212 protein-coding genes, 1 tRNA gene, 8 pseudogenes, 1 CRISPR repeat array, 1 riboswitch and 2 other annotated features (1 of these 225 running past the window's edge) are annotated in these 230,686 nt (G+C 31.4%); of the genes and pseudogenes, 70 read left to right on the plus strand and 151 right to left on the minus strand.

Annotated elements, in window-relative coordinates:
* The first annotated feature begins 119 nt into the window (after nucleotides 1-119).
* The 3 genes from ACWJJT_RS04680 (at nucleotide 120) to ACWJJT_RS04690 (ending at nucleotide 4,742) form a co-directional block, all read left to right on the plus strand.
* Nucleotides 120-980, plus strand: coding sequence for a mechanosensitive ion channel domain-containing protein (locus ACWJJT_RS04680; RefSeq protein ID WP_462956213.1), 861 nt, complete (start codon nucleotides 120-122; stop codon nucleotides 978-980).
* Nucleotides 981-1,194: 214 nt separating this feature from the next.
* Nucleotides 1,195-1,449: a binding site (T-box leader), on the plus strand.
* Nucleotides 1,450-1,561: 112 nt separating this feature from the next.
* Entirely contained in the window at nucleotides 1,562-2,899 is a 1,338-nt protein-coding gene (gene brnQ, locus ACWJJT_RS04685) for a branched-chain amino acid transport system II carrier protein (protein ID WP_462956214.1), read from the plus strand.
* Nucleotides 2,900-3,362: 463 nt separating this feature from the next.
* Nucleotides 3,363-4,742: a L,D-transpeptidase family protein gene (locus ACWJJT_RS04690; protein WP_462956215.1), complete on the plus strand. Its 1,380-nt coding sequence runs from the start codon at nucleotides 3,363-3,365 to the stop codon at nucleotides 4,740-4,742.
* Nucleotides 4,743-4,911: 169 nt separating this feature from the next.
* Here the strand turns inward: ACWJJT_RS04690 and ACWJJT_RS04695 are convergent, their stop codons facing one another.
* From ACWJJT_RS04695 to tlp, 13 genes are all read right to left on the minus strand, one after another.
* The gene (locus ACWJJT_RS04695; protein ID WP_462956740.1) at nucleotides 4,912-6,324 is read right to left on the minus strand and encodes an alanine/glycine:cation symporter family protein; all 1,413 of its coding nucleotides are present in this window, start codon (nucleotides 6,322-6,324) and stop codon (nucleotides 4,912-4,914) included.
* A gap of 591 nt (nucleotides 6,325-6,915) precedes the next feature.
* On the minus strand, nucleotides 6,916-8,109 hold the full coding sequence (gene dltD / locus ACWJJT_RS04700; RefSeq protein ID WP_462956216.1) for a D-alanyl-lipoteichoic acid biosynthesis protein DltD: 1,194 nt from the start codon (nucleotides 8,107-8,109) through the stop codon (nucleotides 6,916-6,918).
* Nucleotides 8,109-8,348, minus strand: coding sequence for a phosphopantetheine-binding protein (locus ACWJJT_RS04705; RefSeq protein WP_220286951.1), 240 nt, complete (start codon nucleotides 8,346-8,348; stop codon nucleotides 8,109-8,111). The genes dltD and ACWJJT_RS04705 overlap by 1 nt, the downstream gene beginning before the upstream one ends.
* A gap of 14 nt (nucleotides 8,349-8,362) precedes the next feature.
* Complete coding sequence (gene dltB / locus ACWJJT_RS04710; RefSeq protein WP_462956217.1) at nucleotides 8,363-9,508, minus strand: D-alanyl-lipoteichoic acid biosynthesis protein DltB; 1,146 nt, start codon at nucleotides 9,506-9,508, stop codon at nucleotides 8,363-8,365.
* Complete coding sequence (dltA, locus tag ACWJJT_RS04715; protein ID WP_462956218.1) at nucleotides 9,509-10,984, minus strand: D-alanine--poly(phosphoribitol) ligase subunit DltA; 1,476 nt, start codon at nucleotides 10,982-10,984, stop codon at nucleotides 9,509-9,511. It abuts the gene before it with no gap.
* A 440-nt stretch (nucleotides 10,985-11,424) separates the two neighbouring features.
* Complete coding sequence (locus ACWJJT_RS04720; protein ID WP_462956219.1) at nucleotides 11,425-12,798, minus strand: sensor histidine kinase; 1,374 nt, start codon at nucleotides 12,796-12,798, stop codon at nucleotides 11,425-11,427.
* Nucleotides 12,789-13,448: a response regulator transcription factor gene (locus ACWJJT_RS04725; protein WP_462956220.1), complete on the minus strand. Its 660-nt coding sequence runs from the start codon at nucleotides 13,446-13,448 to the stop codon at nucleotides 12,789-12,791. The genes ACWJJT_RS04720 and ACWJJT_RS04725 overlap by 10 nt, the downstream gene beginning before the upstream one ends.
* Nucleotides 13,449-13,544: 96 nt before the next feature.
* Nucleotides 13,545-14,051, minus strand: a complete 507-nt coding sequence (locus tag ACWJJT_RS04730) for a NisI/SpaI family lantibiotic immunity lipoprotein (protein WP_462956221.1) — start codon at nucleotides 14,049-14,051, stop codon at nucleotides 13,545-13,547.
* A gap of 12 nt (nucleotides 14,052-14,063) precedes the next feature.
* Entirely contained in the window at nucleotides 14,064-14,807 is a 744-nt protein-coding gene (locus tag ACWJJT_RS04735) for a lantibiotic immunity ABC transporter MutG family permease subunit (RefSeq protein ID WP_462956222.1), read from the minus strand.
* A gap of 1 nt (nucleotide 14,808) precedes the next feature.
* Nucleotides 14,809-15,534 carry a lantibiotic immunity ABC transporter MutE/EpiE family permease subunit gene (locus tag ACWJJT_RS04740; protein WP_462956223.1) on the minus strand — a complete coding sequence of 242 codons (726 nt, stop codon included), beginning with the start codon at nucleotides 15,532-15,534 and terminating at the stop codon, nucleotides 14,809-14,811.
* Complete coding sequence (locus ACWJJT_RS04745; protein WP_462956224.1) at nucleotides 15,534-16,241, minus strand: lantibiotic protection ABC transporter ATP-binding protein; 708 nt, start codon at nucleotides 16,239-16,241, stop codon at nucleotides 15,534-15,536. The genes ACWJJT_RS04740 and ACWJJT_RS04745 overlap by 1 nt, the downstream gene beginning before the upstream one ends.
* 210 nt (nucleotides 16,242-16,451) lie before the next feature.
* Complete coding sequence (locus tag ACWJJT_RS04750) at nucleotides 16,452-17,678, minus strand: D-alanyl-D-alanine carboxypeptidase family protein (RefSeq protein ID WP_462956741.1); 1,227 nt, start codon at nucleotides 17,676-17,678, stop codon at nucleotides 16,452-16,454.
* A 392-nt stretch (nucleotides 17,679-18,070) separates the two neighbouring features.
* Nucleotides 18,071-18,298 (minus strand): small acid-soluble spore protein Tlp, encoded by a 228-nt coding sequence (gene tlp, locus ACWJJT_RS04755; protein WP_462956225.1) that lies wholly within the window; start codon nucleotides 18,296-18,298, stop codon nucleotides 18,071-18,073.
* A gap of 201 nt (nucleotides 18,299-18,499) precedes the next feature.
* Here tlp and ACWJJT_RS04760 point away from each other — a divergent pair, with 201 nt between their 5' ends.
* Entirely contained in the window at nucleotides 18,500-19,564 is a 1,065-nt protein-coding gene (locus tag ACWJJT_RS04760) for an AI-2E family transporter (protein ID WP_462956226.1), read from the plus strand.
* Between the two features lie 212 nt (nucleotides 19,565-19,776).
* On the opposite strand, the gene ACWJJT_RS04765 is transcribed toward ACWJJT_RS04760, so the two are convergent.
* Nucleotides 19,777-20,640: a cell wall hydrolase gene (locus tag ACWJJT_RS04765; RefSeq protein ID WP_462956227.1), complete on the minus strand. Its 864-nt coding sequence runs from the start codon at nucleotides 20,638-20,640 to the stop codon at nucleotides 19,777-19,779.
* A 324-nt stretch (nucleotides 20,641-20,964) separates the two neighbouring features.
* Between ACWJJT_RS04765 and ACWJJT_RS04770 the strand changes: the two genes are divergently transcribed.
* Genes ACWJJT_RS04770 through ACWJJT_RS04780 form a run of 3 tightly spaced genes read left to right on the plus strand, consistent with a single transcriptional unit; the run spans nucleotide 20,965 to nucleotide 23,891 of the window.
* Nucleotides 20,965-21,903: an acyl-CoA dehydratase activase-related protein gene (locus ACWJJT_RS04770; RefSeq protein WP_462956228.1), complete on the plus strand. Its 939-nt coding sequence runs from the start codon at nucleotides 20,965-20,967 to the stop codon at nucleotides 21,901-21,903.
* Nucleotides 21,857-22,954: an acyl-CoA dehydratase activase-related protein gene (locus tag ACWJJT_RS04775; protein WP_462956229.1), complete on the plus strand. Its 1,098-nt coding sequence runs from the start codon at nucleotides 21,857-21,859 to the stop codon at nucleotides 22,952-22,954. The genes ACWJJT_RS04770 and ACWJJT_RS04775 overlap by 47 nt, the downstream gene beginning before the upstream one ends.
* Nucleotides 22,935-23,891, plus strand: a complete 957-nt coding sequence (locus ACWJJT_RS04780) for an acyl-CoA dehydratase activase (protein ID WP_462956230.1) — start codon at nucleotides 22,935-22,937, stop codon at nucleotides 23,889-23,891. The genes ACWJJT_RS04775 and ACWJJT_RS04780 overlap by 20 nt, the downstream gene beginning before the upstream one ends.
* Before the next feature lie 264 nt (nucleotides 23,892-24,155).
* Here the strand turns inward: ACWJJT_RS04780 and ACWJJT_RS04785 are convergent, their stop codons facing one another.
* The 7 genes and pseudogenes from ACWJJT_RS04785 to ACWJJT_RS04815 form a co-directional block, all read right to left on the minus strand.
* Nucleotides 24,156-24,839, minus strand: a complete 684-nt coding sequence (locus ACWJJT_RS04785; protein WP_462956231.1) for a Crp/Fnr family transcriptional regulator — start codon at nucleotides 24,837-24,839, stop codon at nucleotides 24,156-24,158.
* A 221-nt stretch (nucleotides 24,840-25,060) separates the two neighbouring features.
* Nucleotides 25,061-25,702 carry a pyroglutamyl-peptidase I gene (pcp, locus tag ACWJJT_RS04790; RefSeq protein ID WP_462956232.1) on the minus strand — a complete coding sequence of 214 codons (642 nt, stop codon included), beginning with the start codon at nucleotides 25,700-25,702 and terminating at the stop codon, nucleotides 25,061-25,063.
* Between the two features lie 41 nt (nucleotides 25,703-25,743).
* Nucleotides 25,744-25,974, minus strand: a pseudogene (locus ACWJJT_RS04795) (5-oxoproline transporter, DUF979 family subunit); the annotation flags it as partial.
* Entirely contained in the window at nucleotides 25,874-26,233 is a 360-nt protein-coding gene (locus ACWJJT_RS04800; protein WP_462956233.1) for a 5-oxoproline transporter, DUF969 family subunit, read from the minus strand. The gene ACWJJT_RS04800 and the pseudogene ACWJJT_RS04795, both read right to left, overlap by 101 nt.
* Nucleotides 26,234-26,480: 247 nt before the next feature.
* Complete coding sequence (locus tag ACWJJT_RS04805; protein WP_268064022.1) at nucleotides 26,481-27,941, minus strand: IS1182 family transposase; 1,461 nt, start codon at nucleotides 27,939-27,941, stop codon at nucleotides 26,481-26,483.
* 201 nt (nucleotides 27,942-28,142) lie between these two features.
* Nucleotides 28,143-29,747: a S41 family peptidase gene (locus ACWJJT_RS04810; protein ID WP_462956234.1), complete on the minus strand. Its 1,605-nt coding sequence runs from the start codon at nucleotides 29,745-29,747 to the stop codon at nucleotides 28,143-28,145.
* 198 nt (nucleotides 29,748-29,945) lie between these two features.
* The gene (locus tag ACWJJT_RS04815) at nucleotides 29,946-30,440 is read right to left on the minus strand and encodes a GNAT family N-acetyltransferase (protein ID WP_462953981.1); all 495 of its coding nucleotides are present in this window, start codon (nucleotides 30,438-30,440) and stop codon (nucleotides 29,946-29,948) included.
* A 192-nt stretch (nucleotides 30,441-30,632) separates the two neighbouring features.
* On the opposite strand from ACWJJT_RS04815, the gene ACWJJT_RS04820 reads away from it, so the two are divergent.
* Genes ACWJJT_RS04820 through ACWJJT_RS04830 form a run of 3 tightly spaced genes read left to right on the plus strand, consistent with a single transcriptional unit; the run spans nucleotide 30,633 to nucleotide 33,803 of the window.
* Nucleotides 30,633-31,016, plus strand: a complete 384-nt coding sequence (locus ACWJJT_RS04820; protein WP_216303003.1) for a BlaI/MecI/CopY family transcriptional regulator — start codon at nucleotides 30,633-30,635, stop codon at nucleotides 31,014-31,016.
* Nucleotides 31,016-32,785 carry a M56 family metallopeptidase gene (locus ACWJJT_RS04825; RefSeq protein WP_462956235.1) on the plus strand — a complete coding sequence of 590 codons (1,770 nt, stop codon included), beginning with the start codon at nucleotides 31,016-31,018 and terminating at the stop codon, nucleotides 32,783-32,785. Before ACWJJT_RS04820 ends, ACWJJT_RS04825 begins: the two co-directional genes overlap by 1 nt.
* 28 nt (nucleotides 32,786-32,813) lie before the next feature.
* On the plus strand, nucleotides 32,814-33,803 hold the full coding sequence (locus ACWJJT_RS04830; RefSeq protein ID WP_462956236.1) for a stage II sporulation protein P: 990 nt from the start codon (nucleotides 32,814-32,816) through the stop codon (nucleotides 33,801-33,803).
* A gap of 172 nt (nucleotides 33,804-33,975) precedes the next feature.
* Here the strand turns inward: ACWJJT_RS04830 and ACWJJT_RS04835 are convergent.
* The 3 genes and pseudogenes from ACWJJT_RS04835 to ACWJJT_RS04845 form a co-directional block, all read right to left on the minus strand.
* A pseudogene (locus ACWJJT_RS04835) lies at nucleotides 33,976-34,572 on the minus strand (aminopeptidase); the annotation flags it as partial.
* Nucleotides 34,573-34,665: 93 nt separating this feature from the next.
* Nucleotides 34,666-34,956: a nucleotidyltransferase family protein gene (locus ACWJJT_RS04840; protein WP_462956237.1), complete on the minus strand. Its 291-nt coding sequence runs from the start codon at nucleotides 34,954-34,956 to the stop codon at nucleotides 34,666-34,668.
* Nucleotide 34,957: 1 nt separating this feature from the next.
* A complete protein-coding gene (locus tag ACWJJT_RS04845) occupies nucleotides 34,958-35,395 on the minus strand; it encodes an HI0074 family nucleotidyltransferase substrate-binding subunit (protein ID WP_462956742.1) in 438 nt (145 codons plus the stop codon).
* Between the two features lie 332 nt (nucleotides 35,396-35,727).
* On the opposite strand from ACWJJT_RS04845, the gene ACWJJT_RS04850 reads away from it, so the two are divergent.
* The 4 genes from ACWJJT_RS04850 to ACWJJT_RS04865 all read left to right on the plus strand — a co-directional run bounded on the left by ACWJJT_RS04850 (nucleotide 35,728) and on the right by ACWJJT_RS04865 (nucleotide 42,286).
* Nucleotides 35,728-36,462: a response regulator transcription factor gene (locus ACWJJT_RS04850; RefSeq protein ID WP_462956238.1), complete on the plus strand. Its 735-nt coding sequence runs from the start codon at nucleotides 35,728-35,730 to the stop codon at nucleotides 36,460-36,462.
* Nucleotides 36,459-37,862: a sensor histidine kinase gene (locus ACWJJT_RS04855; protein ID WP_462956239.1), complete on the plus strand. Its 1,404-nt coding sequence runs from the start codon at nucleotides 36,459-36,461 to the stop codon at nucleotides 37,860-37,862. The genes ACWJJT_RS04850 and ACWJJT_RS04855 overlap by 4 nt, the downstream gene beginning before the upstream one ends.
* Before the next feature lie 257 nt (nucleotides 37,863-38,119).
* Complete coding sequence (locus tag ACWJJT_RS04860) at nucleotides 38,120-40,207, plus strand: ABC transporter ATP-binding protein/permease (RefSeq protein WP_462956240.1); 2,088 nt, start codon at nucleotides 38,120-38,122, stop codon at nucleotides 40,205-40,207.
* A gap of 12 nt (nucleotides 40,208-40,219) precedes the next feature.
* A complete protein-coding gene (locus tag ACWJJT_RS04865; RefSeq protein ID WP_462956241.1) occupies nucleotides 40,220-42,286 on the plus strand; it encodes an ABC transporter ATP-binding protein/permease in 2,067 nt (688 codons plus the stop codon).
* Nucleotides 42,287-42,362: 76 nt separating this feature from the next.
* Here ACWJJT_RS04865 and ACWJJT_RS04870 read toward each other — a convergent pair whose 3' ends face one another.
* The 5 genes from ACWJJT_RS04870 to ACWJJT_RS04890 form a co-directional block, all read right to left on the minus strand.
* Nucleotides 42,363-43,370 (minus strand): leucine-rich repeat domain-containing protein, encoded by a 1,008-nt coding sequence (locus ACWJJT_RS04870; RefSeq protein WP_462956242.1) that lies wholly within the window; start codon nucleotides 43,368-43,370, stop codon nucleotides 42,363-42,365.
* A gap of 221 nt (nucleotides 43,371-43,591) precedes the next feature.
* Nucleotides 43,592-44,245 (minus strand): (Fe-S)-binding protein, encoded by a 654-nt coding sequence (locus ACWJJT_RS04875; protein WP_216302994.1) that lies wholly within the window; start codon nucleotides 44,243-44,245, stop codon nucleotides 43,592-43,594.
* Nucleotides 44,246-44,430: 185 nt separating this feature from the next.
* Nucleotides 44,431-45,165, minus strand: a complete 735-nt coding sequence (locus ACWJJT_RS04880; protein WP_462956243.1) for a polymer-forming cytoskeletal protein — start codon at nucleotides 45,163-45,165, stop codon at nucleotides 44,431-44,433.
* 56 nt (nucleotides 45,166-45,221) lie between these two features.
* Complete coding sequence (locus tag ACWJJT_RS04885) at nucleotides 45,222-45,842, minus strand: YhbD family protein (protein WP_220287547.1); 621 nt, start codon at nucleotides 45,840-45,842, stop codon at nucleotides 45,222-45,224.
* 233 nt (nucleotides 45,843-46,075) lie between these two features.
* Nucleotides 46,076-46,750 carry a helix-turn-helix domain-containing protein gene (locus ACWJJT_RS04890; RefSeq protein WP_462956244.1) on the minus strand — a complete coding sequence of 225 codons (675 nt, stop codon included), beginning with the start codon at nucleotides 46,748-46,750 and terminating at the stop codon, nucleotides 46,076-46,078.
* A 729-nt stretch (nucleotides 46,751-47,479) separates the two neighbouring features.
* On the opposite strand from ACWJJT_RS04890, the gene galT reads away from it, so the two are divergent.
* From galT to ACWJJT_RS04905, 3 genes are read left to right on the plus strand one after another with little or no spacing between them, the layout of a single operon-like run.
* Nucleotides 47,480-48,466: a galactose-1-phosphate uridylyltransferase gene (galT, locus tag ACWJJT_RS04895; protein WP_216302991.1), complete on the plus strand. Its 987-nt coding sequence runs from the start codon at nucleotides 47,480-47,482 to the stop codon at nucleotides 48,464-48,466.
* A gap of 46 nt (nucleotides 48,467-48,512) precedes the next feature.
* Nucleotides 48,513-49,673 (plus strand): galactokinase, encoded by a 1,161-nt coding sequence (locus ACWJJT_RS04900; RefSeq protein WP_462956245.1) that lies wholly within the window; start codon nucleotides 48,513-48,515, stop codon nucleotides 49,671-49,673.
* A gap of 54 nt (nucleotides 49,674-49,727) precedes the next feature.
* Entirely contained in the window at nucleotides 49,728-51,461 is a 1,734-nt protein-coding gene (locus ACWJJT_RS04905; protein WP_462956246.1) for a solute:sodium symporter family transporter, read from the plus strand.
* Nucleotides 51,462-51,536: 75 nt separating this feature from the next.
* Here the strand turns inward: ACWJJT_RS04905 and ACWJJT_RS04910 are convergent, their stop codons facing one another.
* Nucleotides 51,537-52,475 (minus strand): DUF5107 domain-containing protein, encoded by a 939-nt coding sequence (locus ACWJJT_RS04910; protein WP_462956247.1) that lies wholly within the window; start codon nucleotides 52,473-52,475, stop codon nucleotides 51,537-51,539.
* A gap of 267 nt (nucleotides 52,476-52,742) precedes the next feature.
* Between ACWJJT_RS04910 and ACWJJT_RS04915 the strand changes: the two genes are divergently transcribed.
* Nucleotides 52,743-53,765 (plus strand): LacI family DNA-binding transcriptional regulator, encoded by a 1,023-nt coding sequence (locus ACWJJT_RS04915; RefSeq protein WP_462956248.1) that lies wholly within the window; start codon nucleotides 52,743-52,745, stop codon nucleotides 53,763-53,765.
* Nucleotides 53,766-53,838: 73 nt separating this feature from the next.
* Here ACWJJT_RS04915 and ACWJJT_RS04920 read toward each other — a convergent pair.
* Together ACWJJT_RS04920 and ACWJJT_RS04925 are read right to left on the minus strand one after the other, a co-directional pair.
* A pseudogene (locus tag ACWJJT_RS04920) lies at nucleotides 53,839-54,213 on the minus strand (PfkB family carbohydrate kinase); the annotation flags it as partial.
* Nucleotides 54,214-54,257: 44 nt separating this feature from the next.
* Nucleotides 54,258-54,551 (minus strand): hypothetical protein, encoded by a 294-nt coding sequence (locus tag ACWJJT_RS04925; protein WP_462956249.1) that lies wholly within the window; start codon nucleotides 54,549-54,551, stop codon nucleotides 54,258-54,260.
* Between the two features lie 91 nt (nucleotides 54,552-54,642).
* On the opposite strand from ACWJJT_RS04925, the pseudogene gldA reads away from it, so the two are divergent.
* Nucleotides 54,643-54,999: pseudogene (gene gldA, locus ACWJJT_RS04930) on the plus strand (glycerol dehydrogenase); the annotation flags it as partial.
* 117 nt (nucleotides 55,000-55,116) lie between these two features.
* On the opposite strand, the gene ACWJJT_RS04935 reads toward gldA, so the two are convergent.
* Nucleotides 55,117-55,770: a hypothetical protein gene (locus ACWJJT_RS04935; protein WP_216302985.1), complete on the minus strand. Its 654-nt coding sequence runs from the start codon at nucleotides 55,768-55,770 to the stop codon at nucleotides 55,117-55,119.
* 304 nt (nucleotides 55,771-56,074) lie between these two features.
* Here ACWJJT_RS04935 and ACWJJT_RS04940 point away from each other — a divergent pair, with 304 nt between their 5' ends.
* On the plus strand, nucleotides 56,075-56,737 hold the full coding sequence (locus ACWJJT_RS04940; RefSeq protein WP_253198170.1) for a DUF2178 domain-containing protein: 663 nt from the start codon (nucleotides 56,075-56,077) through the stop codon (nucleotides 56,735-56,737).
* Nucleotides 56,738-56,932: 195 nt separating this feature from the next.
* Here ACWJJT_RS04940 and ACWJJT_RS04945 read toward each other — a convergent pair whose 3' ends face one another.
* From ACWJJT_RS04945 to ACWJJT_RS04965, 5 genes are all read right to left on the minus strand, one after another.
* Nucleotides 56,933-58,834, minus strand: coding sequence for an FtsX-like permease family protein (locus ACWJJT_RS04945; protein ID WP_462953985.1), 1,902 nt, complete (start codon nucleotides 58,832-58,834; stop codon nucleotides 56,933-56,935).
* Nucleotides 58,821-59,594, minus strand: coding sequence for an ABC transporter ATP-binding protein (locus tag ACWJJT_RS04950; protein ID WP_216302981.1), 774 nt, complete (start codon nucleotides 59,592-59,594; stop codon nucleotides 58,821-58,823). The genes ACWJJT_RS04945 and ACWJJT_RS04950 overlap by 14 nt, the downstream gene beginning before the upstream one ends.
* A gap of 242 nt (nucleotides 59,595-59,836) precedes the next feature.
* On the minus strand, nucleotides 59,837-60,856 hold the full coding sequence (locus ACWJJT_RS04955; RefSeq protein WP_462956250.1) for a sensor histidine kinase: 1,020 nt from the start codon (nucleotides 60,854-60,856) through the stop codon (nucleotides 59,837-59,839).
* The gene (locus ACWJJT_RS04960) at nucleotides 60,853-61,527 is read right to left on the minus strand and encodes a response regulator transcription factor (RefSeq protein WP_462953990.1); all 675 of its coding nucleotides are present in this window, start codon (nucleotides 61,525-61,527) and stop codon (nucleotides 60,853-60,855) included. The genes ACWJJT_RS04955 and ACWJJT_RS04960 overlap by 4 nt, the downstream gene beginning before the upstream one ends.
* 92 nt (nucleotides 61,528-61,619) lie before the next feature.
* Nucleotides 61,620-62,099, minus strand: a complete 480-nt coding sequence (locus tag ACWJJT_RS04965; protein ID WP_462956251.1) for a Fic family protein — start codon at nucleotides 62,097-62,099, stop codon at nucleotides 61,620-61,622.
* 312 nt (nucleotides 62,100-62,411) lie between these two features.
* Between ACWJJT_RS04965 and ACWJJT_RS04970 the strand changes: the two genes are divergently transcribed.
* Together ACWJJT_RS04970 and ACWJJT_RS04975 are read left to right on the plus strand one after the other, a co-directional pair.
* Nucleotides 62,412-62,918: a flavin reductase gene (locus tag ACWJJT_RS04970; RefSeq protein WP_462956743.1), complete on the plus strand. Its 507-nt coding sequence runs from the start codon at nucleotides 62,412-62,414 to the stop codon at nucleotides 62,916-62,918.
* A gap of 87 nt (nucleotides 62,919-63,005) precedes the next feature.
* A pseudogene (locus ACWJJT_RS04975) lies at nucleotides 63,006-63,146 on the plus strand (nitroreductase family protein); the annotation flags it as partial.
* Nucleotides 63,147-63,169: 23 nt separating this feature from the next.
* Here ACWJJT_RS04975 and ACWJJT_RS04980 read toward each other — a convergent pair.
* From ACWJJT_RS04980 to ACWJJT_RS05025, 10 genes are all read right to left on the minus strand, one after another.
* Nucleotides 63,170-63,823 carry a CatB-related O-acetyltransferase gene (locus ACWJJT_RS04980; protein ID WP_462956252.1) on the minus strand — a complete coding sequence of 218 codons (654 nt, stop codon included), beginning with the start codon at nucleotides 63,821-63,823 and terminating at the stop codon, nucleotides 63,170-63,172.
* A gap of 166 nt (nucleotides 63,824-63,989) precedes the next feature.
* The gene (locus tag ACWJJT_RS04985) at nucleotides 63,990-64,547 is read right to left on the minus strand and encodes a cysteine hydrolase family protein (RefSeq protein ID WP_462953994.1); all 558 of its coding nucleotides are present in this window, start codon (nucleotides 64,545-64,547) and stop codon (nucleotides 63,990-63,992) included.
* A 405-nt stretch (nucleotides 64,548-64,952) separates the two neighbouring features.
* Nucleotides 64,953-65,930 (minus strand): DUF4367 domain-containing protein, encoded by a 978-nt coding sequence (locus tag ACWJJT_RS04990; protein ID WP_462956253.1) that lies wholly within the window; start codon nucleotides 65,928-65,930, stop codon nucleotides 64,953-64,955.
* Complete coding sequence (locus ACWJJT_RS04995) at nucleotides 65,920-66,492, minus strand: sigma-70 family RNA polymerase sigma factor (RefSeq protein WP_220287519.1); 573 nt, start codon at nucleotides 66,490-66,492, stop codon at nucleotides 65,920-65,922. The genes ACWJJT_RS04990 and ACWJJT_RS04995 overlap by 11 nt, the downstream gene beginning before the upstream one ends.
* A 323-nt stretch (nucleotides 66,493-66,815) precedes the next feature.
* A complete protein-coding gene (locus ACWJJT_RS05000) occupies nucleotides 66,816-68,792 on the minus strand; it encodes an ABC transporter permease (RefSeq protein ID WP_220287517.1) in 1,977 nt (658 codons plus the stop codon).
* On the minus strand, nucleotides 68,782-69,549 hold the full coding sequence (locus ACWJJT_RS05005; protein WP_216302971.1) for an ABC transporter ATP-binding protein: 768 nt from the start codon (nucleotides 69,547-69,549) through the stop codon (nucleotides 68,782-68,784). Before ACWJJT_RS05005 ends, ACWJJT_RS05000 begins: the two co-directional genes overlap by 11 nt.
* Before the next feature lie 131 nt (nucleotides 69,550-69,680).
* On the minus strand, nucleotides 69,681-70,697 hold the full coding sequence (locus ACWJJT_RS05010; RefSeq protein WP_462956254.1) for a sensor histidine kinase: 1,017 nt from the start codon (nucleotides 70,695-70,697) through the stop codon (nucleotides 69,681-69,683).
* On the minus strand, nucleotides 70,694-71,365 hold the full coding sequence (locus tag ACWJJT_RS05015; protein WP_216302969.1) for a response regulator transcription factor: 672 nt from the start codon (nucleotides 71,363-71,365) through the stop codon (nucleotides 70,694-70,696). The genes ACWJJT_RS05010 and ACWJJT_RS05015 overlap by 4 nt, the downstream gene beginning before the upstream one ends.
* A gap of 13 nt (nucleotides 71,366-71,378) precedes the next feature.
* Nucleotides 71,379-71,531, minus strand: a complete 153-nt coding sequence (locus ACWJJT_RS05020) for a hypothetical protein (protein ID WP_220287513.1) — start codon at nucleotides 71,529-71,531, stop codon at nucleotides 71,379-71,381.
* Between the two features lie 163 nt (nucleotides 71,532-71,694).
* On the minus strand, nucleotides 71,695-72,858 hold the full coding sequence (locus tag ACWJJT_RS05025; protein ID WP_462956255.1) for a dicarboxylate/amino acid:cation symporter: 1,164 nt from the start codon (nucleotides 72,856-72,858) through the stop codon (nucleotides 71,695-71,697).
* Between the two features lie 426 nt (nucleotides 72,859-73,284).
* Here ACWJJT_RS05025 and ACWJJT_RS05030 point away from each other — a divergent pair, with 426 nt between their 5' ends.
* The 4 genes from ACWJJT_RS05030 (at nucleotide 73,285) to ACWJJT_RS05045 (ending at nucleotide 75,632) form a co-directional block, all read left to right on the plus strand.
* A complete protein-coding gene (locus tag ACWJJT_RS05030) occupies nucleotides 73,285-73,662 on the plus strand; it encodes a ribosomal maturation YjgA family protein (RefSeq protein WP_220320051.1) in 378 nt (125 codons plus the stop codon).
* A 163-nt stretch (nucleotides 73,663-73,825) separates the two neighbouring features.
* Nucleotides 73,826-74,617, plus strand: a complete 792-nt coding sequence (locus ACWJJT_RS05035; RefSeq protein WP_462956256.1) for an NAD(P)H-dependent oxidoreductase — start codon at nucleotides 73,826-73,828, stop codon at nucleotides 74,615-74,617.
* A gap of 98 nt (nucleotides 74,618-74,715) precedes the next feature.
* A complete protein-coding gene (locus ACWJJT_RS05040; protein ID WP_216302965.1) occupies nucleotides 74,716-74,961 on the plus strand; it encodes a hypothetical protein in 246 nt (81 codons plus the stop codon).
* A 26-nt stretch (nucleotides 74,962-74,987) separates the two neighbouring features.
* On the plus strand, nucleotides 74,988-75,632 hold the full coding sequence (locus ACWJJT_RS05045; protein ID WP_220287105.1) for a YidC/Oxa1 family membrane protein insertase: 645 nt from the start codon (nucleotides 74,988-74,990) through the stop codon (nucleotides 75,630-75,632).
* A 119-nt stretch (nucleotides 75,633-75,751) separates the two neighbouring features.
* Here the strand turns inward: ACWJJT_RS05045 and thrS are convergent, their stop codons facing one another.
* Nucleotides 75,752-77,521 (minus strand): threonine--tRNA ligase, encoded by a 1,770-nt coding sequence (gene thrS / locus ACWJJT_RS05050; protein ID WP_462956257.1) that lies wholly within the window; start codon nucleotides 77,519-77,521, stop codon nucleotides 75,752-75,754.
* A gap of 39 nt (nucleotides 77,522-77,560) precedes the next feature.
* Nucleotides 77,561-77,787: a binding site (T-box leader), on the minus strand.
* A 361-nt stretch (nucleotides 77,788-78,148) separates the two neighbouring features.
* Between thrS and ACWJJT_RS05055 the strand changes: the two genes are divergently transcribed.
* The 6 genes and pseudogenes from ACWJJT_RS05055 to ACWJJT_RS05080 all read left to right on the plus strand — a co-directional run.
* On the plus strand, nucleotides 78,149-79,816 hold the full coding sequence (locus tag ACWJJT_RS05055) for a PTS transporter subunit IIBC (RefSeq protein ID WP_462956258.1): 1,668 nt from the start codon (nucleotides 78,149-78,151) through the stop codon (nucleotides 79,814-79,816).
* 1 nt (nucleotide 79,817) lies between these two features.
* On the plus strand, nucleotides 79,818-80,627 hold the full coding sequence (locus ACWJJT_RS05060; protein WP_462956259.1) for an endonuclease/exonuclease/phosphatase family protein: 810 nt from the start codon (nucleotides 79,818-79,820) through the stop codon (nucleotides 80,625-80,627).
* An 18-nt stretch (nucleotides 80,628-80,645) separates the two neighbouring features.
* On the plus strand, nucleotides 80,646-81,533 hold the full coding sequence (locus tag ACWJJT_RS05065) for a DUF4380 domain-containing protein (protein WP_462956260.1): 888 nt from the start codon (nucleotides 80,646-80,648) through the stop codon (nucleotides 81,531-81,533).
* Nucleotides 81,534-81,600: 67 nt separating this feature from the next.
* Complete coding sequence (gene pgmB / locus ACWJJT_RS05070; RefSeq protein WP_462956261.1) at nucleotides 81,601-82,248, plus strand: beta-phosphoglucomutase; 648 nt, start codon at nucleotides 81,601-81,603, stop codon at nucleotides 82,246-82,248.
* A gap of 31 nt (nucleotides 82,249-82,279) precedes the next feature.
* Nucleotides 82,280-84,577, plus strand: coding sequence for a glycoside hydrolase family 65 protein (locus ACWJJT_RS05075; protein ID WP_462956262.1), 2,298 nt, complete (start codon nucleotides 82,280-82,282; stop codon nucleotides 84,575-84,577).
* Nucleotides 84,578-84,765: 188 nt separating this feature from the next.
* Nucleotides 84,766-84,996 (plus strand): annotated as a pseudogene (locus ACWJJT_RS05080) (PASTA domain-containing protein); the annotation flags it as partial.
* Nucleotides 84,997-85,221: 225 nt separating this feature from the next.
* Here the strand turns inward: ACWJJT_RS05080 and ACWJJT_RS05085 are convergent.
* Together ACWJJT_RS05085 and ACWJJT_RS05090 are read right to left on the minus strand one after the other, a co-directional pair.
* A pseudogene (locus tag ACWJJT_RS05085) lies at nucleotides 85,222-85,764 on the minus strand (glutathione peroxidase); the annotation flags it as partial.
* A 321-nt stretch (nucleotides 85,765-86,085) separates the two neighbouring features.
* Complete coding sequence (locus tag ACWJJT_RS05090; protein ID WP_462956263.1) at nucleotides 86,086-87,813, minus strand: oleate hydratase; 1,728 nt, start codon at nucleotides 87,811-87,813, stop codon at nucleotides 86,086-86,088.
* A 203-nt stretch (nucleotides 87,814-88,016) separates the two neighbouring features.
* On the opposite strand from ACWJJT_RS05090, the gene dhaS reads away from it, so the two are divergent.
* The gene (dhaS, locus tag ACWJJT_RS05095) at nucleotides 88,017-88,571 is read left to right on the plus strand and encodes a dihydroxyacetone kinase transcriptional activator DhaS (protein WP_462956264.1); all 555 of its coding nucleotides are present in this window, start codon (nucleotides 88,017-88,019) and stop codon (nucleotides 88,569-88,571) included.
* Nucleotides 88,572-88,695: 124 nt separating this feature from the next.
* On the opposite strand, the gene ACWJJT_RS05100 is transcribed toward dhaS, so the two are convergent.
* From ACWJJT_RS05100 to ACWJJT_RS05125, 6 genes are all read right to left on the minus strand, one after another.
* A complete protein-coding gene (locus ACWJJT_RS05100; protein WP_462956265.1) occupies nucleotides 88,696-90,354 on the minus strand; it encodes an oleate hydratase in 1,659 nt (552 codons plus the stop codon).
* A gap of 231 nt (nucleotides 90,355-90,585) precedes the next feature.
* The gene (locus tag ACWJJT_RS05105; protein WP_462956266.1) at nucleotides 90,586-90,951 is read right to left on the minus strand and encodes a hypothetical protein; all 366 of its coding nucleotides are present in this window, start codon (nucleotides 90,949-90,951) and stop codon (nucleotides 90,586-90,588) included.
* 161 nt (nucleotides 90,952-91,112) lie between these two features.
* Nucleotides 91,113-91,931: a DUF4037 domain-containing protein gene (locus tag ACWJJT_RS05110; RefSeq protein ID WP_462956267.1), complete on the minus strand. Its 819-nt coding sequence runs from the start codon at nucleotides 91,929-91,931 to the stop codon at nucleotides 91,113-91,115.
* Nucleotides 91,932-91,984: 53 nt separating this feature from the next.
* Entirely contained in the window at nucleotides 91,985-93,079 is a 1,095-nt protein-coding gene (locus tag ACWJJT_RS05115) for a radical SAM protein (protein WP_462956268.1), read from the minus strand.
* Between the two features lie 191 nt (nucleotides 93,080-93,270).
* Complete coding sequence (locus ACWJJT_RS05120; protein ID WP_220287085.1) at nucleotides 93,271-93,435, minus strand: family 4 glycosyl hydrolase; 165 nt, start codon at nucleotides 93,433-93,435, stop codon at nucleotides 93,271-93,273.
* Nucleotides 93,428-93,703 carry a hypothetical protein gene (locus ACWJJT_RS05125; protein WP_220287084.1) on the minus strand — a complete coding sequence of 92 codons (276 nt, stop codon included), beginning with the start codon at nucleotides 93,701-93,703 and terminating at the stop codon, nucleotides 93,428-93,430. The genes ACWJJT_RS05120 and ACWJJT_RS05125 overlap by 8 nt, the downstream gene beginning before the upstream one ends.
* A gap of 94 nt (nucleotides 93,704-93,797) precedes the next feature.
* Between ACWJJT_RS05125 and ACWJJT_RS05130 the strand changes: the two genes are divergently transcribed.
* Both ACWJJT_RS05130 and ACWJJT_RS05135 read left to right on the plus strand, forming a co-directional pair.
* A complete protein-coding gene (locus ACWJJT_RS05130; RefSeq protein WP_462956269.1) occupies nucleotides 93,798-95,735 on the plus strand; it encodes a DUF2207 domain-containing protein in 1,938 nt (645 codons plus the stop codon).
* Nucleotides 95,736-95,772: 37 nt separating this feature from the next.
* A complete protein-coding gene (locus ACWJJT_RS05135) occupies nucleotides 95,773-96,315 on the plus strand; it encodes a LemA family protein (protein ID WP_165413804.1) in 543 nt (180 codons plus the stop codon).
* Nucleotides 96,316-96,472: 157 nt separating this feature from the next.
* Here ACWJJT_RS05135 and ACWJJT_RS05140 read toward each other — a convergent pair whose 3' ends face one another.
* Nucleotides 96,473-96,718: a thiamine pyrophosphate-dependent enzyme gene (locus ACWJJT_RS05140; protein ID WP_462956270.1), complete on the minus strand. Its 246-nt coding sequence runs from the start codon at nucleotides 96,716-96,718 to the stop codon at nucleotides 96,473-96,475.
* A 194-nt stretch (nucleotides 96,719-96,912) separates the two neighbouring features.
* On the opposite strand from ACWJJT_RS05140, the gene murQ reads away from it, so the two are divergent.
* The 4 genes from murQ to ACWJJT_RS05160 are packed head-to-tail and all read left to right on the plus strand — an operon-like array spanning nucleotide 96,913 to nucleotide 101,183.
* Nucleotides 96,913-97,818 carry an N-acetylmuramic acid 6-phosphate etherase gene (gene murQ / locus ACWJJT_RS05145; protein WP_216302946.1) on the plus strand — a complete coding sequence of 302 codons (906 nt, stop codon included), beginning with the start codon at nucleotides 96,913-96,915 and terminating at the stop codon, nucleotides 97,816-97,818.
* Nucleotides 97,819-97,835: 17 nt separating this feature from the next.
* Entirely contained in the window at nucleotides 97,836-99,197 is a 1,362-nt protein-coding gene (locus ACWJJT_RS05150) for a PTS transporter subunit EIIC (protein WP_462956271.1), read from the plus strand.
* A gap of 27 nt (nucleotides 99,198-99,224) precedes the next feature.
* Nucleotides 99,225-100,304, plus strand: coding sequence for a MupG family TIM beta-alpha barrel fold protein (locus tag ACWJJT_RS05155; protein ID WP_462956272.1), 1,080 nt, complete (start codon nucleotides 99,225-99,227; stop codon nucleotides 100,302-100,304).
* A gap of 33 nt (nucleotides 100,305-100,337) precedes the next feature.
* The gene (locus ACWJJT_RS05160) at nucleotides 100,338-101,183 is read left to right on the plus strand and encodes a MurR/RpiR family transcriptional regulator (RefSeq protein WP_216302943.1); all 846 of its coding nucleotides are present in this window, start codon (nucleotides 100,338-100,340) and stop codon (nucleotides 101,181-101,183) included.
* 198 nt (nucleotides 101,184-101,381) lie between these two features.
* Here the strand turns inward: ACWJJT_RS05160 and amrS are convergent, their stop codons facing one another.
* From amrS to ACWJJT_RS05240, 16 genes are all read right to left on the minus strand, one after another.
* Entirely contained in the window at nucleotides 101,382-102,368 is a 987-nt protein-coding gene (gene amrS, locus ACWJJT_RS05165; RefSeq protein ID WP_462956273.1) for an AmmeMemoRadiSam system radical SAM enzyme, read from the minus strand.
* A gap of 11 nt (nucleotides 102,369-102,379) precedes the next feature.
* Nucleotides 102,380-103,753 (minus strand): AmmeMemoRadiSam system protein A, encoded by a 1,374-nt coding sequence (gene amrA, locus ACWJJT_RS05170; protein WP_462956744.1) that lies wholly within the window; start codon nucleotides 103,751-103,753, stop codon nucleotides 102,380-102,382.
* Between the two features lie 756 nt (nucleotides 103,754-104,509).
* Nucleotides 104,510-104,911 (minus strand): helix-turn-helix domain-containing protein, encoded by a 402-nt coding sequence (locus ACWJJT_RS05175; RefSeq protein WP_462956274.1) that lies wholly within the window; start codon nucleotides 104,909-104,911, stop codon nucleotides 104,510-104,512.
* Nucleotides 104,912-105,145: 234 nt separating this feature from the next.
* A complete protein-coding gene (locus ACWJJT_RS05180) occupies nucleotides 105,146-106,681 on the minus strand; it encodes a transposase (protein ID WP_462954445.1) in 1,536 nt (511 codons plus the stop codon).
* Nucleotides 106,682-106,982: 301 nt separating this feature from the next.
* The gene (locus ACWJJT_RS05185) at nucleotides 106,983-107,384 is read right to left on the minus strand and encodes an RNA polymerase sigma factor (RefSeq protein ID WP_462956275.1); all 402 of its coding nucleotides are present in this window, start codon (nucleotides 107,382-107,384) and stop codon (nucleotides 106,983-106,985) included.
* A gap of 290 nt (nucleotides 107,385-107,674) precedes the next feature.
* Nucleotides 107,675-109,093 (minus strand): IS4 family transposase, encoded by a 1,419-nt coding sequence (locus ACWJJT_RS05190; RefSeq protein WP_462956276.1) that lies wholly within the window; start codon nucleotides 109,091-109,093, stop codon nucleotides 107,675-107,677.
* A gap of 570 nt (nucleotides 109,094-109,663) precedes the next feature.
* Nucleotides 109,664-112,252, minus strand: coding sequence for an ABC transporter permease (locus tag ACWJJT_RS05195; protein ID WP_462956277.1), 2,589 nt, complete (start codon nucleotides 112,250-112,252; stop codon nucleotides 109,664-109,666).
* Nucleotides 112,249-112,932 (minus strand): ABC transporter ATP-binding protein, encoded by a 684-nt coding sequence (locus ACWJJT_RS05200; RefSeq protein ID WP_462956278.1) that lies wholly within the window; start codon nucleotides 112,930-112,932, stop codon nucleotides 112,249-112,251. Before ACWJJT_RS05200 ends, ACWJJT_RS05195 begins: the two co-directional genes overlap by 4 nt.
* An 82-nt stretch (nucleotides 112,933-113,014) precedes the next feature.
* Entirely contained in the window at nucleotides 113,015-114,004 is a 990-nt protein-coding gene (locus ACWJJT_RS05205; RefSeq protein WP_462956279.1) for a sensor histidine kinase, read from the minus strand.
* Entirely contained in the window at nucleotides 113,991-114,677 is a 687-nt protein-coding gene (locus ACWJJT_RS05210) for a response regulator transcription factor (protein WP_462956280.1), read from the minus strand. The genes ACWJJT_RS05205 and ACWJJT_RS05210 overlap by 14 nt, the downstream gene beginning before the upstream one ends.
* A gap of 570 nt (nucleotides 114,678-115,247) precedes the next feature.
* Nucleotides 115,248-115,952, minus strand: a complete 705-nt coding sequence (locus ACWJJT_RS05215; protein WP_462956281.1) for an ATP-binding cassette domain-containing protein — start codon at nucleotides 115,950-115,952, stop codon at nucleotides 115,248-115,250.
* 10 nt (nucleotides 115,953-115,962) lie between these two features.
* Nucleotides 115,963-116,244: a hypothetical protein gene (locus ACWJJT_RS05220; RefSeq protein WP_462956282.1), complete on the minus strand. Its 282-nt coding sequence runs from the start codon at nucleotides 116,242-116,244 to the stop codon at nucleotides 115,963-115,965.
* 162 nt (nucleotides 116,245-116,406) lie between these two features.
* Nucleotides 116,407-117,000 (minus strand): sugar O-acetyltransferase, encoded by a 594-nt coding sequence (locus tag ACWJJT_RS05225; RefSeq protein ID WP_462956283.1) that lies wholly within the window; start codon nucleotides 116,998-117,000, stop codon nucleotides 116,407-116,409.
* 306 nt (nucleotides 117,001-117,306) lie between these two features.
* A complete protein-coding gene (locus ACWJJT_RS05230; RefSeq protein WP_462953045.1) occupies nucleotides 117,307-118,509 on the minus strand; it encodes a NupC/NupG family nucleoside CNT transporter in 1,203 nt (400 codons plus the stop codon).
* A 380-nt stretch (nucleotides 118,510-118,889) separates the two neighbouring features.
* Nucleotides 118,890-119,225 carry a cupin domain-containing protein gene (locus ACWJJT_RS05235; RefSeq protein ID WP_462956284.1) on the minus strand — a complete coding sequence of 112 codons (336 nt, stop codon included), beginning with the start codon at nucleotides 119,223-119,225 and terminating at the stop codon, nucleotides 118,890-118,892.
* Between the two features lie 155 nt (nucleotides 119,226-119,380).
* Nucleotides 119,381-119,635 carry a hypothetical protein gene (locus ACWJJT_RS05240; protein ID WP_220287069.1) on the minus strand — a complete coding sequence of 85 codons (255 nt, stop codon included), beginning with the start codon at nucleotides 119,633-119,635 and terminating at the stop codon, nucleotides 119,381-119,383.
* 195 nt (nucleotides 119,636-119,830) lie between these two features.
* Here ACWJJT_RS05240 and ACWJJT_RS05245 point away from each other — a divergent pair, with 195 nt between their 5' ends.
* From ACWJJT_RS05245 to ACWJJT_RS05275, 7 genes are all read left to right on the plus strand, one after another.
* Nucleotides 119,831-120,265, plus strand: coding sequence for a MarR family winged helix-turn-helix transcriptional regulator (locus tag ACWJJT_RS05245; RefSeq protein ID WP_462953046.1), 435 nt, complete (start codon nucleotides 119,831-119,833; stop codon nucleotides 120,263-120,265).
* Between the two features lie 19 nt (nucleotides 120,266-120,284).
* Complete coding sequence (locus tag ACWJJT_RS05250) at nucleotides 120,285-121,715, plus strand: MFS transporter (protein WP_462953047.1); 1,431 nt, start codon at nucleotides 120,285-120,287, stop codon at nucleotides 121,713-121,715.
* Between the two features lie 295 nt (nucleotides 121,716-122,010).
* The gene (locus ACWJJT_RS05255) at nucleotides 122,011-122,544 is read left to right on the plus strand and encodes a cysteine hydrolase family protein (RefSeq protein WP_216303641.1); all 534 of its coding nucleotides are present in this window, start codon (nucleotides 122,011-122,013) and stop codon (nucleotides 122,542-122,544) included.
* A gap of 288 nt (nucleotides 122,545-122,832) precedes the next feature.
* Nucleotides 122,833-123,807: a hypothetical protein gene (locus ACWJJT_RS05260; protein ID WP_462956285.1), complete on the plus strand. Its 975-nt coding sequence runs from the start codon at nucleotides 122,833-122,835 to the stop codon at nucleotides 123,805-123,807.
* A gap of 5 nt (nucleotides 123,808-123,812) precedes the next feature.
* Entirely contained in the window at nucleotides 123,813-124,358 is a 546-nt protein-coding gene (locus ACWJJT_RS05265) for an RNA polymerase sigma factor (protein ID WP_216303639.1), read from the plus strand.
* Complete coding sequence (locus ACWJJT_RS05270) at nucleotides 124,334-124,651, plus strand: hypothetical protein (protein WP_216303638.1); 318 nt, start codon at nucleotides 124,334-124,336, stop codon at nucleotides 124,649-124,651. The genes ACWJJT_RS05265 and ACWJJT_RS05270 overlap by 25 nt, the downstream gene beginning before the upstream one ends.
* On the plus strand, nucleotides 124,635-125,144 hold the full coding sequence (locus ACWJJT_RS05275) for a hypothetical protein (RefSeq protein ID WP_220287065.1): 510 nt from the start codon (nucleotides 124,635-124,637) through the stop codon (nucleotides 125,142-125,144). Before ACWJJT_RS05270 ends, ACWJJT_RS05275 begins: the two co-directional genes overlap by 17 nt.
* A gap of 344 nt (nucleotides 125,145-125,488) precedes the next feature.
* Here ACWJJT_RS05275 and ACWJJT_RS05280 read toward each other — a convergent pair whose 3' ends face one another.
* The 3 genes from ACWJJT_RS05280 to ACWJJT_RS05290 form a co-directional block, all read right to left on the minus strand.
* Nucleotides 125,489-126,457: a DUF2087 domain-containing protein gene (locus ACWJJT_RS05280; RefSeq protein WP_462956286.1), complete on the minus strand. Its 969-nt coding sequence runs from the start codon at nucleotides 126,455-126,457 to the stop codon at nucleotides 125,489-125,491.
* A 419-nt stretch (nucleotides 126,458-126,876) separates the two neighbouring features.
* Complete coding sequence (locus tag ACWJJT_RS05285) at nucleotides 126,877-127,671, minus strand: ABC transporter permease subunit (protein ID WP_220287064.1); 795 nt, start codon at nucleotides 127,669-127,671, stop codon at nucleotides 126,877-126,879.
* Nucleotides 127,672-127,689: 18 nt separating this feature from the next.
* Nucleotides 127,690-128,622 (minus strand): ABC transporter ATP-binding protein, encoded by a 933-nt coding sequence (locus tag ACWJJT_RS05290; protein WP_462956287.1) that lies wholly within the window; start codon nucleotides 128,620-128,622, stop codon nucleotides 127,690-127,692.
* A 267-nt stretch (nucleotides 128,623-128,889) separates the two neighbouring features.
* Here ACWJJT_RS05290 and ACWJJT_RS05295 point away from each other — a divergent pair, with 267 nt between their 5' ends.
* Both ACWJJT_RS05295 and ACWJJT_RS05300 read left to right on the plus strand, forming a co-directional pair.
* Nucleotides 128,890-130,425: a transposase gene (locus ACWJJT_RS05295; RefSeq protein ID WP_462954445.1), complete on the plus strand. Its 1,536-nt coding sequence runs from the start codon at nucleotides 128,890-128,892 to the stop codon at nucleotides 130,423-130,425.
* A gap of 469 nt (nucleotides 130,426-130,894) precedes the next feature.
* The gene (locus ACWJJT_RS05300) at nucleotides 130,895-131,185 is read left to right on the plus strand and encodes a hypothetical protein (protein ID WP_216303634.1); all 291 of its coding nucleotides are present in this window, start codon (nucleotides 130,895-130,897) and stop codon (nucleotides 131,183-131,185) included.
* A gap of 198 nt (nucleotides 131,186-131,383) precedes the next feature.
* Here the strand turns inward: ACWJJT_RS05300 and ACWJJT_RS05305 are convergent, their stop codons facing one another.
* The 3 genes from ACWJJT_RS05305 to ACWJJT_RS05315 all read right to left on the minus strand — a co-directional run bounded on the left by ACWJJT_RS05305 (nucleotide 131,384) and on the right by ACWJJT_RS05315 (nucleotide 133,779).
* Complete coding sequence (locus tag ACWJJT_RS05305) at nucleotides 131,384-131,773, minus strand: VOC family protein (RefSeq protein ID WP_462956288.1); 390 nt, start codon at nucleotides 131,771-131,773, stop codon at nucleotides 131,384-131,386.
* Between the two features lie 500 nt (nucleotides 131,774-132,273).
* Entirely contained in the window at nucleotides 132,274-132,786 is a 513-nt protein-coding gene (locus ACWJJT_RS05310; RefSeq protein WP_216303632.1) for a DUF3189 family protein, read from the minus strand.
* Nucleotides 132,787-133,023: 237 nt separating this feature from the next.
* The gene (locus ACWJJT_RS05315; protein WP_462956289.1) at nucleotides 133,024-133,779 is read right to left on the minus strand and encodes a hypothetical protein; all 756 of its coding nucleotides are present in this window, start codon (nucleotides 133,777-133,779) and stop codon (nucleotides 133,024-133,026) included.
* A 408-nt stretch (nucleotides 133,780-134,187) separates the two neighbouring features.
* Here ACWJJT_RS05315 and ACWJJT_RS05320 point away from each other — a divergent pair, with 408 nt between their 5' ends.
* On the plus strand, nucleotides 134,188-134,340 hold the full coding sequence (locus ACWJJT_RS05320; RefSeq protein WP_258876426.1) for a DEAD/DEAH box helicase family protein: 153 nt from the start codon (nucleotides 134,188-134,190) through the stop codon (nucleotides 134,338-134,340).
* Between the two features lie 245 nt (nucleotides 134,341-134,585).
* Entirely contained in the window at nucleotides 134,586-134,738 is a 153-nt protein-coding gene (locus ACWJJT_RS05325) for a hypothetical protein (protein WP_462956290.1), read from the plus strand.
* A 304-nt stretch (nucleotides 134,739-135,042) separates the two neighbouring features.
* Here the strand turns inward: ACWJJT_RS05325 and ACWJJT_RS05330 are convergent, their stop codons facing one another.
* Nucleotides 135,043-136,740 carry an ABC transporter ATP-binding protein gene (locus ACWJJT_RS05330; protein ID WP_462956291.1) on the minus strand — a complete coding sequence of 566 codons (1,698 nt, stop codon included), beginning with the start codon at nucleotides 136,738-136,740 and terminating at the stop codon, nucleotides 135,043-135,045.
* A gap of 174 nt (nucleotides 136,741-136,914) precedes the next feature.
* Here ACWJJT_RS05330 and ACWJJT_RS05335 point away from each other — a divergent pair, with 174 nt between their 5' ends.
* Nucleotides 136,915-138,348, plus strand: a complete 1,434-nt coding sequence (locus ACWJJT_RS05335; RefSeq protein WP_258280699.1) for a DDE-type integrase/transposase/recombinase — start codon at nucleotides 136,915-136,917, stop codon at nucleotides 138,346-138,348.
* Nucleotides 138,349-138,589: 241 nt separating this feature from the next.
* On the opposite strand, the gene ACWJJT_RS05340 is transcribed toward ACWJJT_RS05335, so the two are convergent.
* Nucleotides 138,590-139,651, minus strand: coding sequence for an ArsR/SmtB family transcription factor (locus tag ACWJJT_RS05340; RefSeq protein ID WP_462956292.1), 1,062 nt, complete (start codon nucleotides 139,649-139,651; stop codon nucleotides 138,590-138,592).
* Between the two features lie 270 nt (nucleotides 139,652-139,921).
* On the opposite strand from ACWJJT_RS05340, the gene ACWJJT_RS05345 reads away from it, so the two are divergent.
* Both ACWJJT_RS05345 and ACWJJT_RS05350 read left to right on the plus strand, forming a co-directional pair.
* On the plus strand, nucleotides 139,922-140,227 hold the full coding sequence (locus ACWJJT_RS05345) for a PadR family transcriptional regulator (RefSeq protein WP_165414625.1): 306 nt from the start codon (nucleotides 139,922-139,924) through the stop codon (nucleotides 140,225-140,227).
* Nucleotides 140,224-140,700 (plus strand): hypothetical protein, encoded by a 477-nt coding sequence (locus ACWJJT_RS05350; RefSeq protein WP_462956293.1) that lies wholly within the window; start codon nucleotides 140,224-140,226, stop codon nucleotides 140,698-140,700. Before ACWJJT_RS05345 ends, ACWJJT_RS05350 begins: the two co-directional genes overlap by 4 nt.
* A 596-nt stretch (nucleotides 140,701-141,296) precedes the next feature.
* Here the strand turns inward: ACWJJT_RS05350 and ACWJJT_RS05355 are convergent.
* Complete coding sequence (locus ACWJJT_RS05355) at nucleotides 141,297-142,142, minus strand: aldo/keto reductase (RefSeq protein ID WP_462956294.1); 846 nt, start codon at nucleotides 142,140-142,142, stop codon at nucleotides 141,297-141,299.
* Between the two features lie 189 nt (nucleotides 142,143-142,331).
* Here ACWJJT_RS05355 and ACWJJT_RS05360 point away from each other — a divergent pair.
* Nucleotides 142,332-142,460: pseudogene (locus ACWJJT_RS05360) on the plus strand (Lrp/AsnC family transcriptional regulator); the annotation flags it as partial.
* Between the two features lie 247 nt (nucleotides 142,461-142,707).
* Here the strand turns inward: ACWJJT_RS05360 and ACWJJT_RS05365 are convergent.
* Nucleotides 142,708-143,481 (minus strand): N-acetyltransferase, encoded by a 774-nt coding sequence (locus ACWJJT_RS05365; RefSeq protein ID WP_220320221.1) that lies wholly within the window; start codon nucleotides 143,479-143,481, stop codon nucleotides 142,708-142,710.
* Between the two features lie 409 nt (nucleotides 143,482-143,890).
* Between ACWJJT_RS05365 and istA the strand changes: the two genes are divergently transcribed.
* The 3 genes from istA (at nucleotide 143,891) to ACWJJT_RS05380 (ending at nucleotide 146,874) form a co-directional block, all read left to right on the plus strand.
* On the plus strand, nucleotides 143,891-145,486 hold the full coding sequence (gene istA / locus ACWJJT_RS05370; protein WP_462954843.1) for an IS21 family transposase: 1,596 nt from the start codon (nucleotides 143,891-143,893) through the stop codon (nucleotides 145,484-145,486).
* A complete protein-coding gene (istB, locus tag ACWJJT_RS05375; protein WP_253198316.1) occupies nucleotides 145,483-146,247 on the plus strand; it encodes an IS21-like element helper ATPase IstB in 765 nt (254 codons plus the stop codon). Before istA ends, istB begins: the two co-directional genes overlap by 4 nt.
* 180 nt (nucleotides 146,248-146,427) lie before the next feature.
* Complete coding sequence (locus ACWJJT_RS05380) at nucleotides 146,428-146,874, plus strand: transposase family protein (protein ID WP_462956295.1); 447 nt, start codon at nucleotides 146,428-146,430, stop codon at nucleotides 146,872-146,874.
* 27 nt (nucleotides 146,875-146,901) lie between these two features.
* Here ACWJJT_RS05380 and ACWJJT_RS05385 read toward each other — a convergent pair whose 3' ends face one another.
* Both ACWJJT_RS05385 and ACWJJT_RS05390 read right to left on the minus strand, forming a co-directional pair.
* Nucleotides 146,902-147,984 (minus strand): IS3 family transposase, encoded by a 1,083-nt coding sequence (locus ACWJJT_RS05385; RefSeq protein WP_462956296.1) that lies wholly within the window; start codon nucleotides 147,982-147,984, stop codon nucleotides 146,902-146,904.
* Complete coding sequence (locus tag ACWJJT_RS05390; RefSeq protein WP_220287247.1) at nucleotides 147,960-148,460, minus strand: hypothetical protein; 501 nt, start codon at nucleotides 148,458-148,460, stop codon at nucleotides 147,960-147,962. The genes ACWJJT_RS05385 and ACWJJT_RS05390 overlap by 25 nt, the downstream gene beginning before the upstream one ends.
* Nucleotides 148,461-148,566: 106 nt before the next feature.
* Here ACWJJT_RS05390 and ACWJJT_RS05395 point away from each other — a divergent pair, with 106 nt between their 5' ends.
* Entirely contained in the window at nucleotides 148,567-149,892 is a 1,326-nt protein-coding gene (locus ACWJJT_RS05395; protein ID WP_462956745.1) for an ISL3 family transposase, read from the plus strand.
* 94 nt (nucleotides 149,893-149,986) lie between these two features.
* On the opposite strand, the gene ACWJJT_RS05400 is transcribed toward ACWJJT_RS05395, so the two are convergent.
* Nucleotides 149,987-150,286, minus strand: a complete 300-nt coding sequence (locus ACWJJT_RS05400) for a reverse transcriptase domain-containing protein (RefSeq protein ID WP_462956297.1) — start codon at nucleotides 150,284-150,286, stop codon at nucleotides 149,987-149,989.
* Nucleotides 150,287-150,399: 113 nt separating this feature from the next.
* Nucleotides 150,400-150,789, minus strand: coding sequence for a hypothetical protein (locus tag ACWJJT_RS05405; RefSeq protein ID WP_462956298.1), 390 nt, complete (start codon nucleotides 150,787-150,789; stop codon nucleotides 150,400-150,402).
* Between the two features lie 157 nt (nucleotides 150,790-150,946).
* On the opposite strand from ACWJJT_RS05405, the gene ACWJJT_RS05410 reads away from it, so the two are divergent.
* Nucleotides 150,947-151,306, plus strand: a complete 360-nt coding sequence (locus ACWJJT_RS05410) for a hypothetical protein (RefSeq protein WP_462956299.1) — start codon at nucleotides 150,947-150,949, stop codon at nucleotides 151,304-151,306.
* A gap of 215 nt (nucleotides 151,307-151,521) precedes the next feature.
* Here the strand turns inward: ACWJJT_RS05410 and ACWJJT_RS05415 are convergent, their stop codons facing one another.
* Complete coding sequence (locus ACWJJT_RS05415) at nucleotides 151,522-151,947, minus strand: MerR family transcriptional regulator (protein ID WP_462956300.1); 426 nt, start codon at nucleotides 151,945-151,947, stop codon at nucleotides 151,522-151,524.
* A gap of 751 nt (nucleotides 151,948-152,698) precedes the next feature.
* On the opposite strand from ACWJJT_RS05415, the gene ACWJJT_RS05420 reads away from it, so the two are divergent.
* The 5 genes from ACWJJT_RS05420 to ACWJJT_RS05440 all read left to right on the plus strand — a co-directional run bounded on the left by ACWJJT_RS05420 (nucleotide 152,699) and on the right by ACWJJT_RS05440 (nucleotide 155,461).
* Nucleotides 152,699-153,391, plus strand: coding sequence for a flavodoxin (locus ACWJJT_RS05420; RefSeq protein WP_462956301.1), 693 nt, complete (start codon nucleotides 152,699-152,701; stop codon nucleotides 153,389-153,391).
* A 133-nt stretch (nucleotides 153,392-153,524) separates the two neighbouring features.
* A complete protein-coding gene (locus ACWJJT_RS05425) occupies nucleotides 153,525-154,157 on the plus strand; it encodes a flavodoxin family protein (RefSeq protein ID WP_462956302.1) in 633 nt (210 codons plus the stop codon).
* A gap of 232 nt (nucleotides 154,158-154,389) precedes the next feature.
* Complete coding sequence (locus ACWJJT_RS05430) at nucleotides 154,390-154,527, plus strand: flavodoxin family protein (RefSeq protein WP_462956303.1); 138 nt, start codon at nucleotides 154,390-154,392, stop codon at nucleotides 154,525-154,527.
* 94 nt (nucleotides 154,528-154,621) lie between these two features.
* Entirely contained in the window at nucleotides 154,622-154,879 is a 258-nt protein-coding gene (locus tag ACWJJT_RS05435; protein ID WP_462956746.1) for a flavodoxin family protein, read from the plus strand.
* A 414-nt stretch (nucleotides 154,880-155,293) separates the two neighbouring features.
* A complete protein-coding gene (locus ACWJJT_RS05440; RefSeq protein WP_462956304.1) occupies nucleotides 155,294-155,461 on the plus strand; it encodes a hypothetical protein in 168 nt (55 codons plus the stop codon).
* 198 nt (nucleotides 155,462-155,659) lie between these two features.
* Here ACWJJT_RS05440 and ACWJJT_RS05445 read toward each other — a convergent pair whose 3' ends face one another.
* From ACWJJT_RS05445 to ACWJJT_RS05470, 6 genes are all read right to left on the minus strand, one after another.
* Complete coding sequence (locus ACWJJT_RS05445; protein WP_462956305.1) at nucleotides 155,660-156,694, minus strand: L-threonylcarbamoyladenylate synthase; 1,035 nt, start codon at nucleotides 156,692-156,694, stop codon at nucleotides 155,660-155,662.
* A gap of 85 nt (nucleotides 156,695-156,779) precedes the next feature.
* Entirely contained in the window at nucleotides 156,780-157,688 is a 909-nt protein-coding gene (locus ACWJJT_RS05450) for a PhzF family isomerase (RefSeq protein WP_462956306.1), read from the minus strand.
* A gap of 159 nt (nucleotides 157,689-157,847) precedes the next feature.
* The gene (locus ACWJJT_RS05455; RefSeq protein ID WP_462956307.1) at nucleotides 157,848-158,378 is read right to left on the minus strand and encodes a signal peptidase II; all 531 of its coding nucleotides are present in this window, start codon (nucleotides 158,376-158,378) and stop codon (nucleotides 157,848-157,850) included.
* A gap of 336 nt (nucleotides 158,379-158,714) precedes the next feature.
* A complete protein-coding gene (locus tag ACWJJT_RS05460) occupies nucleotides 158,715-159,776 on the minus strand; it encodes an IS30 family transposase (RefSeq protein WP_462954875.1) in 1,062 nt (353 codons plus the stop codon).
* 437 nt (nucleotides 159,777-160,213) lie between these two features.
* Nucleotides 160,214-162,274 carry an FtsX-like permease family protein gene (locus tag ACWJJT_RS05465; RefSeq protein ID WP_462956308.1) on the minus strand — a complete coding sequence of 687 codons (2,061 nt, stop codon included), beginning with the start codon at nucleotides 162,272-162,274 and terminating at the stop codon, nucleotides 160,214-160,216.
* Complete coding sequence (locus ACWJJT_RS05470) at nucleotides 162,252-163,004, minus strand: ABC transporter ATP-binding protein (RefSeq protein WP_462956309.1); 753 nt, start codon at nucleotides 163,002-163,004, stop codon at nucleotides 162,252-162,254. Before ACWJJT_RS05470 ends, ACWJJT_RS05465 begins: the two co-directional genes overlap by 23 nt.
* Before the next feature lie 237 nt (nucleotides 163,005-163,241).
* On the opposite strand from ACWJJT_RS05470, the gene ACWJJT_RS05475 reads away from it, so the two are divergent.
* Nucleotides 163,242-163,955 (plus strand): LytR/AlgR family response regulator transcription factor, encoded by a 714-nt coding sequence (locus ACWJJT_RS05475; RefSeq protein WP_462956310.1) that lies wholly within the window; start codon nucleotides 163,242-163,244, stop codon nucleotides 163,953-163,955.
* An 8-nt stretch (nucleotides 163,956-163,963) separates the two neighbouring features.
* A complete protein-coding gene (locus tag ACWJJT_RS05480; protein WP_462956311.1) occupies nucleotides 163,964-165,241 on the plus strand; it encodes a sensor histidine kinase in 1,278 nt (425 codons plus the stop codon).
* Nucleotides 165,242-165,548: 307 nt separating this feature from the next.
* On the opposite strand, the gene ACWJJT_RS05485 is transcribed toward ACWJJT_RS05480, so the two are convergent.
* On the minus strand, nucleotides 165,549-165,812 hold the full coding sequence (locus tag ACWJJT_RS05485) for a hypothetical protein (RefSeq protein WP_165414698.1): 264 nt from the start codon (nucleotides 165,810-165,812) through the stop codon (nucleotides 165,549-165,551).
* 130 nt (nucleotides 165,813-165,942) lie between these two features.
* Nucleotides 165,943-167,199: a DNA polymerase Y family protein gene (locus ACWJJT_RS05490; protein ID WP_462956312.1), complete on the minus strand. Its 1,257-nt coding sequence runs from the start codon at nucleotides 167,197-167,199 to the stop codon at nucleotides 165,943-165,945.
* 351 nt (nucleotides 167,200-167,550) lie between these two features.
* Here ACWJJT_RS05490 and ACWJJT_RS05495 point away from each other — a divergent pair, with 351 nt between their 5' ends.
* On the plus strand, nucleotides 167,551-167,967 hold the full coding sequence (locus ACWJJT_RS05495; protein ID WP_462956313.1) for a 2-thiouracil desulfurase family protein: 417 nt from the start codon (nucleotides 167,551-167,553) through the stop codon (nucleotides 167,965-167,967).
* 286 nt (nucleotides 167,968-168,253) lie between these two features.
* Nucleotides 168,254-168,763, plus strand: a complete 510-nt coding sequence (locus tag ACWJJT_RS05500; protein ID WP_462956314.1) for a GNAT family N-acetyltransferase — start codon at nucleotides 168,254-168,256, stop codon at nucleotides 168,761-168,763.
* A gap of 222 nt (nucleotides 168,764-168,985) precedes the next feature.
* On the opposite strand, the gene ACWJJT_RS05505 is transcribed toward ACWJJT_RS05500, so the two are convergent.
* The 6 genes from ACWJJT_RS05505 to ACWJJT_RS05530 all read right to left on the minus strand — a co-directional run bounded on the left by ACWJJT_RS05505 (nucleotide 168,986) and on the right by ACWJJT_RS05530 (nucleotide 174,319).
* Entirely contained in the window at nucleotides 168,986-169,894 is a 909-nt protein-coding gene (locus ACWJJT_RS05505) for a sensor histidine kinase (protein WP_462956315.1), read from the minus strand.
* 1 nt (nucleotide 169,895) lies between these two features.
* Nucleotides 169,896-170,570, minus strand: a complete 675-nt coding sequence (locus ACWJJT_RS05510) for a response regulator transcription factor (RefSeq protein WP_462956316.1) — start codon at nucleotides 170,568-170,570, stop codon at nucleotides 169,896-169,898.
* 128 nt (nucleotides 170,571-170,698) lie between these two features.
* Nucleotides 170,699-171,436, minus strand: coding sequence for a hypothetical protein (locus tag ACWJJT_RS05515; protein ID WP_462956317.1), 738 nt, complete (start codon nucleotides 171,434-171,436; stop codon nucleotides 170,699-170,701).
* 2 nt (nucleotides 171,437-171,438) lie between these two features.
* Nucleotides 171,439-172,350 (minus strand): ABC transporter ATP-binding protein, encoded by a 912-nt coding sequence (locus ACWJJT_RS05520; RefSeq protein ID WP_462956318.1) that lies wholly within the window; start codon nucleotides 172,348-172,350, stop codon nucleotides 171,439-171,441.
* 210 nt (nucleotides 172,351-172,560) lie between these two features.
* Nucleotides 172,561-173,397, minus strand: coding sequence for an ABC transporter permease (locus tag ACWJJT_RS05525; protein WP_216303827.1), 837 nt, complete (start codon nucleotides 173,395-173,397; stop codon nucleotides 172,561-172,563).
* A gap of 7 nt (nucleotides 173,398-173,404) precedes the next feature.
* On the minus strand, nucleotides 173,405-174,319 hold the full coding sequence (locus ACWJJT_RS05530) for an ABC transporter ATP-binding protein (RefSeq protein WP_216303826.1): 915 nt from the start codon (nucleotides 174,317-174,319) through the stop codon (nucleotides 173,405-173,407).
* Between the two features lie 451 nt (nucleotides 174,320-174,770).
* Here ACWJJT_RS05530 and ACWJJT_RS05535 point away from each other — a divergent pair, with 451 nt between their 5' ends.
* A complete protein-coding gene (locus ACWJJT_RS05535) occupies nucleotides 174,771-175,424 on the plus strand; it encodes a pentapeptide repeat-containing protein (RefSeq protein WP_220286638.1) in 654 nt (217 codons plus the stop codon).
* Nucleotides 175,425-175,552: 128 nt separating this feature from the next.
* Here ACWJJT_RS05535 and ACWJJT_RS05540 read toward each other — a convergent pair whose 3' ends face one another.
* The 3 genes from ACWJJT_RS05540 to ACWJJT_RS05550 all read right to left on the minus strand — a co-directional run bounded on the left by ACWJJT_RS05540 (nucleotide 175,553) and on the right by ACWJJT_RS05550 (nucleotide 179,010).
* On the minus strand, nucleotides 175,553-176,746 hold the full coding sequence (locus tag ACWJJT_RS05540; RefSeq protein WP_462954071.1) for a phospholipase C: 1,194 nt from the start codon (nucleotides 176,744-176,746) through the stop codon (nucleotides 175,553-175,555).
* 236 nt (nucleotides 176,747-176,982) lie between these two features.
* Nucleotides 176,983-177,579, minus strand: a complete 597-nt coding sequence (locus ACWJJT_RS05545; RefSeq protein ID WP_462956319.1) for a sensor histidine kinase — start codon at nucleotides 177,577-177,579, stop codon at nucleotides 176,983-176,985.
* A gap of 708 nt (nucleotides 177,580-178,287) precedes the next feature.
* Entirely contained in the window at nucleotides 178,288-179,010 is a 723-nt protein-coding gene (locus ACWJJT_RS05550) for a LytR/AlgR family response regulator transcription factor (protein WP_462954073.1), read from the minus strand.
* Nucleotides 179,011-179,472: 462 nt separating this feature from the next.
* Here ACWJJT_RS05550 and ACWJJT_RS05555 point away from each other — a divergent pair, with 462 nt between their 5' ends.
* On the plus strand, nucleotides 179,473-180,366 hold the full coding sequence (locus ACWJJT_RS05555) for a DUF6544 family protein (protein ID WP_462954074.1): 894 nt from the start codon (nucleotides 179,473-179,475) through the stop codon (nucleotides 180,364-180,366).
* 152 nt (nucleotides 180,367-180,518) lie between these two features.
* Here the strand turns inward: ACWJJT_RS05555 and ACWJJT_RS05560 are convergent, their stop codons facing one another.
* The 45 genes from ACWJJT_RS05560 to ACWJJT_RS05780 form a co-directional block, all read right to left on the minus strand.
* Nucleotides 180,519-181,448 (minus strand): glycyl-radical enzyme activating protein, encoded by a 930-nt coding sequence (locus ACWJJT_RS05560; protein WP_462956320.1) that lies wholly within the window; start codon nucleotides 181,446-181,448, stop codon nucleotides 180,519-180,521.
* Between the two features lie 15 nt (nucleotides 181,449-181,463).
* A complete protein-coding gene (locus tag ACWJJT_RS05565; protein ID WP_165414188.1) occupies nucleotides 181,464-183,869 on the minus strand; it encodes a glycyl radical protein in 2,406 nt (801 codons plus the stop codon).
* A gap of 210 nt (nucleotides 183,870-184,079) precedes the next feature.
* On the minus strand, nucleotides 184,080-185,237 hold the full coding sequence (locus tag ACWJJT_RS05570) for an iron-containing alcohol dehydrogenase (protein WP_165414189.1): 1,158 nt from the start codon (nucleotides 185,235-185,237) through the stop codon (nucleotides 184,080-184,082).
* Nucleotides 185,238-185,507: 270 nt separating this feature from the next.
* Nucleotides 185,508-186,539, minus strand: a complete 1,032-nt coding sequence (locus ACWJJT_RS05575; protein WP_462953056.1) for a PocR ligand-binding domain-containing protein — start codon at nucleotides 186,537-186,539, stop codon at nucleotides 185,508-185,510.
* 354 nt (nucleotides 186,540-186,893) lie between these two features.
* Nucleotides 186,894-187,256, minus strand: a complete 363-nt coding sequence (locus ACWJJT_RS05580; RefSeq protein ID WP_462956321.1) for a hypothetical protein — start codon at nucleotides 187,254-187,256, stop codon at nucleotides 186,894-186,896.
* A 378-nt stretch (nucleotides 187,257-187,634) separates the two neighbouring features.
* Entirely contained in the window at nucleotides 187,635-188,450 is an 816-nt protein-coding gene (locus ACWJJT_RS05585) for an alpha/beta fold hydrolase (RefSeq protein WP_216303816.1), read from the minus strand.
* Between the two features lie 104 nt (nucleotides 188,451-188,554).
* A complete protein-coding gene (gene grdD / locus ACWJJT_RS05590; protein WP_216303815.1) occupies nucleotides 188,555-189,712 on the minus strand; it encodes a glycine/sarcosine/betaine reductase complex component C subunit alpha in 1,158 nt (385 codons plus the stop codon).
* Nucleotides 189,713-189,738: 26 nt separating this feature from the next.
* A complete protein-coding gene (gene grdC / locus ACWJJT_RS05595; RefSeq protein WP_462956322.1) occupies nucleotides 189,739-191,274 on the minus strand; it encodes a glycine/sarcosine/betaine reductase complex component C subunit beta in 1,536 nt (511 codons plus the stop codon).
* A 75-nt stretch (nucleotides 191,275-191,349) separates the two neighbouring features.
* The gene (grdB, locus tag ACWJJT_RS05600; RefSeq protein ID WP_462956323.1) at nucleotides 191,350-192,654 is read right to left on the minus strand and encodes a glycine reductase complex selenoprotein B; all 1,305 of its coding nucleotides are present in this window, start codon (nucleotides 192,652-192,654) and stop codon (nucleotides 191,350-191,352) included.
* Nucleotides 192,655-192,704: 50 nt separating this feature from the next.
* Nucleotides 192,705-193,169, minus strand: coding sequence for a glycine/sarcosine/betaine reductase complex selenoprotein A (gene grdA, locus ACWJJT_RS05605; protein WP_165413475.1), 465 nt, complete (start codon nucleotides 193,167-193,169; stop codon nucleotides 192,705-192,707).
* Between the two features lie 25 nt (nucleotides 193,170-193,194).
* On the minus strand, nucleotides 193,195-194,481 hold the full coding sequence (locus ACWJJT_RS05610) for a glycine/sarcosine/betaine reductase component B subunit (RefSeq protein WP_462956324.1): 1,287 nt from the start codon (nucleotides 194,479-194,481) through the stop codon (nucleotides 193,195-193,197).
* Nucleotides 194,482-194,513: 32 nt separating this feature from the next.
* Nucleotides 194,514-194,846: a thioredoxin family protein gene (locus ACWJJT_RS05615; RefSeq protein ID WP_216303811.1), complete on the minus strand. Its 333-nt coding sequence runs from the start codon at nucleotides 194,844-194,846 to the stop codon at nucleotides 194,514-194,516.
* A gap of 18 nt (nucleotides 194,847-194,864) precedes the next feature.
* Complete coding sequence (gene trxB / locus ACWJJT_RS05620) at nucleotides 194,865-195,785, minus strand: thioredoxin-disulfide reductase (protein WP_216303810.1); 921 nt, start codon at nucleotides 195,783-195,785, stop codon at nucleotides 194,865-194,867.
* A gap of 31 nt (nucleotides 195,786-195,816) precedes the next feature.
* A complete protein-coding gene (locus tag ACWJJT_RS05625) occupies nucleotides 195,817-196,194 on the minus strand; it encodes a GrdX family protein (RefSeq protein WP_187351433.1) in 378 nt (125 codons plus the stop codon).
* Between the two features lie 82 nt (nucleotides 196,195-196,276).
* A riboswitch (glycine riboswitch) is annotated at nucleotides 196,277-196,345 on the minus strand.
* Nucleotides 196,346-196,584: 239 nt separating this feature from the next.
* Entirely contained in the window at nucleotides 196,585-197,730 is a 1,146-nt protein-coding gene (locus ACWJJT_RS05630) for a double-cubane-cluster-containing anaerobic reductase (RefSeq protein ID WP_220286627.1), read from the minus strand.
* A 17-nt stretch (nucleotides 197,731-197,747) separates the two neighbouring features.
* Nucleotides 197,748-198,527 carry an acyl-CoA dehydratase activase gene (locus ACWJJT_RS05635; RefSeq protein WP_462956325.1) on the minus strand — a complete coding sequence of 260 codons (780 nt, stop codon included), beginning with the start codon at nucleotides 198,525-198,527 and terminating at the stop codon, nucleotides 197,748-197,750.
* 479 nt (nucleotides 198,528-199,006) lie between these two features.
* Complete coding sequence (locus ACWJJT_RS05640; protein ID WP_462956326.1) at nucleotides 199,007-199,243, minus strand: hypothetical protein; 237 nt, start codon at nucleotides 199,241-199,243, stop codon at nucleotides 199,007-199,009.
* Between the two features lie 341 nt (nucleotides 199,244-199,584).
* Nucleotides 199,585-202,128, minus strand: a complete 2,544-nt coding sequence (gene pglZ / locus ACWJJT_RS05645; RefSeq protein WP_462956327.1) for a BREX-1 system phosphatase PglZ type A — start codon at nucleotides 202,126-202,128, stop codon at nucleotides 199,585-199,587.
* A gap of 71 nt (nucleotides 202,129-202,199) precedes the next feature.
* Complete coding sequence (locus ACWJJT_RS05650) at nucleotides 202,200-202,529, minus strand: hypothetical protein (protein ID WP_462956328.1); 330 nt, start codon at nucleotides 202,527-202,529, stop codon at nucleotides 202,200-202,202.
* Nucleotides 202,530-202,625: 96 nt separating this feature from the next.
* Nucleotides 202,626-203,258: a retron system putative HNH endonuclease gene (locus ACWJJT_RS05655; protein ID WP_462956329.1), complete on the minus strand. Its 633-nt coding sequence runs from the start codon at nucleotides 203,256-203,258 to the stop codon at nucleotides 202,626-202,628.
* On the minus strand, nucleotides 203,258-204,475 hold the full coding sequence (locus ACWJJT_RS05660; RefSeq protein ID WP_462956330.1) for an AAA family ATPase: 1,218 nt from the start codon (nucleotides 204,473-204,475) through the stop codon (nucleotides 203,258-203,260). The genes ACWJJT_RS05655 and ACWJJT_RS05660 overlap by 1 nt, the downstream gene beginning before the upstream one ends.
* Before the next feature lie 241 nt (nucleotides 204,476-204,716).
* Nucleotides 204,717-204,890: an integrase core domain-containing protein gene (locus tag ACWJJT_RS05665; RefSeq protein ID WP_462956331.1), complete on the minus strand. Its 174-nt coding sequence runs from the start codon at nucleotides 204,888-204,890 to the stop codon at nucleotides 204,717-204,719.
* 26 nt (nucleotides 204,891-204,916) lie between these two features.
* Nucleotides 204,917-205,630: an IS3 family transposase gene (locus ACWJJT_RS05670; protein WP_462956747.1), complete on the minus strand. Its 714-nt coding sequence runs from the start codon at nucleotides 205,628-205,630 to the stop codon at nucleotides 204,917-204,919.
* Nucleotides 205,564-205,851 carry a transposase gene (locus ACWJJT_RS05675; RefSeq protein WP_462955054.1) on the minus strand — a complete coding sequence of 96 codons (288 nt, stop codon included), beginning with the start codon at nucleotides 205,849-205,851 and terminating at the stop codon, nucleotides 205,564-205,566. The genes ACWJJT_RS05670 and ACWJJT_RS05675 overlap by 67 nt, the downstream gene beginning before the upstream one ends.
* 132 nt (nucleotides 205,852-205,983) lie before the next feature.
* A CRISPR array of direct repeats spans nucleotides 205,984-207,917; the repeat unit is 37 nt; unit sequence GTTTCAATCTCCAATGGAGCTTAATGTCTTTAGTAAT.
* A gap of 165 nt (nucleotides 207,918-208,082) precedes the next feature.
* Nucleotides 208,083-208,355, minus strand: a complete 273-nt coding sequence (gene cas2 / locus ACWJJT_RS05680; RefSeq protein WP_462954099.1) for a CRISPR-associated endonuclease Cas2 — start codon at nucleotides 208,353-208,355, stop codon at nucleotides 208,083-208,085.
* A 17-nt stretch (nucleotides 208,356-208,372) separates the two neighbouring features.
* Complete coding sequence (gene cas1, locus ACWJJT_RS05685) at nucleotides 208,373-209,371, minus strand: CRISPR-associated endonuclease Cas1 (protein ID WP_462954100.1); 999 nt, start codon at nucleotides 209,369-209,371, stop codon at nucleotides 208,373-208,375.
* Nucleotides 209,372-209,410: 39 nt separating this feature from the next.
* Nucleotides 209,411-210,031: a CRISPR-associated protein Cas4 gene (cas4, locus tag ACWJJT_RS05690; protein WP_462954101.1), complete on the minus strand. Its 621-nt coding sequence runs from the start codon at nucleotides 210,029-210,031 to the stop codon at nucleotides 209,411-209,413.
* Nucleotides 210,010-210,771 (minus strand): CRISPR-associated endoribonuclease Cas6, encoded by a 762-nt coding sequence (gene cas6 / locus ACWJJT_RS05695; RefSeq protein ID WP_462954102.1) that lies wholly within the window; start codon nucleotides 210,769-210,771, stop codon nucleotides 210,010-210,012. Before cas6 ends, cas4 begins: the two co-directional genes overlap by 22 nt.
* A gap of 12 nt (nucleotides 210,772-210,783) precedes the next feature.
* Nucleotides 210,784-213,129: a type I-D CRISPR-associated helicase Cas3' gene (gene cas3, locus ACWJJT_RS05700; protein WP_462956332.1), complete on the minus strand. Its 2,346-nt coding sequence runs from the start codon at nucleotides 213,127-213,129 to the stop codon at nucleotides 210,784-210,786.
* Complete coding sequence (gene cas5d, locus ACWJJT_RS05705) at nucleotides 213,126-213,785, minus strand: type I-D CRISPR-associated protein Cas5/Csc1 (RefSeq protein WP_462956333.1); 660 nt, start codon at nucleotides 213,783-213,785, stop codon at nucleotides 213,126-213,128. The genes cas3 and cas5d overlap by 4 nt, the downstream gene beginning before the upstream one ends.
* 3 nt (nucleotides 213,786-213,788) lie before the next feature.
* Nucleotides 213,789-214,766: a type I-D CRISPR-associated protein Cas7/Csc2 gene (gene cas7d / locus ACWJJT_RS05710; RefSeq protein ID WP_462954105.1), complete on the minus strand. Its 978-nt coding sequence runs from the start codon at nucleotides 214,764-214,766 to the stop codon at nucleotides 213,789-213,791.
* 2 nt (nucleotides 214,767-214,768) lie between these two features.
* Nucleotides 214,769-217,684 (minus strand): type I-D CRISPR-associated protein Cas10d/Csc3, encoded by a 2,916-nt coding sequence (cas10d, locus tag ACWJJT_RS05715; protein ID WP_462956334.1) that lies wholly within the window; start codon nucleotides 217,682-217,684, stop codon nucleotides 214,769-214,771.
* Between the two features lie 261 nt (nucleotides 217,685-217,945).
* Complete coding sequence (locus ACWJJT_RS05720; protein ID WP_462956335.1) at nucleotides 217,946-218,923, minus strand: helix-turn-helix transcriptional regulator; 978 nt, start codon at nucleotides 218,921-218,923, stop codon at nucleotides 217,946-217,948.
* A 59-nt stretch (nucleotides 218,924-218,982) separates the two neighbouring features.
* Nucleotides 218,983-219,186 (minus strand): hypothetical protein, encoded by a 204-nt coding sequence (locus tag ACWJJT_RS05725; protein ID WP_462954108.1) that lies wholly within the window; start codon nucleotides 219,184-219,186, stop codon nucleotides 218,983-218,985.
* Between the two features lie 167 nt (nucleotides 219,187-219,353).
* Nucleotides 219,354-219,450, minus strand: a tRNA-Sec gene (locus ACWJJT_RS05730).
* An 82-nt stretch (nucleotides 219,451-219,532) separates the two neighbouring features.
* Nucleotides 219,533-221,440 carry a selenocysteine-specific translation elongation factor gene (gene selB / locus ACWJJT_RS05735; RefSeq protein ID WP_462956336.1) on the minus strand — a complete coding sequence of 636 codons (1,908 nt, stop codon included), beginning with the start codon at nucleotides 221,438-221,440 and terminating at the stop codon, nucleotides 219,533-219,535.
* A gap of 25 nt (nucleotides 221,441-221,465) precedes the next feature.
* Nucleotides 221,466-222,857 (minus strand): L-seryl-tRNA(Sec) selenium transferase, encoded by a 1,392-nt coding sequence (gene selA / locus ACWJJT_RS05740; protein ID WP_462956337.1) that lies wholly within the window; start codon nucleotides 222,855-222,857, stop codon nucleotides 221,466-221,468.
* Between the two features lie 20 nt (nucleotides 222,858-222,877).
* Nucleotides 222,878-223,885 carry a selenide, water dikinase SelD gene (gene selD, locus ACWJJT_RS05745; RefSeq protein ID WP_462956748.1) on the minus strand — a complete coding sequence of 336 codons (1,008 nt, stop codon included), beginning with the start codon at nucleotides 223,883-223,885 and terminating at the stop codon, nucleotides 222,878-222,880.
* A 557-nt stretch (nucleotides 223,886-224,442) separates the two neighbouring features.
* Nucleotides 224,443-225,867 (minus strand): YfcC family protein, encoded by a 1,425-nt coding sequence (locus tag ACWJJT_RS05750; protein WP_462956338.1) that lies wholly within the window; start codon nucleotides 225,865-225,867, stop codon nucleotides 224,443-224,445.
* 498 nt (nucleotides 225,868-226,365) lie between these two features.
* Nucleotides 226,366-226,800, minus strand: a complete 435-nt coding sequence (locus ACWJJT_RS05755) for a hypothetical protein (protein WP_216303510.1) — start codon at nucleotides 226,798-226,800, stop codon at nucleotides 226,366-226,368.
* Nucleotides 226,801-226,996: 196 nt separating this feature from the next.
* Nucleotides 226,997-227,833: a YjjW family glycine radical enzyme activase gene (locus ACWJJT_RS05760; RefSeq protein WP_462956339.1), complete on the minus strand. Its 837-nt coding sequence runs from the start codon at nucleotides 227,831-227,833 to the stop codon at nucleotides 226,997-226,999.
* The gene (locus ACWJJT_RS05765) at nucleotides 227,826-229,319 is read right to left on the minus strand and encodes a YjjI family glycine radical enzyme (protein WP_462956340.1); all 1,494 of its coding nucleotides are present in this window, start codon (nucleotides 229,317-229,319) and stop codon (nucleotides 227,826-227,828) included. The genes ACWJJT_RS05760 and ACWJJT_RS05765 overlap by 8 nt, the downstream gene beginning before the upstream one ends.
* A gap of 330 nt (nucleotides 229,320-229,649) precedes the next feature.
* On the minus strand, nucleotides 229,650-229,838 hold the full coding sequence (locus ACWJJT_RS05770; RefSeq protein ID WP_216303513.1) for a ferredoxin: 189 nt from the start codon (nucleotides 229,836-229,838) through the stop codon (nucleotides 229,650-229,652).
* Between the two features lie 67 nt (nucleotides 229,839-229,905).
* Nucleotides 229,906-230,067 carry a rubredoxin gene (gene rd, locus ACWJJT_RS05775; RefSeq protein WP_165414173.1) on the minus strand — a complete coding sequence of 54 codons (162 nt, stop codon included), beginning with the start codon at nucleotides 230,065-230,067 and terminating at the stop codon, nucleotides 229,906-229,908.
* 67 nt (nucleotides 230,068-230,134) lie between these two features.
* Nucleotides 230,135-230,686 carry the 3' portion of an NAD(P)/FAD-dependent oxidoreductase gene (locus tag ACWJJT_RS05780; RefSeq protein ID WP_462956341.1) on the minus strand. The gene runs 657 nt beyond the window's last position, so only the last 552 of its 1,209 coding nucleotides appear in the window; the start codon falls outside the window, past its right edge; it ends in the stop codon at nucleotides 230,135-230,137.

Genomic DNA, 230,686 nt, shown 5'->3' on the forward strand with positions numbered 1-230,686 from the left:
TCGTAATTTATATAATGAATTTCACAACTTTTTTAACACTGTAATTGACATAGGCACCAATTTACTTTATAGTAATTAACTATATAAAGTTAAAATTGATATAAGGGAGTAGAAATCATTTGATTAAATTTTTGTTAGAGCTAGGCTTAAAGTTTGAAACCGTAGGTGTTTTGATAAAAATCATTATAACTTTAATGTTAATAATGATATTTTATTTAGTAAAAAAAAGTATATGTTCATATATTAATAAATCTAATCTTGATTCCAATAACATAATAAAACATAAAAAAACATCCTCGCTATCAATAAATATCTTAACTGCTGTAGTGATTATACCAATATGGATGTATGAGTCTAAGTATATACTTACATTTTTAGGATTTTTCTCAGCTGGACTAGCCTTTGCCTTTCGTGATCTTGTAGCAAGTTTTTTAGGTTGGCTTATAATCAATACTCATAAACCTTTTAAACTTGGGGATAGAATAAAGCTTGGGGAAAGTCTTGGTGATGTAATCGCTATAGACTGGTTTTATACTACCATAATTGAGGTTATGGAAAATGACAACAAAATCTATGGACAAAGTACTGGAAGAATTACTCATATACCAAATATAAATGTTCTCACTAAAGATCTTATAAATGAATCTAACTCATTCCCTTTTACTTGGAATGAACTTGAAATAAGCCTTACACTTAAAAGTAATTGGAAAAAAGCTAAAAGCATATTGCTATCTATTGCTAATGATAAAGTAAGAGATATTGAGCAAGAAGCAAAAGATTCACTAAATATAGCCTCAAAAACCCTTCCTATTTATTACGAGAACCTTTCTCATACAGTATACACTTCTATGAAACCCGGAGAAGTTTGTTTAAATTTAAGGCTTATTTGCAAGGCGAGAAATTACAGGAACTTACAACATGCCCTAGTAGAAGATATTTTAGATGAATTTTCTAAACATGATGATATTGAATTATTATAATTAAGCGGTGAATTAGGAATACCATTAGCAATTCTATACTAGCCATAATCCTTAAATGCTTTTCTGTTAATTAATATTTAAAAAGTAATTATCTTCACTGCAATCTTTATAAAGAGTCATATTCTTGTCAAAAACTGGGGTAGTTTTAATAGTAATATTATTTATTTATTGACAATTCTTTTTTTATATGATATATTTTTATTTAATATAAATAATAAATTTGATGACGAGAAAGAGTACGTTTTAGTATCTGTTCTAAAGAGAGTTGACATTTGGTGAAAGTCAACGTTCAGTCTATTTCCGAAAATCATCTCTGAGAAGTAAACCTGAAATTTAATAAGGTTTAATGGTTGTCCACCATTACAAGGAACAGATATCGATTGGTATCTTGCTAAGTGCTATTAAGGTTATTCATTATAATTTTAATAGATTTAGGGTGGTAACACGTGCATACTCGCTCGTCCCTTTTATAGGGACGGGCTTTTTTTATTTTTAAAGGGGGTGGTTTAGTGGATAGCGACATTGATATTAGCGATATAATACTAAAATTTAAAAAAAATAATATTTTTGGAGGAATTACTATGAATAAATTATCAAGAAAAAGTTTAATGCTAGTTAGTTTAATGCTATTTTCAATGTTTTTTGGAGCTGGAAACTTAATCTTCCCTCCTGTACTTGGACAAATGTCAGGTACAAATCTTTTACTTTCGTTATCTGGCTTCCTTGCTTCTGCAGTAGGTCTACCGATCCTGGCTGTAGCTGTTGTTGCAAAAGCTGATGGTCTTCAAAATTTAGCTGGCAGAGTTAATAAAACCTTTGCGCTTATTTTCACATTGTTAATATATTTATCAATTGGACCATTTTTAGGCATACCTCGTGCTGCTAGTTTGTCTTTCGAAACAAGCATAGCACCATTTTTACCACCATCGGTTGTTAGTGGAGCTTTGCCTCTTTTTCTATATACATTGTGCTTCTTTGGTTTAGCTTTTTGGCTAAGTATGAATCCTAATAAATTAATGGATCGTTTTGGGAAGGTACTAACCCCTGCTATCTTAATACTTATATTAATTGTATTTATAGGTAGTTTAGTAAAACCAATTGGTAGCTTCAATGCTCCAATTGGAGATTATGCTAGCTTTCCTGTGTTAAAGGGATTCTTGGATGGATACATGACTATGGATGCCATCGCTGCACTTAATTTTGGAATAGTTGTTGCATTAGTTTTAAAGAAACAAGGAATTACAGATAAAAAAGCTTTAAGCTCCTATACAATAAAAGCTGGACTTATAGCTGGTCTTGTTTTAACTGTAATATATCTAATGCTTTCATGCCTAGGCGCTGCTGCTCAAACTAGATTTGGTGCTACAAAAAATGGAGCGCAAACATTAACAAATGTAGTATCTTATCTTTTTAATGCAAATGGTCTTATAATACTTGGTTTAACTTTTGGACTTGCTTGCCTTACAACTTGTGTTGGTCTTATAACATCATGTAGTGAATACTTCTCAAGGATGGTTCCAAAGGTTAACTATAAAATTTGGGTTACTGCAATAACACTATCTAGTATGTTATTTGCAAATGTAGGCTTAACTAAACTATTAAGTATATCCGTACCTGTTTTAACAGCCATATATCCTATGGCGATAGTACTTATTGTACTTGCATTCTCCCATAATCTATTCAAAGGTTATAGCTCTGTATATTCTTTCAGTATGCTATTTACTGCTGTTTTTAGTATATTTGATTCATTAGATCAAATTGGACTTAAAATGTCATTTTTGAGTTCTATACCTTTATCTAAGCAGGGTCTTGTTTGGGTAGTTCCATCGTTAGTTGGTGCTCTAATAGGATGGTTTTTTAGCATAGTAAAAGATTCTTCTTTTACAAAAGAAATCTCTTTAAATAAATATAACAAATAATAAAATCCAAGGGGATGCCACAATCGTGTGCATTCCTTTAATTTTTGTCTAGCACAATTTTTCCTTTTTCATTATAACTCGCTAATAAAAACTTGTTGTGATATAATTAATCTATATGGTAGATCGTTGGAAGGATACTATTTTAATTTCATATTGTTTAATAACGGAGCGCCAACTAATTTTAATGTTTCATTAAATAATTAGTTAAGGGGTCTTTTTTAGTATGAAAAATAACAGTATTGATCTTACAACTGCAGATTTAAGTGAATTACTTTAGCACATTTCAGAAGGAAAGTCCTCCACTACTCTAAGTGAGGCGTTAGAGCATAATTCGTTAATCTTTACTTTTATTAACGAATATTTTACATGAATGTAAAAATATTCGCTAAGGTTACTTTACATTTCCTACATATTGGAATATGATTAATATGAAATACTAAATTTACATTAAAAGAGGTGCCTCATGGAAATACAAACAATAAAACGCAAAAAATCTATTCGTATTAGTATAATTTCTTTTTCTATTATCTTTGTTCTATATTTAGGTATGTCAATATATTTTAATAACCATTTTTATTTTGGTTCTGTAATTAATGGCATAAATGCTTCTGGTAAAACAGTAGATGAAATAGATAAAGCCTTATTATCAAAGTGCAAAACATATACACTGAACCTTCAAGAACGAAGTGGTGTGAATGAACAACTTAAAGCTGCTGACATTGGACTTAAATATAATGCAAAGGATAAAATTCAAGTTTTAAAAGACAGTCAGAATTCTTTTGCGTGGATTTATGAAGTTTTTAATTCAAAAGCTTCTGAACTACCTGACATAGTGACCTATGATGAAAAACTATTAAAAAAACATTTTGATAAACTCTCTTGTTTTGATAACAAGAAAGCAATTAAACCTAAAAATCCTAGTTTTAAATATTCAGATACCGGCTATGTGATCGTAAAAGAAATTATGGGAAACAAAATCAATAGCAAGCATTTGTATGCAAATGTAGTAAATGCAATTCTCAAAGGCGAAACAACAATAAATTTGGAGACAACAAATCAATACATTAATCCAAAATATAATTCAAGTTCCAAAGAAGTTAAAAACACTAAAATTTTGCTTGATAAATATGTAGCTTCAAAAATCACTTATACCCATACTGGAGGTAAAGAAGTTTTAGACGGTTCTATAATACACAACTGGCTAGTAGTTAATGACAACCTTGAAATTTCATTTGATGAAAATAAAATGAAAGATTATGTAAGTAAACTGGCCAATAATTATAATACCTGTGGCAACGAAAGAGATTTTGCTACATCATACGGAACAACTGCAAAAGTCAGCGGTGGAGATTACGGATGGGAAGTTGATCTCACAGGCGAAGTCAATGATTTAATTGTATCTATAAAAGGTGGACAAACCATAACAAAGCAGCCCAAGTATGCCCAAACCGCAGTATCTCATGATGTAAATGATATTGGAAATACCTATGTAGAAATCAATTTGACAAACCAACATATGTGGTTTTATAAGCACGGTGCTCTTATTGTAGAAGGAGATGTTGTTACTGGGGGCATAAATACCCCAACACCACCAGGTGTTTATTCATTAAAATGGAAAGCAAAAAATACAAGCTTAAAGGGACCGGGTTACAATACACCTGTCAATTGCTTTATGCCATTTAATGGTGGTATTGGAATACATGGTGCACCGTGGCAATCCTCCTTTGGTGGAAGTAGATATTTGACAAATGGTTCTCATGGTTGTATAAATGCAACAGACGATATTGCAATGACGATATATAATAATATTGATGCTAATACTCCGGTTATTTGTTATTACTAGAGATTTAATAAAGTCTTAATTATTATATGTTTACCAAATAAAAGCAAATCAAAAAAACGCAAGTTAGTTAACTTGCGTTTTTTTGATTTACTTTTAGATTAGAGGTATTAAATCATCACCTGCGGTGCTGAAATGTCGTTAAAATCATAGATTTTTAAAAAATAGGAAATTATTCTTCATCCCAACATTCCACATTTTTTAATCCTGCAATAGAGTTCTTTGTGAATACAGGATTCTTACCCTGCTTTTTCTGGAAGGTGTAGTCTTTTAACGCTGCAAAAGCAATTTTACCAAGTTGGAATATAGCGATTAAATTAATTATTGCCATTAAGCCCATAAATAAATCCGCTAAATCCCAAACTATTTGAATCTTTACTACAGAGCCAACAAAAACCATACCTACAACAGTAATTCTATATAATAAAACATATATTTTATTTGAGTTAATAAATTCTATATTTGTTTCGCCATAATAGTAATTTCCTACAATTGAGCTAAATGCAAATAAGAATATACATACAGCAATAAAGGTACTTCCCCAAGCCCCAACTTGTGAGCTTAAAGCATTTTGCGTAAGCTGTATTCCAGTTAATCCTTTAGTTGTATAAGTTCCAGATAATAATATTATAAATGCTGTTGCACTACATATTAAAATTGTGTCTGTAAATACTCCTAAAGTTTGAATCAGTCCTTGTTTTACAGGGTGAGTTACTTCTGCTGTTGCTGCCGCATTAGGAGCACTTCCCATTCCAGCTTCGTTTGAGAAAAGTCCTCGTTTAATTCCCATCATCATTGCCGCACCTACACCACCGCCTAAAGCTTGTTCAAAACCAAACGCACTTCTAAATATAAGTGAAATTACTGATGGTAGCGAAGAAATGTTTTTAAGAATAACAAATATAGCTACTAACAAGTATGCAACAGCCATTATAGGAACAATAATCTCTGAAACCTTAGCCACTCTTTGAACTCCACCAAAAATTATAATTGCTGTAGATATTGATAAAATTAATCCAGTAATTACAGTTTTAACACCAAAAGCTTCTTGAAAAGCAAGTGATATAGTGTTTGATTGAACAGAGTTAAATACAAGACCAAAACATACTGTAATTAATATAGAAAAAACAATTCCCATCCATCTTTTATTAAGTGCTTTTTCCATATAGTATGCAGGCCCGCCCCTATAGCCATGTTTATCTTTAACTTTATAAATTTGAGCTAGAGTGCTTTCAACAAAGCTAGAAGCACCGCCTATTAAAGCAATTAGCCACATCCAAAATATTGCACCAGGACCACCAAGCGCTATAGCAATAGCAACTCCAGCAAGATTTCCAGTTCCAACTCTAGAAGCAGTACTTATGCAAAATGCTTGAAATGAAGATGTACCTTTCTTTTTATCAGATTTAGAAATAGATTTCCCCACACCTTCAGTTAAAAGAGAAATCATTTCTTTTAAATATCTAAATTGAACAAATTTTGTTTTAAAAGAAAAATATAGCCCCATAAAAATAAGTAGTGCAATAAGTATATAGGACCATAGAATATCATTTGTCTTTCCGATAATTGCTTGTAAAAAGTTCATCATTTTATCCTCCCATTCTTTTGTAAATTTAATATTTTATAGATATGTATCAGTTAAATTCAAGGTTATTGTACCACAGAAAAACGTAAAACCCAAAAATTAGAATATTCCGAAAGTAATGTTTTTAAAGTTATGTTAGATAATGTAGCTTCAAATTGGTTATATACAATGAATAATTTTTTAAAAAAACTTTAAACCTTTTTTCTTATTAACAAAAATATGAATATATTATCTATGCAAAATTCAAAATTCTTATTAAGATTATCACCATTTTCAATTCGCTTTAAATAGGGCTTTTAAAACTTAATTATAAAATAAAAAGCATGAGATATCCAAAATGTGGATATCTCGTGCTTTTTCTATTCAAGCTTGAAAACTCTACTAAATAAAGAGTGCTTTTTTCAGCGGCCTCATAGCTACAGAGGGGTTTTTGTATTATTTAGAATGTTACATATAGATAGTACTGCATACATAATTGTCTAGCTTTAAAACTGATTGTATATATAAGAAATTTTAACATCTGGCTGAAATAAAAATACATAACTACAGCCTAAAATGACAATAATATAAATAGTTGTCATAAAAATTATATTAGTTTTCATTTTTGTTATAAAATTTATCAATAGCTTCATTAACATATACCCAACCTTTCCAGCCTAAGTGGGAACTATCCATTAGAAAGTACTTTTCATTTTCATATTTTGAAAAATCAGCAACTTCAAATCCATAGGAATTAACCATAGTGTTTATTTTTTTATAATAAGCTAGCCTATCATTTTTATTAAATCCAGCATAGTCATACCACTTGCCGTTTACAGGAATATTTAGAAATAGTGGTTTAATTCCTTGTTCTTTACAAACATCTAGCAACAACTTAAAATCCTCATATTCAGGAGATACTTTATAAGAGTCCTTCTTCATAGACCCCTTTATTTCATGAAGATTTCCTCTAATCGCGTGTTTATACGCATTATTGTCCATACCAAACTTATTATTATTAGACTTTGATTCGGCAATCTCCGTGGCTTTTTTTAATTCCGCATTCCAGTTAATATTTGTATGCTGCGTCTCATTATATTTTGCAAGTTTAGGCTTAAGATATTTAATGCTATTTATATTGTCCTTTAACATTAATTGCTCGTATCTTATCCTGTAATAAGGAGTCATTAAATATCTCTTAGATGTACTTAATAAGTCATTATTACTATAAAGAGAGCAGTAGTCTCTCATAATATCAAAGTGTTTATTGGCCTTTTTGTTAGTAATTGATATTATTCTTTTAGAAAACTCTTGCTTTGTAGTTAAGCTAATATCCTTATTAAACAAAAATCCATATACCTGTGCTTCAGAAGAATTGGCTTCGAACTCATTTTCATTAATGCCGTTCTTTAAAAACCATTGTGGAGAAAGTACAAAAACCACTGTTCCCCCCCTAAGTTCCTTACCAATTGCTCCAAAATTAGCAGTATGTACTAAGGATTTATAACCTCCTTGTCCTATAAGATTGATTTGGAAACCATTTTTTTTATCATTAAAAACTTTAATTGGATGAGTAGAATATGAAGTAGTTTTTACAACTTCAGAGGAACCAAACATAAAAAGATTATCACCTTGTCTTGCTCCCATGCTTTGAAGTGCTACGCTTTTAAATTTATATGCAGATAAATTTTCTCCGAATTTATCATAATATTTTTTTGAAATAAGACCTTTATAATAGCTTTGATAACAAAATAAAAAGCCAATACTAATAATAATAGAACAAGCGAAAGCTATGACCTTTTTCATTACATTCTACATTCAGAGAGAGTTTGAATGTATTCAATAATTTTGTTTGGCGTTTCTATATCTCCTCTTTCAACAATTGCAGGATCAAGTTTAATTTTAGCTTTATCCTCTAATTCTACAATCAGTTCAATAATTCCTAATGAATCCAATCTTCCGCTATCAAATAAATTCACATCACTTTCGTTATGTAAATCCTCACCAGTAATTTCTTCTAATATACTATAAATTAATTCTTGCATATAAATTCCTCCTTCTATTTAAATAAATATCCTGAAAATATTAAAAAACTAAAACATATCAAATTAAAGGTTACAAAAGTTGAAGCAATTTTAAAACAACCCTTTCCTTTGATTTTTTTGTAGAGTACTTTTCTCTGAAAATAATCTGTAACTATGATTAAAATCCCATGAAAAGCACCGTAAACAACATAATTCAACTGAATTCCATGCCATAGCCCCATGGTTATCATGTTTATCATGAAACCAATGTAGGAAGCTGTATATCTACTCTTGAACCACTTTTTCTTAATTGCAGTCATTACGAATCTATTATAAATAAAATCTCTAAACCAAAAAGATAAGCTCATGTGCCATCTGTTCCAAAAATCTTTTATATCTTTACTTATAAATGGAAGATTAAAGTTTTCAGGCGTTTTTATTCCCATTATGTAGCTTACGCCTATTGCAATTAAACTGTAACCGGCAAAATCAAAAAACAAATAAAAGCTATAAGAATACATATATTTAATTACATTTATTAAAGTGTGTGGTCTTAATGATATTACATTAATAAAATGTTGTTGTATATAATATCCTATTAAGAATTTGTAACCTATTCCCTGTAGAATCTTAAATAGTCCATCACCTAAATATTCAACATATTGTCTTGGCTTTATAACCTTATTGCTTTCCTCAGTAAATCTAAGTGAGCGGTCAATGGGTCCAGAACTTAATGTTGGAAAAAATAACATAAAATAAGCAAGATCAAAAATATTTATTTTGGTAATATACCCATCAAAAATTTGTATTAACATCTGAATAACTTTGAAAGTTAAATAAGAAATCCCTAGAAATCCAAGCTCTCTGTGTATAAGTATATTGCTAAACTTTGAGTAGATTAAAGGTGACAGACCTATAAATATCATTATCCAAAGTAACCATCTTTGTTTAAACTTTTTCACTATAAAGCTGTAAATAATAATTAACAAAAATTCCATTATAAAAAATATAATTAAATATTTAATTTGCTGTTTTGATTTACCAAAAATTAAATACATCATAAATAAGCTTGCCGGTAGTCCATACCATTTTATCCTTTTGCCAAGCAAACCAACAACAATTGCTGGAATTAGCACTAAAATCATTATATAGAAATACAAAAAATCTCCATAAGGAAGCATTTAAAATTCCTCCATTATCTTTTTTCTGTCAATTTTTCCATTTCCATTTATCGGTAAAACTTCTATTACCTTTACTTTGCGAGGTATCATATATGAAGGCAGTAAATCCTTCAAGGAATTTTTAACTAAGATAATTATGTTTCCTTCATATTTATCATTTAGCACTACAGCTGTTGCTAAATATTTAATTTTACCTCTTTCTTTAATAGGTACTACAACTGCATTTTTAATGAAAGGAAGTATTCTTATATTGTTTTCAATATCTTCAATTTCAACTCTATAACCATGAAGTTTAATTTGATTATCTATTCGTCCCTCATAATATAATAGACCATTAGCTATATAACCCGTATCTCCGGTCCTGTATCCCCTCTTTTTAACATCTAAAATTTCTTTTTCAAAAAAATTTTTTTCTGTTAAAATAGGCTCAGCAAAGTACCCTATACTTACGCTATCACCTACTATCAATATTTCATTTGTATTTTCTTCTATGATTATTTCACAGTCTTTTTTTACGTACCCAACTGGAAGCTTTCCTTTACTTAAAAGCATTTCTTTCTTTATTTCAATTGCAGTTACTGCTACTGTTGCCTCTGTTGGCCCATAGAAATTTATTATTTTAATTTTAGGGAATCTTTCGAATAATTTTCTTACGCATTCCTTAGAAAGTGTTTCTCCACAGAATAACAACTGCCTCAATTTGGGTAATAACTTTTCATTAAATTGCTCACTTTGTAAACACATTTCTGCGAAGGACGGAGTGGAAACCCAAGTTGTAATTCCCGAAGACTTAAAATCAATAAAAAGCTCAGGTAAATTAGCTATCATCTCTTTATCAATACTATATAGTATTGAACCAGAAACCAATGATAAATAAGTATCCATAACAGATAAATCAAAAGAAAAAGGTGCTTGATTCATAAATATTTTATCTTTTTTATCAGTTAAATCCATACTCCAATCAATGAAGCTTTGAATACAATTTTTAGTTATCTGAACTCCCTTTGGATTACCAGTACTTCCTGAAGTATATATAATATAATAAACTTCTTCATCCTTAATTCTATAACCTATATTTGGTATTTTATTCCCATGTTGTAATAAATGTTCTTCTATTTCACTCTTATTCAATGTTGTTTCTGCTTGAATATCAATTAAATCATCTGATGTGTTTATAATTAATTTAGCACCAGAAATAAATACAATATCTCTAAGCCTTGTAGTTGGTGTTGAGCTATCCACTGGAATATATGCATGTCCACTTTTTACACAGGCTAAAAAACATATAAGCATTAAATGATCTTTATGTCCAAAAACTATTATTGGAGTTTTATCTTTTCCAAATAAATCTATAATATTTACAGCAAGTGAATCAGATTTTGTTTTTAATTCCCTATAGGTTAAGTTACTATTCCTATACATATGAGCTACTTTATCGCCTGTACAATAGCTTTCGATTGTATCAATAAAGTCCATAAATATGCCTCCTCTCTATATTTCAAAAATCTATTTTTTTGCTTAATTATCCATTTTACCTTGCCTCCATTCATATGCGCTTTTACAATTTATGGTATAAAGTTGCTATATGTAAAACTTCCCATGTAATTATAAGGCATATTGGGTACAAATGTATACATAAAAGTAAAAATAAATAAAACACATTATAATATTGTTAATTTTTGTAGAATCTTACTCCTTTGTATTAAATCATCTTCTGCGGAGCTGTAATATTAACGACTTCTGAAATGTCGTTAATATAGAAGCACAAAAAGATTTTATGCTTATTTAAAAAAGCCCTCAAATGATTGGTTTTCAATCGCTTGAGGACTTTCTTTATCTGTATGACCTTCCCTTTAGAAAGACCTGTAGCTTTAATTATTATATTCTGAACTTGCTGTCAAATAATCACCAATCCCCTATTCGCAAATTGGAATCTCTATTGTTACCTGTGCGCCATAAGTTACAAGTGAATTATCCATATGGAGGGTCCCCCCATGGAGATTTACAAATGATTGGGTAATGTACATCCCTATCCCATAATGACTTTTCGATGCACGGCTACAATCACCCATATAAAATCGTTTTGTGGCTGATTTGATATCCTCGCTTGAAAAACCCTTTCCACTATCTGTCGTAATGAATCTTATTTTATTATCCATGGATTTTACCTCAAAATAAATTTTTCCGTTACTTGGGGAGTAATCCACCGCATTTGAAATAACATTCATAATGGCACGTTGAAGTAGCAACTTATCAATCATAATCGACCTAGGAATATAAGTTTTAGTAAACTCAACTTTAAGTCCCTTGGTATTTGCAATGGCTTCAAGCTGCTCTTGAATTGTGTCAATAAAATTTTCAAAATCTATCCTTTCCAGTTGTAGAAAAAGAGTTATTTCTGAATTTGAAATATCAATCAGTGTTTTGATATACTGATCAATCTGCCTTGTATTTGTTGAAATATAGTCAATATATTCCTGTTGCTCCTTATCTAATGTTGAATCTGATATCAATTCAGCATTTCCTTTGATAATTGTTAGTGGAGTTTTAAGATCATGGGCAAGAGCAGAAATCTGCTCCTTCTTTGTTTGTTCTATATTCCATTGCTGTTCTAATGATTTTTTTAATTCTGTTTTCATGTCTGATATTGATAAAAGTACATCATTGAATTCTTTAATTCCTGAATATTTTATGTCAAAGTCCAAATCCTGCTCCTTGATTTTTTCAGTAGCTTGCAGGAGGGGCCTTAGATGCTTATTTAGGTTTTTCGCATAAATAGTAGTAATGATTAAAATAATGAAAAAATATAAAGCGGCAAAAGTTATAATCATGATTTTTTCGGGATCTGGTAAATGCTTATTTAAAAACTCAGATTGGTAGCTCATTTGAACATAGTACTCTAAAACACAAAACCCATCTTCCCTTTCAATGAAATAGTAGTTCTTTTTGCTTACACTTTTAAGGTAAGTACCCTTAGCATATTCTGTTGCGGTAAGTAAGTCCTGACCCTCTAAATTTGTTTTTACAACCTGATATTCTTTATCGAAAACAGCAAATTTACATCCATAGGGTATCATGTTTTCTGTGATTTTCGGTGTAGATGCAAGTAATGGTTTAGCGCTCCTAGCCAAATCCTCGCAGTAACTCGGTATAAGAATCACACCATTTCTTACGCCTAGATTAAAAATTCCCATATATAGTCCTGCGAAAACAATAAATGTAACTCCTAAAATTAATAGATACTTAAAAAAGACCGCCTTTAACGTAAAAGCTTTTTTCTTTACTTCCATTTGTACCCTATCCCCCATACCGTCTCAATTGGTGACAGTTCAAACACAGCTATCTTTGCCCGTATGTTTTTAACGTGCTCCGTAATAGCTGAGCTGTCACTTTCTCCATCATACCCATAAACACCTTCGTATATTTTGTCCTTTGAAAAAACCTGGCCTTGATTTCTGGCAAGAAATTCGCATATGTTATATTCACTTTTGGTAAAAGGAATTTTTTTATCATCCACTAAAATTTCCTTACCAGCTAAATCAAACTTCACCCCGGATACACAAAGAGTACTTCGCCTTTCACGGTTTTCCCGCCTAAGATAAGCATTTACTCTGGCTCTTAGTTCCCCCACTCCAAATGGCTTCGTAATGTAATCATCCGCGCCAAGCCCTAAACCATACATAATATCTATTTCCATAGTTTTTGCTGTAAGAAAAATAATAGGACAGTCTACAATACCACGAATCTCCTTACAAAAAGTAAATCCATCCATACCCGGCATCATGACATCAAGTAAAATCAAATCAAAGTTTGAAAATTCACTAGTTAAAATTTTTTCAGGATTCACAACTGTAGTTACCAAATGATTATCTTTCTGAAGAATATTTTTAATTAAAGCCAGGATATCAGGTTCATCATCGATAACCAGAATTTTTGCCATATTCCTCACTCCTCGCATGTTGTCTATATATAGTATAACGTCAAAATATTATCAAATCAACTTATATTATCCATAAATCCCAAATTAAAATGACGTTTATTCTGAGCAATAATCATATTTGATGGCCGTTTTATCAGTAGACGAGCTTCCTACCGGAATCGCTTTGTAAAAGTTGTTATCCACTTGGACGGCGATGGCTTCTTTACTATCTATACCTTTTATTGAACAAACACTTTGAAAAAAGACAATAAACTTCGCATCTTTGGGAAGATCCTTTTTTACATCCTCTATTGTTAATTGGGCAGACAAATCAATTTCCTTTTGTTTAAGTATACAATTATTTTTATCAATAACTGCCACTTTATCAATAATTCCGTTCCATCCTCCAATTTTAGATCTATCCAATGAAACATTTGAAATTTGATAAGTTATTTCCTTATAACTGATTTGAGTAGCATTTTTAGCATTGATTTTGCAAACAATTTTATCTTTAATTGCATAGTTCCTTACTTTTTTAATTATAGTATCTTTTGCAAAATACCCTATTACTAATGTACAAAATAAAACTGTGAACAAAATTACAAACTTTCTTTTTATCTTCATAACAATTCCTTCTTATTTATATGACTTTCTTCCTTCCCACTTTTTGAACCAAAATAAACTTGCAACAAAGGCTATACATATGGCAAATAACATAACAGATAATCCTTGCTTCGTATCAAGCGTTACAACAGCACTTGTAAAATGATCGGCCCACTCTGCAACTAGGTAATCGCAAAATCTCACGCTCCACGCACATGGAATAAAACGCCATATATTGTCTCCAAGACCAGTAAGCATCAGAGCAGAAATCAGACTTTCGAAAACTCCAAGCCCTGTGGAAGCTCCTTTTCCAAATTGAAGACTTATGAACACATGCAAGATATAGATGAATATATTTCCTAGAACTAATGCTCCTGCGGCTTTCAAGTAAAATATATTGGGCATTGTTTGGAATCCAAGTGCAAAGATCCCTACAGCAAGTGTTATAGAAAAGGTTCCCAATAAAAGCAAAATAATTAGCTTACTCAAATACGTGGTGCATTTTGATTTTGTACTGCACAGTAGTGTTTGAAAATTTCCAGCTTGCTCTTCCTGCTCAATTACTATCCCACTGATTATTCCTATCATCAAAGGAAATGCAATTGCTAGGACCTCCAGATACCCACTTATTTTTTTTAATGCGCTCCATGAAGATAATCTATAATACGCCAAAAACATGAATGCTCCCGCAAGTGGGATAAGTAAATGAATCCATGGAATAGAAGTATGTCTTAATTTATAAAAATCCGATTTTATACATCTAATTAAAGCAATCATATTAATTAACCTCCTGTTTTTCAAACCAATTAGCGGTAATAATCAGTAGCAAGATAAACAGGGCAACTGACAAAACAATTCCAATTGGAATCACGACTGGATTTCGTAGCGAATCTCCTATGCCTGCTAGCTCTCCATTTGGCAAAATTCCAAGAACGGAACACATAATACGTGACGTCCAACTATAAGGAGAAATCCACCACATTGATGTACTTACAGCCATAACATTTAATACAGCTCCAACTCCAGCGTTTATCAAAACTGTCCCTAGCATTCCCAGTTTATTCGCTAAAAACATACAAAGTGGAATCTGCCATAAAGATGTAACTGCAATCAAACCAGCTCCGGCAAATGCACTAAAAGCCGGTACGGGAGTGATCCTTAGATAACTTCCTAAAAAAATTCCAACTATAAAAACCATACATGAGAAAGTCATATAAATCCCATTTACCAAAACTTTTGAAATCCACACTTTTTTTAGTGAAATTGGCAGACCAAATACAGCCCTATAGCGCAACTTTTTTTGCTCCGCATCGTTAGTCATTACTGCCATTATTGAAATATATCCGGGCAAAATCATCATGTACCACCAATTGAAGCTATTGGATTCAAAATATTTTCCGGTCATAAATCCAAATAACAAAGTAACTATAGGTGCGATAATAATCAGTTTTTTTATAAATATTCTCTCACATTTCAAATTTTCAGCCTGTAAATATTTAAGCATTATAAATCCTCCTTCCTGTTCTTTTTCACAACCTCTGTGAAAAGCACCTCCAAATCTTCACCAGGATTAATTTTGCCGTTATACCCGAGTACCCCATTGCTTATGATGCCAATGTGATCTGCAATAAGTTCAACCTCAGACAATATATGACTGGAGAGGATGACTGTCATTCCCTGCGCCGGGAAAGAACGTATTAACTCACGTAAATCTTGTATTCCAAGAGGATCCAGGCCATTTGTAGGCTCATCCAAAATTAGCAATTTGGGTTTATTTAGTAGTGCAATTGCAATTCCAAGCCTTTGCTTCATTCCCATAGAAAACTGTCCTGCCTGCTTTTTTCCTGTATTCGTCAAATCCACAATTTCCAGTACTTCTTTAATACGGGAATCTGGGAGTCCTAAAAGAATAGCTCGTACTTTCAGGTTTTCAACAGCCGTAAGATTTTCATAAAGAGGTGGAGATTCAATCAAAACTCCTATATTAGAAAGATCCGATCTACTCCACTGATGATCCTCAAAAATTATTTCTCCTGATGTTGGATGAAGCATTCCCGTAACCATTTTTAATAGAGTTGATTTTCCGGCACCATTCGGGCCTAGCAATCCATAGACAGAATTTTTCTCAATGGACAGCGAAATGTTGTTTACTGCACGCTGTTTTTTAAAAGTCTTGCAAAGATTTTTTGTTTGTAAAATGTAATTATTCATATTCATCACCCTTTCGTTTACTATAGTTTTATAATACTAAGTAATTATAAGGATTCTATAAGGATTTTATTTTTTCTGCTATTAATTGAGTTCTTAGAATGAATGCTTCGCCTTGATGACACTTACAATACAGATACATCAGCCATCCACGTAAAAAAAGGCCCTATCATGGATTTAATATCCATAATACAGCCCTTTCTTCACTTTTTTTTAGAAATTTCTTTTAAATCTATGGTTCCTTCTTTTTCTCTTATTTAAATTAATCATTCTTATTATAACCGCTATTCCTATTAAAAATAAAATAAATATCCCAGTAGCCATAATGTATATATGCATATTGTTTTTTAGTAAAGATCCTTTCGAAACTGTTGAATACAGCTTGTAAGTTTTGACCTTCCCCTTTTCAGTTAATGTCAAAGTTCCAACGCTCTTATTTCCTTTAAGACTAGAAACAGACATACTGGTTAAGTTTATATTTTCCTTCAAATCTTTTTTGTTTGCTTCGTTGTTGTAATAGCTAACATCCTCTTTAGCTACCAGTGGTACACTAATAGTTTTCTCTGGACCAAAGAATCCAAGCGGTTTGTATTTTAATGTTTCAGTTCTTATAACAGAATTATTTGCATGTAATACTTCTTTCTGTAAATTATAGCTATAGTTAATTATATTTTCCATATCAATGAAAACATAAGTGTCTTTGGCATCCATAACTGATCCCATAACAACTCCCATAATTTCTCTACCATTTCTTTCATAAAAGGCTACAAGACATCTTCCGGCTTGTGAAGTATATCCTGTTTTCCCACCAATACAACCATCTACGCCAAGAAGCTTGTTGCTATTTTCAATTTTAAATGTTGTACCTTTTGATGTTGATATGGTACTTTTCTTTTTAGTCATTGATTCTTTTACCCATGGGTTTAAAAATGCAGCTCTAGCCAATATACTCATATCATAAGGCGTAGTATAATGATTGGGACGCGAAAGCCCATTAGGAGTTACAAAATGAGTTCCTGTCATGTTCAATTGGGCTGCCTTATCATTCATCGTTTTCTCAAAGTTTGTACCATTTCCTGAGACGTCGTCTGCAATCATATAGGCCAGATCATTCGCTGAAAACAGTGACAGTCCATCCATTACGTCAGCACCTGACATAGTTTCATCAAGTCCAATTGGATGAAAATTAACATTTAATGAATCCGCAGGCTGGATTTTTGCACTTTGCGTATATTTTATTTCATCAGTTTTTTCCCTGTTCTCAGCGAGCAATAGCGCGGTCATTAACTTTGTTGTACTTGCTGGGTACGTTAGCTTGTCAACATTTTTTGCGTAAATTATTTCACCAGTTGCAACATCTACAGTGATGGCTGCTTTCCCATATATTGTTGGTAAACTAGTAGTGTCATTACTACTAACTGCGAAAACATTTAAGTTCATAGAAAATACTAGAAATAAAACAATCAGAGTAAATTTTTTTTTGTATTTCAACTTTCATCTCTCCATTACTATAATTTATTTGCATACATTATAAAATACAATTGAAAATAAGACTTTTCAACAGATAATATTTGATTGTATAAAGGTATATTATAGCACATATATGGTTATTAGCACATTACCATTTTAATCTTGTTTCATAAATCGACTTTATTTTTCTGTTAAAATAAGCAATGCGCGCCTACCGAGTTTCGCAAAATAATTTGCACTTGGTAGAATTACCGCATCATCTACTGTAAATTTAGGATGATGAAGTGAATGTTAATACCAATATCATAAAAACGGTATAGCCAAATATCGCTATACCGTTTCTGATTATTGTATTTTTCACTCTATCTATATCCGTTTTTTTTATCTATTGCCTCTTCTCTAATTTCTGTTCTCATGCCTGTAATAGCTTCTTTTCTTCTCTCATTTTTTTCCTCTAATGGTTTTATAATTTTTTCGTCATCTGTTTTTTCAATAGCTTCTTCCGCAAGGTTAAAATTTTCAATAGAATTATCAATATTCTCCTGAATTTTATCTACATTATCTCTTCTGTCATCTGGTTTGTTTTTCATAATTTCATCTCCCCTTTTGTTTAATTTAATAAACTATCTTTTATTATTATATCTACAAAAATATTTATTATACGACTAATCTTAAAAGAAGAAACACAAAGACATTAATGTTTAAATATATCTATTTGTTAGCAATGAATAAGTATATAACTACATGCTCAAACTATATTGTATGGAATAAACCAAAGGAAGTGTATGACTATGCTTAAAAATAACATATTAAAAAATTTGCTGATTATTAATTTAATTTTTTTGGCCATACTTCTTTTCAGTAAGATGTTCTTTGTTCATAAAATTATAATTATACTTTTTAAATCATTTTTAACTCCTTTTATATTTTCTGTGTTTTTGTTTTATATTATGAACCCATTAAATACAATTTTCATGAAAAAAGGTTTAAATCCAAGCACCTCGGCTCTATTAACATTAATCTTTGGAGTATCCATTGGCACAGGTGCTATAACTTTTTTTAGTAATTATATTGCAATTCAGTTTAATGGAACAATAGAAGAACTAACCAATTTTATGAAAAGCCAAGACCCTGTTAATCAAATAATGAATAAAATTAATAACTATATACCCCCTGAGATTTATAAAACATTTGCAAATATAGCTAATACTTATACGCATAATCATAATTTGGTTCAAACCCTTACGTTTGCAGTAAAGTATGCAATGCACACATTTTCAACTCTATTTCTTGTGTTAATAATATTATTTTTTTTGCTTAAAGATGGTTGTAAATTTAAAGATAAAATCATGTGCATAATCCCTAAAAAATATGGAAAACTTGTTTTGAAAATTCTTTTTGAGAGTAATAAGGTATTGGATGCTTATGTTACAGGCCAAGCAAAAGTAGCTCTTTCTTTATCTATTATGATATTTATTGCCTACAAAATAATAGGCATTCCCAATGCTCTACTTTTCTCCTCAATAACTTTTATTTTGGCTTTTATTCCTTTTATAGGTTTTTTCATTTCCATGATTATTCCCTCTATCATTGCTTTAAGCATGGGATTTCTTATGATAGTAAAACTTATAATTGTATTCATCATTGTACAAACTTTAAAAGGAAGGGTTGTTGTGCCTGCAATTATGTCTCACGCAATGAAAATTCACCCTCTAACTGACATCTTCTTAGTAATAGGCGCAGTTGCAGTAGGTGGACCTTTGGCTGCCTTTGCTGTTGTCCCTATTTATGCCATTATTAAAACAATATTATCTAACTTGTATGAATGCGGCATAATTAAAAAATTCAACAACTAATTCCACTTAAAAAAGATTTTAATTAAGTTCTGAAATTTAATGATTACTGACTTATAGACTTTTAATAACTGTGTAATCCATAAGAATTAATAGCTCCTTTATTAGCCATTAGAAAAGCACCTGTAAATTTTCTACAAGTGCCAATGAATTATATTACTATTATGTATTGTTGTATTATACTTTTATTTTACACATTTCACTAAAGTAATACTTTACTTTTTTATCAATTGTACAAATGTCATATTGCCTATTATTCTGGAAACTGGTTGTGGCTCAGTCAATCCTTTGGGAGTAGCTCCACTGTAAAAAAACAAAGCTTTATTTGTTGGATCATTTCCATTAAGTGATTCCATTGCGGCCTTCATTCCACTTGCCTCTGCAGGTCTATTAATGTTACCATTTAATACCGGGGTGAATTGATAACGCCCATTTGTATTTTCATTAATAACAGCCTTAATTGAATTTGGAAAATAACTGCTCTTAACTCTATTTACAACTATTGCGCCTACAGCAACCTGAGCCTCATAACTTTCTCCTCCTGCTTCAGCGGTTATTAATCTAGCTAGCAAGTTCAAATCGCTATCTGTATATTTTATTGCCGTAGATTTTGTTTGCGATGTTTGCGCTGCAGTAGAACTAGTACCTCCTGAAATCTTAAGAACTTGTCCTGGGAAAATGGAATCATTCAATTTGTTATTATCTTTCCTTAAATCATTTAATGATTGTCCACACTTTTTCGCTATTGAAGATAAGCAATCCCCACTTTTAACAGTATAAGTTTTAAGTGAATCGCTCTTCGTTTGTGTTGTTTGTTTCACCGTAGCACTAGTTCCTCCTGAAATCTTAAGAACTTGCCCCGGAAAAATAGAATCATTCCATTTGTTATTAGCTTTCCTTAAGTCATTTAATGATTGTCCGTGCTTCTTCGCTATCGAAGATAGACAATCCCCACTTTTAACAGTATAAGTTTTAGTTGTTGATGTAGCTGCAAATATATTTTGTGATGTAAGCATTGATACACCAATTGTTAATGTTGTTGTTAATAAAATAGATTTAAGACTTTTAAATTTGGTCATTATTTTCCCTCCTTTTTCCTCCCAGGTTAGTTTACAGGTTAGGGTATTGGCACCTTAATTTTACATAAAGCTTCACTCCAAAATTAAATCCCGTACTTCCTGTGGAGTATTATTTAATTATACCATAATAAGGCAACGATAAAAATCCAATGCATTTTTTGGAATTTTATGTCACATATAAATTGTATTAACTCATACCTTCGAAGCTGAAATGTCGCTAAATCATGGATACTAAATCCAGTTTTTTTACATTTTAGGAATACTTTTCACCTTAATAGTTCAGAATTAAAAAGTGCTAGTAAAAAAGGATGTAAGGAGGAAATTATGAAAGTTGGTATTCCTAAAGGCTTATTATATTATAAATACTTTCCTTTTATAGAAAAGTTTTTAATTGAATTAGGTGCAGAAGTAATTACATCTGCTGATACAAACAAAAACATTTTAAATGGCGGAGTTAAATACTGTGTAGACGAGGCTTGCTTGCCCATAAAGATATTTCATGGACACATACTAGATATAAAGGACAGATGTGATTTACTAATAATACCTAGAATTATGAGGGTCCGCGCACGTGAGTTTATATGTCCTAAGTTTTGTGGACTTCCAGAAATGATAATGTATAGCATACCCAATTTGCCAAAGGTAATGACAGAACCTATATATGCAACTAATGAGAAAGAATTATATTGTTGGTGTAAAAAACTAGCTCAAATGATTACGAAAGATAATAGTAAGATAAGCGTTGCATTTAACAAAGCCTTAGAAACACAGAGGAATTTTAAATTTGGGATTAAAGATGAAGGCTTTAAAAAAAATGTTGCTTTAGTAGGACATCCATATAATCTTTACGATACTTTCATTAATATGAATATAGTAAAAAAACTAAACAAACTAGGTGTAGGCGTTATAACAGAGGAATATATGGCGGAAGAACAAATTAAGGCAGAAGTAAAAAGCCTTTTTAAAAGGCCCTTTTGGACTTTTGCTGCAAATTCTTATGGATTTACAACTAGCATAGCAAAAAATAATGAAATAGATGGAGCAATATACATATCATCCTTTGCTTGTGGAATAGACTCTGTTGTACTAGAACTTATTAAAGAAAAAATTGGAGATTTCCCTCTTTTAGTTTTAAAAGTTGATGAACATACTGGTGAAGGCGGCCTAGACACAAGGCTTGAAGCCTTTATTGATATGATTGAAAGGAAAAATAATAATGAAGATAACATTTCCACATTTAGGCAACACATATCTTGCAGCTAAAGCACTATTTGATGGACTGGGTATAGAATGCATAGTTCCACCATTTAGTAGTAACGAGGCGTTAGAGCTCGGTTCAAAGTTTTCTCCAGAAGAAATGTGCTTACCTTATAAAATTATGATGGGCAATTATTTACAGAGTATAGAGCTTGGAGCGGATACCATAATTATACCTGGAAGCTGTGGTCCCTGTAGATTTGGTGAGTACTGCGAATTACAGATGAATGCGCTAAAGAAATTAGGACACGATTTGACTTTTATCGTAGTTGATAGCCCTTTTGACATAGGTAAAGAAGAATTCTTAAATCGCCTATCCAATATCACGGATAATAGCACATTAGGTAAGGCTCAAAAAATTAGAGCGTTAAAGGTAGCCTATAATGTAATTGAGCTAATAGAAAAAATTGAAAGTAAAGCACATTATTTAACAGGATTCGAAGTAACCAAAGGAGAATTTAAGAGACTTTTAAAAGAATGTACCCTTAATGCTTCGAAATCAAGTTCGCCATCACAGATGGTGAATATTCTAAAAGAATATAAGAATAAAATAAGCGAGGTTCCTATTAATAAACATAAGTCCCCAGTAAAAATTGCAATTATCGGTGAAATTTATACTATAATTGAACCCTTTTCTAATCTTTATATAGAAGATAAACTTATGGATTATGGGGTCGCCACTAAACGAATGCTTACTCCTAGTTGGTGGATTAAAGATACAGCACTTCGCCCTTTAAAGCTTAACTCAATTGACATAAGGAGAGCTTCTAGAGAATATCTCCCATATTATATCGGTGGGCACGCTAGAGAGTGCATAGGAGAAGTACTCCTTGCTGAAAAAGAGAATTTTGATGGAGCCATTCAAATTTTTCCTATGGGATGTATGCCAGAAATTGTATCAAAATCAATTTTGACTGCAATTTCAAATGATAAAGATTTTCCGATAATGACTTTGATAGTAGATGAAATGACTGGAGAGGCAGGGTATATTACTAGAATAGAAGCATTTGTAGATATGTTAGAGAGGAGGAAAAACAATGTACTATATGGGAGTTGATGTGGGATCTGTAAGTACTAATATTGTACTATTAGATAATACATTAAAAGTTATTGAAAAATTATATTTAAGAACAAAAGGTAAACCTATAAAAGCAATCCAAGATGGACTTAAAATTCTAAGTGAAAAATACGATAGTAAGCAAATAAGCTCAGTTGGAACTACAGGTAGCGGAAGACATATGGCTTCTTTTTTAATAGGCGCTGACATAGTAAAAAATGAAATTACTGCTCATGCAGTGGCAGCACTCGAAATTGATAAAGATGTAAGTACTATATTAGAAATTGGTGGTCAAGATTCAAAGATAATACTATTAAAAAATGGCATAGTGACAGATTTTGCAATGAATACGGTATGTGCTGCAGGCACGGGTTCTTTTATTGATAGGCAGGCGGAAAGGCTAGAGATACCTATTGAAAATTTTGGAGAGTATGCATTAAAGTCAAAAGCACCTGTAAGAATAGCTGGGAGATGTGCCGTTTTTGCGGAATCTGACATGATACATAAGCAACAGCTTGGATATAATGAGGACGATATAATAGGAGGTCTTTGTGAGGCAATGGTTAGGAATTATCTAAGCAATGTAGGGAAAGGAAAACAAATTCGATCAAAAATATTTTTTCAAGGTGGAGTTGCAGCGAATATAGGCATTAAAGTAGCTTTTGAAAAAGCCTTAGGCACTGAGATTCATGTTCCAGAGCATTACGATGTAATGGGTGCTATTGGAGCTGCAGTACTCGCAAATGAAGAAGTTATGAAGACAGGAAAAACAAATTTCAAAGGTTTTGAAGTAGCATTCAATGATTTTGCCCCTCGAAATATAGAGTGCAATGGTTGTGGTAACAATTGTGAAGTAATTGAAATAAAAGATGGTGAAAAAACTGTAGGCTGTTTTGGAGATAGGTGTGGTAAATGGAGCAGTAAGATGGTTATATGATTTTTTTGTTTCATCAGAAATTCTATACGGATATGAATTTAAAATTATTAATGATAAAACTCCTGAAAATTACTTTCCTATTAAATCATCTCCTGCGGAGATGAAACATTAACGACTTCAGAAGTAGATTTATACTCACGCTTAAGTTTTCTTTTGGTTATAGTATTGAACTCACACTTATAGAAGTGGATACTTCCCTTCTGAAATGTCGTTAAAAATAGTAAATAATCCATAAAGGCTAATTTTAAAATCTGAAATTAGTCTTTATTCTTCCACAATAAGATCAATATGTGTTTTTAACACTTCTGGTTTATTAATTATAATTTTTTTATCATCATAACATATAACTCCATTTTTCAAGAATTCATTTAAACATCTTGTAACTGTTATTCTTGAACAGCCTATATTATTTGCCAATTCCTCATGGGTATATATACGATTTAATGAAACAATCCCTTCACTATCTGGCTCTGCTGTAGAAGATAGCCTTAATAGAGCATCTGCAAGTTGCCCTCTTGCATCGTTAAAAATTGCATTTGTAAGCTGAAGCATAACAATTCGAAACTTTCTTGTCATACTATGCATAAAATATTTATATATTTGTGGCTCAGAGGTCAGTTCTCTTTCTAAAACCTCTTGGCTTAAAATTGCAATTTCTACAGATTCCTTTGCTGTTGTAACAATGGAATCTATGCCACCACAAAAATAGATCATTTCACCAACTATTTCTCCACGTCTAATAATATATAATACTTTTTCATGACCATTTAAACTAATAATACTTTGCTTCACAACTCCTTTTACTACAATTCCTACAGAACCTCCACAATCTTTATCTAACACTTCATTTTTGTTATATTTTTTTACTTGTCCAAGCTTACTGAGGGTATTCAAAAAATAATTTCGCATTATTTCTTGTCTATCACAGTCAAAGAACTTCCTATACATGAATTTCCCCCTAATAATATACTACTCTGAAATTTACTATCTATATTTTTTTTGTCTATACCTTAACATATGCTTTTATTATATCACTAAAATTTCTATCGCATTGATTTCTATTTTTTAGTATATAAATAAATATATTAAAAATGAACCACTTCTATACATTCAAATAGAAATGGTTCGTTTATATTAAATAAGAACTTCTTATTTGAAACACATATTTACTAGCATATTTGACCAAGTACAGTTTTTACATCTTCTTTATTTTCAATTGCCGCTTTTATTGCTAAGGTTAACCCTTCTGTAATTTTCTCGAGCTCCATATAAGGAGTATTGGGTTTACTCATTACTTGTGCTGAAATGAATGGAACATGTATAAAAGTTCCCCTTATTATTGGGTGCTTTGTGTGAATTAAATGAAGCAATCCATACATTAAATGATTGCATACAAATGTACCTGCATTATTAGAAAGTGATGCTGGGATGCCACTTTTCCGTATTTCTTCTACCATTGCTTTAACCGGAAGAGTTGAAAAATAAGCATTCTCCCCTTCTTCAAAAATTGCGCTATCGATAGGTTGATTTCCCTCATTATCTGGAATCCTTGCATCATCCACATTAATTGCAACTCTTTCTATTGTTAAATCGAATCTACCGCCCGCTTGTCCAACACAAATCACTATATCTGGGTTTTCTTTAATTATTGCTTTTTCTAGTTCTATAATCGATTTATTAAATACCGTCGGTATTTCAATCTTCACAATTTTAGACCCAGAAATGGTACCTTCTAATTTCCTTACCGCTTCGAAAGATGGGTTGATTTTTTCCCCTCCAAAGGGATTAAATCCTGTTATTAATACTTTCATATTGTCACCTCATTATTATATTTTAACCTTATGTTTTGTCGTTAAAATGCCCAAAAATACATTAAAACGATATGAATACCAAGCATTACAACTGCCACTGGCATTTGATATTTAATAATTCCATTCTTCTTATCTTTCATTTCTAAAATCGCCGTTGGCACAATATTAAAATTAGCAGCCATTGGCGTCATTAAAGTTCCGCAAAACCCAGCTGTAAGAGCAAGTGCAGCTGCAATTACTGGATCGCCCCCTTGTGCAAACACAAAAGGCAGATTTGATTTTTCCAATAAGATATGCTGCCCTTTCACGAAGACCATACCTTTCCAAAAGTCCAATTACCGGAAGAGAAATTATAAATAATGTCATGTACCTATTTGTTACAAAAGCATTTCCTAAAATCGTCATAATTTCATTAAAAGACATGCCTGATACAAGTCCGGTTGCGACTCCTGCAAAAACAACAACTGCAATTGCATCCACTTTAAACATAAAACCTATCACTATAATAACGATTCCAATTAGCTTGATCATGATATACCTCCTCAAAATAAATTTTGTATATTAATAAAGTATCAGAATTTTACCACATTTGATGTATCACAGGCTACAAAGTGTCAATTATTTTATTGTTACAATAAAAAAACTAACCATTATTATGAGGCCGCTGAAAAAAGCACTCTTTATTTAGTACAGTTTTCAAGCTTGAATAGAAAAAGCATGATATATCCATATTTTGGATATATCATGCTTTTTATTTTATAATTAAGTTTTAAAAGCCCTATTTCATGCTTTTCAACTTAATTATTCTCTTTAGATTCACAGTGAAGATTGATAATGCACCTTGCATTTGCATGCTAATTAAGCCTGACGATATTGCTACATCATAGCTATGTTGGTGCTTAAGTTCACTGTTTTTAGCCTCTATCATATAACGTTCCCTAGCTCGTTTTTTAAAATATTCACTTTTTTCGAACTCTATTTGATCTTTGTGAGTATTTGACTTTATTGAAACTGAATAAGTTTTAGATTTAGCGCCTTCTTTATAACACCCATCTTTATGAACACAATTTTTACACTTTTCTACATTAAAATAGTAGGTTAGCACTTGATTTTTACCAACATTCTTCTTTCCCTGTTTTGCTTTTTTAATAGCCATATGACCTGCCGGACATACAAATAAACCAGCATCTTTATTAAACTCAAATTCATCTTCTTTTTTTCGCATTCCTTGTGAAATTACAGGATTTAGTCTTGAAATTAATGCAATTTTATTTTCTTTTGTATATTCTAGGTTTTTCTTTTCAGAATAAGCTGTATCTCCAATTACTTCATTTACATCTATACCAGCCTCACGGCTTTTTTCTATTAAGGTTATGAGCTCCTTTCCATCACTTTTTTCGCCAGTTGTAATAACAGCTGCTGTAATTAAACGTTCTTCACTCATAGCAAGGTGTGATTTATATCCAAAAAAAGAACTATCCTCAGTTTTATGCCCCACTTTTGCATCCTCATCTTTTGATATTTTTAGATTTTCTAAGTCATCATTAATAGCTTCAATTAAGTAGTTTAATTTAGTTTTCACAGCTGGATTTGCTGCAGTTTCTGGCTTCTCGTTTATGGTATCAATTAATAATTTGCAGTACTCAAGAATATCTTCAAGTACTCCAGTTGTAACTTTATTAGGTAACTCTTCTTTAATACCAGGATGTACTCCGTACAATGTTTTTCTTAAGTTTTTTGCACGTTTCAATAATTCCTCGCTTGCTGACTTTTGGTTATAACGTGACTTGGTATGCGTAGCATCAACTATTATTGCTTTACTTTTTAAAACTCCCTCTTTTATAGCAAGTTCTACAGTCTTGTTTATTAATAAATCCAATAAATTCATGTCTTTAAGGCGAAGCTTTCTAAATTTAGTTAGTGTACTTGAGTTTATTAAATTTGTTTCTTCTGGGGCTAAATTTAGAAAATATTTAAAGGACATGTCATAAAGAGTTCTTTCAACAACATCTTCATCAGACAATTCATATATTACTTTCAAAAGTAAATATTTAAATAGCATTATGGGGTTAATAGCACCTCTACCCATAGATGAACTATAGTTAATCATCAATTCGTCATAAACAAATGAAAAGTCAACAAGGTCATTAATTTGCTTTAAAATGTTATCTTTCGGAATAATTAACGAATATAAGCTATGGTATGTATTTATTTTTATTTCCAATTGTCCTTTTAGCATAATAGTTTAGCCCCTTTTATTTTATTCTACTATACTAATTCGACATATCTTTTAAAATTCCTTTTTGTTTTTTAGTATTTTATATAAAAAAATCGCCATCTTTAATTAGATGACGATTTTTCATATAGTAAAAAACTGTCTAAATCAACTATAAAATTAATTTAGACAGTTTTATATTAATATCATTATCCTGATTTCCGCTTATTTCTGCACATCCTTTTTGATACTGCCTTCTGAGTAATTCTTTATGAATTTAAGTAATCTATATTCCTCATCTTTAGAATTAACCCAGAAGTCAGGTAAAACTCCTAATCCATCTCTCCATTCTAAATCATTATCTACAAAAAGAGTATTTCCAAAAAAAATATCGATCTTAGAATTTGGTAGAACATAATATCCCACATCCCCTATATTTGACATCCCACTTGTGTTTGTACCTATAAAAAATGTGTTACTACAACTTTTTAATGCCTTTACAAAGCTTTCACCTGCTGAAGCTGTATTCTTATCCATTAAAACAAAAATTATCTTTTCATTATTAATATGAGTTGAATCATCATGTCCTACTTCTGACCAACCGATATATTTAAGATCACTTTTCTTATTTTTATACATATCATTAAGTTGCTGTTCAAATTTAGGATAATCCTTTGGTCCCACCATTTTTTTACCGTTGTAAAGCAATGCATCTTTTGAATTTTTAGTAAGTAGCGTTGAACTAAAGCCCGGTGATTTGTACTCTTGATTTGTAAAATTTTTAATCCAATCGAAAGCATATATTTCATTCCCACCGTAATTCCCTCTTAAATCAATTATAACTAAATCTTTCTTAGATATCTTTTTACCATCTTCCACAAATTTTTCAAGTTTTTCAGATGGTTCAAAAGAATTTAAATCAATTACTGGTATTTTATAAACTTCTTCATATTTATAACTATTATTACTTCCTTTATGCACGTAATTTTTTGATGTATTCTCTAAGTTAATGCTTATATTATTGTCCTTATTACCATCTTTAAATTTTAGGTCAATTGGTAACATATCTTCATTACTCTTATATAATCTACATAATCTATATACAATATTTCCATTTTCATCTATAGAAGGCTTAATGTATTTTTCAGGCTCCTCTTTATTTATAGTAACAATACCTTTCATATCGTTATTCAATTTCAAAAAATAAGAGTTATCCTTTTTTATAACTTCGTATTTTTCAGTAGTGTACATAATAGACTCCTTACATGTTCTGCCACCCCCTATAGAAAAATGCCCATCTTGAATAAAATCTAAATTCTCACACATAACTTTTTCTAATTCGTTACATTCAATTCTGCCATTCTTTTTCTGCAACTTCTTAAATTCTATTAAAATATTTTCTTTTGCTTTTAGAAACTTTTCATCTCCTCCAAAATATTTATAACCAGCATATCCATACTTCAATTCTTTAAAAATATATTCTATATCCTCTATAGCCTTTTCTCCATCTACCGAAATTCCTTTTTTTGATTCATCTACTTCTATATAATCCGGGGTATTTTTTAAGTTTTCATATTTATAAAGAAACTCTTTTTTGAAGTCATTAATTGTCCTTATGCTTTGATTTCTTTCACTCGTTGCATCCCTGCTTTCAACAATACTCTCCATAATATCTTTCGGAATATTATTTTTTATGCTCTTAGCTTTCTCAATATCAATGTTTAAGAATTTTTTTGCATATATCTTATTAGGTATATCAAACTTAAAAATTATAGCAGCAATAATTACTAGTATACTAGCGCTTACAAAAACTTTTTTCATTTTATGCATTACATTCACTCCCCTTACTATCTATCCCACCAATGAAATAGTATTCCATAACCACCAATATTCCAATCATAGTATGCAAAAAAAATTGGTAAGTTTTAATTTGTTATCTTATTAAGAATATTCCACATATTATCTTAAATCCCTTTGTTATGAAAATAGACATAAAAAAAGCACCTAATTATACAGATGCTTATCAGCTCAAAATTCATAGTTATTTTGCAGATTTTCCAACAAACACTTTTTCTCCATAACAAAATTCGTTAAAATTTGTCCTTTTCGTTCAACTGCTTGTTCTTTTACCACTTTATACCCTCGCTTTTGAAAGAAAGGTTTTGCAGTTATAGACGCGTAGGTTATAACAATTTTCATATCGTTTTTCTGTGCATATTTCTCTAATTCATCTGCTATTATAGTTGCAACACCCATTTCTTGATAATCCTTATGAACAAATAGTCTATCAAAATACCCAGAATCATCTAAATCACCAAATCCAATTATCATACTATCTTCTTCAATTACAACAGAATAATGTTCTGAAAGAGATTGATCCCATGCAGAAATATCAATGTCTTTAGGCGCCCACACATCAAGTTGTGCTTCGTTATAATCTCTTGCATTTACAGAATGAACGGTGTTGTAAAACAGTTCAATAATTTCTTTGCAATCTTCTGATTGGTACCTCCGTAACTTCATCTTAAATTTCTCCTCAGTTTAAATTTATTATTACTTTTAGAAAATTCCATTCAAGCATAATTTATAATATCATAAATCTTTATTGGTTTACTCCTTAGTTCTATTTAAATAGAAATGTAATAATTATCATTTAGAGGAATATAGTATAGAATAATACAAATTACAGTTGTAATTGAAATGAGGTGATATGGAATGTGTAAAATTCCCAAGATATCAAATGCTGAATGGGAAATAATGAAAATAATATGGATTAATTCTGAAATTTCATCAACCAATATTATACAAGAATTAAAGGATAAATCCGATTGGAAACCAGCTACAGTTAAAAGTCTGATAAACAGACTATTAACTAAAAATGCAATTGGATTTACTAAATTAGGTTATGAATATTTATATTTCCCTTTAATATCAGAAGATGAATGTAAAAAATCTGAAAGCCACTCCTTTATTAATAGGGTATTTAATGGCTCTATCAAATCTATGCTCTTAACTTTTGCCCAATCAGAAGAAATATCTGAAACAGATATAGATGAGTTAAAAAATATACTAAACCAATCAAGTAAAAGGGAAGGTTGATGCGTGTGGATTTTTTAAATATTTTTGAGATGATTGTACTTTCATCTTTAATTGGTAGCATAATTGTACTAATGATATTAATTTTCAAAGGAATATTTAGAAATAAACTAAATTTTACTTTCCACTATTATATATGGTTAATATTAATTATAAAATTAATAATTCCATTCGGGCCACAAAACCCTTTAAACGTTTCTAATTTATATGAAAATTTTCATGTACAGGGTACTACAAATAAATCTACACAAATAACACAAAGTAATTCTTCAAAAGAACTTACAAATGCAACTTTAAGCAATCCAATATCAATAAGTGCGATGCACCCTTCAAATAAAAGTGTAATTAGTAAGGCTAACCGTATTCCTTTAAACCACAAAGTTAATATTGAAAAAGTGTTTTGTTTTATATGGATATTTGGAGCCTCATTATCAATAACGATATTAGTTACAGGATATAAAAAATTAAAGGATATTGTTGGAACGTCTATAAAAAATATAAACAGCACACATAGAGAAATTCTAAATAAATGCAAGAAAGCTATGAATATAAGAACTGAGGTAGAATTATCATATTCGCAAAAAATAAATAGCCCTTCTTTGTATGGATTGATTAAACCAAAGATATTAATTCCAGTCAGTGTAGCCGCCAATATTGGTGATGAAGAATTTAAATATATTATAATGCATGAATTAACCCATTTGAAAAACAAGGATATATTTATAAATTATGCTATTACTTTATTGTCCATAATTTACTGGTTTAATCCTCTCTTGCTCTATGCTTTTCATAAAATGAGACAAGACTGTGAAATTTCCTGCGATGGTCAGGTTATTTCTTATTTAGGAGCTAGCGAAAACCTGCAATATGGAAATACAATAATAAAGGTATTGGAGCTGGCTGGCAAAAGCAATAGACTTATAGGAACTACTTCAATGGTTTTAAATAGTTTTGAAATAAAAAGGAGGATTATTATGATTTCAAAGTATAGGAAGATAAATTTCAAAGGTATATTACTTGGGACGGTCGTTTTCGTTATTATAGGAGGACTCGGCATTGCAATAAACACTTCAAACATAATCTCTGATAAAAATATTGTTAAAGCTACAACATTGCAAGTAAAAACACCAGTAATAACTTCTAAAAGTACAGTTAAAAACACACCAAATACATCCTCAGCAGCTATTATAAAAAAATCAACAAGTGATAATACTGATTCTATAGTACCATTTTCAGCTGACATAGTAATTTACAATAGTCACGCTGATGAAGCTTATCCCTCTGGAATGAAAGTATCTGATGTGGGTGCTTTATTGAGCAATAAACTTGTAAAAGAAGGTTTTAATAGCCATTTTATAAAGTGTGACCCACCGGCAGACTATAATAAATCATATCAAGCTGCACGTGCTTTAATAACAAAAAATGTAAAACAATATTCAAATACTATTTTATTAGACATACATTCCAATGTAATAGAAAATGAAAAATCTGATACGAGAAAGATGATATTTGTGCTCGCCAAAAGTAGTCCACATTATAAAGCAAATAAAAAATTTGTTGACAGTCTATTAGGAAACATTAAGAATTCAAAAGAAGTTAAATCCGAAATGTACTTTTATCAATTTGGAATATCTTATTTCAATGAAGATTTATCTAACAATTCAACAGTTATTGAGCTTGGAAATAATATATCCAGCGACAGCGATATTGAAGTTTGTGTAAATGCACTCGTTTCAGCATTAAAAAATACTCAAAAGACTTCATCTAAATAAAAGATAAAAATGTAGTGGGGGGATCAAGATGAGGCGTAAAGTTGTTAAAAAAGATGATAGTGGAAGAATGTTTTTAAGTATTTCCACGTTTCTCATTATTATTTTATTAGGCTTAATTTTAACTAAAAGTGTTAATGCAAGCAATGAACGAAAATTTCAAAATCACTTTTATATTAAGGTTGTTAACCTTACATTAGCTTCAATTAATTCCCCAAACACTGGAAAACAGGATGTTAATAATGAAATTAAAAATGAAAATAGCACTAACAATGAAGGCGAAAATATAAAAACAGTTATACCCTTTAAATTAATTGAAAATCAGGTAAATAAGTCTGAAGACCCAAATGTTGTTTCAAATCTCCCTGGTCCAGACTTGAAACAACCCTTAAATAGAAAAAAGCCTCGAGTCCTAATATATCATACTCATACCTCAGAAGCTTATCGGACCTCGGATAATGATACCTCTAAAACTAACAGTAGTACAGATCAAACAAGAAATGTATGTGCTGTAGGGGATGTAATAAAGGAGAACTTAGAAAAAAAATATGGAATCGCCGTTATACATGATAAAACGGTAAATGATAAGCCATATTATCCTAAAGCCTACAAGAAATCTGGTGTTACTCTAGATAAGTATTTAAAAGTATATGAAAATTTTGATTTAATTATTGATTTACATAGAGATAGTGTAAACGATAAGAATACAGTAACGACGAAAATAGACGGGGAAAATGTTGCCCAATTTATGTTTGTAATCGCACAGCAAAACCCCAAATATGCTCAACAGAAAAAATTGATAGATTCCATGATAGGAATATCAAATAAATTGTATCCTAATCTTTTAAGAGGGCTAGAAATTACTGTTGTTAATCGCGGAATTGGTTTTTATAACCAGAATAGAAGTGGTAATGCAGTATTAATTGAACTAGGCTCCTATACTAATACTACTTCGGAAGCAAAAAATACTGGTAAGTATTTATCAATAATTATTGCAGAGCAATTAAATAGAAAAAAGTAAATAATTTTTACAATTTTCAGGATAAAAAAAGATAGGAAATCCTATCTTTTATATTATAATTTATACTTTTCTAATATGCCTTCAATAAACTTTCCATTTTCATAGAATAATTCACCGTCCGCATAAATTTCCCCACTATTTCTCATATTACAAAGCATATCCCAGTGAATAGTAGATTCTGTAATCCTTTTTTTGTATCAAGGTATCTAACCCATCTTTCTTGCTCTGAACTTATCCTTTTCCATTCTGCTACTGGATCTTTCGCATCAAGTAATCCTGCACCATAAACAAAGTCCTCGTAATCGCTAAAGCTCATTGAAGCTTCCTGAGCATCTGCATAAGTAGGAAATTGTGTGCCACACCATCTTAACGACCCATTGCCCATCTTCTCAGAATATATTTTTCTCCAACTCGCTTCCCCTTGGGAATACATTTTAAATTTATTTGCATCAATTCTTGAATTTGTCTTTGTATTTCTACTTCCCCAAGCGGAAATCCACACATCTGCTTTTTCAAGCATAGTTTTAAAAATCAAATTTTCTTGAAGAAGCTGTTCTTCACTGCTATATTTAAGTTTTATTTCTGATACCTCCTGTGAAGTTAATACAGTTTCCACATGAGCACCTGCCTTCACAGCTTCCTTTACTACCTCTACCATCCAAGGTCTTGCAACCTCATCACAAGATACAAATACAAAATCACCTGGTTTAACCTTAGTAGAATAATTCACAAGTAGCTTTGCAAGTTTGTTAAGTCTTTGATCAGCCATTTATACTTCCCCCTTTCACTTTATCATTTATAAAAAAAAGCAGTAAAAATCACTACAAATTTTCACTGATTTCTGATAATTTTCTCACAATTTTCAAGTTTTATAATAAAGTTCAATTCCATATCTGCTTATCTGTTTTTCTATATTTTCATTTAATGAATCCATAAAAACTATATCACATGAATATATTCCTATTATATCATTAATTTCTTCTACGATAGTTCCTTTACTCTTTCCTATATACCCTATACAAAGGTCTATATCTGAATTTATATTTTCGGTACCTTTTGCTCTTGATCCAAATATTATTACTTTTTCTATACTACTATTATTTTTAAAATAGTTAAGTAAACTTTTATATACTTTTTTTTCTATTCCATACATTTCATATTACCTCTTTCGAAACATTCCTTAATAGATTTTCTATAGCTTGGATATAGTCACTTACTATCTTATCTTTAATTTTTTCATAATCCTGCTCATCATAAATATGTGCTGTAGAGTTTCTTGATAATAAAATATCATTCCAAATTTCTATTTCATTAATTAACCCTTCTTTAAACGCTTGCTTATAACACCCTCTTGGGTTATTTATTTCTAACCCAGAAGCTTTAAATATCTTGGATAGTAACTTCCATGTTAAATCTTCTAATGTTTCATATTTTTTTATAATAGAATCTCTATATACTTCAATTGTTATATTATCTGGATTCTCTATTTCAGTAAAATTTTCTACGATATTTTTTAGATGAACTAACATTCTATATGCGTGATTATATGTTAATTTTATTGATTCATCATATTTATCTAATATCCCCATAATATTCGATCTTCCTTTCTAAATTATATATACCTATTATTTTACCATATATAATGTTATTTAAAACTGTTATACTAATAATTTAAAATTGTTTGCACAACGACTTTCTGATTGAGACAATTAATTTTAATAATATTAATTGATAATTTCTACACCCTAGGGCATAATTAAATCATCACCTGTGGTGCTGCAATATTAACGACTTCAGAAGGAGATTTACCCCCACTGACGTTTTCTATTTGTTAGGGTAAGTAACTCCTACTTATAGTAGGTACTCTCGCTTATAGAAGTGGTGACTTTCCTTCTGAACTGTCGTTAAAGAGTAAATTTTAGACATGGAGGTGGACATCTTAAATATTTTAATAGCAGAGGATAATCAGGATTTAAGGCAACTATTGGAATTACATCTTATAAAAGAAGCCTTTACGGTATATGATGCAGAAAACGGATTAAAAGCTTTGGAGATATTTAAGAATAACGAAATCAATTTAGCTATTCTTGACGTAATGATGCCAGGGCTTGATGGTTTCAATTTACTGAGAAAGATAAGAGAAACAAGTGAAATCCCTGTAATTTTTTTAACCGCAAGAGGTGAAGATTCAGATAAAATATTAGGACTGGGACTAGGTGCTGATGACTATATGGTCAAACCCTTTAATCCCATTGAACTAATCGCAAGGGTCCATGCGCAACTAAGAAGATCCTACAAGTACAAAATGGCGCTAAAAATACCCGATAAGTTAATTATTCAAATAGGAGATTTGACTTTTGATAAAAATAGTTACAGTTTATATAAAGATAATAAACAATTAGAATGTAATGCAAAGGAGCTAAAATTACTTCAAATTTTTATGGAAAACGTAGGAAGAGTATATACAAAAAAGCAACTTTATGAAGCGGTATGGGAAGATGCTTACTTTTGCGATGGCGATGATAATACAATCATGGTGCATATTAGCCATATAAGAGACAAGATTGAAGATAACCCAAAGTATCCTCAGTATTTAAAAACTATAAGAGGAATTGGTTATAAGATGGAAAACAACTTAGGGCTAAGGAATAAAGTATGAAAAAAAAGAAAGTTGCAAACATGCTTTTGTTAAATTATTTATTACTATTTATTTTTTCTACAATAATCTTCATTATAGTGTCCTTAATCATTTCAGTAAGCTTTAAGGGATTAATAAAATATGATGAAATACCAGAACTATCAGCTTCTCAAATTATGAGAGATGACTATGAGAATATAGATTTTTCTCAGGTTTTAAAATATAAAGGTGGGGTTCAGGTAATTGACAAAAATTATAAGGTTGTTTTTTCAAGGGGAATAAATCCGAAGAATATAGAACAATATACTAAGAGTGAGTTTAGTGAATTCTTAATTAATAGCGGCAAGCATCAAGAAGAATATTATTATAATGTACGCTATAATAACAACGGTGATTTTTGGTTAAAAATAGTTATTCCTATTAAAACTCAATTCGTTAATGGCATTTTTTTCGATAAAAATGGAATTCCTAGAGCCATAGATAATTTTATATTTATTCTAATTTTAGGTGGTTTAATTAATATTACTTCTTTTATCCTTGGGCTTATTATTTACTCACGGTTAACCTCTAATAATTTTGTAAAACCTTTAAAAAAATTATTAAGTGGAGTTACAACAATTGCAGGCGGTGATTATTCTGCCAGGGTTGATTTGAGATCGACAAACGAATTTGGGGAGCTTAAAGATGCTTTCAACATAATGGCAGAAAAAATTGAAAGCGAGAAAAATCTAAAAGAAAAATCTCAAGATAATAGGAGAAAACTAATACTAGATATATCTCATGATTTAAAAACTCCCCTCTCTAATATAATGGGATACTCTGATTTACTAATGAATAACAAGGATATATCGGACTGTGACAGAGAAAAGTTTTTGGGCATTATAATAAATAATAGTTCAAGAGCCAATAGTTTAATAGGAGATTTATTTGAATTATCTAAAATGGGGAGCTCAGATTTTAAGCTTAATCTTAAAAGCGTAGATATTTGTGAATATTTAAGAGAGCTTATAGCCTCATTAATACCTCAAATCGAAGAGGCTGGTTTTAAATATTCTTTTGAGATACCATTCGATAAAAAAGTTGTTCTTATTGATGTGAAACAAATGGATAGAGCCCTCATTAACATTCTTAATAACGCTTTAAAATATAATAAGCGAGGTACAGAAATAAAAATTTTATTAAAGAATTCTTTTAACAAAGTAGTACTAGAAATTCTGGATAATGGAATTGGAATTCCTCTGGACCTATCCGCGGAAATATTTGAGCCCTTTAAAAGAGTGGATAGCGCAAGGAACTCTCAAACTGGAGGTACGGGCCTCGGACTTGCAATTACTAAGACTATAATCGAGAAACATAATGGACGAATAAGCCTTGAAACTGCTATAGGAAAAGGCTGTAAATTTATCATCAAATTAGAATAACTAAAGGAACTATCTCACTTTAGAATTTGTTTCTATCTTGAGGGAGTTCCTTTGTTATTTAACGACATTTCAGAAGGAAGTCTTCCACATCTATAAGTGGTAATATAAAGCTCGTCAGAAGTTGTTAATGCAGCGACCCAGGGGATGATTTAAGGTAGATTTAAGATTAACACAGGGCTTATTTAAGATTCAATTGCTATTATAAATGTATAAGCTCAAAAATGGAAATACACTAATGGATTCGAAAGGAGTTATTTATGCTTTTATCATTAAACAATCTTTCAAAGGAATATACTATTGAAAAAAAGAAGAGTTTCAACGCTCTTAGCTCTGTAAATCTTAATTTTGAAAAAGGGGAATTGGTTTCAATTCTCGGACCGTCAGGCTGTGGAAAATCCACACTTTTAAATATAATCGCTGGCCTCGATAGGCCAACTTCAGGTGATTTAATTATTGAGGGAAAATCAACTAAAAAATACAAAAAAAAGAATTGGGATTTATATCGTAAAAACAATATAGGCTTTATTTTTCAATCCTTTAATTTAATTGAACATTTATCAGCACTTGAAAATGTTGAAATTGTTATGAATTTAATCGGTCTATCAAAAAAGGATCGTATAAAGCGTGCAGAAAGCTTACTTAAACAGGTAGGCCTGGAAAAACATATGGATCATAAGCCAGGTGAATTATCTGGAGGCCAAAAACAACGTGTAGCTATAGCAAGAGCCCTTGCAAATGATCCAGACATAATACTAGCAGATGAGCCAACAGGAGCCCTTGATAAAAAAACAGGGATTCAAATTATGCAGCTTATTAAAGATGTTGCTCGTGATAAGTTAATTATTATGGTTACTCACAACCGAGAACTCGCATATGAATACTCTACCCGCGTTGTAGCTATTCTAGATGGTAAAATTCAAAAAGACGAGAAAATTAATGAATCTGAAAAAAATAGTTTAAAATCAGAGCTAAAAAAGAAAGATGGTAGCATGTCTTTTGGAAATGCCATAAAACTATCCCTTAGAAATATTAAAGAGAAAATGGGACGAATAGTCGTAACCACTATTGCTGGTTCAATTGGAATAGCAGGTATTTTATTAGTTATCGGGCTTAGCAATGGGGCAACTAATTACATAGATATTCAAACAAATTCTTTTGCTAGTGCTAACATAATACAAGCATCTATGAAGTTTAAAGATGCGGCGATTGAAAAAACTGATTACCCAAAGAATATAAATGTCTATGACAGCATTAAGAAAAATCCCGACGTATTAAATGTTAGAGAAGACTTAAATGTTAAAGATATTACTTCTTTTGAAGCAAATAGTAAAGAATTAAAGGATATTCCCTTTAACTCCTTAGCTGGTGAAAATTATCTTTCAAACATTGAGCATGCACTAAAAGGTAGTGTACCAAAGGACAATAAGAATGAATTATTAGTAAATAAGGATATGGCTAAAAATGTAATTGAAATGTATGGCATGAACCCAGATAAAGATGATTATACAAAAGCCATTGGTAAGAAACTCAAGGTAATAATTCAGGAGAAAACCACAAATCCAATCACAGGAGATGAAATTCTAGGTAAAAAATATACACAGGATTTTGAAGTTGTCGGTGTTGTGGATGAAATAGCCTTAAGCTCAGCCTCTGCATATTATTCTTATGATGCAGTTAATACATGGCTAAAAAATGATGGCTATTTTATAGGAAAAGAAAACCGCATAGTAAATGCAGAAGTGGTTATAAAAGACGTTCATAACAATGAAGCTGTATTAAATTACATTAATGCTAAGGAAAATGGCGGTATTGGCGGAAATAAAATGACGGAAACAAAAGGCTTTTCCGCAACCTCACAAATTGTTATGGTTAAAACTGCTATCAAAACTTTAATTAATTTGGCCGAGGCGGTTATGATTGTATTTATATCACTAGCACTCGTAGTTTCAACAATTTTAATAGGGATTGTAATTTTCTCAAGTGTACTTGAGCGTAAAAAGGAAATAGGTATTTTAAAAGCTGTGGGAGCAAGAAATAAAGATATTGCTCGTATTTTCCAAGCTGAGTCTGCCTTAATTGGTCTTTTTGCAGGGGTCACTGGAGTTCTAGTAGCTTTTATAATACAACCAATTGCAAATAGAATAATCAATAATGTATTAAATATACATTCCGATAATATCGTAAATATCCCATTAACTGGTATACCATTTACAGATATTAAAATTCCCTTTGTAACTATTGCCGGACTAATTGTTATCAGCATATTAGTCGCAGTTTTAGCGGGACACTTTCCATCTAAAAGAGCAACTAAAATTCAAGTTATCGACGCATTGCGTGATGAATAGGAGGAATAGTAAATGTTACAAATTAAAAATTTAAGAAAAACATATAAAATCGGTAAGCACCAGGTTATAGCATTAGATGATGTTTCTTTTGATTTACCTAATGGAAAACTCGTGGCAATTGTTGGACCTTCTGGTTGCGGAAAAACAACAATGATGAACTTAATAGGAGCTTTGGATAAGGATTTTGAAGGTGATGTTATTGTTAACGGAAAATCTTTAAAAGAGGCCGGAGAAAAAGATTTAGACACTTATAGAAAAAATACAGTGGGTTTTATTTTTCAACAGTTTAACTTGCTTAATTCACTAACATCAATCCAAAATGTGGAACTCGCTTTAGATTTATCAGGAATATCTAAGCAAAATAAAACGAAAAAAGCATGTAGCCTCTTAGATCAAGTTGGACTATCAAATCAAATGAAGAAGAAAGTAAACCTTCTGTCAGGTGGACAGCGCCAACGTGTTGCTATTGCCCGTGCTCTTGCTAATGATCCAGAAATAATTTTAGCCGATGAACCAACTGGAGCCTTAGATGTTAAAACTGGTGAGCAAGTTATGGAATTATTAAAAGAAATTTCAAAAGATAAACTAGTACTCATGGTTACCCATGCACCGGACCTTGCTAAGGCTTATGCAGATTTAATTGTTAAAATGGAAGATGGTAAGTTAATTTCTATTGAAGAAAATATGGCCTCGGTGTCAACCGCTGCGACTATTATAGAAAAAATAGAAACAAAATCAAAAATGTCCTTTTTATCATCCTTAAAAATATCACTTCGTAACGCATGGCTTAAAAAAGGTAGAACCCTAGCAACAGCTATTGGTACTTCTATAGGTATTTGTGGAATTGCCTTAGCTATAGCTATTACTTCAGGTACAACTAATGCAGTTGATACTCAAGTTAAAGGCATATTTCCAACAAATGCAATAACTGTAGGGTTAAAAGAAAATACTGATAAGTCTCTAAAAAATATTAAGCCTCTAAAATATAGTGATATAAACTCAGTTATGTCCTTAGATAAAAATATATATGCCTATTACTTTCAAATTGGAGGCAAAGGAATTCCTGTTGCACAATTTTATTCTTTAGATCAAAGCATAATTAAAGATGAAAAATTGATGACTAAACTGTCCGACCAATCTACTAGAGAAAAATTGGTTATGATGATGGCTCCAGGCGTGCTAGAAGATGTTAAAAATGACATTCAATATGGCAGCCTTCCAGAAGCAGGTTCCACAAATGAAATTGTTATCTCACTTTCCACCGCCAAGGATTTAGAAAAAAATGGTGGTGATCTCAAGGACTTAATTGGTAAAAATATGTACGTTCGCTATTTAAAACAAGGTTCTAATCCACATAGTGAGCAAAGTGGTATTCCTGAAGTACCCATTGTGAAAGCTTGGAAAATCGCCGGAATTGCCAATACTACAACTTTAATTGATACCTATTACGCAACGAGTGATTGGGCAATTAATTTTTATGAAAAAGAGTTTAAAATAGATAAAACAACTTTGGAAAGCCCTTCCTTAGTTTTATATTCTAGTAATACTAAAGACTTAGATGCAAGCCTCCAAAAATTAAATGATTCACAAGATAAATACAAATTTGAATTAACCGGTAAAACTATATCTTCGCAAGTTGATGGAGCAATGAAACAAGTGCGTTATGCACTTATGGGATTTTCCGGAATATCAATTCTTGTAGCAGCTCTAATGATATCAATAGTTGTTTATATTTCTGTACTTGAAAGAATTAAGGAAATAGGTATTCTCCGCGCCGTGGGTGCACGAAAAAAAGATATCTTGAATATTTTCGTTGCAGAATCATTTATTATTGGCGTCTTATCAGCGGGCATAGGATTACTATTTACTTTAGGTGCATCTAAACTCATCAATTCAGCAGTTTATGGTTTCTTAAAGAATATCTCTGCAAATGCTCCTTATATGGAAGTAGCTAAATTGCCACTCGCAGATGCTGGTTTAATTTTACTATTCTGCGTAGTTTTAAGTATGATTTCAGGCTTTTATCCATCTTTAAAAGCTTCAAAAATGGATCCGATAGACGCATTACGTAGTAGATAACACAAAAACTCATTGATTAGGATACTATAAATAGTATCCTAATTTTTTTATTTACGGAACTTTAAGTAATAAAATATCATTCGTATCGTTTAATTATTTCTATATTTTCTTTTTCTATCGGTGTTAATATTTGTGTTTGTATATTAAAACTTGGATTTGGTGAGTACCATGATTTTGACATAAAGTAATCCCTAAATTTAGACATACTAAATACATATCCATATCTTGCATATATTTCATTTCTTGCATATGCTCGCAAATTATAATCTAAATCATTTATTTCTGAATCACATATAAGTCTACTATCACTGAAACTAAAAATATAGTCTGACTGTACTACATATGTTGGTACCTGGTATTGTGGTTGAACAATATACTCTTTTTGAACAACAACCTCTTTTGCCTTTGGCACATTTTTTTCATCTTCTAACTTAAAGTCTTTGTTTTTCATCTTATCATAAATACCTCTTATTCCACTGAAATTTGTAATTGAATTATTTTCTAAATATAAGGAGTTTAAATTTTCTAAGTTATTTAGCTTATCAATATTATTAATTTTGTTACTGCTTAAATTAATGTACTTTAAATATTGTATTTCCCCTAAAGTACTTATATCCGTAATCTCATTTTTATCTAGATTTAGCTTCTCGAGATTTTTTAAATTTTTTAGATGACTTATATCTTCAATTCTATTTCCACTTAAGCTAAGGCTTTCTATACTTGTGATGTTTTCAAGTGCATTTATATCTTTAATATCATTATTATCAAGGCAAACTTCTTCTAAGCTAGTAAGTTTTTTTAAAGGTTCAATATTGCTTATGCTGTTTTTTTCCAGATTAATTCTTTTTAAATTCACTAAATTTTCTATTCCCGAAAGTTCTTTAATGTTTTTTCCCGTAGCATCTAATACTGTAATATCCTTAATATCACTTTTGTATATTTTTCCTTTTGGTTTATCTATCATTTTTCTTACAACATTTTCTAGATTTGCATCTTGAATTTTTATACTTGATTCTCTTTTGCATCCTACTGTAAATATCATAATAATACAAATAAGGCCCAATACAATTTTTTTATACAGCACCAAAATTCCTCCCCCTTATTAATAAAAAAATAACTCCACACAGAAATAGTATATTAACCACTCACAGTAAATGTGATACATTTTATTACTTCTCCCACTTATATTTTTAAAATTTTTTTATAAAAATATAAGCCTATCAAAAAGCAAAAAACACTTCATTAAATTTTACTATAATGAAATGCCTGCACTTGATAATTTAGGTGTTCACATGAAATTCCCTTCTAATGTTCATTTATAAAATTATTAAGTTGCCCGTGCCAATCATCTGGTTCAAATGTCCCCGGTATTGTATCCTCTCCAAATAAAAGGTCTACTAAGTACCTCGGTTTCTTACCACCTATATACATTGATTTAGAACAAGAAACACAATAAACAACAACATCGCTAGCAGGCATCTCGTGAGCACGTTTTTTCATTTGCTCCTTAACCTGCTCCACAGAAAGAACACCATAAAAGCTATCTCCACAACAAGTACCATTTGTTCTCGTCTTTTCTGGTTCTACCAAATTGATATTCATTTTTTTCAATAGCACTCTTACTGCATTATGCACTCTTTCCTGATCTCGAGTAGGACATGGATCAAGTATAGTCATTTCCATTCCTTTATAATCTGGGAATGGGAATGTTTTTACCTCAGCTAATATCTCCCAAAGTGAAATTGTCGTTACTTCTTCATAAAGTTCCCTATACCGTCTATCACAACCGGCACAGACATTTATTATTTGTGTTCCATTTTCCAAATTAGGTTTATGATTACAACAAATTAAATATTCATCTATATCTCCTAACTCACTATTTAAAAAATCCAGTACTTTTTTCCCTAACTCTGGTTTATAAATCATTAATGCACATCCCGGTGCAAATACTCTTTTCATAACACTCGCCTACCGATCTTCTAAATTTTTTCATAAACTAATTTTCTAATCCTCGTCTATTGCTTAACCCTACTACTGTTTCTTCCTAATAATAAATTGCTCAAATAATAATTTTTCTAATCTATGGTTTATAATAATTATTTTGGGAATAGATTTTAAAGCCTCACTATAAGAAATCTCGACCTTTATAGCTTCTTTACCTCTTTAACTATGGACGCATCGGAAATATTAATCTGTCCCTTATATTCTAAAAGCCCTATATTACAACCTTCACCTACCGTAATATTATCTCCTCTTACTATCTTTACATTGGTGTTTTGGATATATATATCATCCCCTTCTATTAGCTCTGTGGTTAACTCACTTCTTGAATTAAACATTTTATCAATTACTTTTCTAACCAAAGAATTGTCAAAAAAATTAATTTTTATTTCAATATGCTCGCCACCAATTTCTTTTACAATGCATTTCCCACCTAGTTTAACATTTACTTGTCCTGCATTTAATGATCCTTGTATTTTAAAACCACCACTAGCCTTAAAACATTCCGTTTCACAATTTTTCCCTATATTCACTGAGCCCGCTACACTAACTTCTTCTCCGTATAGGCTTCCTTCTATATGAGTTGATCCACTTATTTTTATGCTTTTGCTTTTTACATTTCCTACGATATGAGAGGATCCACTTATCTTTATATCTCCTACTTCTACATCACCTTCAATTTTTGCAGACCCGCTGATTTTTATACTTTCTGCTTTTAAATTACCTGCAACTTTTGATGAACCACTAGTTTTAAAGTCTATGCACTCTAAATCACCGTTAATTTTTCCTGACCCACTTATAATTACACTATTATATTTTCCACCACCTGAACTTCCTGAGCCGTTTATTTTTATATCATTATTATTCATCTTTTCCATATTAAACCTCCCATATTTTTCTATATTAAATCATCTCCTGCGGAGCTTAAATGTCGTTAAATTTTAATTTTAAGATCCTCGATGCACTGTGAAATATTAAGCCTTAATACTATTTTTGCATCTTTTTCTATATAAACCTCATTAGGAACAGTTATTAAAAAACATAGCGCCATCCCAAATTTTCTTAAAAAAATCATCTCGCAATTTTTACCTTCTAACGACTTATAATTTCCTTCTAAAGTCTCTATTATAAGTTTACTTTCTTCTAAAGATACATTACCAGATACTAAGCTCTTTTCTAATAGTGAAATATATAAGATTTTTTTAAAAGAAAATGTTTTTATTTCTCCATAGATGTTTTTATACATTGTTAATGTCTGCTTCGTAACAATCTTCTTTTTTAATAACTCGCTCTCATTTAAAAACACATCCGCTAACTGTGGTGAAAACATTTGTGCCAGGTCATCTAATGATGCATCCCCTTTCATATTAATAATTTTTTCTATTCTATCTAATATTTCCTCCCTTGGGAAATAGGTTTCTTGACCAGTATAGCTAGATTTTTTTATAAACCATTCTTCTGGTATAAGATTTTTCCTTTTCCATCTATACAACTGCCCATAGGAAACATTCGTGACTTCTAGCAACTCTTTTTTCGTTATTAACTCTTTATCCATATTGCCACTCCTTTTATGCTTTGAGGTTATTTAACAATATTGTTTTTTTATTATACATTTAGTGTAACATAACATTGTTACGTTGTAAATAATAATTGAAGTAATTATTTGTTTCCAGATACTCAAAAAATTAACCTGTATTCACATATATATTGCAAATACAGGCTAATTAATATTGTTGAAAAGATCTACTTATCATTATGTTAGACAAATTTTCTTCCTGAGTATCCTCCCTATAAAAACATTGTCATAAAATGTACAATAGGATCCCATAATTTTGGATACTCTTCTTTGATTAAATTTTCTATCTGCTCAGCTGTAATATTGGCAAAATTACCATTAGATGATGTATCAATAATAGTTCTCACCCCATTGGCACTACTTCCTATTGCTATATGTCCCATTGCTACTCCCCCTATGGCAATAGTGCCAATGGCAATTCCCCCTAGAGCGACTAAAATACCTATAGCTACACTTGCTATACTTATCAGCCCTATCGCTACAACCCCAAAACTTAACACGCCTAGCGAAAGTATTCCTAATGATATTAATCCCCTTGAAATATTTCCTATTGCAATAATTCCTTTTGCTTCATAAATTCCTAGTCCAATATTAATATGAACTAATGGTATTCCAAAAATTTTTCTCTTGCTTTTATATTCATAATGGAAACTTCTATTAATGACTTTTGTTATCTCTTCTACTTTTTCCTGATCTCCTTTTAGTAAAACGTCTAAACTTATTCCATATAATTCACTTAGCATTATTAAATTATTAGTATCAGGATTTGATTGACCTGACTCCCATTTTGAAACAGCCTGTCTCGATATTCCTATTCTATCAGCTAACTCTTCCTGAGAAAATCCTTTCTCTTTTCTTGATTTTCGTAGTCTTTCTGAAAAATTCACTATTAACACCTCCATATCCATCCTACGAAAATAGTTATAAAAAAGCTACCAACTCCAGCTTTCTTATTGTCAACTACTGGTTGCACTTATCTATTTTACTGAGATTCTACTTTATTTTCATTATTAAACAAACTAAAAATGCCCACTCATTTTCTAATCGCCTTTCATCATTATAAGATTTTTAGCTATTTATTACAATCAGCAATTACATTGATTTTTATAGCAATAAACCTGAAATTTAATGCAAAAAAATAACACCGGTATCTATCCGGTGTTATTTGTAAATATCTATTTTATAGGGGGATCCTATTCATTAATACTAGTCCTATTATGTGACAGTAACATGACAAATATGATAATAATCTATGAACAATGCTATATGGTTTTTCACTTCTCGTTCATTTTCAGCAATTTCTTTACCAAACAATTTAATACTTCCATCATCCTTTAGCAGAAGCCCAAATTAAATGGTATTGTATTAATTAAATATCTATGATATTATAAAATTACATAAGAAAAGGTTTTCTAAGTATAATATTGTTAATTTTGGTTAAAAATTTGCATCTGTAAATGTATGTATTAAATCAGAAGGCGATTTATACCTCGACTAAATTTTTATAATTCTATAAATGGGGAGTACGTGTTATAGAATTATAAGAATCTCCTTCTGAAATGTCATTAAAAATGGAAAAACAGAAAAGGTTTTCTAAAGAAAGGTTGATGATAAAAATGGCAGAATTAAGATGGAATCCACTATTAAATGATTGGGTTATGGTTGCATCAAATAGACAAGACAGACCACAAATGCCTAAAGACTGGTGCCCATTTTGCCCTGGTTCTGGTAAAGTTCCTGATAGCTATGAAGTCCACGAATATGATAACGATTTCCCTGCATTGTCAAAACACCCTCAACTTCCTGATAATGTTGGCTCACAATTTTATAAAACTAAAGAAGCTTACGGAAAATGTGAAGTTATACTTTATTCGCAAGAACATACAAAGACTTTAAGTGAACTTCCATTACAGCATGTAAGAAAACTTGTGAATTTGTGGTGTGAAAGATATACAGAATTAAGCAAAGATAATAGAATAAAATATATTTTTGAATTTGAAAACAGGGGTGAAGAAGTCGGTGTAACAATGCCACATCCTCATGGTCAGATATATGCATATTCAGAAATGCCTTTAAAGATTAAAATTGAGCTTGATTCATGTAGAAAATACTACACTGAAAATGATGAATGCTTAATATGCAAAATGAACAAAGAAGAAAAAGAATTTAAGAAAAGAATAATCATGGAAAATGAAGATTTCCTAGCATACTTACCATTTTTTACCGATTATCCTTACGGAATATTTATTGTAAGCAAACAGCACCTTAGTAAAATGATTGACTTTAATAAGAGAGAAAAAGATAACTTTGCTGATATATTAAAAATGGTTTCTGGAACATTTGATTGCCTGTTTGATAAAAAATTCCCTTATATGATGTGTATACATCAATCTCCTGTAAATTCTGCTGAATATGGAAATTATGATGACTACTACCATTTTCATGTGGAATTTTATCCCCCATTAAGATCCAAAGAAAAGATTAAATATTATGCCTCATCAGAGATGGGTGCTTGGTCAGCTTGTAATCCTACAGCAGTTGAAGAAACAGCTGAGCAGTTAAGAACCGCTTATGAAAAATATAATTTAAATAGACAAGATTAACAATTAAAGCATAGAATACACTACTAAAAAATTTGGAGGTAATATTATGGATATTAAAAAACTTCATGAAATTTTCAAAAAAATTTACGGAGAGAACAGCGAATCTACGTTTTTCTCTCCAGGAAGAATAAATCTTATAGGTGAGCACATCGACTACAATGGTGGATTCGTTTTTCCTTGTGCTTTAGATCTTGGAACTTATGGATTGATTAAAGTAAGAAATGACAACAAAATTAATTTTGCTTCTACTAATTTTGATTTAAAGGTTAGCTCAGATTTGAACAATCTAAAATATAATGCTCAAGATGATTGGGCTAATTATCCCAAAGGTGTAATAAAGATTATGCTTGATCATGGATATAATGCTCAAGGCATGGATATTTTAATAAGTGGCAATATACCAAATGGAGCTGGACTTTCTTCCTCAGCGTCACTAGAGGTTCTTACCGGTGAAATTATTAACACTTTGTTTAACAATAGCAGAATAGATATGATAGACATAGTGAAAATGTCGCAAAAATCTGAAAATGATTATGTTGGTGTTAATTGTGGAATTATGGATCAATTTGCAATTGGAATGGGTAAAAAAGCTAAAGCTATCCTTTTGAATTGTCGAACACTAGAATATGCTTATGCTGATGTAAACCTTTTAGGCTATGAAATTGTGATAATGAATACAAATAAAAGGCGTGCATTAAATGAATCAAAATATAATGAAAGAAGATCTGAATGTGAAAAAGCACTGGCAATAATAAAAAAAGTCAAAGACATAAAAAATATATGTGAATTGAAACCAGAAGAATTCGATAAAATAGAGAATTTATTTACTGATGAAAAGATTAAAAATAGAGCAAAACATTCAGTATATGAAAATGCAAGAGTTATTAACGCATTTAATTGTTTAAATAGTGGACACCTTATTGAATTTGGAAGATTACTTATGGAATCCCATCATTCATTAAAACATTTATATGAAGTTACAGGAAAGGAACTTGATGCAATTGTAGAAGAGGCACTGCTTACTGATGGTTGCATAGGTGCTAGAATGACAGGTGCAGGTTTTGGCGGATGTGCTATTGCACTTGTTAAAAAAGACAAAATTGAATTATTTACGAGTAGAGTAAAAGAAAAATATACTAATAGAATCGGTTACGCCCCAACCTTTTATTCCACAGGAATTGGAGAAGGAACTCATAGAGTAGAATAATCTTAATTATGAAAACCTTTTCTAATAACTATACTAAATATAGGGAGATGTGTTATGCAAAACTTAATTATGGGTTCATTTTTATTTTTTACAGGATTAGTAGCAGTGTATACGTATTTAAAGATAAGAGGTAATAACAAAAAAAAGGTATCTAAGGATTCCTATTTTTTAGGTGGACGTAGCTTAACAGGGGCAGTTATTGGTTCATCACTTTTACTTGCAAACTTAAGTGCAGCAAATTTTGTTGGTATGAGTGCACAATCTTATAGTGGGAATATGAGCAATATGGCATATGAAGTTACCTCTGGACTTGTACTTGTGGTTGTAGCTATGTTTTTATTACCAAGATATTTGAAACAAGGTATAACAACAGTACCAGATTTTCTTGAGGACAGATATGACTCTGGTGTTAAAAAAAGCGTTTCAATATTGTTTTTATTGTTGTATGTATTAAATTTACTTCCTACTACACTTTATTCCGGAGCTATTGCGTTGAGCCAAATATTTGATTTGCAAAATACTTTTGGAATAAGTTATGAGATGAGTATATGGGTTACAGTATGGGTTATAGGTATAATTGGTTTTTTCTATGCAATAATCGGTGGATTAAAAGCGTTGGCGATAGCTGATACATTAAATGGAATTGCACTTGCCATTGGTGGTTTAATGGTACCTTTCTTTGGAATATTATATCTAGGTAAAGGAAGTTTTTCTAAGGGGTTATCAAATTTTGTTATGACTGCACCAGAAAAATTTAATGCGGTAGGTTCATCAACAGATCCTGTTCCTTTTGGTGCTGCATTTACAGGGTTATTATTAGTTAATCTTTATTATTGGGGAACCGATCAATCTATAATACAAAGAGCTCTTGCAGCTAAAAACCTTAAAGAAGGTCAAAAAGGAGTAATATTGGCAGGTTTTTTAAAAGTAATGACGCCTTTCATTGTAATTATACCAGGAATTATAGCTTTTCAAATATTTGGAGGATCAGCAAAAAATCCTGATCTTATGTATTCAAAACTAGTTAATGTTGCACTGCCTAAACCCTTAACAGGATTCTTTGCAGCAGCAATGTTTGGTGCAGTATTAAGTACTTTTACCGGAGTTTTGAATAGTGCATCAACACTGTTTGCTTTGAATGTATATGGCCCTATCTTTGGAAAGGGTAAGAGTGATAAAGAAGTTGTTTCTAAATCTAAATACTTCGGCATAATAATAGCAATTGTATCAATGTTTATAGGACCATTTATAATGTATGTACCACAAGGATTATTTCAATATTTACAAATAATAAATGGATTTTTCAATGTCCCTATATTTGCTATAGTATTTATCGGTTATGTTACGAAACGGGTTCCTGCAATTGCAGCAAAAATATCACTAGTATTTTTCGTAGGAACTTATGGTATATTACAGTTAATAATTAAGCCAGATTTAAATTTTCTTTATCAACTAGCAATATTATTTGTAATCAGTTGTCTACTTATGCTGGTAATAGGTAAATTTAAACCTAGAACAACTCCATACGTAATGAAAATAAAAAATGTGGTTAATATAGAGCCTTGGGATCATCGTCACGAAGCAGGTGGAGTAGTCGTATTTCTTATGATATCAATGTACATAGTATTTTCAAAACTTGGTATCGCCTCAGTTAATGGATTTACATTTAGTACTTTTATGTACATTTTAATTCTAGGCATTATAACAACACTTACAGTAATATTTATAAAAAGAAAAGTTTCAAACAAGACTAAAAAAATTGAAACTAAAACTTCATTAAGTAAATAATTAAATCAATAATAAGGAGGTATCTCAAAATATAATTTTGAGATACCTCCTCACTATTTAAACCCTTTTATATTTTTATTGAGTATTTTTAAGACTCAATGATATTGTAAAATCTAAAGGCTTATCAGGAGATAGATAAAATAATTTCTCGCTGTTTTTAGCTATTTCTATACCATCATAAAATCCATTTGTTGGTTCAAAAGCACAATTATAATCTCCTCTAAAACCACCTTCTGTAACCCAAAACCCTAGGTATGGCATTTTATCCTTATCAAAATTAACGCAGTAGCGTATACTGTGAATCGGATAATATATTGAACATTTACCTTCTGTTACTTCACCATTCACATAATATTTTTCAGTATTGTTGCAAGATTTTTTACAAACTTTGTTTAAATAATAATCTTGACTACTAGTATCTTTTGTTATTGGATATTGATGTAAGGTGTTTTTTTTACCTAGATTAATACTATCTTGAACATTCAATACTTCAGTTGTTGCTTTTGGAAAATTAAGTTCCATATTTTCCTCACAATTCACAAGACAGTGCATTGCCCAAATACATGGAAATGATTCAGATCCTGTATTCTCAATATGATATACAATATTTAATTTTTCATTGCTAAGTGAAATTGTTTTTTTGTAATAATAGGGAAGTATAGAGCTTTGAACAAAAAGTTCAACATCGTTATCTGATATTTTATAATCCAATGAGGAACTCCATATTTCTCCATGATCAGGATAGATAATTTTTTCACCACAATGGCTTACTTCAGAAATATCTATAGTTGGGAATGCATCATCAAAGCCTGAAGCATCAAATCCATCAAAATCATCACCCAATTTGGGATGTATGTATTCATTATTTTTATTTTGAAAAAGAAGTTCAAAATCTTTCTCTTTATTATATATTGATGCTATTTTTCCACCTATACTTGGAAGTGCTACTATTTTTAATATTTTATTTTCTAATACAATACATTCAATCCCTTTGAAAATATCTTTATAAATCATAATATACACTTCCTTTTCCAAATATTATTCCAACACATGCCATCACAAACTAATATCTTCATATATAACCTCCTAGGATAATTAAATTCTACAAAAGAAAAGGTTTTCTATATAGTTTAATTTTATCACATTTATATTAATAATCAATGGCTCATCTGTTTTTCTTTCCAAGAAAAACAAATTAGTTGTTGATATACTGTACAATATTTAGTTTATTTAGTACAATTTATTATGTATAATATATTAATTTTATAAGGGGGATAACTAATGAAAGTTAATATAAGTGATGTTGCAAGGGAAGCTAATGTTTCTATGAGTACTGTATCCAGAGTTATAAATAAAAATTATCCTGTTAAAGAGGAAACCAGAATTAGAGTTGAGCAGGCTGTAAAAAAATTAAATTTCACTCCTAATACATTGGCAAGGTCATTAATTTGTCAAAACACAAAAACAATAGGCATTTTAGTTCCAAGTATAACTAATATTTTTTTTCCAACTGTAATTAACGCTATTGAACATAATCTCAGGATAAACGGTTATTCAATTTATCTTTGTGATACAGATGATAACGCTGCTGATGAAATAAAATATATAAAATCGCTTATGGGCAGGCAAGTAGATGGCATTATAGTTATCGATCCCAAAACTGAAAATATGAAAAATGGCTATTATGAGACAGTTAGCAAAGATATCCCGCTGGTTTCAATCAATGGATACAATGATAATATAAATTGTAATTTTGTACTTAATGATGAAGCAAGTGGCGCAAGACAGGCGATGCAATATCTTTTAGAACTTGGGCATAAAAATATAATATTTGTAAGAGGCAAAGAAAGTTATTCATACGATATAAAAGAGGATGTTTATAATAAATTCATGGAAGAAAATAAATTAATTGTTAAGAAGAAAATTATAGATATTGGTGAAGGAAATAGTTATGAAACTGTGGATGGAACAATGAATGTAATGAATAAGAAATTAAAAGAAATAAAATTACCTGTAGCTGTATTTGCCTGTAATGATTTAATGGCTCTAGGAGTTATGAATGCATGTAAAATACTGAATTTTGATGTCCCTAACGATGTTTCAATAATTGGGTTTGATAATAGTTATATCTCAAGCATAGTACATCCAAAACTTACAACGGTAGATCAAAATATGTATTTACTTGGTGAAAATGCTTCAAAAATGCTTTTGGACATAATTGATGATAACAATAACAATCAAAAGTTTATCAAAATTAAATTGAAAACACAACTTATTATCAGAGATAGTTGCAGCACTATTTAGCCATAAACTACTTCTTTTGTTTTACCAATGCCATTGCATGAAAATGCATTGTGTAACTTAAAATACTTTTTTAGTTGGAGGTATTGGTATCTTGAGGAGATAAGTTTTTATTTGCCCCCTTAATAATTAAAATACTATTTTTAGAGTTTTTATCAACAAAAATAGGTGCAACTCCACTTGCCTGATTTTTTTGAATGGTGACAAACTCAGTATTAATGTCATTATCTTTTAAGTTTTTAATAGTATTTTCACCGATAAGATCATCTCCCACTTTACTTACCATCATAACATCAGATTTAAATTTTGAGGCTGCAACCGCTTGATTTGCTCCTTTACCACCGCACCCCATTTTAAAATCTGGTGCTTCTAAAGTTTCACCCTCTTTTGGCATTCGATCAATGTAAGTTATTAAATCTACCATATTTGAACCAATAACTGCTATATTCATTTATAAAACTCCGCTATTAGTATTCTTTTTTGTTTACATATATCTTATTTTTTTCCTGTTATAACTTTAAATGTCCTTTGCTCCTGTGGTTTTAAATAAATTAAGCTTCCATTTTCTTTTGCTGCATTAAATCCTTCAGGTCTACATGCTCCCGGTAAAACAAAAGCAGCAACCTTTTGATCTCCATTATGTAATAACCGTCTTGTGGCAAAGTTAAAATCTTTTGTTGAAAACTTAGTAAAGAATACAAATCCTTCTGGCGAAGCCATTTCAAATGTTAAGTCTTCTCCATATTTTTCTAAATCATCTGCAAAGAATACAATTTCAGGATCATACATCTTTGATTGATTTAAGATATTTAATGATCCTGGATGTTGTTTAAGCTCTTTGTTATACGCAAGCCACCCCTGTGTAGGATGAACATGAGCTGAGAGTGGTGGGCTAGCAGCTGCTCATGCAATTCATAATGGTTTCACAGTTCTTGAGGAATGTCATCACTTATATCATGGAGAAAAAGTAGCCTTTGGATTACTAGCTCAATTAGTTTTAGAAAATAGCCCACAAGAAGAACTCGATGATGTTATAGGCATTTGTATTGATTTAGGATTGCCTGTTACTTTAGAAGAAATGGGAATCAAAGAAATAAAAGAAGAAGATATAAGAAGGGTCGCTGAAACTTCCTGCGCAGTGGGAGAAACTATTCATAATATGCCATTTGCGGTTACTGCAGATGATGTATATGCAGCTATACTTGGAGCAGACGCATTAGGAAGACTTTATAATTAACTATTGATAGGGGGCATATTATATATATAATATGTCCATTTCAATAGTTGGCAATGAAACAGGCACTTTTTATTGATTATTATAAAGCTATGTTAACAATATTTATGAACTAAACATTCAATTTACAAGCTTCAAAAATAATGGTAATAGTGACATAAGAGGGATAAATGTTGCTGGGAACCCCTTATACCATTTCTTATTATATATAAAACAAACTATAATCCAATTTATTGCACATCCTAAAAATATTAAACATGCCCCATAAAATACAAAATTAGAATCATTACTTACTTTATATATGCCTGAAAGTAGTATTGTATAAAATAAAAAATCCCCTAACCCTTTTGTTGGTATTGGATTATTATTTTTAAATGACTTCCCATATACTATTAATTTTGACATTAAATTTTTATTTGACATAACTTTAGCATTTGTAGTTTTTGAACCGATTTTCATAAAACTGATTATATCGAATACTGGTATTCCGATACTTACTCCAATTAAATTTGATAATGGAACAATCTTTCCAATTAAGATTCCAATAAAAATTGCAAATATCATACATAACCAACTATTAATGATTAAACATTCTTTGTCGTATGGCTTTTTAATATAAATTATTAAAAATATAGCTCCAATTATAGAGATCATTGACATCCAAAATATATTAGATAAATTTATAATGATTAGATATGTTATGAACAATGAGATTATCATTATAATAATAGAATGCATAATTGATTCAATTAATCTTGCTTTTAAATCTTGCATGAATATTACATCTCCTAACTAACTGTTAATGTGTTTAATACACACCATACGCTCCATGTACACTAACCATATTATCTGTAAATATCATACTGTTGTCAATATTTTTTTCTAATATAATTTACATAAACGAATATAACATAACATTTTTTTGAGCAGGATTTAGTGAAACAGGAACATGATTAAGTGCCTCGACTTTAATGGCCTATTAAAAAACTATGCACTACGATATTATCTGTCTATATTTGAGATTATTATAGGCTTAACTTTTGTTTTTTCAAGCAAATATTATTTTAATAATAACTTAATGTTTGTTATAGGGTCAGGATCTATTATAGCGGGGATAATAACATATTTGCCAAATAGGAATACCCATAAAAATAATAATGGTAAAAAACATTTTGAACAAACTTATGATGAAAGGTTCTTTGAGATAAGTCAAAAATCATCCGAACTTGCAATTAATATCCTCTTTGTTTTGATTGGAATCTTAGCATTAATTACGTATATATATCCAATAGAGGCGTATAAACTATGTACTATAATAATATTACTAATGTTTATTACTAATCATTCTTGCTACACCTATTATAATCATAAGTATGAGGATATAGAAGGAACTTCAGAACAGGCTATTGTTAATATTGGCAATAATTTTACAATCAAGAAATTTTTATCTGTATTTAGTATCGGTATTGTATTTGTTGGAACATTACTTGCATTAACCATAGGAGATGTTTATTTAGGCTCCTTTTTTATGAAACAAATTGGAATAACAAATACATTATATTTTAAAATTACAGATAGCATTATTACATTAGCTTTTCTTACAGTAGGAAATTATAGCAGTAAAACAAATTATCCTAAATTAAATAAAATTTTAAGAAGTGTTTTCGGTAAAATGGCATTATTATTAATTATACTACTGTTAATAAACCCCTTTCTAACAAGAATGGGATTGTTCAAATAATCAGTAATGCTTGTATAATTTCTTTTATAAATAAAAGAAAAATCATTTCATATAATAAGGATTTAGCTCAAGATACCCTTTATTATATGAAATGATTATTTAATCATAAAGAGATAACTTCAGTAGGAGTCTAACTCTTCTTCTGAAGTCGTCAATATAGTTTCGCTGAAGATAATTTACCCTTCTATCTTAATGTTATCTACTTATAATTTTAATATAGGATTTTAAAGTTATTAAATAGTATATACTATAAAGCACTGCATAAACCAAAATTATAATAATAAACTCTTTAGTAATATTAATTGTAACCATTTTTCCAATTGGAATTGATGCAGCAAAAGAATTTATCGTTGCCATAACGAAGGGTACTCCAAATAAAATCATTAGTTCCTTTGAGATAGCTTTTGTTATTTCAGCTTTACTAGCCCCTATATTTTTAAGAATTATGAATTTGTTTTTATCCTCCTCAGCTTCCATGGACATTTTAAAATATATAATGCTGCCTGTAGCTGTAAGAAATACTAATCCAATGAATAATCCACTGAAGGCCATCATACCCGCTAACGTTATGCCATCTGTAAAATGTTCATAGAAGGTTAAAAGCTTATTTTCAGAAGGTATTTTGCTTTTAAGGTCTTTAATAAAATTTTCTGAAAAGAAATCATTATTAAGTATATATCCCGTTACTTTATAGGTATTCTCTTTAGAAATTGTATTTTTAATTTGAGAGTAGACACTGTCCTTAACAACAAACGTTGGTTTAGAGTTATCAAGTGCCATAAAGTATTTCATATCAGTATCAGTTATCTTTAGATTATAGTCACTACCTCCCCCCATTAATTTAACCTCTTTACCAATCACGCTTTTATTAGTAACAGCCATGGCTATTTGAAAGAAATAGCAATCCCTATCATTTTTCAAATTTATTTTTATGTCCGATTTTTCATGACTATTAATTTCATTAAATTTACTTTCGTTTAAAACTAAAAATTCATGACTGCCAAGCAGGTAATCTTTAGTTTTTACCTTAAGAAACTCCATATTATCCTTATATACAACTGAAACCTTTTTGTGATTTTTAATAGTATCCTCAAAGATTTTATCTGTATTATTAGTACCATTTGCATATTCTATTGAAAATGGTCTCATATTTCTTGAATTTTCTTCAACTTGATTAAGAAGTCCAAAGCAGAAAATCATGGCACAAAGAGCTACAGTAGTTGTAACTGCTATTACACTTAGGGTACCTACATTACCTTTATATCTATAGTAAAGTTGTGAAATATATATAAGTTTTGTTCCTTTAAAGAGACTTTTTTCATTCTTTTTACTAATATAAATAATTAAAGAAGTAAAGCTTGTAAAAAATAATATAGTTCCGATAACAACTAACAATATTATCAAGGGAGCTAGGCGAATATCAGCAGCAACCTTTCTAATAGCCATATAATATCCATAGCCTAAGAAAACTAAAGAAAGGATGCTAATTATTAGGGTTAAAAAGGATACTTTTAAACCTTTTTCAGCTTTTTTTGATGAATTGAAAAGATCTATAAGGTTATCCCTGTATATAAGCTTAGAACCGTGAATACTAATTATTATAAACATAGCTCCAAATACAATAGAGCAAAATTTTAAAGCTTCTAAACTAATCTGAAAAGGCACATCACCTGTAACTCTTATCATTACATATAATAGCATTATAAAAAATTTATTGAAAATTAGTCCTAAACAAATTCCGCTGCAAAAGGCACCAAATATAGTTATTAAATTTTCTATAATGTTTAATGTTACTACCTGCTTTTTGGACATGCCTAGTAACATATAAGTTGCAAACTCTTTTTTCCTTGATTTTATAAGGAAAGAATTAGAATACCATATAAAAAACGCTGAGAAAGCTGCAATCATGTAGGCAGCAATGATAAATATACTCATACAGCTTTTCATCTCTCCTAGTTGGACTTTTACATCACTATTATTTACAATAGACATAAAAAGATATAATGCAAAAACACTGAAGGTAGAACTTAGAAAAAATGTCCAGTAATTTTTAAAGTTTTTCCTTATATTGTTTACAGCCATGCTAATTAAGGTCATCTGTACCACCTCCTATGACTGAAAGAATCTTTAATATATTTTGATAGAAATCCTTCCTTGATTTATCCCCTTTATAAATTTCATTAAATAGTTTACCATCTTTAATAAATACAATTCGCGTGCAATAAGATGCTGCAAAGGCATCATGAGTAACCATAAGAATTGTAGCTTTATTTTTTTCATTTAAATTCTCAAGGCATCCGAGCAATTCTTTGGAAGATTTGGAATCTAAAGCACCTGTAGGTTCATCAGCGAGCACCATAGAAGGCTCAGTAATCATTGCTCTTGCGGCCGCTGCTCTTTGCTTTTGTCCTCCTGATACCTCATAAGGATATTTGCTTAATATGTCCCTAATGCCAAGCTTAATACTTATGTCTTGTAACTTTGTCTTTATAATCTTATAAGGAGTTTTTGCAAGAGCTAAAGGCAGTACAATATTTTCCTTTAGAGTCATAGTATCAAGCAAATTAAAGTCTTGGAATATAAATCCAAGTTTTTCTCTTCTAAATTTAGACAAATTGGGCTCCTTTAGTTTGGTTATGTCATCACCATGAATTATTACACTTCCTGAGGTTGGTTTATCAATAGTTGATATTGCATTTAAAAAGGTTGTTTTTCCTGAACCAGATGGTCCCATTATTGCTACAAATTCACCATTTTCTACTTTCAAATTTATATCATCAAGTGCTGTATATTTTACACCACCAAATTTTGATCCGTAAACTTTTCTTAGATTTTCTATCTTTAATACTTCTGTCATTATAAATACCCCCCGTTAAATTATCTTCTGCGAAGCTATAGCATCAACGACTTCAGAAGGAGTTTTATACTTCCACTGAAGTTTTTTCTTTGTTATAGTATGTAACACCCACTTATAGAAGTGGGTGACTTCCCTTCTGAAATGTCGTTAATGTTAATTATTTTGAATATGCTTTACACTCTTAGTATACAAAAAAGCAAAATATACCGCCATTGCTTTGGCTTACATTTTGCTCTTTCACCTTACATTTTTGTAACATCATAGTAATTATCCCATTTTAGAAAATGAATAATTACTTTGGTGCCTTTACCATATTCTGATTCTAGGGTAATATAATGGCCAAGTTTTTTAGCAATTTTTTGAGAAAGGTACAAACCCATTCCACTAGCTTTTAAGTTTTCGTTTCTTCCGTTAAAACCTGTAAAAGACTTTTTAAATAATCTATTTATATCTTCACTTTTAATGCCTATTCCCGTATCTTCTACTATTAATAAAACCTCTTTTGTGGCTTTAATATGTTTAAATATTATGCTTCCACCATTGCTGGTATATTTTAATGAATTTGAAAGGAGTTGATCAATTATGAAAAGCAACCACTTTTTATCGGTATCTATAATAAGGGGTTCAGGTACATTATTTATTAATTTAATATGTTTTTTTATAAATATAATTGAATGTTTTTTAATACTTTCTTTAATTACTTTGTTGATACTCACTTCTGAAAGGATATAATCTTCAGAAAAATTATTACTTCTTGAATAATAAAGTACCTTTTCAACATAATCCTCAATCTTTTCAAGTTCTTCTTTTAAGGATGAAGATGTAGCGCCTGTGCTCTCAATCAATAACTTTGATGTAGTAATTGGAGTTTTAATTTCATGAACCCACGCAGTCATAAACTCTGCATTTTCTTTGAAATCTGTTTCCGTGCTTCTTGCAATTTTCAGGAAATCTTCATAAATCATCTGAATTATTTGAGCATATATTTCATCTTTATAATCTATTGGACCCGGTAAAATAGGAGTTTTATCTTCTGAATTTTTAACGAATAAAAGCTTTTTAATATGCTGGGATTTTTCATAATAATCTATACTAATATAAATTATTAACATGAAAAAAGAAACAAATATTATGTAAAGTAAATTAGAAGTAAGTACGCGATTTTTTCTGTCAAAACATATAGTTAATGAAATAAAAGCCATGAGAAGAAAGTAAAATACTAAAAGCTTTAGGTTCTCCTTTAAATATTTAATAAAGCTCATTTAATAACATATCCTTGATTTATAATGGTCTTAATAAAATCTATAAGACCAATTTCTTTTAGCTTTTTTCTCAGTCTGTTTATATTAACTGTTAGTGTATTGTCATCGATGAAGTTTTCATCTTGCCAAAGTTCTTGCATTATATCCTCGCGGCTTACTATGGTTTCATGCTTTTTCATTAATACATATAATATTTTAAATTCATTTTTGGTTAGTTCAATTGATTTTTCGCCTACGTAAAGGGTGTTATCCCTTAATGATAGCACAGCGCCTTTATAATCAATAGTATCCAAACTTGTATCTCCATAAGAATAGGTCCTACGTAAAATTGCATTTATTTTTGCCATAAGTATATCCAGAGAAAAAGGTTTTGTAATGTAATCATCCGCACCCGTATTCACTGCCATAATAACATCCATATTTGTACTTCTTGAAGATAAAAATATTACTGGCACCTTAGAAACATTTCTAATTTTATTACACCAATAAAATCCATCAAAAGCAGGCAGATTTACATCCATTAGAACAAGTTCCGGCTTTACCTTCACAAATTCTTCAAATACATTATTGAAGTTATTAACTGCATAGGCTTCAAAACCCCATTTACAAAGAGATTCTTTTATTATATCTCTAATTTTCTCTTCGTCTTCAATTATCAATATTTTATACATAGCATCCCCCTTAATGATTTTACGAATTATCGTTCATACTCCTATAATCTACCTATAATATACCATATTCTATAGATGAAATTAAATCTAAATTAAAATAACCATGAATACTTCATAAAACAGAAGTAACCATGGCTTTTTATTACTGTCATTTTTTCTTTCACTAAAAAATGTTCTACAGGTATATGCTTGCTACCACTGATAATTGCATTATTTTGTCTATATTCTCCAGCATACTTATTATCTATACTTTTCAATATTAAGTAATGTAAGTCTTTAATAACCCTTTCTGATATATCCGTATCTTCACTTACAATGTCTTCTACATAATCAATTGCTTCCTTGTGGTTAATTACTTCTAAATGTTCTTTTAAGCTCTTACCTTTTCCTATAGTTAAGCCATCCTCCAAGATTACTTTAGTTTCAGTTATTGTCAGAGTATTTCCTTCTATCGCATTAGAATTATATGTTAGTTCCACATCAAAATATTTTTTTAAATTTTCTACAGCAATTCTACTCAAGGGTCTCTTGCCATCTAGTGATTCCTTTTTATTATCTATGATTTCAAACATAATTTCCACTCCTATTCGTATAGTATATTACTTACCGCCTTCACCACTTGTTCAATTATTACTGATTTGCGATTGATGATGCCAATGCTTTAAACAAAAATGAATGTACGCTTTCAAATAAAACCTTACATTATATCTTTATTCAATTATATGATATATCCCTATAGTTATTCAAGCAGTTAACATAATTATGTATAAATTGTATAATAAAAGTTTTAAGAGTTGGTCTGCATGCTTGTATATGTTAATATGGTTATATAATGCATAAGTTAATTATTTGTTATAAACTATAAAAAAATTTACAGGAGGACAATTATGTTTAAAGAAATTAAAGTCGAGGAATTACAGTTCAACCCTTTCACAAAAATCGGGAAAGAATGGCTGCTGATAACAGCAGGGAATAAGGAGAAATTTAATACAATGACTGCTAGTTGGGGTGGTGTTGGTGTATATTGGGGAATGAATGTTGTTACCACATACATAAGGCCTCAGAGATATACGAAAGAATTTATCGATGCAAATGACATGTTTACGATTGCTTTTTTTGATGAGAAGTATAGGAAAGCCCTAAATATATGTGGTAGCATTTCAGGAAGAGACACAGATAAGGTAACCGAAGCTGGACTCACTCCTTATTTTGTTGACGATACAGTATCCTTTGAAGAAGCAAACATGATAATTGTTTGTAGGAAGGTATATCATTGTGCCATGCCGCCTGAAAATTTCGAGTCCAAAGAGAATGATGCAAAATGGTATCCAAACAAGGATTATCATACAATGTACATCTCTGAAATTACAAAAGTGCTCGTAAAGGCCTAATATTACGTATCAATTTTAAATATTATATTAACAGGGATATAGTGTAGCCTGTGCTACACTATATATATTAAGGAGGCATCTAAAACTATGATAAAAGAAATTACAGAGCGTAGAAGTATAAGGAAATATATTGATAAACCAGTTGGAAATGAAAAAATAACACAACTACTTGAGAGTGCAAGACTTGCTCCATCTGGCAGTAACACTCAGCCTTGGCATTTCATTGTGACCAGTATTGTTCATTTATTTTTCTACATTCCCTTAAGTTTCCTTCTATTTAACTTATCAATGTTTCCTGATTGAATATATTTAATATTTGCTTGGATTTTTTCATCTGTCCAATCCCACCACTTAATTTTCAATAATTTTAAAATTATATCATCACTAAACCTTTTCTTTATAACTTTTGCAGGTATGCCTCCAACAATAGTATAAGGTGGAACATCTTTAGTAACTATTGCTCTGGTTCCAATAATTGCACCATCACCAATTTTCACACCTGACATAATTATAGCGTCATAACCTATCCACACATCATTGCCAATTACAATATCTCCTTTATTATCCCAAGCATCTGTTACATTACTGACGTCTAAACCCCATTCCTCATAAAATATTGGAAATGTATAAGTAGATATTGATTTCATTGTGTGATTTCCACTTGTCATGAGAAACTTCGCTTTACATGCAATTGAACAAAACTTCCCAATTATTAACTTATCATTGTTTACAGGATACTGATATAATACATTATTTTTTTCAAAATCCCTTGGATCACTATAATAATCATTATATATTGTATAATCTCCAACTCTTATATTATCTCTTGTAATTACATTTTTAAGATATATTGTTTGGTAATCATTACTTCTTGGATATACTTTACCTGAATTTGGAATAACCATATTTAACTCCCTTCATTTATATTGTCTTACTCTTACGACACATTTTTTTACGATTGTTCATCAATCGTATATTTAGGATTAATCTACTCTTTATGAAAAATGAGTCTTATTAAGTATAAATTTTATACTTGTACCCTTTAAAGAAAATTGTACTCTAAGGAACTCATTATTTATTTTGTTTAAACTTTTGAATTGTAGTTAAGAGTATCCCTTCGTTCTCATACTTTTCTAATATTTTTGGCATCTTCCTCATATTTGAGGTTACTATTACATCCTCTAAAACTATTGATTTATATCCTTTATCTATTGCTCCTATTGATGTCCTGTATACACATGCAGTTGCATCTAATCCAACAATAAAGACTTCATTGATATGATTTTGTTTAAGGAAACTATCTAATTTAGGATTTGAAAAAGCATTTCCTTTATCTTTTGAATAAATATAATTATTAACAATCTTTATTCTTGAATCTATCTCACTTCCCTGCGTTCCTTTGATAAATCTGTTTCTGATTACAATTTTATTTAAAAAATTACTATTTATTTCATGCTTTATATATATAACAGTAATTCCTTTCTTTTCACTACTTTCAATAACTAAATTCACATTACTAATAAGTTCTTGTGAATTTTTATATGGTCGTTTTGCTGTTTTTCCTGTAGCATCCTCCTGTATATCTATCACAAGTAATGCTTTATTAATATTATCATTTTGATTATTCAATTCCGTCTCCCTCGATTGATTCATATTTTGACCCTAAAGTGATTTTCAATTAATCTTTTATAATAATGCCAACACTACGAAGGCCTAACAAACCCCCACCCTTCTTTTCCACATTAATTCATCATCTCTGTTGTTCTTTCACCAGCCCCTGCTATAAAGACGCATTTATATTCATACTTTTTCACACAGACGCTTCCTTTATATATTTCAATCTATTTTATATTTGTTTATGACACCTTCGTCACAAAATACAACCGCTTCTCAATCCTTTATGTAATATTATCATTTTTTACCACACATTGGAACATTTTTTTCATAAATAAAGATCATACATTAAAAAAAATAAATAAATCACAAGTATGGTAATATCCCTTACTTGTGATTTATTTTCATATGCCTTAATGATTATTTAATAGATTCTGCAATCTTTATTAATTCACTCTTTGTAATTCCTGCATCTTTACCCGCTAAAAAATAAATCGCAGTTTTAGTTTCCCAATCAATGCTTCTATTATTACTTATTACAGCATTTGCACCATTAATTTTCGTTTTTTCAATTGTACCGTCTGTTGAAAGTTCACCTTTAGTGGTTCCATCTGGAAACCTTTGTTGCACATGTATACATTCTCCAGATTTCTCATTAGTGAAATACAACTCAATATATTTACTATTTTTAACTTTTGTTTCATTCTTCTCCATATAAAATTCTGCTCTATCAAATTTATATCCTTCTGGCAAAAACGTTGGAAGCTTAACATCAAAGCAAGTATATTCATTTAATTTACTAGAATCTTTTACTTCAACTACGCCTTTTTCCCTTTCTTTGTCCATTTTTTCTTGCTCAGCTACAGTTATTATTTTTCCATTCTGCATATGAGCAATTTTTTCACCTTTTGCTGTGAATAATTCGTTGCAATTGTCCTTCGTAACTACTTGTACTTGCTTTCCTTGTTTATCAAAAACTTTGCCTTTATACTCATCCGTAAGTCTCATCTCTTTTATTTTTGATGGTTCCGTTTGTATAACACTTATATGTCCTAAAGATATAGTTTTTATTACTTTCTCAGCTATATCTTGAGCGAAGGATGTTTGCATTACAGAAACGCTTATTATACATATTGCTGCTACTGCAATAGTAGTTTTTTTAAATTTATTTGATTTCTTCATAATATTCTCTCCTTTATTTTCATTTATACTTTTCAAAGTTTTATTAAATACCCCTTTTTTATCGCTATCTTTACTGAAATCTTCTTTTGACATACTCTTGCTAAATTCTAAAAGTTCGCTATATTCACTTTGTTCTATTTTTTTCTTATCCTCTATCCCATTAAAATAAGCATCTATTTCTCTAGAAAACTTATCTTCAATTTTCTTATTGCTCATATTGTTCCCTCTCTTCCTCAATTTTCTTTTTTAGCTTTTTCATTGTTCTATAAAGTATTACTCCAACATTGCCTTCTGTAATATCTAATATTTGTGCTATCTCCTGATTTTTAAGATTTGCACCGAACTTAAGAGAAACAATATTTCGATCCCTTTCATTTAACATCTTCAAAGCCTTTGAAAGTTCACTGTTACTTTCTGCTGATAATATTATCTCTTCTGGAGTTTTTCCTTTTGATACCAAGTCCTTAATTGTGTCAATAGAGAATAATTTATGCTTTTTTAAGCTTCTAAAATAATCATTTACTATGTTTCTAGCTATAGCAAACATCCACACCTCAAAAGGTGACTTATGTTTAGAATACATGTCTATTTTAAACATTATTTTTTCAAAAACCTGACTTGTAAGGTCTTCTGACGTTTCAATGCTATTAACGCGATAATACATATAGTTGAAAACTCTTTTGTAATAGATTTCAAAAATATGAGCAATATCTTCTTTACATAATTCTTCTGTAACTTCTTTTTTATATGAAATATCACACAATGCAAGTTGCTTCATCTTTTTAAAGCCCTCCCTTCTTTGTTTTTTACCCGGCCAAGTAATCTCATATGTTAATACGTAAATTTTTTCATTTCATTACATAAATTTCACTTTTTTAATAGCAACCTCTATCACAAACTATTGTTACAATAATATATTCTTATGTTATATTTTAAAAGCTTAATAAAATACTAATCTAAAAAAACAGATATAACATCATAGAATACTATGTTGCCTACCTATTTTTTCAGATTAGTTAAATGTTTTCTGTATTCATCTAAGGTTGCTAAATCTCTAAGTTGGCCTCATTCAATCAGCACCCATGGTTGCACATTCCCATACTACTTATTCATTCTTTTAGCACCTGCATAAGTTATCATTAAATATATTCCATATATACAGCATACAATAGCAGAAACAATAATAATATTTGTCATCATATTCGTTGTGCCCAACTGTTTAATAAGCTTACCGATAACTTTTAATGCGACACATGAGTGTAATAATGCCATTGCAAATGGAACCAAGAAGTAAACCAAAATCTGCGCTAATATACTGTTATTAACCTGTTTTCTTCCAACCCCAAGTTTTCGAAGCATTTTATATCTTCTTTTGCTATCACTCGCTTCTGACAACTCCTGAATTGCAAGTATGGCGCCGCTTGACACTAAAAAGATTATGCCTACATATATTCCCACAAAAGAAGCCAACATTGATGTTGTTAAATTTCCAATCTGTCTCATTACACGACATGCAGCAATGTAATTACCGTAATTTAATAATTCATTATCATACTTATCAATAACCGCAATGTCTAAATCCTTAAATGTATTAATTACAAGGCCGCCCATGCTCGCATTAAAGTTTTTCACTTGATCATCGGCTAAAATAATGATTGCTGTCGAGGCTGGATCATTTATATTACTAAAATTGCTATATAAACACTCATCTTTTTCTGACTTAAACTGCTTTCCATTTATTGAGATCTCATTAGCTTTTCCTTTTAATCCATTCACAACAATTTTATTGTTAGAACAGATTGCGTAAGATTTATCATCAATCTGTAATTTTTCTCTGCCTTCCATGCCAATCAAATTATTATAATCTGACAGTTTCATAACTGCAATCTGCTGCTGTGTGTTTAATAATTTCATGTCATTTTTAGTAATGTCTGATAAATATTCGTCACTCATTAAACTTTTAATCTGAATTCCACTTTCATAAACTTCATATGCATAGATTTCCTTTATGTCGTCTTTAATAACCGTGTCTTTATTATTCATTATTTCTAATGCTGCTTTTTTATCTGCTAATCCATATATTGTAACCTCAAAAGGCTGGTTAAATTTAGAATTCCCAATAATAGCTTTATTCACACCAATTCCACTTGATAAAATCGTAATTGTTAAAAAAAGCATGAGTGTGATAATTGTCAATGAAATCACATTTTTACTTATTTTATTCCCAATCTGCCTTATTGTAAATAAATTTATGTTTTTTAGATATAGCTTATCTACTTTACGTAAGCATTCTGTTATAAAGCTTCCCAATGATAAAAAGAATAAATATGTTCCTATTACGCCACACCCCAAACTTACAAAGAACAATTTATTTTTTGGTTTAAGACCTATATTCAAAATAATTGCATAGGAAATGACTAACATAATAAGCGATAATGTAAAAGCTAAGAAACCTGCTTTCACAGACATAAATTTTGTTTTATCGCTTTTTATATCATATAATAAATTAATCAGCTTATTCTTTTTAATTATCTTAATATTAAATGCGGCAACACATGCAAAAATACTTGCAAAACATATAGCAGTTTTACGTAATGCACTCCACGAAAAAACGAACTTATATTTTGATAAATCTAGCGATTTGTCGCCTCTAAACATCTCTATTGTTACTACCTGTAACCCTTTTGAAGCAAATATTCCTAAAATAATACCGAAAAACATTGCTATTATTCCAATTAATAAAGTTTCCATCAAAAGCATCCTTGAAATATCATTACGTCCCATTCCCAGGCTTCCATAGATACCAAACTCATTTTTTCTTCGTTTAATCAGAAAATTATTTGCATATATAACTAAAAAACCGATGACTACTGATACAAATAGCGAAATGATTCCTAGAATATTTTCCAAAAGATTAAGTATCATTTCCTGACTGCTTTGGATTTGCGAAAATCCAGCCTGTGAATCCAATGAATTAAATGTAAAAAACATGGCAACCGAAAATGTCAGTGTAATAAAGTAAATAAGGTAATCGCCAAAACTTTTTTTAACGTTTTTATATACCAGCTTAAAATACATGATTGGTTTCTCCTCCCATTTCTGTTATTACTTCAATGACTCTGTCAAAAAAATCTTTTCTGCTATCTTTGCCTCTTTTTATCTCTGTAAAGAGTTTGCCGTCTTTTATAAAAAGAATTCTTTTCGCATAGCTTGCTGTAAATGCATCATGCGTAACCATTAGTATGGTTGCCTGCATATCCCGGTTTAGATATTCTAATGAATCTAAAAACTGAGCAGCTGATTTAGAATCCAAAGCTCCCGTCGGTTCATCAGCTAAAAGAAGGGATGGTCTTGAAATAATCGCTCTCGCACATGCTATACGCTGTTTTTGTCCGCCCGACATCTGACACGGATATTTATTTAATATATCTCTTATTCCTAATTTTTCTGAGATATTTTCTATCATTGCTGCTATTTCTTTTGGATTTTTCTTTTGAATCGTTAGTGCAAGTGCTATATTTTCATATGCTGTTAATGTATCTAGGAGATTTAAATCCTGAAAGATAAAACCTAACTCTTCTCTTCTAAACTTTTCTAATTTATTCTCAGACATTCCATCTATTCTTGTTCCATTAATATTTATTTCACCACCTGTAATATCATCAATCGTTGATATACAATTAAGCAGCGTTGTTTTTCCGCTTCCCGATGGTCCCATAATTCCAACAAATTCTCCCTCATTAACGCTAAATGAAATTCTGTCTAACGCCTTTGTCAGCATTCCTTTTGTACCATAATATTTTTCTATATGACTTACTTTTAATATTTCTTTCATCTTTTATTTCCTCCTCGTCTAACACTTTATGTACTAAGTATAATACGTATTTACATAATCCTATATTGATTTACATTTCAGTAATCTTTCATTTTTGAAAGATTACTGAGCAAAAAAATAAGTCATGATTATCATGACTCAAAACACATTGTTCCGCCTACTGGGAATACTATATTAAATTTTGTACCTTCTCCTCCGGTTGACTCTATGCTAAGAGCTATATTTAACTTATCTGATAACTTTTTACATATATATAGCCCCATACCTGTAGATTCGCCGTAAATTCTTCCATTCTCACCAGTAAATCCATGATTAAAAACCTGTTCAATATCCGATTCTGATATACCAATTCCATTATCTTCAATCGTAAGTATTATTTGATTATTTCTTTTTTTTGCTGTAACTCTTATGATTTTCTCGTCCTTATCTAAATATTTAATAGCATTTGTTATAATCTGCTGTAAAATAAAATTAAGCCATTTTTCATCCGAATATACAAAAACCTCAAGATTGTCAAATTCTAAATGTATTCTACTGTAAATAAAAGATTTTGCAAAGGTCTTAAAACATTTTTTGACAACACGCTCTAATGAAAGCTTTTTAATTAAATAATCATTCTCAGCATACTCACTCTTTGAATAATACAATACTTGATTCAGTAAACGTTCTATCTGCTTTAATTCAGTTTTAACATTCTTTGTCACCTGTGACGGATTATTGTCAATAATAAGTTCAGCGGATGCTAATGGTGTTTTTATTTCATGCAGCCATATTTCTAAATATTCTTTATAATTATCCGTCACCTGCTGGTATTCACAAATTTTATTAACAACACTTTTTTCAATTTTTCCAAATGTACTATATATAATATTTCCTTCGAAAAAGTCAGGTTCATCAAGTGTCTCCTTTATCAGATATAATTCATTTATTTTTTCTGTACTTTCAATAACACAATCATAAAATTCCTTTTTCTTCACGTAATCAATTGTCATAAATAAAAGAATTGGGAAATACCAGATTATTAAAATACCGAATAAACAGACACTCTCTATATTAATATAGATCAAGAACAATATTAACAGAATGCTAAGTAGTGTATTACAGCATAGAAATAGCTTCTTATCATTCAAATATTTTCTAATATTCATTCTACTATGTACCCTTGTCCTCTTTTTGTTTTAATAAACTCTTTAAGGCCTATTTCATCTAATTTTTTTCTAAGTCTTGTCATATTTATAGAAAGGCTATTATCATCAGCAAAATATTCTGCAGACCATAACTCTTCCATTAATTCTTCTCTTGACACAATTTCATTTTTTCTTTTTATAAGGCTTGTCAATAAAATTAGTTCATTTTTTGTAATGTCAATCTTTACTCCATTTGCTGCCATTGAACTGTTACATAAATTTATGGTAAGTCCACTACATTCCATCCCCTCTTTAGATTTATTCCCTGCCTCGCTCCGTTTTAGTACTGCATTTACCCTAGCTAATAGTATCTCTGTGTTATATGGCTTTGTTATAAAATCATCTGCACCTAATTTTATGCTCAGAAGTTCATCCATGTCACTGTCACGGCTGGTTACTATAATAATTGGAACTTCTGAAAATCTTCGCACTTCTCTGCAGATATAATAACCGTCATATACAGGTAGGTTAATGTCTAGCATCAGAAGTTCCGGCTGCTGCATTTTAATAACATCTATAATATTATCAAATGTTTCAGGAGCTATAACTTCATATCCATAACGCTCCAATAATACTTTTAATTCCGTTCTAAGCCTTTGTGTATCTTCAACAACTAGTATTTTACTCATATTAAATTCCTCTTTATATGTTTTTATTTTGTGCTTTATACTTTGCCAATACTTTAGGCTTTTGGCGCATCCACTGGTTACTATATTTTTTACAAATAATATTACTACCATATATCCATGCAACAACTTCTAGTGTTTCTTTATTATCTTCGGTATATTTTACCAATAAAAAACACTAATAGCAATCAGCTTTTTGCTAATAAAGAAGGAGAGGTTTCCCTCTCCAATTTTCTATTAATGTCCTTATATGGATATTAAAAACTACCATATTAGAAAACCAGGCACATCATAGATAATAATTCCATGATGTGCCTGGCCTTTTAATATATTTATAATTTATGTTTATTTGCATATCCTGTAAGCATCAGTGTTAACGCACCATCCCCAGTAACATTACACGCAGTACCAAAGCTATCTTGCAACGCAAAAATTGTAATCATTAGTGCAGTACCCGTTTCATTGAAACCTAAAACGCTTACGATAAGACCTAAAGAAGCCAAAACAGTTCCTCCAGGAACACCAGGAGCACCTATTGCGAAAATACCAAGTAGAATAACGAATACTACCATAGATGTAAGATTTGGAAGCTTTCCATAAAGAATTTGTGAAACAGTCATAACAAAAAAAACTTCAGTTAAAACAGAACCACAAAGGTGAATATTTGCAAACAGAGGAATACCAAAGTCTACCATATCCGGTCTCAGTGAATCTGATTTTTTTGCACATGATAATGCAACCGGTAGTGTAGCAGCTGAAGACATTGTCCCAACTGCTGTTAAGTATGCAGGACCATAGTGTTTTAAAACAGACATAGGGTTTTTACCTGCGTATACACCAGCAATGCCGTATAAAGCAGTAAGCCAGATAATATGCCCAACAATTGCTATTAAAACGACACCTAAGAAAATAGGAAGTTGTTTTGTGACAGATCCCTCATAAGCAAGAGTCGCAAATGTTGAAGCTATGAAAACAGGAAGAATAGGAATGACTATTCTTGTAACAATTTCTAAAACCATGTTTTGAAATTCATCTAAAGCGGTTTCAATTGTTTTAGCGCTTGTCCATGTTGCAGCTAATCCAATAACCATAGAGAATACTAATGCACTCATAACTGGCATAATTTGAGGTATATCAAGTTTGAAGATTAATGCAGGTAGCTCTTTTAATCCCTCAGTAGCAGGTGTTATTGAAAGACTTGGTATAATTGCATATCCAGCGATTGCTGACATAGTTGCAGCACCAATTGAGGATACATAAGCTATAAAAACAGCAATACCTAACATTTTTGTAGCATTCTGTTTTAGCTTAGTGATAGATGGTGCTATAAATCCAATGATGATAAGTGGTACAGCAAAGAAGATTATTTGTCCTAGTATATATTTAATGGTAACAATTACAACCATTAAGCTTTTTGGACATACTAAACCAATACCTAACCCTAGTGCTACACCGACAATTAGTTTGATAATTAAGTTATTAGATTTTTTTTTCATAGTTTTCCCCCCTACCGTTATTACGGTTAAAAAATGTATTTTTATTTCCAATTTTTAATATATCATCAAGTATAACATTAAATCATCACCTGCGGTGCTACAATCTTAACGACTTCAGAAGGATATGTATACTCTCACTGAAGTTTTCTCTTTGTTAATGTATATAACTCCCACTTATAGTAGTGGGAGACTTGACTTCTGAAATGTCGTTAAAATTAAAATAAATTCAAAATGATGGTAATTCGTTTGCTTTACGATATAATAAAGGTACTAGTTATTCAATTGCATTGTATAAATATATAATATCATGGAAAATATAAGCCGTTTGCAACAAGGAATGAACGTAATATTGGAATGACTTAGAGTAAAACCACTTTAAGTATTTCTGTTTATTTTAAAGTAAATGAGTGAAAGTAGAGGGTCTTTATGAAAATAAACATTAAGTATATATTGAGTTTTATTATTTTATTGATAACTGAAACAATTATTGCACTTTTTATAAATGACACCATTATTCGACCATACATTGGAGATATTCTGGTAGTTATTTTAATGTACAGCTTCATAAGAGGGTTTATACAAAAACCAATAAAGTTTTTGCCCATTTACCTGTTCTTTTTTGCTTCAGCCGTAGAATTGGGTCAATATTATCATATTGTAGATTTGCTACATTTACAAAACAATAAAATGATTTCAACAATTATCGGAACTTCATTTGATATAAAAGATATTGTATGCTACCTAATTGGAAGCATACTTTTGGTTGTGTGGGAAAAAATCACAAGATATACTATACTATTATAAATAAGCCTTTAGATAGGTGGTGATGTTAACGACATTTCAGAAGGGAAGTCCCCCACTTATATAAGTGGGAGTTCCATACTATAACAAAGATTAACGACTTCAGTGGGAGTATAAATCCCCTTCTGAAGTCGTTAATCTTTCAGCTCCGAAGGAGATGATTTAATTGAAAATACTAATTATCAATGGGAGTGCACATAAAGGAAATACCTGGGCACTTGTGGAAATAGTAAAAAAACATATGCAAGAACTTTCAGATAGAAATATAGATTTTGACGAGGTACATTTAAAAGAAATGGGACTCCCCTTTTGTACTGGATGTAGTTCATGCTTTATTAGAGGAAATAAAAGTTGCCCTCATCACTTCGAAGTGCAGAAACTTATTGATAAAATTGAAGAAAATGATGCGACAATTATTACGAGTCCTTGCTATAGCAATCATGTGAGCGCATTGATGAAGAATTTTATAGATCATTTGGCTTTTAAAACTCATAGACCAAGCTTTTTCAGAAAGAAGATGCTCGCGGTATCCACTGCAGGTGGAAATGGCGCTAAAAGCTGTACCAAATACTTAAGAGAAACATTTATGTGTTGGGGATTTAATCGTGGATATGAACTTCCAGTTATATCGAATAGTTACGGAGAGTATGAACCTCCGCAAAAAGTGACTAAAAGATGCGAAAGAGTTGCTGAGAAATTCTACAAGGACGTTGATAGTGGGAAGTTATATTCTCCAACATTTGTGAATTTATTGGTTTATAATATTTTTCGTGGTATGAGCCATGCTGGAACTGAGGGTGAATTTTATGACAATAAGTATTGGAAAGAAACTGGACTAGTTGATGTTGCATATGCGACAAAAATCCCCCTTCCTTTGTATAAATGTTTTTTTGGAAATATCACATATTCCTTTGCGAAGAGGATGGGGGCAAAGACAAAATTGACTTACAGGAAATAGAAATATTCATGAAAAGATCCTATTGTTTTTTACAAATGTAATATTGTCCATAATATATGTTATAATGTTTAAAAATAGCAAGTGAGGAGGTGTGTAAGTTGAATTATGACTTAATAAATTTAATTCAGTTAATGTTTTTAGTTATATGTTTTGCTAGCATAGTCTCTTATACTGTATACTCCTATAAAAATCTTAAGTATAAAACTGAAGAAAATGTTGCAAGAAATATTTTAATTCAGTGGCTCGGATTTATAAAGAAAATACTTCCAGAAGATTATATTATTTATGAGAAATATGGTATGTGGATATATACAGATCGTTTTAAAATTGAAATGATGTTTTAGCCAAAATTATTCGAAGGAGGATAAATATGAACATCATTTTTAATTTTTTAAGTAGTTTATTAAATTCAATTTTTAATTTCACTGGGGATTGGGGCCTAGCAATAGTTTTACTTACGATAAGTGTAAGATTAGTACTTTCACCAATGTCTTTCAAACAAAAAAAATCCATGCAACAGCAGCAAAGGTTTGCTATAAAAATGAAAGAACTTAAGGAAAAATATAAAGATAACAAAGAAAAACTTGAAGCAGAAGTTAAAAAACAATCTGTCCAAAGTGCAAAAAGTATGATGGGGTGCTTAGTAACACTACTCCAACTGCCTATATTAATGACTATGTGGAGTGTATTTAATAAAATCCCTGTGAGCGTAGGTACATATCTTATACCTTGGGTGTCTAGTATTAAAATCTCAGACAGTTATTTTATCGTTCCACTGATATATATGCTTGTATCCTTAACCCCAAGCCTGCTTTCATATGTAACTTTTTTAGAAATTAAAGGCCAGGCTACAATGAGCAAGAGTAATATCATAATAATGGCAGTAGCTGGTTTATTTGTTGCTAAAGCAGCTCCAATTGCAGTGGGGATATACTTGATAACCACAAGTGTGTTCAACTTTTTAGAAGAGCTTGTTTTTAGAATATATATGAGAAATTTAAAAACTGAAAATTAATAAATGTTAGAAAAAATCCTGCTAATTTATTTTATTAGCAGGATTTTTAACATTTACAGTAGAATAACTTATTCATAACATAAGCGAAATGGCACAATTAAATTTCATGTTTTTTACAATTAATCATCTAGCCTTTTACTATCGATTTCCTGTATGATTCTTGAAATAAAGTCCTCAAGTAAGCAATTGCCCTCATCACCATTCTTTCTACTTCTAAGGGATATACTCGCTGAGTTTTCTTCTTTTTCACCAATAACAATAATATATGGCAACCTCTCGTTTCGAGCATCTCTAATTTTATATCCTATTTTTTCTGCTCTACCATCTAAACTAACTCTGATATTATTTTCTTCCAGTTTATTTACTACATCTTTTGCATAATCATTATACTGCTCCGATATAGGCAGTACTTTAACTTGAACAGGTGATATCCATGTTGGGAACTTGCCTGCAAAATGTTCTATCAAAATGCCAATAAATCTTTCTATACTACCAAAAATTACTCTGTGTATAACAATTGGTCTGTGCTTTTCTCCATCACTGCCAATATATTGAAGGTCAAATCTTTGTGGTAGCTGTAAATCTAGTTGTATAGTTCCACATTGCCATTCCCGTCCTATGCTATCTTGCAAGTGAAAGTCAATTTTAGGTCCGTAGAATGCCCCGTCTCCTTCATTTATCTTAAAATCCATGTTCATTTCCGTGAGAGCGCCCTGAAGTGAGCTTTCTGCTAATTGCCACTCTTCATCACTTCCCATAGAATTTTCAGGTCTTGTTGAAAGTTCTACTCTATATTTAAACCCTAACCTTCCATAAACCTCATTTATAAGTTTAACTACACCCTTTATTTCTTCTTTTATCTGCTCTGGCAACATGAATATGTGAGCATCATCCTGTGTAAATGCTCTAACTCTCATAAGTCCGTGCAAAGCTCCAGATAGTTCATGTCTGTGCACTTTACCTAGTTCTCCCGCTCTTATTGGTAGATCCCTGTAAGAGTGAGTTTCTGATTTATATACAAGCATTCCTCCCGGGCAGTTCATTGGTTTTATAGCGAATTCTTCTTCATCTATATTGACTGTATACATGTTCTCTTTATAGTGAGACCAATGCCCAGATGTTTCCCAAAGTTCTTTGTTTAACACCATAGGAGTTTCTATCTCAACATAACCTGCCTTCTTATGAATTTCTCTCCAGTACTCAATTAATTTGTTTTTTAAAACTACACCATTAGGGAGAAAGAATGGAAATCCTGGTCCCTCATCCATTAAAGCAAATAATTTTAGCTCTTTCCCAAGTTTTCTATGATCCCTTTTCTTCGCTTCTTCAAGCATATTCAAATATTCATCAAGTTCACTTTTCCTTGCAAATGCCGTTCCATATATTCTTTGAAGCATTTTATTTTTTTCGCTGCCTCTCCAGTAAGCTCCTGCAACTGATAATAGCTTAAAGGCTTTTACCTTTGAAGTTGATAGTACATGAGGTCCTGCGCAGAGTTCTATAAAATCTCCTTGCTTAAAGAAAACTAGTTCTTCATCCTCTGGCAAATCATTAATAAGTTCTATTTTATAAATCTCATCCTTATCTTTCATAAGTTTTAAAGCTTCTGGAAGGGAAATAACTGATCTCTCGAGTCTTAAATCTTCCTTAACTATTTTTCTCATTTCTTCTTCAATTTTCTCAAGTATAGCCATAGTAAAGGGTTCTTCCACATCAAAGTCATAATAAAACCCATTATCTATTGCAGGACCTATAGCCAATTTAGCATTTGGATACAATCTCTTTACTGCCTGAGCGAGTATATGGGATGTGGTGTGTCTAAGCGCCCTTTTTCCTTCTTCTTCATTAGAATTTATTACACTTCCATCTTTTATTACAACCTTTAACATAAATATTCCTCCTTCAAAAAATAATAAACCCGTCCCAAAATAAGGGACGAGTTTTATCGCGATTCCACCCAAATTACAGAAGGCTTAGTTTAAACTCACCTCTGTCACTCAATACCACTAACGCTGGTTTGCGGAATTACCTACTTAAGTTCAGTAATCAACTCAGAGGTGGTTTTCAATATTGCTTATTCAAGAAACTTTTCAGCCGGTGAGTTTCTCTCTCTTTGAACAGTATACTATTTACTTTTCCTCTTCACAGTTTTTAATTTAAAACTATTGTATTCCAACCTATTCCAATTGTCAATATGTGTTCTAATTATTATAATATGTCTATTCCACATATAAGTGATTATTTATATATTATATCCTAAAATTTCAACAACATTCTTGCAAATGACTTGCTTGAAAAATATTTATTGGATGAAACATAGTATACAGTTCAAACATGGGTACAATTTTATTTAGAAAATTATTTTAATATTTCATTGACAATATTTTCACTATGAAATATACTTTAATAAATAACGCAAACGTTTGCACATATTAGCATTATTATAAAAATACAATTGCGTATTGAAATTTTTATAAATACGTATGCATTAAATCAATATTGGAGGTAATTAGACTATGGTTAAGAACAAATCAAAAATAATTTCATTTGATTTTTGGCAAAAATTTGGTAAGGCATTATTAGTGGTGGTCGCAGTTATGCCAGCAGGTGGACTAATGATTTCATTAGGCTCAGTTATAGGAATAGCAGCACCTAATTCTTCATTTGTGCAAACGTTATCTCAAGTTGTAGGTGGCATAGGTTGGGCAATAATCGTTAATTTAGGGCTACTATTTGCTGTAGCTATCGGTGGTTCTTGGGCTAAAGAGCGTGCTGGTGGAGCATTTGCAGCACTCATTGCATATATTTTAATAAATAAAATTACTGGTAATGTATTTAATATTACCAATGAGATGCTCACGGATGCTCATGCAACAGTAACTTCCTTAACAGGTCAGCACCTTTTGGTTAAAGATTACTTTATTTCTGTTCTTGGATCCCCAGCATTGAATATGGGAGTATTTGTTGGTATTATATCAGGTTTTCTTGGAGCAGTTTTATTTAATAAGTATTATAACTATAATAAATTACCAAATGCACTTGCATTCTTTAATGGTAAACGATTTGTACCATTCGTTGTTATCGCAGGCTCCAGCGTTGTTGCACTTTTATTTGTAATAGTTTGGCCATTTGCTCAATCAGTTATAAATGGATTTGGAAAATGGATTGCAACATCACAAAATACTGCACCATTTATTTCACCCTTTATATATGGTACGCTTGAGCGTCTATTACTACCTTTTGGACTTCATCATATGATTACAATACCAATAAATTATACAGATCTTGGTGGAGCATATAAAGTATTAACTGGAGCTAATGCAGGCAGTCTTATACTTGGACAAGATCCGCTTTGGCTTGCATGGGTTACTGACTTAGGTAACTTAAAAGCCGCTGGAGATATGAGTGCATATAATAACTTACTTGCAACAATTCATCCAGCACGTTTTAAAGTTGGCCAAATGATTGGCGGAGCTGGCTCCTTAATGGGTGTTGCACTTGCTATGTATAAAAGTGTACCAAATGAAAAACGATCAAAATATAAATCAGTATTTTTTTCAGCAGCCATTGCAGTTTTCTTAACAGGTGTTACTGAACCATTAGAATTCATGTTTATGTTTGTTTCACCAATATTATATGGTACTTATGCAGTTATGCAAGGCTTTGCATTTATGTGCGCGGACATATTTAATCTGCGAGTTCACAGTTTTGGTGTTATAGAGCTTGTAGCACGTATACCGATGATTGTAAAAGCAGGGATTATAGGTGATCTTATAAGATATGTACTGGTGACCGTCGTATTTTTCTGCATAAATTATGTTGTATCTAAATTTATGATCAAGAAATTTAATATAGCAACTCCAGGCCGTAACGGAAATGAAATTGATATGGAGGAAAATCCAACAGATTCTACTGTAAATCAAAAAGTTGAGGCTAGTAAAAAAGGAAGTCAAGCTGCAACCATTATTGAATTACTTGGAGGAAACGAAAATATTGTAGATGTGGACGCATGTATGACCCGTCTTCGTGTAACAGTAAAAGATAATTTATTAGTTGCCGAAGAAAATGAATGGAAAAAAAATAAGGCTTTAGCCTTAATAATTAAAGGTAAAGGGATACAGGCTATATATGGACCAAAGGCAGATGTTTTAAAATCGGATATTATAGATATATTAGGAGTCTAAAATGAAATTATTAACTTTAAATTGTCATTCTTGGATGGAAGAAAGCCAAAAAGAAAAGATGAGCATTATTGCAAATACTATAAAAGAAAAAAATTTTGATGTAATTGCCCTGCAAGAAGTAAATCAATCTATAAAAGAAAATATAGCCTTTAATAACATAAAACAAGATAATTTTGCTTTAGTTTTATTAAAAGAATTAGAGAACTTAGGATGCAAAGAATACTCAATGCTGTGGGATTTTTCTCATATAGGTTATGGAATATATGAAGAAGGGGTAAGTATTATAACTAAACATAAAATAATAGAAGAAGATTCTTACTCATTTTTCATAAGCAACAGCAAGGACTTGGATTTTTGGAAAACTAGAAAGGTCGTAAAAGCTTCAATTAGAATAAATAACGAAATTATAGATTTCTACTCTTGTCATTTAGGCTGGTGGCAAGATGAAGAAGAACCGTTCAGTCAGCAAGTAGATAAGTTACTTAATAATATGAAAAATGACAGATTAACATTCTTTATGGGAGATTTTAATAATAACGCTTTTGCATCAAATGAAGGCTATGATTATTTAATGAAAAAAGGAATAAAGGATACTTATACCCTCTCTAAGGAAAAAGATTGTGGTATAACTGTAAAAGGTAAAATAGATGGATGGGATTTAAATAAAAATGATTTAAGGCTGGATCTAATTTTAACAAATAATTGTGTAGATGTTAAATATTCTAAAGTAATATTTAATGGCAAAAACGGCTTCGTGGTGTCAGACCATTATGGAGTAGAAATAGATACAAGTTTGGGGTTATTCCCCTAAAACGGAAGGGTTTTGAGTATGCTAAATTATTCAATAGTAAAGTGTAAAAACACACAAGAGATAATACTTGAAAACGGAATAATAAAAGTAATTATAGTCCCAGAGCAGGGTGGCAGGATTTTAGAGTTTTCAACAGAAAATTTAAATGTGTTATATAGAAATGCGAATCTTATAGGAATTAAAGGTGATATAAAAGCTGAATATATTCCAGAAAACTGGCTTAATTTTGGAGGATATAAAGGTTGGCCTGCTCCACAAACAAAATGGGCATGGCCTCCAATATTTGATATTGATTTAAATGTTTTTGAATACGACATAGCTAAGTTAGAAAATTCATTAGTAGTTACATTAAGTAGTCCTATATCAAACATTGTTGGTCTTAAATTTATAAGGGAAATATTATTTGAAGATAAATGTAATCATATAACTATAAATGAAACCATAGTTAACTTAAATGAAGAACCAGTACAATGGGCAGTTTGGGGTAACACCCAAGCATTATCTCCTGGATATATAGATATAAAACTAAACTCTGACGTATTTATAGGAGGAATAACATTTTATCAAGATTTTGATATACCTTCAAACAATGCTTATTCTTTGAGAAAAGAAGATAGAAAAATTTTAAGATTGAATTGTAACAATGAAGAGAAGTTTAAAGTAGGTGTAGTAACAGATGATGCGATACTAAGATATTATTGCAGTGCATATAAACACAAAACCCTCTTACTTACGCAAAAATTTCAGTATGAAGGACAAGTTGTATATCCACATGGAAGTAATGTTGAAGTTTATGTGGATGATAAGATAGCCTACACTGAGCTTGAAATTCTTGGAGGTATGAGCAGCATAATGCCCGGTGAAAGTAAAAGTATCCAAATGGTTTGGCAATTAGAATTAGTATAAATAATATAGCTTTTTTAGATATAAGTATTAAAAGTTTATTAATAATAAAAACTGGAGGTAAAAAGCAATGACAAAGATTAAGGCTTGTTTGTTTGATTTAGATGGGGTGATTGTAGATACTGCTAAATATCATTATTTAGCATGGAGAAGACTAGCTAAGGAATTAGGGTTTGATTTTACAAAGGAGCAAAATGAAAGCTTAAAAGGTATAAGTAGAATGGAATCTCTTAAAATACTTTTAAATATAGGAGGTTTAACTTTAACTGAAGCAGAAAAAATGACTCTTGCAGAGAAAAAGAATAATTGGTATCGTGAGTATATTTTAAAGATGACCCCTGATGAAATTTTACCTGGAACAGTGGAATTTTTAGAAGAATTAAAGAATAATGGGATTAAAATTGCACTAGGTTCTGCAAGTAAAAATGCCATGACCATATTAAATAATATAAAATTAGTTAATCACTTTGATGCAATAATCGATGGAACTAAAACAAGCAATGCAAAGCCCGATCCAGAAGTTTTCTTATTGGGTGCAAAGGAACTTGGTGTATCCCCTTCTGAATGTGTAGTTTTCGAAGATGCCAAGGCGGGTATTGAATCCGCAATAAATGCTGGAATGTATAGTGTTGGAATCGGCGATCCATTTGTTTTAAATAAAGCAAATATCGTTGTTTCCTCTTTGAAAGAAATGACACTTGAAAAATTAAATTATTAAACTATTAAATTTATTGTAAAGGAGACTCAATATGAAACAATATTTAAAATTAGATGAATGGAATATTATAGAGGAAGGTTTTAACCAAGATAATCATGAAGTATCTGAAGGAATTTTTAGTATAGGAAATGGGTATATGGGACAAAGAGCTAACTTCGAAGAAACGTACAGCGGAAAGTCTCTTCAGGGAAGTTATATGGCAGGAGTTTACTATCCGGATAAAACAAGAGTTGGCTGGTGGAAAAATGGATACCCAGAATATTTTGCAAAGGTATTAAATTCTACCAATTGGATTGGAATAGATGTTAGTGTTGATGGAGAAACACTAGACCTTGCAAAATGTGAAGTGAAAAATTTTGTGAGAATTTTAAATATGAAAGAAGGATATCTACATAGATGCTTTACCGCAAAGCTTACTAGCGGAAAAGAAGTAAATGTAGATGCAAAGAGATTTGTAAGTATTGCTGCAAAAGAAATAGGAGCAATTAGATATTCAATTACACCAGTTAATTTTGAAGGTACATTGTGTATATCCGCTTACTTAGATGGTGATATAAAAAATGCGGATTCTAATTATGATGAAAAATTTTGGGATGAAATCTCAAAGCAGTGCAATAAAGAACAATCATCTTTAATAGTAAAAACAAAAAAACTTGATTTTTATGTGTGTTCTTCAATGAAATTAGATATTTTTCGAGCAGATAAAAAGGTAGATTTTAATGTAGACTTTATAGAATCAGAAAAATTTGTAGGTAATATAGTTAATTTAAATGTAAAACAAAATGAAGAAATCGTAGTGTATAAGTATGTTTGCAATGTAACTTCAAGAGATTACGCTGTAGAAGAATTATTGGCTGTTAATAGAAAAATTTTAGATAAAGCTTATGGAAGCGGTTTTGAATTATTACTTAAAGATCAAGCAATAGCTTGGGGTGAAAAATGGAAACAAAGCGATATTGTTATTGAAGGAGATGTTTCGGCGCAGCAAGCTATTAGATTTAATATTTTTCAATTGAATCAGACATATTCTGGAGAAGATGATAGATTAAACATAGGCCCAAAGGGTTTTACAGGAGAAAAATATGGTGGAAGTACTTATTGGGATACAGAAGCATATTGCATACCATTTTATTTAAGTACTGCTGATCCAAGCATATCTAGAAATCTTTTGCTTTATAGATATAAGCAATTGGAAAAAGCTAAAGAAAATGCAAGAAAGTTAGGTTTTACAAAAGGTGCTCTATACCCAATGGTTACTATGAATGGAGAAGAGTGTCACAATGAATGGGAAATAACTTTTGAAGAAATTCATAGAAATGGTGCTATAGCATATGGTATATATAATTATGTTAATTATACTGGAGATAAATGTTATTTAGGTGAATATGGATTAGAAGTATTAGTAGAGATCTCAAGATTCTGGGAAGAAAGAGTTAGTTTTGCTTCAAACAAAGGAAAATATGTAATACTTGGAGTTACTGGCCCTAATGAATATGAAAATAATTCAAATAATAACTGGTATACTAATAGAATTGCTGCTTGGACACTAGAATATACTACTTGTGTAATTAATCTTTTAAAAAATAATGAACCTGGGAGATATTCAGAGTTAGTAAATAAATTAGGTTTAAAAGAAGCAGAAGTTAGTAAATGGCAAGATATCATTAAAAATATGTATTATCCAGTAGATGAAGAGCTAGGGATATTCATGCAACAAGATGGATATATGGATAAACAGCAGATTCTTGTAAAAGACTTGGATCGCAAAAATTTACCATTAAATCAAAAATGGTCTTGGGATAGAATTCTTAGATCTTGCTTTATAAAACAAGCAGATGTATTGCAAGGAATATATTTTCTACAAGATAGATATGATTTAGATACCATAAGAAGAAATTTTGAATTTTATGAGTCAAGAACAGTACATGAGTCATCTTTATCTCCTTGTGTGCATACTATCCTTGCTGCAAAATTAGGAAAACATGAAAAAGCTTATGAAATGTATCTTAGAACTGCAAGACTAGATTTAGACAATTACAATAACGATACAAAAGATGGTTGTCATATTACTAGTATGGCTGGAACCTGGATGTCCGTAGTTGAAGGCTTCGCTGGGATGAGAGTAAAAGATGGAAAGCTTCTTTTAAATCCTTTTATACCAAAAAATTGGAGTTCATTCTCTTTTAATGTTTTGTTTAGAGAATCATTACTTAAAATAAATATCAAAACACATAAAGTTATTATTACCAGCGAAAATAAGCAACAAATAACTTTATGCGTTAATGGTAAAGATTATACAATAAACGGAGAAATTGAAATTTCCTCTTAAAAATAAAAAACAGAAGGCTATTTTACTTTTAAAAAGTAAAATAGCCTTCTGTTTTCATTTTTTATTGATAAAATTATATTGAAAATCAGATGCGGACATTGGTTTTCCAAAACAAGCAATTAAAACTTAGTAGTTTAATTAAAGATAAACGTCTCATAAGTTTGACATATTAACAGGTTACTGTCCCACAATTAAATGGCAAAACCCTTGATGATGCTAAAGAAATTCTAGATAACATTCAATTAGAGCTTGGGGAGAAAACACCTATAAATATGGATGACAAAGCCCGTAAGGGCAATCATTCCAAAAATAACAATAAAAAAATATTAATGCAAAATGCCGAGGCCGGTACCCTTGTAGATATAGGAACAAAAATAAATGTTTCTTATTATGGAAGTAAAAAGGATTTATCTAAGTAAATCAAAGGATTAGCAATGAGGAATTTTATGTAAAATTCTCATTACTAATCCTTTTAAATTCCATTCTGAAATGTCATTAACTAACTAATCATTTTTATCATTATATACAAAGTTGCAAGGTTTTCCTTCACAATTTAAAACTTCTTCATCATCTTTGCCAGTATAAATTTTTTTATTGTCTACGTCAACTTCTGATTTGTCAATTTCAGGTATATCATTCTCCGCTAATAATTTTTCAATATCTGTTGACATAGCTGACGGTTCAATTGTTGGTTCATATCTTCCGACCACATTGCCATCTCTACCAATAAGGAATTTTGTAAAATTCCATTTCACTGAATCCCCTTCTAGGAATTCTGGAAATCTTTTGTCGAGCATATCATTAAGTTTTTTTTCATTAGGCTTATTCAGATCAAAACCTCTGAAAGTTGCTTCCTCTGTCAAATATTTAAAAAGCGGAAGGGCATTTTCCCCTCTTACATCACCCTTCTCGAACAATTGAAAACTCACTCCATAATTAATTGTGCAGAAATTCTTTATTTCATTGCTTTCACCTGGTTCCTGCCCGGCAAATTGATTGCTTGGATAGCCTAGTATTTCAAAGTCCTTATCCTTGTACTGTTCATAAATCTTCTCCAAACCCTCATACTGTGGTGTAAATCCACACTTACTTGCTGTATTAACTATAACCAATACCTTTCCCCTATATTGTTCCAAAGATATTTCTTCACCATCGATTGTAATTGCTTTAAAATCATAAATTGACATTTGCTATCCCTCCATATTATATAAATTTATCCATATTAAAATGTTATCATTAACATTATAGTATTCCTATTTCAACAAATAATTCTCAACTTTTATTGGTTATAACGACAATTTTTTTAATAAACACCAATAAATATTTCTTAATAATTATTATTGTTTGTATTGTATAAAGATATTATATCATAGAAATAAAATAAAGTACACTTAAAATTCATTTTAAAAGGACTCAATAAAGAATGTAACAGATAGAACTTAATTTTACCCGCTCAAAAAAATATAAATAGATTTGCAAAAGCAACCCTACTTATATTTCCGAATTTTTTATCTAAATGAAGTTTTTAATGCTTCTTTTAATATCCTCGTATTCTTTCTATAAGGAGTTACTGGACAAATAGTTTTATCTTTTACATCAAATAACGTGTATATCGCAATTCTTGCTGCGCGTACAGAATATTCTTCTGTAAATACCATATCTTCTGGAATTTCAACGAACTGGCTAATCATAGCGAAATTTGTTGAGCATTCTGGCACAACACTTGGACGATCAGTCATCTTCCGAGGCTGGAACTGAGCATCTACATACGGCATCATACATGGAATAACATTAATTATAGTGTCCATAATTTCCTCTTGCTTGTCTTCCATATGCATGTGGTGTAGAAGTTCTATTATCATTTCCTCACCTGTACAATCACGCATTGATTTCTTTACAAAATCACCAACTTTATCAGTATATATGCTATAGCCCCAGAACATAGTTGTATCAATGGGCTGATTTTTAAAGTGTGGTTGAGCTGCAACAACTATGCTCATTAACCAATTTGAATCCTTAAACGTCATTAATGCACCACTACCTGGAATATTAGTGGAGAATTCCTCGATAAGGTTTAAGAATTTATTACCCTTACAAGTCACGGTAAAGCTTTCCCAATTAGTTTCATTTGCATGTCCAAAGAAGGGTTCTGGATTTCCAAGACCTCTTTTCTTTTTAGCTATTTTCGCCCAAAGTTCACCAGATATTGGTTTGCTTGGATTATATTCTGCAGGTGTGTACATATCACCAAGAGTTGCACAATCAGTCATGCATCCATTTGTCATAATGCAAACGTCTCTAGGGTTTAACTGAATAACCCTTTCACCTTCTTTTTCTTCTATATGCATAGCCGTTACTGTAATTTCATCTCCTGATTTGAAATCTAAATCAGTTACAGTTGCATTTATACTAAAATCAACTCCAAAGTTATCTAAGTAAGCTTTTAATGGAAGAATAACAGACTCATATTGATTGTACTGAGTACGTGTAACCCCCTCTAAAGTTTCAATACGAGAGAATTCAAAAATCATACGTTCCATGTAACGCTTAAACTCAAAAAGACTGGACCATTTTTGGAAAGCAAAGGTTGTTTGCCACATATACCAAAAATTAGTTTCAAAGAAATGTGGCGTATGACTAAACCATTCCTCAATAGTCTTATTATCTAATTTTTCTCCTGAAGTAATCATAAGTTTTCCAAGAGCCATACGATCCGCATTATTAAAGCCCATACTAGTCACATCTAGAATTACTCCATCTTTATCAATTAACCGTGCCTGTGCATGTGTTGGGTGTAAATGATCAAAATTAAGAATTTCTTCTTTAACGCTTTTACCCGGCATATCTAGGGATGGTATACCTGAAAACAATTCCCAAAAATTCTCATAGGTTTCTTCATTTAACATTCTACCGCCACGGCATACATAACCATTTATGGCATCTCCTGCACCATCGTTACTGCCTCCTAAGATTTTCATTCCTTCAATAATATGAATATTTTCTCCTTTAAAGTTACAATCTCGTACAAGATAAGCAGCACCAGCTAAGGAAGCTAACCCTCCACCAATAAAATAAACTTGTCTATCTTCATTGTTTCTATTTTCTGATAAATCTATCGTTGTTTTAGAATTATTTTTAAACTTCTTTGCACTAATAGTTGCTACAGCAGCCGCACCAGCTATTGCACCTAACGTAAGTAATACGTTCATACCATTTTTGCTTGATTTTTTACTCATAAAATTTCCCTCCATTTTGTCCCGTTAATAATAAATATCTTATCTATTATTATAAACCTAGTAACGTTAATTGTATTTACACACTTTTGAGTGTTTGTCTAAAAAACACGTGAAATTTAATTTTCTATTATAGAACTATCTACAAAAAATCCATATTTATGGTGTATAATTACTATTAAAACTAGTTTTTGTAGGTGATTATTATGTCTGAATCAATAATAACAGAAAAGGCCCTTGCTTTATCCTTAAAACAATTAATGAAAACAGTTCCCTTGTCAAAGATTTCAATTCAAAACATTGCAGACAATTGTAGACTTAATAGACAAACATTTTATTATCATTTTAAAGATAAATTCGATCTTGTGAATTGGATTTATTACACTGAAGTTACAGAATGTATCGCTAACTGCAATCATTATGAAAATTGGACTGATGGTATGTATAGAACCTTGTGCTACCTAATGAATAATAATTCCTTTTATATTAATGCTCTTAACACACCTGGTCAAAACGCTTTTGATGGATATTTCTTTGACTTTAGTTGCGAACTTATTATGGGGATTGTAAATGATGTATCCTTAGGCATGAATGTTCCTGATATGGACAAAAAGTTTATTGCTGATTTTTATACCCATGCTTTTGTAGGTATAATCGTTCAGTGGATTAAAACCGGCATGAAAGACTCACCTCAAATCATGGTAGAAAAGATGCGAAATGTGGTTGAAGGCAGCATGCTTGGTGCTTTATCTAGACATTAATGAGGACGGTTGTCCAATCTTCTTTTTATAGAAAAATGGACAACCGTCCCATTAATTATCACCTGCGGTGCTGTTTATCACCTTCGATGCTATTCATCTTCTTCCAAGCTGAAATGTTGTTAAATTATTTCACTATCATAGATTTAAGTGCATTTATTTCTTTACTTAAGTTATCATCCTTCATCATTTCAAGGGCAGAATTAATTAGTACACGAACATCATGCTGTCCTTTATAAATAGGTGTAACCCTTTTATTTAGATTTAGGAATTTATAAACTGCAGTTTGTGCACCTCTTACAGAATAATCCATAGTAAATACTACATCATCTTCTATTTCACAAAACTGTCCAAGTAATGCTAAATTAGTTGAACCTTCTGGAATAACTTGTGGTCTATCGCCCTTTTCTCTAGTTAAAAATTGTGCTGTTGTAAAAGGTAGTATACAAGGTATACAAATAGACGTTTTAAGAATCTTCTCCATATCCTCTTTAAAGTTTAGGTGATATAATACCTCAGTTAATATTTCCTCACCAGTACAATCCACCATCCTCTTCTTTATGAAATCACCTTTTGCATATGGGAACAAAGAATAACCCCAGAAAGTTTGTATGTTATCAGGTTGATTAAGAAAATGTGGTTGATTGTGTACAACTATTGTCATGAGCCATGCAGAATCTCTAAATGTCATATGAGCACCAGTTCCTGGTTGATTTCCTGAGAATTCTATTATTCTTTTATACATTGTTGGGTCTTTAAGAGTAACTGTGAAAGACTGCCACATTGATTCTTCAACACGTTCATCAAAGACTTGAGGTTTACCAAACTCAGGACGTCCCTTAGCAATTTTCTCCCAAAGATCCCATGCTCCACCTACACTTTTGTCGTTAATCTTTGCTGGTGTAGTCATTGATCCAAGGCTAGTACCCGCTGTTAAAGAGCCGATAGTAGCAAATGCAAGGTCTCCCTCTCCAACTTCTATTCTAGTTTCTTTCCCATTTTTTTCACATTTGAATGCTGTAACCGTAGTTTCAGTATCTGATGGTTTAAATTCAAAATCAGTTACCCTGCAATCTAATTCAAAATTAACACCTTGCGCCTCTAACCATTTTGTCATAGGTAATAACATTGAATCATATTGATTATATGGTGTACGACGTATTCCAGATAAATCACTTAGACGTGGTAATTCTTGAATAAATCTATGAAGATATCTCTTTAATTCTTTAGCACTGTGCCAAGTTTCAAATGCAAAGAGTGTAGTCCATTGAAGCCAGAAGTTTGATTTAAAAAATGGTTCTGGGAAACATTCTCTAATAGTTTTTGTTCCCAAAGAATCTTCAGAATTAATCATTATATCCATTAATGCCATTCTATCAGCGCGAACAAGTCCCAAAGCTGATACATCAGTTATTTTAGCATCATTATCTATTAATCTAGCTTTTGCATGGGTATGAATTTTTTTATTAAAAGCATTAAATTCATCAAGTATTGAAACTTTAGGATCAGTTAATGAAGGAATACTTTCCATTACTCCAAAAGTACAAGCATAAGCTTCCCTATCAAACATTCTTCCACCACGAATTACATAACCATTCTCAGCATCACCACTTCCATCCATGCTCCCACCTGTGATGTTTAATTCTTCATATATATGAATGTTTTTTCCTGGAACATGTCCATCTCTAATTAAAAATACCGCAGCAGAAAGTGATGCAAGTCCAGCCCCCACCATATAAGCATTTGTTTTTTCTACATCAATTGTTTGATCAAAATTAAATCTCATTCTAAACCCTCCATTTGAAAAATTATGCATAAGCCATAAGCCTAGGTCAATTTTGTATTTACCAAGTTAACCAAGAGCATACACTTGCAATCACTTGCATGCACTTGGTTAACTTGCTATAGGTACAATATAAATTCAAACGAAAGGATTGTATATAATCAAATTTGTAAAACTGTCTAAAAAACATACATATGTCTTATAGTGTATAGTAAATAGAAATTAAAAATTAGTTTATTCTATAACTTTAATATTTAATAGTGGCATTGCAATTACTTCTTTATATTTTTTAGGAGCCCCACGTGCATATTTTAAATCCACATTATCACCAACCTTGAGCTTTAAAACTTCCTTTGCAACAGCCCTACCTGTGCTTGTATAATAAACTGTTTCTTTACTATCTTTACCGACAACTATAAAAACAATGTTTTCAATAGTTTCAATATTTTTTACAACGCCACTAAAAGTCTCCACCCCAGTAGTTTCAGGAAGTATAGTTTTAGGATTTTTAGTCTTAGAATTTACACTACCATACATAAAAATAATTCCTACTAAAACTAAACTTACAATAATCAAAGCATATTTAGATTTAGATGACAAATCATTCACCTCTTATTTCATATTTATTATTTTTCAAAATTCAGATTTTATTTCAACTAAATAGTTTATAAAATGCTAGCTAAAATCCAACTCTATGGAAGTTTCAAAATAATGATATTTCACTTTCAATCTTGATTCGTCGAAGGGGTTGTTAATAAGAGCTATCTACCATATGGTACCCCTTCATTCTTTAGCAATATATCTAATTTATCAATCAATAAATCTATTTCTAATAATATTGTTATATCATTTACTGCTGAATACTTTAAAATATTATTAACGTTCATTCCCATATCTGTAGGAACTCTTAAATTATTATCTTTTATGATCTTAAGAATTTTTTTCTCACCTGGATGCGGCATTTCATTTATTGCAAATATAATATCAAAATAACTTGCAAACAAGGCTGCTACTCTATGATTTACACTAATAAAATCATTTCTTTTTAAAGCCTTCTCTATTTGATAATAATATGAAGGCATTTGAAGCTTTAATAGTGGATAGTTCTTTTTTATTATGTTTTTCTTTAATTCATAAGGGTAGACTATCTCATATTTCTGTTTCAGCTTATTTAAATCACCATTTTTATCATACAGTATAATCGAATTTATGAAGTTAGCCCAAAAGCAAGTTGTATATCCTGCATCTGCTTCACATTTTACTAAGTTTCTATTTAATAAACCATCAATCCAATCTAAGTCTCTATATATAATTTCTACTGGGATATTACCTTCTTTTAGAATTCCATCATCTTCGGTTTCCCAAAAGGTATTATTTAGTTCCATGTAACTACAATATTTATCAGTAATTACCTTTCTCTTTAATATTGGTATTTCCTTAGATGTATAAATGTATATATCATAATCTGAATCTTTATCATTAGTTTTTGTTGCGTGTGATCCAGCTAATAAGATGCCCTCCACTTCTTCTATTTTTGAGAAAGCATTAACCAGTGACCTTACATTTGCATTAAGATTCATAAAAAACTCACTCCTTTTCATTATTAAATTTGCGAATATATGTTTTAAATTTATTAACCGCTATTAATTAATTCTTTCACTTCCTTTTCTTTCTCAAAAAGAAGGCAACCACCCGCATGTTCTCCAATCAGCATTCCTGTTTCTTTAAGTTTTGTAAATAGTGGCGACTTCAGAGCCTCTCTTAAAGTACATTCCTTTAAGTTTGTATCAGAATAAGGTGAGAAAGGACAGGGTTCTGCTGAACCATCTACATTAATGTGGAAGAAGCCTCTTCCAGCTGCAAGACACCCCCCTGAGTATTTCTCATCACCAGGAAATGATAGAAAAATAGCATCTTCATAGTGCTTTCTAAGTTTTTGCTGCTCACATTCCAATTTTTTGCGCTCATTCTCAGTAGGTGCAAGCTTCCATGTTTCTTTTGTCACGGGAACATATTCTACAAAAACTAATGCCCTACAGCCTTTATTGTATAGCTTGTCAAAAAAAGCTTTACTAGACACAGTCATGAAATTTTCAGTTGTCACCGTAGCAGAAGCACCAAACAAAATACCTTTTTCCTTAAGTTTGTCCATTACATTCATTAAAACCTCATAAGTTCCTTCTCCTCGCCTACCATCTGTCTGCTCCATATCTCCTTCAATGCTAAGTATAGGTACAAGATTTCTATTTTCATGGAATAGCTTTATATACTCTTCCTGGAGCAATACACCATTGGTGAATATAGGAAACATAATCTCTTTCACCTTTGCTGCTTTTTCTATAACATCTTTTCTCATTAAAGGTTCTCCACCTGCAAGCAGTATAAAAGAAATTCCAATCTCCCTAGCTTCCATAAAAATACTTTCCCATCTTTCGGTAGACAACTGTTGTTTTTGTACTCCTTCTCCACAGGAGTTAAATTCCCTTGCATAGCAACCTTTACAAAACAGGTTACATCTACTGGTTATGCTCGAAATCAAAAATGCAGGAACATTTTCTCCTTTTCTTTCAAATCTCCCTCTCTTCTTTTTTGCTTCCCTACTTGATAATACATATTTTAATACAAATGCTGTTTCTTTTGTATTTTTAAAGGATGCCTTTAATATCCCCCTTACAACATTTTCAATGCCATTATTCATATATTCAGATAAATTGAAAATTCTATTCATTCCTTCATCTCCTACAGCTATAATTACTTTATATTTGTCTATCAAACTGTTTTACAAGCTTTATGTAATCATCATTTTCAAGTATTACGACAGAAAATTCCTATTTAATTATACCATAATTACCTTAAATTGGTGTGCAGAGTTCAATCATTGTTCCTCTTGAAAATGGTGAAGTGATAGCACCCGTTATATCAGAAATTTTGCTGTAGCAGAATTCCTGAATATTCTTTATTTTGTATTTGTCTATTTACTGGTAGATGTCCTACACTTATAGGGTATGCACCATTACCATCAACTATAACATTTCTTTCAATACCAACATTGTCTGGTAAATCTAATAATGTACCATTATTCATCACGTTTAGCCGGTTTCTCATAATTATTCACTGTATATAAAACTGGCTTCCCTTTAATTTTCTCTATTCTTCCTTCTCTAATTAAAGCATTTAAATCACTGCAGGCATTAGTTCTTTGTATGTTTAATTTTTCAGCTATTTCAATAGCTGAAAATCCACTAGCCTTATCGTCACTTTCATAAATGACTTTGCATGACGTATTAAATAATTCAAATTTTTCAAAACATAATTCTCTATTTACTGATTTTAAATCTTTAGCTACATTCATAATTAAACTTTCCTTTTAAAATGACGTTAAAATATGAAATATAGTGAATTCCTTGAATAAATTATATATAATAAGATTATAGGAAGGTGAATTTATGAAAAAGGGTTTCACAATAATTTTTACTAAAATGTTTTTGGCAATTGTTCTTTTTACTCTCTCTACATTTGGACAACAAGTATATGCTTCGGGAACTAAAACATATAATTTATCTAGGTATGCTATTAATGTAATAGTAAATAAGGACGGTTCAGCTAACTTTGAAGAGCGGCTTACTTATAATTTCGACGGTAAGTTTAATGGAGTTACTAGAGATGTTGATTTTTCTTTTACAAAAGGCTTAAAAGACAAAAAAGTTTATGTACTGGAAAATGATAATTTAAAAGAACTTCAGCTAAATCCCGGTAATTCTCTTGATGCCACAGGCAAACCAGGCACCTATAACTTTATAGAGGAAGGAACCTTGGCAAGGCTTAAGCTTTTTGAGGTTTCAAAAAATCAAGAAAAAACCTTTGTTATAAAATACAAGTTAATTGATGCTGTTACAAAATATAAGGACACTGCAGAGTTTAACAGAAAGATAATTGACTCTAGGTGGAAAACTAGATTGGATAACATAAAAATTAAAATAACACTTCCACCTGGAGCTACAAAAGAGGAGTTGAAAATATTTACTCATGGGCCCCTTATAGGCGAATCTTCCATATTAGATAACCGTACTGTAGAATTTACTGTGCCTACAGTGTCACCGGGTACTTTTATAGAAACCCTGGTTTTATTCCCTATAAATCTTGTTCCTGGATCGAGTAATGTAGTAGATGAAACTGCACTACCTAGAATAATGGCAAATGAAGCTACCCTTGCGGATGAAGCAAATAAAACAAGAGAGGAATCAAGGAAGGAGGTGCAGCAGCAGGTTGAAATGCAAATGCAGCGTAAATCTGTAGGCAACCCTCTAGCAATAGTTCTCATACTGTTATGGTTTCCAATAATTTATTATATATATATAAAATATGATAAAGAAATTAAACCAAACTTTTATGGCAAGTATTACAGGGAGCTTCCGGGTGATTATACCCCCGCAGAAATGAGTGTTTTAATGTCCTTTGGCAAAGTAAATACTAGAGATGTAATGGCTACCCTTATGGATCTTGCAAGAAAAAAGCAACTTATAATCTCTCAAAATAAGATTACTAAAAAGGGTTTCTTTAATAGTAAGGAGATAGATAAATATGTAATTACCTTAAATGAAAAAGCACCATCAATAACTTTAAAGACGCACGAAGAGTTTTTGATAAGCTGGTTTATAGGTAAAATAGGAAACGGAAATTATGTTGCCCTTGATGAAATAAAGGATTATGTTAAAGAAAAGAGTGAAGCACTAAAATTTAAGGCTGATTATGATAAATGGAATATACTCGCATTTGAGGAAGCTGCTAAAAATGATTTTTTTGATCAAACCTGTAAAAAGGGAATCTTACTTGGAACATTAACAGGATTTTCTTATTTATTAATTGGAATAGCTGTTACATTACTACTGTTTACTCCAATTGCTGTAGTTGCCATAATTCAAGGGGTTATAATGGTGATTTTCTCAACATTAATAAAAAGAAGAACAGCATATGGAAATGAGCAGCATGCAATGTGGCAGTCCTTCAAAAACTTTTTAAAAGACTTCAGCAGATTAGATAAAGCTGAAATTCCGTCTATTATATTATGGGAACACTATCTTGTATACGCCATTTCTCTTGGCGTCGCAAAGGAAGTTATAAAACAGCTTCCTATTGTTTTCAGCGATGAGGATCTAAATAATAATAATAATAATAATCTCACCTATATGTATGGGGCAAGCTATGGTTACTTCAGTGGCTTTGGTGCAATGTTTGATGATACTATCCATACCGTGGAGGGTGCAATTTCCACAGCACAAAGCGTTGCAAGTTCTGAGAATTCATCATCTTCTGGTGGTGGTGGTGGCTTTAGTGGCGGTAGTTCCGGTGGCGGTGGCGGTTGTGGCGGCGGTGGCGCATTTTAATGCGTCATAATTAAAAAAGAATAAAGGAGCGATTTTTATGTTAATTCCAGTAATTATAATATCTGCACTAGTACTGATACTGATTTTTCTTTATAATAACCTCATAATCAAACGTAATAAGGTGAGGAATTCATGGAGCCAAATAGACGTACAACTAAAAAGAAGATTTGATCTTATCCCTAACCTAGTTGAAATTGTAAAAGGCTATGCTAATCATGAACGTAGTACCTTTGAAGAAGTAACCTCAGCCAGAACTAACTATCTTTCCTCAAATACACCTGGCGATATGATGAAGGCTAATGGTGAGTTAACACAGGTTCTTGGAAAATTGTTTGCTGTAGCAGAAGCATATCCAGAACTTAAGGCAAATACAAATTTTCTTGAGCTTCAGGGAGAATTGTCAAAAGCAGAGGATAAAATTAGCTATGCAAGGCAATTTTACAACGATGTTGCTATGGATTACAATAACTCTGTACAAATGTTTCCATCAAGCCTGATTGCAAGCATGTTTAGTTTCAAAGAAGAACCTTTCTTCAATGTGGATGAGAAAGAAAAAGCTACTCCGCAGATTAAGTTTTAGCAAGACAAATTGTATTCCCAATTTGTTAATGTAAAAGAGCATCCAAACGGATGCTCTTAATTTATTACTTCTTAATTTAATTCAAATTCAATAAGTAATGGTTCCTCATTCGAGGTTATCTGTATAGCTTCTACTCCCATGGCTTCTGCAATAGAAGCTATACTTTTTTAGCAAATTTAACTTTGCCTTTGCAACTTCTACCATATAGTACATTTAATCCATTATTAACAAGCCCTAACATAGAATTATTTACAACAAAGTATATAATAGAAATATTATATTCTTTTGCTGTTAGTATTTCCATTCCATTCACGTAAAATCCACCATCACCTACCATTACAGCATATGTTCTATCAGGATTAGCTAAGTACGAACCTACAACTCCCCCTACACCGGTTCCCATACAATTAGGTTTATCACTGATTACGTTATTATTAATGAAAGCAAGAAGGATAAGGAATATATTCACAAAACATGAATGAAATTAAATAACTTTTTTTTAAAAAATACTTGAAATGTAATTTCAGTTATGCTAATATAATCTCATAAGATGAAACCGTACACAAAAGAAAAATGATCAGAAATAAAGGAGGAAATATGGATATATTAAACTTAAAAAAACTAACAACAGAAAGTAGAAATGAAAATACCATGGACATAGATAAAATTTCAACCTTAGAAATGGTGAAAATAATAAATAATGAAGATAAAAAGGTAGCAGAAGCCGTGGAAAAGGAACTTCCTAAAATAGTAGAAGCCATAGATTGTATAACTTTAAGAATGTATAAAGGTGGGAGATTAATATATATAGGTGCAGGAACTTCCGGAAGACTTGGAATTTTAGATGCATCAGAATGTCCACCTACATATGGAATTTCTGAAGAACTAGTACAAGGGATTATAGCAGGTGGTAAACAAGCTATGTTTAGTGCAAAGGAAGGCGCTGAGGATTCTAAGGAACTCGCAGTAAAAGATTTGAAAAATAAAAATATAACAGCGAATGATACAATAGTAGGACTTGCAGCATCAGGTAGAACTCCATATGTTATAGGAGGACTAGAGTATGCAAATGAAATAGGAGCATTAACCATTTCAGTTACTTGTAATGCTAATTCACAAGTTTCAAAAACATCGAAAATATCAATAGAACCAGTAGTTGGAGCAGAAGTTGTGACAGGATCAACAAGATTAAAATCAGGAACAGCTCAGAAACTAGTACTAAATATGTTATCAACAGGGGTTATGATAAAGCTAGGTAAAGTATATGGCAACCTTATGGTAGATGTAAAATCAACAAATGAAAAACTAGTTGAGAGAGCTAAGTTAATAATTTGTGAAGCAACGGGAGTAGCTATTGAAGAAGCATCAGAAATATTAAATAAAACAGATTTTGATGTTAAGCTTTCAATATTCATGATATTATCAAAGCTTAATAAAGAGGAAGCAAAAATCATATTAGATGAAAATAAAGGATATATAGCAAAAGCACTAAATAATATCTAAAATAGGGAGGAAAGATTATGGTAAATAAAGATATTGCTAAAAACTTAGTGGAGCTAGTTGGAGGGAAAAGTAATATAAAATCTGTTACAAACTGTATGACGCGATGCAGATTAGAACTTAACGATTTTTCAAAAGCTAAAATAGATAAAATAAAAAAATCTGAAGGAGCCCTTGGAGTGGTTGAGTCAGAGGGACAGTTACAAGTTATTTATGGCCCAGGAAAGGTAAATAAGGTAACTGAAGAAGTAACAAAAATACTTGGGGGAAATCCAGTTATAGGTGAAGATGCAGTAGCAGAAACTAAAAATAAATTAAAAGAAAAGAATAACACTAAGTTTAAAAACATACTTAAAAAACTAGGGAATATATTTATTCCCTTAATACCACTATTCGTAGCTTCTGGGCTTGTACTTGCAGTTAATAATATAGCAGGAGTATATTTGGGTGATGTATATAAAACCACAACAGCAGCTCAAATAATAGGGCTTATAGGTAATGGCGTATTCTCTATATTATCAATTTTAGTTGGTGTAAATGCAGCTAAAGAATTCGGTTCACAAATGCCAATGATGGGTGGAGTATTAGGTGGTATTCTATCATCAGCAGCACTTGCAAAGATAACTCTTTTTGGAACAGCATTAACTCCAGGACGTGGGGGTATTATTTCAGTAATATTAGTAGTAAGTTTAGCTTGTTACATTGAAAAGGTTTGCAGGAAGTTTGTACCAGATGTGTTGGATTTATTCGTTACACCACTCGTTACACTTACACTTTCGGTTTTAGTAGCATTATTTATACTTCAACCAATTGGGGGATTTGTTTCAGATAGTATAGGAATAGTTGTAGCTCAAACTATTGCATCCGATAATATGATAATATCAGTTATATCAGGAGCAGTATCAGGAGGGTTATTCTTACCACTCGTTATGACAGGAATGCACCAAGCATTAACTCCAATACATGCAGATTTAATAGCTAATGTTGGATTTACAGTATTACTTCCTATATTAGCTACAGCTGGAATGGCGCAGGTAGGAGCTACTATAGCAGTACTTAGAAAAACAAAAAATGAAAGATTAAGGAAAGTAGCTAAAAATGGATTAATACCAGGATTTTTAGGAATAGGAGAGCCATTAATATATGGAGTAACATTACCACTTGGAAAGCCATTTGTTGGAGCTTGTTTTGGAGCAGCACTAGGTGGAGCGGTTATGGCAATATTTAAGGTAGGAGCAGTTGCATTAGGTGTATCAGGATTACCACTCGCATTATTAATTGCAAATGGAAAAATGCCAGTATTCTTATTAGGTGTATTGGTATCATATATAGGTGGATATTTCTTTACTAACATGTTAGGTTTTGAAGATCCAGTAGAATAACAATCTATGATTTGAGGAGGGATTTTTATGAGTTATGGTTTTTCTATTTATTTTGGACTAGACAATACAAAGGAAGAAAATATAAAGTTATTAAATGAGGCCCATAAACTTGGATTTACTAGAATATTTACCTCATTTCATATACCAGAGGCAAATTATAGTATCTTAAAGACTGAGGCACAAGAATTTTTCAAATTGGCTAAAAAATATAATATGGATATAATAAGCGATATTTCTCCTAACACATTTAAGTTTTTAGACTTAAATGATATGGATTTGAAGGGACTATTTGATATAGGGGTTAAGACTATAAGAATAGATTTTGGATATACAGAAGAAGAAGTATCTAAAATGAGCAAAAACACTTATGGAATTAAAATACAACTAAATGCATCAACAATAACTAAAAAGTTTTTTGAAAACCTAGATAGATATTCCCCTAATTATAAAAATGTTGATGCATTACATAATTTTTATCCAAGAGTGGGTACAGGTATTTCAGAAGAATGTATGAAAGAGAAAAATACTATTTTAAGTAAAAGAGGAATAGAATCTTCTGCTTTTGTACAATCAAATAATAGAAAAAGAGGCCCATTATATGATGGCCTACCAAGTTTAGAAGATCATAGAGGTATAGAAGTAAGAGAGGCTGCGAATCATTTGTTTGCATTAGGAAATAAATCTGTATTTATAGGTGATTCACTTCCAAGCAAAAAAGAACTAGAAGATCTATCTGGATTAAATCCAGATGCAGTAGAGCTTTTTATAGAATTAAAAGAATATGATACTGTAACCCTAGGATTACTTACTGAAACTTACACCCAAAGAGAAGATGAGGCTAGAGATGCTATAAGAGCTAGTGAAAGTAGATTAGTTCTTAATGGAAATAAAATAAAGGCCTTAAATACAGTGGATAAAAATTATGGAGATATTATTATAGATAACGAAAATTACATGAGGTATATGGGAGAATTACAAATATTAAAAACAAGTCAAAAGAGTGATTATAGGACAAATGTTGTAGCTTCTGTTTTACAAAATCATATTTATCTATTAAAATATATAAATGGTGGTAAAAAATTTTACTTTAATATAGTAAATAAATAGAGCTAACATCAAATGTAAATAGGGTGTGATATTATGAATGTATTACAATATATAAGGCAAAATTACGATAGTTTTACAGATAGTGAAAAATTAATAGCAAATTATTTATTAGAAACTAAGAAAAGTATTATATCAATGTCAGCTAAGGATATAGCCTATACTACTAAAACATCAGCTCCAACAGTGGTTAGGTTTGCTAAAAAAATAGGTTTTAATAGCTTAAATGAAATGAAGCTTAAGTTATCTATAAATTTAGATAAAATGGATCAAGATATAGGGTTTCAATACTTGGATAAAGATTTAGGAACAAAGAATATAATTCATGTAATAAAAAATTCAGTAGATTCTATCATGGAACAGACAGTTAGATTTTTAAAGGAAGACGAACTAGATAATGCAATAGAATTACTTATAAATGCTAAAAATATATATGTATTCAGTGTAGGAGTATCAGCTTTAGTAGGTCAAGATCTTTATTATAAGTTAAGCAGGATAAATAAGAGATGTATATCACATACAGATACACATTTGCAAATAACCTCATCTATACTAATGGAGCCAGGTGATGTAGCAATAGCAATATCCTACTCAGGGGAAACAAGAGAAGTTATTAAATGTGTAGAAAATGCAAAAAAGAGAAAGGTTCCAGTAATAGCAATAACAAAGGCTAGTGTAAATAATAAGATAGCTGATATCTCAGATGTAGTATTACGTGTGCCAGCAGTAGAAAAATCTTTAAGGGAAGGTGCAATTAGCTCGAGAATATCACAGCTAGCAATAATAGATATGTTATTTATAGGCATGGTTAGAAATAATATAAAAGAAGTTGAAGAAATCTTAATTGAAACAAGAGAAGCAGTTAAAGAATTGTATAAATAGGGGAAGTTAAGTATATTGGTGTGAAAAAACCAAGATATTATATTGAATCAAAAAAGCCACAGTACATTTTTTACTGTGGCTTTTTTATTAGTTTGAATGTAGGTGGTCGGGTACCTCAACATCTATTAAATCTCTTAAAATAAAACCTCCAAACTACATTTATGCGAAATAAATTTAGCTTTGGAGATTATTGTTAATTTAAAGTATAATATTTATTTTATAACCACACTTTGGACATATATCATCACTAGTATTAACATGAAGCTGGTATCCCTCTCTTGCAATAAGCTTGTAACTGCACTTTGGGCAGTAAGTTGAGTTATCTGTGCCTGCTACATTGCCTAAATATACGTAGTTAATATATTTTTTTGCTATTTGCTTATCTTTATACATTACCTCAACTTTTGTAGCAGGATTATCCATCTTATAGTTTGGAAAATATCTTGATAAATGAAGTGGAATATCTTTATTTAATGAGGCAATAAATCCTGCAATTCCCTCAATTTCTTCTGCAGAATCATTTTCTCCATTTACGAGTAGAGTAGTTACCTCTACATGACACTGTTTTGATGCTATTTTAATAGTATCCATAACAGGTGTCACACTGCCTCCGCATATATCCTTATAATACTTGTTGTTTAACGCTTTTAAATCAATATTCATAGCATCCACATATGGAAGAAGTATCTTTAGAGGTTCTTCTTTAATATAGCCATTCGTAACCACCACTATATTTATATCTTTTACCGTTTCTTTTAATAGTTTTGATGAATTGTATACATATTCATACCAAATAGAAGGTTCATTATATGTAAATGCTATCCCAATATTACCTTCCAGACTTTTGCATATTTCCACTAATTTTTCTGGTGGTACATATTCGCTCTTTGCTCTCCCTTGGGATATAGAGTAATTTTGGCAAAACCCACAGCTAAAATTGCAACCAAAGCTTCCTACAGAAAGTATATTGCTTCCTGGCTTAAAATGATATAGTGGTTTTTTTTCTATGGGATCTTGAGCCATAGAAGTTATTTCTCCATAATTTATCGTATAAAGTTTTCCCTTGCTATTTACCCGTACATTACATATGCCATGAGCGCCTGATGGAATATGGCAATTATGAGGGCAAAGTTTGCATTTAACTACCTCTCCTTGTTTTTCATAAAACAAAGCTTCTTTTTCCATAATTACCACTCCTATTTATGCCTTATAACCTCAAACTTTTCTATAGAATATTTTTCATTTGGGGAAATTGATGCTTTATTTAATACTATGCTTATTTGCTCCTCTATGGTATTAACACCAGCAAGATCTGGTAATAGTAGTCCACTCTTTCTACCACTTCTCACAATAACTCCATATTTTTTAGGATCTAATTGTTCTTTTATAGCTGCTATAGGCTCCGTTAAAACATCTACGGAAAACACAATATCCTCAAGTTCTCCCTCCGATACGTGACTAAACCTTGGGTCCCCTTCTCCTGCTTCAATGGCATTTCGCATTATTTCACTTGCTACGCTTTCTGTTACGGGAAAAATTGTACCTATGCAGCCTCTTAACTGCCCAAATTTTTTAAGAGAAACAAATACCCCTCTTTTATTATTTATCATTTCCTCTGTTACATAGTTTGGTTGATCCATGAAATTACCCTCTATTAGATAATGAGTAAGACTTTCTCTGGCAAGCCTAACATAAACATCTTCGTTATTTACTCTTTCCTCATATTTTTTTCTTTTTTCATTAGTAATTTCTGACAATATATCTCTATCACTGTTTTTAAGGTCAAATTTCATTACCGCATAGCCCACTCCGAAGGTGCCTTCATAGGAAAGGAGTTCTCCCTTTATTTCATTACCTTCCATTGCTCCAAGCATTATATAATAAGACCTTAAGCCACATTCTCCAGCATTTTCAACCATTTCTGGATTTATATTAAATACTCCTGATACATCACCCTTTGTTAATAGACTTATTATTTCGGCATCAAACACTTCTCCATAGGGATTATAATCATAAGGTCCTTCATCTTTAAGATGATGTGAAAGATCACCACTTCCAATAAATACAGCATTTTCATTGCTCTCCTCTATTGCCTCTTTAATTAGTTTACCAAATTTATATAACTGTATAGGACTAAGCCCCCCATAGGTAATATGAACAAGCTTAAAAGAATTATACCTATCAACAACAAAATACAGTGGAACTATGCTGCCGTGATCTAATTCATATTCCCTATCGTATTTTTTAAGAAAACTTGTGCTTACTTCTACCGTTGGTATATTATTACTGCGTGCCTTAGCCATAATTTTCCCTGTCAAATCCATGTCTATTTCAAAATTCATAGAAACTTTTGACGCCCCAAATTGCTTTAAATTTCCTGAAATAGAACTTTCAAAAGAAAGAGCTATGGCATCTGAAAACATAGTTCCATGTGGTGTCACTACTATTATTACTTCTGGTTTTAACTCTGATATCTCGCCTCCAATGTGCACGCAAGCATCGTATGTGTTTTTTATCTTTTTTTCCTCTCCACGTCCTACCTCTGGAATTATTATAGGTGGATGTGGCATTGTATAAAAAGCTTTTATTTTTCCCGTTGTAATCACCTCTCCTATTCATTACTTTAAATCTCATTTAAATAAATAAGTCAGTATTCTAGCCTAATCTATTTTTATATGCATAAATATTTTACCCACTACTTAGTGTTCATATCCATAAAGGTTTTTTAGCATTAGCTTAGTTAGCCACTTTATAATGAAATAATATGTTTTCAATTTCCTCCACAACAACAAAGTTTTCTATTCTTATACCATGCTTTCCGTTAAGAAAAGATTAATTAACATGTGTATTTCTACTATTGTTAATATTTTTCTGTTGATTTTTATAATTATTGCTATATTAAATACATAATCTTTTTAGCCAATTTAATTTACATCCTTATGCTTTACAAGGTTTAAAGATGGTAGAGAATGTTGTAGGGGAACTTACGGAAACTGGACTCAGTAATGCCAAGCTATTAGGTATATTAAGAAATGGATTCGAGAAAGTCTGTTAAATATAACATCTCATTATATGGAATGATTTTGTATCAAATATGGGGGCATTTATAGCACCGGAACCGAAACGGTAGCATGACTACCTTTATTTGTAAACACATGATCAGATTAATCTTGCTGAGGATTACCGTATTTTTTACAAGTAAAGTAATCTAGTGCGGTAGATAAATAAATTAAAAATACAGGCCATAAGCAGTTGTGATAGTAATAATAAAACTCTTTTCTAAGATTTTCTTAACACTATTATTTACAACAAACGCCAGTACACTATCACCTCACCAAATGTTTCCTGGAATAACCATGCAAGTTTTTCTCTAAGAACCTCTTTCTTAGAGCTACCAACATTAGAACCCCTAGCAAAATGTTACTAAGAGGTGGACGTCCAACCAACTCGAATAGTACGGGATTTATAGTTCCTGAATATCCTTTCTTATACAGTTCATTGAAAATTCTGGTACCATTAAAGTTATAATTTTTATCCAAGTACCAAATTCTTACGATATCCTTATAGTCATCAATCTTGGTGCAAGTTGTCTCTCTTGTGTATTCTGGCTCAGTCTCCTCTTTTATGAGTTTCTTTACTGTATTTTTTGACATTTTCAAATCTCTTGCTATTTGTTTTATCGGTACTCCCTTTTCATGAAGTTTTCTAACTGCGATCCAATCTCTCATCTTTCACCTTCACTTGCTGCCTCCCTTATGTGCAATTACATTTAAGTACACATAAAGGGTATTACTTTAGTATAGTCGGAAAACAATAATTAACAATTTCCATATTTAAGTATTAAAAGTGCTTATTTGAATGAAAAGTTATATTTGAATTAATTACGGGCATGACAAAAAGACTTTTTTATACACTATTAAAAAAAGCCGTAGGCTGGTTATTGAATTGAAATTTATTTTAAATTACGCAGCTATATTTTTAAGAGTTGGGAAAATATCAGCAAGGGCTATTAATTTTTCTGATGCCCAAGCATCTATGAAACAGCAAAATGCACCAAGAAATACCCTTGTTATTCTATACCCAACAGAATAAATAATTGCATCTTCAGCATGAAAATTATTATTTATTCTATCCCAACACCTTTCAGTAGTTGAACGTCTTTTATAAAGAGATTTCCATTGTTTTGAACCTCTTAATATTGGAGTAAAATACCTTGGGTTATCTAATGTTTTAGTGTAATAAGATTTATTGCTTTTCATAGGACATTTTTCACAGTTTTCACATTGAACTGGGAATAACCATTTATGTCTATATTGTTTAGTAATAATTCCCCAATTACGAAGCTGATGTCCACAAACAGTTCCGTGTGGAATAGCATTCTTATCAAGTTTAACAAATTCACTATTTGATGATGGTTTTGAAGAACGTGAATTTAAATCAATAATAGGATTTATTCCATAATGCATGCATAAAAGATAAAAAGCATTAGCATCATAAGCAGAATCTAAGGCTACAGAATGAAATTTAATTTCAGGATATAAATCTACAAGTTCTTTAAGTGCATAAACTCCAGTAACAGCATCATGGCGTGCCGCGCTAACAAATTTAATATGGATAGGTAGGCTGTAAAAGCTATCACAGGCAGTAAATCCATGATAGGTATGACCATAGTAATAATGTTCATTAAAGCTATCCCAACCCCAGCTAGCACTGGGGTCGGTAAACTTTCGATAACAGTCACAATGTTCTCCTGGTTTAAGTTTGCAATCACAAACTTTTTTACCGTAAGGCGAAGCCTGTGTTGGCATACAGGTTCCGTCGCCAGCAATATTTAGTTTAGAAGGATCGCCCAAAATACCCATTGATAAAGAAGGAATAACAAATAATTCTTTAAGTATGTTGTTCATTTTGGATTCGCTTCTGTCAAGGAGCTTTAAATTATCAAATTTTAAGATTCTTTTAACTAAACGGTCAACTACACCAGATTTGGAGTTATTCATCTTTTGGTTTTTCTTTTGCTTTTTACGTGGTTTACGTTTAATTTTACGCAGTTTGGATTTATTAAGGATCTTATCCTTATGAATCAGCCTATCCATAAAATCATAAAAAGTACCTACACCAGGAAGTCGGTCAACATGTATGCCTTCGGCTTTAGAGTCTGAATAGCAAGCGGGTATAAAACCAGATAAAATTGAATAGAAAGGGTCTGAACGTAATGTTTTTACCCAAGAGGATATACTAGTTTCTTTACAATAAGCCATGATAATAAGTGACCTGAGTAATGCTGCCGCATCTTTTGGCGGAGCTCCTTGATTAGATTTAGAATAAGTACTTTCTATTAGAGGGACAATTCCGGTTAGGTCGGTAGACCATATTTTAGTTATTTGTGAACTACGCTCAAACAAAGTGATTTGTTGATTGGTTTGAATATAGAATTTTTCTAAAAATGTTTCAAGAAAATATTGATATTGGGAATGAGAAACCTTAACAGTTAACATAAAAACACTCCTCGCAAATGAAATAATGTAAAAAATATACATATTTAATTTTGCGAATTTTTACTAGCTGTCAAGTCTTATTTCACAATGTTTAAGTAAAAAAAATAAAAAATAATACGAATAGCTTAAATTTTCTAGGTTATTCGTACAATATGAGGCACCACGAATTTTTGAGGTGAAGTTGATTTTTGAGCAAAATGAATCAAGAGTTAGCAGTGCCTTAAGAGTTTCCGAGAGTGCACTACTTTTTAGTGAGGGGGTCAATTTTCAGTGTCAAAAGGGGGTCAATATTTATTGTAAATCAACAGCAGAGCATCCTAAGCCGATTCAACAAATGATCGATTGTGCTGATAATGGTTCGGTGGGTCACACCTTCCAATCTGGCAATCTGCCTGTACCTTAATCCATCGAAATAGTACAGACATAATCTTCGCCGCTGCATTTCGGTTAGCTTGCCGATAGCCTCATGCGATCGGGTATCGCGTTCAATTCTTTCCAACAGATCGGCGGTGTCCTCATATGCGGGCAACCGAGAGCTTAACAAATCTTCATCTGTTTGTACCTCAACGTCAAGATGCCGCCTTTGAGAACGGATTTGCCGGTCGTACTGTTCAAGCAGTTCCTTGACCGAAGTTGAAACCTCAACGCTAATCGGGCTCCCATTGGCGAGTTTATATGAAATCGTAACTAATGGCTTGTCCATTATTTTTTTCCTCCCGTTCATCATGTTTGCGGATTGCTCCACAGACTATGCCTGATGAACAGAGAGTGCGGGGAACGACAGCCGGGGCAGTAAATCATAGCCATCAACCTAAGGATTGAAATATATTCCAAATGATGATGGCTATTATTATTTTATAAATGGAAGGTGTAATATGGGCAAAAATAGAATTTATTCAAAATAATTAATTAAAATCATGAATTTTAGGTACAATAAATAAACCTGCAATTACTTTTGTAGATTATTTACATATATTTAAATAACATCAAGTATTAACTTGCCATTTTTACCAGTTCATCTTCTGTTATTTCAATGTCCTTCAATATTAATGCGAGTGTTTTTCTACCTTTTCGTTTGCATTTCAATCCCAATTTACTTATTAAATTAAAAATCTTTAATAATAGGTTTGATACTATTATTTTACCTTTGAAAATTTTCTGTCTTAGTATATCAAAGTAGTCTTGAACAATGCCAAAAGACTTTAATTCACTAATTTCCTTGCCTTCCTTTGCATAAATAGCTTTGCGGGATGTAAAAACAATACACAAAGACAATAATATGGAGATAAGTCTTCCATATAAAAAACATTCAAATCGCTCAATTTTTGTTTTTTTAACCATGTGTATTTTAAAAGAAGATTTCCAAATCTTAAACATTATTTCAACGTGCCATCTCAAAGAATACAATTCATGAACCTTTAAAGTATCAATAGTTTCAACCGGTGTATTAGTTATATATACGTTAATAGCCGCCCATAGGTCGTTTCTTTCACTTTTATTTTTGTGGCCTTTTCTAATTTCTTCTCTATATTTTTTTTGTCTTATCCTCTTGTTTTTTTCGGATAATTTAGTTACAATTAATCTGGTTTTAAATTTATTTTTACTTGTGTTTCCTATATAGATTTCTGTAAGCTCCAGTGTTTCGCCTTCTGTTAAAGGCTCTGATAGCTTGTAGATATCTATTGGGGAATATCTATATCTTACTGTCGCTTTACCACCAAACCCATATTCTGTTACCTCTTGTCTTTTAAAAACGTTCATATTAATTTTAATTTTTGAAACATAGTAAGCTTCATTACTTTCAATAAGTCTTAAATCGTCAGTTTTATAATAACCCAAATCTTTTAAACATAGATCGCCTTTTTTTACTTCTTTTTGTATATCGGGAATATAAGAAGCGTCATTTCTGTGCCCTTGCATAACCTCACAAAGAATAAATTCTCCCGTTAATAAATCATACTGGAGCTGTATTTTAGCACCTGATTTACTTCCTGCACCTTTATAAATATTTTTATGATAATCTGGAAGTTTAAAACTTGTAGAATCTACTACAGTTATTCTGTTAAAGTTTGTTTTAAGCAACTGTTCTTGCTCTCTTAAAATATCACTTTGTATTTTCATCATTTCATTAAACACATTTTTCATAAATTCGGCAGCCCCTTTATTAAATCTATTGTCTAATGCTTGTGGGCTTAACAACACGTCATCCTTTGCGGATAATCTAGTACATAATTTTGTTAAAGCTACTGAACATAAATCTTCACCATAAAACGTGCATAAATTTAAAAAAACTTCTCCCGTAAGCTTACTTTTACGCTTAACAAATTGATGTTTTAATGCCATTCTTCGAATTATTTCTGAATCAAATAATTTTTGTAGATTTCTTGTAAGTATTCGTAGTTTTTTATTCATTATTGGACCTCTTTCTACTTAAATTTATATAAAAATAATATATAATAAAATTATATATTATTTAACTTAATATCAAAAAACAAAGAGTAGAATTTGTTCCTAAATATGGAATATTTCACTCTTTTTTTATATAAATTTTAAAAAAGTTAATAATTATTTTAACATTAACTGGGTTTGTTAGGTTGATGGCTATGGGGCAGTAAATAGGCCCGAAGGTACAAGATATTTTGCTGTCGGCTTGATGTACTGTTTTGAAATACAGTAATAACAAAACACGGCAACGTCTTCCTTTCACGCCGCCGTGTCCCGAAAAAGGGCACAGTTTATCAAGCCCTCCGATATACCATTGAGGAACGGCGATTTTGATTTTCAAAACCGCCGTTCCTCAATGGTATATCTTTTTATGGCATAACAAACCCCCGCCGAACAACTGTTTTTTTCTTTTTCCGCTTACGCGGCGGGTTTTTTGCCGTATTTTATTGTGGTACAACTTCGGAGCGATCGCGAATCACTTGAACACAATCACGCAGATGTTTTTTAATTTTCTATCAAGTCAATATCAGTTTTGAATTAATTCATGTCATCCCGAAGCGCGTCAATAATATTTTCTTTTTTTATCTTGCTAACGGAATACAGCATTGTAATGAACACCACAAAGAGTACGCTGAACACACTGATTCCTATACTGCCCCACGGGAACACAAAATTGATATTGTCGGCCCCGCCGCTAACCATTCCTTTGTAAATCAGCCAAGAAGAGATTGCCGATATGGGAAGCCCGAAGAGCAATGCCTTCATACCATAAAAGGCACACTCGAAATTCATCATCTTTTGGAAATCACGGTCAGACATCCCCACAGAGCGTAGCATGGCAAGCTCTCGCCGGCGCAGCTTGATATTAGTGGAAATCGTGTTGAACACATTAGCAACCGCAATCAGCGAAATCATAATGATAAAAGTATAAGCGAACACGTTGGCAATGAATACGTAATTGCGGTTCTGATCGAGTATTTCATAAAAATTGTACAGTTTATACTTTGATTTAATTCCCGCACCCTTAATCATCGCTTCCATTTTAGCCACCGATTTTGTGGGATTCTTTGAGCTAAATGTCAAGCCCTTAATAGCCACATGGGTATCGGGGGTTTCAAACTTCTCTTTGAGCGAATAGGGAGCCATCACCTTACAAGGGAACGGCTTCCTCGACCCGGATTTCCCTAAGATCGGGAGTGTATCAGGCGTCACGGTATTGACAAACGTAATGCTTACGTTTCGCTTCTGTTCCATCTTCGGCTTGCCATTTGTTTCGGGAGCGATGGTAAAATTCATGGAAGAACTCTTGAATATATCAATAGACGTATTAACATCCTCCTTCCGATTGCCTTTCATGTGGCGTGGCATTTTGGCAACGGCGATCATTTTTGCATTTTGCCCGGTATATTCCTTTACGGGCAAACCCAAGCTTTTAATAGTATTCAGATAGGTGCTGTTATCAAGAAACTGGATGTCCATTGGTAGATTAACCGTTTCGTCCGGCGAATGTGAACCCGCGTATTTCCAGTAATCGTCTGAAAGATCGCTTGCTTTTGCAGCGCATGAATACTTCATAAGCGCTTGATACGAGCTTTCGTAAACACCGTCGGCGGTTTTTAGTTTGTCGTAAAGCCGCAACATTTCGCTATCGTTCATGTCCTGTGTGGCCAAACCGATGTCATAGGTAGCAACCGCTACTGCCCGCTCCGACGCCTGTTTCATATCCGTTACAAAAGCACTGGTCGATATAAACAGCACTACGCTTAAAATAAGTGATAGCACAATGCTGCGATAACGTTTCTTGTTTCTTTTAAAATTCTTTAGCGCAAGGGTTCCCTCCAAACCGTAAATACGCTGCGCCAGTTTTGACGTTTTCACGGCTTTGGATTCAACTTTGACCTCGTTCGTCTGGCGAATATTCTCCATAACGGGAGTGCTTGCGGCCTTCCTGGCCGGGATATAGGCCGAAATCATAATTGTAACAATGCTGACTACCGCCGCGCCGACAATCGCGGGGATGGATACTGTCAAGGTGAAAGGGACGTTGCTGTAGATAGCGTGCTCAAAATTCCTGGCGACACCGGAAATCACAAGTCCGATGCTGCCTATGCCAACGATAACTCCAATCGGTATGCCGACCGCACCTATACAAAGTCCCTCAAATAACACCGAATTTCGCAGTTGCCTCGCTGTGGCTCCCACCGACGAGAGAATCCCGAACTGGTGTGTGCGTTCGTTCATCGATATGTTGAACGAATTATAAATCAGAAAAATCGAGCCTACCATTATCAAGGCAACCAAAATACCGCCAATCGAGTACAGAAGCGTGTTGAAAAACTTATCGTTCGAAAGACCCATGAAGCGCAACACATCATCGTTAAAGATATAGCTATGGCTTTGGGCTGTGCTGCTAGCGTAAGAGTGAACCCCACGCGGGTTTTTAAGCGTGACAAATAGGTTTAAGCTGTCCGATTTGTCTTGTGCATCTGCTTTTGTTATCAAGGTATATCCCGGCGCTGAAGATTCATCAAAACCGGGTTTTTGGCAGATTCCGACAACCTTGTAGGTTCTCTTGGCTTTTGGCATAAGAGTTTCTTTTCCAAAAATGTAAGGGTTTTGTTGACTGAGATTTTTGTTAACCTCCATGCGGCTTCCGACAGCAAGTGAAAGCGTGTCACCCACCGCGAATTGAACGCCGCCGCTTGCTTCGACGCTCAGCGGAACAAGAATCTCCCCACTGTTTTTCGGCAATCTACCTGAAACCAGGGTTATGGGCAAGGTATCAAAGCCCTCCTTGCTAAATCCGGCTATAAAAAGATACGGCCTTTTGGGGTTTTTCCCTCCGTCAAGTTTTGCGTATCCGATATTTTCAAATGTTGCAGTGTTTGCAACTCCATTGTCGAGGGTTCGTTCCTTTGCGAAAGAGGAATCAACGTTCATATACTCGACGTGCCAATCGCCGTATTTCTGGGCCGCGCCTTTTGCCATATAATTCATCAGGGAAACGCCCAAGGTAGCGACTGCCGTAATCATGGCGGCTGACAGAATAACTCCGATAACCGTTACAATCGTTCGTGTTTGGCTTTTTTTCATGCTTTGCAGGGTAACTTTATTGAAAATATTCATGGTCTCACCTTCTCGTCTCGCACTACTTTGCCGTCTGATATGCCGATAATGCGGTCTGCTTGCAGAGCGATATTTTCGTCATGGGTGACGAGGAGCAGGGTCTGCCCATATTTTTTATTGCTTTCTTTCAGCAGTTTGATGATTTCATGTCCATTTCGGCTGTCCAAACTGCCCGTGGGTTCGTCGGCAAGCATGACCGCCGGCGAGTTCATCAAAGCGCGTCCTATGGAAACGCGCTGTTGCTGACCGCCCGAAAGCTGATTGGGTAAATGCGTTTTGCGGTCTTTTAGCCCAAGCAGTTCCAACAAGTCATTCAGCCGTTCCTCGTTGACCTTGCGCTTGTCCATCAGTATAGGCAAAGTGATGTTTTCCACCACATTCAGAGTGGGAATGAGGTTGTGAAACTGGTAAATCAGTCCTACCTGTCGCCTGCGGAAAATGGCGAGTTTTTCATTGTTTTGGGCATATACATCCTGCCCCTCCAAATACACCTTTCCGCTTGTCGGCACGTCCACGCCGCCGATGATGTGAAGCAATGTGGATTTACCGGAGCCGGAGGAGCCGATAATTGCGGTAAACTCCCCCTTTTCGATTGTAAGCGAAACATGGTCAAGCGCGTTAACTTGGTTTTCGCCCTTTCCGTAGACCTTGCATAAATTTTCAATTTTTAAAAACTCCATTATGTGAGTCTCCTTTCTCATGTCTTACCCATATAATAGCACCTTAAACTTACATCTCTGTGACTTTCAGGTGAGAGATTAGTCACTTTGGGAAACGAATGGCAAATATTGCGCCGCCCTGCGGGTGATTTTTTGCGGTAATCGTCCCTCCCTGCCGTGTTATAATCATCTTGCAGAGAGCCAATCCAATCCCGTATCCTGTAGCGTTTGGGTTTTTCCCACGATAAAACCTGTCAAACAGGCAGTGTAAATCTTCTTTTTCAAAGCCCGCGCCGCTGTCGTGGATGGCAATCTCGATAAACAGTGGGTTGTCCGTGCAGACAATCTCAATCTTCCCGTTCTCGCCTGCGCTCTCCATGCAATTTTTGAGGATGTTTTGAATTGCTTCCGAAAGCCAACCTGAATCGCCCTGAATAATCATCCCTTTCGGTGCATCTATTTGCAAATCAATATCGTGCAGTTCCATTGGGATTAGAAACGGGTGAAGAGCGGCGCATATCAAGTTGTTTACATCTATCTGCTCGCTTTGGAACACCACAATGCCCGCGTCCAAGCGGGATAATTTCAATAGGGAAGTAATCAGCCAATCCATCCTCACAAGCAATTCCTCTGTTTCCCGCACAAATGCTTTCCGCTCGTTTTCATCAGGGTTATTCGCTAACAATGACAGAATGAGGTTCACAGATGTGAGCGGGGTTCGGAGTTGGTGGGCTATGTCGGCCAGCGAACCTGCAAGATGTTCTTTTTCTTTTTTCAGCGCGTCGTTTTGCTCCCGAATGCGCAACGTCATTTTTGTTATCTCGCTGTGCAGAATGGAAAGTTCGCCCTCGTCCGATTCACCAATATACAAATGATCAGCGTTATGAAGCACAAGATCGATTTGATCTGAAATCTGCGCAATGCTTTTGTATCGGGCTTTGGTAAACGCAAAAACCGCTGTTCCAAAGGCGGCGGCAGAAGCAATGGCAAGGATTCCAGCCAACCTATTTATTGCAAATCCCAGCGTTACAGTGGTGGTAGCTATTAAGGAGAACAAGATTGCAAACTGCCGAAACTCTCTATTCCGAAGCATACTCGCCCCCCAATCTATACCCCGTCCCACGAACGGTCAGAATTATTTGCGGGCTTGCTGGGTTGTTCTCTATCTTCTCCCGCAAGCGTTTGATGTACACGGTCAATGTATTGTCATTGATAAACTCGCCCGCCGCGTCCCACAATTCGTCAAGTAGCCTGCCCCTCGTGATAATACTTTTGGGGTTTCTAATAAACACCAGCAACAAGCGGTATTCTAATGCTGAAAGGAAAACCTCGTTGCCGTTTTTCTTCACAACGCCGCTTGCCGTATCGACATAAAGCCCTCGGATTTCAAAAGCCGACCTAGAACGCCCGCTTTTTCGCAGGGCGGTTCCAATTCGCGCAATCAATTCACGCGGACGAAAAGGCTTGGTGATATAGTCGTCCGCGCCCATATTCAGGCCGGTAACAACACTCGCCTCATCGTCGTAAGCCGTCAGAAAGATAACGGGAATATCTTGCGTTTCTTTGATTTCCGTGCAAACCATAAAGCCATTTCCGTCAGGCAAAGAAATATCAATCAACGCCAAGTCAAATTTATTCCCGGCAAGCGCGGCAAGGGCTTCACTCCGCGTAGGGGCGTGGGTGACTGTAAATTTCTCCGCGCGGAGCAAAAGCATAAGGTTTTTAGCGATTGCCTTATCGTCCTCAACCAAAAATATCCGTTTCATTTATTTTCACCATCCTTTACTTTACTGCTCCTATATCGTCCGTCAGCCGGTTTTTCAGTGTCAGCAGGAACAAGCCATGTATCTCCCATTTTTTAGCTCTTTTAATCCGCCCGGCAGAGCAATGGCACTTCATTTTCTATGTCCTCCTTTTGTAAATAATAAATATCATCTAACAAATTAGATATGGCTAATACCACATGATTGTTGGTTAACATTATATTACTATAAAATAAATGGAATTAAAAGAAATATATTGAAATACAAAGAAATCTCACTTCTAATAGAATATTCCGCTTATAGAGACGTAATGGGACCATTAATTAATTTTATAGAATATGAATATCGTGCTTCAAAACATGGAGAAACTGTACCATATACTCCGTTTTTTTCAGTTCTTACCTTGATAAGTTTTACACCTAATCTATAACCACCATGAGGTTATCCTCCCATCTGAACTAGGGATAGGCATCATTGATTAAAGGCCTTGAAGCCAGTGAAATTAAAACTTGTGAAATAGTTCATAAATATATTGATAGTCTATACTTTGAGTTTAACCTATATCGTAGATTCTTAGTTAGAAATGTACCATTTACTTTGAGATTTATACATATCCTTATATTTCTGAAACTTTTGAAATACACCTGAAGTATTTTTAAATATACTTCCTTTAGAAACAAATCGAGTATCATGTCCATTAAATTCAACTTTTCCCTTAGTAGGAAAATATATGCCTATAAGAAGTCTTACAATGGTACTCTTTCCCGCACCATTTTCACCAACTATTGCAACAGTTTCACCAGGTTTTATATCAAAAGAAACATGCGATAGTGAACTTTTAGTACTTCCAGGGTAAACAAAAGAAACATCTTCTATATTTATTCCAGGAATCCCCTTTGTTTTTACATCTTCTCCTTTACATTCGTCCATGTCAAGAAATCTTATAAGATTTTTCACAGTACCAATCTTTGGAAGTACGCTGCCTATATTCCAACATATCATTTCTTCCATCATTCCTATAAGCATATCTAAAGATCCAAATACTGCACCAAAAGCACCTATTGATATTGATTTATCTAATGCACATTTTACAAGAATCAGAAGAATTATAATATAACCGCTTAAAGTTAAAAGCTTTAAGCTGAATTCTATAACTGCAGATTTTTTCTGAGTTTTGAAAGCCTCATTATTAATTATTGATAAAGCATTTTTATAAAGTTTTTTAAAGTATCCAAAACATCCTAAAATTCTAGTCTCTTTAAAATATTCCCTATCCATAATACATTTTTCATAGTATTGGTATTCTTGCTTTTCCGCCCTTTATAGCAATCATAAATAATGGAACTGAAATGAGTACTATTAATACTGCAGACCACCATACCTGAGTAAGAAGTACAACTAATATTCCTAATACAGTGAGTATAAGTGAAATCATGTCAAAGAACTGTCCATATGCTTCCTTGCAATGTTTTTCAGGTTCTTTGCATACTCTTGATATTAAATCCCAGCTGTCTTGGCTTTCAATGTAGTTATATTTATTCCCCCTTATATATATATAAAGTAACTCCATACATAAAATAGATTCCATGTCGTTTACAAAAAAGCTTTAACTTCAAATTATATTTTGTTGCAAATTTCAGGAGGCATACATGCTGGACGTACAAAAAATAACACCGCTATCTAGCCGGTGTTATTTGTAAATATCTATTTTATAGGGGAATCTTATTTAATTTTAAAGTTTAAAGTTTTTAAAGTAGTATTTCTTATCTTCCTCTGTAACTTCTCTTATTATTTTACAAGGATTACCTACAGCTATAGAATTAGATGCAATATCTTTAGTTACAACGCTACCAGAGCCAATCACTACATTATCACCAATAGTAATTCCTGGATTTACTATAACACCACCTCCTATCCAAACATTATCGCCTATATTAATTGGAAATGCATATTCAAGTGCTGCATTGCGTGGTTCAAAATGAATAGGATGACCTGCGGTAAAAAGGCTTACGTTTGGTGCAAACATAACATTATCACCAATTGTAACCTTAGCGCAATCTAAAATAGTACAATTGTAGTTACTATAAAAATTTTCTCCAATAGAAATATTATATCCATAGTCACATCGAAATGGTGATTCTATATGGAACCCACTCCCAACTACACCTAATAATTTTTTTACAATTTCCATTTGCTTCTCACCTTGGCTTGGGCGTAGAGTGTTATAGTCAAATATCATTTCTTTTGCATATTGGCGTTCAGATAATAGTTCTTCTCCGAATGCTTTATATGGTTTTCCACTTAACATTTTTTCTTTTTCTGTCATAGCCTCTTCCCTCCATATTATATAACGCTTGAAAATCATTTTCTCTTATTATTCTACCATATTTACTGTCATTTAAATCCAAAATATGAATAATTATATTTTTAGATAATTTGAACTCAAAAGTTGTAAAACTAGTTTATTATGTTTATATGTAGAACATTGAGAAATCTCGAGATAGGGAAATCATTAAATGTACTATAGCAAATAGTGAACTTCAGTTTACAAAAAAAGATATGGGCTTCATTTTAAACTATGAATCCCATATCTTTTTTTATATTATTATTTTATATGACTAACTTTAATATTCTATATTGCAATAATTAAACCTACAATTAATGCGCTTAATATACTTACACAGAAACCACCTATCATTCCTCTAAAAGCAAGTTTTGATAGTTGTCCTCTCTTATCTGGACAGAATACTGATATTCCTGATACACAGATTCCCATACTTGATATGTTTGCAAAACCTGTTAATGATACTGCAAGCATAAGTCCTGTTCTATAATCTAATGTGCTAATTACTTTACCAAGTTGTCCAAATGCTACAAACTCATTTAACGCCATCTTACTTCCAAGTAATTGCCCTGCAAGTAATACTTGGTCATTCGGAACACCCATTAAATAACCTATTGGTGCAAATGCATATCCGAGTATTCCTTCCAGTGATACTCCAAAGATTCCAAGAAACCCATTAAGCATTGCAACTAGTGCTACTATTGCTATAAGTACTGCACCAATTCCAAGAGCCATATTAAGCCCTGCAGATGCGCCTTCTGAAATAGCTGATATTAAGTTTTCATTATCACCCTTATTATCTATTTTTAAATTCTCTATTTCACTCGCCACTTCTGCCTCTGGAATTAATATTTTAGAGATAATTATACTTCCGAGTGGCACTAATGTACTACCAATTAAAAGATATTCCATAGGTATTCCGAGACCAACATATCCCATTATTACACTAACGGACATACTACCCATACCTGATACAAGCACTAGCATTATTTCACTTTCAGTCATTTTAGGTAGATACTTGCTTACAAGTAATGGTGAATCTGTTTGCCCTAAAAACATATTTGCTACTGCCACAAAACTTTCTACTTTGCTTGTTCCAATAACCTTTCCTATTGCTCCACCTATTATTTTAATTACAAGCCCTAAAACTCCTAGATAAAATAAAGCTGAAACCAATGCTGATACAAATATTATGTTACCTAATACTTGTATACCAAATACCATTCCTGTTGGTGCAGCTCCGTCTGCTAATGATCCAAATATAAAGTTTAACCCCGCACTACCATAGTTTAAAACGTTACTAACCCCATCTGATACATTTTGTATAACTACTCTTCCCAATGGAACTTTAACTAATAAGATTGCCACTACAAATTGTATAGCAAATGCCCTAATAATTAATTTCTTATTAATATTGACCTTATTATTTGATACTAGATATAAAACACCAAATAACATTACAATCCCTAATAAGTTTCTTACTATTATCATAAATTATTCCTCCACCTTTTCCTAATTCTTATACAATTTTACTAATTATTGATAATTTAACCCTTTAAGAACCTTTAAAAATAACAAGTCAATACGCTTGTCTATTTTTCAGCATGCCTTATTAGTTTATTTTATACAACTATTTTAAAATCTTATAACTTTATTATACCAAAGGCTAGTAATTATTGGTGTCTTTATTTAAATAAATTGTCGAATTTAATAAAATAAATTAAGTTTCTAAAAAAATAGGATATTGCAGCCACTAGCCCTTATTTATTTTCTGGCAAACAAAAGCACTAAAAACTAATCAACAGAAAAGTTTTCAGTGCTTTTTTAAAAAAAAGCATATGCGGAGCTACTATTGCTACAACCTTAATTATTTAACCTTTTATCACCGTTAAAAGCATTTGGAATCTTGCGCGAGCTTCAAGTCCATGAGGAACATTAGAAGGCATGATTATTGTTTCGCCTGCCTTAACATTGAAAACATCATTATCTATGGTAATTTCCGCTTCACCATCTAATACTTGAACCATAGCGTCTCCAGGAGTTACGTGGGTGCTGATACCTTCTCCTTTATCCAGTGAGAATAATGTAATACTCACAGATGGTGTCTGCGCAATCGTTCTACTTATAACCTGGGCCTCTTGATAAGATATTAAATTCTTTAAATCAATTACTTTTGAGAATTCTATATTTTTAATTAAGCTTTTCATACTGTTACCCCCTCAAATTCTTTAATTACAGTATATTACTATTAGTGATAAAAGTCCGTAACTTACGTTACCTTTTATAATAATTATCGACAGTTGCAGTCTCCTTCAGAAAATTTCCCGGGGTATATTACCAAATTGCGGTACAACTTATTTTGCTAACTTTCTTCTACATGATCAATATAGTCAACATTTTTCAATTCGGATAAAGCATCTTCTACTGATATATCATCTATGATTCTGGCAGTAAGAATTAAACCTCTCTCTATACCTTCATCCCACTGAAAATCAGTCATAACGGCATCAATACCTAGATTTTCAGCCATGTCTTTTGCACTAATCGTATCAGCTTTATAATCTTCAAGCCCCTCTTCTGTTATTGTGACATCATAAATTGTACTTTTCATTGACATTTTATACACCGCCATATCATTAATATTTTTTAACCTACTATATATATATAATGTTCTACAGAAATCTTAAAATATACCTGTATTTTTGGTTTAAATATATGGTTGACGAGTCAACAAAATCGTTCTATAATAAGGTTGACTTGTCAATTAAAACAAGAAGTTTTTTAATATACTTGAGTATAAGGGGGTTAAATTTTGAAAGAAGATATAATGCATTTAATTAAACTCAATAATAAAATTTTTAGAACCACCCAGGTTTATTTGGATAAGGTGTTAAAGAAATATGAATTAAGCAGTGGTTCTTACCCATATTTACTTGTATTAAATGAAAATGAAGGTATAAGCCAGAATAAAATAAGTAAAGAATTAGGTTTTGATAAGGCAATGTCAGCTAGGACTGTCACAAAACTTATAAACCTTGGATACTTAGATAGAAAAGAGGATGAGGCCGATTCTAGAGCATATAAATTATATTTAACACAGGAGGCTAAGATTATAATTCCAAATGTGCTCAATGAAATTCATAAGTTGGAAGGTCTAATAACAAATGATTTAAGTGGAAAGGAGAAAGTTATTACCCTAGATTCATTGAATAAGATTTTAAATAATATGAAAAATTTTAAATTATAAGGATAAAAGGAGAATATAAATGGAAGCAGCAAATAATAGCATTAATAAACATAGATGGGTAATTCTAATTATAATTGTAATGGTAGTTTTTATGTCTACCCTAGATAGTAGCATTGTAAATGTAGCTTTACCTGTTATGGCTAAATCTTTAAATGTGACATCAGCAGGTATTCAACTGGTAGTAACCAGTTATTTAATTATAATTTCAGCAACTATATTAGTTTTTGGAAGATTGGGGGATATAGCTTCTAAAACAAAGATATTCAAGTTTGGTATAGCTTTATTTACACTTGGTTCTTTATTTTGTGGAGTAACAAGTTCACTGTTTGTTTTAGTCCTAGCTAGAGTAATACAAGCCGTAGGCGCCGCAGCCACTATGGCAAACAGCCAAGGGATTATCACTGCAGTATTTCCATCAAATGAAAGAGGGAAAGCACTAGGAATCTCAGGATCCTTCGTGGCACTTGGAGCTTTAGTTGGGCCTCCACTGGGAGGATTTATAGTACAAGCTACTAGTTGGGAATATATTTTTTTAATAAATGTCCCAATAGGTATAATAACTTTACTTTATAGTTTTAAGATACTTCCTAAAGAACACAAAAGAGCAAAAGGAAAATTAGATGTGCCAGGAGCGTTATTGTTTATGTTTGCTATAGTTCCTCTATTTGTAGCTTTAGGTAAAGGTCAAGAGGTTGGATTTACTCAGCCCATAATTTTATTAGGGTTTTTAATCGCAATTATTTCTTTTATTGTATTTGTTATGGTGGAAAAGAAATGTGAAGACCCTTTATTACAGCTAGAAATTTTCGAAAATAAATTGTTTTCACTTAGTATATTTTGTGGATTCATATCCTTTGTAGCCATCTTTTGCTCAAGTATTATTCAACCTTTTTATCTTCAGGATGTGATGAATTTTTCACCTTCATCTACTGGTTTATTACTTATGATCTATCCATTAGTTTTGTCTGTGGTGGCACCTCTTAGTGGACATTTTTCAGATAAAATAGGCTCAGAAATTTTAACTTTTATTGGGTTAGTAGTTTTAAGTTTAGGTTTAATATTAATGTCAACTCTAAATGAGAAATCTTCAACTATAAGCATGGTAATTTTTATAGGGGTTATGTCACTGGGTACTGGGTTATTCCAATCACCTAATACTTCTTTAATAATGTCAACAGTATCAAAGGATAAGCTAGGCATTGCAGGGAGTATAAATGGACTTGTAAGAAATTTGGGAATGGTATGCGGCATAGCTTTATCTACTACTCTTTTGTATAGCATGATGAGCTATAAAATTGGATATCATGTAACAGATTACGTAGTAGGAAGAAATGATGCATTTATTTACGGCATGAAAACTGTATATATAACTGCAGCGGTTATTTGTATGATTGGGGCAATTTTAACCTCTTTGAGATTATTTAATCGTAAAGATAAATTAGAAAACTAAAAAATACCTGATCTACACAATATTATATTCCCGTATCAATAGTATTATTGATTGCGTTATTTATTTTTAACTTAATAGTTTTTATACGTACCGCCAACATTCACGACAAAATCCACTTTAAGACATAAAATTGACATAATCATGATAAAATAACGGCGAAGTCAACTAAAGATACATATGAATTATGCATTAGGTATTCAATCTGAACATATTTTTCTATGGAATATACATTATTAATAGTATAATTAAGTAAATATTAGTCTTATATAGATTAAATTAAAAAGGAGATATAACTATGAGAAATACAGCCCTTTTAGTTGTAGACGTTCAAAATGCACTAGTCTTAGCCAAGCCTTTCGCAGTAGAAGAGGTCATTAGTAATATAAAAAAATTAATTAAAACATGTAGAGAAAAAAATGTAGAAGTAATTTATATTCAACATACTGATAAAATTGGGGGTGAATTAGAGCCTAATTCAGAAGGCTGGAAAATCTATGGAGAAATAAGTCCTGCTATAAATGAAACGGTAATAAGTAAAACTTTTAATTCTGCTTTTAAGGAGACAATTTTAAAAGATTATTTAGATAATAAAGGTATTAACAAATTAATTATGACAGGTATGCAAACAGAGTATTGCTTTGATACTACTTGTAAAGTTGCATTTGAGTATGGGTTTAAGTTAATTATACCTGAGAAAACAAATACAACATTTAATAATGGAAATATATTAGCTAAAGATCTATATGAACATTATAACTTTAATATATTTAATGGTAGATTCGGTATTGTAGAATGCCTAGATAATACAATAGAAAGATTAATAGGTTAACTAATAATAAAGCTATCCAATATAACGAAATTTATATTGGATGGCTTTTTTATTTTATTTATAGCTAATATTTGATATTATAGGCAATTAGCCTCTAACCCCAATATCGGAATTAGTGATGGACAAGAAGTTATACCTATTATGGTATTCTATTAGACTATTCCCAAGGTCCATGTACCTACATTTTAATAATATAATAAAAAATTCCACAAAACTTAAAAAAGTCTGTGGGTTTTTTCATAGTACATACGTCTAAACCTATGAGAACTAAATTAAAGGGGGATTTTTATGAGAAAAATAGGTACGATTACTTCTTCAATAGGGCTAATTTTTCTTGGTATCTGGATGATTATATATATGAATAATCCAGAACTTGGTAAGCAAATTTTTATATGGTGGCCTGGGATTTTCATTCTACTGGGAATAGAGATATTAATACAGTCTAATAGAAAGCATGAGAACTGTAGAAATCAATTTAATTACTTGACGATTTTAATTATATTTTTGTATTTAGGAATAAATGTATTCCTAAATTTATCCGGAAAATTTGGAAGCATAATAGATAAAGTTGGGTCTGGCATTGAATTTAACGACGAAAACTTTAAAATAGGTTCTTTAAATAACACAAAAAAAATAAGTACATCTAAAACCTTATCTATTAATGGAAATAGACTTGTATTTAAAGCTCCCAATGCGGATATTAAGATTTGTAGATCACAAGACCAAAATATAAAAATCCAAGCAGATATCTATGTGAAAGAAAATAGTTCTGTTAATGATTATAAAATAGCTGAGGAAAAAACTATGGAGGGGTATGAGGTTAATATTAAAGAAAGTTATATTAAACATGTCAAGGCATATATATATGTACCTTATGGATACAATTTAAAAATCGATGCTGCTAATTGTCAGATAAAAACTATTGATTCAAATATAAAATCTAATATAGATATTGATGCAAGTAATGCAAATATTTCCTTAGAGGGAGATATTGAAAAAAGCAATATAAATGTTTCTAATGCTAATATATATTTTAGAAATAAACTTTGTAAAGATATAAATATGAATGCAAGTAATGGTAAGATTACTGTATACACAGAGAGTAAGAACTTAAATGTAGACGCGAATATAAATAGTGGAGCATGTATAGTAAATGGAGAGAAAAGAGTAAATAAAGGAATATCAACAAAAATTGGGAATGGGGACGGTAAATTAAAAGTTGATATTGCTAATGGGGTAGTGAGTGTTAATAGTCAGGAGTGATTTTTTTGGAAGAACACCAAATAGTAGAGAGACTTAGAAACAAGGACAATGAGAGCTTTATTGAAATAGTAAATAAGTACAAAAGAAAGGTTATCTCTTTATGCTATGCATATACTCAAGATTACTTTGAAGCTGAAGATTTGTCGCAAGAAGTATTTATTGCCTTGTATAATAATATAGCAAAATTTAGAGAAGAATGTTCGTTATCCACATATATTTATAAAATATCAATATCAAAAGCTTTAGATTATAAGAGAAAGAGAAATCTAAAGGGATTTTTAACCGGACTTTTTACTAATAATATTCAACCGACGGAATGTGACATAGATGAGAAAAATCATGTCAGGAAATGCATATGTAGCCTTCCACGAGATTTAAAAGAAGCTGTAGTATTATACTATTATGTAGGGTTAAAGGAAAAGGAAATATCTAAGGTTTTAAATGTATCTCAAAAAACTGTAGAGGGAAGAGTTTATAGGGCAAAACAAAAACTGAGGATAGAAATTCAAAGGGGGGATATCGAAATATGCACGAAAAATGGGATGATTTAGATAGACTAATACTAAATTCCTTTGAAGAACATGAGCTAAGTAGCAATTATAATGAGAAGCTAATAAACAGAATTGAAAAGAATAAAAAAAGTTCAATAGATATTCCTGCTATGTCACTAATTGTTGCAGGGCTGACTATGATGCTGATAATTAGTACTAACTTACAATATAAAATAATTAAAACACAATGCAGATTAAAAACAGAAATTATGGTTGTGCAATATAAATATAATGAAAACATGAATGATTTAAAATATTTGATTGGAGATGGATATAATGCAAAAAAGAAATGATTTTTTAACCTTTATGGCGGCCTTAGTTCCTGGGCTTGGATATATGTACTTAGGACTTATGAAAAAAGGAATACAAGCGATGGTTATATTTTTCATGGTGGAACCCTTATTTAGATTTATTGGTTTAGGAGGATTAACAAGCGTAATTCAAATTCCACTTTGGTTCTATTTGCTCTTTGACACATTCAATATCGCTCATAAGCTTGATCGCGGCGAAAATGTATGTGACTCTGACTTTATATTTAGTAATTATCATAATTTCAATAAGAAAGAAAATCTAAATAATGATACTATAGAAAACATGAAAGATAAAAGTGGGCTAATAGTCGGCTGTGCATTGGTGATAATAGGTGTTCTTTCAATTATTAATAAATTATTTGGAAGTAATTCAATATATGATTTTATAAAACAGAGCATAGGAATATACTTTGTACCAGTACTTTTTATATTTATTGGGGTATATCTTCTAGTGAAGCCACATCAAAAGAAATAGTATAATTCCTTTATAATATTCCTATATGTCATCCCAAGATATTTCCTATATAATGAAAAGTTATATTTTTATGAATGTACGATTTTATATTAAATCGTACATTCGTTTATGACGCAATTTAAGAAAACTCTGTCTTAACAGAGTATTTCATCTCCTTCAATAACAATCATAACAGAATATTGAGTTGAAAACATACCACCAGTTGTACTATATTGAATGTCCTTAATTTTCAATTTATTTAATTACACATTGTCCTGGACTTTTGAACCAGCATAAATGGCGACCTCTACAGTGTTTAATATCTTTTTCTGCTAAAAATACATATACAGTTTCTGCCCTAATATTTATTTATATAACTTTAGGTTCTCTCCTTGACTTTCAATCCACATATTTAAAAGATCTTTTAAATCATCAACCTTTTCTTTATCTGTAGATACCTCATTAGGTTTAAGTTTTTCTACAACTTTGAACTCAAAGGCATTCTCTCCGTAAGCAGCCCAATCCTCTTGTAATCTTTTAATTTTAATCCTACCTAAATTTAATTGAAACTTAATTGATTCAAAGGGCTTATATAAATTTGTACATATATTCACATTAGAATATCCATTAACCGTATTATATATTTGAATTATACCCATCTGTATTTCTTTCTGCTTATAGTTGTTTATAATTTCTTTTTTATTTATATTTCTCATTATATTTTCCTCACAATTCTTATAATATTTGCTGCCATCATTGGTTCTGCTCAAGTATCGATGGTCTACCAGGTACCGTCGTATTATTGCATCATCTTCATAAATAGTTTTAATGATTTTCTTTACTTCAGCTTCCGTATATTCTCTATCAGGTTCAAACAAATCAGCAAACCTTGGTAATAATGCTTTCCGCTTCTCTTCTTTAACAGGGAACACACGAAGCTTCGGATTTTTTATTTTTGGCATCTTTTCCTCAGCTAATTCCATAACCGCCAAAAATGCCCGTGCTTGTCTTGCCCTCTCTCTCAATGCAAATCTCATATTTCTTACTGTGGATTCTGCACATGCAAGCTTCATTGCTATTTCTTTGTCACTATATTTATTAGATACCATATCTAAAAACTCTTTTTGAATTTCAGTCAATCCTGTGTATTTCTTGTCCAGCATCAGCAGCATTTCAATAGGAGTTCCATGATTTGCAGTATGAATATTTACACTTTCATCATTTTCGCCAATATATTTTCCACATATTAAACAAATAAATTCTGCTTTTTTACCATCCCATACATAACTTCTTTTAAAATCTTCAATAGTTGCACTGCGAATAAACTCATTCATATCTTTCTCCTGTCTATTAATTTCATAGACAGCATAACATTTTTTCTTTATTTTTGTCAACTATAAATTTGTAACAAATAAAATAAAAGGAGAACCCACATCATCAGAGGATTCTCCTTCTTTATTACTTCTCAAATATCTGTATATATTTCATCTAAAGTGAATTTCTACGTCTTTATTATTTTAATGGCTATCTCATTTATGATTATTGAAATACACTCTATATCTGCAATTTATTTAGATGATAATTTCATTATTTAAATTAAGCTATATCAATGCTTTCACAGAAAGCCTGTGTCATTTGTAATACGATTTATCCTATCTAATTCTAATCTTTCCAATATGCACTTAAGTCGTTAGATTAAATGGATAACAAATGCAAGTGATAGTGGGAATGTAAATAGAACAATACCCTATATTTAAATCAGCTTCTCAGGAATAAATTTAGAAGAAATTCTCTTTATTAATATATAATCAATTATCAGGAGAACACCACCCGCTGTAAACATAATAAGGTTATTAAGCATAATTACACCTGTCATTTGTCCTACCAATAGAATAACTACAGGAAGAACAAGAATTCCACTTACCTGCTGTGCTTCCTGAAAGGTTTTTGACTTTGCTGATACCATCACAGTGAAGGTTAAGGATAACAAATTAATAGCAGGTGAAATCCAAAGTATTATAATGAGCCATTTTATATCTGGAAAAATAAGTCCTCCAAAATATATGAATCCACTTATATTGATTATTATGCCAAAAGCTATAAATGAAAGCAGGGTTATAATATAGGATGGTATAAAAACGCCTAAAATCTTTGCCCTTAGCAGTTGTTCCATGGATATTGGTGTATAAAGTAGTGTCTCCATTGTCTTATGTTCTTTTTCGCCTACTAAACTGCTGGCTCCAATAATTCCTGAACACATTATGGGAATTATAAGAAAGTATGATGGAAACATATAATTTATAGCAATTTTTATTACAAGTTGTGCAGGACTATATGCCTTATATTCAGAAGGTAGCTTTTTAAGAAGAGAGCCGAACCCTCTTAAGACATCTGAAGCATTCCCGATATAATTGACACCGATAATTAACGCCAAAGGTATAAGTACGGTGAGAACAATTGGTACAATAGCCATTGGCACAATTACCCGCTTTGAACTTGTTATTTCATTTAAATCTTTTTTAATTAATACTTTTTCATTTCTATTCATATTAATCCACCCCCATTATTACAATGTTACACCGTCGGCTGTGCCTTTTATATACATAAAATACAGCTGCTCCAGGGACCATTTCTGTTGCAGCACCTCATAAATTTCTCCGCCGTTTGCTATTATATTATGTATAATAGCATTCACTTCGGCGTCCCCTGAAATAGATTTACTATATAGATTATGATCTTCATGAATAAGTCCAAATTTCTCTGAAATATTTTTTCCCCTGATTTTTATTCCCCTGATTTTTAATTGAAGACTTGCATTTTTCTTTGACGCGAGTTCATCAAAAGTACCGAATCCAAGAATATTACCATCATTTATAAAGCCATACAATGTGCAAATATTTTCAGCGTATTTTAACTGATGAGTGCAAAGAAAGATTGTAACTTCATTTTCTTCTGCAAGTTCTTTTATAAGTTTTGAGACATTAAGTGCATTTTCTGGGTCCAAGCCAGAAGTAGGCTCATCAAGAAATAAAATTTGAGGATTGTGAATAATAGCTATAGCTAGAGACACTCTCTTCCTCATCCCTGTACTTAAAGCTTTAACCTTCTTATTTCTTATATCTAGTAATTCCAGCCTTTTTAAAATGAAATCTATGCGCTGCCTCAGCAGCTTTTCTTCCATACCATGCATTCTTCCAAAGAATTTTAGATTTTCCTCAGCCGTAAGATTTTCATAGCAGGAAGAACTTTCGGTCATAACTCCACATAATCTATGGAGTTCAAGATTATGTTCATTCACAGGCTTTCCTAAAATTTCAGCATGACCTGAGGTTGATGAAAGAATTCCATTGAGAATTCTAACAGTAGTAGTTTTTCCCGAGCCGTTAGGACCAAGAAATCCAAATATTTCACCCTTGGGTATGCGCAGACTTATATTGTTTATTGCATTAGTCTTTCCATCATAAGATTTTTTAAGATTCGATATATTTATTGCATTCATTTTTTTCACCTCACAATTATTAAACGTGCACTCTCGGAAACTCTTAAGGCACTGCTAACTCTTGATTCATTTTGCTCAAAAATCAACTTCACCTCAAAAATTCGTGGTGCCTCATATTGTACGAATAACCTAGAAAATTTAAGCTATTCGTATTATTTTTTATTTTTTTTACTTAAACATTGTGAAATAAGACTTGACAGCTAGTAAAAATTCGCAAAATTAAATATGTATATTTTTTACATTATTTCATTTGCGAGGAGTGTTTTTATGTTAACTGTTAAGGTTTCTCATTCCCAATATCAATATTTTCTTGAAACATTTTTAGAAAAATTCTATATTCAAACCAATCAACAAATCACTTTGTTTGAGCGTAGTTCACAAATAACTAAAATATGGTCTACCGACCTAACCGGAATTGTCCCTCTAATAGAAAGTACTTATTCTAAATCTAATCAAGGAGCTCCGCCAAAAGATGCGGCAGCATTACTCAGGTCACTTATTATCATGGCTTATTGTAAAGAAACTAGTATATCCTCTTGGGTAAAAACATTACGTTCAGACCCTTTCTATTCAATTTTATCTGGTTTTATACCCGCTTGCTATTCAGACTCTAAAGCCGAAGGCATACATGTTGACCGACTTCCTGGTGTAGGTACTTTTTATGATTTTATGGATAGGCTGATTCATAAGGATAAGATCCTTAATAAATCCAAACTGCGTAAAATTAAACGTAAACCACGTAAAAAGCAAAAGAAAAACCAAAAGATGAATAACTCCAAATCTGGTGTAGTTGACCGTTTAGTTAAAAGAATCTTAAAATTTGATAATTTAAAGCTCCTTGACAGAAGCGAATCCAAAATGAACAACATACTTAAAGAATTATTTGTTATTCCTTCTTTATCAATGGGTATTTTGGGCGATCCTTCTAAACTAAATATTGCTGGCGACGGAACCTGTATGCCAACACAGGCTTCGCCTTACGGTAAAAAAGTTTGTGATTGCAAACTTAAACCAGGAGAACATTGTGACTGTTATCGAAAGTTTACCGACCCCAGTGCTAGCTGGGGTTGGGATAGCTTTAATGAACATTATTACTATGGTCATACCTATCATGGATTTACTGCCTGTGATAGCTTTTACAGCCTACCTATCCATATTAAATTTGTTAGCGCGGCACGCCATGATGCTGTTACTGGAGTTTATGCACTTAAAGAACTTGTAGATTTATATCCTGAAATTAAATTTCATTCTGTAGCCTTAGATTCTGCTTATGATGCTAATGCTTTTTATCTTTTATGCATGCATTATGGAATAAATCCTATTATTGATTTAAATTCACGTTCTTCAAAACCATCATCAAATAGTGAATTTGTTAAACTTGATAAGAATGCTATTCCACACGGAACTGTTTGTGGACATCAGCTTCGTAATTGGGGAATTATTACTAAACAATATAGACATAAATGGTTATTCCCAGTTCAATGTGAAAACTGTGAAAAATGTCCTATGAAAAGCAATAAATCTTATTACACTAAAACATTAGATAACCCAAGGTATTTTACTCCAATATTAAGAGGTTCAAAACAATGGAAATCTCTTTATAAAAGACGTTCAACTACTGAAAGGTGTTGGGATAGAATAAATAATAATTTTCATGCTGAAGATGCAATTATTTATTCTGTTGGGTATAGAATAACAAGGGTATTTCTTGGTGCATTTTGCTGTTTCATAGATGCTTGGGCATCAGAAAAATTAATAGCCCTTGCTGATATTTTCCCAACTCTTAAAAATATAGCTGCGTAATTTAAAATAAATTTCAATTCAATAACCAGCCTACGGCTTTTTTTAATAGTGTATAAAAAAGTCTTTTTGTCATGCCCGTAATTAATTCAAATATAACTTTTCATTCAAATAAGCACTTTTAATACTTAAATATGGAAATTGTTAATTATTGTTTTCCGACTATACTAATTAAACGTACACTGGGACAAAAAGTTCAAAAAATTTACTGCAAGCATAAAATTTTCACTTGAGATAATTTTCCCAATAAAATCATTTACAATATCTAGCATTACATCTGAATTTATAATCCACTTCTCTCCTTTGGTTTTTCCCATCCGTGGTAAATAATATATATTCTTTTATATTCATCTCTATTATATGAATGTAATCGTGTATAAATATGGATAATATGTTATAATTTATATGGGATTAGGTTGAAGTTGTAACATTAGACCGTGTAACTTTTAAATAAAGAAAGGAGAAGATTTCTATGAGTCCTTTAGAAACAAAGAATTTATACAGAATTGAAATTACAGAAAGATGTTACTGCACACTGATTGGCGCGACAGGTAATGCAATGCCATCATTTGAATCAGTTGAGAAAAATGGCAATTATGGTTCAATCCCTATTGGAGTTAAAGGATGGGTGGTAGAAAAGTTTGGGATGAAATATTTTAGACCAGATGAAAACCAAGGGGGAATAGATTTGTTTACACCTGCAAATCAGCCAATCGTTCTAATTCCGTATTATAAAATAAGTGGCCATTATAAAAGGATATAGAAACTGAATAATTTCCTTATAAAACGTCACAACTAATAAAACCGAATAATATTTAAAAATACTGTAAAATTCAAATGAATTTTACAGTATTTTTACGTCGTCTTTTTATACTGTTGCGACGCAAATCATTTATTTAATTATACTATTATTACCGTTCGTGGTAGTTGGACAATAACATAATAATGTTAAATATCAGCCTTATTCTGTTATCTCTATTCGATTTCCATCATGGTCTAAAATGCAACTCTCATAGTAACCATCTCCAGTATAACGTGGCTCACTTACTACCATGTAACCTGATTTTCTTAATGTATCAGTAAGTCTATTAACCTTTTCGACACTCCCTACAGAAAAAGCAATATGAATTAAGCCAATATATTGACTAATAGCATCATTTAAATTGGAAGGAATTGACGTCATCTGCATAATTTCAAGTCTAGCACCTGATTCAAATTTAATAAAATATGATTCGAAATGTTTTTTTATATTAGTATATTTATCACCAGCAATGCCATCAAAATAATCCACATAAAATTTCTTTAATTTTTCAATATCTTTAGTCCATATAGCTACATGTTCGATTTTCATATTAACACATCCTTAATCCTATATTTTAGACAAACCGCCCTTGCGGGGTTCCAGAATGTGTATTATTTAATGAATTATTATCAACATATTCTTCTTCCAACCATTTGTATATAGTAGTAATTATAGCATGAATATATTTATAATATACAAGGAAAAGGCAATTAATATATAAACCTACATAAAAACATTATGTCGTGAAAGATCCGTATTACGTAGCAACTGATAAAAGATGTTCTTTGTTTATTAAATAGTGTGATATTTAAAAAATATATTATAATTAACCAAAATATAAATCAGAATTGGTAAAACGAAAAAGGAGAATAGTTATGCTTGAATACAGATTTGATACGCAGTTGTTAATTGAATGATAAAATCTTTCAGAAGATAGAATAAACGAGTATATTACAAAAAGCATTAAACTCAGTATCAATTACTTTCCCATTTTGAAATAAAAAGTTACATCAGCTTTTAGTTGATGTAACCCGTATAATAGTTAAAAATCATTTTTTCTTAAATTCCTTATTATCTAAAATAATAACCCCTGACTTATCTTCCTTTGCTGCCTTCTTTGTGTGATTTACAAGTTTTATAACGTCCTGGTATGATTGTTTTGCTCCCTTTACAAGCAAGGGCACTCCTATAAAATCAATTTTTAGCCATCTAGAAAATAATCCACCAAAGGTCATTGGTAATGGAACAGTTGGTGACGTATTGGAAAATATAATTTTTTCATTTAATAGATTTTGTTTATGAAGCATAGATGCTAAATTATATAATCCAGGAATTAAAACCTTTGAACGTCCCCTACCTACAACATAGACTTTATTACCATCCTCATCACTTCCATAATAAAAAAGTTCTCCACGATTTCCATATACTAACTTATTAAAGTTAGGTAATTCCAATATTTCATCCTTAGTCGGTTCTCGGGTTTCATCCAGCATTTTTAAGTGATAAGCGATTGCTAAAATAGATGAGTGGGTTCCTCCATAACAATTATATATGTATATCATTTAAATCACCTTATTTCTTATTTTTTAGCTTTGTTTTATAATTGTAGTATATGCATTAAACATTGATATTAACCATTGATATTAAACATTCTTTGAACACACTTTCTCTAATGACTTAAATGTTTCTACAATTCTTTATACATAAAATAAATATAATATATTGCAACGAAAAAAAGGTAGCTCTTACAGACTCTAAGAGTAATTGTCGAAATGGAAATAAAGTTTAATCTAGCCACACTAATATCTTAATAATTTCATTGATCTATGTGCACTTCCATCAGCATTAACAATATCATCATCTGTAAGACCTGCCTCAACTGCAATATTATAAGCTTTACCAAAATACCCTACATCCTCCGATTTGTGTGCATCACTTCCCAATGAAAATTTAACACCCATATTCTTTAACTTTTTTATTGTTTCAATATCCATATTCTTATGACTTCTGTTAATTTCCAAAGCAGTATTCCTTTCAACAGCAACCTTTCCAATTTCGATAATATTTGGATTAACATGCTCTAAAGGATGATTTAATATTGCAATTTCATATTTTTTAATGGCATTAATCGCAGCTTCTGTATAATTCCTCAATAAAAATGGATTTTGCACTGCTCCAGGATGATAACCCACACAAATTATGTCCAGGTAATCAATTACTTCATCTTTAATATCTATATCACCTTTTTTAGTAACAATATTACATTCTACGCCAAGAAGAATCTTAAAGTCATTCGCCTTCAATAATGAACTCTTATTAATATCATCAATTGATTTGCGTAATTTTTCATATTGATTTAGTTTCATCCCGAAGGTAATATGTTTATAACCATGGTCTGTTATAGCAATTTCTTTTAATCCTCTTTTTATTCCAGCTTTAACATTTGATTCAATACTTCCTTTTGCATGTTCTCCCAAAATAATATTAAATAAGGGAATATGTCCCTTTGCAATATTAGTATGAGTATGATAGTCTGCAATAATCTTAAAACTCATTTTATCTCCTCCATGGTTTAATATCTTTTAATTAGCCGCTTCATTATCAAATTGAAAAGCTTCTTGTATCCACATATGTAATTTCCCTATGGCATGTTTATCATCCAGTTTTAGTTTGCCCATATTACTGGATAATACTTACCTCAATTTTGTTAATTATGCGATAAAAGCTATCACCTTAAGTATATACTTAAATGATGATAGCTACGAAAATTGCTCAATTTCTGAAACGAGCTATTGAACGATGCGGCGTTAGCTCTACTATGGAGATTCAATCTTTCTCCTCTTTCTGAAATAAAATCTTTTTATTTTTATTCGAAGTTAAAATAGGATAATTAACCATATATTTATGTTGCAACCGTAAAATATTGCGAAGTAATGTTTATATTTGAGAAAAGAGGTGTTGTTTTGAAATTAGTATTTTTAATTGGAGATACTGCTGTCGGTAAAATGACAGTTGGACAGGAACTGGCCAAAATTACGGATTTTCGGTTATTCCATAATCATATAATTATTGAACCTGTAATAGGACATTTGGATATTTTTACGGAAAAGCAATAACACGAATGAGGGATGTTATTTTTGAGGAATTTGCGAATTCTGACTGTTACGGATTAATTTTCACATATATGTGGGCATTTGACCAGCAATCCGATTGGAATTATGTAGAACATGTCTGTGACATTTTTAGAAAACATAGTGCAGATATATATTATGTGGAACTTGTTGCACCTCAATCTATCAGACTACAACGGAATGCTACTGAAAATCGTTTGAAGCACAAAGCAACAAAAAGAGATGTTGAAATGTCAACCCAAAGACTCATTAATGATGACAACAACTATCGTTGTGTCAGCAATGATGGCAAAATTCCATTTGAAAATTATATAAAAATCGATAATTCCACTCTTCCAGCAGAAATGGTTGCAAAGATGATAAAAGAACGATTTGACTTATAATATCTTAGAATATAAATATTAGTTATACATCGCAACAGTAAGACATATGACGATTTAAAAAAAGTGGTGGAATAAAATGAACTGGATTGGTATGTTACCAGTTTTAATGGGAGTAATTTATTACCTATATATATGAGAAGTGCAGGTAAATAGCTATAGTACAAAGATTTATCTTATGTACTATACCTATTTATCATCAATCTTAGGAAAAAGAAAAAAGGCATTGCTGCCGTTTGTGGTTGTTGGACAATAACCTTTTTTCCTGAACTTTCGTCCTACTGGCATTCGCTTTCTCCACATACTTTCACTTGTCATCTTCCTTTGTAACATTATAAAGACTAAAAAAGTATCCTTTTTTCTGTGTTAATTCATCAAAACTACCTATCTCCTCTACCCTTCCATTATTGACTACTATTATCCCATCATACATTCTGAGTACTTCATCAACAAGTTTGTGTGTAACTACCATACACGTCAATTCATCAATACCTAAAATTGATTTTTCTATATTATAAGCTGTCTCATTATCAAGTGATGATGTTGCTTCGTCAAGTACAAGGATTGGAGTGTTTTTAATCAATGCCCTAGCAATAGCCACCCTCTGCTTTTCTCCACCTGATAGATTACAACCATTTTCACCAACATTACTATCGAGTCCACCAGAAAGTCTACCTACTAATTCTTCAAGTCCTGAAAGCTTTACCGCCCTTTTAATATCCCCCTCACCATATTCCTTAAATAACGCAATATTTTCTCCTATACTATTATCAAACATAAATACATTTTGATGTATTACCGTAATCAACTTATACAAATCACTAACTTTAATCTCTCTATTATCAACTCCATCAATTTTTATAGCTCCCTCAAAATTCTCATAATACCTTAAAAACAATTTGATTATAGTAGATTTACCGCTTCCACTTCCCCCAACAATTGCATATTTACTACCTTTTTTAATATTCAAAGATACACGATCTAGCGCCTTCCGTTCTTCACTGTAGCAGAAATTTACATTTTCAAAGGTTATTCCCCTTTCAAAACTTAACTTATCAATCCCACTATCGCGATTTTGATTTTCACCTACAAATTTCACTAGCTTCTCACCGATTAATTTAACTGCTTTAACCTTGTTTAATCTTGTTGACACTGCAACAAGCGGCCCAACTATATTATTCATCAATTGAACTGTAGCAATCATTGCACCCACTGTTAACTCACCCTTAATAACAAAATAAGTTCCCAGTCCCATTGCTGTAAAAAACATTAAAAATCCACCTATTTCAGATAAACCATCAACAAAAGCACTAAGCAGTAAATACTTATATTTTGAATTTTCAACCCTATAATTTGATATTTTATATTCATCTTGAATTTTGTCCTCAATATTAAAACTTTTTATCACTTCAAATCCTGAAAACATATCCTTAACCTTTGTTGTAAATATACCTAGGTTATCAGAATATATATTTTTGCTTTTTCCTAATTTTTTTCCAAACGCCATAGGAATTATAATAGTAACTGCCCCAACAACAAAAACACCAATTGTAATATAAACATTCATTTTTATTATAGCAAAAGTAGCAATTCCAAAGGATATAGCGTTATAAATAATCTGAAGAATGTTTATAAAATAATCCTGCTCAACAATATTAATATCATTTGTAATCAAAGAAATATATTTCGCACTATTTTCTTCATTAAAGCTTTTTAAATTTTGCCCAAGTATTTTACCAAATACATCATTTTTTAATGATACCAACGTTTTCTTAATATACAAAGCTTCCAAAAACTTTCTTGTATAACCTATAGCAAATGTTGCTACCACATAACATAGAGAAAATACCAAAGCTGTCTTTAATTCACTCACCGTACCCTTTGTTCCTATATCAACAATTGATTTTAATATAAAAGCAAGATACACATTTGCTACTGCTGTAAGTGCAATCATAAAAATATTTACAGAAAGTAGACCCTTAAATTTGAAAAAATACCTCTTCATTTTATTCCCCCCCCAACTATTTAGATAGTGTAAACACTATCTTTACTTTTTTTATATAAATCCTTGAATTTGCAAGGATTTAAGTTGTTTTTAAAATAAAAAAACAATGCCCCCCTCTATTTGATATAATTGTTGTATCTGAACTCAACAAAATACCAAAAGGAAGGTGTCATTGTGAGTACAATTATATCAATGTTAGTTACCTATAATCAAGTATTACTTTCTCAAATTAAACAATTACTTATTTTTATTGCTAAAAATATACCGCTAAAAGTTCCAAAATACGATATGACAAGTCCTAAATATAAAAAACTTACTGTAGACAAATTGCCTACTATCAAAACTTTTGAAAAGCTTAATTATAATCAACTATTAGATGAGTATAAAACCTCTCATGGTAAGGATAAAAAACCTGTCAATTCTCGTGGTAAATATCCAGTATCCCCAGAGACCATCTGCCCTCAATGTGGCGCTCCGCACATCTATATCTACGATAACGCTGGAGGCCGTGGGCAGCTTTGGTGCAAAGTTTGTGATCTGCATTTCAACAAAAATAAGGTTAATTTTAAAACTGAGAGCTTCCTTTGCCCATTTTGTGGACACTCTTTAAGTAAGAAGAAGGACCGTAAAAACTTTTATATCCATAAATGTGTTAATAAAAAATGTAATTATTACCTGAATTCTCTTTCAAGGCTTTCTCTTGAAGATATTAAAGAATACAAGAAAGATAAGCACAGATTTAAACTGCATTACATTTATCGTGAGTTTACAACGAATTATTTTGATGTAGATTTATCTTCTATGCCAAAAGGTGCTACTAGCCTAAATTTCAGAAATTTTTCGTCTCATGTAATGGGCCTATGTCTAACATATAACATTAATTTAGGATTATCTACACGCCGTACGGCGCTTGCTCTTTGGGAAATACATGGAGTTAAAATATCTCATGTCATGGTTAGCAGATACGCCGTCACAGCTGCCGCTTTAGTTAAACCCTTTGTCGATAATTATGACTATAAGCCTACTGATTACCTCGCTGCTGATGAAACTTATACTAAAGTCAAAGGAGTCCATCAATATGTTTGGCTTGTTATGGACGCTATCAAGAAATCAATTTTAGGATACCAAGCGTCTTTTAGCCGTGATACTGGCCCTTGCATTTTGACTATGCGTATGGCTTTCGATAAGTTCAAAGAGTTTCCCGGCAAGTCACTTAAATTCGTTGCTGATGGCTATACTGCATATAAGCTTGCTGAGCAACAGTTTAAACTTAACGGCATGGACTTCGATGTAATCCAAGTAATTGGTCTTACTAACTCTGATCCTATTTCAACCGAATATCGTTGGCTTAAACAAATAATAGAGCGTCTCAACAGAACATTTAAATTTTCCTATAGGGTTACAAATGGCTTTGGTAGTGAAGAAGGTTCCAACACGCACTTGGCGTTGTTTGTAGCATATTACAACTTTCTCCGCCCACATAGCTACGCTTATTGGGGACCATTGAACTCAATCCCTGAACTTGAAAAGATTTCTACTATGCCAGCAAAATGGCAAAAGTTAATCGAACTTTCACAGCAACTTATAATAGAAAAACAGGTTGTATAAGTGAATTTACCTTTTAATATAGTTTGAATTTTCTTACCCGGCAGGGTTCCGTAAAAAAGGAACAATCTGATTAGGTATATTTTTGCTGACTTTTTTTATTTACCAAAAAAATTACAAGGTTTTGATGAAGACAAAACTAATATTTCATTCCTTTAAGGTATATTTTCACTTTTCAAGGTGCAATTTAAATTCCAAAATTTTTAATCTTGTTTTTTCATAGATTAGTTAACACTATCACTATTTACAATTTAAATGTTTTCTTCAAAAACTCAATAGACTCTCTTAAAGTATCCTTATTAACAACATAATAGGTCTTTTGCGCTCTTTTTTCAGATTTAACTAATTTTACACTTGCCAAATAATTCATATGATATGACACTGTGGCCATGGAAATCCCATATTTATTAGCTATTTCCTGACTATAGACTTCTCCATCCATAAGATAATTTAGTATATTAAACCTTGTTTTATCACACAAATTTTTAAATATGTTGATATTTTTTTCAAATTCATTTTCTCCAATTAATCGTTTTGTTGTTGCTTCAAAATCCCTCCCCAAGAACATATATAATTTTTTATCTGATTCATGAAAAGCACAACTTATTGAATTAAAAAAAATAGTATTAACGTATATTTCCTCATAATCATCGAATTTTAAAAATACATCCTTGAAGTTTCCAAGTATTTTCTCTAAAAATTTAATTCCGTCGTTATTTATATTTTCTTCAACATAATTATTAAATACTTGTATTGATTTTTCATATTTCTCCATGGTCTGTTCATATTGAGAGATATATCCCTCAATAAACTGCATAAATTCTCTTACCCATTTGTCACTATTATTAATAAGTTTTAGTAGCTTCCACTTCATGTTATCATCCACTTTTAAAGATTCTATTAAGTCTAATATTTTGATATCACTTTGCAGTATCTCATTAATCTTTTCCTTAGAAGCAGCATCCTCCTTGAATTCTCCCATAGATTTAATCGCTTCATATTTAATTTGCTGACCATTCAACTTTCTTATAAAATTTATAAGTTCCTCCTTATCAGAGCAGCCCCATATATCTGAGTTCTTATCTATTGGATAATTTAATGGTGACCCTTCTTTAAAATATACCTCTAAAAGCTCAATATTTTTATTAACTATCTTAGATAGTGCTTTTACGGCTCTTTCTACATCTTTGTTGACCTCTGCTTCAAACTTTGAATGCATCTCCCTGTGGCAATCATTCAATACCCAGGATATACTATCAAACAAATCAAGTAATACACCTTGCCTTTTATCAAAAATTATCTTCATTTTATCCCCTCATTCTTCATATTTGTATCTAAGTATTACTTAGAATGTCATCTAAATACATTTTAGACAATTCTCTATATAATGTCAATATAATTTCGATATATATTTGAATGTAATTTATATATCCATCTAATTACTAAACAGAGCAGAAATTAATGTAATCACACGGTTACTACATATTAATATTGACAAATAGGTTTTTGTAGTTTACTATTACGTTACGTGATATACCATGCAACATAATAAGTTATAGGAGATGAACAAATAATAATGAGCTCAATTGAACGATTTTCAGAACCTACATTATTTATTTTAATTAGTTTAGCAGAGAGTAACAAACATGGTTATGCGATCATGGAAGATATCGAAATTTCATACAATATTAAAATTGGACCAGGTACATTATATGGTGCTATTAGTCGTATTGAAAAACTAAAGTTCATTGAGAGTGTTCCCTCAAAAGACAGGAGAAAACCTTATCAAATTACCCCTGAAGGCAGAGAATATTTACAAGGAAAATTGAGAGAGATGGAGAATGTTACAAACTTAGGTTTTAAGAGGTTAGGTATGATATGAAATGGGTTATTCATCTATATCCTAAAAAGTGGAGAGAACGTTATGAAGATGAGTTTTTATATATTTTAGAGAAAAGGAAGCTCTCTTTCAAAGAAATAATTGATGTCTTTGTTAATGCAATGGATGCACGACTTTTAAATTTAGTGGAGGTGATTATAAGTATGGGTAATAATATAAGTGATATCATGCTTAAATCTGTTTTTAAGCGTTCATTAATAATTGGTTCAATAAGAACACACCATAAAGTAATTAGTATAGACAGATATTTGAAAGCCTATTTGGCAGTGGTAAGTGTTATAGATGAACTTAAAACTGCGGATACATTGAAAATTGCGAGACTATTGTACATAAGTGAACATTCAGCAATAGAATATACTGCAATATGTCTTGAATATAGAAAGACATCAAAGATAAAAAGAATAGGTTTTTATAACGATATTGAAAAATTGACTAGCAAAATAAGTTTTCCATAAAACTGACATTGAAACCGTTCTATTTTAACTAACTTTACAACCTGTATACTAAATATGGATTTCCATGTTTTAAAAATTATTTCGACTTACCACATTAAACTGTAAAACTCATGAATCTGCTCTGCACTTAAAACTTCTTCCTTAATATTCGTTATATAAATAGATATCCCTAATAATTCAATAGTATTATCACTTTTTTCTATACCCTTTTTTAACATTCTTCACAGATTTTTGTGTTCTTTTTTCAATTAACCATTTGTTAGTTTATATAGTATAAGACTTGTTTTTAGCGCCTTTGCCTTACATCCTTAATTTCATAACGGTCCCCCTCGCCCATCTGTTTCATTATGTCAGAAATGTAGATTCTTTTTAAAAGACTTGATTTTTTAGGAGCACCATTCTTATAGTATTCTATATCCTCATTGTCTATATATACTGTCGTTGATCTAATGCTTGATTAGAAATAACTATTCCTATTTTTGCACTAAGTTTTGCACATAAGGTAACAAGTGTATTAATGGGGCTTTATTTTTATAGAATTCTCTTAGCTTGATGGCTATGTGGCTCTACCCCCCTACAAACTTTGTTAAATAATGTTATTGGTTGAACATATTTGGGCAAGCATAAACTTTATTAGGTTCTGAACCAACTCTTATTCCTTTATTTAATTGTTGAATTTTAATCATATCTTCTTTGCTTATTTCAAAATCAAATATGGCTGCATTTTCTTTTATTCTTGACGAGGCAGTTGATTTAGGAATAGTCACAATTCCCATTTGTAAATCCCATCTGAGCACAACTTGTGATATTGTTTTTTTATATTTTCTTGCAAGCTCTTCTAAAAAAGGAATTTCAAATATCTTACCTCTCATTAATGGAGACCATGCTTCTAATTGTATACTATTTTTTTTGCAGAACCCTCTTAACTCATTTTGAATTAGCAGAGGATGAAACTCCACTTGATTTACCATTGGAATAACTTCAGCAGCTAACATTAAGTCCTTTAGATGGTCAACAGTAAAATTACTAACCCCTATTGCTCGTATATATCCTTCTTTATAAAGCTTTTCTAAAGCTTTCCAGGTTTCATTATGTAATGGAGTAGGCCAATGAATTAAATATAAATCAAGGTAATCTGTTCCCAGTTTTTTAATAGAAGCGTCAAATGCTTTTAATGTTTTCTCATAGCCTTGGTCAGAATTCCAAACCTTGCTTACTAAAAATATTTCTTCTCTAGGTACTTCGCTCTCTTTTATTGCAGTACCAACTCCAGCCTCGTTATTATAAAAAGAAGCAGTATCTATATGACCATATCCAACCTTAAGTGCTTCTTTTACTGAGTCAATAACTGAATGTCCATTTTCAACTTTATAAGTACCGAAGCCTAGCCAAGGCATTTTTACTCCATTATTTAAAACTGTGTAACGTTTTATATTTTGCATTTTAATCATCCTCTCAATTATAGTGAATAAAAAATAGTATCTGTATATTACCAATATACTTTTGAAAAATTGATAAATGGTACTTATTATATTATAATAAATAAACACTAAAAATTCCTTATCATTTGATACTAATTTTAAGGCGAATGTATTATAAATATAATAAAAAATGAGGTGGATTTAATGCATATGAAAATAGACAATACAGATATTAAAATACTAAAGGAACTTCAACAAGATAGCCGGTTATCTATTAGGGAATTATCTAAAAGAGTAAATCTATCACCTCCTTCTGTAACTGAAAACATTCCCAAACTAGTTTCCTATATTTATATTTCAAAACATTTACTATCCATTTGACATATGTCAGAAATAAATAAGATGTACCTATGACACACAAAAACACCCATCATTAAAAAATTAATTCAGAACATTATTTTTGCTAACATTTTATTTCAAATAACGTTTTGAACTCAAGACGTTCCTAAGCCCTAGCGCGACGCGATTGGCGAAGGAATGTGCTTTGGCTATCTTCTACTTGAGTGCGTTGTTAGGCGTTCGTACTTCATTTCAATTCTTTTTCTAATATTTTGTCAAAGTGGCTGTCCATGCAGACACTTATATCTGTTGTAATAAACTTACCATTAAAGAATAAACTAAAAATAGTTGCAGGACTTGGTGCTAATTGTGACTGTTCCATTGTTTCAAGTTTAATAATCTTGTAGGGCAAATTCCTTTTAGTAGCGGTTTCAATCAAAGAAGTCTTTGCGTGAAATTCTGCAAATGGGCACCTATTTGAAAAATATACAACTATTCCTTTTTTGTCAAAACATTCACCACTGAGTACAGATTTTTTAAACTTAGGTGTTTCAGCATCGGGGTCAATTTTCATCACTAAAAGGCTGAAACCGGATGATATTCTCTGACAATCTACAAATCCTTGTTTCAAAAGCCATTTTGTATCACTCATAAAATGGAATTTCTTTGTCCCAACAACAGTAACTAATCCACTTTTTCCTTGACTTCTTGCATCTTCAATAGCGGTTTTCAACAATTCTTTTCCATAACCCTGACCTTTATATTGTCCGGAAACCCAAAAACAGTTGACCATTAGATAATTTGGAGCATCTATAGGAACCCAGCTCATTTCAGCAGGTCCATATTCAATAAAAACTTTTGCTCTTGCATCAATTCTTCGGAAAACATAACCATTATCAAATTCTTTTTTTAGCCAATCTTTTTTTAGTTCATAACTTTCTTTACATTTCTTATCCGATATAGCGCAGCAAATGTGTTCTTCTGCAATGTTATCGCTATTTAGTTTGGTTAATTTTTTCATCTTTTTCACCCTTTCCTTTAATTAGTATGACGCCTAACGTATCGTGTTGCCGACACTCTCCCTTACGAGTACGACATAAAATATATATTTAATCATATCACAATAATCATAGCATAATAACCATAAATTGAGTATATTTACAATTTTTTAATAATGAGTAATAGCCTCAAAGTGAAAGTAACTCAATTACCATTGTGTTATAAAATTTCTTGTAAATCCGCCATCCTAGCTTTCCAAAGCTTTCGTTAAATTCATTCATCCCTCTAAAATAGTTATGTAACCCTATTATATAGATATTCCAAGCCATTTGTATATGTTAATCTAAAACTACCCCACAATTCTAATTGAAATATCCCCCACCTTACAGTAAACTTTCTTATGAGAGGCATCATAAGAGGGGGAAATGGAGATGATTAAATTGAGTGAAAAACAACACATCATAATATCGGCACATCTAAACGGAAAGTCTCAAAGGTCCATAGCTAGAGAGACTGGAATTGATAGAAAAACCATTAGTAAATATGTTAAAGAATACGAAGTGGCAAGACAAGAAATTTTGAATTTTAATGGAGGAATTGATGATATAAGAGAACTTCAGGACAGTATTGTTGAGAAACCTAAATACAATTGCATAAATAGAAAAAAGAAAAAATTAACCGATGAAATTATAAATAAGATAAAGGGGTATATTGAAGAAAACCAACAAAAACGGCATGCCGGGAGGCATAAGCAGCAAAAAAAGAAAATTGATATATATGAAGCGTTAAAAGAAGAGGATTACGATATAAGTTATCCAACTGTGAGTAACTATATAAATAAATTACTTGAGAATGGAGCCGAGGCATTTATAAAATCAGAATATGAGCTTGGGGATATTTGTGAATTTGATTGGGGGGAAGTAAAGTTAACTATTAATGCTGTGGATAGAACATTTCAAATGGCTGTATTTACATCTGCAAAAGGGAATTATAGATATGCACAGTTATTTGCTAAACAAAATTCAGAGTGTTTTCAAGAAGCTCATGCTTTGTTTTTTGAACATATAGGACAAGTATATAGAACAATCGTTTATGATAACATGAGAGTTGCAGTTAAAAAATTTGTAGGACCTACTGAGAAAGAACCTACGGATGCATTGCTTAAAATGTCCATGTATTATGGCTTTGATTTTAGGTTTTGCAATACTCGAGCTGGAAATGAAAAAGGTCATGTCGAGCGAAGTGTAGAGGTAGTACGACGTAAGTCTTTTTGTAAAAATGATAGTTTTAAATCATTAGAAGAAGCTAATAAATTTCTGATGGAAACATGCGATAAATTGAATAGCCAACCACATAAAATAAAAAATATGAAGACTGCAAAAGAAATTCTTAATGAGGAAAGACAACATATGGGGCCTTATATTGCAAAACTTGACACTGCTAGGATAGAAGAACCTAGAGTGGATAAATATTCGACATTCTCAGTGAATACCTGTCGGTATTCTGTACCTGATATATATGTTGGAAAAAGAATATTCATAAAAATATATTCCAATGACATTGTTTGCTTTAGTGAGGGTAAAAAAATAGCTTCCCATGAAAGGAAGTTAGGATTTTATGAATGGTCTATTAAGCTTGAACATTATCTTAATACCTTTAAAAGAAAGCCAGGATCATTAGCTTCAAGCACTGCAATGCTACAAGCAGACCCTAGGATTCAAAACATCTATGATACCTATTATAACAAAAAAGAGAAAGATTTTATAGAATTACTTTTATTTATAGGTAAAAGCAATATCTCTAAGGTCCTAAATGCAATAAATTTATTAAATAAAATAAATCCTACGGATATAACAACCGAAAAAATAAAGTCTATTTGTAATAGAGATTATACTAATTTTATCGAAAATAATGTTATCCAACTAAATTCAACTGTTGAATTTAAACCTAACGGTTTACTAGATGTGTATAAATCTTTAATACCAATATCAACGGAAGATTTTAATAATGAGGTGGCTATAATATGATAAATAAGAAGAAATTATATAAAGATATTGAAGAATTAGCAATAGATCTTAAACTTGCAGGTATAAAAAATAACTTTGAGGTGGGTGCGAAAGATGCTTGCATTAATGACATAAGCTATGAAGAATTTCTTTACAAATTATTGGAAAAAGAATCTGTTTTAAGAAGTGAAAGTAGTAAACAAAATAGAATTAGAATAGCAAAGTTTCCTTATAAAAAATATATCGAAGATCTTGTAGTTGAAGATTTACCAGTTGATGCTAAAAAGAAATTAAAGACGTTAAGTTCACTTGGATTTATTAGTACAGGACAAAATGTAATTTTAGCTGGAAATCCTGGGACAGGCAAGACCCACATGAGTATTGGCCTTGGAATAAAAGCTTGTTTAGCTGGCTATAAAGTTCTTTTTATTACGGTATCATCGCTTATCACCCAATTAAAAGAAAGTCGTTCTCAGAAAGTATTAAGAGCATTTGAAAATAAATTTGATAAATATGATTTAATTATTGCTGATGAATTGGGATATATTTCTTATGATAAAGAAGGTTCAGAACTTTTATTTAGTCACTTATCATTAAGAGCAGGTAGAAAATCAACTATAGTAACCACAAATTTATCCTTTGAAAGGTGGAATGAGATATTTAAAGACCCTATTATGACCGCTGCAATGATCGATAGACTTACGCATAAGGCATATATAGTAAATATGAATGGTAACTCCTACAGATTAAAGGAAACTAAAGAATGGCTCGCAAAACAATAATAAAATTTCCCTTCACTATATAATTAATTTGGAGGGAATATTATTTTTTTTACAATTTTTGGTGGAGGAGTTTTGGGTTAGAATATGGGGGAGTTTTCAGGTTCTTTCCAAAGTTAGTTGAAATGCCTCGTAAAATGTAATATAATAGTATGATCAGAATACTAAAAAGGAAGCTATTTTATGGATGAAATTATAAAATTATTAGATGAAAATTTAGATTACATAAGTCATAAAATTATAGATGATACGATTTTCATAAATGTAGTATCTAATCGCAAAGAAGTTACATGTCCTCATTGTGGAAAACCTTCTTCAAAAACACATTCTCATTATAAAAAAAGTTTTCAAGACTTACCTATACAAGAAAAAAAGGTTAGGGTCATTTTAGGCAATAGAAAAATGTTTTGTAATAACCCCGATTGTAACCATACTACTTTTGCGGAAGGCTTTGATTTCCTTGAATTTAAAGCAAAAAAAACAAAAAGATTAGAGAGTGAAATTATAAATATATCAATGAACGTTAGTTCACTTACAGCTACAGAGCTTTTAAGAAATAGTGTTGCTGACGTAGGTAAAAGTACGATTTGCAATCTTTTAAAAAAAAGATACCGGAGTTTGTCAACATAGTTGTCGCACTTTTTAATTTTAATCTTTTTATGATGACGCTTTCTCTATGAGAATAAGCTCTTCTTCCTTTATTGGATTTAAAGACACATATTCGGGTAAATTCCAATTTCTGATTTTCCTACTCCACCTTTCAGGATGATTCTCTTTTGCCATTTCATACACTCTTTTTCTATTCTCTATAATATCTTTGTCCAAGCTATAATGACGCTGATATGGGGTCAAATATTTGATGCCACTATGCATATGAACATGATTGTACCAATAGACGAATCTAGTCACCCACTCTCGTGCGTCAGCAATACTTACAAACCCACCATTAGGGAATGCTGGAACATACTTCATTGTCTTGAATAATGATTCCGAGTAAGGGTTGTCATTGCTTACCCGTGGCCTTGAAAAGGAGCTCTGAACCCCTAGTTTCTCTAATGTAGCAAGGAAAGTTGCAGCTTTCATAGGACTTCCATTATCAGAGTGAAGTATAAGAGGCTTACCTGATATTTTCTGAGAAAGAATGGCGCGTTTAATAAGGAGTTGGGCATATTCTGCATTCTCTGTTTCCCAAACTTCATAACCAACAATCATACGGCTGAACATATCTAGTATCAGGTATAGCTTAAAGTATAGACCTTTCACAGAGCCGTCAAGCCAGGTTATGTCCCACGTCCAAACTTGGTTTTGTGCGGTTGCTATGTGGGTAGGCGGAACCCTTTTTACAGGCGCCTTCGTCTTAAATCTATGAGTGTTTTGTTTTTCTTCTCTAAGTATTCTGTGAATCGTAGATTCTGAAGCAATGTAAATTCCCTGATCAGCAAGCTTTGGAACTATTTGTGCAGGTACTAAATCAGCATACTCGTGGCTATTTATAACCTGTAGAATCACAGCTCTTTCTTCATCACTAAGCTTGTTTTTAGGGGGATTCCTATGTACTATGGGACGTTTATCTTCCGTGGATTCTGGCGTTAGCGACCATCGTTCATAGGTCCTAGTTGATATTCCAACTTCGTTGCAGCATGGGCTCACCCGAGCACCAGCTTGCACCGCTTCATTAATCAGTTTTAAAGCTTTAATGCGATCTGAGGCACTGATTAGTCTTCCTCTTGGTCCCCCCAAATCGCATGGACGTTTTTTCTTAGTACTAAAAGTGCCGCTGTTTCGGCTAAAGCTTTTTCTTTGAATCTAAGTTCTTTTTCAATTTTTCTGACTTTATCTTTTTCTTCTTTTAGTTCAGTTTTTAATTTTTTAGGATCTTCTATGCTACCACTGTTTGCATTAATACATTGTGATTTCCAGGCTTTTATATCATCTTTGTAGGTACCTTTTCTTCTGCAATATTCACCAAGTTCTTGCTCAGTTAAAGTGGCTGCCTCAAGAACCATATGAAATTTTTCCTCTGATGTCCAATCACCATTTTGTCTTAAAATCTTTATTCCCTCTTTTTTTTCAGCATCTTTAATCCATTTATAAATTGTACCTTTATTTATCTTTTTATCTAGTGAAACTTTAGTTATACTTTCTTTTCCGGATCCTGTTACTCTTGCAAGTACTTCTTTTCTTATTTCTTCAGGGTACCCAATTTTACTAACCATGATATATTTCTCCTCTCGTAAAGCTTATACTGTATAGTATACTATATTTCTCTCTACGACAACTATCTTAACACATAGGGATACCCCGATTATTGATAAGTGGAAAATTACAAAAATATGTATCGATGATTTTGCTATTAAAAAAAGAGAATCATATGGGACCATCATGATAGATATTGAAACGCATCGAGTTATAGATTTAATTTCTTCACGAGATTGTGAAGAAGTAGTAAAGTGGTTAAAATCATATCCTAATCTTCAAGTTGTTTCTAGAGATGGTTCTATTACATATAAAAAGGCTATTACTTTAGCACACCCCAAAGCGATTCAAGTAAGTGATAGATTTCATATTTTAAAAAATCTAACCTCCTATTGCAAAGATTATCTGATGAAATATTTAAAACCCAAGGTAATAATTGATGTAGTCAAAATGGAATCAAGCAATGTGACTACGAAAACACCCATTCAAAATAAAAAAGTAACACTAGAAGAAAAAATAATGAAAGCGATTCAATTATTGCATCATGGTATTGGCAAAAGCCAAATTTGCAAGCAATTAAATATGGACATCAGAGTATTTAATAAATTATTGGCTATGAATGATAATGAGCGTTCATTCTATTTAAAAAGTCCATTACAAATATCCCATGAAGGTAAAGTAACAAAAAAAAATGAAATAATAAATATTGCAAGAGATATGCACAACAATAATCATTCAGTAAGATCAATTGCTATAGAACTTGGAATGTCACGAAAGACAATTACTAAATACTTAGATGATAATGTGTCTGCTATAAATGGGAATTATAATGTTAAAAGAAAAAGTATTTTAGATCCTTTTTTAGAAGAGATTAATAAATTAATAGATAAAGGACATACTTCATCTGACATAGAAAATGTAATTCGTCAAAAAGGTTATAATGGCTCTGACAGTACTATTCGTAATTATAGAGCTCGCTTAAAAAAATCAATTCATGAAACTTATAAAAATAGTAAAACTTCGCCTGCTACAACAGATTTGGTTGACCGAGGTCAATTACTAAAATTATTGTATAAACCACTAATTAAAGTAAAACGATTGTCTATTGACTATGTAAATAAAGTAAATGAAAAATATCCATTATATAAAGAGATAATCGATTTAGTAGGTGAATTTAGAAAAATTCTAAAGAACAAAGAAATAACTAAAATTAGTAAGTGGATGGAACAAGCATCTTCTTTAAACAATAAATATATTAATTCATTTATAAATGGAATAACCAGAGACATTTCAGCAGTTAAAAATGCAATTATATATGATTATAATAATGGGTTAGCAGAAGGCAGTGTGAATAAATTAAAAGTTATAAAAAGAATTATGTATGGTCGTAATAGCTTTGATATGTTGTATAAAAAAATATTATGGCTTGAAAAAAGACGTAAAATCAACTAACATTGGAAAGAACCAGTTTTCACTTGACAAATACACCATTATGTTTTCATATTTAGGTTCTTTCTTAATCTTACTCAACTTTTTTCTACATTCATTAAACAATTATATCTGCTTTATCTTCTGGTAAGTCATTGACACAATGCATATTTCTAGTCTTATTATATTTATTATTCACTTTCCTTAAACTAAAGTTATATCCTAGATATTTCATTTTATCATTATTCAAATCATATATTTTCGTCTTATTTTGATTGATTTTCAATTTCAAGTTCTTTGTTAAGTACCTATTTACGCTATATTTAAATTTTTCAGCGTGATATTTACTTTCACAAAGTATAAGTATATCGTCAGCATATCTTACATGAATACCAATTTTCAAATTAGTATATCTCATATTTCTTCTACAGTTACCATTACTATTAACAAACTTTTTCGTACTCTTATCATGCCAATCATCACCTTGGTCTCTTAACCAATGTTGGCGCTAACTCTTATAACACATTATATTTAATTATCAACCTCCATAGATAAAATATTAATAGAATCAATTGATTTTATAGTAACCGTAATCTTTCCATTGTACCCTTTCTCAATATATCCTTCTAAATATTCTTCGTGATTTCCTCCTTTTCTGTCTACATAACAAAGTTTAAGTGAACCACTTGTGAAATTATCTGGTAGTTTTAGTTTTGTTTTCTGTACTTTTTTTGAAGATACTGATGGAAGTTCAATATCACTAAGCGAATTTGAATACTTAATTTTCAAACCAGATACTGTTTTATCTGTATTGTTTTTAATAGAAATATAAGTACCTCTTAAAGATAGATAAATGCCTACAATAACAAAAGTGATTACTATAATTGAAATTATGATATAACTTAATTTATTTTTTCTCACTACTTTCTTTCCCTCTCAATTAAAATTAAAAACATATGTAAATTATACTTTTAAATTACATATGTTTCAATTCAATAACCGTATATACAATGATTTATTTTGCATTTTATAGTATATATTGTAAAATATACTATAAACAAGCTATTAGGGGGTAAAAATGAAAAAATCACGTATAAAATTTCTATTAACGACACTATTAATAGCCACTTTATCAAACTCAGTTGTGTTTGCTCAACCTAGCATAGTTACAAATAACTTAAATAGTTCTAAAGTAACACAACAAGAAATAAATACTTATGATGATATTATAACGAAAAATGGTCATATATTATCATATGAGGATTTTTCAATGATTCAAGATGAAATACAAAAAAACGGTAAAAAATTTACTGATAACGATGTTAAAAAATTAATTGTAGAAAAAATTAATGAAAAAACAGCAATTTCAGTTACCTCTAGGTCATATACTATATGGGGCAAAGAAGGGGTGCTATTAGGTCAAAATAAAAATGAGTGACACCTTGTAGCTCATAGCTGTTATAAATTTTCTTATTTAAAAACTTCCCTTTTTATCATGACTATGAACATTCAACTAATTATGAATTATTTCTAATTATAATTTAGATAGAACTAATACTGAGCCGCAAGGGGGATTTCTCTTGCGGCTTTTTTCGTGAATTAAAAATCTATGAAATGTAAATAAAAGATTACTGTAATTTGTAATATCCGCTGCTAGAATTCGTTTAATATTTTTTCAGCCCATGCATCACGTTCCGAAGAACACATATCTGTATTTCCGGTTTCCATAGCTTTCTGATAAAATCCACATTTATTCTCAATGGTTGCTAGTATCTTATTAAGTTCTTTTATCTGATTTTCTACATCTTGCTTTCTCTGTTGCATCATATCATAGCGTTTTGGAACAGAAGAAAAACCTTCCACACACCATATGACATATTGTTTGATTTCTTTTAGCAACATACCGGTACCTTTTAAACACTCTATCGTATTAAGAAGAATGATATCTCTTTCATGAAATACTCTTCTGCCATTTGAACTCCGTTCTATAAAAGGAAGCAATCCTTCCTGCTCGTAATAACGCAGAGTATATATTGATACATGCATTTTCTCTGCGATCTCTCCAATTGAATAGTTCATTAAAAACCTCCAGTTATATTAATGTAAAACTAATTTATAAAATTCCTTAGAGTGTAAAATAAAACTTAAAATAAAACGTTAAATGAAAGTTAATGAAAAAATACTTGACCTCGAGTAAGCTAGAGGATATAAAATTAAATGTAACACAGAAGCGAATAGCTGTCAATTTTGAATTAGTACATAATTTACAATGGAAAATTTTATTTTTAAATACCCAACAAAGGACTATTTTGAGACGGAAGCTACACAAAAAAACCTGTTAAATGTGGAAAAAATATCATTCAAAATGAAACAAAATTGATTTTATTCTTGCCGTAGGTGGAGGTTCTGTCATTGATTGCTTTTGCCATACGTATAAAATGGTTATCACAAACATGTTTGTTAATGCAATGAGTAAAATATGCCTTGCTAAGTTTAATAATTTCAAATAATTGAAAAATATAGGATATTAAAAAAATCAACAAAATTATTATCAAAATCTTACAGAGGGCAATGGAAAAGCATCAGACCGTATCAAATGCATACAATGTGAGCATATTAAAATTACAGAATGGTTGCAGGAAATTACAAAGACTTTTGAGGCATGAAATATGATTGAGGAAGTTCTATCAGTTTGATTACGGATAAGGTATGCTAAAGCGGGTTGTTGACTCCTGCAACATCTCTGCTGGCTGGAAGCTATAAGAGGATGACCCATCAGGATATATTGAAAATATTAGAAGAATGTTAATAATAAGTAGGAGGTAAAAACATGAAAAAAGTAATTTCTTTTGCACTGTCGATAATAATGATTTTTGCATTGTCTGCCTGTGGTAGTAACAAAAACCCTTCTAAAGAACCCTCAGCAGAAGATAAGACTATAGATGAAACAAAGCCTAATACAGAGGTTAGCGACTCCAAAATATTGGTAGTCTATTTCACTATGCCGGAAACGAACGGGGTTGATTCTGTGACAGGAGCCAGCCGTGTGGAAGCAGGTGATAAAGTGATGGGTAATACCCAGGTTATCGCTCAAGCGATTCAGAAAACTACCGGAGGCGACTTGTTTGCTATTGAAACCGTGCAACAGTATCCAGGAAACCACGACACTCTTGTGGCTCAAGCTACGGACGAAAAGGATGCAAATGCAAGACCGAAACTGTCTACACATATTAAAAACTTAGACAATTATGATGTGATTTTTATTGGTTACCCAATCTGGTGGGCAGATATGCCTATGCCGATGTACACTTTCTTCAAAGAATATGATTTCAGCGGTAAGACTATCGTTCCGTTTTCCACACATGGCGGCAGCGGACTAGCTAGCACTATTAGTACTATTGCCGACTTGCAGCCCAAGTCCACTGTGGTAAAAGATGGATTTACTGTATCCAGAAACAGCGTAGCATCCGCCGAAAATGATGTGATTTCTTGGGTTCGTAAGCTTGGTTTTGAGAAAAAATAGGAAAATGTTTTTATAAGCTTTGGGTTTTTCACTGCCTTTACTGTTAAACGGACAATTCCGGCTTTTGAAGGCGAGGCATGATAGAGTATGTATTAACAAAGAAATCAAAGTATAAAATTGGAGGTAATAAAGTATGAAAGTATTATTAGTAAATGGAAGTCCTCATGAAAAAGGATGTACTTATACAGCATTAAACGAGGTAGCAGAAACTTTAAATCATGGAGGAATAGATACGGAAATATTTCAAGTAGGAACAAAGCCATTAGCTGGATGTATTGCCTGCAAAAGCTGTGTAAAAACAGGTCGTTGTGTATTTGCTGACAAAGTCAATGAATTTCTTGAAATAGCAGGAGCTTTTGATGGCTATATATTTGGTTCTCCGGTACACTTTGCAGCTGCCAGCGGAGCGATTACTTCTTTTTTAGATCGAGTATTTTATACGGATTTTAATGGAGGCAGACAGACATTTTACCTGAAACCGGCAGCATGTGTCGTATCTGCCAGAAGAGCTGGAACTACAGCAACGTATGATCAGTTGAATAAGTATTTTGGACTGATGCAGATGCCAATTGTTTCTTCACAATACTGGAATATGGTTCATGGGTCAACTCCGGAGCAGGTAAACCAGGATTTAGAAGGACTTCAGACTATGAGAACTCTTGGAAGAAACATGGCATTCTTCTTAAAGTGCAAAGAAGTCGGAATAAAATCAGGTATTGATTTGCCAGAAAGGGAAGAGGCTACATTCACAAATTTCATTAGTTAATGATAGTACTTTTCTTTGACGATAATAGCAGTATTCCACTTACGTAATTGATTGCGGTTAATGTACATTGAAATTTAGAACCAAGTTTTATGAACACATTTTCTATTTCAAGGGACGATGTCATTATCTCAGGAACATATGTAATTGTCCAAAATCTTTAAATTTAAGCAATCAGAGAAAGTTAATGTAATAAGATAAAATAATAAATTTCAATTGAAGAAAAGAGGATAACATGAATTCAAGAATATTAATTGTGTATTACTCCATGGATGGAAATACGAAACAGATTGCAAAAAAAATTCAAAAAGTAACAGGTGCAGATATTGTGATAATAGATACAGTTAGTTATCCCTTATACTGGAACGGATAATGAAATCGTACAGCAGGGAGAAGATGAAGTAAACCGTGGATACAAACCTGAAATAAAACCACAGATTGATATTATTGATTATGACACCATTATCATTGGGACACCTACCTGGTGGTATACTATGGCACCCGCAATTCATAGTTTTATTGATTCTCATGATTTTACTGGTAAAACAGTTATTCCATTTCAAACTCATGCTGGATGGCCTGGACATGCATTAATAGATGTTACAGCTGCATGTATAGGCGCAAACGTAGTAAATGAAAAAACTATCCATTTTAGTCCGCGTCAGTTTGGTCTTTTAGAAACACCAGAAAGAGAATTGAATCAATGGCTAGAGTCTGTGCAATAGAAAAATGGTAACATATCATCATTAAAGATGAGTAAGAAATACTAACATAATAAATTAAACAGAAGGTTTGAAAGTTAAAAAACGTAAGTCCTGGGGACTTTCTGAAGCAGGGTTGGAAACCATTCGTCAACGTACGAAATATCATTTTCGCTGACACTACCCCAAAAATAAATTGACTATTTTATTTTTGGGAATGGCATTGCAATTTTACTTATTTTTCCACAGTTATACAATAATCTTATAATAATTATTCATCACCCTCATTGAATAATTATTATAAGATTGTCAATAATTTAGCTATCCTACTTTAGTTAAAAAATTATTTACAAAAGCTTATAAATAGATTAGCAAAAGATGCAAAAGTAATTCTACATCCGATGAATAATTTGAGAATTATTTATAGGAGGAATTGTCATGAAGCATCTTAAAGTAGGATTTTTCGCAGTATCCATCATAATACTTTCCATACATTATAAGGTAGTTGAGATTAATTTTAATATCCTGTCGAAGAATGTAGGAAATATTGCTGTATGGATAGCTTGTACTATGCTAGGAGCGATTATTTCATCCTGGCTTGAATAATGAGCCGGAAGGTAGCTTCAATAAAAAGAAGTTGCCTTTTGCTTTTTACATTTATTTACAATTCGCAATGTTTAGTAAGTTCGCCATATCACAGTTACTACATTTTGTTCGTCAATTATATCCTACAATATATTCTCAATATTGCTCTTAATAATCACAGCTGTTCCTGTTATTGTAATTAAAAACAACCGATATGATTTATATATGAATAATGTTTCCTGCACTTGCTTTTTCTAATCTATTGATTATAGAATTCCCTAACCCATTGTTATTGGGAGCTTGTATATAAATATGACTTACACTCAATTTATCACATTCTCTAATCAAATCAAACATCTTTTGTGCAGCTATATTTAACATTTTAAAACTTCCTAAACTATATATATGTTGATAGTCCTTAAAATCGTTTAAAAATTCTTGAAAACAAATTACAACATCATTCTCATTTGCATTTTCTTTAATCCATTTAGAAGTTTTTACATAATCTCCTTCAACCAATGTTAGTGGTGCATCTGGTGCATAGTGTTTATATTTCATTCCTGGAGCCTTTGGAATTTCATTTTCTTTCACGCTTAATAAATCCTTTTTATATATAAGATTTGGAATTACATTACATATGTCATCCAAGCTTATTGCTCCTGGCCTTAGCAGTATTGGGGCTGGAGTAGACATATCTATAATTGTTGACTCTAACCCAATTGAACACGACCCTCCATCTAAAATACAAGGAATTTTTCCATTTAAATCATTGTAGCAATGCTCGGCACTAGTAGTTGATGGCTTTCCTGATAAATTTGCAGATGGAGCTACTAATAAAGTTCCACTTTCTTTAATTATAGCCCTTGCTATTTCACTTTTTGGGAATCTAACTCCTACAGTTTTCATTCCTGCAGTAATTGTATCTGAAATGCAATCTTTCTTATTAAAAATCAAAGTTACTGATCCCGGCCAAAAAGTACCAAATACTTTCTCTGCTTCTTTTGAAATATCTTTGCATATGTCATAAACTTGTTCCAATTTATATATATGTACCAATAATGGATTATCCTGTGGCCTTCCTTTAACTTCAAATATTTTTTTTATTGCATTTTCATTAAAAGCATCTGCAGCTAATCCATAAACGGTTTCTGTTGGAATTGCAATCACTTCACCATTTCTTAGATACTCTGCACCTTTTACAATATTTTTATAATTAATATTTAAATCTTTAACATTTAATATTTCTGTTTCCATAGATAAACTGCCTCCTATTTGCATAATTTGTTTTCAAAATTAAACTTTTTTCTATCTTATCTAAATTGGTTGTTATTTAAGATAGTCATTCCAATGATAATTCAGATTTAAATGCTATTATGGCATTTCCTGAGATTCTAATTTCTACAGGTTCTTTATTTTCTATCTTTACCTCAACGTCGATGATACCTGTTCGTTTTATAGTTTCACCTTGTTTAGCTTTGAATCTAAATAAAGAATTATTATGATTAACTAATTTGTGATGAACCAGATATGCACCCAACGGACCATTTGCATTACCAGTTACAGGATCTTCATTAATGCCTATCGCAGGAGCAAACATTCTGCCATGTACTAAAATATCAGTATCTTGAGTATTAACTGTAAAAACGTAATATCCATTACACTTAATATCGTTGCTCAATTTAGAAAGGGCATCATAATTTGGTTTCATTTTATTTAAAGTTTCAATGTTTTTTATACCAATCATAACCTTAGAATGACCTGTTGAAACTACCTGTATTGGATAATCTTCTAGTAAATCCTTATTACTTATATTCAACGCCAATGTAATATTTTTTATATTTATCCCATCAATAATCGATCCAAATTCAATCTTACCTTGTGTCATAATAATTTTATAGTCATCCTTTTCTTTTACTATATCAACAGGTAAAATTCCAGCACCAGTTTTATGATAAACCCTAGAAGTAACAAGCCTGTTTTCAATTGCACGGGCATAGTGAGCCGCAATAGTTGCATGTCCACAAATTGGCACTTCATTTGTTGGGGTGAAAAACCGTATGTGAACATCATACTCATCATTATTTGAAGATAGAATAAATGCTGTTTCAGAATTATTAAGTTCCCTAGCTATTTTCTGCATTTCAGCTTCAGTTAATCCGTCAGCATTTGTTATTACTCCAGCTGGATTTCCAGAAAACTTCTCCTTAGTGAATGAGTCAATTTGGTATAAATTATATTTCCTTGTCATAATACCCCTCCTAAGACAGTATCAATTCATATGACACAATCTGTCTATTTCGTCTGCTCTCTCAAGTAATGTTGCAATTGTTTATTACGAGATTTACGAACAATGTGACTTAACTACAATTGTTAATAATTCTTATTCTTTCAATGATGTAATTTATGTTTATAATTTTCGTAGAATATATTTAGTAAAATCTTTTACTATATTATCATCAATTTGGTCTAAAACTTTGTTTTTTAAGAGCAATGTTAAGATTAGCAACCCAACAAAAATATTAATATATACATCTTTTAAGTCAAACGTGAAAAAACCATTTACTAATATGTAATCTAAACTACCGTTCCAAAAAATCTTGTCAATTAATGAACACATAGCACCAGAAAATATAAAAGCATACATGCTATTAATAGTTTTGTTAGTTCCAAATTGTTTATTTAAATATTGATAAAACAGATATATTAATATACTCATAATTGCCACTAGTGAAATATGTATATATTTACCGACACCTAATTGTAACATAGAATTAAACCATGAATAGTGCCTATTGAACATAGGCTCAAAATATAGCAAATGAGGCAATATTGTAGATCTCTTGTCAAGAAACTTGTTGTTAATTACTATTTTAATAACCTGATCTATTGCTACTAAAATAAGCACTGCTCTATATGTCTTTTTGTTTTGAATTTTCATATTTATTCTGCACCACCTAATATAATTAATTTTTTTACATCTTTCACATTTAAATAGCGCTTATTGCTATATCTATCTGAGTATCTAGCAGGGACCGCATATTCAATTTCAAATTCCGCTTTTTATTTGCTTTTTTATCAATTTCATATAAGAGGAATACCCAATCTGAAAATTTAATTTCATACCATTTGCCTCGCCGTATTATAGAATTTAGACGCAAAATATATTTTATATCATACCATGATTACCATTAATTTCATATAATCATACATAATAAACCTACCTAACTGTAGATTGCAATATAAAATGTCCGAAATTTTCACGAAAAATATAATGTTAAGTTGTAATGGTTTTCTGTTCCATCATATTGGCAGATAAACCGTTGAAAATCCTTCTTGGATAATTGTTGATCCAGTGCTGTATTTGCATAATTTGTTTTTTAGAGAATGCTGAAATATCCACACCTTTTGGGATAAATCGTCGTATCATTTTATTGATATTTTCGTTTGTGCCTCGCTCCCATGAACTATATGGGTGAGCATAATACACTTTAGTTCTCTTTCGTTTATTTCTTACTGAGTTCTCAATACCCTCGAAATCAAGGTTCTCACAGCCGTTATCACAGGTGATTGTTTTAAATGTTTTTGAGAATAACATTCCCATTTTACGCTCCAATTTGTCCAATTCTTTCACGACAGCCGCCTGTGATTTAGATGGTATTTTAAAGACTAACTCCTTACGAGTTACTCTTTCACTTAACACCATTAAGACAGTTTTTGTACCCTGTTTGCCAACTACAGTGTCCATTTCCCAATGGCCTATCTCATCACGTGCAGCTACCGCTGCAGGTCTCTCCGATATGCTAGTTCCTTTGGTATTGTTATACGCTGATCTTATTTTTTTATAGTTTCTCTTTTTAGCATTCTTTTTAACAGGCAGATCTTTGTTACTTATATTTAAAAACAAATTATTATCCAAATAGTTATACACAGTTTTGAAGCAAATAGTTGTTTCAAATTGTAGATTTTTATTTGTGATATTTTGAATAGCTGCATACGGAGATTCGCCATCTATACCAATAGCTTTTTCTAAGTACCTCACCAATTTGTGATCTTTTCCTATTTTTAATGCAGGACCTTTAGCGGCACCTTGTTTGTCATGCTCTGACTGCCCAATTTCTGCGCTATATTCCATTCGAGTGGTTAAGTCACTATTCAATAGTTCTACAATTCCTTTAGCAATTTCACGCCTTATTGTACGTTCTGAGCGCCCACCTATTTGCTCCGCAATACGAGTTGAATTAAGTCCCATTTTGTGTAAAGCTTCTAACTTTATGCGTTCCTCGTATGTTATGTGTTTACCTTTTCTGCTCTGTGTGATAAAATCTAATTGACTCATTTGAAATCCTCCCGTATATGTTGGTTTAGTCACTTAACATTATACAAGAGTATTTCTCTTGAGTCTTTATTTTTTTGTTACTCTTCGGTCATTTCATTATACAACTTACCATAAACCTACCTAACTGCCCAGGTGCCCTTCTATTTATCTCTCTCCTTAATGATTAAAATAACATATTAATCACAATTCATAATATGAGAAACTAATAAAATATATAATGTGTACAGGCTATATTATTTCAGTAATTGATAGTCTGACATCTAAATTTTAAATAATATCCACCTACAAGTACCCATCTCATACTTTAGCTCATATAACTTTTCAGCTCCGTCAATTACACTCTGACACTTATAAATAATCATAATATTACCTGCCAATTTCTCAACTCACCTTTCTTAAAACATTTGCTTCTATAACTTTGTTACATTTTTTCTAATTTACAAATCTATAAAATTAACACATTCTTTAATAGCCTGCTTTCTAATTACAAAAAATAATCCAACTTGGATTAAAACTACTAATAAGGATAATCCACAAGCAAATAAAAATGATATATTGGGGAACGCCCAAGCATTAGTATCCATCATTGACTTAAATATAAATAAAGTGATAATAGTTCCTAGTGTTACTGGAATGAAGTATATTAAAGCAACTTGCTTTGATATAATTGACTTTATCTTAGTTTTTCTTACTCCAAGGAATGTAATATTTTTATATACTAACTTATCCTGCCACATTGTATTTAATATCTTAAGACCAATTGTCATAATTGCTGAAACAATTGCGATTATAGAAATATATAGAGTAAGCAATAGATAAACAGCAAAATCAGATATGCTACTATTAACGTTGTGATATCTTGAATATGGAATAAATGACCACAATCTATTTGCCTCAAAACCATTTTCCTTATACACCTTATATTCATAATTTACTGGTTCGTTTGGTCTTTGTGCTCTTATTCTATCAAATATAACCCCGGTGCTATAGTTTGGACACCATTTCCCTCCGCTAGCATTAACTATTGAATCAAATAATGCATTACTAAAACCACCTGTTTCCTTCCAATTTGGTGTATTGAATACATAAGTTGTAAATATATACTCTTTTTGCATTTCGCTTCGCAGCTTATTAAACAAAGCTGTATCTATAACGTAAAAACTTTTTCGTTCAAATTGCGTATCTTGATTCATAATCTTATCAATAAATTTTATTCCTTTATTATTAAGAGTGAATTCTTTCTTGGTAGTAGGATTTAGTAGTGTTATAGGCCCAATAGATTGTGATCTATATTTACTTGAATCACTGTTTTCGTCAGCAGATATAATATTAATATAAGACCCTGGCTCAATATCAAAATCTTTGCCAGTAAGGTTACATACTGTTTCTTCACTTACAAAATTGATAGGGCCCCATTCATTATATTTTTTAAAGAACTCACCTAAAATGACCGTATCAAACTTCTTGAAATCCTTAAGTCTAACATTATTATCTTTTGCTAATTTTCTTATATCACTTTCATTAAAATCTCCTTGTTGGAATCCTACTTTAACCATATAATCATAGGGATCAACATAGATTGTACTTAAAATACCCGATATCATTGGAACAGAAGTAAAAGCAACACCGAAAATTCCAACTCCAATTAGAATAGTCGAGACAAATAATGGTAAAGTATATTGTTTTCTCTTTGATTTTATCAAATTAAAAAACACAATGTTTTTGTAATAATAGCTAGGACTAATTTTTTTAAACAAAACACCTATGGATGTAATCTGTACTATGAATAAATACAATCCAACTAAAGATGCTATTAAAAAATATAGCTTAGTGCTTAAAGTAAATAGAATTATCCCTGCAGGTATCATTACTATACCAACTAAACCCAAAACGAAACTATCACCTTTATTATCATCGACCTGTTCTTCAGCCTTAAGTATCTTTATTATGTCTATCTTTTTGATATACCTTGAAGTTAGTACTCTAGTAATAATCATGCATAAAATTGAAAATAAAATTGCAATAGCCATTCCAGTCCATCCAATAGAAAAAGCTGTTTCTTCTGTTTTTAGAAAGAAGGTTAAAACAGTCCAGCTTAGCCATGAAATTAATATTGAAAAGAGTAATCCCAATAATGTAGCTGTTAGGAAAATTATATTCAGCTCTTTTATAACAATTTTGCATACATTTTTACGTCTGATTCCAAGAGAAATGAAAACACCTATTTCCCTTGACTTATATCTTATAAATAACGAATAAGCATATATTACAAATACAAATGTTCCTATTACTGTAAATGCAAACATGCTTAACGTAATTTGTTGCGTCGAACCATCATCCGTGAGTACTTTGGTAACTGTTGGACTAAATTGGAGAATTCCATATCCTCCAATCATTGCAACTGCAAATATGATTGATGAAATAAACAAAGCGTATTGCTTTATGTTATTTTTAAATAATTTTTTAGCAATAGTGTTAAGCGTCATAAGTCTCACCATTTATTCCTTTCATAAAATTTAAAATATCATTTAAAAATTCTCTAGGAGGTGTGTTTCTAACTAGTTCTTTGACAATTTGTCCATCCTTTAGTGCCACTACTCTATCTGAATGAGATGCTGCAAAAGCATCATGAGTAACCATAAATATTGTTGCTCCTAGATTTTTGTTTGCATCTATAAAAGTTTCTATTACTGCTGAACTTGACTTAGAATCCAAGTTTCCTGTTGGTTCATCTGCCAAAAGAACTAAGGGCTTATTCGCAAGTGCCCTCGCTATTGCAACTCTTTGTTTTTCTCCACCTGATATTTCGTTAGGATATTTATTTTTTATCGTTTCTATTGTGAAATTTTCCATAAGATCTTCTGTTCTTTTCATCATTTCCTTCATATCCTTACTGGCAATAATTTGGGGCAGAAATATGTTTTCAATTACTGTAAGTCCATTAATCAGCATATAATCCTGAAATACAAATCCTAATTTATTCTGTCTCACATCTGCAAGCCTATCCTCATTAATATTTAAAATATTTACTCCATCCAAAAGAATTTGACCCGATTCTGCATGTATAAATCCTGATATACAATTAAGTAGTGTGGTTTTACCACTACCAGACGGCCCCATAACAGCCACAAATTCGCCTTCATTAACTTTCAAATCAATATCCCTAAGAGCAATATATTCACCCCCCTTTGATACATAAGTCTTCTTTAAACTCTTTACTTCTAACATTTTTTCTCCTCCTCATTCTATATTATAAGGAAATATTAGCATGTTAATATGCGAAGTTCAATCTCATAAATTGAGGTGTTGTAACGCTTGGTAGTTATTTTGTAACGTTTGGTAATGTTTGTGGAAATCTCATAATTAACGCTGTATAAATTGTAAAATACTACTGTTAAATCATGTTATAATATTATTAGAGTAAATTTAGAAAGATTTTCTTAAAAGATTGGAGGAACAACATTTATGTTACAAATCGCTATATGTGAAGACGAATTTAAACAAAGGAATATGCTAAAAAATATTCTGGCAGGCCAGATTAAAGAAAACAACCTTGATGCTAAAATAAACGATTATGAAAGCGGAGAACAGCTTATAAATACCATAAAAAACAATTCATATAAATTTGATATAATATTTTTAGATATTCAAATGAAAAAGATATCAGGAATAGATACTGCCAAAATAATCAGAAAAACAAATAAAATTGCTATAATTATTTTTGTAACAGGACTTATGGAATATGTATTCGAAGGCTATAACGTCAGAGCCTTCAATTATATACTAAAACCTTTTAAAATTGACAAAATAGCTAAGGTATTTAAAGAAGCTCTCGATAGTTTGGATATGATAAATAGTGATGTGTATATAATAAATTTTAAAGATAAAACTCATAAAATTAACTTTTTGGATATTGTGTATTTTTTTAGTGATAAGAGGATTATTAGACTAATCTGTAAGCAGGGGGAATATGAATTTTATTCAAAGCTTGATGATGTAGAAAAAGATCTTATTAATAGAAATTTTATACGCTGTCACCAAAGATATTTAATAAACTTAACTAATATAAATAGCATTGAGCAAAATCATGCTATTACTACAATTGGATACAACGTTCCAATAAGTAGAAACAGATATAAAAAAACTTTAATAACGTTTGCAAAACAAATACTGAGGTAGGGTGCTTTATGAAGATAATTGCAGTTATTATTCCAATCATTATTTTAATTATTATTTCGTTTATAGAAACAATTATTTTATTTAAATTACTTAATGCATTTTTAACGAAAAGAGACTCGAAAATGTTTTCTGCATTAAATTTTTTTGCCTTATTTGTGATGTGTATGATACCTATTATGTCAGGAGATATCGAAAATATTATATATTCATTTGTTATCTACTTGATTATAGGATTAATCTTTTATAAAGACGTAAAAATAAAAAGGATTTGTGCCGTGTCCATGGTTTCAACTATCTCTGTAAGTGTGAAAATGTTGGCTGCTAGAATAGCTTCTTTTTTCCCAATCTACAAATATAGATTTAATGACATAATTGAATCTTCTTTAAGAGTTCTGATTTTTATTTTAATATATTTTGCTCTTTATAAGGTTGTATTATGGGCTAAAGAAATTTTATCTAGCAAAATATGGGCACTCATATGTATTATGTCTTTAGCTACCTTCATCTCCATTGTTTTTAGCATTGTTCCTTTTATATTTAAAGTAACCACCTTTTACAACCTCATTGTCATTACGATAATGACTTTATATATTTTTGGCATTATTGCTACGTTTTATGTTATTAAAGAAATTGCTTTAGGTTCCGAAGCTGACTCCTTAAATAAACAATTAGTAATGCAGATGGAACATTATATGGATATAGAAGAAAATCAGAATATCACAAAGAAAATATTGCATGATATGAAAAATCACTTAGGGGTTATAAACTCATTTTTGTATGAGGGTAACATTGAAGATGCAAGGCATTACTTAGGCAATGTGACAGAAAGTATAAGCTCTATGTCAATTCATACATTTTGTGAGAATAAAGTAGTAAATTCAATTTTGAATAACAAACACAAAAAGCTTATTGATTTAGGTATAAATGTTAACATAAATATTTATGTTCCTGAGCAATTAAATATTTCTCAACCAGATTTATGTAGCATATTCTCTAATACTATTGATAACGCAATAGATGCATGTTCAAAAATACAAGATAAAAACTCCAGATTTATAAATATTAAGTCAAATACAGATAAAGGATATTTTGTTTATGAGGTTGAAAACTCAAAGATAAATCAGATAAAAGTAAATGGCCTGAGATTTATCACTAATAAAAAAAATAACCTAATACATGGATATGGCGTGGATATCATTAGAACTGTGGTATCTAAATATAGCGGGGATATTGATACAGAATATACAGATAATACTTTTAAAATAACACTTTTTATAAAGGTGTAAAGATTTTTACTAATATTTAAATAACCATCTGTTGTTGTGTGAATTCTTGCACAAAATGCCTTTGCCAAGAGCTATAGCTTACAATGTGCCTAGCATGACTTATTACATTGAAAGTATTATATCTACCTTGGTTTTAACAAAATAGCAATTTCAATAAACTTTATGGCTATTAGTTAGCGTTCGTCTGTAGTATACTCTAAATTAACTAATAAAAGAGCAAAATTTTTGCTCTCAATTTTAAAATATAAGTAAATTGCAAACTAGAAATGCCGTAAATTTTATGTCTATAGTAATTAGTTATATTCATTCACATTTTATAGATCATCCATTTACAACTTCTAACTTCAAATTTAAGTTCATATATTTTTTCTATACCTGCTATAATACTTTGACACCTAAATACTAACATTTCATTTCCAGCCAATTTTTCCTTATCCCTGGTTATGACCCTGTCTACTTTCACTACAGAATTGGAGTCATCTAGATTTTCGAATCTAAATTTCAAAGGATGAATAATACCCTTTTTATCAAACCAACAAATCATTTCGATAGGTTTTGCGATTATTTTCATAATAAATTACACCACCATTATATATTTAGTTTTCTCCATATATAAACCAATATTGTACAAAACTATTAATTGCTAAATTCCTTACCATTTCTATAGGTAATGCTAAAACCTTCATTTATTATAAACCTCCTCAAAGTATTGCGCTCATTAATGGATAATCTTCCTCACCATCTGCCATTCCACCACACATACTATTTAGTCCTGAATGAAGAAAACAAGACCGAACTACAGCTTTTGGCCCATATTTTAATCTTATTTTATCAACGGTATCATTTATCTTTTTATCTTTTTCATAATCAAAACTATCTAGTAACGAACACTGATAAAACTCATTACTACAAAAGTCTGTGATATGTATCCCCAAGTGTCTTATTGGATTACCTTTCCAAACATTATCAAATAAATAGCATGCTATTTCATATATTTTGCGAGTAGAGTCAGTTGCTACAGCTACTTTCTTTTGACGAGAATAAAATATTAAGTCGCTACCCCTAACGCTTATACTTATCACAGTACAACAATTGTGTGAATCTCTTAAACGCATGGAAACTGTTTCACATAAGGATAGTAATACTTTATGAGCCGTGTCTTTATCTTCCACATCAAAAGCTATTGTTGTAGAATTGCCTATACCCTTCACTTTAATATAATTGCTCTTGCGGACTTCTGAAAATTCGATGCCATTGGCATAATTCCAAATAACTTGACCGTGACTCTTAAATTTATTCTTTAAAATATCTAAATTATAATTTGCTAATTCCCCAATAGTATTAATATTTAAATTGTGCAATTTAGGTGCTGTCGCTCTACCTACCATAAATAAATCTTCAACAGGTAATGGCCACATTTTATCTTTTATTTCATTTTGGAAAAGTGTGTGAATTCTATCTGGCTTCTTAAAATCTGTTGCTACCTTTGCAAGCAGTTTGTTATTTGATATCCCTATGTTCACTGTAAACCCAAGCTCATTCTTTATCCTCTCTTTTATAGTTTCAGCGAGTTTCAAATAGTCAGGATATAAATGTTCCATATTAGAAAAATCTAAAAAACTTTCATCAACTGAAAAACGCTGAATAATTGGAGTGTATTCTAAAAATATTTGATGCATAGCCTCGCTACATTTCATATATAATGAATATCTTGGAGGTACAATTATTATTCCAGGACACTTAGCCCTTGCACTATATAACGTCTCTCCTGTGTGAATATCAAATTTTTTAGCAGGCATTGATTTAGTTAAAACAATTCCATGCCTGCTTTCTTCATCTCCGCCTACTACAGATGGTACTGTTCTAAGATCTAACTGCTCACCTTGTTGAAGTCTATACGCAGCTTCCCATGATAGATAGGCACTATTTGCGTCAATATGAAATATTAATTTACTCATAGCATAAATCATCTTCCTTTTTATTAATCTTAATTTACTCATGTTAGAACATCAGTTCGTTATATTTATTATATACTACTTGCTTACTTTTTAAAAGCAAATTTGGGGTAGCATACGCAAAAATATTATTTCGTAGTTAATGAAAATTTCAGATTATTTTTATAATCTCAAGTTTTAAATTCTTATGTAGCCATTTAATATTTGGTTAAAATCATACATTCTTTTTTATATCCAATTTACGGCAATAATAGTATAATTAAATAATTGTATTTGTCGCAACAGTCAATTATTGTGAAGTAAACATTATTTATATAATGCGTGGATAAATCCGAATTGTTGGGAGAGATGTACATGAATATTTTAGTAAGTGCCTGTGTAATAGGCCAAAACTGCAAATATAATGGCGGAAATAATTTGAATAGAAGTGTAGTTGAATTTATACAAAGACATACTGTGATTGAAATATGTCCTGAACTGCTGACAGGTATGAAATGCCCAAGGGCATGTGCTGAGATAGTAAATGGCATTGTAATGTCTGAGAATGGTGAGAACGTAGATGCAGAATATCGCAAAGGGGTAGCCCTTGCAATGGAGAAAATTAAGGGACAAAAGATAGATTTAGCAATATTACAGTCAAGAAGTCCTACTTGTGGTGTAAATACTATCTATGATGGGTCTTTTAGTGGTACTTTAATTGAGGGGCATGGTTTATTTACTGAAGCCATCATTGAAAAAGGTATTAGGGTAGTAGACTCCAATAACTTTTAAGTTTACTCAATTCGTAAGTTACTACTTATCGAAATGAAACAGGTTATGAGCACAACCTTAGCTAACAATTTGTTTTTATTCATTTAATATTCCCCTATTGGATATGTTGCATTCGCATTATAACATACATAAATTAAAAATTATGCCGAAATATGAAGTTTAATATTTGTGACAGCTTGGATAACCGAATGGTATAATATTCCTATGAGTTGCGCCAGATTAGTAAAAAATGACGAATTAATTATAGAATATTTTATTCATATAGAAAGAAAAGGAGAAAAATTAAATGGAGTTAAGTACAGAACGTTTAAAAATTATACCTTTGACACTTCATCAGTTTAAATTATTGCTTGATGGAATTGATAAAATGGAGAAGGAGTTAAAATTAAGTGCTTCAAATGAATGTTTAGATGGAGATACTCAAGAAGCCATGGAGGGATTATATCAAGAAGCTGTAAAAAATAGAGATATATATTGTTGGTACACAAATTGGCAGATTATTTTAAAATCAGAAAATAAGGCTATTGGTAGTGCTTGTTTTATGAAATGTCCAGATGAAAATGGTGAGGTTGAAATAGGATATGGTATCAATAGTACCTATCAAAATAATGGATATATGACCGAGGCCGCACAGTCTATTTGTGAATGGGCTATTTGTCAACATGATGTTTCTATTATCATTGCAGAAACAGAAAAAGACAATATTGCTTCACACAGGGTTTTGCAAAAATGTGGAATGGAAAAATTTAAGGAAACAGACGAGGAAATTTGGTGGCGCATGAAAATTGCTGAATAATTTAATCTTTAGTCAACATACTATATGTTCTTCTTAAATTACGTCATAACCGAATGTACGATTTTAACTAAAACTTTACATTTTAAAAATTGCATAAAGCATTGATATATAAAGGCTTGTAGCTTAACTAAAGCCTTTTTTATTATTGTACATTTGAATGTACTGAAGCTAAATAATTTCCATTTTTTATATTTTTGAATGAACTTATTTTTAACTTTAAAATTATAATTGAACAACAAACCCTTTCGTATATCCATCTATATCAGAATCAATAAAGATTTTCCCGCCGTGCTTTTCTACTATTTTTTTCGTTATGGCTAATCCTAGTCCACTCCCTTCTTTGCTGTTTCTGGATTCATCCCCGCAAATAAATGGATTAAAAATAGCTTTCTTCATCTCATCGTCAATATTTTCTCCGTTATCTGCCACTATAATTTTAATCCCATCGTCTTCTTCCAAACGAATAGCCACTTTACTTCCCGGTTTATTATGTCGATATGCATTTATAATTAAATTAGAAATTGCTCTAGAAAACTCCACATTGTCTAAATTTAGTTTTATAGGTTTTTCCGGTATTTCTATATTTATTTCGATGCCCTTTCCCTCAAATTCATTATAATAAAGTGCTATTGTCTCTCTAATAAGTCTTCCTACATCCAGTTCTTGCAGGTTCATTTCAAAATCCAGCCCATCAAGTTTCGCGTATTGAAACATTAAATCTAATAATTCATTTACCCTTTTGGATTTTCCATAAATCGAATTCAAGAGTTCCTTTTTTTCTGTTTCATCAACCACTTCATCATATAATGCTTTTGAAAACCCCATGATGGTTGTAATAGGTGTCTTTAAATCATGAGCTATACTGGCAAATAACATATTCCTCTCTTGATTATACCGTATGTTTTCTTCTTTAATTTTCTTACTAATCAGATGAACAAATAGAATGACACCAATAACAAGAACTAAAATAATTGCAATAAAGTATAAAATTAATGCTAATCCCATTATATGTTCATCCGTTATATTAGCAGCTACAGTATTAAATACGCTTTCGATTATAGAGTTCAAAAACGCCATTGCCACTGTAAGTGCAATGAATATATAAGTTAAATATTTTTTCAATGTTTTCATATTATTTCTCCAATCTATATCCTAAACCACGAATTGTTTTAATTTCTTCTTCACCAACCTTATTTCGGAGCTTACTGATACATACCCGTATGGTGTTATCATCAACTACATATACTTCCCCCCAACCACATTCGAAAAGTTGTTCTTTGGTAAACACTCTTCCCGGAGACTCCATAAACAATTTTAGCAGCCTGTATTCTACGCAGGTCAGATCGATTTGTGCTTCTCCCTTGAATAATATGCATTGATTTGTATCTAAAATTAAATCTCTAACTTTGATTTCTGAGGTATGTTCCTTCTTAATCTGATTTAAGCTATAAAAACGCCTTAAATTTGCCTTTACCCTAGCGGTCACTTCCATAGGATCGAAAGGCTTTGTAATATAGTCATCTGCGCCAAGCCCTAAACCAAATATTTTATCGGCTATTTCAACTTTTGCTGATAAAATCATAATTGGAATATTGTTTGTTTTTCTAATTTTTTTAATCAATTCAAATCCATTCATTTTAGGCATCATAATATCTACAATAGCTAAATCTATTTCATATTCATTTAGTAAATCCATAGCTGTCATTCCGTCATAGGCCTCATATATTTTAATGTCATCTTTTTCAAGATATAAACGCAAAAGTTTTATAATATCTTTTTCATCATCTGCAATTAAAATTTTATACATTATGGAGCCTCCTTAAATTGTATTCATTACATTTAATAATACCATTCTTCTGTCCCCAGTTGAAAGATTATTTTTCCTTTTTAATCCAAAAACTACTGAAATAACAAATGTAATCACAAAATAAAAATCTACTTCAATTCTTCTTTTCTAAATTTAATATATGCTACAAAAATACTTGCAAAAATTGTAACTACAGATACAACTACGGTTCTCAAAATATCACTTCCGCTTAATTCACCAAAAATTAAGAATGACTGCCCCATTGAGGTATACTGCAATACTTTCATAACTTGTGGATTTAAAATAAAAGATTGTGTCAAACCGTACCAAACAAGAATTACTCCTACATTTATTCCTATCGATAACCCAATACTTTTAGCAAAAAACGAGATTGGTATACAAACACTCATAGTGGCAACATTTACTAATATTACCAATAAGACAGTTCGGAGCATAACCAAAATAATATTACCTGTTGTTATCGTGCCAACTCCGAGTATTCCAGTCATTGTTACAGTCGCAATCAATATAGGACATAAAATAAAAATTATCAGCGCGGTATAATAACCTAAACATTTACTTATTACTATCTTAAACCTGCTATTACCAGCCATAACTGCACTTTGAATCATTCTTTCTAGAAACGCTGAGGTAAAATAAATTCCGGCATAGACAGATCCTGCAAGATACAAAGTTGAAGTAACAAAATAACTAGCACCCATAAATCCATCAAATCCAGATTTCACACCATCGGCCATGCCAATGCCAATATAACTGGCTCCTACTAATAACATAAGGATAAATGTACCTATAAATTTCCCCGATTTAAACAATCCTCTAAATTCCCATTTCAAGATTCTGCTCATTCTTATTTACCTCCCAACAAATCAATATAATATTCTTCAAGATTTTCTCCTACTACTGTAAATCTAGTAACTAAAATTCCACCATCAAATAATGTCTTTGCAACATTTTTAACATCATCTATACAATCATAAAGTTTAATTGTATCCTCTGATACTTTATAGTTTTCTGTTTCTAATTTTTTCCTAATTATTTCAGTAGCTTTCAGAACCTCATCTGTTTCAATAATAATATGTTTTTTACATTTATCGTTCAACTCTTCTAATGTCAGTAACTCCACAATTTTACCTTTATGAATAATAATATAATCAGTTGCAAGTTGGTATAATTCAGTTAATATGTGACTAGAAATAATAATTGTAATACCGTATTCTTTATTTAGTGATTTTAGCAGCTCTCTTATATCAACCATGCCCAATGGATCCAAACCATTTACTGGCTCATCCAAAATGAGAATCTTAGGTTCTTGAACCATGGCCATTGCAATGCCAAGCCTTTGCTTCATACCAAGTGAAAAATCCTTCACTTTCTTTTTCTTTACATTTGCAAGGCCTACTTTTTCTAATAATCGAGGTCCAATATTAGCATTTTTCTGTCCATAAAGCATACATTGCATATTTATATTGTCAGCTGCCGAAAGAGAATCATATAGAATAGGCTTTTCAACTAATGTTCCCATTTGCCTCCGTACGGCTTCTAACTGTTTTCTCTCTGCCATCCCTAAAATCTCAATTTCTCCTTCCGTAGCTTCTGAAAGACCTGCTAATATCCTTATGGTAGTTGTCTTTCCTGCACCATTTTCTCCTATAAACCCATATATTTTTCCTTGTTCAATTGTAAAAGAAACCCCATCTAGTACCTTCACATTATTATAGAATTTAGTTAAATTATTTACCTTTAATATACATTTACTCATTTATAATCCTCCATTATATTGTTGGTTATTTTTTATTTACCATTGGCTTTGTTATATTTAGTATGAAGTAAAAGCCTTTCTGTAAAGTATGAAAAACATTAATATAACATTAAAAAAAACTAACGCCTTTTTATCAGCGTCAGTCATATCAGAACATATAGGTTTATCTTTATTACTTTGCTTAGCTAATACTCATTGCTCATATTATTACTAACTCCATATATCAGCCTCTTTACTTTTTGAGCGATTAATTGTTGAAAAATCCACCCTTGAGAAAACATAGGTTGATAATAGTAAAAACACGATCCCAAAAATGATTACAATCGCCATGCTAATAAGAGGTGTAATTACAAAATCCCCTATTTTAAAAGCAAGCTGTTCCGCAACCATTTGATCGGTTGTTAAAGACGTCTTTTCCAGTATGATAGTTCTAAAAAATGCTGTTGTATATGTCATTGGATTGAGATAAGCAACATATTGCATTGTTTTTGGTAACATTGAAAGCGGAATATATGCGCCACAAAGGAATGTCATCGGCATTGTTATCGCCGTTATTACAATTTGAAAAGTTTGTGAATTTTTAACCAGAGCTGCTAAAAACAATCCTAACCCCGAAAACACAAGTCCAACAACAATCATCACGCAGATTACCGCAAATGGTGTTATCCAGGATGTGAATTTAAGCCCTATAAAATAACCAATCATTAGAATAATAATACCCTGCATGGTTGCTATTGTTGCTGCTGATAATAGCTGACCGGCGGCAATCTGAATTCTTTTAACAGGACTTACTAGCACCTCCTTCATAAATCCCGAAACAATATCTTCAATTGTACTTGTCGCAATAGTAAGGGAAGTTTGAAAGACGGTCGTTATTACAATACCTGCGAGCATATAGTTTACTGGATTTTGAATATTGTCATTTTTAAATATCGAACTAAACACATATAAAAAGAAGAATGGCATGATAATCGTGAAAACAAGCTGAACACGATTGCGAACAAAAATTTTAATGTTTCTAAACCATAAAGCTAATATAATATCCATAAATTTCTCACTTCCTTATATCTTTTCCGGTAATTTCTAAGAATACATCATTCAATGTGCCTTTTTTAATTTCCAAATCCGTTATCGACTCTTTCTGCTGACTTAATAACTCCATCAATTTTGGTATACTATTAACTTCAATCGAATAATAACCAGTTTTTTTCATGTATTTAAACCCCGCAGTGTCTAGCAGTGCCTCAAGACCTTGCTCGTCACTAGTTGTAATATTTGCTTTATCCTTTGTATATTGCTGTTTCAAACGATACGGAGTGTCCATTGCAACTATTTTACCACCATCCATAATGGCAACTTTGCTGCAAATTTCGGCCTCATCCATGTAATGCGTAGTTAAAAAAATAGTAATATTCTTCTCCTTTTGAAGCTTTACAATATAATTCCATATATGAGCCCTTGTTTGAGGGTCAAGACCTGTGGTTGGTTCATCTAAGAACAATACTTTTGGGTAGTGTAGTAGCGATCTGGCTATTTCCACACGACGTTTCATCCCGCCGGACAGACTGCTTACCATTGCTTTTTTCCACTCCAGTAAATCCACTAAATTTAAAACAAATTGGATACGCTCTGTGACTTCACTTTTGGGTATACCATAAAAATGACAATGCATAATTAAATTTTCAAGAACGGTCATTTTATTATCCAATGTCGTTTCCTGAAAAACAACCCCAATAACACTTCTAACATCATCCTTTTCATGCGAAACGTCTTTTCCGTCAATAGTCAGGGTTCCTGATGTCTTATCAAATATGGTACACAGAGTATTGATGGTTGTGCTTTTACCTGCTCCATTTGGACCTAAAAACGCAAAAATGCTTCCCTCTTCTACCTCGAATGAAACATTGTCGACTGCTGTGAATTTATCATATTTCTTTACAAAATCCTTAACTTCTATTATGTTTCTCATGGTATCACTCCTATCAACTGAATAATTACAAAACTAACATAACGAGCAGATACACAATGCTCAAAGCGAAATTTGCTTCGCTTACATGATCTGCTTTCCTATCTAAAATTATACCGATAATTCGCCTAAATACAACTTATTTTATAAAAAGTATAGCCCTTACATATTTCCATGTGGATACATCATATTCACTCACCTCATATTTTTAAAACATAAATAATTTTTACTTTTAAAGTATATCATAGACACTATATTATTCAACCTCTAAAATCTCCTATAAATTCTATCCCACTTTTCTGCTCCAAAATTTTGCCCTACAAAAGACAGTCCTTTAACTTTTTATTTAGTGAAAAAATGTTATAATTATAGAGAAAGAATAAATGAAATGTTCGTTTAGAGCATACCCTTACGTAGGGTTATTTGTTTTTAGATTAAAATGGAGGTAATACACATGGAAAACACTAAACTAAAAACGAAGATTTTAAGACCTACCTTTGATAGCGATTTAGATATCCTAGAGTTATCTAAAGAAAACATAGTGGATGAAGCTATATTTTCTTATGGAAAAATTAGTGATTGCTCTTTAGAAAACCATAAAGCAGACATGGTAAATTTTAAACAAGTTATATTTAAAAAAGTTATTTTTAATAAAATAGCTTTTAGACGTATAGAACTTATGGATGTGAGATTTGAAAATTGTGATTTATCAAATGTAGATTTTAATGAGGCTTCGTTACATAGAGTAGAATTTGTAAATTGTAAGATTATTGGTATTAATTTAAATGAAGCTACCTTGAGAAATGTGATTTTTGAAAATTGTAACGGTCAATTTGCTTTTTTTAGTTATTCTAATTGTAAACAAGTCGCATTCCTTCAATGTCAATTACGCTCTTCCGATTTTCAAAATTCAAAATTTTTAAAAGTTGAATTTCAAGAGTCTAATCTACTCCAGGCTCAATTTAATTTTACAAGTCTTAAAGGAATAGATTTTACCAGTTGCAATCTTGAAGGTATAGGAGTAAACATTGCTGATGTTAAGGGCGCAATAGTTACCACTATGCAAGCCGTTTCTATATCGAGCATACTAGGTCTCATTGTTAAATAATCACCTTTATTTATCGAGTGCATGCAAAAGGGATTTCCATATTTAGAAATCCCTTTTATATGATGTTTTTTTGAAAAAATTATTTTCAACTTTTATAAAATACTAAATACATAGCATTTCTATCACTCTTATTTCAAACTAAAAGGCATCGTATATTTAACATTTCCGCTTAACACTGGAGTAATATTTAAATCTTGTCTTACCTCTCCGCAAATGATTACCTTTATATTTTCAGGCTTCCAATCATCTCCCGGAGCGGTATATATAGCTTTTCTTAACCATGTATTTGTAATAGTATCTGCATTAATAGTTTTAGGTAAAGTCAAATTATAGCTGTCTGTTTGATTTCTTTTAAAATCATTCCCCGGATTGTCCAAGGGCAATTCAAATTTTTGCCCATCCTGTGTTTCAATGCCAAAGTAAACATAATCGTCTGTACTTGCATAATCAAAGTCTGCTGTTTTAATAACAACTTGTAATTGATTAAAGTTAAGTGATGCTGCTGGTATAGTATTCGCTGCTTCATTTATAAACCTATATAGGAACATTGCTATACTTTTTTGAGAATTTGGTAGTGCTTCTCCTAGCGAATAATCCCAATCTGCATATGAGTTAGACATAGTAGATTTGGAAAAATATAATGATTTTGAAAGCTTTCCCCAGTAAGTATTGTTTTTTGTAATCCAATTTGAAAAATCAGCCGTTGTAATAACGTTTGCATATACTGGCTGCTTAGTTGTTCCATTCATTGTATTAAGAAGGTATTTCCCTATGTTATTATCAGCATATGTCTCATATTTGACATGTCCTGCGCTATCTACCGCCGTAATATTCGCAGCATGATAAGGGCAGTTGATATCTTCTAAGTAGTGAATAGCTTGTCCAAGTAGATTTGAAGCATTTTGGTAATTCCCCTTTTTCCATTCATTTAAAGCCAATGCTGAAAATTTTCTACTTTGACTGTCTGCTGTTTCTGTAACCGTATAACTAGTATACCATGGCGCCGTATGAGTAAAATTATATCCTGTATCTGGATCCCAGAAGTGGTCTTGATACAAATCATATCCATTTGGATCAAAATCTGGGTAAGTAGACCCAACTTTCAAGTCATTAATATATTGATTTAAAAGTTCTACATTTTCTTTTACTTTCTGTGGTTCACCTGGATCTAAGTCGTTATTTAACATTTCCATTGCTTGATCCGTAATCACTGCATGAGTTCCTGTTCCATCCTTATTACCATTCCAACCGTAAGCTGTACCTGTCATAAAAAATGTTGCAACTGTAAAGATTAATATAATCAAATGTTTTGTTTTCTTCATAATTACATTTCCCCCTTTTCTACTTTCATTATTTTTATAAGTAAATCTACTAAATTATCTTTGATTTACATATTTTCTTTTGGAAAGTTTAATAAATTGTTTGATTCGAAATTAAATATTGCCTCTTTTATTACAATTATACATATTTGTGTAAAGGTTTAAATAGAGTTTGCATGATTGGTTGTTGAAATGTCATAATCGAATATTTCTTTGTAAATTTATGGGTAATCTGTCTGTCATTTTATTAATAGGGCAATATTCAGTATAAATAAATTTTCTTCTTCTTCTATTTGTATTAAACCATCATATTTGTTTACTATGTAATTTATATTTTCAAGTCCGAACCCATGGTTTTCCTTATCGGGATGTGTTGTTTTATGTTCCCCTGTCCCCTCCTGTGTTGCTTTGTTTGTGCTATTGGTAATTTTAATGATTAGATGTACTTTTTCTATATACATTTTGATTCGAATAAACTTATTTCCATTTGCTATATTTTTACAAGCTTCTATGGCATTATCTAGTGCATTCCCTAAAAGTATAGAGATATTCACAGGATCTATTTTAATATTTTTAGGTAAATTTATATCTATATACAATTCAATTTTTCTTTCTTTTGCGATAGATAACTTGAAATTTAACAGTGCTGCAATAATAGGAATATCTATGTTTAGAATAGTATTAATTTCTGATGTTTGATTTGCTAGTTTTTCAGAATATTCTTTTGCGACATTTATTTCTCCTGTCTTTAAAAGCCCGTAGATACAACTGATATGGTTGTTAAAGTCATGTCTCTGTGCTCTTAATGTATGAATTAACTCTTGTATATTGTTCATATAAAAGATCTGCTTTTTATATTCTATTTCTTGTAGAGACCATTCTACCTCTTTTTTTGAATAGATTAAAATTTGCTGGATAATTTTCATGATAACAAAACTGAAAAGTATTATACAGAGGGTAATGAATCCTATAAAAAAATTAGTTTTAAAAAAAGATTTCCCCTCATATATATTAAAAAAAATAGAATTGAAAAATATATTTATCATTAAAACAATAGTAATTTGGTAAATAAGAATTTTCCTAATATAAGAAGTACTCACTTTAAATTGTATAAAAAATAACATGACTATTCGGGTGGTCACTGCACTGATTACTCTATATATGTTTTTTTGCACAAGAAGACCTGGAGAAACGTGAAATACCATACTTGTAATAATAACACCGAGAAAATCAAAGGTTGCCAGACATCCCATAAACAGAATCATTACAAAAAATAGATTTCTTAAGTTGCAATTAAGGGTTATAAAATAAATTACAATAGTAACACATAAAATAAGGATAACCCCTAAAAAGTTTGCATGCCCTAACCCTTTATTTATAAGTTGAAGAAGGATGCTTTGAAATAGAATAATGAAAACAACCGTATACTTATTTTTAATTTTTTTTTGAAGAACTAGAGTAAGAAAAAAGTACAATATGTAACATTCTAGTAGATTAATTGAGAATTCATAAGCTCCCCATAAAAAGCACATGTATACCACCTCCTAACGGAATAAATTATGACAGGAAATTCTCCTAACTTCATTCACACATGCTCTGCTTACAGGAATATATAGATTTATTTTCTCCACACAAATTTGTTGATTTTTGTAAAATGAAATTTTCTTATTATTTACAATAAATCCTTGATGACATTGGGTAAAACAGGTCATATCTAAATGATCCTTTAAGTTCTTAAAACTTTCATTAAATTCTAAATTTTTACCCTTGCACACAGCAATGATTTTCCTCAAATGTTTTTCAAAATAGTAGATGGAATCGTATTTAATGTTGTAGATACCTTCTTTAGTTTTGATAGTTAGGTCTTTTTCCTCTTCTGCATAACGATAGGTAATTTTCAGCTTTTCGGATATTTCTTGAAATAAATTTTTAAATCTCTCCTCCGTAATCGGTTTGATAATGTAGTCAAAAGCCTTTATGCCAAAAGCATGCAATGCATAATCTTTAAATCCTGTAATAAATATAATGATTGCATTTTTATTAAGTTCTCTAATTTTTTTTCCTATTTCCAGTCCATTCATTCCTTTCATTTGGATATCTAAAAAGCAAATGTGTGCAGGCTTGTATTGTATTTGGGAAAGTAATTGTTCACCACTGTTAGAACAAATGATATGAAATTTTTTTTCTTTGTTGAATGATTCCATATATTTTTCAATAACTCTTACTTGAACAGGTTCATCATCACAGATTGCAATTGTATATTTCATAAAAATCAACTCCTTTTATACGTTACCATACAATGTAACATCGTACTTGTTATTAGGTTTCCCGCTGGTTCCTATTGAATATCAAACATTTCTTTTAGCAATTTAAAGTGGAGTATCACCTTTTTCTATAAATTCATTTATTGAAACATTTTTGCTAGAAATTACAGAAGAAATCCCAACCATTCTATCATAATAACTTTGCTAAATTAGGGGAATTCTGTCATATTCTACATTAAAAATAATGTTACCCACTGACGATTGGCACAAAAAATAATGGATAAGCAATAAATGCCTATCCATCATAAACCGCTGAATTTTTAAATCTTTTTTATCTTATTATTCATGAAAATCATACCTTAAAATTCTAGTTCTTAAAAAAAGAAAGTTCTACATTTATTGACTTTTTTAAACAATGTTATTATAATAAACAGTGTTCACAAAACAACATATAGGAGGTTCAAATTGTTAAAGGCGTTTATATATAATTTCTATATAATGAAAAGAGGTAAAAAAATTATGATTTGGATTTTAGCAGTTGTTGCTTTATTTATTTTATGCATATTGCTATGGTTTAATATTCCTTATTCACCCATGAAATCAAAATTCTCAAAGTTAACGAGTTATCAGATAGCAAAAATGAAAACTCAAAATGGGATTTTTACCACAGCGAATATTTCTAAACTACCTCCACCAGTTCAAAAATATTTTAAATATTGCGGATATATTGGCACACCCAAAATGTCCAACATGAAAGCCTATTACTACGATGTTGATTTTGTACTATTGGGTAAACCAAAGCTCAAAATCAAATACACCCACTACAACTTTGTAGACAAACCAGAAAGGATTGCATTAGTTGATACAAGTATGTTTGGTATCCCTTTTGAGGGTATTGATAAATACCAAGCTGGAGTAGGTTCTATGAAGGGCGTTATCGGAAGGGCTATAACTTTATTTAATGAAAAGGGTGAAGCCATGGATAAATCATGCCTTGTTACTTACCTTGCGGAAGGTTTATTAATGCCAAACAGTTTTTTGCAAGACTTTATTACTTGGGAAGAAATTGATGAAAACCACGCAAAGGCTACTATAACCTATTATGGAATATCAGCAAGTGGAATTTTCACATTTGATGATAATGGTACTATCACAAATTTTACTACAGATGATAGATCATATACCGATGTAAATGACAACATACAAAATGCAAAGTGGTCAGCAGTTTGTGCAGATTATAAAGATATGAACGGAATAAAGCATCCAACAACTCTAAAAGCTGTATGGCACTTAAAAACAGGAGACTTTGTGTATTTTGATAGTAGGAATATAGACATAAAATATAATATTATAAAGTAAATCTAATTAATAAAATACCAGCTACAAATGTAGCTGGTATTGATAATTTATTATTGATATATAATCAACATATTAATATTTTTTACTATAATTATTAAAACTTTGATAATTCATTAAATGCTTCATGCATAATTTCTGCATTTTTATTATCTTCAGCCTCCAATAGAACATTCCAATCCATATTCCTCTACTACTTTTTTAAAGTTATTCATAGTATCCTCATCTGGCGTTTTAATTTCCTGTCCCATTATATAATCTAATCCTAGGTTCTCATACTTATTAGCCCCAAGCTTATGATATGGTAATAAATCTAAGTGCTTTACTATCCCTAAACTTTTTGCAAACTTAGCAATATCAGATATGCTGTTTTTATCACAATTAAATTGTGGAATAACAGGTACTCTTATAATAAGCTCTGTGCCAAAAGCAGCAATTTTTTTAGCATTTCTTATTATTATTTCATTACTTACATAAACATGTTTTTTATGTTTTTCATCATCTAAATGTTTTATATCTAAAAGCACTAAATCAACTAAAGGAATTATCTTATCTATTGTCTCTTCACTAGCATAGCCTGTAGTTTCTATTGCAGTATGCCATCCCATTGACTTGCAAGCTTTTAAAAGTTCAATTGCAAATTCTGGTTGCATAAGCATTTCTCCTCCAGATAATGTAACTCCACCTCCAGAACGTCTGAACTGAATAGTTTCTTTCTTTAGTTCAGTCATTACCTTCTCTACAGTAGTTTCTTCCCCAGATTTCACAATACCTCCTGGATAACAATTTTCAGCGCAAAGTCCACAACTTGTGCATTTTTCTCTATCTATTCTTCCAGGTCTTAGCATATCAATTGCGCCTGCTGGACAATTTTTTTCGCATTTTTTACACTCAATACAATTTTTTTCATTATACATAATTTGAACTAATGGATCCTGTGATTCTGGATTACTACACCAATCACATTTTAAAGGACAACCTTTAAAAAACACTATTGTCCTAATCCCAGGTCCATCATGAATAGAAAAGCGTTGCATATTAAAAATTTTGCCTTTTTGCTTATAATTAATTCTTCTTATCGGCATCTGCTTTTCCTCCTTTTAGAAAGTTTGTTCAGTTCTCTTTATAATATCATCTTGAATTGCTTTATCTAATGTTATAAATTGCGCACTATAACCGGCAACACGTACTACTAAATCTCTATATTTGCTTGGATTCTTTTGTGCTTCAACAAGAGTTTCCTTATCTATTATATTGAATTGTACATGCATACCCTTTTGATCGAAAAAGCTTCTAACAAGTGACGCTAAATTATTTAATCCAGTACTTCCTTGAATTGAACCTGGATGGAATTTTTGATTTAATAAAGTACCATTAGATGCAATAAAATGATCTAATTTAGCTACTGAATTTATAGCGGCAGTTGGTCCATTACTATCTGCGCCTCTAACTGGAGATACACCATCTGCTAATGCTTCATGTGCTTTCCTACCATCTGGAGTTGCTCCTATAAGATCACCAAATAGGATGTTAATTGCTGCTGGATATAATCCCGCATGGAAATTACCGCCTCTTGGATTTTTATGTTTTGCAACTTCTTTGCAGTAAATATATGCTCCTTGACTTGCTAATTCATCAACCTCATCAATATCATTACCAAACTTAGGTGCTCTATGAATTAACATTTGTCTTAAGTCCTCAAAATCTATCTTTGAAGTTGAATCTTCTTGACCAAAGTTAGTATCTAAAGCTTCTTTTAAATCTTTTAAAGTTATCATTTTAGTATCAAATACAAGCTTTTTAATAGCTGCAAAAGAATCTCCTACATTCGCAACACCAACACCTTGTGGTCCTGTAAAGTTATAATGTGCTCCGCCTTCTTGAAGTGATTTACCATCTGTTATACAGTCATCAACCATACAAGATAGGAAAGGTAATGGAGCTCTTTCTGCATGAGCAATATCAATAGAATTGTCTGCCACTGATAATTGATAAACAAAGTATTCCATTTGTTTCGTATAAGCTTCAATAATTTCTTCAATAGACTTGAACTGTGTAAATTCTCCAGTCTTAGGTCCAATTTGTTTTCCATTACTCATACCATTATTTATAGTGACTTCTAATAGTCTTGCTAGATTAAAGAAACCTGAATCATGCCATCCCTCTGTTTTACCTGGTTTTTGTGGTTCAACGCAACCAATAATTCCATATTCTCTAGCATCTTCAATTGTTAATCCATTACTAACTAATGCTGTAATTACAACTTCATCATTATAAAATGCTGGCATACCAAGGCCTAATCTGCTTAACTCACAACATCTTAATAAGAATTCATCGGGAGTTTTGTTCCATATTCTTACTGAGAATGAAGGTGCTGCTAATCTTACATGAGCTGTAGCATCTATGCACATGTATGATAAATCATTTGTAGAATCTTTGCCTTCTCTAGTTTGTCCACCTACACATAGGTTTTGAAACAGTGGGTATCCACCAAATGCTCTTGTTGATACTTCATCACGAACTTTGTTAATATCATTTAATTTAACCCATACACAATCAATAAGTTCTTGAATTGCATCTATGTCAAAATTTCCTGAATTTAATTCTATTTCATAATATGGGTACATATATTGATCAAATCTTGTTGGAGAAATAGAATGTCCATTTGATTCTATATTTATAACTGCATGTACAAACCAGAATGATTGGCAAGCTTCATAAAAATTAGTTGCTCCATTTTCAGGTACTGTTTCACAGTTTTTAGCTATTTGTAATAATTCTTTAGCGCGCACGTCATTAGATTCTTTTGAAGCCATTTCTCTAGCAAGCTTTGCATATCTATGTGCATAATTTATTATGGCTTTGCAAGAACATATGATAGATTCCCAAAATAGTTTTTGCTTAATATATTCAGGATTTTCTTTATCAGCAGATGCAATTGCACATTCAACTTCTTCAATAATTCCTTTATATCCTTTAGCTAAAACCTTAGCGTAATCTACAGATACATGTCCTACTCCATTAAGATAATAGTTTGCAACTGTAAATACATTTTCATTAATTGCATCAATAGTTTCTGGATACATATATGAAGTAGCAAGTTCATTAGTAGTTTTGCCTTCCCAATAATTGAAGACTTCTGTAAGTTGTCCTTTTGCCTTTTCAGTAATTTGGAATGAATCACCTTTTCTCTTTCCTATGGTTTCAAATTCATCTTTAATCCATTTATTTGAGAATTCAGGAAAAATTTGAGCTGATCTTGCTTCCTGAGTAAGACTTCCAACTACTAGCTCTTCATCTCTTATAATAATAGGAATTTCATTTAATATCTTTTCAAGTGCTCTAGCCCTACGAACTACTGCAGGTTGTCCTTCTGTCTCTTTAAATGATTCTGTTATTAATAACGCTCTATCAACTTCAATACATGGAACTGCTAAAAGTATTTGTTCCTTTAATGCTACTATCCTCTTTGTTGGTTTACTAAATCCATCTTGTAGAATATACATATTAAAACTTCCTCTCTTAATATAATTTTTTTATTTAACTACTGTTTACAATTTATTAAAACATCTTCTAAAACGTAAGAATTTGTTAAATTTATAACTATCAAAGACATATATAATTTATAATATGTCCTCGATGATTGCATCAAGGACATATTATAATTGTTTTAATTTATATTAAATTATCTTCTTCGAAAATATCGTTAAAGAGAATTATAATGCTGATTTAAATAATTCAACAATATCTTTCTTGTTTCCTTTTCTTGGGTTACTGAATGCATTACCATCTTTTAATGCCCATTCAGCCATATATTCGAGGTCTTCTTCTTTAACTCCTTGTGATCTTAAGTTAGTTGGAATTCCAACATCATTTGCAAGTCTAAACATAGCATCGATAGATTTCTGAGCTGCATCTAGTACTGAAAGTCCTTGTATATTTTCACCCATGAATTCTGCTATATCAGCAAATTTCTGTGGATTTGAAATAACGTTCCATTTTTCAACGAATGGAAGTAATATAGCGTTAGCTACTCCATGAGGCATATCATAAAGTCCACCTAATTGGTGAGCCATTGCATGTACATAACCTAAGTTAGCATTATTGAATGCCATACCAGCAAGCAGTGAAGCATAACACATATTTTCTCTAGCCACTAAGTTTTCTCCTAGTGCATAAGCTTGTCGTAAGTTGTTTGATATTAATTTAATAGCTTGGATAGCAGCAGCATCTGTAACAGGATTAGCATCCTTTGAAACGTATGCTTCTATAGCATGAGTCAAAGCATCCATACCAGTTGCAGCTGTAAGTCCTGCAGGTTTTCCAACCATTGTTAGTGGGTCATTGATTGAAACTGATGGTAAGTTTCTCCAACTAACTATAACAAATTTAATATTAGTTTTAGTATTTGTAATAACGCAGTGACGAGTAACTTCACTAGCTGTTCCAGCTGTTGTATTAACAGCAATGATTGGAGGAAGTGGATTTGCAAGAGTTTCTATACCTGCATAGTCAACTAATTCTCCTGGATGAGTTGCCAATATACCGATTCCCTTACCGCAGTCATGTGAGCTTCCGCCACCAACTGTAATAATCATGTCACATTTTTCATCTTTAAATATTTTTACGCCTGCAATTGCGTTTCTATCCTTAGGATTTGGTTCAACATCATCATAGAATACAAAACTAATTCCTGCTTCCTTTAATGAAAGTTCAACTTGTGCTACTGCACCGCCCGGAAGACTACGAAGAAACTTATCAGTCACTATTAACGCTTTTTTTCCACCTAAAATTTTAGCTCTTTCGCCTACTACTTTTACAGCTCCGGCTCCCATAAAATTAACCGCTGGTGCTAAATAATCATACATTCTCATATATTATTCCTCCTTAGTTCTTTTAAACATTGTAATTTGTTGAATTGTAACCTGAACTCTATTTTAAGGTGATATTAACATTTTCTTCACTGTTAACACAGCCCTTGTTAATTTACTAACTATCTAAAGTATAAGCTTGTATAAATAAATTTTCATTGAAAAATATTGCATTCTTGTAGAAAAACATTGCTCACTTTATGTAAATTTCCACAGTAATTTGTCGCATTTAGTGTTTTACACGAAAAAAATAGCACTAGTTTTAGCCTAGTGCTATTTTTCTACATTATATTCATCTCTATAAACCGCCGGGGTTACCCCTTCGATCCTTTTAAATACTTTTATAAAGTAACCACAATCCTCAAACCCTAAATCCAATGCTAAATTGCTTATTGGGACATCAGACGCCTCAAGCAACTCTTTAGCTTTTTTAATTCTCACTTTATTTATATAACTCGAGAAATTATCTCCAATACATTTTTTAAAAAGCTTACTAAAATAACTAGGACTAATGTTACACAAGGATGACATACCATTAAGGGTAATTGCGTACCTATAATTCTTTTGTATATAATCTAATGCTGGTTTTAAAATAATATCGCATTTATTCTCACGTTTTATATTATTTTTATCTTCACTAAAATCTAAGTTAACATTATTCTTTAAATTTTCTTCCACTGTTTTCACTTTATTAGCCTTTTTAAATTGTAAATTTGTCGTCTTAAATGAACCCACAGTTAAAATTTTATCATTATGTTTATTTGAAGTTATTTTTAATAAGGCTTCTTCTACAATATAGTTACTAATATGAAAAATCATGTTGGCGACAGATTTAACCCTGTCCAAAGTCATCATAGGTAACTTTTCATATAAAACTTTAAGTTCGCCTTCTTTTTCTAATTCCATATTAAAATATTTATTGTTAACTATTTGTTCTAAATCTTCCTTTTCTTCATCTTTAATAATAACTTGTCCTGCCATTACCGCACCGAAGTATTGTCCATCTATTACAATAGGAATTGCAAGGTCTATTACACCTACATGACATATATATAGATATGGTCGTTGTAATCTAGCAGCCTCGAGTCCTCCTCTAGCGTCACATTTCTCACAAAGGTGACCCACGTCTAGATGCAATCTTACAAATTTACAAAATTCACTACACTTACTATGTGTAGTAATCCTTTTACCTTTATAATCAACCGTCACCATAGCAATGCCGGTTACCTCCGCTATATTATCCTGGATTTTTTGAAAATTATCTACATTAATAATATTATCTAGATGCAAGAAACCATTCCGCAAAATACTTCCTCCATTCATTTATAAAGGTATTATAATTAAATCATCTCTAAATTTCACATTATACGTTTTGGATCTTAGAATAAGTTCAAATAGAAATATTTTGTGCTTTTTTTACGACTATTTTTCTATATAAGTATATTACCATCAAAAACAAAAAAATAGAAGCTAATTTTTATTAATTACCTATATCAGTGTGTATTTCTACTATAACATCACCACACTATTCACCGTTCTTAACGCAGTTTTTTAATATTAGTTATTTTAATGAAAATCCCTCCCCAAATTTAATATAATAAAAAACCCATAAAGAACATAACTAAAAGTATGCCCTTATTGGGTCCCATACGTGTTATATCATTTTACTAATTTTAAGAGATTTTGCTCTTCTAATTCACCTTTTATTATATTAGAAATAGCATTATTATTTCCTATACTATTAATATATTTAATAAACTTTCTATTTGCATTAGATAGGGTGATATTGAATAATTCAAAAAAACTCACTTTAAAATCCTCTTCTTTTAGTGAGCAATAGAATAGCTTGAATTTGTCGATACCAAAAAGTGAAATAAGATAATCTACAAATGCCCCAGCAATAGGATAAGTTATTAAATCACTATACTTATAAAAATTTTCATCAATTACTAAATCTTCTATATTTGCATACAAATCATTATCAATAAAAAATTTTACCCAACTGTAATTAGGTATACCCAAGGAAACTTTGTCAAAACACAATCTTAATTAAATTATAATTACCACTTACATAATCTTTAATTTGTCCTTTTCTATGAGGAACCATAAGAAAGGGTAATGCCTTCAATTTAAACCACTTTATTATTAGGTATGGATTCAATCTTCATATGTTTCAAATGTACTTGTAGATATTAATATTATTAACTATAGTTTCTACATATGTATCTACACTCCTTCTAAATTCTGATTTTTTTCTAATAGATATACTTCCTTATTTCACCCATAAAGTTTTAAAGGAAATGTGTATTATAAGAAAGAAGTATCTTAGTTAATTAAGATACTTCTTATCGTATTAAAAAGCCTATCCATCATACTCAACCATTGCCTCTTTTAAATTTCTTACTCCTCAATAAATAAAGCCAATTCTTTGTTAAATCTATCTTTCTCATCATAGAATAATGCGTGGCCACTGAATTCAAATGGTACAAGTTTAGAATTTTTAATGCCTTGTCTTTGTGCCTGTCCTAATGGGAAGAGACAGACTTTGTCATGAATACCATGAAGAATTAAAGTTGGAACACTTATTTTAGAAAGATCAAAAAATAAACGTTCCTCGCCTAACCAACTGGTTGAAGTTGCCGCAGTGGCCCAACCTGCTGCTTGTAGTCCTAATTGAAAAATCCAATCTGAAAATGCCTGGGTTATATGCTGAAAGAAAAATATGTCTCCAAATCCCCTTAACATTTTAGGTCGATCATTATATGTTTCCTTAATCATATCTTTGACAACTTCCGCTTGCAATCCATAAGGGAAATATGGGCGCTGGATAAGGCTGGGTGCTGCTGCTGCAAAAAGAGCTAGTTTGGATACCCCGTATTCATTGTGCCTGGACATGTATCTAATAGCAATTGCTCCTCCTGTTGAATGTCCCGCTAGTGTAAAATTCTTTAATTTAAGTGCATCTACTACCCCTCGAACATCGTCTGATAACCTATCATAGTCATAGCCCTCGAACGGCTTATCGGATTCACCGAATCCCCTCTGATCTATACCGATACACCTGTAGCCCATCTTTGGAAGTTCATTAAACTGATATTCAAACAACTTATGGCTTCCGGGCCAACCGTGAAGAAACACTATTGTCTTTTCACCCTTAGGGTTAATATCTTCTACATAGATTTTTACATTTTCTTCTACTCTAATATAATATCCCACTAAATACCTCCAATAATAATCTTACATTCATATATTATTCTATTGGAGACAATTATGTTAATTAATTATTTGCTACACCTCTTTCTTCTCTATAACCAATATTTTTATTTATAACCACATTTTACAAGTATCTTTGTGCTATTCTCAGAATTTTTCTCGTTTATCATTAATACAGGTCCAGTACAACCCATTCCACTTTCGCAGTATATGCCTTCCTTCCAAAGAGCAGCACATGCATCATCGAGTTCTAAAATGTCTATACCCGGTATAGCAAAAGTAACTACTTCCTTTGAAGGCATCGCAACTTTTTCTTCTGATGATTTTCCACTTTTGCTTAGTATCCCATCAATTAACTTTTTAATTCCAGCTTTTTCTGCGGCTTTATATTCATTCCCCGCTACTATCATAAGGTTATTTTGTGCACACTCAAAGCAATATTTAAGTGCTTCACAAATAAGAGGTGCACCAGATGCCCTTGATATTATGTTAATAATCTTATCATAGTTTTCTCCAACTCCTGGACCATATCCATAACCTGAAGTTTCATAATCTCCACCAGTTGTATAAGATGAAAGCATTTTAATAAGAAGGTTTCCAGTAAGTGAATCGCAAATTAGTACATCTGGAGTTCCTGCAAGTACATCATTCCCTCTCATCATTGGTCCACCATCTGCTCTTAATGAATCGGCGAATTCAAAATTATAACCAGACTTTTTTAATTCACCTAAGTTTCTTTCAACTTCTCTTGCTCCATCAATATTTAAAATTCCTACTTTAGGATTTTTTATTCCTGTAGCTTTTGCAACTGCAATTCCACCTATAGCATTTTTAATCATGGCTTCTACCCTATTAGTTGAAGTCGCCCCTGTAGTTGTAGCTATTATCATGTCGCGTCCTTTTGCCGGAGTAACTGCCATCCCCACTGTAGAAACTCCTATTGGAAAATTAAAATGTTGGGTAACACAACCTTGGATTTTCCCTTCCTCCAAAAGTTTTAACATTTTATTGTGCCCGTCCTCTGCAGAAGCTACTTCAACTACTTCAAATTCACAGTCAACCTTTTCACCTATCAGTACAATATCAAAGCTGCCATACTTTTTTGATGCTAGTATGCATGCTTTTAACATTTCAGAAATACCATGCTCCGAGCCATATGTTGTTAGGCCTATTTTAATTCTCTTTTTAAAGCTTCCACTTTTAATACCATCTGCTATTTCATTAAAAGCCTCAGCTATAGCCTTTTTTGTTTTTATGTTTCCCATAAAATCACTCTCCCTACAATCATCAATTATTCGTTCATTAGCATTTCCGCAAATTTTTTCATGCTGCCGGCTATCATAAGCTTTAGTTCTTCATTTGAAACTTCAGCTCCATCATCTTGCTTTCCGGAATTCTTTTGCACAAGTACTGAAACTCCATCAAATAAATTAGTCATTCTTCCAAGGAACAAGCTTCCTTTGCCAATTAACATAAAATTATTCATTCTTCCTTCCAATATTGCACTAATTCCATGTCCAACTATTGGTACTGCTGATGGAATATGTCCTTGTGTTGGAGCAAATCCGGGATAGCCATGCTTTTTCACAAAGCTTGGAAGTTCTTTTCTGTCTAATTGTCCGTTTTTAACAGCAAGAGCACCGATCATTTTATAGTTTTGAGTTGGTACATCTCCGGCTCCAGCAGGCTCCGTTATATCGGGAGTTTGAAGCTCTGGAGCGTATTTATCAACATCAGTTATTTTCATTCCAGCATTAGTTAACGGTTTTAATACTAAAGCTTCAAGTACAGCTTGAGGTGCTGAGCCATCTCCAATTGTATGTTTTCCAATGATATCTGTTCTTATTTCAGGGCTTATGCCATCATTTTCTGTTATAAGTAGTGCGAATCCTCCAAGGCAATCCTCAAGAATTGGAAGTCCTTTTTTTACATGGTCTCGTCCATTCATTCCAAGCTTTGAAGTACATCCGCCTGCAAAAACTATAACATTTTTGAAAATTCCTGATTTTACTAGAGCAGAAGCATTTATTATTGCATGAACAGGTGCAGCGCAAAAACCTCTCATGTCAATACCAGTTGCTCCTTTAATACCAGCAATTTCGCCACATGCTTTGGCAAGATTGCCTCCCCCTCTTTGATTCATATCTCCTACTGCTTCTTCAGAGCATTCAATTAAGTAATCAACTTCGCTTACATCAATTCCGGTAATCTTAACTAACTGCATTAATGCAAGAACACCTGATGCCTTAACAGCAAGGTTTTCAAGCATAACATGTGCCGAAAGATTTATATCTACATCATGGGCTTTTTTTACACACCCAATTAGATCATCACCAAGATACAACCCCTCTGCATCTTGAGTATCGACTAATTCTTTTATGTTGACTATAGCCTCGCCAACGCCAAGTGCTTCAACTTTTACATTAAGCAATTCATGATTCGCAAATTTTTCTCTAACACTTTGCGTAAAACCTTTTTCTAAGACTACTAAATCGAATACATCTGAAACCTTAAGCAACCCGTAAAATTCATCCTGAGGCATTATTTCTCCGAATTTTCCTATTTTTTGAGCACCTTCAATTTTTGAATTGTTCCAAGGTCTTTTAATTTCTAAAAGCTGCTCTGGAATTATGTTACCTATATAAGTTTGATTAGGAGGATATGCTACTACATCCTCAAAAGTTCTTAAATGATTTTTTGCCTCTTTTAAGAATTCTGAATCCGGATTGTTTTTTCTCTCAACTGCAGCTGTTGTTCCGCAATGCATTACCATATCTGGAGTGTTAATAAGAATATAAGATGCTTTTTTAACTACTGGAAAGCTCATTATTTCATTCCTCCTTTATTTAAATTAACAAAAGTGAAGATAAACACCTTCACTTTTGCATTTTTTAATAATAGTTTATTCTTCAAAAACCTTTTGCCCATCAACTTGGGTTTCTAATGCTTTAAGTGCTTTAGCTACCAGTTTATATCTAAGCTTCATTTCAGCTTCCTTCTCTAAACTAGGGTTTCCTAGTGGATGTGGGATAGCTATTGTCGGTACTATTCTATTTGCTCCAACTGTAAGTGAAATTGGAACTACTGTGCACATGTGGACTACTGGAAGTCCTCCACGCTCTATTTCTTTAACGAGTGTTGCACCGCAACGTGTACAAGTTCCTCATGTTGACGTTAATATAACAGCATCCACACCATCAGCTAATAATTCCTTTACAATTTGTGCCCCAAATTTCTTTGAATTGGCAACGGATGTACCATTTCCAACCGTAGAATAAAAATATTTGTGAAGCGAGCCTATTTTTCCTTCTTTTTCCATTTCTCTTAATACATCTACTGGAAGAACCCTATCACAATCAGAATTTGCATAAGTTGGATCAAATCCACCATGCGCAGTTTCATATGTCGCCTCTGTTAAATCGTCAACACCGAAAATGTCATATTTACCAAACTTTGAAGCACTTGAAGATTCAATATGGTCAGGGTTGCCTTTTGGAACTATTCCACCTGATGTAACTAATGCAATTTTAGCTTTGGTTATGTCTTTTATAGCTGCATTTGGCTCTACCCTATCAAATACAGGCATTACAAACTCAGTTGCAAATTCGTCTCCTTTAAGCTTCTTAACGAGCATATTAACAGCTCTTCTTGAACCTCTAACTGTATCAAAATAATTCTTTCTTATTCCTCTTTCAATATAACCTTCCTCTGCAGGTGATCCTATTTCTTCACCGTGAACAAGTTTTAAACCAAGCTTTACCATAGCGGGAAGTGCTTGCCTCATACCAACCGCACTATTTCTAGTCTCAATTATATATGCGTCCTTTTTATATATGTCAGCACCAGGATTTTCAATATACATTGCTGTAAGCACAGGAACATTTAATTTTTCTTTAACTTCTTTTGCAACAGCGCCACATGCCATTCCGTATCTTCCTGCATTGAAAGCTGGGCCTGCAATTACTAAATCAGGGTTGTAACTTTTTATCATTTCAATTACTTCAGCTTTTGCTTTTTCTAGATTTTCATTGAAATATGAATCTCCGCAAATAACAGTAGCAACTATTTCAGCTTCACCTTTAAAAATTTTGTTTAGCCCCATTCCAGGACCAACGAAACCCTCTCTTACTTCTGGTTTATAATTTGCCTCTTCTTCTCCGCCTATACCAGCATAAAACTGATTTATATAATGAACTACCTTAATCAATTGGGTTTCCCCCTTTTCTCATATTTTGAATTTACTTTTTAAACTTAAAATTAATATTTTGAAAACTCATCTCTTATTGTCTTTACTTCCTTAATTATATCGTCAACGTCTAGAACCATTTCCATCATTCCACACTGCTCATCATAAACCGTCGCATCACATTCATCCTTTATTTCTGGCTCAATCATATGATAAACAGCAAGACCAAGTTCAATTCCTGCAAGTGGGCCTGCAAATGTAGGGTCCCCTGCAGCTACTGTTTCAGCTGAAAGTCCTGAAGCTTCTGCTTCTGCTCCACCAAGTATAACTACAATGTTTTCTGCACCATTCTTGTCTGCTAATTCTTTAACTCTTTTTTGGATCTCCAGATCCATAGCACCAGCGGCAGTTCAGACAAAGCATTCTGTTGAAGCAAATATTACTTCTGCTCCTGCAGTTTTTACGCTTTCTTCGATTGCTTGACCTGGTATTCCATCTCTATCACCTATAGCAATTACTTTTTTACCTTTTAACATTTATATCATCCTTTCTATAAAAAAATTAGTACCCTCTTGTACTTAAAGTATTATATCCAACTTCGCTTGTTGCTCCAGTAATTACCTGGATTTCAGCTTCAATTGAGCCGTCCTCTCTCAAACTTCCAAAATGTCCTCCAGCAATAACATTTGCATTTTCCGGATGACCGATAATTTTCTTCATTGTGGGAAGTACAATAACTTCATTTGCATTTCCAGCAGTTACTACTGCATCGCCCTTAGGAGTTGAATCTGCAAGTGATTGTGAAGCTCCATCTTGACCAGCATATTCATCGGTTATTAGTACTGTTTTAATTCCTAGTGCTGAAATCTTGTTACAATTCATAACTAAATCTGCGTCTGGATTTCCAAAACCCTCCTCAGAAATTATTACTGCATCTGCACCTAAATATTCAACTAATTTTGCAGTATAGCTTGAAGATCTTTCTTTATCTGCAAGGTATACAGTTTCATTAGTTAATACACATCCAAGGAAATTGTAGTCAATACCATGTCTCTCATACAAATCCTCAATTACAGGATGATTCATATGAACATACGATGGGTTCTTATCACAAGCTGAAACACAGTTTCCTGAAACAATAGCACCATCAAATATTTCCGTTGGGTATATGAATGTAGGTATTATTTTCTTTGCATCAACTCCATATACATAAGTGTCATGAAGAAGCCCCTGACTTTGAAGCATATATACATATATTACTTTAGGAAGATCAGGATACTGTTTTACCTGTTCTAAAAGAGGAAGTGTTTCGAAAGTCTTAATTTCATCAGCCTCAAGTTCTCTTGCACATTCACCAAGATATGTTGCAGCCTTAAATCCAACCATTCTAACAGCTTCTTCGTGATCATGTGGAAGTACGCTTTTCTTTGCTTCACATGTTATTACAACGTTGTTTAATTTTGAAAATGGTGTATATTTAGCACCAATTCCACTCATGTCAATGATTCCTTCCTGGAACCCAACAATATTTCCAGTAGTTACAACAGCTGCGCCTTTCAAAACATTTGTTCTTCCATTTCCAACTGTATCAACCTTGCTTATAAATCCTGGAAATATCCCACCGCTACCTGATACCTTTACCCTTGGCTCAATAACGTCTTTAACTGGAATTATTCTTGTCTCATCTCCGGGTCTTGCAATTTCAATGCTAATACTTTCAATTCTTTCATCTCCGCCTATATGTGCAAGCAGTTCTTCTTTATTTACAAAAAGAACTCCCTTTTCAACCTTTGTGCAAGTGCCAAATTGAACATCATTAATTTTAATTTCACCAAGTTCTAAACGCAAAGTTTCCACCTCCGAAATAGTTTAGCCATTTATTACAATGTTTCATAAACGCTTTTAATAAAATTCTCTACATCATCAATTGTTTCGATGTTTTCAGGGGTAATAGTGCTTATTTTTTCGTTATTTTTATAAATTATCATCGTTGGGAGTCCAAGTACTCTTTGAGATATAGCGAGTCTTCTAGAACCACCGATATTAAGACTTGCAAATTTGATTTTATCGCTATATTTGTTTTCTAGTTCGTGTACTCCAGGCATAAGTTCCTTACATACTTCACATTTGTCACCCCAGAAATCAACAAATACTGCTTTTTCAGAATAAGATACTACTTCCTCATCAAAATTTTCCTTTGTCAAACTAATCATTTTAAATACCCCCTAATTTTATTTATTTGCTATATATACTTCTGCAGAAGTTGCTGCTATTGCGCCATCAGCTGCTGCAGTTATAACCTGTCTCAAATTCTTGACCCTAATATCTCCAGCTGCGAAAACGCCTGGAATGTTAGTTACCATATCATCATTTGTCATTACATAACCACTTTCATCCATATTGACCTTACCTTTGAAAATTTCTGAAATAGGAATGTATCCGACAAATACAAAGCACCCATCAACCTTCACTTTTTGAACTTCGCCTGTTTTAACATTTCTGACCTTAAGGCCTTCAAGTATTTCATCGCCTTCTGCCTCATCTATAACTGAGTCGTATATAAACTTGATTTTTGGATTAGCAAAAGCTTTTTCTTGAATTGATTTACAAGCTCTTAATTCATCTCTTCTATGAATAACTGTTACACTATCTGCAAACTTTGTGAGATAAATTGCTTCAGTTATGGCGGAATCTCCACCGCCATTTACGGCTACATCGAGCTCCGTAAAGAAATCAGCATCACAGGTAGCGCAATATGAAATTCCCTTGCCCCGTAGCTCATTTTCATTTTTAAAACCTGCTAATCTGGGATAAGCGCCTGTTGCAATTACAATAGTTTTAGCCTTATATGTTTCTTTTTTGCATTTAACAGTTTTTATTTCACCTTCAAGTAAAATATTTTCTACAGTATCTTTTGCAAACTTTGTACCAAATTCCTCGGCTTGAGTTCTCATTCTTTTAATCAATTTTGGACCAGTGCACTCTTCAATTGAGCCAGGATAATTTGCAAGTTCATCTGTTATTGCGGCCTGTCCTCCAAATTTTCCTCGTTCGATTATTATAGAATCAAGTTTTGACCTTGATGCGTAAAGCCCTGCCGATAGCCCAGCTGGGCCACCTCCTATAATTATAGTGTCATAAATATGCTCCATTTTAAGCCCTCCCAGTATATTGCATCTATTTTCAATTTAGACCATGACTTATAATATCGTAATCTATTAACATGAAATCATTTCGCACCGCATCTGACCATGCTGGTGTTCCCCTATCTTTAATGAATTTTTCAGTTGTGTGTATTGATTCTTCAATAAAATTAACTGACTGTAAATCTATTACTTCTTTTTTTGATTTTGTTATTATTACAGTTTTGTAGGGCGTTTCATTTGGCTTTATGCTACTAGAAAGCGGATGTGTGAGCAAAAGGTGTCCCTTATGAATATGATTTCTTACAGCTTTTAGTACATTCATTATTCCAGTACTTAAAAATTCGACTTTATATTTTTCACCAAATTTGTCTAGACATAATGGGTTATTAGTTACAATCAATACTTCTTCTATCAATTAATCCCCCCCTTACAAATACATTAATTCAATTTATTTCCGCTTGCGCATAAAAAAAGACAAAGATAAGAAGCTCATTTAAGCCTTTATCTCTGTCTTTTTACCTGAGAGAATTACTCCTTCGGTGCAATTGCTTTCCAGAGGTATATCAATCTTCGGTCCTTTTGCCTGAGATATTCATATTACAGCGCATGTAATACTTGGCCCTTCGGCTATCCATTTAAGGATGTTATATTAAATAACTAAGCTTAAGCTTAATCTCCCGAAAACATCATCTATCAATATTTAAAAGTTATTACAACTTTATTATAATCTTTTTTTTAACAATGTAAAGCTTTTAATTCAAATACTATCTATAAATTGAAATAATATCCATCTAAATCATTTATATTATAACATCTCTATAAATGCTGACATTCTTGTATTAATTTGTCCTATATCTGCTTGAGAATAATCTGTTTCAATGCTCATATATGGAATATTTTTCTTGTTCAAAACTCTTTTTAATCTAAGAGTTTCTACATTATACGTATGACAAGCTTGAAGTATTACATCTATTACTCCGTCAGCTTTATATTCTTTACATAACTTTTCTAACAAATCTATTCTGTTATCATTTGGAGTCATACAAGAGCATCCAATATTTAAATATTTTTCTGTTAAAGCGTAAAGAGGATCCTTGTTTTCATCAACCAATGTCTCTGTTGTTTTAGCTCCACCGCAGTTTTCATAGCATACCACTACTCCACCATTCTCTTCTATTGCCTTAATTATTTTTTCAGTTCCTTGTCCTAGAGGACATCCTGTAATAAGTATTCTCTTTGCATCACTCGAAACTTTTCTTTCCCCACTATTATACCTATCTAGTGACTCACTTGTTATGCTTTCAAGATCTTTTATCAATACTTCTTTATCCAATTTAAATCCTGCTCCAGATAGAACTTTATGCATTTCGTAGCCTGTAATTGCTGGTGGTTCTAGCTGGCCTAGCTCATAAAACTTTCTTAGAGCTACTCTTTCCCTATTTTTAAGCTTAATCGCTATTTTAATCTTTTCATCCGTAATTTCAACACCATAAAAATTTTCTAGACACTTCTTTAGCTTTACTAATTCATTGCTCCATAGTTTATAAGAATCCTCATCATTACAGTTTTGAGGAAGCTGCATAATATGAGTCTTCTTAATATCTGCTAAATATTCATACATCTTCTTCTTTCCATCACATGTAGTTTCTCCAACAATCATATCGGAAAAATAGAAAAATGGACATTTATCTGTAATTGCAAAGCCATAAGATGCTTTAATTAATGGGCATAGATTTCTTGGTAAATCCCTTTCGGCATCAGCTATAGGTTCCTCAGTCATACTGCATAATGAAACTGCAATAGCATCTGCGGCCATTATTATTTCTGTTGGTGTGAAAGTACAAAATACACCCACAACCTTCTTGCCTTCATCTTTTAAATTCTTGATGCTTAAAAAAGCATTTCTTCTTGCTTCACTAAAATCCTCAAATTTTTCTGGTAAGTTATTCATTAATATATCCCCCTCCGTTATAATGCTTCATTAGAATTTTCTTCAATTCTGCTTGCCATTATAGCCGCTCCAATAGCACCTGCATATCTTGCCATTTTTTGAGTAGCTACAGGTGAACCTAATTTTTCTGAAAGTTGATCCACAATAAATGGGCTATCGCAAAGTCCTCCTGTTAAGAAATAATTATGTGAATCAGAATGTTTTTGACACAGAGATTTTACTTTACCTGTAATAGATTCTATAACACCAAATGCAATATCTTTACGTTTTTTTCCACTACCAATAAGACTAATGACTTCAGATTCTGCAAAAACGGTACACATCGAACTGATAGTTGTTCCACTCCCCCTTGCGGCTTCAGTGCATAGTTCATCAATATCGAATCCTAGTGTTCCAGCCATTAATTCTAAAAATTTACCAGTGCCAGCTGCACACTTATCATTCATAGAGAAATTTGTAACCTTACCACTTTCAACAGTTATAACTTTTGTATCTTGTCCACCTATATCAATAACTGTACAATCTTCATGTAATAAGTAATACGCTCCAACTGCATGGCAAGTTATTTCAGTTATTGTTTTATCTGCATAGGGTACAGAAACCCTTCCATACCCTGTTGCAACTATTTTACTATTACTAGAGGTCATTCCTAGCTTTTCTATTGCTTGTTTTATTTCCTCAGCTGTTTTGACACTACTCCAACCTGTTGGGTAAATAAAAGTATTTTTAATTTTATCATGTTCAAGAATACATACCTTAGAAGCAGTTGATCCAATGTCAATTCCTATGTATAGCATGTCCTTCACCTTCACTTTCTTATTGTACATAATTAAAAAAATAATAAACCTCTAAACTAATCACATTTTTGTAATTCATTTTTATTCCCTCCATAATATATAAAACATAATATTATTTTACTATATTTACAGTTTATTCACAATGAACATTATGCATTATATTGGAATAATAACTTTTCTTCACGTATAGATTTCTGAATCAGAGTGTGTTACTGTTATTTAACTTTTTATAGTCACTCAATTTTTGCGTACGCTAACCCTTACATGGTTTGATTTGGTTCAAAAGAATCAATTCCAGTTAAGCCACGATACTTTTAATTGCATTAATTATAAAGTTGCTGTTAATTAAGCATCGGTGAGTGGACAATTTAGAGACTCACAAGTTAGAATTAATGGCACAGAATACATTCCACCAAAATCCAGTTAAATAATAGTAAAGGACAGAATAGAATAAATTCTACCTGTCCCTTAATTTCTGATTAAATTCTCTTAAAAATTGCCCATTGTGTACCAGTATATTCTCCAGAAGTATAAGGTGCCAAAGCAACTGTACCATCTTGGGTATGCCCATCTAACCATCTATTTCCTTCTATATTACCTAAGCATTCTAAAAATATTTTATCTCCAGGTTTCAATTTATTTAGAGAACATTCTACTAAAGTTTTATCCATTTTATTTTTACAATTAGGTGTACAATTACAATTATTGGATTTCATGCATTTTTATTCTCTATATTTTTTTAAACTACAATGTATGATATTCACAGTCGTACTAAACGGGACTAAATATCTTTAATAGTTTCTTTCTTAATTGTCCGTTTAATGCCTACTGAAAACACGGTCTTAGCAGGTCAACACAGTTTTGAAGACTGTTTAAATGCTTATCCTCACTGGCTTTCGCCAAACTGTCGCTTTGCTCCCTTTTTTTAGGTTGCTGTCCAGACCCCTTAGGCGGTAAACGACTTTAGAAGGAGCTTTATACCCTACTGAAGTTTTCTATTTGTTATAACATGTAACTCCCACTTATAGAAGTGGGAATCTTTCCTTCTGAAATGTCGTTAAAATCCAAATTCATCAACTATAGCAATATCAATTGTATAAGGTATTCTTACATACATTCCATTACTATCCTCATCATCTTGCATTACTAAGAAGTATTGTTTTGTCTTATCATAAGCCATACTCTTTAGTATAAACTTTTCTCTATAAGTTCTTTCTAATGGATTCTCTGATCTTGAATCACCAATTATAATATTCTCATTAGATATTCTAGCACCAATTTCATCTTCTAAATAACATTTAATTCTCTGTAATATAACCTTGTCTTGAATCTTTTCTTCCTGGAAGAATTCAAAATAGGTTATAATATTGGTTATTTTTCTTGTTATACTTGTTAATGATATGCTAGCCTTTCTTATATCATTAACGGATGATGTACTTCTATCATTTTTGAACTTAATTACTGGTACTACTACTTCCTGTAGCATTGCTCCACCATGAACGTAGTTAGCACCTGCACCTTGTACTTTAAATCTAGAGGTTCCTCTTGGCGATATAACATTTTTATTAGAGCCGACCCCTAACAAGTAATCCATACTAAAGGATACAGTTCCTTCTAATAAGCCCGTATTAGATGTTAATATAAATCTTCTGCTACCTTCACCATCATCTAACTTAACCCCTGATATCTTATCACTTTGCTCCATAACATCTCTTTTATAAAGATACCCATGATCTGCTGTAATAACTATACTTGCAGCACTTACCCTATTAACTAATTTATTAACTAAGGTAATAATCTCATTAAATGCAAGTTCTGATGCTGCAAATACTTCCCTTTCGGTTGATGCATTATCTCCTCTAGCATCTATGGTATTATGATAAATATAAACTACATCAAGTCCTATAAAGGCTTTTCTTATTTCATCCTTATCCATATCCATAACTTTGTCATAGGTAATTGCCAGTGAATTAGGATTTTCCATCTTTAAAATAACATTTCTGTTTTCAGTCCCATTGCTACTAATTCCATTTACTAATACATCATATTTATCATTAATTTCTATATTTTTATTTGGAAGTAAAGATGCCATACCCAGTTTTGTATAAGAAGGAAGTACACCCTGCATGTAATCAAGTTCTACCTTGCCCTTTCGCTCATTAGTAAGCATAGTAGTAAGTTCCTCTGCACTCTCATATCTTAAACCATCAGATATTATTACAAAAACTCTTTCTTTTCCATATTTAATAAACTCACTATAGAATTTATCCTGACATCTTAATCCTTCAATTCTCCATGTCGTTTGTTTTTCTAAGGAATTAAACCATTTAATAGATAACTCTTGCACGTACCAATTGTTATATACATTTTCAATTCTTTCTTTTAAATTACTTAATTCATCTTTTTCGGTGCATTTGTCATAATGATAGTAAAACTTCCTATAAGCTTTATCTATGTAATAATAATCCTTAACATAAGATTTAAACATATCGTAAGATGATTCGGTCTTTATAATTGAATCTAACTCTCTCTTCTTGCTTAATAGGTTTATAGCCCATTTTATTGCTTTATATTCGCTTTCATATTTTTTATAGAAATGCATAGTTCTCCTTGCACTTATAATATTTAAATACTTGTTATACTCCTCTACCTCATCCTTTAAAAGATTAGTAATTCTTCTAATAACCAGTTTATCAATTTGCTCAAAAATATCACAATTAATAAACGTATCCGAACTATTTTTTCCTAGTAACTTATCTATCTTTAACTTATCTGAAATAAGTTCTTGCATTTTGTCATAGTATTCTCCATCTTTGGTGCTGTTCATGAAATGATTTATAAACACTATGCAGTTAGTTGCTTTCTTTGATATAAATGTATCATATTGCTTTGGAAGTTCAAATTTAATTGTTTCATTCATATTTGTAACTAAAATCATAGCCATAAATCTTTCTAAACTTTTTTCGCAAAATCCATAACCATAATATTTAACTATTAAATTCCATAATGAGTCTAAATCACCAAACTTAGTTATATCCTCATATATCTTGCTATTTCCATCAAGGCATTCCTTTAATATAGCCTTTATTATTTCTTCTATATCCATAAGTTTTACCTTAGTTAAAACAGCAAGAACACCTATATGAACCTTTTCTTTTGTGTAACCTTGTATATTTAAATTTTTAAAGGCAATTATTCTTTCCTTATTCTTAAAGAAGGCATTATAAAGTTTAAACTCCTCTTTAAGGGAAGCATCCATAACCTTTAATTCTCTCATAATTACAATTGTCCTATCTGTCGTGAATTCTTCACTATAGAGAAAAATATCATAAAGAAAGTCTTCGCCCGGTCTTGGCTTTTCCATATTAGCATACACAAGTATATTGCTAGTTGTATCCTCTTTTTCTATATGGTACTTAGCCCAAAAGGCATTTTTATTTGTTAACTTAACAACCTTAATATTCTCTATATCAAAATTATCTATATCCTCAGTAAAATCTTCATTATTATCATACCAAAATACAATATGCCGTTTCTTTCCATCACCTAATGGCTTTGAAAATAACTCTTTTAGAAAATTTCTTATTTCTTGTAAGTTCATATATACACCTCTTTGCTAAAGTAAAACCTTTTATTTTAGGCTCGTGTAGTGCAAAATCAAAAATATACTTTTTATAATATCCCTATTTTCTTTTTCATTTCATCCTTCAAAGCTGGCCTTCTATTGTTTTCTTCTATGATTCTACCATAATAATCTTCAAATTCTTTTTCTTTATCTAGTAAATTAAATACATCTTTAATAATACTGCAATAATATGCTGCCTTTGCATATCTTGATCTTCTTGCAGCATCTATATGGAAACTAACCATTCCCTTAAGTATATTTACTGCTTCTTGAATATAAAAACTGCTTTTATTTATATCTTCATCTAATACCAGCATATCTACTATACCGTTTTTATCATTTTCTGCAATTAATAATATTTCTCTTTTTTTATCCATAAGTTTTTAGTTATCCACTTTCATCAAATCATTACCTGCGGTGCTGCTAAATTAATAGTGTAAAATTTCATCACTATAAACATCTCACCTCTATAGTTAAGTTGTAAATAATTTCACCTCTGCTAAAACTTTCTTTAATGCATCTAATTTATCTAAAAAATTATGATTAATCATAGTACAGTAACTTTCACCATGTTTACTCTTTATTTTTACATTTTCAATAAACCTAGTAATAAAAGGCTTTACTATATTCATACCGTTAGAATCTTTATTATCTAGTACCATTTCTATAGCAGAAACTAAAAGCTCATAGTTTTTACTAAATTCATTTAAATATTTTATTCTTTCCTCTTTTAAATCTGCCCTTTCATTTAATTTTACTATATCTATCACTGTAGTACCGCGCTTGTTATTATCTATACTTACAGCCAACTCTCCTATATATTTAATATACTCTTCTGGATTTTCATCACTTGGACTTATTATAAATTTACTATAATATGAGCCTTTTGCAATGTTACACCTTTTACAACTATAATGAAGATTGCTATAGTCAAAACAAATTTCTGGGTATTTACTCTTTGGCTTAGAATGCTCTATTTCTGGATATGAAGTGCTTTTAATTTTACTTTCACAATAACAGCAACACCCTTTATACATTTCCTCTAAGATAGCAATAGTTTCTTTTTTTGCTACTGTTTTTGAAAACTCATCCCAATTGGGCTGCATTATTTCTTACCTGATTTTAAACTTTGTATTAATGAGTCTAATTTTTTAGAATCTTCTCTTATATTGATTAAAGATAAAGATGGGTCTTCAGGATCTAAATATTTTTCTAATTCATTTTTCAACTGATTAAATTTATCTAATTCACTATCACTTAGTTTTTCTTTATTTATATAAAGCATTTTAAATTCATCTAATTTTTGTTGTACTTCCGGATTTCTAATGCTTTTAAGTTCAAATACAGAAAGCAATAATTGTTCTACAGTCCATCCATAGGTTTCTTCTACATCTCTTTTCACTACTGTGTTGCCCTTACTTCTACCTAAAACTATAACTTCTTCTCTTTTGCAAGAAGATACTATATGGGGTGAATGTGTTGCAATTATTATCTGATTATTTTCACCTATGCCTTTATAAAACTCTAATATTTTCTGCTGCCATTCTGGATGCAGACTTAATTCTGGCTCATCTATTAATATAATTGAATTATTTAAATTCATTTGTAGTAATGAACCTCCTCTAAAGAAAATTTGCTTTTCCCCAGCACTTAACTCATCAGCCGAATGCATTTCCCCTGTATCCTTTATTTTAAAAAGTGGTTCAAAATCTTTTATTCCTATAAATTCCTTTTCTTCAAAGAAAGAATTATATAGTTTCTTGAATTTTTCAACACGGTGTGCAGTTTCTCCTATGCTAATATCTTCTAAATCTTTATAATGAATATTTACAAGATACTCTTTAAGATTTATGCTCATTTCATCAGAATTCAAAATAATACCTATATTAACATTCTGTTCTATTTTTTTAGGTGTTTCAACTTTATATTTTTTAAAGTTTACACCTGTAGGTAAATACACTATATTTGTACCTTCTCCATACCAATGTTTTGAAATTTTCTTTTCAAATAAGGTGTCTGGAAATTTATTCAATTGGGGATTAATAATAATTTCTTCTATATTTTTAGAAGAAATTCGATTTTGATCAAGAAATGTATCAGGTACTCCTTCTGCATCTGATACAACTTCTAATTTACATACCCCACATTTTTTTTCTTCTAAGATAAACTTTTCATTTGATATAATCATATTATATATAATTTCTAGTATAGTTGTTTTTCCTAACCCATTTTCACCAATTAATATGTTAACATTTTCATTAAATTCTATTTTAAAATCTTTTAATGCTTTTAATTGTTCTATATAAAGTGATTTAATCTTCATTACGATCTAACTCCTTTTTTATTGCTTTTTATTAAAATACAAAAATCGTTGTAGTTTAAATTCATTTTTTTATTGTCTAATGGAGTTCCGCATCTATTTACCCTGCTACTTACTACCCACATATACTATCTAATTTTAATTAATGCTAAATTAATAGTCTAAAATTTCACCTTGCAAATAGCATTCCTTTAAGTATCCTATGACCTGGTCAAGTAAAATTGTAACACTTGTGTGTAAATAATTACTTAGAATATCTTTTCTCAAAAGGGGTTAATCCTCCCAGAGAACTATGAGGCCGTTTATGGTGATAATATCTAAAAATATAATCATTTGTTAGTTCTTCTAAATGTAGAGCATCTTTAATACTGTAATGCTTAATATGTTCATTCTTGAGTTTTCCAAAGAAAGACTCCATAGGAGCGTTATCATATAGGATCCATTTTACATAGACTGCTGCATTTTTTTATCCTCGCAAAAGGAAGTGAATGCCTTTGAGGTATATTGCGATCCCTGATCACTATGAATTATTAATCCCGTAGGGGGATTATGATTAGATATAGCTTCACTAAGTGTATCAATAGCTAGTTCAGCGGTTATATGATTAGATATTTTAGTTGCTACAATACTTCTATCATATAGATCTAAAATAGAACAATTGTACATTATCCTACCGCTTGAAAGATGTATATAGGTGAAATCTGTACACCATTTTAAATTTTTAGCTACAGCTGTAAAATCTCTATTTAGGATATTTGAAAATACTTTATGTGAAGTTCCTTTTACATAATTAGGTCTTTTCCTAAATGAAACCGACTTAATATTTAATTCTTTCATATATTTATGCACAGTTAATAAGCTCAAATTAGTTCCTTGTTTTTCTAATGAGCGTTTTACCATTCTATATCCCATTTTTCCATTTTCACTGTGGAAAATTTTCTGTATATGTTTTAAAACTAATTTCTTTTGTTCATTATAGATATTTTTACTGAATTTTAAATAATTGTAATATGCATTAGGTGATAGCTCAAAGCGACGTAATAACCATCTGATGCCAAACTCTTTATTGTTGACAAATATAAACTGGTAGATTAATTGTCTATTTCCTTGGTGAAGAATGCCGCAGCTTTTTTTAAGAAAGCATTTTCCTTTTCTAATTCAGTAGCTCGCTTTTTTAATAATTTATTTTCCTCATAAACACTAGGAGATATTTTTTCTTCTGATTCTTTGCATTCTTCACAATAGCTTTTAATCCACACATTAAGGGTTGATCTAGATACACCATACTCTTTAATTAAACTTGGAATTGTTCTACTATTTTCTAGATTTAATTTTACCAGTTTTTCTTTAAATACTTGATCATATATTTTCTTTGCCATTTGTAACACCACTCTCCTAATTTTATTATACTATTTTATTAGTACTCAGTGTTACAACTTTAGTATATCAGGTCAATCAGGTCAGTCTTTAGTAATGCGGATAATGCGTATAAGACAGCTGGAATGTCTGCAGTTTCAATCTCCAATGGAGCTTAATGTCTTTAGTAATATTTAAATACATGCATAAAAACCTATTACGATTTTTGTTTCAATCTCCAATGGAGCTTAATGTCTTTAGTAATCTAGCCTATAGCCCAAAACTGCGTATAACATACATTTGTTTCAATCTCCAATGGAGCTTAATGTCTTTAGTAATATAACTGATTTAGACGTTATTGCATCAAATAAAGCAGTTTCAATCTCCAATGGAGCTTAATGTCTTTAGTAATTCGAAGCCAGAACGGAATTGTTCAATAACCTTTTCTGGTTTCAATCTCCAATGGAGCTTAATGTCTTTAGTAATCATTCCAAGGTATCAGCAAGACCAGGAGAGCACAATAGTTTCAATCTCCAATGGAGCTTAATGTCTTTAGTAATGAAGGAATAACTGCGGATACATCACCTGTACTTGTGTTTCAATCTCCAATGGAGCTTAATGTCTTTAGTAATAATTTAAAATTATAGGAGTATAATAGATATTATAGTGTTTCAATCTCCAATGGAGCTTAATGTCTTTAGTAATATTAATGCAAGAATCAGAAATAAATAAGTATTTAACTGTTTCAATCTCCAATGGAGCTTAATGTCTTTAGTAATGTAAGGGCGAAGAAAAAAGGACCGCTCGTCTAGATGTTTCAATCTCCAATGGAGCTTAATGTCTTTAGTAATCCAACTTCAAATATTTTTAATTGGGACTCTAACGCAGTTTCAATCTCCAATGGAGCTTAATGTCTTTAGTAATGAATAACAATAATATAAACGCTATAGCCTTAATTTGTTTCAATCTCCAATGGAGCTTAATGTCTTTAGTAATCTTTAACTATAACTTTTGAAAATGGAGAAGTAAAGTTTCAATCTCCAATGGAGCTTAATGTCTTTAGTAATTTAAACTTTTATTTGTTACTGCTCTATCAATGCTTTTGTTTCAATCTCCAATGGAGCTTAATGTCTTTAGTAATTACCGAATCAGTTACGAAAGAAGTATTAGTACTTGCGTTTCAATCTCCAATGGAGCTTAATGTCTTTAGTAATAATGGATAAAAATTATATTACTAATGTTGATTGGAAGTTTCAATCTCCAATGGAGCTTAATGTCTTTAGTAATCAAAAACCAGTAGAACTTATAGAATGGCTAATTAAGTTTCAATCTCCAATGGAGCTTAATGTCTTTAGTAATTAAATATAAACCTCTTCCCCATTATCATTATCTTCATGTTTCAATCTCCAATGGAGTTTAATGTCTTTAGTAATGGAATATCTCCAACCGCTCCAATATTAACCCCCGGGTTTCAATCTCCAATGGAGCTTAATGTCTTTAGTAATTCTGCACCCAAAATTGAAAGTATCATTTCTTTGTTTGTTTCAATCTCCAATGGAGCTTAATGTCTTTAGTAATTGTGTCCCTTCTTCTTTTACTAATAATCCTTTAGTGTTTCAATCTCCAATGGAGCTTAATGTCTTTAGTAATACTCATAGCAGATATGTTATTATCTTATAATATCTAGTTTCAATCTCCAATGGAGCTTAATGTCTTTAGTAATAGAAATTTATAAGTTAGTGTTAAATAGAACAATTAAGTTTCAATCTCCAATGGAGCTTAATGTCTTTAGTAATAATAGTAAAGTTGTGTGCTACTCTATAATAGTAATGTGTTTCAATCTCCAATGGAGCTTAATGTCTTTAGTAATTTGATAATTATAGGGATGGTGTTTTAATATGAATATGTTTCAATCTCCAATGGAGCTTAATGTCTTTAGTAATAGAAAAAATTGAAGAATATAAAGCGGACGAATATATGTTTCAATCTCCAATGGAGCTTAATGTCTTTAGTAATGTACTAAATAGTTATTTACTGCATATAATAAAGTATGTTTCAATCTCCAATGGAGCTTAATGTCTTTAGTAATCGCTCGCGTTTTACCCCTTGAAATCACTGGTTTCAGGCACCATTTTTCGCAAGGCTTCGGTTTTTCAGGAAAACCTATACCAAATATTATCGTAACCCCCGCGGAAATGGCTATTTACAAGCATCGCCAGGGTACCGTGTTTTTCATTACACATAAGTTGGCGATTTAATAAATCATTTTTGTAACATCAAGTGGAGCAAATGAGCCTTTTCTTATAATTTTAGATTCACAAGATGAGCATATAGGGTACACCATGATGCTGTCGCCTATTTCTATCTTAATCTTTCTAATCTTATATTCAAGTTCAACATATTTTTTACCATCTAAATCGCATTCGAAAACACTATATTGGTTCCTAGCACCATAATTTTTCAACATTTTGTGAAGTCTAGTTCTTTTTTTATCATTAACTATATCATAACTAACTAAGTATATCATACCATATTCACTTCCTTTTATCTAATTAAAAATGGTACATATTCAATTTCTTCCATCAAAGCCTTACTGAATAATCTTGCTTGCATATGAAAGCATTGTTGATACGTGGTTTTGTACTTAAATAAAGGATGGTATATCTCATCATACTTCTTTCCTTCATAGGCTCCAAGGAATTTTTTAATAGCCTTTTTGCTCATTTTCACTTCGCCCAAAACAGTTTCGAAATCATCCTCTGTAAGTATTTTATTATTCACTATACTAATCACTAACCTATCTACAAACAAAGACCTAAATTCCTCCATCAAATCAAGTGCCAGTGATGGTCTTCCATATCTAAGTCTATGAAGATATCCTATATTGGGATCAAGTCCTACACTTGATACTGCTGAAGAAATTTCATTTGCAAGCAATACATACCCAAAACTTAACATAGCATTTATAGGATCTTTAGGTGGTCTTTTATTACGATTTTGAAAAGTAAAATTGCCTTTTATCATTTCTGAAAAAACAGAAAAATACACTGCTGCTGCTCTTCCTTCTATTCCCCTTATAGAATCCACATTATCCTGGTATTCAAGACATTTTTCGAGTCTATTAAGTTCATCTATAGCTTTCTTAAAAGCTTCACTTTTTTCTTCACCACGGTTACTTTTCATAAGTGTAGTTCTACTATTTTTAATTTTCCCTGACACAAATGCTTTTGCAAATTTCACAGAACCATAATCCATATCTATGTGATTTTCGTACTGTTTCAATCTTACAATAACATTTTTTGATACATCACCTTCCATTCTCGCTATAAATTTCCCCCACTCTGTTAAGTAACATAAAGTTATTTTATTTTCCGCAAATAGCCTTATAGTAGATGCTGTAACTGTCACTTCTCCAAAAATAACAACCTGCTTCACTTTAAATATAGGTATATCAATTAAAAGTTCTTTGTATTTATATAGCTTTAACCTTTCATCTTCCTTTCTCAATGTAGTGTATTGCTGTGTTACATAAAGAGTACTCATTCCATTCTCCCCCTCTAATATATTTTCAAATAAAATATATTACTCTTTCCGTGCATTTTTCATAGAATTAAGTATATTCCGTTCCTTTGGCAAGCATATATTATTAATGCTACAATATTTACACCTATTGTCATCCACGCCCTCAGGTATCTTCATTGAAGTATATAATTTCCTTATATTATTAATGGTGGTAATAATTTCTTCTTTAATTTTGTTAGTTATCTTAAATTCCACTCTCTCCTTTGAACCTACATAGTAAATATAGCCTTTACTTACTGTTCTCTTAAGCTTTTCTTCTAATAGCATACCTTGTAATGCCATTTGGTACTTATCATTTTTCCACAAACCTTTTTTACCCTTCTTGTATTCAACCGGATAGATTTCATCGCCATTCTCTTCTACTGTATCAACCTTAAGCACTACACCGTACTTATCAGAAATGAGCTTAGCACTTTTATATATAACCTTACCACGCCTTTCCTCTTCACCAAACTCATCCACATTTTCATGAACTTGGTCCCCAAGAATGGTATGGACATTACTTTCAAACTCATTTTGAATATATTCATAATAACAGCGCCGTGGACAGTAAAGATAAGTATTGACAGCACTAGCTTCTATATAAAATGAATCTTTATCTACTTCTTCAACACTATACATTGACCCATCCCCATTCCTGTCTTGTAACCTATCCCCACATAAGACGCTAAAGCAAATAATTTTTCTAAGTTCCTCTGAACTTCTTCATCTGGAAACCTCAAATTTAGAGTAACCATTCCTATAAAGCCTGTTACAGCAAATTTCTTATATTTAGCTACTTCTGTATTAATATTAAGTCCTTCTACTATAACGTATTTTTCAATTTGCTCGATAACCTCATCAGGCAAAAGTTCATGATTGAAAATTTCACTATAACTCTTACTTAAGCTTTTAAATATTCTCCTAGGATTTGGAAGTGGTGAGTTTATCGAATTTATTCTAAAAGCTGTTGTACTTATAAAATTCAGTGTTCCTCTTTTAATTCTGCTATGTTCTAATAGCTCCTCATCTATTATCTTAAAATGAACCTCATCTAATAAAAGCTTTGCTTCTCCATAATTAACACTTCTATTTTTTTTAATGAATTCAAGCAACCCCATATTCATTTCATCACTAAATAAAGCTATGTTGACTTTTAATAGTGAATGTTTGCTAAAATATTCACTATTAAAATCCTCCGTGGAAAATATAGGAGATATAGAAAATGATTGCTTGCTTTGTTGTCCATGATACTTATCTGATATTTCCTCATTGTATTCCTTTAATATCTTAAAAAATATACCGTGCCACATTCTAGCTGTATCAATTGTGTTTTCAATTCTCTCCGTACTCCTAAAACATATATTATAATAATTTAACATCTAACCCTCCAATTACACTATAAAAAATTCTTCTTTAATACTTTTACTTCTCATTTTTACAACTTCACTATCCACACTAATTCCATTAGTTCCTATTATTATATAATACTCTTTTTGACTCTCTGGAAATTGCACCGTTAACTTTTGAAGAAATATAGGCTGATTTTTTATTATTTTCCTGATTTTATACTCTTCCTTTGGTTCCTGTGAAATTGTGTATATCGCTATATAACTTTCTCTGAATGCTTTGGTTATTTTTTCTGGAAAGGCCACACCTTCCCTTCCTAGATTTGTATATTCATATCCAACTAAATTAAGATTATTTATAGCTTCAATTTTATTTGTATATTTTTCATCAAAAGCACTCTGCTCACCGTTAAATGCATATTCCCAAGTAATTTCTATAGCATTTTCTTTTATTCCATTAACTATTACAAATATATCTATCTTATCTATTCCATTTACTTCTTCCTCATAATCGTTAAGCTTTATTTTTGCTGCCTTCTCAAAGTCTTTTTTATTTTCATACCAATCTATTTCATAATATCTCATTAAATGGAAAATATCATATACAAATAGCCTATGTTCTTGCCCAAATTTATAATATTTATCAAAAACTAAAGCAGGCTTACTGATATCGGTACCTCTGAAATTAATTAATGATTTTATTTTAGTTATTTCTGAATTTATATAATGGACTATCTCCTGCTCAACATCTGATTTTAGAATTTTTATATCTTCTTGTGAAAAATCATCAAGCATTGATTCATCTACAACCTCATCTTCATCTAGGCAATAATTTTTGTAAAACTCAATAAATAGGTTATTATCGATATTTTGTACAACTTCTTTTTTATCACCGGACTTGTTGTATTCATTTATAAATATACATTGTTTATTATATTTATTTATCTTTGCTAATAGGCCTTTAAAGTTCTCCTTGCTTTTTGGTGCAAATACAGATATAACCATATCAAATAAGTTTTCTATAATAGATCTATTCCGATATGACATCTTTCTATATATTTCCTTCAATGGGAAACACAATTCTAATATTCCCTTAGTCTCTATGTATTTCTTCATTATATTTCGCTCTGGCATAGCTTTTTTTATAAGTTCTTTAAGTTCTAACCTTGATATCTCTCCCGTTTCTTCTTTAAAAGATTCATATACCACATCTGTAACGCATACTACAACCTTGCTTCTTTTACTTTGAACCTTTTTACCAAGTATTCTTCCAGCCCTACCAAGTCTTTGCAATGCCTGATCGCAAGTATTAGCTTCTGTTATTACTACATCAATATTTTGGCTTTCCTTATTGTCTTTTTTAAAATTATATCCTATGTCAACCGTTGGTGTTGCTATTATAAGTTGTTTTGCCACAGCGTTTTTTCTCTCATCAGACTTTATTGCACCAGTAATAATGCCTATATCATTCTTACTAATACCACTATTAATAAGTTGCTGCTTTAGTTTATTGACTCTATATATTGACTGACTAATAACTACACAATCATTTTTCAAAAAATTATCTTTATACATCTCACAAACAACCTCATCCAGTGTTTTGTTAGTAATATATAAATCTAACTCCGTAAGAGTTTTCAATTTTTCATAAGCTTCACTTTCTAAACTTTCATTTTCATTTGATATAATCTTATATTCTATACCACCACGTTTTAAATATTGCTCTACCAATGCATCTGGAGTTGCTGTCAATATACACATTTTTCTTCTATATTTGAAATAATCGAATTCCTTAGATAAAATCATGAAAAAGAGAAAATTAGCCAACTGCTTAGAATTGTAGTAATGAAATTCATCAATAACTATATAGTTAAATTTTTTGATTATAATATCCATTAAATTGCCCTTATCATTTTTCCCATAAAGTGAGTAAAAACAATAATAAAAAATATCTGGATTAACTACTACTATTACTGGTCTTTTACCATCGTACTCTATATTTTCTATTGAAAGTTCATCTCTAAATTGTAGAGGATTACTTAGGACTTCATATAATGCAGCACCTTTTCTATGACCTTCCCGCAATTTCTCTATTACACTAGCATCAATTTTCACAACTATATGTGGCAAATTATTTTTCTTAACAAATTCTTTAATATCGTCTGAATGTTGCCTTAAGAGCTCATTTGTAGGTGCTATAAACAATGTATCTACATTTATATTTTCCTTTAAGTACAATAGAGACGCTATTGTTTTTCCAGCACCTGTTGGATAAGTATTGAATACAACTGAATTGCTTCCGAGCTCATCTAGTGTCCTTTTTTGATGATATAAATAAGGAGATGAGGGAGCTTTTTTTAAGAACTCCCCTTTTACTGTATAATGCTTCATATATTTCCTCCAAGTTTCACCTGACAAGGATAAAAAATTTCACCCTGCTCTGTTTTTATCTGATACATTTTACCTTCTCCCTTCAGATTTTTAAGAAGAGAAACCGGATGCATGTTTATAAGGTCAAAACTTTTAGCGTTAAACTCTCCACTTAAATCCACCGAGTTAACTAATCCATAACACTTTTTATCATAACTCGCAATATCAAAGTCACATTTTTCATAGCTAACCTTAACTTTACCAAGAAATTTACCGAGGCGAATATAACTTATTTTTTTAAGTTCATCCTCAGAAAATAGCAGTCCCTCTGCCTTATTTCCTACCGATAAAGCCTTTATTTTTCCCACTTGTGGATAATTAGCCAAAGCTCTTTCCATCTTGTGATAATACCGATCTGATAAAGCATTAAAAGTAAACAAACTGTATTTAGGTTCTTTTATATAAGCTGGTGTAATATACAATCCATTGCTATTGACTAATTTAAAGTCTTCTTCATAACTAATATAATTTTGATTATATTTAGAATTACACCACCCCATAGCATAGGTAAGTGCATAATTACCAATAAAAGGCTTAGTAGAGAATAAGGTATCTATTTCTTGACTTGAAAAGAAAACTTCTTCCATAAATTCCAACGTATATTTATAAATTTCCATTACCTATTCACCATACTGCTTTGATTGTTCTTTAAATAAATCTACTGCCTTTTCTTCCCCATCTTCTTTATAGATACTTTTTATATATTCTAATAAATCACCTAACTCAGCCTCATTTAGCTCTGTAATATTTCCAAATACTTCTTTCTTCAATCCATCAAAGGATTCTTTTGCAGATTTTTCTACTATGCTTGATTCAAGCGGGAACTCTATTTCTGAAGCTACAACTAACTTGTCATATACTCTTTGCGTTAATTCAAGATTAGAGAAGAGTTCACAATCTGAAAAAGCTACCTTCAATATTGTGTTCTTCATCTTACCAATTCTGCTAGAGATAGCTCCATATCTTCTACTTCTAAGTATGTTGGATAAACCATATATAAATTCAATAAAAGTTACATCTTTAAAAGTTATCATATCCATAAATACTGTTCCCGGCTTAATATATTCATCTTCATTTATTGATGATGAAGCATTACCCTTTTCATCCCTCATAGTTCCATTGTCATAAAGAGCATTGAAGGTTTTAACCCCAGTTACCATATTGAAAGGTAATATAGAATAAGCATTATCATATATAATTCTTGATTTTTGTGCACCACCATCGCCTACCGCAAACCCATTAGTCATACAATCTAAACATTTTCCACATGGCGTATTCTTATTTAAAGCACATACACTCTTATCTTTACTAGTAGTAAATAACAAATCATTAAGCCTTAAATACTCTCTACCTGTCCTTCTTTCCACTGCACATTGCTTTCTTTTACTAATAATTGCTCTAAAATCATTTGCTTTATTTTCTATACCCATTGAAACTCTTTCCTTGTTTAATCCTTCTCCAGAACCCTCAGTCCTAAAAATACACTCTGATTGAGCCTCTCTTAATATAGCTACTGTAATATATTTCCCCTCCGGAAAATGTGTGTATTTGTCCATAAAATTACTTTCTTTGCCCTTAATTATATCTTCTCTTTTCATAATTATTCTTCACTCCCATTTTTATTTAATTTAGTCATTGCCAATCTATAATAATAACTATAAGTAGATAATATATTTTTCTTCTCATTTTCAAGGTTATATACCTTGCCACCTAATGTTTCATCTAGAATCTTATTCATAAATAAATCCACATACCTTTCTACTGCTTCAATTCTTTTCTTAGTTTTTCCATATTTAGGGTCAATTCTTTTAAAATATTTTTGAATCTCACTTTTACATAAAACTGTTATATCTTCCTGCGTGTATATGTTGTTATCCCATCTACACAATATGTCCATTATAATATTAAGTGGTTTGTTTATAGCATTGTCCTTTATAAATCCTCCATTTATATTTCCTCTTATATAATTTCCATTAGCAAATAGAGCTAACTCTTTAATGTTTGACACTAGTATCTCACCATCCTCTACATAACTTAAAATTCCATCTATAAAATCTTTAATTTCCTTAATCTTAAAATTAGGGTTATCATATTTATTTTTTAGCTTTTTATATACACAATATATAAAGTTTGTTCTACCCTTTGCCATAGCTTTTAATGAGTCATAAACTATATCCGCTGTTTCTCCCAAGGACTTAGCCATTGTGAATAAATTAATAAATAATTTTATTGTATTTAAACATTCTTCCTTAGTCCAATTTTTTTCAAATATATTCCTGAATTGTACAGGAACATCTCCCACATATATCTCTTCCATCTCACTTTGATTTAATATTGGTACTGGAAACTCGCTTATAACTATTTTGGAATCAAAATATATATTGAAAGTTAGTGCATACAATAAAGTTGAAATCCATTTTGTAGTTTCATTATCCTTTTTAACCAAATGTATAGGTAAAATAAAATAATTTGTTAATGTCTCTGCATAATTTGGTATAGCTATTCCATTTATCTTTGCTTGTGTAAAAAGTGGTTCTATTTCCTCCACATTTTCATTAGCTAATGCTACAAATGTACTATATTCATTAAAATAAACTGAGCCTATGTCCTTGCTTTTAAATTCATTAATACTCTCTCTAAATGCTCTAATATATGATTTTGTATTAAATCCCCTAGGAAGTATGCTTAAATATCTCCTACTTACTTCAACCTTTGAGGCATAAGTGACTTTATGAAGCAAATATTCTATATTGCAAATGGAACATATATTTCTTTTAGGTTCCCTAGCGCCTCCATTTATTTTATTTGAAAAATTCTGTATTTTTAACTTGTAGGGCACATTAACTGACATCCAATTGCTTGTCTCATATTCACTGCTGCATAAACAGCACTTGCTACTTTTCTTTTCTGCATAATTCTTTAATGCATTTTCTTTTTTAAATATAATTTTATTATCAAAAGATAGAATTATGTTTCTATTAAGATAATCTTTTAAATCAACCCACATGATATCTTCATTTTTATTCTCTTGATTTGAAAGCTTACCTTCCAAATATTTAATAATCCTGTTTGTAAGTTCTTCGTCCATGTCTTTATATTCATCATATATTAACTGTCCTAAAACATATGGTCTTATGTACAATCCTTCAAAAGCATCTAAATAATAACTATCCTCTTCTGAAATGTTAAAGAAAGTGTATAATTCATTCCAACTTAGGATAGTATTAGTGCACACATGACTATTTACAAAATTATAAAAGGATCTTACATATTCCGAAAATCTAAGCTTGTCCTCATTACTTTCTATAAAATATTCTTCCTTAACTTTTCTATGAAAAATACCTTTTCCTATCTTTTGTTCCCTTAGTAAACAATTCTTTTCCTTTAATTCTTTATTAAGCTTACTTAAGATCTTCTTTTCCGTTGTGGCCTCAATATCTATTTTTAATTTTGTAATGCATTCCTCAAACCCTTCCGATTTTTCACTTGAATATAGATTTATGTATTTTTCGGCAACAACTCTAATAATTTGATTTTTTTTATTAATATCTGGAATCTTTGATTTCTCACATCTTATCTTAATTTCATAAATTATTTTTTCTATTGATGCAATATCTAAACATTTTTCATCAACCTTAATGCCTGACTGAACATTATTAATGTAAATTTTGAAATCATAGAAGATCTTACTTTTAATAGAATCAACACAGCTTGCAATAAGATTTTCTCTATCCTTTTCATTAAAAAGTATTTCTTTGTCCTCGACTAAATAAAGAACTCCTTCTTTATAATAGGCAACATCAATAAATGCTTTCTCCTCCAAAAATTTAACCACAGTATTATGACATATATTTGTAAGTATCCCTCTGTCTTCACTTATAGTATGTGTAACCAATTTATACTGTTTACTCTTGTATTTTGTTGCATTATTAATATGAGTTAAAAATTGTCTTTTCTTTTCCTCCTCATCCATAGTCTTAGATAAATCTAATACATCCAACGCTCTTATTATAGAAATTAATATCTCTATTTTTTCATCCCCTAATTTGTATCTTTCAGGATTACAAATCAGATTTTCTGCAAAAGCACTGGTATGTGCAGAATGTTGACCTATTATAGCTCTAATGTCCTCTATATATTCCTTGTACTGTGGAAAGAAGTCTTTAATGCTTAGTACTTCACATTCACTAAGTATATTTTCATATTCACCTCTATTATTTTGTTCTGAAATAATTCTTGAATATGACTTTTCAGCATGTTCCTCTAACTTATTAAGATCATGTATTGTTATAGCAACCATTAATACTCTTAATTCCAATTCATCTACTGGCAAGATATTTCTAATTCCATCTAGAACCCCAATCATATCAAGCACATGGCTGAATAATGTTTGATTTTTTTTCATTCCATATTGAACTATTTTTTTATATTTTTTCAAACCTTTGTTTACTATCTTTTCATAATAGTCATTAATTACGCTTGTTTCTTTTAACGTAACTAATCTTAATTTAAACATCTCTTTTAATTTATCCTTACTAATATTCTCACCCTCTTTCTTTAATTTGTCACAATATACTTATAGATAATTTACATTTTTTCCTTTGTATTTTTAACCACATTATAATTTATTTTCTATATTTAGTTTATCAATTACATTATACTACTATTAAAATAAGAATTTCAATACTAAATATGTTTAAAATTAAAGAGCGACACACTTATTGTCGCTCTTTAACTATTAAATTACCACCTGTGTTGCTAAAATATTGTTAAATTCTTAATCGTATAATATAATCGCCTTATTTAATTCTTCTTTTATTATTTCTTTTAACCACAATGGTTTAATAACCTTTGCTTCACTCCCAAAACTTAAAATCCACTTTTCAAATTCTATCTTTGAAGATGTAGTCCCTTCAAATAAAATAGTGCCTTCATTCTTATTAGTTATTTCCTGGTTTTCACACCATTTTCTTTCTCTAATATTATTAATAGACCTACCACAAAACAAAATTTCAAAATCAAAGGGTTCTTTTGATTTTTCCACTTCCCAAGTATATTTATAATATTGTTTCAAATTGAATTCCTCTGAAATGCAATAATATGTATCCTCTAGAGTGCATTCCGTAATCCTATCTACTCTAAACATAAGAATTTTATCTACCTTGTGGCAATAGGCATTTATATAGTAAGTTTCTTTTGCTAAACAAAAACCATAAACATCTATTACCCTATAATCATTATTTCTCCTAGAGTTGTATTTAATTTTAATGCAACGTCTTTTACTAAAAGCTTCAAGCAACAACATAAATATTTCATAACTACTGTAACTATTAGCTGTTATAATCTCATATCTTCTTTTAACCACAAGATTTCCCTTTATACTGTCCATCAACTCTTTATCTCTTGGAGATACTAGTTCTTCTATCTGCTTAATCACCTCATTTACAAGTTTTAAATCTCTACCAAATGCACTAAAAGATATTAGTGAAATATAAAGCAGATTTATTTTTTCCTTAGATAAATAAAAAGGCAAATACCCCTCATCCGTATTGAGATAATATTGAGATACTTCTCTCCTTATAGGCAAATCACTTTCTTCTATTTCTTTTACATATCTTTCACATGTTCTTTGATCTTTTCCCACTAATTCTGCCATTTCCTTTGTTGAAAGTTTTTTTCCTTTTAATAATTCATATATAATATAGGTCATCGCATTCCTTTTTTCTGTTCTACTAGATATATTTTTGCCCCTCATTTTTACTCCTTTTATTTTTGAATTTTTAAAAATGTTAATCAAATTATATATATTTTATATCATACTAACCCTTCTTCTTTTTCAATATTCTTAGTATATTTATGCAAACTTGGTCTTAATATGTCACACATTCTAGCACATTCGCCCTTATTTATTTTGCAATTTCTTAATAGTTCATAGGCTTTTGTTACTGCTATTGGTATATCATCCATACTTGTTCTAGCTATACCGATTATTTCACCCTCAGATTTAGCATTAGCCATACCACTTTTAACCCGTTCTGAAGTGGAGTAGATAACAATTAAGAATTGTTATCTACTCCAGAGGTCTACAAAGAGGTAAATCTCCTTCTGAAGTCGTTGATATTGCATCTCCGCATGAGATGATTTAATAGAACTAAAAAAAAGCCCCTCAAGGCTTTAAATTTAATTGGCGGGAATATGTGTGAATCGAACACACCCAACCTGGTCTTAGCAGGTCAACACAGTTTTGAAGACTGGCAGGCACACCAGCACCTATCTACTCCCATAAAAATTTAACTCTAGTACCATTTTATCACAGATGCTCACACTATGATATCTTTTGTAAAATTAAATTTTATTTCACCTGCTATAAAAGTACCCTACTATCTCCCACACGTTTAGTGAATTTTATTCCATCTAAATGTTCTAGTAAAATAAGTCCATATTTTCTATTAGTATTCATCATGTCTTTAAACTGTGCAATAGTAATACTTTCATTTTCATCAATATATTTTTTAACCTTATCCTTTACTTCTTTATAATAGTCATTTAATAAGTAGCATTCTGTGTTTATTTTAAAGAGTATTTCTTCATCAAGTAGTAGTTCAAATACCATAGTAAAAATCTTTTTATCCTTTGAAGTCTCGAGCAACTCCTCATATTTGGGTGGGATATAATGTGCATCTTCAAAGACTTTTATTATTGTGTTTCTTTCTGATTGTTGCTCTTTGGTAAGTACTATTTCATAGCCATATTCACCTATAAACTTGCTTTTAAGATTAATTACTTTTTTTTGCTCAAGCCCAAATAGCAAATCATCATAGGTCTTCTGTTTTATATTTTTTCCAAATACTTTTATTTTAATTTCTTCCTTTGAGATTCCAAGCTTGAGCGGGTTACTTTTATGATAATCCGAAGCAAGCTTTAAAAGAGTATTTACCTTTTTATTTAAATAGTTTATATGAATATAAACTGGAGAATCTCCACCTTTAAGCTTTAGTAGCTTTTGATTTAAAACTAAAATGTCAAGTTTTTCCTGAACATCCCCTTCATTCTTACCTAATGATTTCAATATACCAGAAATCCTTGGAAATTCTGAGCTTAATTTTTCTACAGTTTTTTCAATAATACTCTCAGAGTGCCCACTTTCTTTTATTTTAAGCTCTTCTATGTAGTCATCATGAAACCTCTTAGCCTTTGGCGCTGAGGGCTCTATTATCGAGCCTCCACCAATCGTATACATTGGTGAATAATTTCTAATTACAAATCTATCATTTCTTTGAGCTGTAAGAGGCTTTTCAAGCCTAAGCTGTACATACGCTTCCTCTCCAGGATTTATTTCCTCAAGGTCAAGTATTACTACTCTGCAAATAATTTCACTTGTTCCATGGTACAATCTTACCCTTTGTCTATTTACAAGAGGTTTTGAATTGCTCAATAAATAGTAAATCTTACAATCTACCATAAGAGATGGCTCCATTACGCTTTCTATTGAAATAACATCTCCTCTTTCGATATCTTTTGTTTTAACATTTGCAAGATTTATTGCACACCTTTGACCTGCCTCTGCAATTTTAACTGGATTATCATGCACTTGAATTCCTCTTATTTTGGACATTAATTTTGAGGGGTACATCATAACTGTTTGCCCTTCTTCAATTTTACCGCTAATAACAGTACCAGTTACAACAGTTCCAAAACCACTTACCGAAAATACCCTATCAACAGGAAGCCTAAAATGCCCTGTTATATCCTTTGAACGTACCTCCTGCGTCATCGTATCTATCTCACATGCAAGTTCCGATATTCCTTGCCTAGTTTTAGATGATACGCAATGGACTTGTGCATTCTCTAGGAAACTGTCTTTAAATTGCTCCTTAACGTCATCTTTTACCATTGAAAGCCATTCTTCTTCCACCATGTCAATTTTAGTAAGCACAATAATTCCTTTTTTTACATCAAGTAGTTGAAGTATTTCAAAATGCTCTTTTGTCTGAGGCATAATACCCTCATCAGCAGCAATTACCATTAAAACTATATCAATAGAACTTACACCCGCCAGCATATTTTTAATAAATTTCTCATGACCAGGAACATCTATTATTCCTGCTCTTCTTCCAGACGGGAGATCAAAACAGGCAAACCCTAAATTTATCGATATTCCTCTGTCTTTTTCTTCCTTTAAGGTATCAGTTTCTCTACCTGTAAGTGCTTTTACGAGTGATGTTTTACCATGATCTATATGCCCCGCTGTACCAATTATAATATGTTTCATAGTTATCACCACCCCAAATAAAATTTCAATTTAGATCCATTTTTTTAAAAGCTTCTGATATTACTTCAAAATCATTATCAGCAATGGTCCTTAAATCGAGTATGACCTCATCATTACTTACGCGTACTATAATCGGAACTTTATTTAGCCTAAGCCTCTTTTCAATTTCCTCTGAGGGTAAATTACTACTTTTAACTTTAATTACAAAGGTCGCTATCCGTGCCTCGGGCATTGAACCCCCACCTACCATAGAAAAATCTTCGCAAACTTTAAATGTAAAATTTTCTGAATTTGAATTAAGCTTTCTTTTAAGCTTCAACGCTCTTTTTTTATGAAGCTCCTTAGAGCTTAATATCATATAAAGTGTAGGAATGTTTTCCACAGCTTCATTTTCATCAAAGTAATATTTAAGTGTTCCTTCAAGCGCCGCAAGAGTCATTTTATCAATCCTAAGTGCTCTAGTAAGTTGGTTTTTTTTCATCATATCTATGTATTTCTTTTTACCTACTATAATCCCGGCTTGAGGTCCTCCGAGCATCTTATCTCCGCTAAATGTAATAACATCTACCCCTTTTTTTACACTTTCTTGAACTGTTGGTTCATGAGTAAAACCGTACTTTGAAAAATCAACTAGAGTTCCACTACCAATATCTTCAATTACTGGAATGTCATTCTTAAGTCCTATTTCAACTAATTCCTCATTAGGAACCTCAAGTGTATACCCAAGAATTTTAAAGTTTGAAGTATGTACTTTTAATAATACACCCGTATTTTCATTTATGTTACTCTCATAATCATGAGGGTGGGTTCTGTTAGTTGTTCCAACCTCTATTAGCTTTGCGCCGCTAAATCTCATTACATCTGGTATTCTAAAAGATCCACCAATTTCTACAAGCTGTCCTCTTGATACAATCGCTTCCTTCCCGCTGCACAGTGTATTTAAAGCCAAAAGTACTGCTGCGGCATTATTATTAACAACCAATGCAGCTTCGGCCCCTGTAATTTTCGTAAGGATATCTTCAACATGACTGTATCTAGATCCCCTTTTCCCATCAGCTAAGTTATATTCAAGATTGCTATAATTGTTAGCTATATTTAATACACCTTCTACTGCATTTTTCGAAAGCCTCGACCTTCCCAAATTTGTATGAATAATTACTCCAGTGCAATTGATTATCTTTTTTAAACTTACAGATTTTTTTTCCTCTATATTTCTTTTAAATTGCTCAAGGATATCATTTGTTTCAAAGTTTTCTAAATCTCCAGATAAAATGTTTTTCCTAAATAGATCAATTGTTTCCCTAAGTGCATCAACAACCTTGACTCTCGATGTGTTTAACAAAACATCAATTACAAAAGCTTCATTTAAAAGACCATCAATTTTTGGTAATTTTCGTAGCAGTAAATTTTTTTCCATTTTTATTCTCCATTCTGTTTTTACTCTACAATAATATATTTATCTCCATATTCAAGAACTTCACCAATAATTTCAGATTTCAATTCAAGTTCTGAAAGTTCTTCAATTAGTTTTTCAGCTTCTCTTTTAGTACATGAAACCAGTAGTCCTCCAGATGTCTGAGGATCAAATATAATATCCTCCAGCCAAGGTTCAATATTTCTAAGCTCGTATTCCTCTTTTATATAATCCCTATTTTTATAAGAACCTGCCGGTACTAAACCCATTTCAGCGTACTCTTTTGCCTCTTTGATATATGGTATTTTATTCTTCCAAAGCTTTAGTGTAACTTTTGAAGCCTTAGCCATTTCAAAGCAGTGCCCCATAATTCCAAATCCAGTTATATCAGTACATGCGTTTATTTCATGTGATGCTATTATTTCTCCAGCATATTTATTCAAAGTAGTCATAACCTTTACTGCTTGATTATATGCATTAACAGACGCGACGCCTCCTTTTATTGCAGTGTTCACTATACCCGTACCTAAAGGTTTTGTAAGTATCAGTACATCGCAAACCTCACATCCATAATTTTTCAGAATTTTATCCGGATGCACAAAACCAGTGACTGATAAGCCATATTTGGGCTCATTATCATCAACTGAATGTCCTCCTATGACAATTGCTCCTGCTTCAATTACTTTATCTGCTCCACCTCTAAGTATTTCTCCAAGTATATCCATAGAAATGCAGGTCGGAAAACAAACTATATTAAGTGCAAGCGTTGGTTTCCCTCCCATTGCATATATGTCGCTTAAAGAATTCGCCGCTGCAATTTGTCCAAAAGTATATGGATCATCCACTACAGGAGTGAAAAAATCCAAAGTTTGTATCATTGCCATTTCATCATTTATCTTATAAACAGCTGCATCATCGGAAGTTTCAATTCCGACAATCAAATTTTCATCCACCATTTTAGGTAATTGGTTTAATATTTTAGAGAGAGCCTCCGGCCCTATTTTAGCTGCTCAACCAGAGGATCTTGTCATTTCTGTAAGTTTTTTTGTCAAAATGATCCCTCCTTTTTTACTCTATATTTAAAATCTTTAATATGTAAAGTATTATATAGTACTTTACATATTAAAATAATTTGATTCAGTTACTAAATAATCTTTATCCATATAATCGCCTAATAAGAATATATTACCATGCTACTATGCCTAGGTCAATGTTGAATGCTGGTCGTAGTCCACTATGAAAATGAGCTTTTAGACGAATTATAAATAGATACTACTTTTATATTTGTAACTTAACTCTATAAACTAAAAACCTCACATTTTGTGAGGTGGTCCTAGTACATCTTATATTCGAAATCACAAGTCATGAGAGTCAACCACAAACCTTACATCCATAATTTTTTAGAAGGTGAATAGTTTTTAAAATTTCCATATCCTAAGAAAATTCATGACAATAATGTTTAATTATATATAAAAGTACCCTATAGGGTAGGCTTTTCTAGCTGTCTACTCTATAAGGTACATTATACTGTTGCCTAGTGGTCTTCATCATTTTCATATAAATACATCATACTATTAAAATATATTATTTATCTATATACAAACATAGATAATACTAAAAGTACAAGTGTAACAACAAATGTTATTACTATCAACTTCCATATGAATTTAAACCATCTCTCATATGGTACTTTACCCATAACTAATCCAGCCATAATAACCGGACATGTTGGTGAAAATAAGCTTAACAATCCATTTGCAGCTTGATAAGCAGTTATTACTATATGTCTTGGCACAGCAGAAAAGTCGGCTAAAGGTGCCAGAATTGGCATCGTAACAGTTGCAAGCCCTGATGTTGAAGGTATTAAGAATGACATAGGTAAATAGAATAAATAAGTAAATACAGTGAACCCAATTGATCCTTTTCCTTTAAGACAAATTTCGCCCAAATGTAAAACTGTGTCAGAAATATGTCCTGCATCCATTACAACAGTAATACCCCTTGCCAAACCTATTATTATCGCAACCCCTAACAAATCACGTGCACCGTCTATAAAAATAGGAAGGAATTTTTCCTCTTTATACCCTGCTATTATAGCTATAATTATACTAGATACAAGGAATACTCCTGCGAGTTCACCAAACCACCAGCCTAGTGTTGGAATGAATTTAATACCTAAATCACTAAACGGAATAATTCCCATTACCATTACTACGAAAGTTAACCCAAAAACAGTAAGTATAAGTTTTCTTCTACCTGTTAATTCAGGGATATCGTTTTCATTCCTGTTTCCAAGAAAATGCTTCTTGTGTCCATGGTGCAAATCATAAATCAATGATTTAGTAGGATCTGCCTTAACCCTTTCACCATATTTCATAGTCCAGAATATACCTAAAGCTACAAAAGTAACAAGAAGTACCATTCTTATTCCAATTCCTTCACCAATGGAAATGCCGGCAAATTTACATGCTATACTAATAGCAAATGGGCTAGTTAAAGATGCCATAGCTGCCATTCCTGACCCTAGCTTTATAACGGCAACTGCTGTAAGCGTGTCATACCCAGCTGCAAGAAACACTGGTATTAATATTGGGAAGAATGCTAGTGTTTCTTCATCCATACCGAAAGTTGTTCCCCCTATTGTGAAGAATAGCATTATCAATGGTATAAGCCATCGTTCTTTTCCAGCTAGCTTTTTAACAAGTCTACCTATACCTGCATCTATTGCCCCAGTCTTCATAACTGTTCCTAAGAATCCACCTATTACAATAACGAATAATATAACATCTACTGCGTCATAGAATCCAATTATAGGAGCTAAAACAATATCTTTAAAACCCTGTGGGTTTGAAGGAACTGCGTGATATGTTCCTGGGATAAGCTGTAGTTTATCAGCGTTTGGATCTAGAAAGTTATATTGTCCTGCTGGCACTATCCATGTAAGAATCGCTACCATTACAATTATAATAGCTAAAATAGTATAAGCCGTTGGCATCTTGAATTTCTTTTTCATATGTTAGTCCTCCTATCAATTACTTGCTTTTATTACCTTCTTTCTTTGCTGCTTTCTCTAAACATATTAAAATGTAGAGTTTCTTTAAATTTATTAGTATCAACTGAATAATCTCTTACTTCTGAGTTATTTACCTATGTATTATTTACAGTTATCGTAAGTCTTCCAAGAATATCATCCCTTGTATGAAATACTGGAAGCTCTCTGTCAATTATTGACACAATTATACAATAAATTTAGACCACTAGTACTTATATTATATCGTAAATTAAATAAATTACCACCATTTTTAACCAATTAATTAATTAAAATACTTTTAACTAATTAAATTAGCACCAGATGATGTAATTAATATGATTATTTTACAATAAACCAGAATAGAAATGTTATTATCAGTGCTATAATTAAGAGAAAAAATGAAAATGGATAGAGGCCTAGCACGTGGGAAATAAGATGTTTTGAATAATAAAGAGCATCCAAGCGGATGCTCTTTATTATTTAATTGATTGTTTCTTCATTCATAGTTATTATTTCTTCATTCAATTCAAATAAATCTTCAAAAATTCCATCAATAGTATTTTCATCAATAAATGCTCTCAATTTTGGGTTACGCTCTTCCGTATTAATATACTGAATAAAATAACCTCCTACTTTTTCAGCAATACTTAATTTAATAGATATGTTTTGCTGAATCCTATCTTTGTTAAATAAAATAAAAGTAACATTTTTATCAGAACATTCTATTTTGATTTTTTTATAATACTTTATATCTATATATTCATTTGAATCTGTTGTTGCTCGAATATTCTTTATATTGTATTTGTCTAGATTACTATTAAATACCTCAACAAAGTTTTGCATTGCTCTGCCAATAATGCTTTTATCAATAGTCAAATTTCTTAATTGTAAAACTAATTCTTCTTTCCAATTCATCTTATTCACCGCCCCTATAAGATATTACCTTCTATTAAAGAAGGTAATATCTTATATCGTTAGAAATATAAAGGTACCTACATTATATCTCCTACTATTAAGCTATTCCAGAATCTAAAAAAGATACCAATTTCTCAGTATCCAACAACGGTAGGTAAACTAAAAACCTCACATTTTGTGAGGTTTCTAATAATTACTATACTATAACTACACTTCTGCAACCATTATACGTCGCTATCTCTCCTAATTCCTCCATGAATTCCTCCTTAGGAGTGTAACTGTTTATGATTTCAGATCGTACGCCCATTTGCCTATATTTTATAAGTTTATATCTTATATCTGGATTTAATAGCGCAATAAACTTGCTGATTTTATCTACATTATTGTGATTCTCTAAAACTTCTGGTACAACAACCGTTCTAATCTCATAAATTTTATTTAACTTAGCTAAATATTTTACATTTTCTATAACAATAGTATTTTCCATACCCGTAAGTCTCTTATGTTCCTCGTTATTATAGGATTTTATATCTACCATTGCCATATCCATTACATCCACTAGCTCTTCATGTTCCCATAAAGGTACCGAACCATTGGTATCCACAAAACATGTTAAATTCATTTTTTTAACTTCTCTAAATAAATGTATTAAAAACTCACTTTGAAGGGTGCACTCACCACCTGAGACTGTAATCCCCGCGATAAAAACTTTATTCTTCTCTATCTCGCGTACGACTTCTTCTACAGTCATGCTTTGTGCTCTAGGGGAGCTATTCCTTTTGCAAAATCTTATACATTCATCACATTTACTACAGGCTCTTTTATCCCATACTACATTAGAGGACTTAAATTGTAATGCATTATAATGGCAAGCATCTATGCATTCCCCACAACTATTACAAATATTTATAGTCTCCGGGTTGTGACAATAAGAACAGTTAAAATTACACCCTTGCAAGAATATGGCAGTCCTATTTCCCGGTCCATCCACCGAGCTAAAGGGAATAATTCGGTTAACTAATCCCTTAATCATTTTTTCTTACCTTTCTTTCCAGTACCTTTTGATTCAGAACTGCCCCAAGTCCTAATGCTACTGTATCCTGTAACACCTGATGCCCCTCTTGCAATTTTTTCATTTCTGATCTTTTAACAAGATATCCAGTAATTCTTATTACATCACAATCAGTAGAATATGCTGAAAAATATCTCATTTGTTTTTTAAAAGCACCCTTGATAATATCAAGCACATACTCCGGATTACTTTTAACCGTGCTATCAAAATTAAATATATCGCCTATTCCTGAGGGAAAGAACTTATGAAATTTAGCAGACTCCACTATATGCTGTGGAAGTTCAGGTTCATCTCCAATTGGAATCCTGCATCCTGGACTTATTCCCATATCAGAATCAATACCCACTTGAGCATGTAACAGATATCTACCTTTCGATATATTGCAGTGAGGATCATTATATTTATTAACCTCAGATTCTAACTTTTCAATAATTCTATATCCTAAAGTATTAGCTATTTCACTATGGCCAAACCTATTTTCTAATTTAGAAGAATCAATAAAACAATTTACACATTCAGCAAGTCCAAACATCCCAAACATGCCTGTGAAGTTATCTTTACTTATTAATCCTTCCCTTACTAAGAAATTGGTCTCAAAGAAACCACTTTCCTCCACTAAAAATCTAATTCTTTCACGCATATACCCAGCCATTTTCTCTACTGCATCCGGCAATATAACATTTATAAATTCATCTTGGTTTTTTGCTTTTTTAGCAAGCCTCGCTAAATTTAATCTAGATAAAGTGTAACTTCCCCCACCTATAGTTAATCCATTATAGCAACTAACTATACCGTAATTCCCAGCAAACTCATTTGAGAACATTTCATGATTAGCAAAACTTGGTTTTGCAGTTATTAAGGCAGTGTTAATTGCATCAATAGCAAAATCATCTGGAGTACTTGTACTATATTTTAAAGTTAAGTTAGGAATTGCATTTTGCAGTTCTCTTTCCGCTCTTAATATTAATCTTCCTGCCTTAGTATCTTCTGGCCCTATATTTGCATGACAAAAAGAATCTGTTATGGTTCTGTCTATATGTGTTAAAAATAATTTTATAGCATGAAAAGCTTCTTCTTCATCTAAGACAAACGGTTCCAAGAGATAATCAATATTCCCTATATATACTGGGAATGAAGAAATTGATGGCACATGTCTGTATAATATTAATAAACTATTTGTAGCCTCCCAAATATCCTTTGGTGGCGTGAGTCCTAAAAATTCACTTCCATTTTTCATGAATTTCTGATAGTTAGGTACTATATACCTAGGTCTATACGGTGCATGGCCTTCAAAAAGATCACATATTATTCCCTCATCGCGAAGCATCTGAGTATCCCTTCTAATATTTAGAACGTCTATACTGTCTTCCGCTGCTCTAGCGAGGGTTAATACCTTTTGCTCGTAGGTTAAGGTTCCGTTTTTAATAATTTCTAAAATGTTGTTCATTATAACACCACTCCATTTAAATTATTTTAACCACATTTTCAAATTGGTTGTTTAACATATAAGTATGTTAATTTGTTATATGCTGTTATTAATATTCTATATTGAATGTCTTTCTTTTGCAAAGGTTTTCTACTCCCTAACCCTTCCATAAATCTTTTGGATATGCATATAACTAGAGCCTTAGGGCTCTTCTTCAGTTTTATTATATTTTAAATGCACTAAAGTCAAGGAGATTTAATCACTTTGTGATTAAATCTCCTTGGCTTTCAATATGATTTTCTTGTTGACAACACAAGTTTTCAGTTTATTATATTTTTTATTATGATATTACTATTCTACAGAAATTGCATCAACAGGGCATTGTTCTTCTGCTTTTTTTGCACTACTTACAAGATTTTCTGCCACTTCATCTGGCGATGCCACAGCTTTTCCGTCATCTTCCATTTGAAAGATTTCTGGACATACCCCTGGGCATAATCCACATCCAATGCATATATCTTTATCAACGTGAGCCTTCATTAATATCACCCCTTCAATATAGTTATTAGAAAAGATTTAAGCCGTAACTTTAAATGTAGACGAAACTTTATTCAACTTTTTCGAAGTCTGATTTTGGAACTCCACATAATGGACAAACCCAATCTTCTGGTATATCCTCAAATTTAGTACCTTGTTTTATTCCGCCATCTGAATCTCCTTCTTCTGGATCATAAATGTATCCACACACCAAACAAACGTATTTATCCATAAAAACATCCCCTTTAAATTTACTTAATATTATAGTCTCCCCTATAATTTTCACTATACTCTTACCATTATTTATTGTTCTTCAACTTATCCAACAACTCATCAACAGATAGATCAACATCACCTACCGTTATTCCCTTTTCTATAGCTGATTTAAGAAGTGGCGATCTTTTCATATCACCTATAACAATCGCACCGATTACCTTATTATTTTTTATAAATATTTTTTTATAAATTTTAAGATTAGTATCTTCATCTATTAGTACCTTTGTAGACTCTAATTCATCAATGCACCCCATAGAAAATAACGAAATGCCAAAAGCATTTAATGTTGTAACTGGGATTATTTTTTCATAAACAGTTTCCTTCCCAGCAATGTTGTAACCTGCAACTTTTCCTTGTGCTATAGCAATATTCCATAGTCCATTAACTTCATTATCATATTCAGCAATATCTCCTGCTGCATAAATATTTTCTATGTTGGTTTCCATTTTATTGTTTACTAATATTCCTCTTACTGCTTTAACTTTAGTATACGCGATTAGTTCTTTATTAGGTTTAATTCCTGTGGAATACACAATCATATTACATTTTAATTCCACTTCTTTGTCTATAAGAAT

Source organism: Clostridium sp. CM041 (assembly GCF_055081035.1).

Excerpts from the sequence above, each read along its gene's own strand:
- cas6 (WP_462954102.1), bottom strand. The coding sequence starts at position 210,771 with ATGTTAAATTATTATAATATATGTTTTAGGAGTACGGAGAGAATTGAA.
- ACWJJT_RS05010 (WP_462956254.1), bottom strand. The coding sequence starts at position 70,697 with ATGAATATTAGAAAATATTTGAATGATAAGAAGCTATTTCTATGCTGT.
- ACWJJT_RS05490 (WP_462956312.1), bottom strand. The coding sequence starts at position 167,199 with ATGAGTAAATTAATATTTCATATTGACGCAAATAGTGCCTATCTATCA.
- ACWJJT_RS04735 (WP_462956222.1), bottom strand. The coding sequence starts at position 14,807 with ATGATTGCTTTAATTAGATGTATAAAATCGGATTTTTATAAATTAAGA.
- ACWJJT_RS05570 (WP_165414189.1), bottom strand. The coding sequence starts at position 185,237 with ATGAGAATGTATGATTATTTAGCACCAGCGGTTAATTTTATGGGAGCC.
- ACWJJT_RS05380 (WP_462956295.1), top strand. The coding sequence starts at position 146,428 with ATGGATGAAATTATAAAATTATTAGATGAAAATTTAGATTACATAAGT.
- ACWJJT_RS05060 (WP_462956259.1), top strand. The coding sequence starts at position 79,818 with ATGAAATTATTAACTTTAAATTGTCATTCTTGGATGGAAGAAAGCCAA.
- ACWJJT_RS05540 (WP_462954071.1), bottom strand. The coding sequence starts at position 176,746 with ATGAAGAAAACAAAACATTTGATTATATTAATCTTTACAGTTGCAACA.
- ACWJJT_RS05300 (WP_216303634.1), top strand. The coding sequence starts at position 130,895 with ATGAGTCCTTTAGAAACAAAGAATTTATACAGAATTGAAATTACAGAA.
- ACWJJT_RS04860 (WP_462956240.1), top strand. The coding sequence starts at position 38,120 with ATGCTTTTATCATTAAACAATCTTTCAAAGGAATATACTATTGAAAAA.
- ACWJJT_RS05560 (WP_462956320.1), bottom strand. The coding sequence starts at position 181,448 with ATGCCGATAAGAAGAATTAATTATAAGCAAAAAGGCAAAATTTTTAAT.
- ACWJJT_RS04880 (WP_462956243.1), bottom strand. The coding sequence starts at position 45,165 with ATGGAAAAGATGAATAATAATGATATAAAAATAAACGGCTCAGGAAGT.
- ACWJJT_RS05725 (WP_462954108.1), bottom strand. The coding sequence starts at position 219,186 with ATGGCTAATGCTAAATCTGAGGGTGAAATAATCGGTATAGCTAGAACA.
- ACWJJT_RS04750 (WP_462956741.1), bottom strand. The coding sequence starts at position 17,678 with ATGAACTTAAATGTTTTCGCAGTTAGTAGTAATGACACTACTAGTTTA.
- cas4 (WP_462954101.1), bottom strand. The coding sequence starts at position 210,031 with ATGTATAGTGTTGAAGAAGTAGATAAAGATTCATTTTATATAGAAGCT.
- ACWJJT_RS05440 (WP_462956304.1), top strand. The coding sequence starts at position 155,294 with ATGAAGCATCTTAAAGTAGGATTTTTCGCAGTATCCATCATAATACTT.
- ACWJJT_RS05120 (WP_220287085.1), bottom strand. The coding sequence starts at position 93,435 with ATGAATAATGGTACATTATTAGATTTACCAGACAATGTTGGTATTGAA.
- ACWJJT_RS04820 (WP_216303003.1), top strand. The coding sequence starts at position 30,633 with ATGTGTAAAATTCCCAAGATATCAAATGCTGAATGGGAAATAATGAAA.
- ACWJJT_RS05240 (WP_220287069.1), bottom strand. The coding sequence starts at position 119,635 with ATGTCAATGAAAAGTACAATTTATGATGTCACAATAACAGAAGAGGGG.
- ACWJJT_RS04690 (WP_462956215.1), top strand. The coding sequence starts at position 3,363 with ATGGAAATACAAACAATAAAACGCAAAAAATCTATTCGTATTAGTATA.
- ACWJJT_RS05190 (WP_462956276.1), bottom strand. The coding sequence starts at position 109,093 with ATGAATAAAAAACTACGAATACTTACAAGAAATCTACAAAAATTATTT.
- ACWJJT_RS05250 (WP_462953047.1), top strand. The coding sequence starts at position 120,285 with ATGGAAGCAGCAAATAATAGCATTAATAAACATAGATGGGTAATTCTA.
- ACWJJT_RS05755 (WP_216303510.1), bottom strand. The coding sequence starts at position 226,800 with ATGAATTGGAAAGAAGAATTAGTTTTACAATTAAGAAATTTGACTATT.
- ACWJJT_RS05535 (WP_220286638.1), top strand. The coding sequence starts at position 174,771 with ATGGAAAACACTAAACTAAAAACGAAGATTTTAAGACCTACCTTTGAT.
- ACWJJT_RS05140 (WP_462956270.1), bottom strand. The coding sequence starts at position 96,718 with ATGGGAACCGGTGTAGGGGGAGTTGTAGGTTCGTACTTAGCTAATCCT.
- ACWJJT_RS04805 (WP_268064022.1), bottom strand. The coding sequence starts at position 27,941 with ATGCTAAAAGGACAATTGGAAATAAAAATAAATACATACCATAGCTTA.
- ACWJJT_RS05660 (WP_462956330.1), bottom strand. The coding sequence starts at position 204,475 with ATGAAGATTAAATCACTTTATATAGAACAATTAAAAGCATTAAAAGAT.
- ACWJJT_RS04945 (WP_462953985.1), bottom strand. The coding sequence starts at position 58,834 with ATGACCTTAATTAGCATGGCTGTAAACAATATAAGGAAAAACTTTAAA.
- ACWJJT_RS05340 (WP_462956292.1), bottom strand. The coding sequence starts at position 139,651 with ATGAAGATAATTTTTGATAAAAGGCAAGGTGTATTACTTGATTTGTTT.
- ACWJJT_RS05465 (WP_462956308.1), bottom strand. The coding sequence starts at position 162,274 with ATGGTGAGACTTATGACGCTTAACACTATTGCTAAAAAATTATTTAAA.
- ACWJJT_RS04885 (WP_220287547.1), bottom strand. The coding sequence starts at position 45,842 with ATGGATAAAGAGTTAATAACGAAAAAAGAGTTGCTAGAAGTCACGAAT.
- ACWJJT_RS05485 (WP_165414698.1), bottom strand. The coding sequence starts at position 165,812 with ATGAAAATAATCGCAAAACCTATCGAAATGATTTGTTGGTTTGATAAA.
- ACWJJT_RS05000 (WP_220287517.1), bottom strand. The coding sequence starts at position 68,792 with ATGTATTTTAAGCTGGTATATAAAAACGTTAAAAAAAGTTTTGGCGAT.
- ACWJJT_RS05155 (WP_462956272.1), top strand. The coding sequence starts at position 99,225 with ATGAGTTATGGTTTTTCTATTTATTTTGGACTAGACAATACAAAGGAA.
- ACWJJT_RS05325 (WP_462956290.1), top strand. The coding sequence starts at position 134,586 with ATGTCAACCCAAAGACTCATTAATGATGACAACAACTATCGTTGTGTC.
- murQ (WP_216302946.1), top strand. The coding sequence starts at position 96,913 with ATGGATATATTAAACTTAAAAAAACTAACAACAGAAAGTAGAAATGAA.
- cas10d (WP_462956334.1), bottom strand. The coding sequence starts at position 217,684 with ATGTTTAAATTAAGATTAGTTACGTTAAAAGAAACAAGCGTAATTAAT.
- ACWJJT_RS05275 (WP_220287065.1), top strand. The coding sequence starts at position 124,635 with ATGCAAAAAAGAAATGATTTTTTAACCTTTATGGCGGCCTTAGTTCCT.
- ACWJJT_RS04725 (WP_462956220.1), bottom strand. The coding sequence starts at position 13,448 with ATGGCAAAAATTCTGGTTATCGATGATGAACCTGATATCCTGGCTTTA.
- ACWJJT_RS05235 (WP_462956284.1), bottom strand. The coding sequence starts at position 119,225 with ATGAAAAGCTTAATTAAAAATATAGAATTCTCAAAAGTAATTGATTTA.
- ACWJJT_RS05770 (WP_216303513.1), bottom strand. The coding sequence starts at position 229,838 with ATGAAGGCTCACGTTGATAAAGATATATGCATTGGATGTGGATTATGC.
- selA (WP_462956337.1), bottom strand. The coding sequence starts at position 222,857 with ATGGAAAAAAATTTACTGCTACGAAAATTACCAAAAATTGATGGTCTT.
- cas5d (WP_462956333.1), bottom strand. The coding sequence starts at position 213,785 with ATGGAAATTTATAAATATACGTTGGAATTTATGGAAGAAGTTTTCTTT.
- ACWJJT_RS05225 (WP_462956283.1), bottom strand. The coding sequence starts at position 117,000 with ATGACAGAAAAAGAAAAAATGTTAAGTGGAAAACCATATAAAGCATTC.
- ACWJJT_RS04840 (WP_462956237.1), bottom strand. The coding sequence starts at position 34,956 with ATGTATGGAATAGAAAAAAAAGTATATAAAAGTTTACTTAACTATTTT.
- istB (WP_253198316.1), top strand. The coding sequence starts at position 145,483 with ATGATAAATAAGAAGAAATTATATAAAGATATTGAAGAATTAGCAATA.
- ACWJJT_RS04940 (WP_253198170.1), top strand. The coding sequence starts at position 56,075 with ATGTTTGTTATAGGGTCAGGATCTATTATAGCGGGGATAATAACATAT.
- dltD (WP_462956216.1), bottom strand. The coding sequence starts at position 8,109 with ATGAAAAAGGTCATAGCTTTCGCTTGTTCTATTATTATTAGTATTGGC.
- galT (WP_216302991.1), top strand. The coding sequence starts at position 47,480 with ATGGCAGAATTAAGATGGAATCCACTATTAAATGATTGGGTTATGGTT.
- ACWJJT_RS05260 (WP_462956285.1), top strand. The coding sequence starts at position 122,833 with ATGAGAAAAATAGGTACGATTACTTCTTCAATAGGGCTAATTTTTCTT.
- ACWJJT_RS05125 (WP_220287084.1), bottom strand. The coding sequence starts at position 93,703 with ATGAATGTAGCTAAAGATTTAAAATCAGTAAATAGAGAATTATGTTTT.
- ACWJJT_RS05150 (WP_462956271.1), top strand. The coding sequence starts at position 97,836 with ATGGTAAATAAAGATATTGCTAAAAACTTAGTGGAGCTAGTTGGAGGG.
- ACWJJT_RS05480 (WP_462956311.1), top strand. The coding sequence starts at position 163,964 with ATGAAGATAATTGCAGTTATTATTCCAATCATTATTTTAATTATTATT.
- ACWJJT_RS05110 (WP_462956267.1), bottom strand. The coding sequence starts at position 91,931 with ATGAATCTTAATGCAAATGTAAGGTCACTGGTTAATGCTTTCTCAAAA.
- ACWJJT_RS05545 (WP_462956319.1), bottom strand. The coding sequence starts at position 177,579 with ATGAACAATATACAAGAGTTAATTCATACATTAAGAGCACAGAGACAT.
- ACWJJT_RS04800 (WP_462956233.1), bottom strand. The coding sequence starts at position 26,233 with ATGATCAAGCTAATTGGAATCGTTATTATAGTGATAGGTTTTATGTTT.
- amrA (WP_462956744.1), bottom strand. The coding sequence starts at position 103,753 with ATGCCACATCCACCTATAATAATTCCAGAGGTAGGACGTGGAGAGGAA.
- ACWJJT_RS05280 (WP_462956286.1), bottom strand. The coding sequence starts at position 126,457 with ATGAATGAGTTTATTCGCAGTGCAACTATTGAAGATTTTAAAAGAAGT.
- ACWJJT_RS05075 (WP_462956262.1), top strand. The coding sequence starts at position 82,280 with ATGAAACAATATTTAAAATTAGATGAATGGAATATTATAGAGGAAGGT.
- ACWJJT_RS05315 (WP_462956289.1), bottom strand. The coding sequence starts at position 133,779 with ATGAGTTTTAAGATTATTGCAGACTATCATACTCATACTAATATTGCA.
- cas7d (WP_462954105.1), bottom strand. The coding sequence starts at position 214,766 with ATGAAAAGAGAAGATATAATTAAGGGCAAAGAAAGTAATTTTATGGAC.
- ACWJJT_RS05470 (WP_462956309.1), bottom strand. The coding sequence starts at position 163,004 with ATGTTAGAAGTAAAGAGTTTAAAGAAGACTTATGTATCAAAGGGGGGT.
- ACWJJT_RS05460 (WP_462954875.1), bottom strand. The coding sequence starts at position 159,776 with ATGAGTCAATTAGATTTTATCACACAGAGCAGAAAAGGTAAACACATA.
- ACWJJT_RS05205 (WP_462956279.1), bottom strand. The coding sequence starts at position 114,004 with ATGCTTCGGAATAGAGAGTTTCGGCAGTTTGCAATCTTGTTCTCCTTA.
- ACWJJT_RS04965 (WP_462956251.1), bottom strand. The coding sequence starts at position 62,099 with ATGTTTGAAATCATAGATAATAAAAAGGAATCACTAGATGGCAAGAGA.
- cas1 (WP_462954100.1), bottom strand. The coding sequence starts at position 209,371 with ATGAGTACTCTTTATGTAACACAGCAATACACTACATTGAGAAAGGAA.
- ACWJJT_RS05390 (WP_220287247.1), bottom strand. The coding sequence starts at position 148,460 with ATGGTTAGTAAAATTGGGTACCCTGAAGAAATAAGAAAAGAAGTACTT.
- ACWJJT_RS05310 (WP_216303632.1), bottom strand. The coding sequence starts at position 132,786 with ATGATATACATATATAATTGTTATGGAGGAACCCACTCATCTATTTTA.
- ACWJJT_RS05285 (WP_220287064.1), bottom strand. The coding sequence starts at position 127,671 with ATGAATAGAAATGAAAAAGTATTAATTAAAAAAGATTTAAATGAAATA.
- ACWJJT_RS05630 (WP_220286627.1), bottom strand. The coding sequence starts at position 197,730 with ATGAATAACTTACCAGAAAAATTTGAGGATTTTAGTGAAGCAAGAAGA.
- ACWJJT_RS05515 (WP_462956317.1), bottom strand. The coding sequence starts at position 171,436 with ATGAGCAGAATCTTGAAATGGGAATTTAGAGGATTGTTTAAATCGGGG.
- ACWJJT_RS05415 (WP_462956300.1), bottom strand. The coding sequence starts at position 151,947 with ATGAACTATTCAATTGGAGAGATCGCAGAGAAAATGCATGTATCAATA.
- grdC (WP_462956322.1), bottom strand. The coding sequence starts at position 191,274 with ATGAGCTTTCCAGTAGTTAAAAAAGCATCTTATATTCTTATTAACACT.
- ACWJJT_RS05550 (WP_462954073.1), bottom strand. The coding sequence starts at position 179,010 with ATGAAATATACAATTGCAATCTGTGATGATGAACCTGTTCAAGTAAGA.
- ACWJJT_RS05455 (WP_462956307.1), bottom strand. The coding sequence starts at position 158,378 with ATGAAAATTCAAAACAAAAAGACATATAGAGCAGTGCTTATTTTAGTA.
- ACWJJT_RS04740 (WP_462956223.1), bottom strand. The coding sequence starts at position 15,534 with ATGCTTAAATATTTACAGGCTGAAAATTTGAAATGTGAGAGAATATTT.
- dhaS (WP_462956264.1), top strand. The coding sequence starts at position 88,017 with ATGTCTGAATCAATAATAACAGAAAAGGCCCTTGCTTTATCCTTAAAA.
- selB (WP_462956336.1), bottom strand. The coding sequence starts at position 221,440 with ATGAAACATATTATAATTGGTACAGCGGGGCATATAGATCATGGTAAA.
- ACWJJT_RS05185 (WP_462956275.1), bottom strand. The coding sequence starts at position 107,384 with ATGGACAAGCCATTAGTTACGATTTCATATAAACTCGCCAATGGGAGC.
- ACWJJT_RS05230 (WP_462953045.1), bottom strand. The coding sequence starts at position 118,509 with ATGATAATAGTAAGAAACTTATTAGGGATTGTAATGTTATTTGGTGTT.
- ACWJJT_RS05215 (WP_462956281.1), bottom strand. The coding sequence starts at position 115,952 with ATGGATAGGGAATATTTTAAAGAGACTAGAATTTTAGGATGTTTTGGA.
- ACWJJT_RS05135 (WP_165413804.1), top strand. The coding sequence starts at position 95,773 with ATGTTAATTCCAGTAATTATAATATCTGCACTAGTACTGATACTGATT.
- cas2 (WP_462954099.1), bottom strand. The coding sequence starts at position 208,355 with ATGATATACTTAGTTAGTTATGATATAGTTAATGATAAAAAAAGAACT.
- ACWJJT_RS05330 (WP_462956291.1), bottom strand. The coding sequence starts at position 136,740 with ATGAAGAGGTATTTTTTCAAATTTAAGGGTCTACTTTCTGTAAATATT.
- ACWJJT_RS05400 (WP_462956297.1), bottom strand. The coding sequence starts at position 150,286 with ATGAGATATACTAATTTGAAAATTGGTATTCATGTAAGATATGCTGAC.
- ACWJJT_RS05510 (WP_462956316.1), bottom strand. The coding sequence starts at position 170,570 with ATGTATAAAATTTTAATTGCAGATGATGAAAAAGATATTATAAAACTT.
- ACWJJT_RS04855 (WP_462956239.1), top strand. The coding sequence starts at position 36,459 with ATGAAAAAAAAGAAAGTTGCAAACATGCTTTTGTTAAATTATTTATTA.
- ACWJJT_RS04990 (WP_462956253.1), bottom strand. The coding sequence starts at position 65,930 with ATGAGCAATAAGAAAATTGAAGATAAGTTTTCTAGAGAAATAGATGCT.
- pgmB (WP_462956261.1), top strand. The coding sequence starts at position 81,601 with ATGACAAAGATTAAGGCTTGTTTGTTTGATTTAGATGGGGTGATTGTA.
- ACWJJT_RS05410 (WP_462956299.1), top strand. The coding sequence starts at position 150,947 with ATGAAAAAATCACGTATAAAATTTCTATTAACGACACTATTAATAGCC.
- ACWJJT_RS05665 (WP_462956331.1), bottom strand. The coding sequence starts at position 204,890 with ATGGAGTCTTTCTTTGGAAAACTCAAGAATGAACATATTAAGCATTAC.
- ACWJJT_RS04925 (WP_462956249.1), bottom strand. The coding sequence starts at position 54,551 with ATGTATGATCCTGAAATTGTATTCTTTGCAGATGATTTAGAAAAATAT.
- ACWJJT_RS05495 (WP_462956313.1), top strand. The coding sequence starts at position 167,551 with ATGAATATTTTAGTAAGTGCCTGTGTAATAGGCCAAAACTGCAAATAT.
- ACWJJT_RS04810 (WP_462956234.1), bottom strand. The coding sequence starts at position 29,747 with ATGCATAAAATGAAAAAAGTTTTTGTAAGCGCTAGTATACTAGTAATT.
- istA (WP_462954843.1), top strand. The coding sequence starts at position 143,891 with ATGATTAAATTGAGTGAAAAACAACACATCATAATATCGGCACATCTA.
- ACWJJT_RS04915 (WP_462956248.1), top strand. The coding sequence starts at position 52,743 with ATGAAAGTTAATATAAGTGATGTTGCAAGGGAAGCTAATGTTTCTATG.
- ACWJJT_RS05195 (WP_462956277.1), bottom strand. The coding sequence starts at position 112,252 with ATGAATATTTTCAATAAAGTTACCCTGCAAAGCATGAAAAAAAGCCAA.
- ACWJJT_RS04720 (WP_462956219.1), bottom strand. The coding sequence starts at position 12,798 with ATGGAAGTAAAGAAAAAAGCTTTTACGTTAAAGGCGGTCTTTTTTAAG.
- ACWJJT_RS04745 (WP_462956224.1), bottom strand. The coding sequence starts at position 16,241 with ATGAATAATTACATTTTACAAACAAAAAATCTTTGCAAGACTTTTAAA.
- ACWJJT_RS04785 (WP_462956231.1), bottom strand. The coding sequence starts at position 24,839 with ATGTATAGGAAGTTCTTTGACTGTGATAGACAAGAAATAATGCGAAAT.
- ACWJJT_RS05305 (WP_462956288.1), bottom strand. The coding sequence starts at position 131,773 with ATGAAAATCGAACATGTAGCTATATGGACTAAAGATATTGAAAAATTA.
- ACWJJT_RS04770 (WP_462956228.1), top strand. The coding sequence starts at position 20,965 with ATGAAAGTTGGTATTCCTAAAGGCTTATTATATTATAAATACTTTCCT.
- ACWJJT_RS05750 (WP_462956338.1), bottom strand. The coding sequence starts at position 225,867 with ATGAAAAAGAAATTCAAGATGCCAACGGCTTATACTATTTTAGCTATT.
- ACWJJT_RS05655 (WP_462956329.1), bottom strand. The coding sequence starts at position 203,258 with ATGCAGCCCAATTGGGATGAGTTTTCAAAAACAGTAGCAAAAAAAGAA.
- ACWJJT_RS05355 (WP_462956294.1), bottom strand. The coding sequence starts at position 142,142 with ATGCAAAATATAAAACGTTACACAGTTTTAAATAATGGAGTAAAAATG.
- ACWJJT_RS05675 (WP_462955054.1), bottom strand. The coding sequence starts at position 205,851 with ATGGCAAAGAAAATATATGATCAAGTATTTAAAGAAAAACTGGTAAAA.
- ACWJJT_RS04875 (WP_216302994.1), bottom strand. The coding sequence starts at position 44,245 with ATGAAAAGAGTATTTGCACCGGGATGTGCATTAATGATTTATAAACCA.
- ACWJJT_RS04905 (WP_462956246.1), top strand. The coding sequence starts at position 49,728 with ATGCAAAACTTAATTATGGGTTCATTTTTATTTTTTACAGGATTAGTA.
- ACWJJT_RS05175 (WP_462956274.1), bottom strand. The coding sequence starts at position 104,911 with ATGAGAGATTGGATCGCAGTTAGAAAACTTCATGAAAAGGGAGTACCG.
- ACWJJT_RS05130 (WP_462956269.1), top strand. The coding sequence starts at position 93,798 with ATGAAAAAGGGTTTCACAATAATTTTTACTAAAATGTTTTTGGCAATT.
- ACWJJT_RS04705 (WP_220286951.1), bottom strand. The coding sequence starts at position 8,348 with ATGCAAGAATTAATTTATAGTATATTAGAAGAAATTACTGGTGAGGAT.
- ACWJJT_RS04955 (WP_462956250.1), bottom strand. The coding sequence starts at position 60,856 with ATGAGCTTTATTAAATATTTAAAGGAGAACCTAAAGCTTTTAGTATTT.
- ACWJJT_RS04825 (WP_462956235.1), top strand. The coding sequence starts at position 31,016 with ATGCGTGTGGATTTTTTAAATATTTTTGAGATGATTGTACTTTCATCT.
- ACWJJT_RS04765 (WP_462956227.1), bottom strand. The coding sequence starts at position 20,640 with ATGACCAAATTTAAAAGTCTTAAATCTATTTTATTAACAACAACATTA.
- ACWJJT_RS04950 (WP_216302981.1), bottom strand. The coding sequence starts at position 59,594 with ATGACAGAAGTATTAAAGATAGAAAATCTAAGAAAAGTTTACGGATCA.
- ACWJJT_RS05005 (WP_216302971.1), bottom strand. The coding sequence starts at position 69,549 with ATGAAAGAAATATTAAAAGTAAGTCATATAGAAAAATATTATGGTACA.
- ACWJJT_RS05500 (WP_462956314.1), top strand. The coding sequence starts at position 168,254 with ATGGAGTTAAGTACAGAACGTTTAAAAATTATACCTTTGACACTTCAT.
- ACWJJT_RS05765 (WP_462956340.1), bottom strand. The coding sequence starts at position 229,319 with ATGAACAACATTTTAGAAATTATTAAAAACGGAACCTTAACCTACGAG.
- ACWJJT_RS05345 (WP_165414625.1), top strand. The coding sequence starts at position 139,922 with ATGAGCTCAATTGAACGATTTTCAGAACCTACATTATTTATTTTAATT.
- ACWJJT_RS05420 (WP_462956301.1), top strand. The coding sequence starts at position 152,699 with ATGAAAAAAGTAATTTCTTTTGCACTGTCGATAATAATGATTTTTGCA.
- ACWJJT_RS05180 (WP_462954445.1), bottom strand. The coding sequence starts at position 106,681 with ATGTTAACTGTTAAGGTTTCTCATTCCCAATATCAATATTTTCTTGAA.
- ACWJJT_RS05450 (WP_462956306.1), bottom strand. The coding sequence starts at position 157,688 with ATGACAAGGAAATATAATTTATACCAAATTGACTCATTCACTAAGGAG.
- ACWJJT_RS04960 (WP_462953990.1), bottom strand. The coding sequence starts at position 61,527 with ATGTATAAAATATTGATAATTGAAGACGAAGAGAAAATTAGAGATATA.
- ACWJJT_RS05115 (WP_462956268.1), bottom strand. The coding sequence starts at position 93,079 with ATGAATAGAATTTTCAATTTATCTGAATATATGAATAATGGCATTGAA.
- ACWJJT_RS05530 (WP_216303826.1), bottom strand. The coding sequence starts at position 174,319 with ATGAGAAACATAATAGAAGTTAAGGATTTTGTAAAGAAATATGATAAA.
- ACWJJT_RS05425 (WP_462956302.1), top strand. The coding sequence starts at position 153,525 with ATGAAAGTATTATTAGTAAATGGAAGTCCTCATGAAAAAGGATGTACT.
- rd (WP_165414173.1), bottom strand. The coding sequence starts at position 230,067 with ATGGATAAATACGTTTGTTTGGTGTGTGGATACATTTATGATCCAGAA.
- ACWJJT_RS05065 (WP_462956260.1), top strand. The coding sequence starts at position 80,646 with ATGCTAAATTATTCAATAGTAAAGTGTAAAAACACACAAGAGATAATA.
- ACWJJT_RS05290 (WP_462956287.1), bottom strand. The coding sequence starts at position 128,622 with ATGAATGCAATAAATATATCGAATCTTAAAAAATCTTATGATGGAAAG.
- ACWJJT_RS05295 (WP_462954445.1), top strand. The coding sequence starts at position 128,890 with ATGTTAACTGTTAAGGTTTCTCATTCCCAATATCAATATTTTCTTGAA.
- dltA (WP_462956218.1), bottom strand. The coding sequence starts at position 10,984 with ATGGACTTTATTGATACAATCGAAAGCTATTGTACAGGCGATAAAGTA.
- ACWJJT_RS04775 (WP_462956229.1), top strand. The coding sequence starts at position 21,857 with ATGAAGATAACATTTCCACATTTAGGCAACACATATCTTGCAGCTAAA.
- cas3 (WP_462956332.1), bottom strand. The coding sequence starts at position 213,129 with ATGAAGCATTATACAGTAAAAGGGGAGTTCTTAAAAAAAGCTCCCTCA.
- ACWJJT_RS05025 (WP_462956255.1), bottom strand. The coding sequence starts at position 72,858 with ATGAAAAAAAAATCTAATAACTTAATTATCAAACTAATTGTCGGTGTA.
- ACWJJT_RS05055 (WP_462956258.1), top strand. The coding sequence starts at position 78,149 with ATGGTTAAGAACAAATCAAAAATAATTTCATTTGATTTTTGGCAAAAA.
- ACWJJT_RS05220 (WP_462956282.1), bottom strand. The coding sequence starts at position 116,244 with ATGGAGTTACTTTATATATATATAAGGGGGAATAAATATAACTACATT.
- pcp (WP_462956232.1), bottom strand. The coding sequence starts at position 25,702 with ATGAAAGTATTAATAACAGGATTTAATCCCTTTGGAGGGGAAAAAATC.
- brnQ (WP_462956214.1), top strand. The coding sequence starts at position 1,562 with ATGAATAAATTATCAAGAAAAAGTTTAATGCTAGTTAGTTTAATGCTA.
- ACWJJT_RS05640 (WP_462956326.1), bottom strand. The coding sequence starts at position 199,243 with ATGAAATCCAATAATTGTAATTGTACACCTAATTGTAAAAATAAAATG.
- ACWJJT_RS05090 (WP_462956263.1), bottom strand. The coding sequence starts at position 87,813 with ATGAGTAAAAAATCAAGCAAAAATGGTATGAACGTATTACTTACGTTA.
- ACWJJT_RS04760 (WP_462956226.1), top strand. The coding sequence starts at position 18,500 with ATGCTTAAAAATAACATATTAAAAAATTTGCTGATTATTAATTTAATT.
- ACWJJT_RS05015 (WP_216302969.1), bottom strand. The coding sequence starts at position 71,365 with ATGAGTAAAATACTAGTTGTTGAAGATACACAAAGGCTTAGAACGGAA.
- dltB (WP_462956217.1), bottom strand. The coding sequence starts at position 9,508 with ATGCTTCCTTATGGAGATTTTTTGTATTTCTATATAATGATTTTAGTG.
- ACWJJT_RS05030 (WP_220320051.1), top strand. The coding sequence starts at position 73,285 with ATGAAAATAAACATTAAGTATATATTGAGTTTTATTATTTTATTGATA.
- ACWJJT_RS05160 (WP_216302943.1), top strand. The coding sequence starts at position 100,338 with ATGAATGTATTACAATATATAAGGCAAAATTACGATAGTTTTACAGAT.
- ACWJJT_RS05350 (WP_462956293.1), top strand. The coding sequence starts at position 140,224 with ATGAAATGGGTTATTCATCTATATCCTAAAAAGTGGAGAGAACGTTAT.
- ACWJJT_RS04980 (WP_462956252.1), bottom strand. The coding sequence starts at position 63,823 with ATGGTTATTCCAAATTCAGGTAAAGTATATCCAAGAAGTAATGATTAC.
- ACWJJT_RS05505 (WP_462956315.1), bottom strand. The coding sequence starts at position 169,894 with ATGAAAACATTGAAAAAATATTTAACTTATATATTCATTGCACTTACA.
- ACWJJT_RS05210 (WP_462956280.1), bottom strand. The coding sequence starts at position 114,677 with ATGAAACGGATATTTTTGGTTGAGGACGATAAGGCAATCGCTAAAAAC.
- ACWJJT_RS05520 (WP_462956318.1), bottom strand. The coding sequence starts at position 172,350 with ATGAGTAAATGTATATTAAAGGTAAATAATTTAACTAAATTCTATAAT.
- ACWJJT_RS04995 (WP_220287519.1), bottom strand. The coding sequence starts at position 66,492 with ATGAAGCAACTTGCATTGTGTGATATTTCATATAAAAAAGAAGTTACA.
- ACWJJT_RS04830 (WP_462956236.1), top strand. The coding sequence starts at position 32,814 with ATGAGGCGTAAAGTTGTTAAAAAAGATGATAGTGGAAGAATGTTTTTA.
- ACWJJT_RS05635 (WP_462956325.1), bottom strand. The coding sequence starts at position 198,527 with ATGCTATACATAGGAATTGACATTGGATCAACTGCTTCTAAGGTATGT.
- ACWJJT_RS04900 (WP_462956245.1), top strand. The coding sequence starts at position 48,513 with ATGGATATTAAAAAACTTCATGAAATTTTCAAAAAAATTTACGGAGAG.
- ACWJJT_RS05200 (WP_462956278.1), bottom strand. The coding sequence starts at position 112,932 with ATGGAGTTTTTAAAAATTGAAAATTTATGCAAGGTCTACGGAAAGGGC.
- ACWJJT_RS05720 (WP_462956335.1), bottom strand. The coding sequence starts at position 218,923 with ATGAGGGGCAAAAATATATCTAGTAGAACAGAAAAAAGGAATGCGATG.
- ACWJJT_RS04850 (WP_462956238.1), top strand. The coding sequence starts at position 35,728 with ATGGAGGTGGACATCTTAAATATTTTAATAGCAGAGGATAATCAGGAT.
- ACWJJT_RS05445 (WP_462956305.1), bottom strand. The coding sequence starts at position 156,694 with ATGGAAACAGAAATATTAAATGTTAAAGATTTAAATATTAATTATAAA.
- tlp (WP_462956225.1), bottom strand. The coding sequence starts at position 18,298 with ATGAAAAACAAACCAGATGACAGAAGAGATAATGTAGATAAAATTCAG.
- ACWJJT_RS05270 (WP_216303638.1), top strand. The coding sequence starts at position 124,334 with ATGCACGAAAAATGGGATGATTTAGATAGACTAATACTAAATTCCTTT.
- trxB (WP_216303810.1), bottom strand. The coding sequence starts at position 195,785 with ATGGAGCATATTTATGACACTATAATTATAGGAGGTGGCCCAGCTGGG.
- thrS (WP_462956257.1), bottom strand. The coding sequence starts at position 77,521 with ATGTTAAAGGTTGTAATAAAAGATGGAAGTGTAATAAATTCTAATGAA.
- ACWJJT_RS04780 (WP_462956230.1), top strand. The coding sequence starts at position 22,935 with ATGTACTATATGGGAGTTGATGTGGGATCTGTAAGTACTAATATTGTA.
- ACWJJT_RS05760 (WP_462956339.1), bottom strand. The coding sequence starts at position 227,833 with ATGATTAAGGGATTAGTTAACCGAATTATTCCCTTTAGCTCGGTGGAT.
- amrS (WP_462956273.1), bottom strand. The coding sequence starts at position 102,368 with ATGGAAAAAGAAGCTTTGTTTTATGAAAAACAAGGAGAGGTAGTTAAA.
- ACWJJT_RS04695 (WP_462956740.1), bottom strand. The coding sequence starts at position 6,324 with ATGAACTTTTTACAAGCAATTATCGGAAAGACAAATGATATTCTATGG.
- ACWJJT_RS05525 (WP_216303827.1), bottom strand. The coding sequence starts at position 173,397 with ATGGATATTATATTAGCTTTATGGTTTAGAAACATTAAAATTTTTGTT.
- ACWJJT_RS05475 (WP_462956310.1), top strand. The coding sequence starts at position 163,242 with ATGTTACAAATCGCTATATGTGAAGACGAATTTAAACAAAGGAATATG.
- ACWJJT_RS05255 (WP_216303641.1), top strand. The coding sequence starts at position 122,011 with ATGAGAAATACAGCCCTTTTAGTTGTAGACGTTCAAAATGCACTAGTC.
- ACWJJT_RS05100 (WP_462956265.1), bottom strand. The coding sequence starts at position 90,354 with ATGAGATTTAATTTTGATCAAACAATTGATGTAGAAAAAACAAATGCT.
- ACWJJT_RS05650 (WP_462956328.1), bottom strand. The coding sequence starts at position 202,529 with ATGGATAAAAAAAGAGAAATATTATTAATTGCAGAAAATGATAAAAAC.
- ACWJJT_RS04865 (WP_462956241.1), top strand. The coding sequence starts at position 40,220 with ATGTTACAAATTAAAAATTTAAGAAAAACATATAAAATCGGTAAGCAC.
- ACWJJT_RS04935 (WP_216302985.1), bottom strand. The coding sequence starts at position 55,770 with ATGCAAGATTTAAAAGCAAGATTAATTGAATCAATTATGCATTCTATT.
- grdD (WP_216303815.1), bottom strand. The coding sequence starts at position 189,712 with ATGGGAAACATAAAAACAAAAAAGGCTATAGCTGAGGCTTTTAATGAA.
- ACWJJT_RS05365 (WP_220320221.1), bottom strand. The coding sequence starts at position 143,481 with ATGAAAAAATTAACCAAACTAAATAGCGATAACATTGCAGAAGAACAC.
- pglZ (WP_462956327.1), bottom strand. The coding sequence starts at position 202,128 with ATGAACTTACAAGAAATAAGAAATTTTCTAAAAGAGTTATTTTCAAAG.
- ACWJJT_RS04910 (WP_462956247.1), bottom strand. The coding sequence starts at position 52,475 with ATGATTTATAAAGATATTTTCAAAGGGATTGAATGTATTGTATTAGAA.
- ACWJJT_RS05430 (WP_462956303.1), top strand. The coding sequence starts at position 154,390 with ATGAATTCAAGAATATTAATTGTGTATTACTCCATGGATGGAAATACG.
- ACWJJT_RS04815 (WP_462953981.1), bottom strand. The coding sequence starts at position 30,440 with ATGAAGTTACGGAGGTACCAATCAGAAGATTGCAAAGAAATTATTGAA.
- ACWJJT_RS05565 (WP_165414188.1), bottom strand. The coding sequence starts at position 183,869 with ATGTATATTCTACAAGATGGATTTAGTAAACCAACAAAGAGGATAGTA.
- ACWJJT_RS04730 (WP_462956221.1), bottom strand. The coding sequence starts at position 14,051 with ATGAAGATAAAAAGAAAGTTTGTAATTTTGTTCACAGTTTTATTTTGT.
- ACWJJT_RS05615 (WP_216303811.1), bottom strand. The coding sequence starts at position 194,846 with ATGATTAGTTTGACAAAGGAAAATTTTGATGAGGAAGTAGTATCTTAT.
- ACWJJT_RS05045 (WP_220287105.1), top strand. The coding sequence starts at position 74,988 with ATGAACATCATTTTTAATTTTTTAAGTAGTTTATTAAATTCAATTTTT.